Consider the following 230,686-nt stretch of genomic DNA (forward strand, 5'->3'; position numbering starts at 1 on the left):
TCGGCGGACGGAAGCTGTGGGCGCGGGGGGCGGTGTCGCCGCAGGACGGCGGCACGGCGGGCGACGGCGCGGCGGACGAGGGCACGACGGGCTCAGGGACGACGGGCTCGGGAACAGGGCCGTCGGGGGCCGGGGCGTCGGGCTCGGGGCCGCGTTCCGCCGGCACCGGTACGGCCGCCGGCACCGCCCCGAGCGCGGTGGCCGTCCGTCCCGACCGGGCCCCCGAAGGCGACGGCGCGGGCCCGCGTCTCGCCCCCGCCCGGGTCGCCACCCTGCTCGCCCTGGTCGCCCTCGTCGTGGCGGTCCTCGGTTTCGACCTGGACGCGGGCCTGACCGCGGTCTCCCTCGCCGTCGTGCTGAGCACCGCCTGGCCGGACGACAGCCGCCGCGCGGTCGGCGAGATCGCCTGGTCCACGGTCCTGCTGATCTGCGGTGTCCTCACCTACGTCGGCGTGCTGGAGGAGATGGGCACCATCACCTGGGCCGGTGAGGGCGTCGGCGGCATCGGCGTGCCGCTGCTGGCCGCGGTGCTGCTCTGCTACATCGGCGCGCTCGTGTCGGCCTTCGCCTCCTCGGTGGGGATCATGGGGGCGCTGATCCCGCTGGCGGTGCCGTTCCTCGCGCAGGGCGAGATCGGGGCGGTCGGCATGGTGGCGGCGCTCGCGGTCTCGGCGACGGTCGTGGACGTCAGTCCGTTCTCGACGAACGGCGCACTGGTCCTGGCCGCGGCCCCCGACGTCGATCGAGAGCGCTTCTTCCGGCAGTTGATGGTGTACGGAGGGATCGTGGTGGCGGTCGTGCCCGCGCTGGCATGGCTGGTGCTGGTCGTGCCCGGCTTCGGGTAGGTCCCGTCAGACAACCGGTATTCCGGTAACAGCGAGCAATGACCAAGGAGTACGACGCGTGTCCTCTCTCTTCCCGGCCCTCCTCCCGGCCGCGACCGCCGCGCCGGCCACGGCCGACCGGCCCGCCCTGCGCTTCGGCGAGCGCTCCCTGACCTACGCGGAGCTGGCCGCCGCGGCGGGCGGCACGGCCGCCCGGATCCGGGCCGCCGGGCGGGTCGCCGTCTGGGCGACCCCGGCGATGGAGACCGCGGTCGCCGTGGTGGCCGCGCTGCTGGCGGGCGTCCCCGCCGTACCGCTCAACCCGAAGTCGGGCGACAAGGAACTCGCGCACATCCTGTCGGACAGCGAGCCGTCGCTCGTCCTGGCGGCCCCGGACAGCCGGCTCCCGCCCGCCCTGGCCGCCCTGGAGCGCGTCGACGTGGACGTGGACGCCACCGGGCCGGTCCCCGAGGACCACGCCGGCGACGACGACCCCGCGCTCGTCGTCTACACCTCCGGCACCACCGGGCCGCCCAAGGGCGCCGTCATCCCCCGGCGCGCGCTGACGACGACCCTGGACGCGCTCGCCGACGCGTGGCAGTGGACCGGCGACGACGTACTGGTGCACGGGCTGCCGCTGTTCCACGTGCACGGGCTGGTGCTCGGCGTCCTCGGCCCGCTGCGGCGCGGCGGGGCCGTGCGGCACCTGGGCAGGTTCTCCACCGAGGGCGCGGCGCGGGAGCTGAACGACGGCGCGACCATGCTGTTCGGGGTGCCGACGATGTACCACCGGATCGCCGAGGCCCTGCCCGGCGACCCGGAGCTGACGAAGGCGCTGGCCGGGGCCCGGCTGCTGGTGTCGGGGTCGGCCGCGCTGCCGGTGCACGACCACGAGCGGATCGCCACCGCGACCGGCCGCCGGGTGATCGAGCGCTACGGCATGACGGAGACGCTGATGAACACGAGCGTGCGGGCGGACGGCGAGCCCCGCGCCGGGACGGTGGGCGTACCGCTGCCGGGCGTGGAGCTGCGGCTGGTGGAGGACGACGGCACGCCGATCGCGGAAGCGGACGGGGAGAGCGTCGGCGAGATCCAGGTGCGCGGCGCGAACCTGTTCACCGAGTACCTCAACCGCCCCGACGCCACCGCCGCCGCCTTCACCGGGGACGGCTTCTTCCGCACCGGCGACATGGCGGTGCGCGACCCGGACGGCTATGTCCGCATCGTCGGCCGCAAGGCCACCGACCTGATCAAGAGCGGGGGGTACAAGATCGGGGCCGGTGAGATCGAGAACGCGCTGCTCGAACACCCGGGGGTGCGGGAGGCCGCCGTCACCGGCGAGCCCGACCCCGACCTCGGCGAGCGGATCGTGGCGTGGATCGTGCCCGCCGACCCCGCCGCGCCGCCCACCCTCGACGCGCTGGCCGGCCACGTCGCCGGCCGGCTCGCCCCGCACAAGCGGCCCCGCGTCCTGCGCCTCCTGGACACCCTCCCCCGCAACGACATGGGGAAGATCATGAAGCGGGCGCTGAGCCATGACTGACCGCCTGTCCGCGCGCGCGTTCCTCGCCCTGCTCACCGACGACTTCACCGAACTGCCCCACCCCCCGGGCACGTCGGAGCCCGACGGCCCGCTCGGCTGGCACGGCTACGACGCCGCCCGCGCCCACGCCGCCGGACGCACCGGCGAGGAGGAGTCCGTCGTCTGCGGGACCGGGCACGTCGAGGGCGCCCGGGCCGTGCTCCTCGCCTTCGAGTTCGGCTTCCTCGGCGGCTCGCTGGGCCGGCGTACCGGTGACCGGCTGGAGGCGGCGTACACCTACGCGCGGGAGCACCGGCTTCCGGTGGTGCCGCTGGTCGCCACGGGCGGCAGCCGGATGCAGGAGGGGATGCTCGCGCTGACCCAGCTCCAGCGGGTCGCCCGGCAGTCGGCGCTCACCCGCGGGGCCGGGCTGCCGCAGATCGCCGTGTTGCGGGACCCGGCCACCGGGGGCGGCTGGGCGACGCTGGGCGCGGGCGCCGACGTGGTCCTCGCGCTGCCCGGCGCCCAGGTCGGCTTCGCGGGCTCCCGGGTCCGGCCGCCGGACGCCGACCCGGCGGCCTACACGGCCGAGGCGCAGGTGGCGGCGGGCAGCGCGGACGCCGTCGTACCGCCCGGTGAGCTGCGCGCCACGCTGGGCCGGTGGCTGCGGCTGCTGACGGCGCCGTCCGGCGGCCCGGCGCCCGTGCCCGAGCCGCTCGGCGCGCGGGACCTGCCCGCGACGGGGTGGGACGCGGTGCGGCGGGCCCGGTCGCCCGAACGTCCGCGCGCCCGGGCGTACCTGGACGCCTACTTCACCCACCGCGTCGCCCTCTCCGGCGACCGCTCGGGCGGCACCGATCCGGAGGGCATGCTCTGCGGCTTCGGGGAGCACGCGGGGCGGACCGTCGCGTACGCCGCCCAGACGGGGACCGCGACCCGGCCCGCCGGGTACCGCACCGCCGCCCGGCTGATCCGCCTCGCGGACCGGCTGGGCATCCCGGTGCTGACCCTGGTGGACACCCCGGGCGCGGCGAACGACGCGCAGGCGGAACGGCAGGGCGCGGGCGCGGCGATCGCCGACCTGTTCACCGCGGTGGCGTCGGTGAGCACGCCGGTCACCACGCTGGTGATCGGCGAGGGCGGCTCGGGCGGGGCGCTGGCGCTGGCCGCGCCCGGCAGCACCTGGGCGACGCCGGACAGCTACTTCTCCGTCATCGCGCCGGAGTCGGCGGCGGCGATCCTCAAGCGGCCGCCCGAGGAGGTGGAGGCGACGGCGGACCAACTGCGCCTGCGTCCACAGGACTTGGCGGAGCTGGGCGTGATCCGAACAGGCGATCAGTTGTTCCCTGGAACAGGTGATCGTCGCCCGCAGGAGCGAATGTGACTGCGGGGACCAACGATACTTACGGTGTGCGAGCAACGGGCTGCAGACCGTAGTCGCACGGTGTCCCCAGTTGGTCCCACCTGCACAGCGCAAGGAGCTGCACGATCATGAACCTTCTCACCGACATCCTCGCCGGCCTCGTCCACTTCGTCGGCTGGCTGGTCTGACGGACCGAGAGACACGACGGCGCCGCCTCCCCGTCCCAGGGAGGCGGCGCCGTCCGCGTGCGTGCGTAACGCCGGCGTCAGCGCACGGCCACCGCCCGCACGATCTCCTGCGTGACCGAGCCGCCCCGGTCGTCGCGCGCGAAGGCCCGCAGCGACACGTGCTCGGCGTCGCGGGGCACGCTCAGCGTCCCCTGCCAGGACGCCGGCCCCGCACCGTCGCGCAGCGACACGCGCTGCCACGACGCACCGCCGTCGAAGGACGCCTCCAGCTTCCCGCCGCCGAGCCTCCCGGTGTCCGGGGCGCCCGCCACGTACTCCGCGCCGAGCGCGACCCGCACCTGCTTCCCGCCGCGCACCTCGCCCGCGAGGTCGGTGTCCACGTCGAAGGAGAGGTTGATCAGCGGGAGGCGGGTCCAGCGGTCGTCCGGTGTGGCGGCCGAGCGGAACGTCCACTCGGCGTGCCCCTCGGTGCCGAGCCGCCAGCGGCCGGCGTCGAGCGCGGTGTCGGTGACGAGCCGGTACGTGCGCTCGTCGGCCGGCGCGTCGTACACGTAGGCGGCGGAGGACGGCCCCTGGTCGACCAGCTCGCCGTCCAGGTAGACCGAGGTGGTCTGCGACATCCCGCTGCCCTCGCTCCACACGTCGCCGAAGCCGGTGTGGTCGGGGCCGGAGTCGCCCCATCCGGGCGCGTTGAACTGGAGCCGGTCGCCCGCGCGCTGCTGGCCCCAGCCCAGCCCGGTGCCGAGATAGGGGTGCCACACCGGCTTGAACCAGTTCAGCTCCGTACGCGAACCGCCCTCGTACCGGACGGTGCCGGACCGCTCCTCCAGCGCGTCGCCGGCGGCCGTCACGGACTCGTGCCACAGCTGGCCGGGCCCGGTCGACACGTACTCGGTGCGCTCGACGGGGTAGTCGATCCGCTCCCGGAAGCCCAGCCCGACGGGGAAGGTGTCGGTGATCGAGTAGCGGAACTCACCGCCGCTCGCCGGCTCGGCCGCGTGGTACCTGGTCCGCAGCACGGCGAGGTCGCGGCCCCCGGGCTCGTAGGTGAGGTCGCGGTCGGGCACGGCACCGCGGTGCCCCTCGGAAAGGTCGTAGGTGTACGGCGTGTTGCGCGTGCCGGTCATGTCGACCCGCCCGGCGTCCCGCAGCCGCTCCGCGTCGGCGGCGCCGACCGTGGCGATCTGCACCGGCCGGTCGGCGTTGTCGTCCGTGCCCCACCACCGCATCAGCCGCCCCGGCGCGTCGTCGGTGACGAACAGCGCCTTCACCCCGGCCTCCTGGGCTTCCCGGGCGAGCTCCGCCGGTTCGGTGCCCTCGGTGAGCCGGGCGAGGACCGCCTCGCCCCGGACACCCGCCGGGAACGGACCGTCCCCGACGTCGGTCAGCGGCAGCCGACTGCGGCCCTCGATCAGGGTGCCGCCCGACTGGACGGTGGCCTCACCCACGCCCTTGACCTCCAGCAGCGGCTTGCCCAGCCGCCACACGGTCCGGTACTCGAAGTCGCCCTCGGTCACCTTCCTGCCGGTGGGCGCCGCGAAGACGCTGTCGTACGTCAGGGGCACCTGGACCGCGCCGAACAGGTCGGAGCCGTTCGCACTGCGGTCGTACTCCATGAGCAGTTGCCGCGTCTCGGTGCGCCGGTCGACGTCGGCGCCGATCTCGCGCAGCTTTCTGCCGTCGAGAGTGATCTCGCGGTCCTGGTCGACGACGACCTCGGGCGCCGCGAGGAAACCGAGCCCGAGCGAGTCGGCGCCGCCGCTGCCGCGCACGTCGAGGAAGGACGTGAGGCTGTACGTCCCCGGCGTCAGCCGCAGCTCCAGGGTGCCCGAGTCACCGACGTGCGCGGGGACGGGGTCGACGCCCCCGGCGAGCTTCTGGACCACCAGGTCGGCCGGCGTGGCGGCACCGGCGCGGTCCTTGACGTGCACGGTGAGCGTGTACCGCTCCTCCTCCTTGACCATGCCGAACGTGGTGTGCGCCACGGGCGTGCCGTCCGCGCCGGCCGCCACGATCCGGCCGCTCGTCGTCCCGACCGGGGCCTTGGAGCCGTCCCCGGTGACGGTCGTGGCGGCGGTGCCGTGCGCGGGCACGGTGAGGGTGGTGTCGGCGAGGGTGGCGACGCCCGCGGGCGCACCCTGCACGGACAGCTCCAACTCGACCGCGCTGTCGGAGTCGTTGGTGTAGGTGACGGTCCGGGTGACCGGCTCGTTGCCCTCGTACGGCCAGGCGAAGAAGCCGAGGTCCGCGCTCCCGGTGGCGGTGACGGCGGCGCCGATCGCGTCCGGCACGCTGACCCGGCCCGCGCCCAGCTGGTAGGCGGAGGCGTCGAGCCGCTTCGACGTGGACATCAGCGCGTCCTTGAGCCGCGCGCCGGACCAGTCGGGGTGCTCCTCGGCGAGCAGGGCGGCGACCCCGGCGACGTGCGGCGTCGCCATCGACGTCCCGCTCATGGAGGTGTAGTCGCCGCTGCCCTCGCTGAGCGTGGAGCGGGCGGCGAGGATGTCGACGCCGGGGGCGGACAGGTCGGGCTTGAGGGCGTTGTCGCCGTGGCGCGGTCCGGCGCTGGTGAAGTAGGCCGCTTCGTCGGCGGAGTCGACGGCGCCCACGGTCAGGGCAGCGTCCGCGGCGCCGGGCGAACCGACGGAGGACGGGGCGCCGGTGTTCCCGGCGGCGATGACGAACAGCGCGCCGGTCTCGTGGGACAGGGTGTTCACGGCCTCGGCCATCGGGTCGGTGCCGTCGCTGGGCTCGGTCGAACCGAGGCTCATGGAGACGATCTCGGCGCCCACGTCCCGGGCGGCCCACTCCATGCCGGCGATGATCTCGGACTCGCTGCCCGAGCCGGAGTCGTCGAGGACCTTGCCGACCGCGAGCGTGGCGCCGGGCGCGACGCCCCGCTCCTTGCCGTCGGAGGCCGCGCCGCTGCCGCCGACGGTGGAGGCGACGTGCGTGCCGTGGCCGTGCCGGTCGGCGACCTCCTCGCCGGCTATGAAGCTCCGGCTCTGCCCGATCCGTCCGGCGAGGTCGGGGTGGCCCGCGTCCACGCCGCTGTCCAGCACGGCCACGGTGACGCCCTTGCCGGTCAGCCCGGCCTGCCAGGCCTCGGGGGTGCCGATCTGCGCGTTGGACTCGGCCATCGCGGCGGTGACCCGTCCGTCGAGCCACACTCCGTCGATGCCGGCGCCCCGGCGGGTGAATTCCCGCCAGAAGTCGCGCCCCTTGACGGCCTCGACGGCCGCCCCGCGCACGCTGGGCAGCGCCCGTGTCCGCACGGTGCCTCGCGGGGTGGCGGCCCGGGTGCCCTTCTCGTAGGTCACGATCAGCGGCAGCTCGCCGGTCGCGGAGTCGCCGAGCCCCTGCTCGATCAGCTCACCGACGTCGAAGAGCCGTTCGTCGAGGCTGCCGTCGCGCAGGTACGGCAGGGCCTCGTCGGGTACGACGGTGGTCCGGCCGCCGGAACTGCGGGTGTGCACGGCCCCGGTGGCGCCCTCGGGACGCTCCACCGTGACGGTCTTCCTGCCGCCCCCCAGGTCGGTGACGGTGACCCGGTCGCCGGTGACGAGGGTGACGGTGTCGGCGGCGGCGGCCGGGGTGCGTGCCGTACCCGAGGGCGGCTGCTGCGCCGCCGACGTCCCGGCCGGCAGCAGCGCGATCACGAGCCCCGCCGACAGGAGGGTCGCCCCGCGTCTGACTGGTCCTCTGCTCATCCACGTCTCTCTTCGTGTCGTCGTAGAGTGCTGGGAGCAGTCTCAGGGGGCGTGCGGGACGGGCGAGTTGACCGGACGTGGCGGATTGGCGCCCTGGCGGGTTTCCGCCAGTCCGGGCGGGGACCGGCCGGGGAACACGGGACACGCCCAAGTACCGTCCGTCACAATGGCATTCCGCACAGGTACGGACGGACACGGGGAGCGAGCGGCGTCATGGACGGGTTGGTCGAGTTCAAGACCGAGGACGGCGTGCGCGTGGTCGTCGAGGGAGTCGAGGACGAGGACGGCGCGCGGCTGGTCTCGCGCGGCGACGGACCGGCTCGGGCGGCGCGCACCTTCGAGGACTCCCTGGACGGTGTGCGGGCCGCCGCCGCGTCCGCGCTGCGGGTCTTCCGCGACGGCTCGCTCCGGCCCGACTCGGTGGAGCTGGAGTTCGGCGTCAAGCTGAGCGCGGAGGCCGGCGCGGTCATCGCGAAGGGCTCGGCGGAAGGGCACCTGGTGGTGAGGCTGAGCTGGTCGCCGGAGCAGTCGCCCGCCCGCCCGCTGGGCCCGGACGCCGCCGGCCGGTCATGAGCGGTGCCGCGTGGCACGCCCGGGTCGAGTGCGGCAAGGAGGTCGGTGCCGGATTCCTGGTCTCCGCCCGTCGGCTGCTCACCTGCGCCCACGTCGTCAGGTGGAGCGGCGACGCGGGGGTCACGGTGTCCTTCCCGGGCCGCCGGGAGCTGGGCGAGCTGTCCGCCACGGTCGCCGTGCACGGCGGCTGGCAGGGCGGCGCCGCCGACGTGGGCGACCTGGCCGTGCTGGAACTGGACCGCGAGGTGCCGCTCCGTCCCGCCGCCTTCGCCCCGCCCGGCGCGGAGCGGACCGCGCCCGTCCCCGAGCTGGTCGCCTACGGATTCCCGAAGGGGTACGACGAGGGCATGCTCGCCTCCTACCGCGCCCTGCCCGGCCCGCTCATCTCGGACGAGTGGGTGCAGCTGGAGGCGCTCACGGGGCACGGGCAGCCGCTGGCGGCCGGGTTCAGCGGCGCGGCGGCGACCCTGGCCGACGGCACGGTCGTCGGCATGGTCTCGGCGGTCGCGGGCGCCAAGGACGTACGCGTCGGCCGGATGCTGCCCGTCGAGGTCATGGCCCGGTACTGGCCGGAGCTCGGCGAACTGGTGCCCACGCCCGGCCACCGGGCGGACGCGCGCAAGCACCTGTACGCGCTGGTGCGCCGGGCCGAGGAGACCGGCCTGGGCTGCGACCCCGAGCGGCTCTACGTCTCCGCGATGGACGCCTTCGCGCCGCCGCCCCCGGAAGGCGGTTTCGCCTCGCTGCGGGAGGCCGCCGCCTACGTGCAGTGGGAGGTGCCCGACCCGGACGCCGTGGCCCGGTTCGCCGGCCGGCTGGAGGCCCTGCTCCACGCCCCGCCGCCCCGCCCGGCGACGTGGTCGCCGATCGTCGTGGAGATCGACCACAGCGGTGCCGGCGCCGACCAGGTCACCGTCGAGGTGTCCGCCTACCGGGACGGGCAGCGCCGGCCGGTGGGGACGCGCCGGCTGGCCCGGGGCGCGGTGCGTACCTTCGTGCAGGAGCGCATCGACGAGGCGTTCGCCCAACTCGACCCGGGCGCCGAGGAGCTGCTCACCTTCGTGCTGCCGCGCGAGTGGCTGAACGAGCCGGTGGCGCACTGGGCGTGCAGCGAGGACGATCCCACGCCCCTCGGCTGCGCCTACCCGCTGGTGGTGACCGACCGCAGCCGCCACCGCAGCGGACGCCTCCGCCACCAGCTGCGCAAGAAGTGGCGCAAGCTCGGGGTCAGCCCCGGCGGGACCCTGCACCGCGTGGACTGCGGCACCCGCGAGCGGCCGGCCGGACTGCGCAAGCGGCTGCGGGACGACGCCGAGCTGGCCGGTTTCGCCGCCCCGCCCGCGGCGGCGCGCGAACACTTCGAGGTCGGTCTGCACGTGCCCGTCCCCGTACTGCTGTGGCCGCGCGGCGGATGCCCCGGGGACGGGCACGACGGCCCCTGCTCCGGCACGGCCTTCCTCGACGAGCTGGCCGTGTCCGTGGCGGGCGTACCGCCGTCCGAACTCCCCCGCCTGGTCATGGAGCTGCGCGAGACGGCGGACGCGGCCGACGACCCGGACGGGCACTGGGCCCGGGACGTCCAGCTCCTGTGGGACGACCCCCGCTGCTTCGCCGAGCCCACCGCCCTGCTGCACTCGCCCGTCGGCTGACCGCCCGACACCGGCGGCGCGCCGCGCGACGGCCGCCCTCGCCCAGCCCCGCACCGGACCACCCACCGCCGAACCGCCCGGCCCCGAACAACCCGCACCGCACCGCCCGCCGACGAACCGCCCGGCCCCGAACAACCCGCACCGCACCGCCCACCGACGAACCGCCCACGACCGGACAGCCCACCGACGAACCGCCCGCCGACGAACCGCCCACGATGGGACAGCCCGTCGACCGACCGCCCGACACCGGCCGGCCCGCCCGCCCCACGCCCGACACCGGACAGCCCACCGCCGAACCGCCCGCCGACGAACCGCCCGCCGACGAACCGCCCACCGACGAACCGCCCAGGACGGGACAGCCGTCGGCCGACCGCCCCACACCGGCCGGCCCGCCCGGCCCCACGCCCGACACCGGACAGCCCACCGCCGAACCGCCGCCCACCGCCGAACCGCCGCCCCACCGCCCGCCGGCGAACCGCCGCCGTACTGCCCGCCGCACCGATCGCTCGGAGTGAAGAACCATGCCCCTGTGGCCCGTCTACACCGGCGCGCCGGTCCCCCACGACGGCATCACGAAGCTGCCCCCTCCCCCGCCCTGGCGGGCCTTCGACGGCCACCCCGTGCTCGACCCGCCGGACCCGGACGGCGACACCCCGGCCACCTCGCCCGACCGGGTCCACCGTGCCGCCACCTACCAGGCCACCGAGCACACGGTGCAGCTGGTCAACGCGGCCCTGTACCTGCGGCGCCCGCTGCTGGTCACCGGCCCGCCCGGCACGGGCAAGTCGTCCCTCGCCTACGCCGTCGCCCGGGAACTGCGGCTCGGCCCGGTCCTCAGGTGGAACATCACCAGCCGCAGCACCCTCCACGACGGCCTCTACGCGTACGACCCGCTCTCCCGCCTGTACGCGGCGCGCCAGGCGGCGGAACGGCCCGGCGAACCGGCGGCCGGGGGCGGGGCCGGCATCGAGAACCACCTGCGCCTCGGACCGCTCGGTACCGCCCTCCTCCCCTACGCCCGCCCGCGCGTCCTGCTCATCGACGAGATCGACAAGAGCGACCTCGACCTGCCGAACGACCTGCTGCACGTCCTGGAGGAGGGCCAGTACGAGATCCCCGAACTCGTACGGGCCTCCCGGGACACCCCCGGCGGGCGTGCCGAGGTGCTGATCGACGGCACCGACCAGCGGGTGCCGGTCGAACGGGGCCGGGTCCGCTGCCGGGCCTTCCCCTTCGTGGTCCTCACCAGCAACGGCGAACGCGAGTTCCCGCCCGCCTTCCTGCGCCGCTGTGTCTCGCTGCGCCTGCGGCAGCCGGACGACGACCACCTCACCGAGATCGTCCGCGCCCACCTGGGCAAGCCCGACGCGTACGCGCAGCGGCTGATCGACCAGTTCCTGTCCCGGGTGGGCAGCGGTGAGCTGGCCACGGACCAGCTCCTCAACGCGATCTACCTGGCCCGTTCCTCCGGTCTGGGCGCCGAGTCCCTGGACGAGCTGGCGGAGCAGCTCATGCCGTACCTGGGCCGGTCGGCGCAGCCCGACGCGTTCTGATGCCCGTCGACGGTCCCGGCTCACCGGCACCCCTGCCCCGCCTGGCCGACCTCCTCGGCCGGGCGGCCCCGGACGCGCGCCCGACCCCGCTGGAACTGGCTGAACTCCTCTGGCTGGCCGGGCAGATGGAATCCGCCGAGGCGGGCCCGCCGGAGTCGCGGGACGAGGCGCGCGCCCCCGGGCCGACACCGCCCGCGCCCCGGACGGCACCGGAGCAGGACCACCGGCACCGGCCGGACCGGCCGCCCCGGCCCGCCCGGCCGACCGAACCGGTCCTCCCACCCGGCACCCCCCGCACTCCGCTGCGCCTGCCCTCCCCGGCCCCCGCCCCGGGGGCGTCGGCGGCCGAACCGCACCGCGCCCTGCTGGCGCCCGCCCCGCCCATGCTGCGCCACCCCCTGGCCCTGCAACGCGCCCTGCGTCCGCTGAAGCGCCGTACCGACGCGCCGGTCGGCCACGAGGTGGACGAGGCCGCGACCGCCGACCGCATCGCCCGGCTCGGAGCCGGCCCCGAGTGGTGGCTGCCGGTGCTGCGCCCGGTACGGGAACGCTGGCTGCGGCTGAACCTGGTCCACGACGCGGGCCCCACGATGCCCGTCTGGCAGCCCCTCGTGCGCGAACTGCACGCCGCCCTGGTCCAGTCGGGCGTCTTCCGCACGGTCGCCCTGCGCCGGGCCGACCCCGACGGCACCGTCCGCGGCGGCGGCGTCGACACGCCCGCCGACGGCCGTACGGTCACCCTGCTGATCAGCGACTGCATGGGACCGCAGTGGCGCGAGGGCCCGGCCGGCACCCGCTGGTTCGGCACGCTGCGCCGCTGGGCGCACCGGACACCCCTGGCCGTTCTCCAGCCGCTGCCGGAGCAGTTGTGGCGGGACACCGCCCTGCCACCGGTCCCGGGCCGGCTGTCGGCGCCGCACCGGGCCGCGCCCAGCGCGTCGCTCACCTTCACGCCGTACGACGCCACGGCGCCCCGGGCGCCCGAGACGGCGGTGCACGTCCCCGTGCTGGAACCGGGGCCCGAGTGGCTGGCCAACTGGGCCGCGCTGGTCGCGAGCCCGGGCGGCGGGGAGTACCCGGCAGCGGCCGCCGCGCTGCACCGGCCGCTGCCGGCCGACGCCGACGACCGCACCGACGTCGCGCGTCTGTCCGCCGAGGAGCTGGTCCTGCGCTTTCGCGCGAGCGCCTCCCCACCGGCCTTCCGGCTGGCCGGCCATCTGGCGCTCGGGCGTCCGGACCTGCCGGTGATGCGGTTGGTGCAGGCGGCCGTCGAACCGCACCCGCTGCCCCAGCACCTGGCCGAGGTGATCCTCAGCGGCCTGCTCACCACGGTCGCCGGGCCGCCCGGCTCGTACGCGTTCCGTCCCGGCGTGCGCGACCTCCTCCTGCGCGGGCTGCCCCGCACCGCCCGCAACCGCACCCATGAACTGCTGCTGCGCACCGGCGGGCTGATCGACGAGCGTGCGGGGCGGGCGCCCGGCGAGTTCCGGGCGCTGATCCCCGACCGGGACGGCACTGAACGGGCGGACGGGAAGGAGCCGTTCGCGGCGATCAACCAGGAGAGCGCCCGGCAACTGGCCGCGCGGGAACGGCCCCCGGCCCCCTCGCCCTTCCCGCCCGCGCTGGGCGCGCGCTACCGGCCGGTGCGGCGGCTCGCGCCGACCGGGAGGATGTGGCTGGCCGAGGACACCGAGACGAACCGGACGGTGACCATCCGGCTGCACGGCGCGAAGGACGGCCCCGCGGCGCGCAAGGCGTTCCTGCGGGACGCACGCCGCCTGACGGAGATCACCCACCCGAACGTGGTGACCGTCCTGGACTGCGGCATCGAGGGCGACGTCCCGTACGTCGTCATGGAGCACCTCGACGGCATCGCGCTGAACACGCTCGCCCGGTCCGGCGGCCGGCGTCTGCCGGCGCCGCTGACGGTGTCGGTGGGCGCCCAGCTGGCACGGGGGCTCACCGCCCTGCACGAGGCGGGCGTCACGCACGGCGGCCTCGAGGCGTCCCGGGTGGTCCTCCTGCCGGACGGCACGGCCCGGCTCAGCCTCTTCGCGCCGGGGCGGACCTCGGGCCCGGCCGGACGCGCCGAGGACCTGCGGGCCCTGTGCGACGTCCTGCTGCTGCTCACCTCCGGGACCTCGCACCTGGCCGTCCCGATCGACTCCCGCCGTCTCGACCGGCTGCCGGGCGCCCTGCGCATCCACTACGCCCACGCCTTCGACCAGCTGATGTCCGCCTCGTCGGCGACACAGGCCCGCGGTCTGGAACTGCTCGTCGACCCGCACGTGCCGGCCCGGGCGGGTGAGGCGTACGCGCCGCGCCGCTACCGCGCCCTCGGCCCCCTGCGGGTCGACCTCCCGGACGGCACGCCCGCCCTGCCGCCGGAGGTCCGCGCGCTGCTGGCCATGCTGCTGCTCAAGCACGGCCGCACGGTGACCCACGAGGAGCTGAGGTGGGGGCTGTGGGACCCGGGCGACGAGCCGCGCGACCCGAGGCGCGAGCTGACCCGGCTGGCGACGCGTCTGGCCGACGTCCTGGGCCCCGGCGTACTGGCGACGTCCGCCCACGGGTACGCCCTGCACACCAGCGCCGACGACGTGGACGTGGTGCACTGCGACGAGCTGGTGCGACGCGCCGACGCGGCGGGACTGGCGGGCGCCCTCACCGAGTCGCGCGCCCACGTCACGGGGGCGCTGGCGCTCTGGCGCGGCCCCGAGCCCCTCGCGGACGTGCCCGGGCCCGCCGCCCGTACCGCCCGCACCCGCCTCGCCCGGCTCCGTCTCGCGCTGTACACCAAGCGCGCCGAACTCGACCTGTCCCTCGGCGAGTACGACCGGGCCGCCACCGATCTGGCGGGCCTGCTGAGCGCCCATCCGCACCGGGAGGACTTCCGGCGCCTGTACATGATCGCGCTGCGCCGCCAGGGGCGGGGCGAGGAGGCCCTGGAGGTGTACGAGGAGTACGAGCTGACCGGGGGGCGGAGCCCGGCCCTGGCGGCACTGGGCCGGGAGCTGCGCGAGGAGCACGCCGGCCCGGCGGACGACTCGCCGTGGCAGGTGTACGAGGACCCGGCCGGTTCGGACGGCACCGTGTCCGCGCCGGACGAGCTGCCCGAGGGCCCCTTCCCCACGGAGGACGGCCTGTGGACGCCCCTGTCGGGCGAGGCCGAGGGCCCGGCCGAGGCGGAGGCGGAGGCGGCCGAGGCGGTCACCGCCAGCGCCGCGTGGGGGGACGGACCCCACCACGCCCCGGACGCGGACCCCCGGGACGCCCGGGAGCGGGCGGAGCTCCTGGCGGAGATCGCGGCGGAGGCGGCGGATCTCGACGCGGATGCCGACGAGGGATTCGAGGAGGTGTTCGAGGAGGGCGACGCCGGTTTCGACACCGACCACCGCGCCTGCGCCCGCTACTCGGTCGCCGACGGCCCCCGCGGTGACGCGGCGCACGCCACCCTGCGGCGCGTGGCCGCGGAGCTGCTGGCGGACAGCGGCCTCGACGCCGCCGCGTACCGGGTCCACGACGATCCGGACGGCGTCCTCGTGCTGCTGGAGCCGCGAACCGGCGTCGCCGGCCTGCTCAGAGCCACTCTGGAGGGACTGCCGGGGCAGTGGGCGCGTACGGGGGGCCTGCGACTGCGGGCCGAGTTCTGGCAGGTGGAGTTCCCGGTGGACGGCGACGGCGGGGAGCAGGTCCTGCGCGCCGCCCCCGAGTCGGCCGACGCCGCGCTGGAGGCCTCCGGCGCCCCGGCCGTCGTCGTCGTCTCGGACTCGCTCTACCACGACGAGGTGCACGGGGAGGAGGGGCAGGACGGCCCCGCGTTCCCCCCGGACCTGTTCCGGCCGCTGGACGACGACACGGGCTGGTACCACCTGGTCGAGCGGGCCGGTTCCGGCGCCCCGGGCCGGGCCCGGACGCGCCGGCCCGCCTCCCCCGCGGACCTGATCGCCGGCGCCCGCTGCGTTCTCCTCGGCTTCGACGACGTACTGGCCCGGCTCTACCGGCCCGCCGCGGAGCGGGAGGTGATGCTGGACATCGCCCGGCTCCTGGTCGAGGACCGCGATCCCGGGGACGCGCTGGCCGGGGTGCCGCTGCCCCGAGCCGCGGCGGACGGGTACGGCGACACCCTCGGCTTCGTCCGGGCGCTCGCCGGACACCGGCTCGCGGATGACGTGCGGCTCCGGCTCGACCGGCACGAGGCGCGGGCGGCGCGCACCGCGCGGCCCACCCCGCTCGCCGACCGGCTGGTCCGGGCGCTGCACGTCCGGAGGGTGCCCGTCGCCGTGGTGACCGACCGGGCCCCCGGCCCCGTCACCGCCCATCTGAGGCGGCGGGGCCTGCTGGACGCGCTGCCGGGCGGTGTGCACGGCCGCGACGCCGACCTGACCCGCCTCATGCCCGACCCGGACGTCCTGCACCGGGCCCTGGAGCGGCTCGACGTCGCCCCCGGCGAGTGCGTGCTGGTCGGTTCGCGTGCCGCCGAACAGTCCGCCGCCCGCGCGATCGGCATGCCGTTCATCGGCTACTGGCGCGGTGAGCGGGTCCGGCGGGACCTGCGAGCGGCGGACGGCGGCGCGTTCCTCGTCACGGACCTCCGTCCGCTGCTCTCCGCCGTGGAGGACGCCTGACCGCGCCCCCGTCCAGCGGCGCACCGCCCGGCCGAACCGACCGCCCCCCGTTCAGCGGCCCCCCGCCCGGCCCCCTCCAGAAGGCGCCCGCCCCGGGCCCCGCGGACGATGCCTAGGAGGCCGGCCACCGGGCGGCCCTCCGGTCCGCGCTCTCGGGAGGATCTGCCATGACCGCCAGTACCGCCAGTCTGGAGCAGCTGCGCCGCTGCCACTTCGCCGTCGACCTGGGCGCGGCGCGGACCCGCGTGTACGTGAAGGGTGTCGGGCTGGTCGTGGACCAGCCGTCCGCCGCCGCGGTCAACACCCGCACCGGCGCGCTCATCGCGGTCGGCGAGTTCGCGGAGAAGATGACCGGACGCACCCCCGGCTACATCCGCGTGGTGCGGCCCGTGTCCGGCGGCACGGTCGTCGACATCGAGATGGCCCAGCGCATGCTGCGGCACCTGCTCGGCGACAAGATCCGCCGCGCCCTGCGCCGCAAGCCCCGGCTGCGCGCCGCCGCCTGCACCCCGCACGACGCGGATCCGCTGGCCCAGCGGGCGGCGATCGAGACGCTGGTCGGGCTCGGCGCCCGCCGGGTGGAACTCGTCGACACCCTGATCGCCGCGGCGGTCGGCTGCGGACTGCCGGTGGAGCAGCCCGAGGCGACCATGATCATGGTGTGCGGGGCGCACGCCACGCAGGTCGCGGTGCTCTCCCTCGGCTCGATCGTGACCGCCGCGCGCATCCCGGTCGGCGGTGAGGCCGTCGACGACGCGATCGTGCAGCTCCTGCGCCACCAGCACGAGCTGGTGCTGCCCAGTCAGTCCGTACGCCCGCTCCAGCTCGCCCTGTCCGGCAACGGGCTCACCCCGCAGGGGCCGGCGTCCACCGAGATCCACGGACGGGACGTGGCGACCGGGCTGGCGCGCAGCGTGCTGGTCGACACCGCCACCGTGCGCAACGCCATCCAGACGCCGCTGACGGGCGTGCTCGACGGGATCGGCAGGGTGCTGCGGGACTGCCCGCCGGATCTGGTGGCGGACCTCGCCGACCGCGGGATCATGATGGTCGGCGGCAGCGCGCTGCTGCCCGGCTTCGACCAGATGCTCCGCCAGGCCACGGGCATGCCGGTGCACATCGCGGAACGGCCGGACGTGTGCGCGGTCCAGGGCCTCGGCACCATGCTGGAGGGCCGCGTCGAGCCGCTGTCGCTGACCCCGGTGTCGACCGACTGATCCGAACGGAACGGCCGCGGAAGCCGGTGCCACCGGCGGGCCCGCGGCGAGCCGAGAGAACGAGGAAGCCGGACGGCATGAGCGCCCAGCCCGCGCCCCGACTGACCCGCCTCCTGGAGGCGGTCCTGGGGATCGGCGCCGACCTCGATCTGCGCAGCACCCTCCAGCACATCGTGGACGGCGCCGCCGAGCTGACCGGCGCCGCCTCCGCGGCCCTGGTCACCACCGACCCGGGCCGGGACGGCCTCGCCGAGATCCGCACCCCGGGCCGGGGGGCCGTACCGGAGCCGGCGCCCCTGCTGCGGGTCCCGATCCACGTGGGAGACGAGGAGTTCGGCGAGCTGCGCCTGGCCGGACGGACCGGCGGCGCCCCGTTCACGGCCGAGGACGAGCAGTCGCTGCGGGTCCTGGCCGCGCAGGCCGGCATCGCGATCCGCAACGCCCGGCTGTACGAGACGGCCCGGCAGCGCGAGCGCTGGATCGAGGGCGCGGCGGCCGTCACCACCGCGTTGCTCACCGAGGAGAGCGCCGACGACGCGCTGACGACGGTCGCCGAACGGGCCCGGATGCTGGCCGACGCCAGTGCGGGCGTGATCCTCCAGCCGACCGCCGAGGGCGGCATGGAGATCGTGACGGCCTCGACGTCCGACGACCCGGACGGGATCGTCGGCGCGACCATCGCGCCGGGCAGCCCCGTCCTGGAGCAGCTCCTGGGCGGCGAACCGGTGTTCGTCACGGACTCGGCGACCGATCCCCGTATGACGACGCACGTACGGCACCGGTTCGGTCCGAGCATGATGCTGCCCCTGCGGGCGAGCGGCCGGCTGATCGGCACCCTCGCCCTGCCCCGCCGTCCCGGCGACCGACCGTACACGGCCGTCGAGCGGCTGCTCGCGACCCAGTTCGCCTCCCAGGCCGCGCTCGCCCTCGTCCTCGCCGACGCCCGGCGCGGCCGGGAGCGCCTCGCGGTGTACGAGGACCGCGACCGGATCGCCCGGGACCTGCACGACCTGGTGGTGCAACGGCTGTTCGCCACCGGCATGATGCTGGAGTCCACCCGGCGCCGCCCCGGCGCCGAGGAGGTCGGTGGCATCCTCGGCCGGGCGGTGGACGAGCTGCGGTCCACGGTCCGCGAGGTGCGCACGACGATCTTCGCGCTCCAGCAGCCACCGGCCGACCCGCCGACCGGTCTGCGCGGCCGGGTCCTGCGCGAGACCGGGTCCGCCGCCGCCGTGCTCGGCTTCCCGCCGTCCACGCACTTCACGGGCGCCGTCGACACCCGCGTACCGGACCGGGTCGCGGACCGCCTGCTCACCGCCCTGCGCCAGGCACTGGCCGAGGCGGCCGGCCGGCCGGGCCTCTCGCGGATCGAGGTCACCGTCGAGGCGACCACCGCCGCGCGGGACGGCCGGGGCGAGGTACGGCTGACCGTCTTCGCCGACGGCGCCGACGCGGAGACCGGTGACGCCGGGCAGGGCGGGGACGACGAGGAGCCGGGGCATGACGGGGGGCCGGGGGGCGACGGGGACGACGGGGACGACGATCCTGGCAGGTCCGGTGAAGCCGGAGAGAAGGGCGGCGTCGGCGGCGCCCGCGCCCGCGCCCGGGGGACGACGTTCACCTGGCGGTCGTCGCTCTGACCGCGGGCGGAGTCGCGCGCGATCGGCGATCGGCGCCCTACCCCTCCATGGACCGCTCACTCCCCGAAGACGGGTGTAGCCCGCCCCACGGCGGGCAGGCGCACCGACAGCGCCGTCGGACACCGACGGCCGACGGGGGCTGCGGGACGTTGCGAACGTCTGTCAGAAGATCGACGAGGACGGACAAGGCGGTGACATGACCCCAGCGGCACCACCACGTCTGGCGGGGCAGCCGGCCACTCTGGTCATCGACGGCCGGGTGGACACCGGCCGGGCGCTGCTCCTGCCGAGGGGAGAGCTCGTCCACGGGTGCGCGGACATCCTGGCCGAGGCCCTGGCCGCCTTGCCGGCGGACATCGAGCGGGTCGAAGTGGACATGGACGGCGTGGTGTTCATGGACACGGCAGGGCTGCAGTTCCTGGAGTGCCTGGACGGCTACGGCCACCGGCAGGAGGTGCCGGTGACGGCGACGAACTGGCGCGGCCAGCCGTTGCGCATCCTGGAACTGGCCGGCCTGGACCCCACCGACCCCTTGCGCACCGCCGCCGGCCCGCCCGGACCGACGGCCGGGCGGCAGCCGGAACCCGACCCCCACCCGGCCCCCTCGGCGGTCGCGGCGGAACGCTCGGAGCGGCTGCACGTCCTGCAGGAGGAGGTGGCGCAACTGCGCCGGGCGATCGCCTCCCGCCCGGTCATCGACCAGGCCCGGGGTGTGCTCATGGCGCTGCACGCCTGTACGTCGGACGAGGCGTGGCACATCCTGCGGGAGGCCTCCCAGCTCTCCAACACCAAGCTGCGCACGGTGGCCGCGGCGGTCACCGCCAGCGCCGAGAGCGACGGCCCGCCCCCGCCGGCGGAGGTGCGCTCGGCCCTGCGGACGGCCCTGGCCCGGCTCGGGCGCTGAGACCGCGCCCGCGGGGGTACCCGGGTCCGGCCGGACGACCCCGTACGGCCCGAGGAGGCCCCCATGACGAGCGAGACGACCCCGTCCCAGGCGGAGGGCGAGCGCGACGACGAGCGGGACGCCCCGGACCCGCCCCACACCACTCCCTCCCAGGCGGAGGGCGAACGCGACGACGAGGAGGAGACCGCTGCCCACCCGGCCGACGCGACGGACCGGTGAACCGGTGGACCGGAGGCGCCACCGGCCAGAAGGTTTCTGCAGAGGTGGCGCGAAGTGGGGCGGGTGGGACTCGAACCCACGGCCGACGGATTATGAGTCCGCTGCTCTAACCGGCTGAGCTACCGCCCCATAACGGCGTGTCGCGTACACGTGTGCGCGCCGTCTGCCGCAGCATAGCCGCTCATACGATCTCCTGCCTCGGATGGTCGGCTGCCGCGACGCCTTCATGACCTTGAGGACTCCGCAGCGTGCCGCGCGGTTCCCGGACATGAAAAAGGACCCCGGTAGGGGTCCTCGTTCACCTGCTCCCCCGACTGGACTCGAACCAGTAACCTGCCGGTTAACAGCCGGCTGCTCTGCCAATTGAGCTACGGAGGACCGAGCTCCCCCGACTGGACTCGAACCAGTAACCTGCCGGTTAACAGCCGGCTGCTCTGCCAATTGAGCTACGGAGGAATGCCTCGTTGCATCGAACGTGCCTGCCTGGGTATTCGCCAGAAGGCGCGCGCTCGCTGCGACACATACATTAGCGCAAGCAGGGGGGTGCTCCGCCAATCGGTACTCCCCGGCGCCTCGGAGCCAGTCAAAGGAAGGGTGGCCGCCATGCGTTACCGGCTCACGTTCGTCGTCGGACTCGCGGTGGGATACGTGCTGGGCACGAAGGCCGGACGGGAGCGTTACGAGCAGTTGCGCAAGTCCGCCCGTCAGGTCGCGCAGAACCCCGCCGTGCGCAACACCGCAGAGACCGCGGCCCAGCAGGGCAGGCACTTCGCCGACAAGGCGTACCACGTGGTCAGCGACAAGGTCGGGGACCGGATGCCCGACTCGGTGGCCCAGCGGGTCCGCTCGCTTCGCGACCGCAACTCGAACGGCAGCGGCGCGGACGACTGGGGCACCAGCAACACCTGAGGCACGTGCCCCCGGCGGGTCCCGTGCCCCCGCCGGGTACGGGCAGCACTCCCGGTGCGGCAGAATTTCGCGCATGGGGATAGTCGCCGGGTTGGACAGTTCGCCCGATTTCACTCGTATCGTCGTCTGCGATTCGGACACGGGGGCCGTGCTGCGGCAGGGCTACGCCCCTCATCCGGTGGAGAGCCCCGAGGGCGGTGGCCGTCCCGCGGACGTCGATCCGCAGGCCTGGCTGCTGTCCCTCGGGGAGGCCGCCGGCGGCGGGCTGCTGGAGGGCGTGCAGGCCATCGGCGTCTCCGCGCAGGCGAACTCGGTCGTGCCGCTGGATTCGCAGGGCAACACCGTGCGCCCCGCCATGGTGGGCGCCGACAAGCGCACCCAGGTGGCGGCGGCCGACCTGATCGACGCCCTCGGCGGGCGCGAGGCGTGGGCGCAGGCGGTGGGCACGGTGCCGCAGGCCGCACAGCCGGTGACCAAGTTGCGCTGGCTGGCCCGGACCGAACCCGAGGCCGCCGCCCGGACCGCCGTACTGATGCAGGCCCACGACTGGCTGGTGTGGCAGCTGCTCGGCCGGCCGGCCCGGCGGACCACCGACCGGGGCGGGGCCTCCGGCACCGGGTACTGGTCGGCGGCGACCGGCGGCTACCGGCCGGACCTGGTCGAGCTGGCCCTCGGGCACCAGGCGATGCTGCCGGAGGTGATCGGTCCGGCCGACGCGGCCGGGACGACACCGGAGGGGCTGCTGATCTCCGCCGGGACCGGCGAGACGCAGGCCGCCGCCTTCGGACTCGGGATCGGCCTCGGCGACGCGGTGGTGTCGCTGGGCGCGTCCGGGTCCGTGATGGCCGTGCACACCGAGCCGCTCGTCGACCAGTCCGGGATGATCACCGCCCTGGCCGACGCCACGGGCATGCACCTGCCCGTCGTCACCACCCTGAACGCCGTACGGACCCTGCGGGGCGCCGCCGAGCTGCTCGGCGCCCCGGACCTGGAGAGCCTGTCCGAGCTGGCGATGAAGTCGACGCCGGGCGCGCACGGGCTGGTGCTGCTGCCCTACCTGGAGGGCGAGCGGACGCCGAACCTGCCGCACACCGCCGGCACGCTGGCCGGCCTGCGGCGCGAGTCGATGCGGCCGGAGCACCTGGCGCGGGCCGCGTTCGAGGGCATGCTGTGCGGCCTCGCCGACGCCCTCGACGTGCTGCGCGGCCGGGGCGTGGACGTGCGCCGGGTCTTCCTGCTGGGCGCGGCGGCCGAGCTGCCGGCCGTGCAGGCGGCGGCGCCCGCGCTGTTCGGGACGCAGGTCGTGGTGCCGCAGCCGGCGGACTACGCCGCGATCGGCTCGGCCCGGCAGGCGGCGTGGGCGCTGGGCGCGTCCCGGGGGACGCTGGACCCGCGCACCCCGCCCGTCTGGCAGGGCGCGGTGGCGCAGGTACTGGAGCCGGGCGAGGAGCTGGCGGTGGGACAGGCGGTGCGCCAGCAGTTCGTGTCGGTGCGGGAACAGACGCATCCGGGCGCGCTGCGCGGGTGACGCGCGACCGCTCACCCCTCGAAGGCCGGAACTTGGCGCGCTCTTGGGTCAATCGGTCGAGGTAACGCGGGCGGAGTGTCCGACGATAGGGGCCAGGGGCAACCAACCGCCCCTGTCGCCGACTCCGAGAGACCCAGCGTGCTCATACGACTCCTGCGGACCTGCCTCAGGCCCTACCAGAAACCCATCGTCCTGCTGGTGGCGCTGCAGTTCCTGCAGACCTGCGCCTCCCTCTACCTGCCGACCCTGAACGCGGACATCATCGACGACGGGGTCGTGAAGGGTGACTCCGGCTACATCCTGAGCTACGGCGCCCTGATGATCGGCATCTCGCTGGCCCAGGTGGTGTGCAACGTCGGGGCGGTCTACTACGGCGCCCGCACCGCCGCCGCGCTCGGCCGGGACCTGCGGGGCGCGGTCTTCGACCGGGTGCAGTCCTTCTCGGCCCGCGAGCTCGGCGGCTTCGGCGCGCCCTCGCTGATCACCCGGACGACGAACGACGTGCAGCAGGTCCAGATGCTGGCCCTGATGACGTTCACGCTGATGGTGTCGGCACCCATCATGTGCGTCGGCGGCATCGTGATGGCGCTCGGCCTGGACGTACCGCTGTCCGGCGTGCTGGTGGCGGTCGTGCCCGTACTGGCGATCTGCGTCACGCTGATCGTGCGGCGGCTGCGGCCGCTCTTCCGTGCCATGCAGGAGCGTCTGGACACGGTGAACCGGGTGCTGCGCGAGCAGATCACCGGCAACCGCGTGATCCGCGCCTTCGTGCGGGACGAGTACGAGCAGCGGCGCTTCCGGAAGGCCAACACGGACCTCACGGACGTGGCGCTGGGCACCGGAAACCTGCTCGCGCTGATGTTCCCGGTGGTCATGACGGTGGTGAACCTGTCGTCCATCGCGGTGGTGTGGTTCGGTGCCCACCGGATCGAGAGCGGCGGGATGCAGATCGGCGACCTGACCGCGTTCCTCGCCTACCTGATGCAGATCGTCATGTCCGTGATGATGGCCACCTTCATGTTCATGATGGTGCCGCGCGCGGAGGTGTGCGCCGAGCGCATCCAGGAGGTCCTGGAGACCGAGAGCAGCGTGGTCCCGCCGGTGGCGCCGGTCACCGAGCTGCGCCGGCACGGCCATCTGGAGATCCGGGGCGCCGGCTTCCGCTACCCCGGGGCCGAGGAGCCGGTGCTCAGGAACATCGAGCTGGTGGCCCGGCCGGGCGAGACGACCGCCGTCATCGGCTCGACCGGCAGCGGCAAGTCGACGCTGCTGGGGCTGGTCCCCCGGCTCTTCGACGCCACCGAGGGCGAGGTGCTGGTCGACGGGGTGGACGTGCGGACCGTCGACCCGAAGGTGCTGGCCAAGGTGGTGGGGCTGGTGCCGCAGAAGCCGTACCTCTTCGCGGGCACCGTCGCGAGCAATCTGCGCTACGGCAATCCGGACGCCACGGACGAGGAGCTGTGGCACGCGCTGGAGGTGGCGCAGGCCAGGGAGTTCGTCTCCGGTCTGGAGGGCGGTCTCCAGGCGCCGATCTCCCAGGGCGGCACGAACGTGTCCGGTGGCCAGCGCCAGCGGCTCGCCATCGCGCGGACCCTCGTGCAGCGCCCGGAGATCTACCTGTTCGACGACTCCTTCTCCGCCCTCGACTACGCCACCGACGCCGCGCTGCGCGCCGGGCTGGGCCGGGAGACGGCCGAGGCGACCGTGGTGATCGTGGCGCAGCGGGTGGCGACCATCCGGGAGGCGGACCGGATCATCGTGCTGGACGAGGGGCGGGTGGTCGGCGCGGGCCGGCACCACGAACTGATGGCGGACAACGAGACCTACCGGGAGATCGTGCTCTCCCAGCTGACGGAAGCGGAGGCTGCCTGATGGCAGGGCCTGCGGGTCGCATGATGGCCGGGGGCGGCCCCGACCAGCGTTCGATGGACTTCACGGGGTCCGGCAGACGGCTCGTCGCCCGGTTCCGGCCGGAGCGGGCGACGCTCTGCGTGCTGCTGGCCTGTCTGGTGGTGAGCGTCGGCCTCAGCGTGGCCGGGCCGAAGATCCTCGGCCGCGCCACCGACCTGGTCTTCGCGGGCATCGTGGGGCGGGACATGCCCTCCGGGGCCACCAAGGAACAGGTCCTGGACTCGATGCGGGAGCGCGGGGACGGCAACGTCGCGGACATGCTCCGCGGCACGGACTTCACGCCGGGCCAGGGCATCGACTTCACCGCCGTGGGCGAGGTGCTGCTGCTGGCCCTCGCCGTGTTCGCCGGGGCCGGGCTGCTGATGGCGGTGGCCACCCGGCTGGTGAACCGGGCGGTCAACCGCACGGTGTTCCGGCTGCGCGAGGACGTGCAGACGAAACTGTCCCGGCTGCCCCTGTCGTACTTCGACCAGCGGCAGCGCGGAGAGGTGCTCTCCCGGGCCACCAACGACATCGACAACGTCGGACAGACGCTCCAGCAGTCGATGGGCCAGTTGATCAACTCGCTGCTGACCATCGTCGGCGTGCTGGGGATGATGTTCTACGTCTCCTGGATCCTGGCGCTGGTGGCGCTGGTGACCGTGCCGCTGTCCTTCGTGGTGGCCACCCGGGTGGGCAAGCGCTCGCAGCCGCAGTTCGTGCAGCAGTGGCGTTCGACGGGGCAGCTCAACGCGCACATCGAGGAGATGTACACCGGGCACGCGCTGGTGAAGGTGTTCGGGCGCCAGGAGGAGTCGGCGCGGCAGTTCGCCGAGCAGAACGAGGCGCTGTACGAGGCCGGGTTCAAGGCCCAGTTCAACAGCGGGATCATGCAGCCGCTGATGGTGTTCCTGTCCAACCTGAACTACGTGCTCGTCGCGGTGGTCGGGGGTCTGCGGGTCGCCTCGGGCTCGCTGTCCATCGGTGACGTGCAGGCCTTCATCCAGTACTCCCGGCAGTTCTCGATGCCGCTGACGCAGGTCGCCTCGATGGCGAACCTGGTGCAGTCGGGCGTGGCGTCGGCCGAGCGGATCTTCGAGCTGCTGGACGCCGAGGAGCAGTCGGCGGACCCGATCCCGGGCACCCGGCCCGAGGACCTGCGCGGGCGGGTGGAGCTGGAGCGCGTGTCGTTCCGCTACGACCCCGAGAAGCCGCTGATCGAGGACCTGTCGCTGAAGGTGGAACCGGGGCAGACGGTCGCCATCGTCGGCCCCACGGGTGCCGGGAAGACGACCCTCGTCAATCTGCTGATGCGGTTCTACGAGGTGTCCGGCGGGCGGATCACCCTGGACGGCGTGGACATCGCGAAGATGTCCCGGGACGAGCTGCGGGCCGGTATCGGCATGGTGCTCCAGGACACCTGGCTGTTCGGCGGCACCATCGCCGAGAACATCGCCTACGGGGCGTCGCGGGAGGTCACCCGCGGGGAGGTCGAGGAGGCGGCGCGGGCCGCGCACGCCGACCGGTTCGTGCGGACGCTGCCCGACGGCTACGACACCGTCCTCGACGACGAGGGGACGGGGGTGAGCGCCGGTGAGAAGCAGCTCGTCACCATCGCCCGGGCGTTCCTGTCCGACCCGGTGATCCTGGTCCTGGACGAGGCGACGTCGTCCGTGGACACCCGTACGGAGGTACTGATCCAGAAGGCGATGGCCAAGCTGGCGCACGGGCGGACCTCGTTCGTGATCGCGCACCGGCTGTCGACGATCCGGGACGCGGACACGATCCTGGTGATGGAGGACGGGGCGATCGTCGAGCAGGGCGCGCACGCCGACCTGCTCGCCACCGGCGGGGCGTACGCGCGGCTGTACCGGGCGCAGTTCGCGCAGGCGGTGGCCGAGGTGGAGTAGGCCCCGCCCGCGTCCCCCGGTGTCCGTGGGCGTCTCCCCGGATGAGATATGCCGCGGACCGGCTCATATTGGTAGGGGCGGGACGACACCCTCGTCCCGCCGACGCCCGTAGACCGGAGCGAGGGGCCATGGCCACCACCGAGGGAAACGCCGACCGCCCGGCCGGTCTGAAGGCCGACGCGATCGGGTTCGTGGACGCGCTGGTCATCGGACTCAACGCGACCTCACCTGCGTACTCGCTGGCGGCGGTCATCGGCCCGGTCGTGGCGCTCGTCGGGATCTACGCACCCGGCGTGATGTTCGCGTCCTTCGTGCCCATGCTGCTGATCGCCTCGGCGTTCTACTACCTCAACCGGGTCGACCAGGACTGCGGGACGACCTTCTCGTGGGTCACCCGCGCCATGGGGCCGTGGGCCGGGTGGCTCGGCGGCTGGGCCATCGCCATGACCGGCGTCCTGGTCGTCGGGTCGCTCGCGGACGTCGCCGTCACCTTCGGCCTGCTCACCGTGGGGCTCGACAGCTGGGCGGAGAACGAGTTCGTGCGGCAGCTGCTCACCGTGCTGCTGATCCTCGTGATGACGGGGCTGTGCGTGATCGGCACCGAGCTGTCGGCCCGGGTGCAGAACGTGCTGATCCTGGCGCAGGTCGCCTGTCTGCTGGTCTTCGCGGTGGTGGCGCTGTACCGCGTCTACGCCGACACGGGCACCCTCGCCTCCGCCAGACCCTCGGCGGAGTGGCTCAACCCCTTCGGGTCCGGCGGCGCGCCGCTGACGGCGGCCCTGCTGCTGGGGGTGTTCATCTACTGGGGCTGGGAGTCGGCGGTCAACCTCACCGAGGAGACCAGGGACCCGGCCTCCGCGCCCGGCCGGGCCGCCGTGTGGTCGACGGTCGTGCTGCTGGTGACCTACGTGGCGGTCGGCTTCGCGGTGGTGGCCTACGCGGGTCCGCTGTTCCTCGCCGAGAACGCGGGCGAGGAGGAGTTCCTCTTCGCCCTGCTGGCCGGGGAGGCCATGGGCGGCTGGGACTGGGTGGTCCTGCTGGCGGTGTCCACGTCCGCGCTGGCCTCCACCCAGACGACGATCATCCCCGCCTCGCGCACCGCGCTGTCCATGGCCCGCCGGCAGGCGCTGCCCGCCCGCTTCGGCCGGATCCACCCCCGCTACCGGACGCCCGACGTGAGCACCTGGTGGGTGGCCGGCATCGCCATCGTCTGGTACCTGGTCGTCCGGCAGATCAGCGAGAACGCCCTCTTCGACTCCCTCACCGCGCTGTCGCTGCTGATCGCGTTCTACTACGCGCTGACGGGCATCGCCTGCGCGGTCTACTACCGGCGCCGGCTCACCGAGAGCGTGCGCAACCTGCTGCTGATCGGGCTGGGGCCGCTGATCGGGGCGGGGCTGCTGATCTGGCTGCTGGTGGAGTCCGTGATCGACATGGCCGACCCCGCCAACTCCTACAGCGGGGTGTCCTGGCTGGGCCTCGGTCCCCCGCTGGTCATCGGCATCGTCATCGCCCTGGTCGGGGTGGTCGTGATGCTCGTGTGGCGGTTCGTGTCACCGGCGTTCTGGTCGGAGCGCCCCGGCGTGGCGGGTCCGGAGCCCGTGAAGGACAAGCCGGTGAAGGACGAGGAGGCGTGAGATGTCGGTCGTGCTCGGATACGACGAGTCCGCCGGCGCCGTGCGCGCCCTGCGCGTCGCGGTGGAGGTGTCGGCCGCGTTCGGCGAGCCCCTGGTGCTCGTCTACGGTGCCGCCGCGCCCGGTGCCATGGGCGAGGAGTACGGCTCCCACCACGAGGCGCTCGTGGAGGCGGGCCGCACCGCGCTCCGGCATGCCGTCGAGGCGGCCGACGAGGCGGGGGTGCCGACCACCGTCGAGATCATCGACGAGAAACCCGCGCAGGCCCTGATCACCGCGGCCGCCCGGCACGGGGCCCGGGTCATCGTGGTGGGCAGCTGGGGCGAGAGCCCGATGCGCGGGGCGCTGCTGGGCTCCACCCCGCACAAGCTGCTGCACCTGTCCCCCGTCCCGGTGCTGTGCGTGCCGACCGAGGGGTGAGGCGTCGGCCGGCGCCCGGTCAGTCCAGGTAGCCGCGCAGCTGGTCCGCGTAGGCGTGGTCGCGGAGCTTGTTGAGGGTCTTGGACTCGATCTGGCGTATCCGCTCCCGGGTCACGCCGAAGAGGCGGCCGATCTCCTCCAGCGTGCGGGGGCGGCCGTCGGCCAGGCCGTAGCGGAGCTGGACGACCTTGCGCTCGCGTTCGCCGAGGGTGGAGAGGACCGCGTCCAGGTGCTGGCGCAGCAGCAGGAACGCGGCCGACTCGACGGGGCTGGCGGCGTCGCCGTCCTCGATGAGGTCACCGAGCGCGACGTCGTCCTCCTCGCCGACGGGGGCGTGCAGGGAGACCGGCTCCTGGGCGAGGCGCAGCACCTCGCCGACCCGCTCGGGCGCGAGGTCCAGCTGGGCGGCGACCTCCTGCGGGGTCGGCTCGTAGCCGCGTTCCTGGAGCATGCGGCGCTGGACGCGGACGACGCGGTTGATGAGCTCGACGACGTGGACGGGGACGCGGATGGTGCGGGCCTGGTCGGCGAGGGCGCGGGACATCGCCTGGCGGATCCACCAGGTGGCGTAGGTGGAGAACTTGTAGCCGCGCGCGTAGTCGAACTTCTCCACGGCCCGGATCAGCCCCAGGTTCCCCTCCTGGACCAGGTCGAGCATGGTCAGCCCGCGACCGACGTACCGCTTGGCCACCGACACCACGAGCCGCAGGTTCGCCTCGATCAGGCGGCGCTTGGCGACGCGGCCCAGCACGACGAGGCGGTCGAGGTCCAGGGCGAGCCGGCTGTCCAGGTCGGTGGCGAGCCGCAGCTTCTCCTCCGCGAACAGCCCGGCCTCCACGCGCCGGGCGAGGTCGACCTCCTCGGCCGCGGTGAGCAGCGGAATCCGGCCGATCTCCCGCAGGTACTGGCGGAACAGGTCCGAGGAGGGCCCGCCGGTCTCGGTGCGGGTCGGCGGGGGCGGCTCGGGGACGTCGGCGGGCTCGGAGGTGTCGGCGGGCTCGGGGACGTCGGCGGGGTGGTCGGCCGCCGTGGGGGCGTCCGCCGGGGGCGGGTCGTCCGGCGCGTCGCCGGGGTCGTGCACGGCGCGGTGGAGCGGGGGCGTCGCGACGAGGACGCCGCTCTGCGCATCCGGCTCCGCGCCGTCGGTACCGGTGTCGGTCTGGGTGAGGGTCTGGGTCTGCACGGGGGCGACCTCCAGGATGGACGCGGTCGGCGGGGGCCGGCAGCGGTACTTCGGGGGCGGAGCCGGCTCGCTCGCCGCGGTCCGCCCCGTACGCGTGGAACAGAACCGCGGGGATCGGGAACCGTCGACGGATCGGCCGCGCTCCGGGGACTCGGGCACCGCCCCCAGTGTGGGGTACGACACATCACCGCCACGAGGGGCGTGCGGTGACTTTTTGCTTCCGGTCCGTCACCGCGTGGTGACCAGCGGGCGGCTCTAGAGGGCGGCGGCGCCGTGTTCGCGCAGGCTCTGGTCGTACTGCTGGAGGACCCACAGCTCGTTCTGCACGGCGGCCAGTTCGGCGGGGTCGCCGTGGCCGGTGAGCCGGGTCAGGCGGCCCGTGATGTCGCGGATGCGGCGCTCGACGGCGCGGCGGCGGACGGTGACCAGTTGGGCGCCCGCGTAGACCTCGTCGACGCCCTTCACGCCCCGGTGCAGCATGATCGCCTCGACCGCCAGCTCGGTGACCATGGCGCGGACGGCGTCGTCCGGGGCGGCCTCGCGGACGCGGACCAGGTAGTCCTGGGGGTCGTGGACGCCCAGCTCGGCGCCGCCCGCCTCCATGATCGCCTCGCGTACGGCGGCGTAGGGCGGGGCGGTGAACTCGTCGACGCCGTACGCGTCGAAGGCCGGGGAGACCAGCTCGGGCCGCTGGAGGGCGAGCTTGAGCAGCTCGCGTTCGGTGGCGAAGACGGGGTTGCGCAGGTTCAGCGCGGGGCCGCGGGGGCCCGGCCGGCCGGTGCCGGCGTACTGCTGCGGGTCACCGCCGCCGCGCTGGGGCCGGTCGGGGGCGGGGCCCTTGCCGCCGCGGTCGCGGGCCCAGCGGGCGAGCTGGGCGATCCGCTTGACCACGAACTGCGTGTCGAGGATTCCGAGCATGCCCGCGAGCTGCACGGCGACCTCGTGCTGGGCGCCGCTGTTCTTGATCCGGGCGACGACGGGGGCGGCCTCGTCCAGGGCGGAGGCGCGGCCGGCCGGGGTGTCCAGGTCGTAGCGGCTCACGATCTGGCGGAGCGCGAACTCGAAGAGCGGGGTGCGCGGCTCGACCAGGTCGGCGACCGCCTCGTCGCCCTTGGCCAGGCGCAGGTCGCAGGGGTCCATGCCGTCGGGGGCGATGGCGATGTAGGTCTCGGCGGCGAACTTCTGGTCGTCCTCGAAGGCGCGCAGGGCCGCCTTCTGGCCGGCCGCGTCGCCGTCGAAGGTGAAGATCACACGGGCCGAGCCGTTGTCCATCAGGAGGCGGCGCAGGATCTTGATGTGGTCGCCGCCGAAGGCGGTGCCGCAGGTGGCGATGGCGGTGGTGACGCCGGCCAGGTGGCAGGCCATGACGTCGGTGTAGCCCTCGACGACCACCGCGCGGGACGCCTTCGCGATGTCCTTCTTGGCGAGGTCGATGCCGTACAGCACCTGGGACTTCCGGTAGATCGCCGTGTCGGGGGTGTTCAGGTACTTCGGGCCGTTGTCCGCCTCGTAGAGCTTGCGGGCGCCGAAGCCGACGACGTCGCCGCCGATGTCGCGGATGGGCCACATCAGCCGGCCCCGGAAGCGGTCGATGGGGCCGCGGCGGCCCTCCTGGGCGAGGCCGGAGAGGACCAGCTCCTTGTCGCTGAAGCCCTTGCCGCGCAGGAAGCGGGTGAGGTGGTCCCAGCCCTGGGGGCTGTAGCCGACGCCGAAGTGCTGGGCGGCGGCCTGGTCGAATCCGCGCTCGGCGAGGAAGCCGCGCCCGGCGTCGGCCTCGGGGCTGGTCGCCAGCTGTTCCGCGTACCACTCGGCGGCGATCTTGTGGGCCTCGACCAGGCGGATCCGCTCGCCGCGCTGGTGGGAGGGGTTGTATCCGCCCTCCTCGTACCGCAGGGTGATGCCGGCCTGGCCGGCCAGCCGCTCGACCGCCTCCGAGAAGGTGAGGTGGTCGATCTTCATCACGAACGTGATGGTGTCGCCGCCCTCCTGGCAGCCGAAGCAGTGGAAGAACCCCTTGCTCGGGCTGACCTGGAAGGACGGTGACTTCTCGTCGTGGAACGGGCACAGACCCTTCAGGTTGCCGCCGCCCGCGTTGCGCAGCTGGAGGTACTCGGAGACGACGGCGTCGATCGGGACCGCGTCCCGTACCGCCTTCACGTCCTCGTCGTTGATCCGTCCTGCCACGCGTGAAGTCTACGGGGACGGACCGACAGCTAGGCGATGAGGCTTTCGAGGGACACGTGCGGGTTCGCCAGCGCCTCCGTGTCCACCCGGGCCTTCGAGCGGATCAGCTGCTGGACGGTCTCCGTGACGTCCCACACGTTCACGTTCATCCCGGCCAGCACCCGGCCCTCCTTCACCCAGAAGGCGATGAACTCGCGCTTCGCCGCGTCCCCGCGGATCACCACCTGGTCGTAGGACCCGTGCGGTGCCCAGCCGGAGTACTCCATGCCCAGGTCGTACTGGTCGGTGAAGAAGTAGGGCACGCGGTCGTGGGCGAGGCCCCTGCCGAGCATCGCGCGGGCCGCGGCCGGGCCGCCGTTCAGGGCGTTGGCCCAGTGCTCCACGCGCAGGTCGGTGTCGAAGAGGGCGTGGTGGAAGGAGGCCACGTCCCCGGCCGCGTAGATGTCCGGGTCGGAGGTGCGCAGCTGTGCGTCGACGACGATGCCGCCGCCGTGCGCGGGGTCGGCGATCTCCAGGCCCGCGGCCTGGGCGAGCGCGGTGCGCGGGGCGGCGCCGATCGCGGCGAGCACGTCGTGGGCGGGGTGTTCCTCGCCGTCGTCGGTGCGGGCGGCCAGCACCATGCCGTCCTGGCCGATGATCTCGGTCAGCCGCACGCCGAAGCGGAAGCGGACGCCGTGCGCCTCGTGCAGCTCGGCGAAGACGGCGCCCAGCTCGGGGCCGAGGACGCCGTACAGCGGGGTCGGACCGGGCTCGACGACGGTGACCTCCGCCCCGTACTGGCGGGCCGCCGCCGCGACCTCCAGGCCGATCCAGCCGGCGCCGGCGATCAGGAGGTGGCCGTTGTCCCGGCCGAGGGAGGAGAGAACGCCCTTGAGGCGCTCGGCGTGGGCGAGGCGGCGCAGGTGGTGGACGCCCGCGAGGCCGGTGCCGGGGACGTCGAGGCGGCGGGGCTCGGCACCGGTGGCGATGAGCAGCTTGTCGTACCCGACGCGGGTGCCGTCGTCGCCGTAGTGGACGGTCTTGGCGGCAGGGTCGATCGCGACGACGGTCTGGCCGAGGTGCAGCTCGATGTCGTGCCGCGCGTACCAGGCGGGCTCGTGGACGAAGACGCTGTCGCGCTCCTCCTTGCCGAGGAGGTAGCCCTTGGACAGCGGCGGACGCTCGTAGGGGTGGTCGCGTTCGTCGCAGACGAGGATCACCCGGCCGGTGAACCCCTCCGTGCGGAGCGTCTCGGCCGCCTTCGCGCCGGCCAGGCCGCCTCCGACGATGACGAATGTCTGATCCGCGTCGACCACTTGTCTGCCTCCTCGTCAGGGTGCCGCCACATGCGAGCGTCCCGCACACGGCGTGGTGCGGGAAGGGGGAGTGACCCGATCAGGCCACCCGGCGCCCTGTCCGGGCGCTCCCGGGCCCGTCGGGGCACCTCCCGCCCCGCCAGTCTCATGGATGCCCCGTCAGGCGGGCGTGAAGCGATCGGGCCGAGGCGTCGGTGAGGGAGGCGATCTGGTCGACGATCACCCGTTTGCGGGCGCGGTCGTCGGGGGCCCGGTCGAACAGGGCGCGGAACTGGGGGTCGAGGCCGTCGGGGGCGCGGGCGGTGAGCGCCTGCGCCAGCTCCGCGACGACCACGCGCTGGTCGGCGCGGAGCCGCTCCTGCTCGGTGCGCTGCATGACGTACCGGACGGCGACCGCCTTGAGGACGGCGCACTCCAGACGGGTGCCGCGCGGGACGACCAGCTCGGCGGTGTACCGGGTGAGCCGGCCGCTCCCGTACGCGGCCCGGGTGGCGCTCTCGGCGGCGAGGCAGAAGCGGCCGATGAGCTGGCTGGTGGCGTCCTTCAGCCGGGCCTGGGCGACGGCCGAGCCGTCGTAGCCGTGCGGCCACCAGTCCTGGGCGAGGAGGCGGTCGAGGGCGGCGGCGAGTTCGGCGTGGTCGGTGCCGGCGGGGACGTAGCGGCCGACCGCGGCCTCGAAGACCGCCTCGCGCTCGGGGTCGGCGAGCAGGCAGTTGGGGTCGATGTGGCCGGCGTGCAGTCCGTCCTCGACGTCGTGCACCGAGTACGCCACGTCGTCCGCCCAGTCCATGACCTGGGCCTCGAAGCAGGTGCGGGAGCCGGGTGCGTCCTTGCGGAGCCATTCGAAGACGGGCCGGTCGTCGTCGTAGACGCCGAACTTGGGTGAGCCGGGGTCGGTGGGGTGGGCGCCGCGGGGCCAGGGGTACTTGGTGGCGGCGTCCAGGGCGGCCCGGGTGAGGTTGAGGCCGACGGAGCCGTCCTCGGTGAACCGCTTGGGTTCGAGGCGGGTGAGCAGCCGCAGGGACTGGGCGTTGCCCTCGAAGCCGCCGCAGTCCTCGGCGAACGCGTTCAGCGCCTGTTCGCCGTTGTGGCCGAAGGGCGGGTGGCCCAGGTCGTGGGAGAGGCAGGCCGCCTCGACGAGGTCGGGGTCGCAGCCGAGGGCGGCGCCCAGTTCGCGGCCGACCTGGGCGCACTCCAGGGAGTGCGTGAGGCGGGTGCGGGGGCTGGCGTCCCACACGGGGCTGCCCTCCCCCGGCGTGACGACCTGCGTCTTGCCGGCGAGGCGGCGCAGGGCGCCGGAGTGCAGGATGCGGGCGCGGTCGCGTTGGAAGGCGGTGCGGCCGGGGCGTTTGTCCGGCTCCGGGGCGTAGCGGGCGACGGAGGTCGGATCGTACGGGGGTGGGGGTGCGGTGCCTTCCATGTCCTGAACAGTAAGCGGAAGGTGTGACAGTCGGCGGGCCGGTGCGGGTGCCGGGACCGGTGGCCGGGCCGCCGCGGGTCGTCCGGGGCCGGTCGCGCGGTCCCCCCGCGCGCCTGCTCGGTCAGGCGCGCGCCAGTGCTCTCGCCTCCGGCGTCCCTGCCTCGGCAGCCCTCGCCTCGTCGTAGCGGTGCAGGAGCAGGCGGGCCATCGCCGGGTGGGTGCCCAGGGGGGCCGAGGCGAGCCACGGGGCCGCCGCCGCGCACTCCGTCGCGAAGCGGCCCGGGGCGGTGAAGCAGGAGGCGACGGCCACCCGGCGGTGGCCGCGGGCCGTCAGGGCGCGGACGGCCTCCGGGACCGTCGGGGACGCCGCCGAGGCGTACGCGGGGTGTACCAGGACGCCGAGGCGGGCGGCGAGGAGGGCCGCGGTACGGGCGGTGTCGGCCCGCGAGTCCGGTGCGCGGGAGCCCGCGGAGGCGAGGACGACGGCGTGGTCCGGCCCCGCGCCGGCGGGCCAGCCGGCCTCCAGGAGGCGGTCGTGGAGGGCGTCCACCAGCAGGGGGTGCGGGCCGAGCGGGGCGGCCACGCGGGTGCGGGCCGGACAGGCGGCGGCCGCCTCGGGGATGTCCCGCCGGACGTGGTGGCCGCGGGTGAGCAGGAGCGGGACGAGGACCGCCGCTCCGTCGCCGACGGCGGCCAGCGTGTCGGGGAGGAGGGGGGCGTTCAGCTCGATGTGGCCGAGGTGCACCGGCAGACCGGGGCGCAGGGCGCGGACCCGGTCGAGGAGGGCCCGTACGGTGCTCAGCGCGCGCGGGTCGCGGCTGCCGTGGGCGACGACGACCAGGGCGGGGGTGCCGCCCCGGCCGGCCGGGCTCGCCGTGCTCGTCCTGCGCATCACTGTCGTCACCGTCATGCACCGATGGTGGCCGCCGGACGTTGCCTCCCCGTTGCGCGGGTGTCACGGGGATTTTCCGTCGGTTCACAGGACGCGGGGCGCCGCCTGTGAGCGCGCGGTGAACCGGACGGTGCTCCGGGACGTCCCTACGGGTCGGGAGACGACCGGGGAGGGAACCGAACGATGCGCCGCTGGAGACCCGGCAGACCGCGCCTTCCGCGCACCCGTAGGGGGTGGCGGCGGCTGATCCGGGCGGTGGTGGCCGGGTGCGTGCTGTCGCTGCTGCCGGCGACGTGGCTGCACGTGGTGACCGGGGACCGGCTGCGCACCGCGGCCGACGTGCCGCGTACCGAGGTCGCGGTCGTCTTCGGCGCCGGGCTGTGGGACGGTGAGCCGTCCCCGTACCTGGCGCACCGGCTGGACGCGGCGGCCGGCCTGTACCGCGCGGGCCGGATCGAGGTGGTCCTGGTCACCGGCGACAACAGCCGCGAGGAGTACGACGAACCGGACGCCATGCGCGCCTACCTCGTCCGGCGGGGGGTGCCGGACGGGCGGATCGTCAGCGACTACGCGGGGTTCGACACCTGGGACTCCTGCGTGCGCGCGAAGAAGATCTTCGGGGTCGACCGGGCCGTGCTGATCAGCCAGGGCTTCCACATCCGGCGGGCGGTGGCGCTGTGCCAGGAGGCGGGGGTGGTGTCGTACGGCGTCGGGGTCGACGACGCGCACGACGCGACCTGGTACTACGGGGCGGCGCGGGAGATCGCCGCGGCGGGCAAGGCCGCACTGGACGCGGTCGTCGAGCCGGATCCGCACTTCCTCGGCCCGAGGGAGCCGGGGGTGCGGCGCGCCCTGGCCGAGGCGGGGTGACGCGGGGGGCGCGAGGGCGGGGGGGATGACTCGGGGCCGAGCGCGGGCGGGGGTGACGCGGGGGGCGCGAGGGCCGGGGGGCGGATGATTCGGGGCCGCGCGCAGACGGGGGCGGCGCGGAGCCGCGCGCGGACGGGGGTGACACGGGGGGCGCGAGGGCGGGGGGGGATGACTCGGGGCCGCGCGCAGGCGGGCGACGCGGAGCTGCGCGGGCCGGGGGTGACGCGGGCCCGCGCGCAGGCGGGGTACGACGCGGCCTGGCGGGTGCGGGGAGGTGGCACGGGCGCGTCCGGGGCCTCACCGTCGGGGGCCGGCCGCGGGGAGGGCGCCGTCCCGGGGGCGTAACAAAGCGCCGCCCGGTCGCGTAACACGGGCGGCGCACGCTGGGCGGCATGCAGAACACCGCCACGCCCACGCACTGCCCGTACTGCGCCCTGCAGTGCGGGATGAATCTGACGACCGCCGCCGACGGGACGGTCGAGGTGACCGAGCGCGCCGACTTCCCGGTGAACCGGGGCGCGCTGTGCGGCAAGGGGCGTACGGCGCCGGCGGTGCTCGCGGCGAGCGCCCGGCTGACCTCGCCGCTGGTGCGGGACGCGTCCGGGACGCTGGTGCCGGCCGGCTGGGACGAGGCGCTGGACCTGATCGCCGGGAACCTGTCCCGCACGCGTGCGGAGCACGGCGCGGACGCGCTCGGGGTGTTCGGCGGGGGCGGGCTGACCAACGAGAAGGCGTACACGCTGGGCAAGTTCGCGCGCGTGGTGCTGGGCACCTCGCAGATCGACTACAACGGCCGCTTCTGCATGTCGTCGGCCGCGGCGGCCGGCACGAAGGCCTTCGGGCTCGACCGGGGGCTGCCCTTCCCGCTGGAGGACGTGCCGAAGACGGGGTGCGTGATCCTCGTCGGGTCGAACCCGGCGGAGACGATGCCGCCGTCCCTGCGGTACTTCACCGAGCTGCGCGAGAACGGCGGCACCCTGATCGTCGTGGACCCGCGCCGCACGCGGACCGCCGAGCAGGCCGACCTGCACCTGGCGCCGAGGCCGGGCACCGATCTGGCGCTGGCGCTGGGGATGCTGCACCTGGTGGTCGCCGAGGGACGGGTGGACGAGGAGTACGTCGAGGCGCGCACGACGGGCTGGGAGGATGCGCGGGCCGCGGCGATGGCGCACTGGCCGGAGCAGGTGGAGCGGATCACGGGGGTGTCCGTTCCCGAACTGCGGGAGGCGGTGCGGCTGTTCTGCGCGCCCCGGGCGGCGATGGTGCTGACCGCGCGGGGCCCGGAGCAGCAGGCCAAGGGCACGGACACGGTGGGGGCGTGGATCAACCTGTGCCTGGCGACCGGGCGGGCCGGGCGGCCCCTGTCGGGGTACGGCTGCCTGACCGGGCAGGGCAACGGGCAGGGCGGACGTGAGCACGGGCAGAAGGCCGACCAGCTGCCGGGCTACCGCAAGCTGACGGACCCGGCGGCGCGGCGCCACGTGGCCGAGGTGTGGGGCGTGGACCCGGACTCGCTGCCGGGGCCGGGGCGCAGCGCCTACGAGTTGCTGGACGCGCTGGGCACGGACATCAGGTCGCTGCTGCTGATGGGGTCCAACCCGGTGGTGTCGGCGCCCCGCGCGGCCCACATCGAGGAACGGCTGCGGTCGCTGGACTTCCTGGCCGTGTGCGACGTGGTGCTCTCCGAGACGGCGGCGCTGGCGGACGTGGTCCTGCCGGTGACGCAGTGGGCGGAGGAGACGGGCACCACGACCAGCCTGGAGGGGCGGGTGCTGCTCCGCCGGCGCGCGATCGCCCCGCCGGAGGGGGTCCGCAGCGACCTGGAGGTGCTGCACGGGCTGGCCGACCGGCTCGGCGTGGAGAAGGGCTTCCCGACCGAGCCCGAGGAGGTCTTCGAGGAGCTGCGCCGGGCGAGCGCGGGCGGCCCCGCGGACTACTCCGGGATCAGCTACCGGCGGTTGGCGGAGGAGAACGGGGTGTTCTGGCCGTGCCCGGCGCCGGCCGAGGCCCCCGGACCCGACCGGCACCCGGAGCCGCACCCGGGCACGCCCCGCCTCTTCCTCGACCGCTTCGCCACCGACGACGGCCGGGCCCGCTTCGCCCCCGTCTCGCACCGGCCGAGCGCCGAGGAGCCGGACGAGGAGTACCCGGTGCTGCTGACCACGGGGCGGGTCGTGGCCCAGTACCAGTCCGGCGCGCAGACCCGGCGTGTGGCGGAGCTCAACGCCGCCGCGCCCGGCCCCTTCGTGGAGCTGCACCCGCGGCTGGCGGCGCGGCTCGGGGCGGCCGAGGGCGACCCGCTGGCCGTCGTCTCGCGGCGCGGCCGGGCGGTGGCACCGGCCCGCATCACCACCGCCATCCGGCCCGACACGGTGTTCATGCCCTTCCACTGGCCGGGCGAGGGCCGCGCCAACACCCTGACCAACCCGGCGCTGGACCCGACCTCGCGGATGCCCGAGTTCAAGGTGTGCGCGGTGCGGGTCGAGGCGGTGGGGACGGCGGGGGCCACGCTCGGCGGTGACCGCGGCGGTGCGGTGACGCCGTAGCGGTCATCCCACGGGCGGCCAGGTGCCGCCCTCGACCGGGGTGCCCCGGGCCCGGAGGCGGGCGGCGACGGCTGGGGCGGCGACGTACACCCAGGCGCGGACCGGCGCCCCGTCGGCGTCCCGGACGACCGTCCTGGCCACGCGGTCGTAGAGGTTGCGCGGGTCGCCCGGCACGTACTCCTCCAACCGGTCCAGGGCGCCGAGCAGTTCGCCGTACGCCTCCGGACGGGCGGTGACGAGGTCCCCGCCGACGACCCCCGCCGCCCCCTCCACGGCGTAGGGGTAGCCGGGGCCGGCGTAGAGCACGGCGCCGTGCAGGCGGGCCGGTTCCTCGGCGAGGGTGCGCCCGCGCAGGAAGGGGCCGTGGTGGCGGCCGCCGGGGCGCAGCGTGCCGTAGACGAAGAACGGGAGTCGCGCGGTGTCCACGGGGGGTCATTCTCTCCCCTCATGCCTCCCACGATCTCCACGTGAGGGCTATGGACATGACATGTCGGGCCCCCGCAATCTTGGTCGACACCAGCGCGCTCCCCCCCACGTCCTCCCCCACGCGCTCCCCCACGCAAGGAGTCCGATGAGCCGAATACGGCACGTCCGAGGTGCCCGTCTCGCCACGGCGGGCATCGCCGCCACCACCGCCGCCCTGCTGACGGCCGCTCTCGTCCCCGCCGCGCAGGCGGCCGGCCGGCCGACCCCCGCCGAGACGCTCGACAACGCGGCGGCGGCCCTCGCGGAGCACGCCCCGAGCCTCGCTCCGAACGCCGCGCAGGACACGCGGGTCCGCGACGTCGTCGTCGACGGGGACGGCGCCCGGCACGTGCGCTACGACCGCACCTACCGCGGACTCCCCGTCCTGGGCGGCGACTTCGTCGTCCACCTCGCCCCCGACGGCGACTGGCGCGGCGCGGACCGCGCGACGCGGGCCCCGATCGCCCTCCCCACCGTCACTCCGCGGCTGGCGGCCCCCGAGGCGGCCGACCTGGCCGCGAACGTGCTGCGCGCCGCCGAGCCGGACGAGCTGCTGAGGAAGCTCACCGCGAGGCCCGAGCTGGTCGTCGACGCCCTGCACGGCGCCCCGAGGCTGGCCTGGCGCACGGACGCGGCCGCGCTGGACTCCCTCGGCAACCCGGTCGCCCGCACGGTCCTGACCGACGCGGGCACGGGCGCCCGGATCGACGCCTGGGACACCGTCGAGTCGGTGTCGGGCGACGGGAAGTCGCTGTACGGCGGCACGGTGCCGCTGGAGACGACGCGGTCGGGTTCGGCGTACCAGCTCAAGGACGGGACGCGCGGGGGCACGTACACCGGCGACGCGGCGCAGCAGACCGACCTGTGCCTCCTCACCCTCTGTCTGGTCCGGGCGCCCTCGGCGGTGTTCACCGACAGCGACAACCACTGGGGCACCGGAACGGCGGCCGACCGCGCCTCGACGGCGGTGGACGCCCAGTACGGCACGGACGTCACCTGGGACTACTACGAGGACGTCCACGGGCGCAGCGGCATCGCGGGGGACGGGAAGGGCTCCTTCAACCGCGTGCACTACGGCACCCGGTACAACAACGCCTTCTGGGACGACGGCTGCTTCTGCATGACGTACGGCGACGGTGACGGGACGACCCTCGGTCCGCTGGTCTCCCTGGACGTCGCCGGGCACGAGATGTCGCACGGCGTGACGTCGTCGACGGCGGCGCTCACGTACTCGGGCGAGTCGGGCGGGCTGAACGAGGCGACCTCCGACATCTTCGGCACGCTGGTGGAGTTCCACGCGGACAACGCCGCCGACGCCGGGGACTACCTGATCGGCGAGAAGGTCGTCCGCTCCGGCTTCGGCCGGGACGCCCTGCGGTACATGGACCGGCCGAGCAGGGACGGCAGTTCGGCGGACTGCTGGAGCACCTCACTGGGGGACCTCGACGTCCACTACTCGTCGGGCGTCGCCAACCACTTCGCCTATCTGCTGGCCGAGGGCAGCGGCGCGAAGACGCTGGGCGGCGTGCGCCACACCTCCTCCACCTGCGACGGCTCCACCGTCCGGGGGATCGGCAGGGACAAGCTGGGCGACATCTGGTACCGCGCGCTGACGGTGTACATGACCTCGTCCACGGACTACGCGGGCGCCCGCACGGCCACGCTCAGCGCGGCCGAGGACCTCTACGGCGCCGGCAGCGCCGAGCACGCCGCGGTGGGCGCGGCGTGGAGCGCGGTGAACGTGGGCTGAGCCCGGCGCGCACGTGCGACGGCCGCCCCGGGCGAGGAACCGGGGCGGCCGTCGCACATGCGCCCCCGCGCCCCCGTCCGGGGTCACGCGACGGCGTAGGGCCGCCGCTCCTGCGCCTCCCGCAGGGTCCTTCCCCACCAGACCAGTTGGTCGAGCATCGTCTTCGCCGCCGCGTCGGGCCCCGACGGGTCCACGAGGGCGCCCCGGGCGTCGAAGGAGGCGCCCGCGTTGTGGAAGGAGACGGTGTCGCGGACCGTGACGGCGTGCAGTTCGGCGAAGACCTGACGCAGGTGCTCCACGGCGCGCAGACCGCCGGCCAGACCGCCGTAGGAGACCAGGCCGACGGGCTTGGCCCGCCATTCGCCGTAGTGCCAGTCGATGAGGTTCTTCAGGCCCGCCGGGAACGAGTGGTTGTACTCGGGCGTGAGCACCACGAACGCGTCGGCGCCCGCCAGTTTCGGGGTGATCTCCGCCAGGGCGGCGGCCGCCTCCGGGGTCGGGGCGAAGGTCGTGGGCAGGTCGGTCGCGGCGACGTCCACGACCTCGGGGACCAGGCCGTCGTGGGCCCGGAGGTGTTCCAGGAGCCAGTCGGAGACGACGGGGCCGAAACGGCCGTGGCGGTTGCTGCCGATGATCAGGGTCACCCGGAGCGGGTCGGTCGTTGTGTTCATGGGCGACAGCCTGATACCTCAAGGATGCTTGAGGTCAAGCGAGGGCGGCGGACCCGTTCGGAGGCGCCGGTCACCCGTTCACACGCGCGCCCCGCGCCCTTCGGGATCTTTTCCGCCGCGCCCCGGCCTCCTACCGGTGACCTGCCGAAACGGCGTCCCGCGCGGGTCGTCCGGGCGCGCGGGTGACACCCGTTCATCCCATTCCCGCCGCGTTCTCGGGGAGCGGGCCGCGTCCGGTGCCACTTACCTCGGTAGGGCAGGGGCCACCGAAGAGCTCAAGGAGCACCGATGCGACGTACCGCCCGCCTGCTGACCGGTACCGCGCTCGCCGTCGCGGCCGTCGGCCTCGCCTCCCCGGCGCACGCGTACGACGGGGAGGCCGCGGCGAGCGGCGGACTGGAGGTGTACCCGGTCTCCGTCGTGCCGGGCGAGCAGGCCACGGTGCGCACGCCGGCGTGCGGCGCGGACGGATCGGCGGCGGGCGACGCCGGCGCGGTGGGCGCCGGTGCCTTCCCGCTGGCTCCGGACGCCGAGGAGGGCGCGGCGACCGGTCGGTTCGAGGTCCCGCCGAGCGCGCAGCCGGGGACGTACGAGATCGTCGCGACCTGTGGTGAAGGCGGCCTCCGGGTGACGGGCGACCTGGTGGTCACCCTGACCTCGGCCCGTGAGCAGGTGTACCCCAGAGGAAGCGTGAAGACGGGGGTCGGTGGCGCTCTGGGCCCCGATCCCGTGCAGACCGCGGCCGGCGTGACGGCTCTGGCCGTCGCCGCCGCGGGCGGTACCTGGCTCCTGCATCGCCGGGCGAGAGGCGACGGGATCTGACGGGCACCCTCCGCTGCCCGTCCGCAGGTACCGCACTTCCCCACCCCCTCCGGGTCCGACGCCCCTCGCGGCCCGGAGGGGGCAGGGACCCATGGGGGCCGTGGACCCGAGGCCCGACGCCGTGGACCCGAGGCCGAGGACCCGAGGACCCGAGGCCCTGAGGCCGAGGACCCGAGCTCTCGAACACGAGGGGAAGAAGAGGGGACGTCATGCGCAGGGTGGGCGACACCGCGATAGCGGCCGTGACCGCGGTCGCCCTGGGAACCGGGGCCCTGCTGCTCGTCGGGGGCGGCGACACCGGGTCCCCGCCGCAGCCGTCGGCCGCGCAGGCCCGCGGCGGCGCCGGGCAGGCCGGACGGGCCCCCGCCACACCGGCGCTGCCGCCCTCGCCGCCCGACCGCGTCCGCATTCCGGCGATCGGCGTGGACGCCCCCCTGACCGGCCTCGGGCTGACCCCCACCGGCAGCCTCGACGTTCCGCCCGCCGAGAGGAAGAACCTCGCCGGCTGGTACGAGGCCGGCACCACGCCCGGCGAGAAGGGCACCGCGATCGTCGCCGGGCACGTGGACAACGCCGAGGGCCCGGCCGTCTTCTTCCGCCTCGGCGCCCTGGAGAAGGGCGGCACGATCGAGGTCGACCGGCGCGACGGCGGGGTCGCGGTGTTCACCGTGGACGCGGTGGAGGTGTACGCCGCCGAGGACTTCCCCGACGAGAAGGTGTACGGCGCGGCGCTCCGGCCCGAGCTGCGGGTCATCACCTGCGGCGGCCGCTACTCACGCGGGACCGGCTACCAGGGGAACGTGGTCGTCTTCGCGCACCTCACCGGCAGCCGGTGAGGGGTTCAGGACGTTCGCCTTCCCCCACGCGCCGAGCGGGGCCAGCGCCTCGTTGAGGGCGACGCCCCGCGCGGTCAGCGAGTACTCGACGCGCGGCGGCACCTCGCGGTACTCCTCGCGGTGCACGATGCCGTCCGCCTCCAGCTCCCGCAGCTGCCCGGTGAGCACCTTCTCGGTCACGCCGGGCAGTTCACGGCGCAGGGCGCCGAACCGACGCGTCCCCTCGCCGAGGGCCCACAGGATCACCACCTTCCACTTGCCGCCGATCACGTCCATCGCCGCGTCGACCCCGCACACGTACGCCCCCGGCCGCCGTGCCGTCCCCATCGCCGTCCCCCGTCCCGGTCCGCTGCCTGCATGCTTTCCGCCGGGTAACCGCCCACTTCGAAGTGGGTACTTGAGCGGCCGTGCGTCCCGGCGGAGTCTTCTCACCATGACTGACAAGGCATCCACCTCCCGTATTCCGCTCACCGTCCTGGGCGCCGGTGCCATGGGCGCCGCCCTCGCCCGCGCCTGGCTCGCCGCCGGCCATCCCGTGACCGTCTGGAACCGCACCCCGGCCCGCGCCGAGGCCCTCGCCGCCGACGGCGCCGGCGTCGCCGCGAGCGCGGCCGAGGCGGTCGCCGCGAGCCGCCTGGTGATCGTCTGCCTGCTCGACGACGCCTCGGTCGGCGAGGCCCTCGACGGGGTCGCCCTGGGCGGGCGGGACCTGGTGAACCTGACCACCGGGACGCCCGCCGAGGGCCGGGCCCGCGCCGCCTGGGCGACGGCGCGCGGAGCCCGCTTCCTGGACGGCGGGATCATGGCCGTACCGCCGATGATCGGGGACGCGGGCTCCGGCGGCTACGTCCTGTACAGCGGCTCCGGGGAGCTGTTCGAGGAGCACCGCGACACGCTCGCCGTTCCCACCGGGACCCGGTACGTCGGCGAGGACCCGGGCTTCGCCGCGCTGTACGACGTGGCCCTGCTGAGCGCGATGAGCGGCATGTTCGCCGGTGTCACGCACGCCTTCGCGCTGATCGGCCGCGAGGACGTCCCGCCGAAGGACTTCGCGCCCCTGCTCGCCGACTGGCTCACCGCGATGGCGCCCGCCGCGCACCAGGCCGCCGAGCGGCTGGAGAGCGGCGACCACGGCAAGGGCGTCGTGTCCAACCTCGCCATGCAGGTGGCGGGCAACGCGACGCTGCTGCGGACCGCCGGGGAACAGGGGGTGAGCGCCGAGCTGCTGACGCCGTACACGGACCTGATGGCGCGGTGGCTGGCCGAGGGGCACGGGGAGGAGGACCCGGCCGGGATGGTCGAGCTGCTGGATCTGCGGCGCGGCGAGGACGCCTGAGCGGGACCCGCCGGCGTCCGGCGCGTCGGGACCGTTGGACGGGGCGGACCGGGGTAAACGGTGCTGGCAGGTGGTCTTCACGTGCTGCCCGAGAGGCACGCTTCCCGGGAGGCACGTGGAGCACGAGAACACGAGAAAGCGGTGTCTTGCCATGACCGAATCCGGGGACGTCGTCGAACTCATCCTCCGGGACCACCGGAAGATGGAGGACCTCTTCCGTCTGATGCGCAGCGTCGAGGCCGACCGGGCGGCCGCCCTGCGCGAGTTCGCCGACCTGCTGATCGCGCACGCCCAGGCCGAGGAGGCCGAGGTCTACCCCGCCCTCAAGCGCTACAAGCACATCGACGACGAAGAGGTCGAGCACGGCGAACACGAACACGACGAGGGCAACGAGGCCCTCCTCGGTCTCCTGGAGGTCGAGGAGGTCGGTTCCGAGGAGTGGGACACGAAGCTGGAGGAGCTGGTGGAGGCCGTCACCCACCACGCCGACGAGGAGGAGCGCACCATCCTCAACGGCGCCCGCGAGAACGTCGCCATGGAGCGGCGCGAGGAACTGGGCGCGGCCTTCCGCGAGCAGCGCGAGCGGCTGCTGAAGTCCGGCTGCGGCGACATCGAGAACGTGCGTCGCCTCGTCCGTTCCTGACCTCCCGCCCGCGGCCCCCGCAGCGCCCGGGGGCCGCGGGGAGGGGAGGCCGGGCCGCGTCTAGGCCAGCCACTGCTCGTAGGCCAGGTTCGCGACCAGCGCGAAGACGACGGTCAGCAGGACGACCCGGACGAAGCCGCTGCCCTTCTTGAGGGCCGTGTGCGCGCCGAACATGCCGCCGGCGAGGTTGAAGACGGCCATCAGGGCGGCCAGCTGCCACAGGACGGCGCCCTGCCAGGCGAAGGTGGCGAGGGCGCCCGCGTTGGTGCAGCAGTTGACGATCTTGGCGGTGGCGGAGGCGGTCACCAGGTCCAGGTGGAGCAGGGCGGTGAGCGCCAGGACGAGGAAGGTGCCGGTGCCCGGGCCGACGAGACCGTCGTAGAAGCCGATGCCGAGCCCCCCGAGACCGATCGCGGCGAGGATCTGGCGGCGGGTGGCCGGGCCGGTGGCCGGGGCGGTGCCGAAGGCGGGGCGCAGGATCACGAACGCCGCGACCGCGAGCAGCACCACCATGATCACCGGCTTGAGCACCTCGGTGCTCATCCCGGCCGCGAAGAAGGCCCCGCCGGACGATCCGGCCAGCGCCGCCAGCCCGATGCGTACGGCGGTCCGGACGTCCACCGGGGCCTTGCGCGCGTAGGTCACCGCCGCGCCCGTGGTGCCGACGATGGCGACCGCCTTGTTGGTGCCCAGCGCGTGCGCGGCCGGGGTGCCGGCGGGCAGGCCGAGCAGCAGCGCCGGCAGCAGCAGGAGTCCGCCGCCGCCGACCACGGCGTCGATCCAGCCGGCCGCGAGGGCCGCCAGACACAGGAGGACGACCGTGGTCAGCGATATGTCGGGCATGATCGCGACCCTAAGGACGAGATGGATGTGGCGTCCATCAAGATGAGGGTCTTCTGAGGTTACCGGCCGGTCGGGCCGTCGGGGGGCGCCCGCCCGCCGGGCCGTCCCCTCACCCCCGGTCACCGCCGGCCACCCCCGCCACCGGCCGGCCGGCCCAGGTGACCGGTGGGCCCTCACACCCGCCCCGGGCCCCCGCTGAGGGCAGCGTTCCCGGTGGGTAACAGACGCGATGCCACCGGGTAACACCCGCACCGCACGCTCGGTGTCATGACCTCGAATACGCGTGTGGTGGTGATCGGCGCCGGCCTCGCGGGCGTGACGCTCGCCCGGCGGCTCGGTGAGCTCGGCACGCCCGCGCTGGTCGTCGGCGACGAGGAGCACCGCCCGTACAACCGGGTGCTGCTCGCGGAGGTGCTGGCCGGGCGGTACAGCCCCGAGGTGATCGCCCTGCCCGCGCCGGCCGGGCTGCTGCGCTCCCGGGTCACCGGCATCGACCGGACCGGACGGACGGTGCGGTGCGCCGACGGCTCGGTGATCGCCTACGACACGCTGGTGCTCGCCACCGGCTCCAACGCCGTACTGCCGCCCCTGCGCGGCCTCTTCACCCCGGGCCACCAGCTGCCCGAGGGCGTGCACGCCTTCCGCACCATGGACGACTGCCTGGGCCTGTCCAAGGCGGTACGGCCGGGGGTGCGGGCCGTCGTCATCGGGGGCGGGCTGCTCGGGGTCTCGGCCGCCCGCGCGCTGGCCGTGCGGGGTGCGCAGGTCGTCCTCGCCCAGCAGTCCGAGCGGCTCATGGAACGCCAGCTCGACCCGGCCGCCTCCGCGCTCGTGCGGCGGCACCTGGAGGACCTCGGCGTCGAGGTGCACACCGAGTGCCGGGTGCGGGACGTGCGCAGCGTCGGCGGGGCGGTGCGGTCGGTGGAGATGGCCGACGGGTACGCCCTCGGCGCCGACCTGGTCGTCCTCGCCTGCGGCGTCCGGCCCCGGGTGGGCCTCGCGCAGGCGGCGGGCCTGGAGATCGGCAAGGGCGTCCTCGTCGACGACGAGCTGCGCACCTCCGACCCGCACGTGCGGGCCGTCGGCGACTGCGCCGAGCACGCGGGACGCGTGTACGGACTGGCCGCGCCCGCCCTCGAACAGGCCGGCGTGCTGGCCGAACTGCTCGCCGGGAGCGGCACCGCCCGCTACACCGGCACCCGGTCCCTGACCCGGCTCACCCTCACCGGGCCGGACAGCCCCTTCGACCTCGCCGCGTTCGGCGAGACCGACCCCCGCCCCGGCGACGACGTCGTGCAGCTCGCCGACGCCACCCGGGGCACCTACCGCAAGGTCGTCGTCCGCGACGACCGCCTGGTCGGCGGGGTCCTGGTCGGCGAACTCGGCACCGTCGGCGCGCTCGCGCGCGCCTGGGAGGGAGCAGAGCCGCTCCCCTCCGACGGCGGCCCCCTGCTCCACCTGCTCACCAATGACGGAGGCTCCTGATGACCGCCACCCCGGGGCCCATCCCCACCATCGTGCTCGTCGGCCACGGCATGGTCGGCCAGCGCTTCCTCGAAGCACTCGCCGACCGCGGCCTGACCGCCACCCACCGCGTGGTCGTGCTCTGCGAGGAGCCGCGCCCCGCCTACGACCGCGTCGGACTCACCTCGTACTTCTCCGGGAAGACCCCGGAGGACCTGTCGATGACCGACATGGCCTTCATCGCCGAGCACGGCATCGAACTGCGCGTCGGCGACGCCGCGGAGAGCGTGGACCGGGACGCGCGCAAGGTGACCGCCCGCTCGGGTCTGGTCCTGGAGTACGACGTCCTGGTACTGGCCACCGGCTCCTACCCCTTCGTCCCGCCGGTCCCCGGCAAGGACGCCGAGGGCTGCTTCGTCTACCGGACGATCGAGGACCTCCTCGCGATCGAGGCGTACGCGAAGACCGCGACGACCGGCGCGGTGGTCGGCGGCGGGCTGCTCGGCCTGGAGGCGGCGGGCGCCCTGAAGGGACTCGGACTGACCTCGCACATCGTGGAGTTCGCCCCGCGCCTGATGCCGGTGCAGGTCGACGAGGGCGGCGGCGCGGCGCTGCTGCGCACCATCGAGGGCATGGGCCTGTCCGTCCACACGGGCGTGGGCACGCAGGAGATCGTGGTCGGCGAGGACGGCGCCGTCACCGGCATGAAGCTGTCCGACGGCTCCGAACTCGCCACCGACCTGGTGGTGTTCAGCGCCGGCGTCCGCCCCCGCGACCAGCTGGCCCGCGACTGCGGTCTCGCGGTGGGCGAGCGCGGCGGCATCAGCGTCGACGAGCAGTGCCGGACGGTGTCCGACCCGCACGTGTTCGCGATCGGCGAGTGCGCGCTGGCGGCCGACGGCCGGGTGTACGGGCTGGTGGCGCCCGGGTACGAGCAGGCCGAGACGGCCGCCGCGACCATCGCCTCCGACGACGCGGCGTTCACCGGCGCCGACCTGTCCACCAAGCTGAAGCTGCTCGGCGTGGACGTGGCGTCCTTCGGCGACGCGCACGGCGCCGCGGAGGACTGCCTGGACGTCGTCTACTCCGACTCCCGGGCCGGCCTCTACAAGAAGCTGGTCGTGGCCCGCGACGGCACGCTGCTCGGCGGCATCCTGATCGGCGACGCGGACGCGTACGGCACGCTGCGCGCCTTCACCGGCTCGGTCCCGCCGGTCTCCCCCGAGTCCCTGGTGCTGCCCGCCGGCGCCGGCGGCCCGGTCCAGCTGGGCCCGTCCGCGCTCCCCGACGAGGCGGTGATCTGCTCCTGCCACAACGTCAGCAAGGGCGCGGTCCGCGGCGCGGTGACCGACCACCAGTGCACCACCGTGCCCGAGGTGAAGAAGTGCACCAAGGCCGGTACCGGCTGCGGCTCCTGCCTCAAGGTGCTCGGCCAGCTGCTCACCGCCGAGCTGGAGGCGAGCGGCGTCGAGGTCGACAAGGGCCTGTGCGGCTGCTTCGCGCAGACCCGCGAGGAGCTGTACGAGATCGTCCACACCCTGCGGATCACCTCCTACCGCGAGCTCCTCGACCGGCACGGCCGCGAGGGCGCCCGGGGCGGTGACGGGTGCGAGGTGTGCAAGCCGACGGTCGGCTCGATCATCGCCTCCCTCGCCCCGGCGATCGGCGCGAGCGGCTATGTCCTGGAGGGCGAGCAGGCGGCCCTCCAGGACACCAACGACCACTTCCTGGCCAACCTCCAGCGCAACGGCTCGTACTCGGTCGTCCCGCGCATCCCGGGCGGTGAGATCGCCCCGGAGAAGTTGATCGTCATCGGTGAGATCGCCCGCGACTTCGGGCTCTACACGAAGATCACCGGCGGTCAGCGCATCGACATGTTCGGCGCCCGCGTCGAGCAGCTCCCGGTGATCTGGGCCCGGCTGGTGGACGCCGGCTTCGAGTCCGGGCACGCCTACGGGAAGTCGCTGCGCACGGTGAAGTCCTGCGTGGGGCAGACCTGGTGCCGCTACGGCGTCCAGGACTCCGTGCGCATGGCGATCGACCTGGAGCTGCGCTACCGGGGGCTCAGGTCGCCGCACAAGCTGAAGTCGGCGGTGTCGGGGTGCGCCCGCGAGTGCGCCGAGGCCCAGTCGAAGGACTTCGGCGTGATCGCCACCGCCAACGGCTGGAACCTGTACGTCGGCGGCAACGGCGGCGCCACCCCGCGCCACGCGGACCTGCTCGCGCAGGACCTCTCCGACGCCGAACTGGTCCGCCTGATCGACCGGTTCCTGATGTTCTACATCCGCACCGCCGACAAGCTGGAGCGCACCTCCACCTGGCTGGAGCGCATCCCGGGCGGCCTGGACCACGTACGGGACGTGGTCGTGCACGACTCGCTCGGCATCTGCGACGAGCTGGAGTCCCTGATGTCCGCCCACGTCTCGCACTACCGGGACGAGTGGGCCGAGACCATCAACGACCCCGAGAAGCTGGCCCGGTTCGTGTCCTTCGTGAACGCGCCCGACACCCCCGACCCGGTCGTGGGCTTCGTGCCCGAGCGCGACCAGATGAAGCCCGACCTGCCGCTGCTGGACATCGGCCTGCGGCGCACCGAGGAAGACCTCCTGGAAGGAAGCACCCGGCGATGACCCTGGCACCCGAGACGACCGACCTGAAGGTCCGGCTGCGGCTGACCGACGACTGGTTCACGGCCTGTGACCTCGGCGCCCTGCTCCCGGGCCGGGGCGTCGCGGCCCTGCTGCCGGACGGCGGACAGGTGGCCCTGTTCCGCGACCGGGGCGGCGAGCTGTACGCCATCGACAACCGCGACCCGTTCACCGGGGCGGCGGTCCTCTCCCGCGGCCTGACCGGCACCCACCAGGGCCGCCCGTTCGTCGCCTCCCCCCTGCTCAAGCAGCGCTTCGACCTGGCGACCGGGGAGTGCCTGGACGACGAGGCGGTACGGGTGGAGACGTACGAGGTGAAGGCGGCCTGAGGGACGAGGAGGGACCGGTCCGGTGGTGGTGAACCGCCGGGCCGGGTCCGGTCCCGAGGCGCCGCCCAGCCGTCACGGATTGTCCATGGACCGTCAACCGAGCTGCCCTAGGGTCCAAGCCGCACGCCCCGTCGCCGGCCGGCGACGGGGCCGGACCTGACACCCGGAGGCAGCAGTGGATCGTCGTACCCTCCTGCGCACGGCCGTCGTCGGCGGCTCGGCCGTCCTCGGCGGGACCCTGTGGCGCGGTGCCGCGTACGCCGCGCCCGCCCAGCCCGGCAGCGGCCCGTACGGGGCGCTCGGCGCGCCCGACGGCAACGGCGTCCGCCTGCCCGCCGGTTTCACCAGCAGGGTGATCGCCCGGTCCGGCCAGAAGGTCGCGGGCACCTCGTACACCTGGCACAGCGCACCGGACGGCGGCGCCTGTTACGCGGACGGCACCGGCTGGATCTACGTCTCCAACTCGGAGGTCAACCCCTCCGGCGGCGCGAGCGCGGTGCGGTTCTCGTCCACCGGCGCGATCACGTCCGCCTACCGGGTGCTCTCCGGCACCCGGCAGAACTGCGCGGGCGGCAGGACCCCCTGGAACACCTGGCTGTCCTGCGAGGAGGTGGACCGCGGCTACGTCTACGAGACCGACCCGTGGGGCGTGAAGGCCGCGGTGCGGCGGGACGCCATGGGCCGCTTCAAGCACGAGGCGGCGGCGGCCGACCCGGTGCGCAAGGTCGTGTACCTGACCGAGGACGTGACCGACGGCTGCTTCTACCGCTTCCGCCCGACGACCTGGGGCGACCTGTCCTCCGGCACCCTGGAGGTGCTGGTCGCGGGCTCGGCCACCAGCGGGCCCGTGACCTGGGCGCGGGTCCCCGACCCGTCCGGCGCCACGGCCACCCGCAACCAGGTCTCCGGCGCCAAGCGCTTCAACGGCGGCGAGGGCTGCTACTACGCGGACGACACCTGCTGGTTCACCACCAAGGGCGACAACCGCGTCTGGCAGTACGACGCCGCCGCCCAGACCATCGAACTGGCCTACGACGACTCCCTGGTGACCTCCGGCACCGCCCCGCTGACCGGCGTGGACAACGTCACCGGCAGCTCCTCGGGCGACCTGTTCGTCGCGGAGGACGGCGGCACCATGGAGATCTGCGTGATCACGCCGAACGACGTGATCGCCCCCTTCCTGCGCGTCGACGGGCAGTCCGGCTCGGAGATCACCGGTCCGGCGTTCTCGCCCGACGGCACGCGGCTGTACTTCTCCAGCCAGCGGGGGACGAGCGGGAGTTCGTCCGGCGGCATCACGTACGAGGTGCGCGGGCCGTTCCGGGCCTAGGTGTATTGCTGGTGTGTTGATCACGAGCGTTGTCGACGCCGGCGGGCTTGATCATGGCGAAGACCTCCGGTGTGGCGGAGCTGTCCAGGACTGACCGCACGGAGGTCTTCGTGTCCCCCCGTAATGCCCGACTCGCCGACCCGGTCGTCCCGGCGTGCGCCCTCGGCCGGTTCCCGCAGCCGCCGTAGGCGGGGTCAGGCCTCGAGCGCCTCGTACGTGACGCCCGTCAGCCGCTCGGAGGCGGCCCACAGCCGCTCCCCCATCGCGTCGTCGGTGGTCCAGGAGGCCCGCCAGGAGGGTGCCGGCGCCCCGCGCCACATCGCGAAGGACGGGCCGGTGAAGGAGTCGGCGGGAACACCGGGCGCGGTCGCCGCGTACAGGACGGGCAGTGCGCCGGCCTCGGCGGGCTGGGCGACGACCCGGTTGGCGAGCAGCATCAGTCCTTCGGCGATCCGGCGCCCCTCGGCCCGGGGTCCGGCGGTCTGGAGGCCGGTCTCCGCGTACCCGGGATGGGCGGCGACCGCGCGCACGTCCGCGGCACCGTCCCGTGCCGCGAGCCGCCGCGCCAGCTCGTGCGTGAAGAGCAGGTTGGCGGACTTCGAGCGGGCGTAGGCGGTCCAGCGCCCGTAGCGGCGTACGTTGTTGAGGTCGCGCGGATCGACCTTGGCCAGCGCGTGCAGCATGCTGGAGACGGTCACGATCCTGGCGCCCGGCGTGGCGAGCAGGACGGGCAGCAGCAACCCGGTGAGGGCGAAGTGGCCCAGGTGGTTGACGCCGAACTGCGTCTCGAAGCCGTCCGCCGTCGTCCCGTAGGGCAGGGCCATCACCCCGGCGTTGTTGACGAGCAGATCGACCCGCTCGTACGGCAGTCCGTGCGCGAACTCCCGCACGGAGGCCAGGTCCCCGAGGTCCAGGCGCGCCAGTTCCACGGCGGCGTCCGGCACCTCACCGCGCAGGCGCTCGACGGCCGCGCTCCCGCGCCCCTCGTCGCGGCAGGCGAGCACCACGGACGCCCCCTTGCGGGCGAGCTCCCGGGCCACCACGTGGCCGAGGCCGCCGTTGCCCCCGGTGACCACGGCGACGCGCCCGTCCTGGCCGGGGATGTCGCCCACGTTCCAGCCGGTCATCAGCGGCTCCTTCCCAGGTCCGGACCCTGCTTACCGTACGCGCCCCGCGGCTGGGAGCGGAGAGCTACCGTCCGGTCACGTCACGTTCGCATCACGAGTCCTTCATATCGCCACCACACCCAGTGCCCCTCAATAGCTTCGTCACCTCATATCCACCCATCCACACCATTCCCGGGACTCCTGATGAAGCTGCTCCGCAAGCCCGCCGCCGTGGCCCTCGCCGCGCTGGCGCTGGCCGCCCTGCCGACCGCCGCCCAGGCGCACGAGGGCGCCCACCCGTTCGAGAACTGCACCGAGGCGTACGAGAACGGCTACGCGAACATCGCCGAGGGCGACCCGCACTACGGCGAGCACCTGGACCGCGACAAGGACGGCGTCGGCTGCGACAAGCCGCCCGCGGACTTCGTGCCCGCCGAGGACGAGGAGACCGACGACGGTGCGGGCTCCGGGGACGAGGAGGGCTCCGGGAGCGGCGAGGCCCAGGGCGAGGAGGCGGCCGGGCAGCAGGGCACCGACCTGGCCGAGACCGGCGGCGACGACAGCACGCCGTACCTGGCGGCGGGCGGCGCGGTGGTCGTGCTGGCCGGCGGCGGACTGCTGCTGGCCGTGCGCCGGCGCCGGGGCGACGGCACGGCCTGACCCGGCGGACCCCGGCGGACCCCAACGGACTCCGGCGGACCCCGACGGACTCCCGGCAGACCCGCCGGTCTCACGGCGTCCCGGCCGCGGTTCAGCGGCGGGGCGCCGGCGTCTTCAGGCTGAACGCGGCGCTGCTCAGCCAGCGCCGGGCGGCCCGGGCCACCGGACGCTCGACGAACCGCTGCACGACGTAGGAGATCGCGACCAGGGCCGCCACGGTGATCCCGACCATGACCCAGGGATCGGCGCGGTCGCCGAAGCGGTTCAGGACGTTCACGCCGATGGCGTCGTGCAGCAGGTACAGCGGGAAGGTCAGCGTGCCCGCGACGGACAGTCCCCGCCAGCGGATCCGGCTGGTCCAGCCGAGGGCGACGGCGGCGATCAGCAGGAAGAAGACCGTGATCACCAGGACCAGCCAGCCGCGCCCCGGCGACCAGGAGTCCCAGTTGAGGCGGCCCCCGTCGGGCGTCAGCAGGTAGTGCAGCGCCACCAGCCACGACATGGCGACGATGCCCCACAGCAGCGGTGTCGGCCGGTAGCGGTACATGAGGTAGAAGGCCATGCCCGCGATGAAGTACGGGGCGGACGGCGGATTGACCAGCAGCGTGAACAGCCGCATGTCGGCGGCGGGCGCCAGCACCGCGGCGACCGTCCAGACCCCGCAGTAGATCACCACCCGCTGGTAGGTCAGCCCCTTCCACACCACGACCGCGAAGGTGAGGTAGAAGCAGAGCTCGGGCCAGAGCGTCCAGTAGACGGAGTCGAGGTTCTCGACCCCGAGCGGGGTCTGCAGCATCGTCAGGTTGGCGAACAGCACCCGGGGGTGCGGGTGTCCGAACGGGTTGTCGGCGAAGTAGACCACGCACGCCGTGATCGCGATCGCCGCCCAGTACATCGGGTACAGCCGGGTGACGCGCGAGATGAAGAAGTCGCGCGGGGTGCGGCCCCACGCGCTCATGCAGATGACGAACCCGCTGATCAGGAAGAAGAGTTCGACGCCGAGCCGGCCGAAGGCGAAGTAGCCGTGCGCCTGGGGGAAGACCTCGTCGACGGGACGGTCCCAGATGGTCTGCATCGTGGCGGGCACCTGGCCGACGAAGTGGAAGAGGACCACGGAGAGGGCCGCCAGGAACCGCAGTCCGTCGAGCGCCGCGAGCCGGTCCCTGCGGACGGCGGGCCCGGCCTCCGGCACCCTCGCCTCGGCGGCGGTCCGTGGCCCCGGCACACCGGAGCCGGCTCTCTCCCCCTGCCCGCGTGGTGCGGTCGTGCCGGCCGGTTCCCTGTGCTCCGTCTGGGTCATCCAACCACCGTTCCGGTGTCGGCCCCTGTCCACTGTCAGGGCTCTCAAACATTGCTGACAGGTTGCTGCTGCTCAACGCACAGGAGTTCACACCATCGATCACGTCACAAAAGGCGGCACCCCCCGCACAGGGGTGCCGCCTCTTTTCCGTGATCCGGAGCCGCCGCCGATCGGTGAGGGTGGTCGGGTGACAGACGGCGGCTCCGGGGTCCTCGCCCCGCGGTGCCCACCGGGGTCCGTGCCCCGGTGGGGGCCGGCGGGGTCGTCGCCGGTCGGGGCCTGCGGGGTCTAGCGGTGGTCGCTGCCCTTCGACCGCGATGCCGCCCGGCCGGCCTCCAGCCGGGCCACCGGGATCCGGAACGGGGAGCAGGAGACGTAGTCCAGACCCACCTCGTGGAAGAAGTGGACCGACTCCGGGTCGCCGCCGTGCTCACCGCAGACGCCGAGCTTCAGGTCGGGGCGGGTGGCGCGGCCGGCCTTCGCGGCGGCGGCGACCAGGGAGCCGACGCCGTCCTTGTCGATCGTCTCGAACGGGGAGACGCCGAAGATGCCCTTCTCCAGGTAGGCCGTGAAGAAGCTGGCCTCGACGTCGTCGCGGCTGAAGCCCCACACGGTCTGGGTCAGGTCGTTGGTGCCGAAGGAGAAGAACTCCGCGGCCTCGGCGATCTGCCCGGCGGTCAGCGCGGCGCGCGGCAGCTCGATCATCGTGCCGATGGACAGCTTCAGCCTGGCGCCCGTGGCCGCCTCGACCTCGGCGATGACCTGGTCGGCCTCGTCACGGACGATCTCCAGCTCCTGGACGGTGCCGACCAGCGGGATCATGATCTCGGCCCGTGGGTCGCCCTTGGCCGCCCTGCGCTCGGCCGCGGCTTCGGCGATGGCCCGCACCTGCATGGTGAACAGGCCGGGGATGACCAGGCCCAGACGCACGCCGCGCAGGCCCAGCATCGGGTTCTGCTCGTGCAGGCGGTGCACGGCCTGGAGGAGGCGCAGCTCGTTCTCGTGCGGCTCCTGGCGGGACTCTGCGAGCGCGACGCGGACCGACAGCTCGGTGATGTCGGGCAGGAACTCGTGCAGCGGCGGGTCCAGCAGGCGGACCGTGACCGGCAGGCCGTCCATCGCCTCGAAGAGCTCGACGAAGTCCTGCTTCTGGAGCGGGAGCAGCTCCTTCAGGGACTCCTCGCGCTCGGTCTCGGTGTCGGCCAGGATCAGCCGCTCCACCAGCTCGCGCCGGTCACCGAGGAACATGTGCTCGGTGCGGCACAGGCCGATGCCCTGGGCGCCGAAGCGGCGGGCGCGCAGCGCGTCCTCGGCGTTGTCGGCGTTGGCCCGCACCCGCAGCCGGCGCTTGCGGTCGGCGAAGGCCATGATGCGGTGCACGGCCTCGACCAGCTCGTCGGCGTCCTCGGCGCCCGCGTGCATGCGGCCCTCGAAGTACTCGACGACCGGCGACGGCACGACGGGGACCTCGCCCAGGTAGACCTTGCCGGAGGAGCCGTCGATGGAGATCACGTCGCCCTCCTCGACGACGTGGCCGCCGGGGACGGTCATGCGGCGGCGCTTGGTGTCGACCTCCAGCTCCTCGGCGCCGCAGACACAGGTCTTGCCCATGCCGCGCGCGACCACGGCCGCGTGGGAGGTCTTGCCGCCGCGCGAGGTCAGGATGCCCTCGGCGGCGATCATGCCGTCCAGGTCGTCGGGGTTGGTCTCGCGGCGCACCAGGATGACCTTCTCGCCGGACCGGGACCACTTCACCGCGGTGTACGAGTCGAAGACCGCCTTGCCGACCGCCGCGCCCGGCGAGGCCGCGATGCCCCGGCCGACCTTCTCCACCTTCGCGTCGTCGTCGAAGCGCGGGAACATCAGCTGGGCCAGCTGGGCGCCGTTGACGCGCTGGAGCGCCTCGGCCTCGTCGATCAGCCCCTGGTCGACGAGCTGGGTGGCGATGCGGAAGGCCGCACCCGCGGTGCGCTTGCCGACGCGGGTCTGGAGCATCCACAGCTGGCCGCGCTCGATGGTGAACTCGATGTCGCAGAGGTCCAGGTAGTGGTTCTCCAGCGTCTCCATGATCTGCATCAGCTGGTCGTACGACTTCTTGTCGATCTGCTCCAGCTCCGCCAGCGCGACGGTGTTGCGGATACCCGCGACGACGTCCTCGCCCTGGGCGTTCTGGAGGTAGTCGCCGTAGACGCCCTGGTGGCCGGAGGCGGGGTCGCGGGTGAAGGCGACGCCGGTGCCGGAGTCGGGTCCCAGGTTGCCGAAGACCATGGAGCAGACGTTGACGGCGGTGCCGAGGTCGTGCGGGATGCGTTCCTGGCGGCGGTAGAGCTTGGCGCGCTCGCCGTTCCAGGAGTCGAAGACGGCCTTGATGGCGAGGTCCATCTGCTCGCGCGGGTCCTGCGGGAAGTCCCGGCCGGCCTCGGTCTTGACGATCTTCTTGAACTTGGTGACGAGCTTCTTGAGGTCGGCCGCCTCCAGCTCGGTGTCGACGGTGACCTTCTTGGCCGCCTTCGCCGCCTCCAGCGCCTCCTCGAAGAGGTCGCCGTCGACGCCGAGGACGGTCTTGCCGAACATCTGGATCAGGCGCCGGTAGGAGTCCCAGGCGAAGCGTTCGTCCCCGGCCTGCTGGGCCAGGCCCTGCACCGACTTGTCGGAGAGGCCGATGTTGAGGACCGTGTCCATCATGCCGGGCATGGAGAACTTCGCTCCGGAGCGGACCGACACGAGGAGGGGGTCGTCGGCCTGGCCGAGCTTCTTGCCCATCTTCTCCTCGAGGGCGTCGAGGTGCGCACTCACCTCGTCACGCAGTGCCGCCGGCTCCTCGCCGCTGTCGAGGTAGGTCTTGCAGGCCTCGGTGGTGATGGTGAAGCCGGGAGGGACCGGAAGACCCAGGTTGGTCATCTCGGCGAGGTTCGCGCCCTTGCCGCCGAGGAGGTCCTTGAGGTCCTTGTTGCCCTCGGTGAAGTCGTAAACGAACTTCGGTGCGTTCGTTACCTGGAGATCTTTGTTTTCCGACACGGGTCTCGACTCCTCGAGGACGCGGTGGCTGCCCTGACGGCGAGGAATGTACCCAGATCAAAGGCACCTGGGTACGTCCACTTGCGCGTCATGCGCCTGTAACCACCCGTCCGCCAGCGGATCGAAAGTCAAGGCTTGGCAAGCGACCTGCCGTCAGTGTTTTCACTTCTTGAACGAACGACTCCTCAAAAGCGCCACCTCTCGCTCACCTGAGCAAGCTTGTCCACGTTTGAGTTCGATCGATGAACGATCAAGGTATGGCACTCAGTGCCACTCCTTCCAGAAGTGGAATAGCTCAAGATCCGCTCATCTGAGCGCTACCTCTATCAGAGGTGGCGAGAATCACGCTGCCACAGGCCGTCGGATTTCACCATGCGGACCGGTGAACGGACCGCTCGCGGCGGACGTACGAGTGGTCGGCGGACCCGGCCCCCTCGCCGGGTCCGCCGACCACCGCGTTTCGCACGGAAGGACCTCCGGGTGCCCGTCTCCACACGCTTCGGCCAGTCACCGCCCCCGGCCGGCGAGCCACCCGAACGGGACACCCGGGCCGAGGAACCCGCCGCGGTCGGCGGGCGCGAGGGTGGCGGCGAGACCGAGGGCCCGGGCGAGCCCGACGAGTCGGCCGAGCCCGACCTCGTCGAGCCCGAGGACCCCGGGGAGCCCATAGGCGGGCCGGAGACGTCGGCACCCGAGGACGCCGCGGTGCCGAGGGAGGCGCCGGGTCCGGACGACGAGACCCCGGTAGGGGCCGAGGGGCCGAGACCGGAGGAGACCCCGGCATCCAGTGCCGTTTCCACCGTTTCTGCCGTTTCTGCCGCACCCACCGTCCCGGCCGCTCCCGCCGGGGCCCCCGGTGACCGGCCGGGCCCACCCGACGGCGCCCCGCGCGCCCCGAGCACCCTGCGCACCCGCCTCAGCCGGCTCAGCCGCCTCACCCGGCGGCGCGCCCGGCGCACTCGGCACCCGCGTCTCGCGCTCGCCGTCCGCCGGACCACGACCGTCCTCGCCGCCGTCCTGGTGCTCGGGGCGCTGCTGCTGCCGAACAGCTTCGTCGCCCTGGAGCCGAACCGGTTCGCGCGGATACCGGCGGAGGCGGTCATCGGGACGGTGCTGCTGCTCTGCCTGCCGCGCGTGCCGAGGCTGGCGCTGGCGGCGCTCTTCGGCACCGGCCTCGGCGTGCTGACCGTGCTGAACCTGCTCGACATGGGCTTCACCGAGTACCTCGGCCGGGGCTTCAACGTCGTCCTGGACTGGGGCCTGCTGGACGACGCCCAGTCGTACGTGGCGGACTCGATGGGAGGGGCGGCGGCGACCTGGGCCGCCGTGGGCGCGGTGGGGGGCGCCACGCTGCTGCTGGTACTCATGGCGCTGGCCGTGGTCCGGCTCGGCGAGCTGCTCGCCGCGCACCGGGAGCGGGCGGCCCGGGGCGCGCTGCTGGCGGCCACCGTGTGGATGACCTGCGCGGCGCTGGGCGTGCAGACCTTCGGCGTGCCGGTCGCCACCAGGAGTGCCTCCGGGGCGCTGGAGGCGCAGGCCCACCGGGTGGTGGACACGCTGCGGGACGAGGCGGCGTTCGCGAAGGAGGCGAAGGCGGACCGGTTCGGCGCCACGCCCGCCGAGCAGCTGGTGCCGGACCTGCGCGGGAAGGACGTCATCTTCACGTTCATCGAGAGCTACGGCCGCAGCGCCATCGAGGACCCGGTGATGGCGCCCGGCGTCGGGCGGGCGCTGGACAGCGGCACGGAGGCGCTGGCCGGCGCCGGTTTCCGGGCCCGGAGCGGCTGGCTGACCTCGGCGACGTACGGCGGCAGCAGCTGGCTCGGCCACTCCACCTTCCTGTCGGGCCTGTGGGTCGACAACCAGCAGCGCTACCGCACCGTGACCGCGGGCGACCACCTCACCCTCACCAAGGCGTTCGCGAAGACCGGCGACTGGGACACGGTCGGCGTCATGCCGGGCGTCCAGAAGGCCTGGCCGGAGGCCGAGTGGTACGGCCTCGACAAGGTCTACGACGCCTTCGACGTCGGCTACGAGGGTCCGAAGTTCAGCTGGTCGACCATGCCCGACCAGTACGCGCTGGAGGCCTTCCAGCGTCTGGAGCACGGCAGGGAACGCGACCGGCCGCTGATGGCGGAGATCATCCTGACCTCCAGCCACCAGCCGTGGGCCCCCATACCCCGGATGGTCGGCTGGGACGAGATCGGCGACGGTTCGGTCTTCGACGGCATCGAGGCGTCGGGCGAGAAGGCCGCGGACGTCATCGCCGATCCCACCCGCTCCAAGGAGGAGTACGGCAAGTCGGTCGAGTACTCGGTCACCAGCCTCACCCGGTGGCTGGAGCGCTACGGCACGGACGACACCGTCCTCGTCTTCCTCGGCGACCACCAGCCGCTCGCCCGCGTCAGCGGGAACGGGGCGAGCCGGGACGTCCCGGTCTCGGTCGTCGCCAAGGACCCGAAGGTGCTCGACGCGATCGACGACTGGAACTGGACGCAGGGGCTGAAGCCCGCCGAGGACGCCCCGGTGTGGCGGATGAGCTCCTTCCGCGACCGCTTCCTGACGGCGTACGGCTCCACATCGCACCCCACGAAGGGCTGACCGGGGGCCGGTCAGCCGGAGGGCGATCAACCGGGGGGCGATCAACCGGGGGGCGGTCAACCGGGGAGGCGGTCAACCGGGAGGCGGTCAGCCGGAGGACGGTCAGCCGGGGAGGCGGTCAGCCGGAGGGCGGTCAACCGGAGGGCTGTCAGCCGGGGCCCGGTCAGCCGCCGGAGGTGTCCAGCTCCGCGTCCTCGCCGATCCCCGCGCAGTCGTACGGGTCCTTCAGCCAGCCGTCCGGCAGGACCACCCGGTTGTTGCCGGACGTACGGCCGCGCGGGCCGTCGGCGCCGGTGGGCCAGGGCTGGTCGAGGTCGAGTTCGTCCAGGCCGGCGCGGAGCGCCTCCAGCGAGGAGGTGATCGCGAGCCGCTTGCGCATCTCCGAACCGACGGCGAAACCCTTGAGATACCAGGCGACGTGCTTGCGGAAGTCGATGACGCCGCGCGCCTCGTCGCCGATCCACTCGCCGAGCAGGGTGGCGTGCCGGACCATCACGTCGGCGACCTCGCGCAGGGTGGGCCGCACATAGGTGTCGGTGCGGCCCTCGAAGGCGGCGACCAGGTCGGCGAAGAGCCACGGCCGCCCCAGGCACCCGCGCCCGACCACGACCCCGTCGCAGCCCGTCTCCCGGACCATCCGCAGCGCGTCCTCGGCGGTCCAGATGTCGCCGTTGCCGAGCACGGGGATCTCCGGGACGTGCTCCTTCAGGCGGGCGATGGCGTCCCAGTCGGCGGTGCCGCCGTAGTGCTGGGCGGTGGTGCGGCCGTGCAGGGCGATGGCGGTCACGCCCTCCTCTACGGCGATGCGGCCGGCGTCGAGGAAGGTGAGGTGGTCGTCGTCGATGCCCTTGCGCATCTTCATGGTGACGGGCAGGTCGCCGGCGCCGGTCACGGCCTCGCGGACGATGGCCCGCAGCAGGTTCCGCTTGTACGGGAGGGCCGAGCCGCCGCCCTTGCGGGTCACCTTGGGGACGGGACAGCCGAAGTTCAGGTCGATGTGGTCGGCGAGGCCCTCCTCCGCGATCATGCGGACGGCCTTGCCGACGGTCACCGGATCGACGCCGTAGAGCTGGATCGAGCGCGGCGTCTCGGTCGCGTCGAAGTGGATCAGCTGCATGGTCTTCTCGTTGCGCTCGACCAGCGCCCGAGTCGTGATCATCTCGCTGACGAACAGGCCCTTGCCCCCGCTGAACTCCCGGCACAGCGTGCGGAAGGGCGCGTTGGTGATCCCGGCCATCGGCGCCAGCACCACGGGCGGCGCGACGGTGTGCGGGCCGACCTGCAACGGCCGGGTGACGGTGCTGGGAGCGGGCGCGGTGGGCGTGGACATTCCTCCATTGTCCCGTACGCGAGGCGGTGCTCGCCGCGCCTGTGGACGAAGACCGTGTATGGGTCATTAGTTAGCCGCACTATCGACATGCGCGTACGATGCGACCCATGCCCGAGCTCACCCACCGCCGACGTCTGCTCGTGCTCGCCATCTGCTGCATGAGCCTGCTGATCGTGAGCATCGACAACACGATCCTCAACGTGGCCCTGCCGGCCGTGCAGCGCGATCTCCGTGCGAGCACCTCGGGGCTCCAGTGGGCCGTCGACGCCTACACGCTGGTGCTGGCCGCGCTGCTGATGCTCGCCGGTTCCACGGCCGACCGGATCGGCCGCAAGCGGGTCTTCATGACGGGCCTGGTCGTCTTCACCCTCGGCTCGCTGCTGTGCTCGCTGGCGCCGGACCTGTCCTCGCTGGTCGTCTTCCGGATGATGCAGGCGGTGGGCGGTTCGATGCTCAACCCGGTGGCCATGTCGATCATCACCAACACCTTCACCGACCCGCGCGAGCGCGCCCGCGCCATCGGTGTCTGGGGCGCGGTCGTCGGCATCTCCATGGCCGCCGGTCCGCTGGTGGGCGGGGTGCTCGTGGAGTCGGTCGGCTGGCGCTCGATCTTCTGGGTCAACCTGCCGGTGGGCCTGGCGGCCCTGCTGCTCACCCTGCGCTTCGTCCCCGAGTCCCGCGCGCCGAGGGCCCGCCGCCCGGACCCGCTGGGCCAGCTGATGGTGATCGTGCTGTTCGGCTCGCTGACGTACGCGATCATCGAGGCGCCGGGCGCCGGTCTCGCGAGGGTGCTGCCGTTCGCCGTGGTGGCCCTCGCCGCACTGCTGGGTCTCCTCTGGTACGAACCCCGCCGCGCCGAGCCCCTGATCGACCTGCGCTTCTTCCGGTCGGCACCCTTCAGCGGGGCCACCGTGACGGCGGTCACCGCCTTCGCCGCGCTGGGCGGGTTCCTGTTCCTGTCCACGTTGTACCTGCAGAACGTGCGCGGACTGAGCGCCCTGCACGCCGGGCTGTGGATGCTGCCGATGGCCGTGCCGACCTTCCTGTGCGCCCCGCTGTCCGGACGGCTGGTCGGCAGCCGGGGGCCGCGGCTGCCCCTGATGATCGCGGGCGGCGCGCTGACCGTGAGCGGGGTGCTGTTCGCCGCCTTCGAGGCCGAGACCTCGAACATCACCCTCTTCATCGGCTACGCCCTGTTCGGCGTGGGCTTCGGCTTCGTCAACGCGCCCATCACCAACACCGCGGTCTCCGGCATGCCGCGCGCCCAGGCCGGGGTCGCCGCCGCCGTCGCCTCCACCAGCCGCCAGCTGGGCCAGACCCTGGGCGTGGCGGTGATCGGCGCGGTGCTGGCGGCGGGCGTGGGCACGTCGTCGTACGGCGACACCTTCGTCGCCGCGGCCCGCCCCGGCTGGTGGATCCTGGCCGCCTGCGGCCTGTCGGTCCTCGTCCTCGGCGCCGTGACGAACGGCCGCTGGGCCCACCGCACGGCGGAACGAGCCGCCGAGCGCCTGGAATCCCCGGAGCCACAGAAGACGACACGCTCCCCGGCGTGACCGACCCGGTCGACCACCGCACCACCGAATCCGCGCGGCCACCCCACCCACCCGCGCTCGACACACCCCCGGCACCACATCGGAAAGGGGCGCGGGGAACTGCGCGAACACCCCCACCCACCCGCACCCGACACACCGCCGCACCACCCCCACAAGGGCCGCGGGGAACTGCGCGAACCCCCCGCACCGCCCCGCGCAGGGCCGTCACCCGAAGGCGCCCCGCGCCACCCCCGGCATCCGCTCCGTCACCTTCGGCCAGTACTTCACGATCGCCTCCTCCACCCGCGGCAGCGCCCGCTGCCCCGCCAGTGCCAGGGCGATCGCCGCGGCCACGCCCGCCCAGGCGACGGGCCCCAGCGGGGTGCAGCCGAAGAGCTGGCTGGCGCCCGGCGTCTGCACCAGGGCGACCAGCGCGGCGGCGGAGCCCAGCGACGTGACCTGGACCAGGCGGCTGCCGCGGCGGTCGGCCAGGGTCTGGGCGAGCTGGGTGCCGACCACGGCGCACAGGGCCATCGTCGTGGAGCGGCGCCCGGTGCCCGGCGTGAACCGGCCCAGGAGCCAGGCGGCGGTCGCGCCGAGTGCCGTGGTCAGGGCCCGGTGCCGGATCTGACGGATCAGGGGCTCGCCCAGCACCGCCGCACCGAGCGGCGTCCCCGCGTCGTCCTCCTCCTGCTGGGCGTCCCCCGTCTCCGTGACCGCCACGGCCATCGCGGGGAACAGGTCCGTGAACAGGTTGACCAGCAGCATCTGCCGCGTGGACAGCGGAGCGGAGCCGCCGAGGACGGTGCCGAGGATGCCGAAGCCGACCTCGCCCGCGTTGCCGCCGATCAGGATGGCGATGGCGTCGGCGACGCTGCGCCACAGCGCCCGGCCCTCCCGTACCGCCTCCACCAGGACCAGCAGGTCGTCGCCGGTGACGACCAGGTCGGCGGCGTTGCGGGCGGCGGCCGAGCCACGGGCGCTGATGCCGACGCCGATGTCGGCCGCGCGGATCGCGGCGGCGTCGTTGGCACCGTCGCCGACCATGCCGACGACCCGTCCGGCGTCCCGCAGCGACTCGACGACCTGGAGCTTCTGCTCCGGCGCCACCCTGGCCACGACGTCCGCGTCCCGCAGCATCCGTGACCGCGCCGTGCGGTCCGCGGCGGCCAGTTCGTCCCCGGTGACCACGACGGCGTCCTCGGGCCAGCCCAGCTCCACGGCGATGGCGTGGGCGGTCTGCGGATGGTCGCCGGTCAGCACCACGGGCCGTACGCCCGCCTCGCGCAGCCCGTGCACCAGCGCCGGGGACGTCTCGCGCGGGACGTCGGACAGCCCGAGCATCCCCGTGAACTCCAGCCCCTCCGGCTCCTGTTCGAGGACGTCGGCGGCCTTCTCCCCCTTGCGCAGCGGCCGGCTGGCCACCGCGATGATGCGCAGTCCGTCGCGGGCCATCCCGTGCGCCACCTCCGTGACGTACGAGGGCAGGTCCGCGCAGGCGGGCAGCACGGTCTCCGGTGCGCCCTTGACCACGAGCACCGGCGCTCCGTCGCCGTCCCGTCCGACGGCGGCGGCGTAGCCGCGGGAGGTCTCGAAGGGCAGGCCCTCCTCCTGCGTCCACCGCGGGTCGTCACCGGCGGCGTCGAGGACGGCCTCGTCGGTGGCGTGCGTGGGGCGGGCGCCGTCGCCGTTCAGGCGGGGGCAGGCGCGCGCGGCGATCCGCAGGGCGTCGGCGGCGTCCGGGTCGCCCGCCTTGCGGACCGTGCCGTCGGCGCCCGCGACCCGCGTCAGCCGCAGCTTGTTCTCGGTGAGCGTGCCCGTCTTGTCGAAGCAGATGGTGTCCATCCGGCCCAGCGCCTCCAGCGTGCGCGGGGTCCGCACGAGGACGCCGTGGCGGCTGAGCCGGCGGGCCGCCGCCAGCTGCGCCACCGTCGCCACCAGCGGCAGCCCCTCGGGCACCGCGGCCACCGCCACCGACACGCCGCCGGCGACGGCCTGCCGGATCGGCGTCCCGCGCAGCAGCGAGAGGCCGGTCACCGCGGCCCCGCCCGCCAGGGTCAGCGGCAGCGCCTTGCGGGTCAGCTCCTGGAGCCGGGCCTGCACTCCGGCCGCCGACGGCGTACGGGCGGCCAGCGAGACCGCCCGGGCGGACTCGGTGTGCTCCCCCGTGTCCACGACGACGGCCTGGGCGCGGCCGGCCACCACGGTCGTGCCCTCGAAGACCATGCAGTGCCGCTCGGCCACCGGGGCGTTCGTCACCGGGTCCACGCGCTTGTCGACCGGCAGTGACTCACCGGTGAGGGACGACTCGTCGATCTCCAGGCCGTCCTCCCACAGGAGCCGGGCGTCGGCGGGCACGACGTCGTCCGCCTTGAGCTCGATGATCTGCCCCGTACGGAGTTTGGCGGCGTCCACGACCCGTGGCTCGGCCGTCGGATCGTGGGTCTCCTTCTCGGCGACCCGCGCCTTCTGCTTCTGCTGCGCGAGCAGCCCGGACAGCGCCCGCTCGGCGCGCAGCCGCTGGAAGCCGCCGACCAGCGCGTTCAGGTCGAGCGCGCCGACGACCAGCAGGGCGTCCATGACGGAGCCGAGGATCGCCTCGGCCGCCGAGCCGACCGCGAGCACCGGGGTGAGCGGGTCGTCCAGCTCGCCCCGTACGGCCTGGCCCAGCTCCCATGTCCACTTCACCGGCGCGAGGACGGGGACGCGGCCCGCCCGGTCGGCCACCGCGTGCATCCTGGCCGTCAGCTGTTCGGCGAGGGTCGGTTCCGGCTCCTTCTCCCGGTCCAGCCGTTCCCGTACGGCCGCGGGGTCCAGCGTGTGCCACGCGACCCGCGCGCGGGGGTGCGGGGCGCGGGCCGTCGCCACGCCGAGCGCGGCGCGCGTTCCGGACAGCAGGGCCACCGCCGCGCTCACGTCGACCGGTGCGTGCCGCAGTCCGGGCAGCAGCGAGCCGGTGAAGCCCTGCTTCCCCTTCCGTGCCTCGCCGACCGCCACCAGCAGTCCGGACAGCGCGGCCCCGGACCGGGCCAGCGTCTGCGACCGGCGTCCGATCGCGCGGGCGGCCGGCACCGCCCGCAGCAGCCGCCAGACGTCGGCGAGGCCCTGCGGGGCGATCACGTCCGCGCCCCAGGCCACCGGCGCGTCCCCGTCGGCCAGCGCGACGGCCACGTCGCCGGCGAGCAGCCCGGCCACCACCGTCCCGTCGTCACCGGGCAGGGGCCGTACGACGGTGACGACGCCGCCCTCGGCGCGCAGTTCGTCCACGACGTCCCGGAGCGGGCGGCCGGCGCCGACGACCTGGTCCGCGAGGCCGGTGAAGTCGGCCAGCGCCGGGTCCTCGACCATCACGACGCGCAGGCCCGCGCGCCGGGCGGCGTCGAGCACGTCCTCGGTCCACGGGTCCGCGCTCGCCTCCGGCGCCCGCAGCGCACTGGGGTGCAGGACGACCGTGGCGGCCATCTCCAGCTGCCGCAGCCGTTCCGGGTCGCGCACGAGCACACCGTCGCGGGAGAGCGCGGTGCTCAGTACGGCGTGGAAGGCGGCGGGTCCGTAGCGCGCGGCCTTGGGCGAACCGGCCAGCACCGCCTCGGCGGCCTCGGCCACGTCGTGCTTGACCAGCAGGGTCGCCAGCGCGCCCGCCACGCTGCCGGTGGAGGCGTGGGCGGCGTAGTCCTGGGCGGGGGAACTGCGCAGCGGCGGGCGCTGGGCGGGGTCGCCGGGCAGGCTGTCCCGGCCCGGCGCGCAGAGGCGGTCGTGCACGACCTCGAAGGTCGCCGTCCGGGTCACCGCCTCCGTCAGCTGACAGACGCGCAGGGCGCCGTCCAGCACCAGCGAGGCGGGGCTCTGCCCGGCGCCGTGCACGGCCGCGTTGGCGGCGGCCAGCGCCACGTCCATGCCGTGGGCCCCGAGCCGTTCACGCACCCAGGCGCGGAAGGCCGGGTTCTCGCGCAGCAGCGTCCCCACGGCCGTCACCAGGCGGGGCGAGGGCGGCAACCGCAGACGCGCCCCGGTCACGGCGGCGGCGATGCCCAGAAGGTCGGCGCCGAGGGCGGTGGCGGCGACGCGCACCGAGGCGGGGTCGCCGGGGTGGGTCAGCTCCTCCACCGGATCGTCCGGGCCCTGTTGCTCCGCCCGGGTCAGTCCGTGCTGTTCGGCGAGTTCGGTGGCCCGGTCGACCACCCGGTCGGTGAGCGCCTCCTCGGTCGCGGTCACCACCAGCCGGGCGAGGCCGGTGTCCCAGTAGGCGAGCACCACGTCCGGGTGCTCGGCCAGGGCCGCCGCCACTCGACGCGCCACGCGCTGCGTGCCGCCCGCCCGGCGCACCTTCTCCGTCGCGGCCGGCCGCAGCGCCAGGTGCGCCCGGGTCCCGGCGCGCCAGTCCCGGGTGCTGCCGCCGCCGGGCAGCGCGGCGCGGGCGACCCGTGCCGCCCGCGCCGCGAAGTCGGCGCCGCGCACTCCGGCCCGTGCGGTGCCCGCGACGGCGCCGGCCGCGGCGCCGGCCGCAGCGCCGACCGCGGGTGCGGTGCCACGCGCGAGCAGCCGGGGCCCGGCCAGCACGATCCCGGTCACGGCGCCCTGGGAGCGGGTCAGAAGTCCACCGACCATCGCCGTGTCTCAGCCCGTCTTCTTCTGCGTGGACGCGGCCGTCTTCTTGGCGGCGGCCGTCTTCTTGCTCCGGCTGCGCCCGGAAGCGGCCGGCCGGCTGGCGGACGCCTTCTTCGCGGCGCTGCTCTTGGCCGTGGTTTTCTTGGCCGTGGTCTTCTTGGCCGCACTCTTCTTGGCCGTGCTCTTCTTGGCCGTGCTCTTCTTGGCCGTGCTCTTGGGAGTGGTGCTCTTCGTGGCGGCCCTCTTGGCGGGGCTCGCCCCCGCGGAGCTCGACCTGGCCGCACCGGACTTGGCCGCGCCGGACTTGGCCGCGCCCGACCTGGCGGTCGTCTTCTTGGCGGCACCGCTCCCCGCCGAGGCGGTCTTCGCGGCGCTGATCTTGGTGGCCGTCTGCTGGGCGGCGCCGGACTCGGCGGTGCCCGCCTTCGCGGCGCTGCCCTTTGCGGCCTGGCTCTTGCGGCCCGCGGCCTGCGTGCCCGACGTCTTCTTCGCGGAACTCCGCCGCGCCCCGCTCTTCGCGGCCGCACCGGCTCCGGCCGCCCCCGTCCCACTCGTACGGGAGTCCGCGGCACCGGACTCCGCCGTACGGGACCGCGCCGCGCCCGCCCCGGTGGCGGCGGCCGTACCGGACGTCCGCGCGCCGCGGGCCCGAGCGCCACCGCCGGAGGCCTCCGCGCCGTTCTGCAGCACCCGTGCGGCCTCCGCCTCCGGCGACTCCTGCGGTCGCGGCCGGGTCAGCCACGCCACCGCCGCCCCGGTGGCCGCCACCGGCCACTCGACCAGCCCGACGACGCCCAGCACCCCGGCCCCCGTGTACACGAGAGCGCGCCGCCCGCGCGGCGACACGGCTCCCACCTTGTCCAGTGCGCCTTCGGCGACCCTGCCGACCGTCCCGGCGCCCGGGACCTTCCGCAGCGCCGACGCGGCCGCGTGCAACGGCCTCGGGAGCGTCTGCGCCGACTTCTGCTCAGCCATGACTGTTCGTCCTCGCCCTGTGCATGCTGTGGAAATCCTGGAACATCACCTTCCGCACAACTCCGGGTTCCCGCACCTCGGGCGCTCACCCCGGGGGACACCCATATGCACCCGGGACTTCCCCGTCCGGACCTCCTGACGAAAGGTCTGGACCAAGCGTGTCATGTCTACGACACCTCCCCGCACCCCCACCGGGAGGCCCGGCATGGTCCGCCGCACGCTCCGTCTGCTCGCCGCCGCACTGGCGGCCACCGTCCTCACCCCACTGGGGAGCGCCACCGCGTCCGCCACCCCGCCTTCCACCCGGACGGCCCACCCGACGGCCTCCCGGGTGGCCTCCCCCGCCGCCGACACCTGCGCCGTGAAGTCGAAGCCCGCCGGCGCCCTGGTCGCCCAGGCCTGGAACCACTACGGCGGCGCCCTCAAGGGCCTGATGACCTGGTCGCTCAACTGGGACGGCTCCAGGAACGGGACCTTCGGCGACAACGCCAGGGCGTTGCAGGGACGTTGATTCCCCACAGGACCCCGATCCGACCCCAGCCCCGGCCCCGGCACCGGCCCCGGCCCCGGCCCCGGCCCCCGGGAGCCTGCCCCCGGGAGCCTGCCCGGGCGCCGGGCCCTACCGGGCCGTGAACGCCAGCTTCGCCCCCAGCGCCACGAACGACCCGGCGAAGCTCCGCCGCAGCCACGCCATCACCCGCGGCCGGGAGAGGACGTGGCTGCGCACGGACGCGGCCAGGACGCCGTACGCGGCGAACACGACGAAGGTCACCACCATGAACACGCCGCCCAGCAGCAGCATCCGCGGCAGGGCACCGGCCTGGCCCGGGTCCACGAACTGGGGCAGGAAGGCGAAGAAGAACAGCGTCAGTTTCGGGTTGAGGAGGTTGATCAGCACGCCGCGCAGGATCACCCGCCCCGCCGGGACGGGCTTGCCCCGCTCGGCGGCCACCGTGAGCGCCTCCCGGTCCCGGAGCGTGGCCCACGCCATGTACAGCAGGTAGGCCACACCGGCGTACTTGAGGACCTGGAAGGCGGTGGCGCTGGCGTGCAGCACCGCCGCGACGCCGGTGACAGTGGCGAGCAGGTGCGGCACGATGCCGAGCGCGCATCCGAGGGCGGCGACGACGCTCGCGCGGCGACCGCGCGAGAGGGCGGCGGCGAGGGTGTAGACGACCCCGGTGCCGGGGGTCGCGACGACCACGAGGGTGGTCAGCAGGAAGGCGATACTCATGAGGACCACCCTGGAACGCGGCCGGCCCGCCTCACAGGGCCAATGGGCCACCGGCATCGGGGACCACTCGCCGCGGGCCCACCGACGACGAAGCCCACCCGCCGTCCGACCGGGTCGGAGGCGGGTGGGCGAAGGTCAGGGGTCCCGGGAGCGGAGCCCCCGGTACACCGACCGGGGGAACGTCAGCAGCCGACCAGGCGCGAGGCCAGGTACCCCTCGATCTGGTCCAGCGACACCCGCTCCTGCTTCATGGTGTCCCGCTCCCGCACGGTCACCGCGTTGTCGTCCAGCGTGTCGAAGTCGACGGTGACGCAGAACGGCGTCCCGATCTCGTCCTGGCGCCGGTACCGGCGCCCGATCGCACCGGCGTCGTCGAAGTCGATGTTCCAGTTCTGCCGCAGCGCCTGGGCGAGCCCCTTGGCCTTGGGCGACAGCTCGGGGTTGCGGGACAGCGGCAGCACCGCGACCTTCACCGGGGCGAGGCGCGGGTCGAGGCGCAGCACGGTGCGCTTCTCCAGCTTGCCCTTGGCGTTCGGCGCCTCGTCCTCCACGTACGCGTCGAGGAGGAAGGCCAGCATCGCCCGGCCGACACCGGCCGCCGGCTCGATGACGTACGGCGTCCAGCGCTCCTGGGCCTCCTGGTCGTAGTAGGAGAGGTCCTGGCCGGAGGCCTTCGCGTGCGACGAGAGGTCGTAGTCCGTCCGGTTGGCGACACCCTCCAGCTCGCCCCACTCGCTGCCGCCGAACGAGAAGCGGTACTCGATGTCGGCGGTGCGCTTGGAGTAGTGGGAGAGCTTCTCGGCCGGGTGCTCGTACCAGCGCATGTTCTCCTCACGGAGACCGAGGCCGGTGTACCAGTTCCAGCGCTGCTCCATCCAGTACTCCTGCCACTTCTCGTCCTCGCCCGGCTTGACGAAGAACTCCATCTCCATCTGCTCGAACTCGCGGGTGCGGAAGATGAAGTTGCCGGGCGTGATCTCGTTGCGGAAGGACTTGCCCATCTGGGCGATGCCGAACGGCGGCTTGCGGCGCGAAGTGGTCTGCACCTGGGCGAAGTTGGTGAAGATGCCCTGGGCGGTCTCGGGCCGCAGGTAGGCGACGGAGCCGCTGTCCTGGGTCGGGCCGAGGTGGGTGGAGAGCAGACCGGAGAACTGCTTGGGCTCCGTGAAGGTGCCCTTGTTGCCGCAGTTGGGGCAGTTGAGGTCGGCCAGGCCGTTCTCCGGGGCCTTGCCCTTCTTCTCCTCGTACGCCTCCTCCAGGTGGTCCGCGCGGAACCGCTTGTGGCAGGAGGTGCACTCGGTCAGCGGGTCCGTGAAGGTGGCGACGTGACCGGAGGCCACCCAGACCTCCGGGGCCAGGATGACGGAGGAGTCGAGACCGACGACGTCCTCGCGCGAGGTGACCATGTAGCGCCACCACTGGCGCTTGAGGTTCTCCTTGAGCTCGACACCCAGCGGTCCGTAGTCCCAGGCGGCACGCTGACCGCCGTAGATCTCACTGCACGGGAAAACGAAGCCACGGCGCTTGCTCAGGCTGACGATGGTGTCGATCTTGTCGGCGGCCACGGTGCTCTCTTCATTACGACGACGGTGACGGACTGGTGCGGCGCGAAGCGCCTCGATGGGGGGTGGTGGTCGGGAGACGGGCGGGCGAAGCGAGGTGCTTCCAGAGAATGATTCAGGTTACCGGCGCGGGCCGCCCCCCGGCCAAATCGGGGGCCCTCGGACGCTTTGTTGACAACGGTTTCCATATTTGTTGAAAATGAGTGTCATGAACGTACGACGACGCCGCATATCCGGCATAGCAGTCACCGCGGCCGCCGCGCTCGGCCTCGGGACCCTCTCCGCCTGCTCCAGCGACGGCTCGGCGGCGGGCAAGTCCGGCAACACCGACAAGTTCGACGTCGTCGCGTCGTTCTACCCCATGGCCTTCCTCGCCGAGCAGATCGGCGGCGACCGCGTCAGCGTGACCAGTCTGACCCAGCCCGGCCAGGAACCGCACGACCTGGAGATCAGCGCCAAGCAGCGCGCGCAGCTGGAGGAGACGGACGCCGCGCTCTTCCTCAAGGGCCTGCAGCCCTCCGCCGACGAGGCCATCGCCCAGTCCGGGGCCAAGACGAAGATCGACGCGGCGACGCTGACCTCCCTGGAGGAGCACGGCGCCGAGGTCGGCGGCCACGCGGACGAGCACGGGCACGAGCACGCCGAGGAGGAGCACGGCCACGACCACGGCGAAGGAAGCGAGGACCCCCACATCTGGCTCGACCCGGTCAAGTACGCCGAGGTCGCCGAGGGGGTCGGCAAGGCCTTCGAGAAGGCGGACCCGGACCACGCCGCGGAGTACAAGAAGAACACCGAGGCCCTGGTCGCCAAGCTGGACGGCCTGAACACCGCGTTCGAGACCGGGCTGAAGGACACGAAGACGAAGACCTTCATCACCACGCACGCCGCCTTCGGCTACCTCGCCGAGCGCTACGGCCTCACCGAGGAGGCCATCAGCGGCCTCAGCCCCGAGTCCGAGCCCAGCGCCGCCCGGGTCAAGGAGCTCGCGAAGACGGCCAAGGCCGACGGCGTCTCCACGATCTTCTACGAGACGCTCGTCAGCGACGAGACCGCGCAGACCGTCGCCCGGGACGCCGGTCTGAAGACGGACGTCCTCGACCCGGTCGAGGGCATCACCGACCAGTCCCGCGGCGACGACTACTTCCAGGTCATGGAAGCCAACCTCAAGGCCCTGCGGACGGCCCTGGGCACCAAGTGACCGACCAGACCGATCAACCGGAGGGTGGCATGACCGAGCCCGTCATCTCGCTTCGCGGCGTCCGCGCCGAACTCGGCTCACGCCCCGTCCTGCGCGGCATCGACCTCACCGTGCGCCGCGGCGAGGTCGTCGCACTGCTCGGCGCCAACGGCTCGGGCAAGTCCACGGCCGTGCGCACGGTCATCGGCCAGGTACCGGTCACCGCCGGGGCGATCGAGCTGTTCGACACCCCGCGGCGCCGCTTCCGCGACTGGGCGCGCGTGGGCTACGTCCCGCAGCGCACCACGGCCGCGGGCGGCGTCCCCGCCACGGTGACCGAGGTCGTCTCCTCGGGCCGCCTCTCCCGGGCCCGCTTCGGCGTCCTGCGCAAGGCCGACCACGAGGCCGTGCGCCGCGCCCTCGACCTGGTCGGCATGGCGGACCGGGCCAAGGACTCCGTGGACGCCCTCTCCGGCGGCCAGCACCAGCGGGTCCTGATCGCCCGCGCGCTCGCCGCCGAACCCGAGCTGCTGATCATGGACGAGCCGATGGCGGGCGTCGACCTGGCCAGCCAGCAGGTCCTGGCCGACACCCTGCGCGAGCAGGTCGCGGCCGGCACCACCGTCCTGCTCGTCCTGCACGAACTGGGCCCCCTGGAGCCCCTGATCGACCGCGCGGTGGTGCTCCGCGACGGCTGCGTGCTGCACGACGGCCCGCCGCCGAAGGCGGTCGGCCAGCACGCGCTGCCCGGCCACGACCACGTCCACCCGCACGCACCGGCGGGCGCCGAACCGATCCGCACGGGACTGCTGAGCTGATGGAAATCCTGAACTACGCCTTCATGCAGCGGGCGCTGCTGGCGGCCGTCCTGGTCGGCATCACCGCCCCCGCCGTCGGCATCTACCTGGTCCAGCGCCGCCAGGCCCTCATGGGCGACGGCATCGGCCACGTGGCGATGACCGGTGTCGGCCTCGGCTTCCTGCTCACCTGGTCCCCGGTGTGGATGGCCACCCTGGTGTCCGTGCTCGGCGCGGTCCTCATGGAGCTGATCCGCTGGTACGGCAGGACCCGCGGCGACATCGCCCTCGCCATGCTCTTCTACGGCGGCATGGCGGGCGGTGTGATGTTCATCAACCTCGCGCCGACGGGTTCCAACGCCAACCTCACCTCGTACCTCTTCGGCTCCCTCTCGACGGTGTCCGAATCGGACGTCACCGCGATCTGCCTGCTGGCGGGCTTCGTGGTCCTCGTCACCGTCGGCCTGCGCCGCCAGCTGTTCGCGGTCAGCCAGGACGAGGAGTTCGCCCGGGTCACCGGCCTGCCGGTGCGCGCGCTGAACCTGCTCACCGCCGTCACCGCCGCCGTGACCGTGACGGTCGCGATGCGCGTCGTCGGGCTGCTGCTGGTGTCGGCGCTGATGGTGGTCCCGGTGGCCGCGGCCCAGCAGCTCACGCGCAGCTTCGCCGCCACCTTCGCCGTCGCCGTCGCCATCGGCGTCAGCGTGACGATCGGCGGCACGGTCACCTCGTACTACCAGGACGTCCCGCCCGGCGCGACCATCGTGCTGCTCACCATCGGAGCGTTCGTCCTGCTGACCGCGCTGGCCGTGCCGCTGGCCCGCCGACGCGCGCGGGCGGCCGCCGCGGCGGAGCCCTCCGGGGATCCGACGGAATGCAAGATTCCGGCCACTCGGGGGGCCGGCGACGAGTTGGGTGTCTGACTGCCGCCCGGCCGGGCTGGCACAATGGCCCGGCAAGCCGCAGACCTGAGGAGGAACCGGTGACGACCGCTGGACCGCCCGTGAAGGGCCGCGCCACCCGGCAGCGGGCCGCCGTGTCGGCGGCCCTCCAGGAGGTCGAGGAGTTCCGCAGCGCTCAGGAGCTCCACGACATGCTCAAGCACAAGGGCGACTCCGTCGGGCTCACCACGGTCTACCGCACCCTGCAGTCCCTCGCCGACGCCGGCGAGGTCGACGTCCTGCGCACCGCCGACGGCGAGTCCGTCTACCGCCGCTGCTCCAGCGACGACCACCACCACCATCTGGTCTGCCGCACCTGCGGCAAGGCGGTCGAGGTCGAGGGCCCCGCGGTGGAGAAGTGGGCGGAGGCCATCGCCGCCGAGCACGGCTACGTCAACGTCGCACACACGGTGGAGATCTTCGGCACCTGCGCGGACTGCGCGAGGGCCTCCGGCGGTTGAGCCGGGGGCCGGGGCTGCGCCCCGGACCCCCTTCTCATCGGCCTGAACGGCCTCGTCCTCACACGCCGGACGGGCTGGAGCCTTCCGTCCGGCCCTCCATGGCCAGCAGCTCCTCGTTGGGGATCGCGCCGCCGAAGCGCCGGTCCCGGGAGGCGAACTCCAGGCACGCCCGCCACAGGTCCCGCCGGTCGAAGTCCGGCCACAGCACGTCCTGGAACACCATCTCCGCGTACGCGCTCTGCCACAGCAGGTAGTTCGACGTGCGCTGCTCGCCGCTCGGCCGCAGGAACAGGTCCACGTCCGGCATGTCCGGGTAGTACAGGTACTTCGCGAGGGTCTTCTCGTTCACCTTCGACGGGTCGAGCCGCCCGGCCCGCACGTCCTCGGCGAGGGCCTGCGCCGCGTCGGCGATCTCGGCACGCCCGCCGTAGTTCATGCAGAAGTACAGCGTGAGCCGGTCGTTGCCCTTGGTCTGCTCCTGGGCGATCTGGAGCTCCTTGGCGACCGACTTCCACAGCTTGGGCATCCGCCCCACCCAGCGCACCCTGATCCCCAGCTCGTCGAGCTGGTCGCGGGTCCTGCGGATGAAGTCCCGGTTGAAGTTCATCAGGAAGCGCACCTCGTCCGGCGACCGCTTCCAGTTCTCGGTGGAGAAGGCGTACAGCGAGATGTTGCGCACGCCCATCTCGATGCCGCCCTGGAGCACGTCCAGCACCCGCTCGGCCCCGACCTTGTGCCCCTCGGTGCGCGGCAGCCCGCGCTCCTTGGCCCAGCGCCCGTTGCCGTCCATGACGATCGCCACATGCTCCGGTACCAGCTCACCGAGCCTCGGGGGCCGCGCGCCGGACGGGTGCGGCTCCGGCGTCCTGTAGTCCCGGCGCTGACGCCCCAGGATCCCGCGTACGGCCATGTGTCTCTCGTCTCCTCGTGCTGATCTCTTTGCCAGGTCGTTCTAGGACTTCTCGACGTACCGCAGGGAGCGCAGGCCGCGCTCCAGGTGCCAGTGCAGGTACGCGGACACCAGCCCGCTGCCCTCCCGGACGTACCGCGACTCGCACGCGTCCGCGGTCCCCCAGTCTCCCGTGAGCAGCGCCCCGAGCAGTTCCAGGGCCTGCGGCGAGGGTACGACGCTGCCGGGCACCCGGCAGTCGGCGCAGACGGAGCCGCCCGAGCCGACCGAGAAGAACCGGTTCGGACCGGGCATGCCGCACTTCGCGCAGTCCCCGAAGGTCGGGGCGTACCCGTTCACCGCGAGGGAGCGCAGCAGGAAGGCGTCCAGCACGAGGTTCGGCGCGTGCTCGCCCCGGGCGAGGGTCCGCAGCGCGCCGACCAGCAGCAGGTACTGCTGCACCGCCGGCTCCCCCTCGTGGTCCGTGAACCGCTCGGCCGTCTCCAGCATGGCCGTCCCGGCGGTGTACCGCCCGTAGTCGGTGACGATCCCGCCGCCGTACGGCGCGATGGTCTCGCTCTGCGTGCACAGCGGCAGCCCGCGCCCGACCAGCTCGCTGCCCTTGGAGAAGAACTGCACGTCCACGTGCGAGAAGGGCTCCAGCCGCGCCCCGAACTTCGACTTCGTCCGCCGCACCCCGCGCGCCACGGCGCGTACGCGTCCGTGACCGCGCGTGAGCAAGGTGATGATCCGGTCCGCCTCACCCAGCTTCTGGGTGCGCAGCACGATGCCGTCGTCGCGGAACAGACTCATGACGACCATTCTCGCGCATGCTTCAAGGCACCTCGCCACGACTTCGGGCGTTGGTGTACGCCATCGCCGCGCTGAGCCGCTCGGCCGGGGTGGCGTGGCGTACGTCACCCGGCACGGCGTCCCACTCCCGGCCCCCGCCGTACGGCCGCATCTGGACGTACGGTCCCTCGTGCCCCATGACGACGCCGACCCGTCCGCTGCGGAGGTCGACGGCGTAGGACCCGACCGGCGGCATCATCATCGCAACACCGCCGCGAGGCGCTGCGCGGTCTCGACGGAACACCGGCCCAATTCGACGAGCGGACAGGGGGCCTCCCGCGCAAGACTCACCGGGTCGAGCCCGAGCGACGGCAGAGTAATTCCTGCCTTCACGAGTGCTGCGCGCAATTCTTTCACCGCTACCTCCGCTTCTTCGACGCAGGGCGCCGAGTGTCGTGCCTCCACCGTGTTCCCCTTCCCTTTACGGTTTCACTCTTCGTGTCCCCAGAATGCCGTGCGGTGACTACACTCGGCGGGAGTCTGTGCACTACAAGTGGGGTTCACTGGCGGGGGGTTGGTCATGGCCAACGGTTCACGGCAAGCGGCGTGGGAGTTCTTCGGCGCGGAACTGAAACGCCGACGCGAGGACGCGGGAATCACTCAAGTCGAGCTTCGGCCAGTTCGAACAGGCAATTCGCAAGCCACAGCTGGATGTGGCCCAGCGGATTGACGAGTCACTACAAACCGACGGTTTTTTCGAACGGCTCTGGCGGAAACTCATCAAGGAGCAGCGGTTCGCGGAGTACTTCGCTCACGCGGCGGAGCTGGAGCGGCTGGCGAGTGGCGCCACTTCCACCACTGCGACGGGCCCGCTCCGCCCGACCACCCCCGCGAAAGCGTGAACACTTTGCAGCAAAGTGTTCACGCTTTCGCAGACCCCTCCCCCGCGGCTCCCCCTTCCCTGCCCTGCCCCTCCCTTCGACTCACCGGCGGCCGCCGGGCGACGCGACGTGCCGCCACCCGGCCTGCGCACGCAGGGACCGCCCACCCCACTCCCCGCAAGCCGCTGAGCCGACCCGGCGTGCATGCGAGGCGCGAGTGCGCCCCGTACGCCGGGGGCCGGGCAGCCGACGTAAGGGACCGTCGTACCTGGGCACCCGCTTTCCCCGGGCCGCCCGCTCGCTTCTCCCTCGTGCCGGAGCGGGCCGAGTCAAGGGTCGGCCGCAGGCCGATCGCCGAAGGCGACGCGCAGCGCCCTTTACTCGGATCGCGGAGGCACGACACTGGCAAGGAAGCGGGCGGCCCCCACGGCCACTCCTCCGGCGGGCGGTCCCTCGGACCTACGCCCCACGGCCCGCCCCTTCGATCGTGCGGACGATGCCCGAAGTGCCCTCCGTCGGCAAGAGTTGCCCGGACACCCACGGAGAGAGGGGCATCCATGTCGTACCCGGAGCCGCGCTACCTCGGCGAGAAGGGCGAGATCAACGCCGTGTTCAGGGGTGCCGACACCCCGCCCGACATCGTGGCCCCCAGTGGCACGGCCACCCACTACCTCGCGAGCCACGCCTCCACCGGCGGGGAGTTCGGGTTGTACAAGGTGGACATGGGGCCCAGGGCGCCGGGCGCCAGGACGCACTTCCACCGAAGCATCTCGGAGTCCTTCTACGTCCTGTCGGGCGAGATCCAGCTGTACGACGGCGAGCGCTGGGTCACCGGCCGGCAGGGCGACTTCCTGTACGTGCCGGTCGGCGGACTGCACGCGTTCAAGAACGACAGCGACGACCCCGTGTCCATGCTCATGCTGTTCTCCCCGGGCGCCCCGCGCGAGGAGTACTTCGAGCGCGTCGCCGAGTTCGCGCGGCGCGGCGGTGAGGAACTGAGGGAGTTCCAGGTGAAGCACGACAGCTTCTTCCTGTGACCGCCGGCCGAGACTCTCAGGGAGAACCCCGAGTCGGCGTACTGGGGTAATCCCCCCTGCGTTTCAGGTTGTTGCCCGGATGGGGAGGGCCCCGCACATCCGCGAGGCTCGTCGCATGACGCAGCGCACCCGCACCATCCGCAACGCCGCCCTCGTCGGCGTGTCCACCGCCCTCCTCGGCATCACCGCACCCGTCACCGCCTCCGCGGCCCCGGAGCGGGGCTCGTCCGAGTCCCTCGCCTGGGGCGCCTGCGAGGGCGCCGGACTCGATCCCCGTCAGCAGTGCGCCACCCTGCGGGTCCCGATGGACCACGCCGACCCGGACAGCCCTCGCATCGACATCGCCGTCTCGCGCATCCCGAGCGAGAAGCCGGCCGCCCGGCGCGGAGTGCTCCTGCTCATCGCCGGCGGACCGGGCGGCTCCAGCCTCAACGACCCGTCGGGAAAGGGGCAGAAGCTGCCCCAGGACGTCCGTGACACCTACGACCTCGTCGGGTTCGCGCCGCGCGGGCTCGCCCCGTCCACGTCCGTCGACTGCGGCCTGGACCACGGCGACCTCGCCACCTCCAGGCTCCGCCCGTGGCCGACCCCCGACGGCTCGGTGGACGCGAACATGGCCACCGCCCGCCGCATGGCCGAAGCCTGCGCCCGCAACGGCGGCGAGCTGATCAGACACCTGAGCACCGCCAACGAGGCCCGCGACATCGACCGCCTCCGGGCCGCGCTCGGCGAGCGGAGGATCTCCGCGTGGGGGACGTCGTACGGTACGTACGTGGGGGCGGTGTACGCGCAGAAGTTCCCGCACCGCACCGACCGCTTCGTGCTCGACAGCGTCGACGACCCCGACCCGGCCCGCGTCAACCGCGCCTGGCTGGCCGCGCACGAGCAGGGCGTCGAGGACACCTTCCCGCACTTCGCGGCCTGGGCGTCCGAGCCGGGCAACCCCGACCGTCTGGCCCGCACGGCGGCGGAGGTGCGCCCGATGTTCCTGCGGCTCGCCGCCCGGCTGGACCGCGAGCCCCTCCCCTGGCCGGGAGCCAATCCGGCGGAGCTGAACGGCAACGTGCTGCGCCAGACCATGCTGGACAGCCTCTACTCCCCCGGCCGCTACCCGACGCTCGCCCGGCTGATGCGGGCCGCTCAGGAGGGCACCGTGCCGCCCGCACCCCAGGCACCGCCCGAGGCCGTGCTCCAGAACGTCACCGCCGTGGGCGCCGGGACGCTGTGCAACGACGTGGCCTGGCCCACGTCGCGGGCCGTGTACGAGAAGGGCGTCGCCGAGAGCCGCGCCAAGTACCCGCTCACGGCCGGGATGCCCCGCAACGCCATGCTGTGCGCCGCCTGGCCGTACCCGCCGCGTGAGGCCCCGGTGCGGATCACCGACGAGGGCCCGTCCAACGTCCTGCTCGTCTCGAACGAGCGGGACGTCGCCACCCCGCTCGCCGGCGCCCTGAGGATGCGGGAGGCGCTCGGCCGGCGCGCGGTCCTGGTCACCGTGGACTCCACCGGCCACAACCCCTACCTCGCCAACGGCAACGCCTGCGGCGACCGGACGGCCTCCCGCTTCCTGGCGACCGGGCAGCGGCCCGGCGCGGACGTCCGCTGCGACTAGCCGGCCCCCGGCGTCACCAGCCCCGACTCGTAACCCACGATGACCAGTTGCGCCCGGTCCCGCGCCCCCAGTTTCCCCATGATGCGGCTGACGTGGGTCTTGGCGGTGAGCGGGCTCAGGCCCAGGGTGTCGGCGATCTCGGTGTTGTTGAGGCCGCGCGCGACCAGGGTGAGCACCTGGCGCTCGCGGTCCGACAGGCAGCCGGGACCGCCGGCACCCACCGCCGGTGTGGCCGGGCTGCGCAGGAACCGCTCGATCAGCCGGGCCGTCGGGCCGGGCGACAGGAGCGCGTCGCCGGCGGTCACCGTGCGGATGGCGTCGAGGAGTTCGGCGGGCCGCGTGTCCTTCACCAGGAAACCGGAGGCGCCCGCGCGGAGCGCCTCCACGATGTTGTCGTCGGTGTCGTAGGTGGTGAGGACCAGCACCTTCACGCCCGCGAGGTCCTCGTCGGCCGCGATCAGCCGGGTCGCCTCGATGCCGTCCAGGTCGGGCATCCGGATGTCCATGACGACGAGGTCGGCGCGTTCGGCGCGGGCCCGTTCCACGGCCTGGCGGCCGGTGCCCGCCTCGCCGACGACCTCCATGTCGGGGGCCGACGCCACGAGCAGGGCGAACGCGGCCCGGACGAGGTTCTGGTCGTCCGCGAGCAGCACGCGTATGGTCATCCGTCGCTCTCAGGTCTCTCAGGGGTCACGGTCGTCAGGAGCGGGGCCGTCCCGGGACGGGAGGCCTCCGCGGGAGCCGGCAGTACGGCCGTCACCTCGAAACCACCGGTGTCCCCGTCCCGCGGCCCGGCGTCGAGTGTGCCACCCACGCTGCGGGCCCGTTCGCGCATGCCGACGAGGCCGAACCCGGGGGTGCCGTCGAGCGCGGTGCCCCGGGGGCCGTCGGCGCGGGTGCCGTCGTCCGTGACGGACAGGCGCAGGGCGCCCCGCTCGCCGCGCACCTCGACGCGGACGGACGGTTCGGGCCCCGCGTGACGTACGGCGTTGGTCAGCGCCTCCTGCACGATGCGGTAGGCGGCGGCGCCGACCGCGGGCGGCACGTCGCCGGCGTCCACCGCCAGCTCGGCCCGGGCTCCGGCGAGCCGGGCGGCCTCCACCAGGTCGGGCAGGCCGTGCAGTCCGGGCAGGGGACCGCGGGCGTCGGGCGCGTCCTGTCCCCGCAGGACCTCCAGCGTGGTCCGCAGTTCACCACGTGCGGAGCGGCAGGTCTCGGCGATGTCGTCGAGGGCCTTGGCGACCGCGGCCCGGTCCAGGCGCTCGGGGTCCGCGGTCAGGACGTGAGCGGCGACCGAGGTCTGCACGCCGATCAGGGTGATGCTGTGCGCCAACAGGTCGTGCAGGTCCCGGGCGACGCGCAGGCGTTCCTCGGCGACGCGGCGCCGGACCTCCTCCTCGCGGGTGCGTTCGGCACGCTCGGCGCGTTCGACGATGGCGGCGACGTACTGGCGGTAGTAGCGGACGTCGACGCCGGCGAAGAGGATGGCGACCACCCAGCCGGAGATCCGGAGCAGCTCGACGGCCCGATGGGTGTCGACGGTGAGCATGATGCTCACGGACACCGTGAGGACCGCGACGCCCGTCAGGATCGTGCGCAGGGGGCGGCCGGTGACGGCGAGCGTGTAGAGCGCGACGTAGGAGGCGGGGCCGGGCGCGGCGTGGTTGTTGTCCAGGGCGTGGTAGGGGCCGACCAGTGCCACCACCAGCGCGAGCACCAGCAGCGGGTGCCGTCGCCGCCACACGATCGGCACGTGCGCGGTGAGCAGCAGCACCCAGCCCAGGGTGTCCGGGCGGCGCCCCTCGTCCGTGAACAGCGCCAGGCAGGCCGCCGCGGTGAACAGGACCGCGGCGAGCACGGCGTCGTTGCGGGTGCCGTGCTCGGCGGTGCGGGGGTCGCGGTTGATCACGGCCATGACCCGCTCGCCGAGGCGGGGCCCGGACGCGTTCGGGGTGGGTGCGTGCACCCGCCCATCCTCCGCGACGGACGCGCCCCTCCGGGAGGGGAGGGGCGCGCTCCGGTCGTGGGACACCTCAGACACCGGCGGTCTCCCGCTCCCCGGCCCGCACCGGGGCGCCGGGCGCCCGGGAGAGCCGGCCCGGCCACCACACCCGGCGCCGCAGGGCGACGCTCGCGCTGGTGACCAGGTAGGTGCGGACGAGGAAGGTGTCGAGGAGGACGCCGACCGCGATGACGAAGCCCAGCTCGACGAGTTGCACCATCGGCATGCTGGTGAGCACCGCGAAGGTGGCCGCCAGGACCAGTCCCGCGGAGGCGATGACACCGCCCGTCGCGCGCAGCGCGGTGAGCGCGGCCTGCGTGGGTTCGGCGCCGTGGAGGGACTCCTCCCGCATGCGGTGCATGAGGAAGATGCCGTAGTCGACGCCGAGTGCGACCAGGAAGACGAACGACAGCAGGGGAAGGCCCGGGTCGGTGCCCTCGAAGCCGAGGAGCGGGCCGAAGACGAGTCCGCCGATGCCGAGGGCCGCGCCCCACACGGCGACGACGGCGGCGACCAGGATCAGCGGCGCGATCAGGGAGCGCAGCAGGACCACGAGGATCAGCAGGACCGAGAGCAGCACGATCGGGATGACGATGACGGTGTCCCGGGCGTTGGTGTTCTCCAGGTCGAGCTGCTGGGCGCTGGGGCCGCCGACGTAGGAGCCGTCGAGTCTGTCGCGCAGGGCCTCGATGGTGGCGGTCTCGGCCGCCGACTGGGGCGGGGCGGTGGCCAGCAGGGTCAGTTCGGTCCAGCCTCCCCCTCCGCCGCGGCCCTCCTCGGCGCTCGCGACGCCGGGGGTGTCCCGGGCGTCGGCGAGGGCGGCGCCGGCCCGGTCGGTGGGGGCGATGACGGTGATGGGCTGGGTGCCGCGCTCCGGGTAGGCGGCGGCGAGGGTCTCCATGGCGGCGATGGCGTCCGGCCTGCTGGTGAAGGAGTCCTCCTGCTTGAGGGAGCCGGGCAGGTTGAACGAGCCGAGCGCCAGCGCGCCGAGCAGGACGGCGCCGCCCACGAGCACGGCACGGGGCCGGCGTTCGGCGGAGCCGCCCATCGCGGTCCACAGCGACCTGCGGGCCTTGGGCGTGCTGCCATGGCGGGGAACGAGCGGCCAGAAGACGCGGCGGCCCAGCAGGACCAGGATCGCGGGCAGCAGCGTGAGCATCGCGGCCAGCGCGCACAGCACGCCCACGGTGCCCAGCGGGCCCATGCCGCGGCTGGAGTTGAGGTCGGCGGCGAGCAGGCACAGCAGTCCGGCGGCGACGGTGCCGGAGGAGGCGAGCACGGCGGGCCCGCAACCGCGCAGGGCGGCGAGCATCGCGTCGTGGGGGCGTTCGGTCCGGCGCAGTTCCTCGCGGTAGCGGGAGACCAGCAGCAGCGCGTAGTCGGTGCCGACACCGAAGACGAGGATGGTCATGATGCCGGTGCTCTGACCGGAGACCGAGGTGCCGAACCACTGGTGGAGGCCGTAGGCGACGCCCATCGAGAGGTAGTCGGCGATCCCGGCGACGGCGAGCGGGACCAGCCACAGGAAGGGGCTGCGGTAGATGAGGATCAGCAGCAGGGCCACGACGGCGGCGGTGGTGTAGAGCAGGGGGCCGTCGAGCGAGTCGTAGACCTGGGCGGCGTCCGTGGCCAGTGCCCCCTCGCCGCCGACCGCCACGCTCAGCCCGTCGCCGCCCCGGGCGACCTCCCGGACGGCGTCGACCAGTGCGTCCCGGGCCTCCTCGTCCTGGCCGGGCTCGGTACTGGCGACCGGGTACATGAGGGTGGTGCCGTCCTCGGACGGGATGCCCGCCGGGCGGCCGGTCAGCCGGTGCGCGCCCGCGATCTCGTCGATCTGGCCGGCGGCGGTGGCCCGGTCGGCGGCGGTCAGTCCGGTGTCGCGGTGGTAGACGACGACCATCTCGGTGGCGCCGCCGCCCGGCAGCCGGTCCTGGATCTCGGCGACCCGGGTCGAGTCGGCGCTCGCCGGCAGGTAGTCGACGGGCCGGTCGCGCTGCACGTCCGACAGTTTCGACGCGAACGGGGAGGCGATGGCCAGTACGGCGATCCACAGCCCGAGCACCAGCCAGGGCACGGCCCGGCGCCGTCCCCCGCCTGCCGCTCCCGGCGCCCCGCTTCTTCCTACGGCCCCCATCTGACGGGCTCCCTCCGCTGGATGTCCGGTTCGGTGTCCAGACTTCCGGCGGCGGGGAGCCGACGCGTCGGGCGTGCGGGCGAGTCCGCGGCTACTGCCAGGGGTGACGCCCGGCCGTCCTTACTCCCCGAGGAGTAGCGGGGGCGGTGGTGCGGTCAGGCCCGGTCGACCATCCAGTTGCCGTCCTCCTCGGCGTCGACCCGTACCTCCAGCTCCCGCAGGCCCATGCCGGCGTCCCAGAGCTCCTTGAAGCGCTTCAGCCGGTCCCGTACGTAGTCCTGGCGCGCGGTGAGCCGGGTCCGGACGTTGACGTCCCTCAGGTCCTGCTCGATCTCGAACGACACCTCCTCGTCGTAGAGGATGAAGTCGTTGGTGGTGCCGCGCTGGAGGTGCGGGGGCAGTTCGGGCAGGACGGCCGCGCGGACGTCGATGCGCCGCAGTTCCTGCTCCTCGCAGAGCCTCAGCAGCCGGTCGTCGAGCTCCCGCGCGCTCTCCAGCAGGAACAGCCGGCGCACCGACACGCCCTGTTCGTCGATCGCCTCCTGCTGGGCGTCGAGGTAGCGTCCGGCGGGCTCGCTGTTCCAGAACTCCCGGTCGACGGAGGTGCTGGTGGCGCAGATGGAGTGCTCGGCGGCGCGGGTGAGGGTGAGCATCCAGTCGTGGTTCTCGCCCGGGCACTCGGCGCTCTGGTTGGTGAGGTCCGCCATGTGGCCGACCACGCGGGTCATCTCCAGGTGGACGAAGGTGTGGAGGATCGAGGGCTCCGGCAGCAGCACGTCGGCGAAGCCCTTGGCCAGGTCGGGCACGCTGTCGATGCGGGCCCGGTCCAGCGGCGGGTAGGACTCCGCCGTCCGGTGGTCCGCCTGCGTGACGTGGCTCTCGACCAGCTGTTTCACGTCCTCGGTGTGCCGGGTCAGGCCGGTCCGCAACTCGTCGTCGTACCGGGTCAGGCCCTCCCGGACGGCGGCGGTGTTCTCGGCCAGGGCGCTCTCCACCCGGCGGGTGTGCTCCTCCAGCCGCACGTGGCCCGGGCGTGGGGCCAGGCCGAGGACGTACTGGACGGCCATGGCGGCGCCGGCGCAGAGCACGGCGGCCGCGAACTGCCGCAGCGTGCCGTCCTCCGGGCTCAGCAGCGCCGTGACGCTCCAGAACAGGGCGCCGACGACCAGGGCCACCAGCAGCATGCGTGCCCATGGCGACTCCCCTCTCGGGTCGGCCGGGCCCCGGGTGCGGGCCGTGTCGTCGGGGCGGGGTGACTGTGCCGTGCTCATCTCGCTTCTCCCCCCGTTGGGATACGCGTCGGATCGGGGTGGGATGTGCGTGGGAGGCGCCGGCGCCGGTCAGGGGACCGGCTCCACCTCCCGGTGGGCTGAGGGAATGGCGTGCAGGGTGAGCTGGTCGCGGATGCGCTGCACCAGGGCCTGCCACTGCCGGGTGAAGCCGGGCCGCTCCTCGAGCGGGTCCCACAGCGGGGCCAGCCCGCCGGCCACCCGGGCCGCGGGCATCCACAGGTGCAGCAGGTGGTCGACGGCCGGACGCAGCGTCCTGACGACGGCGCCCGCGTCCTCGGCGGCTCCCTGGCCCAGCCGGATGCCGTCGAACATGCGGACCACGGTGGTGAGCAGCCAGTCGTGCAGGGCGAGGTCGTCGCAGAGCACGGCGAGCTCGGCGCCGTCGGTGCCCTCGGGCACCCGGAGCCGTACGGTGCGCAGTTCGTCCTCGGCGAGGGTGAAGCGCTCGAGGGAGGGGCCGTCGCCCGGGGCGGCGGGCAGGGCCACCCAGCGCAGCCGGGTCGGGCGGGACCGGAAGGGCGGACGCTGGTCGAGCAGGGGGTGGCGCAGCAGCCGGGTGAGCAGCCCGTCGGCGATCAGTCCGACGTCGAGGTCGCCGTGCCGTCCGCCGTCGAGCACACCCCGCGCGACCGCCTCGTGGGGCAGTTTCCCGAGCGGTTCGACCACGCCGGGCCGCACCAGGTACTCCCCCCAGGGCCGCCGCTGGTCCGGGCCGGACGCGGGCACCCGGAAGCGGGCGGAGGTCTGCAGCAGGCGTCCCTCGGTGAGCGCGGCGCGTGCGGCGACGGTGCCGACCGCGCGGACGCGGGCGCCGGTGGCGCTGGGCAGCGGGCAGTCGACGCCGGTGAGGGTGTCGGGGGAACGCGCGTAGAGGCCCGGGCGCTCGGAGAGCAGGACGCGTTCGTCGGCGCGCAGGGCCAGGAGCTGGGCGGCGGACCGGATGTCCAGGGCCTGCCGGGCGGGCAGCAGGCAGGTGCGGACCTCGCCGCAGACGAGGTCCGCGCCCGGTGTGCTCTGCCGCGGCGCCACGTCACGGCCCCGCGTAGTAGACGTAGGACACCCGGTCGGCGACCGAGTCGGGGACGGGCGTGCGCTCCCGGCCGGAGCGTTCGGCGACCTGTGCGAGCGCTCCCGGGTCGACCTCGATCTGGTCGAGGATCACGCGGACGGCGTGCTCGACGGGCAGGAACCGGGTGGGCAGCACCGAGCAGGTCCGGTAGGCGGCGAAGGGGTCCGCGCGTGCGTCGAGCCGCAGCAGGGAGGGCAGTTCGTCCCAGTCGTCCGGGAAGCCGGTGCCGGTGTGCGGCTGGGGGACGAGGACGGCGTCGCCCTCGTTGCGCAGCAGTCCGAGGCGGGCGAGCTGCCACACGGCCGCGAGGAAGGGGCAGGACCAGGTGCGGTGCCCGTCGGCGTCGTCGCTCCACAGCTCGACGTCGAGGAAGACGGAGTGGCGGCGGGCGGCGGTCTCCTTGGGCGGCTGCCAGGCGGTGGCGCGCTTCATCGCCTGCGGGGCACGGGCGACGGGGCTGCGCTCGCCGTTGGCCAGCCAGCCGGTCTGCGCGGTGGGCGGGCGCAGACCGTGACTGCCGGGTGGCGGCGACTCGACGATGCGGCCGGCCACCGCCTCCGCGACGGGCACCTTGCCGGTGACGGCGCAGCCGGACTCGCGGGCGAGGTAGTCGACGCTCAGCCCGGCCCGCTCGGCCTCCGCGAGCAGCATGGGCACGACGTCGGCGGGGGTGGAGAAGCGGGTGAAGTAGTCGTCGATGAGGAAGCAGGTGCTGATCCGGGCGCGTTTGCCGCCGGCCCGGGCGGTGGCGGCGGTGCGGGCCGCCTCCACCCAGGGGCGTACTTCGGCGAAGTGCCGGCGCAGGCGGGCGGGGCCGGCCTCGAAGTCCTCCATGTACAGGTGGCCCAGCTCCAGGGAGAGGTGGGCCAGCGGCACCGACTGGGTGCGCGGCTCGGCGGCGGTCTCGCGGAACACCTCTTCCGTCACGGCCGCCCCCAGTGCGAGTCGTCGGTGAGCCGCCGGGCGATCTCCTCCAGCGCTTCCAGGGTCTCCTTGTTGGCGATCTGGGTGGAGAGCACGTCCTCCTCGGTGATCAGCTGCTCGCGCCACTGGAGTATCGGCTCCAGCGGTACGACACCGAGTACCACGCTGTCGCCGATCCGGTGCTCGGCGGCGAGCCGGCGCAGCGCCTCGTCGCACGTTTGCATCCAGGCGGCCTGGGCGGGCGAGCCCTGGGACCACAGCGGCGACTCGGGATCCGGTACGGCGGCGCGCACGAAGCGGATCGCGGCGCGCAGGGCGTCCTCGTCGTGGCCCCGGTCGACGCCGCCGCCGATGATGCCGTGGTCCGCGTGGACCAGGCCGGAGGCGGCGATCACGTGCTGGCGCGTCCAGCGGTGGAAGACGAGCCAGCGGAAGGGCACGTTGCGCATCCGGGGGTGGGCGGTGGCCGCGAGGACCATGTCGACCGCGTAGCTGCGGCCGGCGCTGAGATCCACGACGGTGATGTCGAACTCGCCGTTCAGCCGCAGCAGCAGGTCGACGCACCGCTCCAGGGTCTCCTCGCCGGTGGCGAACTCGCCGCCGCCCGCGTCGCCGGGGAACAGGACGAGCCGGCCGGACTGGTTGGGCCGGGCACGCAGCAGGGGGTGTTCGGTCTGGCGCCAGACGTCGATCCTGGCCGGCTCGGCGGTCTCTCCCTCCAGGTAGGAGTGGAGGCCGCGTTCCTCGGTGCCGCGCATGGCGCCGGGCACGTCGAAGACCGCGGCGGCGGTGGGCGAGCCGAAGTCGAAGTCCACGTAGGCCACGTGATCGCCGGTGAGGGCCCGCTGGTAGGCCAGGTTGGCGCTGGTCACGGACCGCCCGGTGCCTCCTTTGTCGGAGGCGGCGAAGACGAGCACCCTCACACCTCCTGCGCGGCGGCTCCCCTGGCCTGGGCCAGGGTGTCGAGTTCCTGCAGGACGGGGAGGGCCAGCGCGAAGGCGGTGGCGGGCCGTTCGTCGACCAGGCCGCGGGCGTGGTCGAGGCGGCTCTCGATGCTCCGCATGGCGCGGGCCCGGCTGCCGTCGGCGGCGGCGGACGCCTCCAGCTGTTCCTTGCCGAACAGGTGGGTGGCCTCGCTGAGCAGTTCGCGGGCCAGCTCGGCGAGTTCGGGGCTGCGGATGGGCTGCTGCTCGTAGAGGTTGCGGGCGGCGACGAGGCATTCGGTGACGCGCTCGGTGATGCTCCAGGACATGCGCAGGCCGGCGGTTCGCGCGTCGGGGTAGACGGACCGCACGTCGTCCCAGAGGCCGGCGCCGTCCTCGTCGTCGATGCGCCGGGACCACAGGTGCTCGAAGGCCTGCTCGGCGAGGCGCAGCAGCCGGTCCTGCGCGCCGATGTTCCGCGACAGCGTGGCCAGCTGGATGATCCGCTTGAGCAGTTGGGCGGAGTAGTCGGTCATCCGCCACAGGAGGACCCCGCCGGAGTGCTCGGACCCGGCGAGCGGCATGGTGACGCCGGGGGTGTGCAGCCTGATGGTGGGGTCGTCCTTGGTCATCCGGCTGGTGACCCGGCCCCGGTCGGCGAGGCGCTCCATGACGGCGACGGTGCGGGTGAGGTCGTCGTCGGTCGCCTTCCGGCGGACCAGGTCGTGGACGAGGATGGCCGCGACGGTCAGCGAGAAGTACTCGGACTCCAGGCGCAGGCCGGTGGTCTGCCAGGGCAGGTCCTCCAGAGGCCAGCGCTCGCCGCCGAAACGGGCGATCGCGGACCAGTACTGCTGGCTGAGTTCCCAGCGCAGGCGCAGCGCCTCGGCGAGCTTCTGCTGGTCGGCGTCGAGCAGTCCGAGGGTGAGGGTGCGGTCGGAGAACAGGTCCTGGATGCCGTCGAGGGCGACGACGGTGAAGTACACGTAGGGCAGCCGGTCGGCGATGCCGTCGGGCTGCCCGTGGACCTGGACGTCCAGGTCGGTGACGGTCGGCGCGTCCTTGACGATGCCCCAGGCCCAGCCGCACTCGAAGAGCTGGCTCTCGTCGCGGATGCCCTCGTCGACCTGGATGCCGCGGGTCAGGCTCTCGATGATGGTGGCGCGCAGGGGGCGTAACTTGCGGGAGAACTGCTGGAGGACGGCCCGGTCGGACTGTCTGCCCTGTCCGACGACCTGGATGAGCCGCTTGCCCTGCTCGGACTCGGCGTCGAAGACGTTGACGGTGAAGGAACGCAGCAGGCTGATCATGGCGGCGGTCAGCCGGGCGTTGGTGGCGTCCCTCAGCTCGGCGATCGCCCTGAGCACCTCGGGGCGGGTCGTGGTGCCCTCGTAGACCTTGAGGAACCCGAGGGTGGCGAGGCAGAGCGTGACGGACATGGAGTAGGAGTCCACCACGCCGAGCTGGCTCTGTTCGTGGGTGATCTCGCCGTCGGGCTCGGCGGACCTGAAGTAGTGTCCGCCGGCGAAGGTGGGGCTGTCGTCCGTGCCGGTGTGCGTGCGCATGAACTGGGTCAGCGCGGTGATCAGGTTGGGCGGGATCTCGAGCCGGCTGCCGATCCGGTCGAGGGCGCGCAGGACGTCGCGTTCGGTGGTGTCGGGCTGGTCGAGCCGGAAGGCGGGGACCTCGGTGGCGGGATAGAGCAGGCAGAGCAGGCGCTCGGCGTCCGCGACGCTGCTCAGCCCGTCGGTGTCCCCCCGGACGAGCTTCCCGTCCTCGAACGAGTGACGGGCCATGGCCTGCCAGATTTCCAGCATGTGCTGGCGTGGCTTGATCTGCATCCCCGCACCCCTCGTACAGATCTCGTTGCCCTGTGTTCAGCATGGTCCCCGTTCCTACGGGACGGCAACCTCCGAATTGCGCCGCCCCAGGGCGAGGAGCATTCCCTCGTGTCCCGGCCGCACCATGTGGTGCAGATCGTGGATCTCCAGCTCGGCGGTGAACGGAGCGAGGCTCTCTCTGACCCGGTCCTCGTTCACCCGGTAGGCCGGATAGTCGTGATCGCCGACGCGATAACCGACCGACTCCTTCATGAACGCGGCGGCGAAAGGCGCACGCTCACCGAGGGCGTTCATGAAGCACCGCACACCCCGCTTGAACTCGTCGGGACACTCGGACATGGAATCGGCGACGAAGAACATGGTCCCGAGGTCCCAGCGCCGGTGTCCGTCGAGGTCGAACAGGTTGCCCCGCTCCACCCGGACGATCTCGCCGAACCGGCTCCTCGGCTCGACTGCGGCGTAGGCGGGGGCCTCACGGAGCACGTCCCAGAACGCGTCCCACGCCGTGTCGAAGCCCCCGGAGGAGACCTGCCTCTCCAGGTACTCGACATTCGGACGCGCGAATTCCAGCAGAAGGATCTTTTCGCACCAGGGGAGCATCGAGAGCGCGGGATAGAGATTCGCCCCGGCACCGGCGTCGACGCCCCGCACCGAATCCGGCACGCCCCCGGAGAAACAGCGCCCGAAGTGGTCGCGCATCAACCGGACGATCAACAGGTCCACTTCGAGCGGCGTCCGGTAATTGTTGTCGACGTACACCTCGGGATCGAACTTCGACCAAGGTGCGTCGGCGTTGCGATCCATAGTCACCCTGCCGCGTTCCATTCGAATCCGGACAAGCCCAGTGCCGTGCACGGTAGGCCACCAGGACACGTCGAGACAGCCGGGAAACCGCCAGACCTCGTCCGCCGGGCGCACGTCGGGCGCATGGACGCACACCTTAACTCGCCCTTGCACGAGGCAAGTTGGAAGCTCACTCTAGCCAGGAGGGGGCGGCGGCCGCCACACGATGCCGCGTACTCCTGACGAATGAAAAGCGCACCCGTCGAGTTGACCTCGCACGTCCTGACTGGGGGTTGCATGACCGCCGAACCGCTGGAACGTTCCCTGGCCCGCCGCGATCGGCTCACGGATGCCGGCCCTCCTCGTCCCGACGAACCGCCGCTGGTCCTGCGCACGGCCCAGGAGGCCGACCTGCCCGAACTGCGGCGGCTCGACGAGGAGGTCTTCCAGGACGTCGCCTATCCCGGCTTCCTCCTGCGCCAGCTCTTCGACATGTACGAGGAGCACTTCCTGGTGCTGGACGACGGCACGGGCCGGCTGCGCGGCTACGTGCTCGCCGCCACCCGGGCGCTCGGCGCGGACAGCTGGATACTCGGCCTGTGCGTGACGCAGGACCGCCGGCGTCACGGGCTGGGCCGGGAGCTGATGACGGAGGTGCTGGACCGGCTGTGCCGGGACGGCATCCGGGTGGTGCGCCTGACCGTGGAACCCGCCAACCTCGCCGCCATCTTCCTCTACCGAGGCCTGGGCTTCCGCCCGGAGGAGCCCGACGGCGGCCTGCGCCCGGACTACTTCGGCCCCGGCATGCACCGCCAGATCCTGCGCCTGGACCTGACGGACCAGGCGTCGCCGCTCTGAACGGTGGCCGGACCGCGCCGGCCGCGGCCGCGATCGCCGGGGCCGGGCGGCTGCCCGGGCCGGTCAGGAAGGCGTGCCCGCCGATTCCAGGAGGCGGGTCACGTCGTCGGAGCAGATGGTCAGGGCCGCGCCCACCGTGGCCAGCGCGTCGCGTTCGGCGGGGGTGTAGGGGCCGTCGGCCAGGGCGATGCGGGCGCCCTGGAGGAGGATGGACTCGCGGCCGACGGTCGCCAGGTGGGGGGCCAGGGGGTCCAGGGCCTCGTGGAGTTCTATGGCGAGGCCGGGCACGCAGGGCTCGCCGTGGACCCGGCCGGTGTCCGCCTCCAGCGCCTCGACGAGCGCGCCCAGCTGCTCCTCGGTGCAGTCCTCGAAGCCGGCCGCGCGCACCGCGACGGCGGCCGTCTCCAGCGACGTACGGGAGCAGGCGCCGCCCGCGGCGAGGACGGCGAGGGCGACGGTGTGCACGGCGTCGCGGAGCATCGCGGAGAAGCGGGTGGTGGTCGGGTGGTCGAGGACGTCGGTGCCGTAGTGGCGGCGGCAGGCCGCGCACTCGACGGTCGGCGCGGACTCGCCGCGCGGCAGCACGGGCACGCCGAGCAGGGTGAAGCGGCGGCGGCCGGTGAGCCGCTGGTAGTTGCGGTCGCCCCCGCAGCCCGGGCAGAAGAACTCGCCGTCCCCGACGGGCGTCCACGCGGTACGCGTGCCCAGGATGCGCGGCAGCCGGACAGCTCGGCCCTGTCGTTCCCGTCCAGGCAGCACGTCGCACCTCCGTAACCGCGCGACAGCATCGTCGCGCTGGCGTGATGTTAGCCACATCACCTACGTGGAGTCAGTACCCCGGAGGAGACCTTTCCGTGACCTGCACACGGAGTTGGCCGGTATACGACGGGGCCCCGCCCGCCGGAGAACGGCGGGCGGGGCCTGTAACCACCGATTCGGCTGGTCAGCGCGCCGCTCGGTTGACGGCGGAGACGACCGCCTTCAGCGAGGCGCGCGTGGTGTTCGCGTCGATTCCGATGCCCCACAGCACCTTGTCGCCGATGGCGCACTCGATGTAGGAGGCGGCCTGCGCGGAGGCGCCCTCGCTCATCGTGTGCTCCTGGTAGTCCAGCAGGCGTACGTCGATGCCGACGCCCTGCAGGGCGTGGAAGAACGCCGAGATCGGTCCGTTGCCGGTGCCGACCAGCGTGGTCTCCTGGCCGTCGACCGTGGCCTCGACGGTGAGGGTGTCGATGCCGTCGCGGTCGGTGGTGGTCTGGCCGTTGGCGACCTGGATGCGGCCCCAGGGGTTGTCCGGGTTGGGCAGGTACTCGTCCTGGAAGACGTCCCAGATGGCCGTGGGCGTGATCTCGCCGCCCTCGGCGTCCGTCTTGGCCTGGATCAGCTTGGAGAACTCGATCTGCATCCGGCGCGGCAGGTCCAGCTTGTGGTCGTTCTTCAGGACGTACGCGATGCCGCCCTTGCCGGACTGCGAGTTGACGCGGATGACCGCCTCGTAGGAGCGGCCGACGTCCTTGGGGTCGATCGGCAGGTAGGGCACGGCCCACTCGATGTCGTCGACGGTGACGCCCTTGGCGGCCGCCTCGGCCTCCATGGCGTCGAAGCCCTTCTTGATGGCGTCCTGGTGGGAGCCGGAGAAGGACGTGTAGACCAGGTCGCCCACGTACGGGTGGCGCGGGTGGACCTCCATCTGGTTGCAGTACTCCCACGTGCGACGGATCTCGTCGATGTCGGAGAAGTCGATCTGCGGGTCGACCCCCTGCGAGAACAGGTTCATGCCCAGGGTGACCAGGTCGACGTTGCCGGTGCGCTCGCCCTGTCCGAACAGGCAGCCCTCGACGCGGTCGGCGCCGGCCATCAGCGCCAGCTCGGCCGCCGCCACCGCCGTACCGCGGTCGTTGTGCGGGTGGACGGACAGGCAGACGTACTCGCGGCGGGAGAGGTTGCGGCCCATCCACTCGAAGCGGTCGGCGTGCGTGGACGGCGTCGAACGCTCCACGGTGGCCGGCAGGTTGAGAATGATCTCGCGGCCGGGGCCGGGCTGGTAGGTGTCCATCACCGCCTCGCAGACCTCCAGGGCGAAGTCCAGCTCGGTGTCGGTGAAGATCTCGGGGCTGTACTGGTAGCCGAACTCCGTCTCGGGGCCCAGCAGCTTCTCGGCGTACTCCATGACCAGCCGGGTGCCGTCGACGGCGATCTGCTTGATGTCGTCCCGGGAGCCGCGGAAGACGACCCGGCGGAAGACCGGGGCGGTCGCGTTGTACAGGTGGACGGTGGCCCGCCTGGCGCCCTTCAGGGACTCCACCGTGCGCTCGATCAGGTCCTCACGGGCCTGCGTCAGCACGGAGATCGTCACGTCCTCCGGGATGGCGTCCGGGTCCTCGATGATCGAGCGTACGAAGTCGAAGTCGGTCTGGCCGGAGGCGGGGAAGCCGACCTCGATCTCCTTGTAGCCCATCTTGACCAGCAGGTCGAACATCGCGCGCTTGCGGGCGGGCGACATGGGGTCGATCAGTGCCTGGTTGCCGTCGCGCAGGTCGGTGGAGAGCCAGCGGGGGGCGGTGGTGATGCGCTGGTGGGGCCAGGTGCGGTCGGGGATGTCGACCTGCTCGTAGCCGCGGTACTTGGTGATCGGCATGGAACTGGGCTGCTGGCGGTTGGCCATGTTGGCGTGGGCTCCTCGTGATGTCCGCGGTGTCCGCGTGTCCAGAGAGACGGCCGACGCGCACCACCAAGCTCCGCGGGGAGGGAGTCGGCCTCTACAGGCCCTCGCCGCGGCAGCTAAGGAGAAGCAGCCCGAAACGCATGATGCCCAGCACCCTAGCCGAGCCACGCCGGTCACGCGGGTCCGTATCAGTATGCGGGACCACGGAGGGAAACAGGACAAAAAGTGCCGTATACCACTCACCGTCGACCGGAGGGGCGGGTTGGTACCGCTTTTCACCAATCATGGTTGCGGGTGGTGACAGTGACGTCACTCAGTGCGAGGGTGCCGGTCATGACGACCCACGGGGGCTTCGAGCCCGTCTTCTGCACCATCGTGCCGCCCCACGTCCTCGACAAGCTCGCCCAGCACGAGGACCCGGTACTCGCCGGACCCGCTCGCCGGACCCTCCAGCGCGACGCCTTCGAGCGCACCCACCGCCGGCTGACCACGGTCATCGGCGCCCCCACCGTCACCCCGCGCGCCGGCGCCGAACCCCGGAAGCCGCACCGCACGGTCTTCGACGCCCGGCACGGCACCGACCTGCCGGGCAGGAAGGTGCGCGGCGAGGGCGAGGAGCCCGGCAAGGACGCCACCGTCAACCGCGCCTACGCGGGCCTCGGCGCCACCTTCGACCACTTCCTGAAGGTCTACGGCCGCGACTCCATCGACGGCGACGGACTGCCGCTGGACGCGACCGTGCACTACGACCGCGAGTACAACAACGCCTTCTGGAACGGCGAGCAGATGGTCTTCGGCGACGGGGACGGGGAGATCTTCCTCGACTTCACCGTCTCCCTCGACGTCATCGGCCACGAGCTGGCCCACGGCGTCACCCAGCACACCGCCAACCTGACCTACTACGGTCAGCCCGGCGCCCTCAACGAGTCGGTGTCCGACGTCTTCGGCGCCCTCGTCAAGCAGTACTCGCTCGGCCAGACCGCCGCCGAGGCCGACTGGCTGATCGGCGCCGGGCTGCTCGCCCCGCGCGTGACGGGGGTGGCGCTGCGCTCCATGAAGGAGCCGGGCACCGCGTACGACGACGACGTGCTGGGCAAGGACCCGCAGCCCGCGACGATGGACGACTTCGTGCGCACCGGCCGCGACAACGGCGGCGTCCACATCAACTCCGGCATCCCCAACCACGCCTTCTACCTCGCGGCCACCGCGCTCGGCGGGCACGCCTGGGAGCGGGCCGGACAGGTCTGGTACGACGTGCTGACCGGCGGCGAACTGGCGCAGGACGCGCTGTTCACGGACTTCGCCTCCCTGACGGTGAAGGCGGCCCGGGAGCGTTACGGCGACGCGGAGGAGCTGGAGGCGGTGCGCAAGGGCTGGGAGCAGGTCGGGGTGCGCACGGTGTAGTTCCGTACTAGACACGGACCATGCGGATTCAGGTGAGGCGCACAGGAGGCTTCGCGGGCATCGAACGCCACGCGGAGGTCGACACCGCGGGACGGGCCGACGCGGACGAGTGGCACGCCCTGGCGGAGCGGGCCGCGGCCGACGGGCGGGGCACACCGCCCGTCGGCGTGCCGGACGGGTTCAGCTACCAGATCACCGTGGACGGCCGGACGGTGTACGCCGCCGATCCCCGGCTGACGGACGAGCAGCGCAGGCTGATCTCGCGGGTGCTGAAGGAAGGGGCGTGACCGCCGGTCCGCGCAGGGGCGTTGACGTGCCTCGCCGGCCCTGCGGATGATCCGCGCATGGCGACGCATCCGATACCCCGGTTCCCGGACGGCTTCCTGTGGGGCGTGTCGACCTCGGCGCACCAGATCGAGGGCGCGGCGGAGCTGCGGGAGCCGTCCGTGTGGGACGCCTTCACCGCCGAGCCCGGACGGGTGAAGGACGGTTCCACCGCGGCGGTGGCCTGCGACCACTACCACCGCTACCGCGAGGACGTGGCGCTGCTGGCGGACCTGGGCGTGGACGCGTACCGCTTCTCGGTCTCCTGGCCGCGGGTGAACTCACCCGGCGGCCTCGGCTTCTACGACCGCCTCGTCGACGAACTGTGCGCGGCGGGGGTCCGGCCGGTGCCGACCCTCTTCCACTGGGACCTGCCGGTGGGGCTCGACTGGCTGGAGCGTGACACGGCGTCGCGGTTCGCGGAGTACGTGACGCGGGTCGCGGACCGGCTCGGCGACCGAGTCGGCAGGTGGATCACGCTCAACGAGCCCGCCGAGCACACCCTGCTGGGCCACGCCCTGGGCGTGCACGCCCCCGGCAGGGGCCTGCTCTTCGACGCCCTTCCGGTGGCCCACCACCAGCTGCTCGCGCACGGTCTGGCGGTACGGGCCCTGCGCGCGTCGGGCGCCACGGACGTCGGGATCGCCAACTCGCACGGCCCGACCTGGCCGGCGTCGGACGACCCGGCCGACCGGGAGGCGGCGGACTTCTACGACCTCCTCCTGAACCGGCTGTTCAGCGACCCGCTGCTGACCGGGCGGTACCCGGAGGGCGTCGGGGAGCTGATGCCGGGGGACGCGCGCCAGGTCGACGCCGACCTGGCGGTCATCGCCGAGCCGCTGGACTGGTACGGCGTGAACTACTACGCGCCCACCCGGGTGGGCGCCCCGCAGGGTGCGGAGATCGAGTTCGGGGGTCTGACGCTCCCCGCGGAGCTGCCCTTCTCGGTGCGCGGCATCGAGGGCCGGCCGCTGACCGACTTCGGCTGGCCCGTCGTCCCCGAGGGGCTGACGGAGCTCCTCACGGGCTTGAGCGACCGCTACGGCGACCGGCTCCCGCCGATCGTCATCACGGAGAACGGCTGCTCCTACGAGGGGCTCGACGACCGGGACCGCATCGCCTACCTGGACGGGCACGTCCGCGCCCTGCACCGGGCGCTGGAGGCGGGCGTGGACGTGCGCGGCTACTTCGTGTGGTCGCTGCTGGACAACTTCGAGTGGGCGGAGGGGTACGCGCGCCGCTTCGGCCTGGTCCACGTGGACTTCGCGACGCTGGAGCGCACGCCCAAGGCCTCGTACGGCTGGTTCCGCGAGGTGCTGCGGGCGCAGCGGCACCGGCCCCGGTGACGCCCGGTCACGGACGGCGACCGGGCGGGGCGGGTCCGCCGGCGGAGGCGGCGGGCCCGGGACCGGGAGTGAACGCGGGTGGTACGCCGGACACCGGTCGGATAAAAGGCCTCGGCGCTGTCGGCGGGGAGTCGTACGCTGGAGACATCAGACCCGCCCGTCACGCGGCGCACGCCGCAGAGGAGGACTTGCAGGCCTAGAGCGCCGGCCCATGACTCAGACACCCTCAGCTCACTCTCCCGCGCAGGGGAAGGCGAGAGCACAGTTCACCGTCCCCGCCCAGCACCCCATGGTGACCGTGCTGGGGTCCGGTGACTCCCTCCTGCGCGTGATCGAGAAGGCCTTCCCGGCGGCCGACATCCACGTCCGGGGAAACGAGATCAGCGCGGTCGGCGACCCCCATGACGTCGCCCTGATCCAGCGCGTTTTCGACGAGATGATGCTGGTGCTCCGCACGGGGCAGCCGATGACGGAGGACGCAGTGGAACGCTCGATCGCCATGCTCAAGGCGAGCGAGAACGGGGAGAGCGACGGCCAGGAAACCCCGGCCGAGGTGCTCACGCAGAACATCCTGTCCTCGCGAGGCCGCACGATCCGCCCCAAGACGCTGAACCAGAAGCGGTACGTCGACGCGATCGACAAGCACACCATCGTCTTCGGCATCGGCCCCGCGGGCACCGGCAAGACCTACCTGGCGATGGCCAAGGCGGTGCAGGCCCTGCAGTCCAAGCAGGTCAACCGCATCATCCTGACCCGCCCGGCGGTCGAGGCCGGCGAGCGGCTCGGATTCCTGCCGGGCACGCTCTACGAGAAGATCGACCCGTATCTGCGCCCGCTGTACGACGCGCTGCACGACATGCTCGACCCCGACTCGATCCCGCGGCTGATGGCGGCGGGCACGATCGAGGTCGCGCCGCTGGCGTACATGCGCGGCCGGGCGCAACCGGTCTTCACGAACGTCCTGACACCCGACGGCTGGCGTCCCATCGGCGACCTCCAGGTCGGTGACCTGGTCGTCGGCTCCAACGGGGAGCCGACTCCGGTCCTGGGCGTCTACCCGCAGGGCGAGAAGGACATCTACCGCGTCACGGCCCAGGACGGCTCCTGGACGCTGTGCTGCGGGGAGCACCTGTGGACGGTCCGTACCGCGTCCGACAAGCGCCGTGACAAGCCCTGGCGGGTTCTGGAGACCCAGGACATGATCGGCGACCTGCGCGCGGCTCACGCTCGCCGGTACGAGCTGCCCCTGCTCACGGCACCGGTGCAGCTTCCCGAACGCGAAGTTCCCATGGACCCGTACGCGTTGGGTCTGCTGCTCGGTGACGGGTGCCTGACGGGCTCCACCACCCCCTCCTTCGCCACGGAGGACGAGGAGCTGGCAGGCGCTCTGGAGGCCGCACTGCCAGGCGTCAAGGTCCGTCACCGCGGTGGCCCGGACTACGTACTCAACCAGGTCAGGGCTCCCGGGGATGTGATCACCCTGGAGAACCCGGTCACGCGAGTCCTGCGTCAGCTGGACCTGCTGCGTACCCGTTCGCACAGCAAGTTCGTCCCGGACGACTATCTGCGGAACTCCGCCGATGTCCGGCTGGCCGTGCTCCAGGGCCTGCTCGACGCCGACGGGGGCCCGGTCACCCAGAAGGACCGGACCTGCCGCATCCAGTACACGACGACCTCGATCCTGCTGCGTGACGACGTGATCTCGCTGGTCAGGTCGCTGGGCGGAGTGGCGTACACGCGTCGCCGCGCTGCCGAAGGCCGCAAGCCGGGTCTCGCGCAGGGCCGCGAGGTCGCTCATCGCTACGACGCCCACATCATCGACATCCGCCTCCCGGAAGGCATCGAACCCTTCCGGCTGGCCCGCAAGCGCGACGCGTACCACGGGGCCGGAGGCGGCGGACGCCCCGTGCGGTTCATCGACAGCATCGAGCCCGCGGGGCGGGAGGAGACCGTCTGCATCCAGGTGGCGGCCGAGGACTCGTTGTACGTCACCCAGGACTACCTGCTGACGCACAACACGCTCAACGACGCCTTCATCATCCTGGACGAGGCCCAGAACACCAGCCCCGAGCAGATGAAGATGTTCCTCACCCGGCTCGGCTTCGAATCGAAGATCGTGATCACGGGTGACGTGACGCAGGTCGACCTGCCCGGCGGGACGAAGTCGGGTCTGCGGCAGGTGCAGGACATCCTGGAGGGCCTGGACGACGTGCACTTCTCCCGGCTGTCGTCCCAGGACGTCGTCCGGCACAAGCTGGTGGGCCGTATCGTCGACGCGTACGAGCAGTACGACAGCAGGAACGGCACCGAGAACGGCGGCCACAACGGCGGCCGGACACCGAGAAGCGGTGCCAAGGCCAAGGGGAAGTAGACCAGCACGACCATGTCGATCGACGTCAACAACGAGTCCGGAACCGAGGTCGACGAGCAGGCGATCCTCGACATCGCCCGCTACGCGCTCGCGCGGATGCGCATCCACCCGCTCTCCGAGCTCTCGGTGATCGTCGTGGACGCCGACGCCATGGAGCAGCTCCACATCCAGTGGATGGACCTGCCGGGGCCGACGGATGTCATGTCCTTCCCGATGGACGAGCTGCGTCCGCCGGCCAAGGACGAGGACGAGCCGCCGCAGGGGCTGCTCGGCGACATCGTGCTCTGCCCCGAGGTCGCCGCCAAGCAGGGCACCGAGGCACCGACGCAGCACTCCATGGACGAGGAGCTCCAGCTCCTCACCGTCCACGGGGTGCTGCACCTGCTCGGCTACGACCACGAGGAGCCGGACGAGAAGGCCGAGATGTTCGGTCTCCAGGCGGCCATCGTGGACGGCTGGCGTGCGGAGAAGGGCCTGACCGGCCCGTCCCCGGCCCCGACCGTCTCATGAGCCTCCCGCTGATCGCCGGCGCGGTCGCCCTGGTCGTGGTCGCCTGGCTCGCCGCGTGCGCGGAGGCGGGGCTCGCCCGGGTCTCCAGCTTCCGCGCCGAGGAGGCCGTACGGTCCGGGCGGCGCGGCGGCGTGAAGCTCGCCAAGGTCGCCGCCGACCCGACGCGCTATCTGAACGTGGCGCTGCTGGTCCGGGTGGCCTGCGAGATGGCGGCCGCGGCGCTGGTCACGTACGCCTGTCTGAAGCAGTTCGACGGCACCGGCGAGGCGCTGGTGATCGCCATCGCGGTGATGGTGCTCGTCTCGTACGTCGCCGTCGGGGTCTCCCCGCGCACCATCGGCCGGCAGCATCCGATGAACACGGCGACGGCGGCGGCGTACGTCCTGGTGCCGCTGGCCCGGATCATGGGCCCGATCCCGTCGCTGCTCATCCTCATCGGCAACGCGCTCACCCCCGGCAAGGGCTTCCGCCGGGGCCCCTTCGCCTCCGAGGCGGAGCTGCGCGCCCTGGTCGACTACGCCGAGAAGGAGTCGCTGATCGAGGCCGAGGAGCGCCGCATGGTGCACTCGGTCTTCGAGCTGGGCGACACGCTCGTGCGCGAGGTCATGGTGCCGCGGACCGACCTCGTCGTCATCGAGCGCTACAAGACGATCCGCCAGGCGCTGACCCTCGCCCTGCGCTCGGGTTTCTCGCGGATACCGGTGACCGGTGACAGCGAGGACGACATCGTCGGCATCGTGTACCTGAAGGACCTGGTCCGCCGGACGCACATCAGCCGGGAGGCGGAGGGCGACCTGGTGTCCACGGCGATGCGGCCGGCGTTCTTCGTGCCCGACACCAAGAACGCCGGTGACCTGCTGCGCGAGATGCAGAAGGAGCGCAACCACGTGGCCGTGGTGATCGACGAGTACGGCGGCACGGCCGGCATCGTCACCATCGAGGACATCCTGGAGGAGATCGTCGGCGAGATCACCGACGAGTACGACCGGGAGCTGCCGCCCGTCGAGGAGCTGGGCGAGGACCGCTTCCGGGTCACCGCCCGCCTCGACATCGGCGACCTGGGCGAGCTCTACGGCCTGGAGGAGTTCGACGACGAGGACGTGGAGACGGTGGGCGGTCTGCTGGCGAAGGCGCTCGGCCGGGTGCCGATCGCCGGTGCCTCGTCGATGGTGGAGCTGCCCGACGGCCGTGAGCTGCGGCTGACGGCGGAGGCCGCGGCGGGCCGCCGGAACAAGATCGTGACGGTGCTGGTGGAGCCGGTGAACGCGGCGAAGCCCGTCGCGGAGGGCGCACCGGAATGACCCCCGGGGAGCTGCGCGGCCTCTGCCTGTCCTTCAACGCCGCGGTGGAGGACTTTCCCTTCAGCCCGGAGATCTCGGTCTTCAAGGTGCTGGGCAAGATGTTCGCGCTGGCCTCGCTGGACGGGCGCCCGCTCACGGTCAACCTCAAGTGCGACCCGGACGACGCGATCCGGCTGCGCGCCGACCACCCGGGGCTGATCGTCCCGGGCTGGCACATGAACAAGCGGCACTGGAACACGGTGACCGTGGACGGCGGGCTCCCGGACCGTCTCGTCCGGGAGCTGGTGGAGGACTCGTACGACCTGGTCGTCGCCGGCCTGCCGCGCGCCGACCGTCTCCGCCTCGACCGTCCCTGAGCGCGTCGCCCGGCGGCCGCGCGGTCCCGCCGCGACCGGCACGGCCGCCGTCAGCACGATCGCCGCGTCCAGGACCGGCACCGTGTGCACGCCGGACCTCAGGCCGGCCGAGGTGGTGGCCAGGACGCCGAGCAGCGGGATGCCGGCGGTGCTGCCGACTGCCGGGTGGAGGTGACCAGGCCGGTCGCCAGGGGCCTCGCCGGAGGGCCGGCGCGGGGCCGTGTATCCGGGGGCGGGGTGACCGGGCGGCCGGGCGGCGGCGCTCCGTATGCTCGCCTCATGACCGAGACTCCCGCCCTCGACCCCGAGGACCGCAAGATCGTCACCCTGGCCCGTTCCGCGCGGGCCCGCAACGGTGTGCCCGAGGGGGCCGCCGTACGCGACGAGACCGGCCGTACGTACGTCGCCGGTACCGTCGCGCTCGACTCCCTGCAGCTCAGCGCGTTGCGCACGGCGGTGGCGATGGCGGTGGCCTCCGGTGCGACGTCGCTGGAGGCGGCGGCCGTGGTGACCGAGGCGCCGTCGGCGTCGGACGAGGACCGGGCGGCGGTCCGGGACCTGGGCGGCCCCGGGACGCCGGTCCTGGTCGCCGCGCCGGACGGCACGGTCCGTGACACGGTGAGCGCGGGCTGACCGTCGCCGGCCCGGCGGGCGACCGTGGTACGGCGGGGCTCCGGGGATCAGGGACAATGGGCGCCATGAGCGTTCGTACCCAGTCATCCGAAGAACCGGCCGAGGCTGTTCACCGGGCCGGCTTCGCCTGCTTCGTGGGCCGTCCCAACGCGGGCAAGTCCACCCTCACGAACGCTCTGGTCGGGCAGAAGGTGGCGATCACCTCGAACCGTCCGCAGACCACCCGGCACACCGTGCGGGGCATCGTGCACCGGGAGGACGCCCAGCTCATCCTGGTGGACACCCCGGGCCTGCACAAGCCGCGCACGCTGCTGGGCGAGCGGCTCAACGACGTCGTGCGGACGACGTGGGCCGAGGTGGACGTCATCGGCTTCTGCCTGCCGGCGAACGAGAAGCTGGGCCCCGGTGACCGCTTCATCGCCAAGGAACTGGCGGCGATCAAGAAGACCCCGAAGGTCGCGATCGTCACGAAGACGGACCTGGTGGACTCCAAGACCCTGGCCGAGCAGCTGATCGCCATCGATCAGCTGGGCCAGGAGCTGGGTATCACCTGGACGGAGATCGTCCCGGTCTCGGCGACCGCGAACCAGCAGGTGGACCTGCTCGCGGACCTGCTCACCCCGCTGATGCCCGAGGGCCCCGCGCTCTATCCCGAGGGCGACCTGACCGACGAGCCCGAGCAGGTCATGGTCGCCGAGCTGATCCGGGAGGCCGCGCTGGAGGGCGTGCGGGACGAGCTGCCGCACTCCATCGCGGTGGTCGTGGAGGAGATGCTCCCGCGCGAGGACCGCCCCGCGGACAAGCCGCTCCTGGACATCCACGCCAATGTCTTCATCGAGCGCCCGAGCCAGAAGGGCATCATCATCGGCCCCAAGGGCAAGCGCCTGAAGGACGTCGGCATCAAGTCCCGCAAGCAGATCGAGGCGCTGCTCGGCACCCCTGTCTTCCTGGACCTGCACGTCAAGGTCGCCAAGGACTGGCAGCGCGACCCGAAGCAACTGCGCCGCCTCGGCTTCTGAGCCACCCCGGCTTCCGGACCACCCCGGCTTCCGGGCCACCCCGGCGGCGGTGCGTCAGGCCGGGGGGCGGAAGCCGATGGTCGGTACGGCGCGGCGCAGGGGCCAGGGTGCCACCAGGTCGTCCGGGACCAGGTCGGCCAGGAACGCGTAGCGGCGCAGGGCCGTCGGGTCCTGGCCCTCGACGGACTGGACCTTGCGCCACCAGGTCGCGATCTCGCACCAGCCGGGCGCCGACAGGGAGCCGCCGAACTCCTGGACGGAGAGGGCGGCGGTGAGGCCGGCGAAGGCCAGCCGGTCGGCCAGCGGCCAGCCGGCCAGCGTCCCGGTGACGAACCCGGCGACGAAGACGTCCCCCGCGCCGGTCGGGTCCAGGGCCTCCACCTCGATGGCCGGGACCTCGGCGCTCTCCCCCGTACGCCGGTCCACCGCGTACGCGCCGTCCGCGCCGAGGGTGACCACGGCGAGCGGCACGTGCTCGGTCAGGGCGTGCGCGGCCGCGCGGGGGCAGTCGGCGCCCGTGTAGCGCATGGCCTCCTCCGCGTTCGGCAGGAAGGCCTCGCAGTGCGCGAGGTCGGGCAGCTCGGCCAGGTTCCAGGCGCCGGTGTCGTCCCAGCCGACGTCGGCGAAGACCCGGGTGCCGCGCGCGGCGGCCTGGGCGATCCAGGGGGCGCGGACGCCGGGCGTGAGGGAGGCGACGGCGGCACGCGCGCGGGGCGGGCACTCGGGGGACGGCTCCTCGGGGGGCGGCTCGTGGCCGTGGGAGACCATCGTGCGTTCCCCCTCGTAGGCCATCGAGACCGTCACCGGCGAGTGCCAGCCGGGCACGGTGCGCGAGGGGCTCAGGTCGACGCCCTCGCCCCGCGCGAGGGCGTCCCAGCAGTAGTCGCCGTAGTGGTCGTCGCCGAAGGCCGCGGCCAGCGAGGTGCGCAGACCGAGGCGGGCCAGCGCGGTCGCCATGTTGGCGATGCCGCCCGGGCTCGACCCCATCCCCCGCGCCCAGGACTCGGTTCCGCGCACCGGCGCGGAGTCGAGGCCCGTGAACACGACGTCGAGGAAGACGGTGCCGGTCAGATACACGTCCCAGGGCGGGTCCTGCGGGGTGCGCAGGGCGGCGAGGGGGTCGACCTGGGGCTGGTGCGGTCCCCCGGAGGGGACGTGGCGGTGCGTTCTCTCGTCGGCCGGCATGACGGGCATGGCGGGCACGTCGGACGCGGTGGACACGGTGGACGCTGTCACGGTGCGCTCCCTGGCATGGTGCGGACCCCGCCAGTGTGCACCACGCCGCCGACAAGCCCGCGGCGTCCGGGCCGGTGCCGTCGGACCGCGGCCGGTCCCGGCCGCGCCGAGGAGCCGGCGTCCGCCCGGCGCGTGCGGCGCGGCCGACGGCGGGTCACGAGGCGCCGGACCGTCGCGGTGACAGGGGGTCAGACCCGGTACGGACGCGGTGGATCGGCTCGAGGACGGGGTGACGCACCAGCGGTGACGATCGCTGTTACCCGGCTCCGATGGGCGTAAACGCGCATGTGATCCAGAACACACCACCTCGGCTGTTTCCCGCCTCCTCGCGCTTGATACAAATTGCCCGCGCGCACCTGTCCGTCGACGGTCGTCGCCCCCCTCCTCTCCTGAGTCCCTTTCGCACGCCCTGGGAACGCCCGTGTTCGCCCCCCGCACCACCCCCTGGCCCCTCGTCGCCCTTTTCACGGCCGGGTACCTTCCTCCGTATCTGCTGCCCACCACCGTCGGCAGACTCGACACCGGCCTTCCGCTGACCGCCACTCAGGCGGGCGCCGTCGGCAGTGCGCTCCTGCTGAGTTCGGCGACCGCCGGCTTCCTGCTGGCCTCCCGGATGCAGCGGATCGGCGCCCGGACACCGGCCCGCTTCGGGCTCGCCCTGGCCGTCCTCGGCTACGGCGCCGCCTCCCTCACCACCGCCGTCCCCGCCGTGGTCGCCGGCGCGGTGCTGGGCGGTCTCGGATCCGGTACGGCCATGACCGTCGCCGCCACCCGGATCGCCGCCGAGCGTGACCCCCACCGGGCCTCCACGCTGGGCCTGCTGACCGTCTCGGCGCTGGCCGGCGCGGTGTACCTGACGGTGCCTCACCTCGGCCGGGCGCACGGTCTGCCGCTGGCCGCGATCGCGCTGACCGCGCTCGCGGTGTGGCCGCTGACCGGCCGGCTGCCGGGACGGGCGGCCCCCTCCCCGGCCGCCCACGGCACCGGGAGCACCGCCCCGCTCCCCCGCCGCCGCTCGGGTCTGGTCCTCGCCGCGGCCGTGCTGTGCTGGTCCCTCGCGCAGAACTCCCTGTGGGGGGTCAGCGGCCGGATCGGCCTGACGCAGGCCGGACTCGGCGACGCCACGCTCGGGGTCGTGTTCGCCGTCGCCCTGGGCGCGGGTCTGCTGGGGGTGCTGGCGGCCGGCGCGCTCGGGCCGCGGCTCGGGCGTGCGATGCCCGTCGGGGCCGGGACGGTGATCATCGCCGGGTGCATCGCCCTGACCGCGTCGGCGACCACTCCCACCACCTTCGCGGCCGGGGAGATCGCCTGGAACACGCTGTACCCGGTCGTGCTGTCGTACCTGATCGGCCTGGCCGCCTCGCTCGACCCGCGGGGCCGCTGGGCGGTGCTCGTCGGGTCGGCGTCCTCCCTGGGCACGGCGGCCGGGCCGCTGACCGGCAGTGTGCTGTCCGCGCAGGCCGGATACCCGGTGATGGGCCTGGTGCTCGCCGCCGGTCTGCTCGTGGTCGCCGCGCCGATGACCGCCGTCGCCCTGCACACCGGCGGGCGCCCGCTGCTGCCCGGCACCGTCCGCCGCCGGGGCGGCACCCCGGCCGCCCTGGTCGCCGCCGCCACCGGCACGCCGAGCGGCGCCGTGCCGGAGATCGGCGCCGCGGAGCAGGCGGTCGTGGAGATCACCGTGGACGCACCGGCCGTCGCGGTCCAGCGTGCCTACGACACGGCGGGACCCCGGCAGGCGGCGGCCACACCGGGGTCCGGGGCGAGCTGACGGCGGTCGCGCGGGGCGGCGCGGGAACGCCGGGTGGCTAGCCGAAGCGGTACGCGTCGACCTCGGCGAGGTACCGCGCCCGCAGCTCCTCGTCGTCCTCCAGGAAGGAGGCGAGGAAGGAGTTGCGGGCCAGCTCCCGCAGCCGGTCCTCGGTGAGCCCGAGCGTCCGGCGCACGGCGTCGAAGTTGTCACCCGCGTAGCCGCCGAAGTAGGCCGGATCGTCGGAGTTCACCGTGCACATCAGTCCGGCGTCCAGCATGGCGGGCAGCGGATGGTCGGCGAGGGTGTCGACCGTCCGCAGCCGCACGTTGGACAGCGGGCACAGGGTGAGCGGGACGCGGTCGCGCACCAGCCGCTCGACCAGCGCCGGGTCCTCCAGGCAGCGCAGGCCGTGGTCGATCCGCTCGACGCCGAGGACGTCCAGGGCCTCGGTGACGTACTCCGGCGGCCCCTCCTCGCCCGCGTGCGCCACCCGCCGCAGCCCGAGGGCGGCGGCGGCCTCGTACACCTCGCGGAACTTCACCGGCGGATGGCCCACCTCGGCCGAGTCCAGGCCGACGCCGGTGATCCGGTCGAGGTGGGGCTCGGCGGCGTCGAGGGTCCGCAGCGCCGACTCGGCGGACTCGTCGCGCAGGAAGCACAGGATCAGCCGGGTGGAGACGCCGTGCCGCTCCCGGCTGCGGCCCAGCGCCCGCCACAGCCCCTCCACGACCGTGCCCATCTCCACGCCCCGGGCCAGGTGTGCCTGCGGGTCGAAGAAGATCTCCGCGTGCCGCACGCCCTGCGCGGCGGCGCGGGCGAGGTAGGCGTTCGCGAGGTCCTCGAAGTCGCGCTCGGTGCGCAGGACGGCCATGAGCTCGTAGTACAGGTTCAGGAAGGACTGGAGGTCCTCGAAGCGGTACGCCTCGCGCAGCGCGTCCGTGTCCGCGTACGGCAGGGTCACGCCGTTGCGGGCGGCCAGCTCGAAGGCCAGCTCGGGCTCCAGAGTGCCTTCGATGTGGAGGTGCAGTTCAGCTTTGGGCAGAGGCATCAGAGCATCGTACGGCGGTTTCACCGTCGTTTCGGAACCGGGACCCGGAGCAGGTCGTGGGCCACGGTCAGCTCGCCCTCGTAGCCGGCCGCCCGCGCCTGCCGCTCGAACTCCCCGGGGTCCGCGTAGCGCTGGCTGAAGTGGGTGAGCACCAGGTGCCGTACGCCCGCGTCCCGGGCGGCCCGTGCCGCCTGGCCGGCGGTCAGGTGGCCGTGGTCGGTGGCGAGGGTCTCGTCCTCGTCGAGGAAGGTGGACTCGATGACCAGCAGGTCGCAGTCCTCGGCGAGCGCGTGCACGCCCTCGCAGAGCCTGGTGTCCATGACGAACGCGAACCGCTGGCCGCGGCGGATCTCGCTGACCGCGTCGAGGGGGACGCCGTTCAGCGAGCCGTCGCGCTGGATGCGGCCGACGTCGGGGCCCTTGATGCCGTGCGCGGCCAGGCGGTCGGGCAGCATGCGGCGGCCGTCGGGCTCGGTCAGGCGGTAGCCGTACGACTCGACGGGGTGGGAGAGTCTGCGGGCGTCCAGGGTGTACCCGGGGGTGACCGCGAGGACGCCGTCGGTGTCGACCGGGGACTCGGTGAGGGCGACCGTCTCGCGGTAGGCGGTGGCGTACCGCAGGCGGTCGAAGAAGCGCTGCCCGGAGCGCGGGTAGTGGGCGGTGACCTCGTGCGGCACCCGGTCGAGGTTGACGCGCTGGATGACGCCGGCCAGGCCCAGGCTGTGGTCGCCGTGGAAGTGGGTGACGCAGATCCGGTTCAGGTCGTGGGCGGCGACCCCGGCGCGCAGCATCTGGCGCTGCGTGCCCTCGCCGGGGTCGAACAGGATGCCCTCGCCGTCCCAGCGCAGCAGGTAGCCGTTGTGGTTGCGGTGGCGGGTGGGGACCTGGCTGGCGGTGCCGAGGACGACCAGTTCACGTACGGACACGGCTGCCTATCCGGGGGGCCATTCGAGGCCGCGGCCGCCGAGGACGTGGGCGTGGGTGTGCCAGACGGTCTGGCCCGCGCCGCTGCCGGTGTTGAAGACGATGCGGTAGCTGTCCAGCTGCTCCTGGTCCGCGATCGCCTGGGTCTCGCGCAGGACGTCCGCCGCCAGTTCCGGAGCACCGGCGGCGAGCGCGGCCGCGTCCCGGTAGTGGGCCTTGGGGATCACCAGGACGTGCGTCGGCGCCTGGGGGTTGATGTCCCGGAAGGCGACGGTGGTGTCCGTCTCGCGGACGATCGTCGCGGGGATCTGGCCTGCGACGATCTTGCAGAACAGGCAGTCGTCCTGTGGTTCGCCCGCCATGGGGCCTCCTCGCACTGGAACACGGGTGCACCGGGTCACCGGTGATCTTCTTCGGGCATCGTATCGACCGGGTACGCCGGTCGGCCGCCGGCCGCCCGGGCGGGGCGGACCGGCCGCCGGCGGGTCGGGCTCGGTCCGCCGGCCGCCGGCCGCCGGGGCAGGGTCGGTTCGGCCGCCGGCGGCTCGGGCAGGGTCAGTCGGTCGCCGGCAGCTCGGGCAGGGACGGCGGGGTCTTCGCGGGGGTCTCCTCCAGCGCGGCCAGGGCCAGCCTGATCGCCTCGTCCAGCTGGGGGTCGCGGCCCGCCGCGTGGTCCTGGGGGCGTTGCGGGACCTCGACGTCGGGGTCGACGCCGTGGTTCTCCACGCCCCAGCCGTAGCCCTCCAGCCAGAAGGCGTACTTGGGCTGGGTGATCAGCGTCCCGTCGACCAGCCGGTAGCGGCTGTCGATGCCGATGACGCCGCCCCAGGTGCGGGTGCCGACGACCGGGCCGATACCGAGGGCCTTGATCGCCGCGTTGACGATGTCGCCGTCGGAGCCGGAGAACTCGTTGGCGACGGCGACGACCGGTCCGCGGGGCGCGTCCAGCGGGTAGCTCGACGGCCGCATGCCGCGCGGCAGGTCCCAGCCGACGATCCGCCGGGCCAGCTTCTCCACGACGAGCTGGGAGGTGTGCCCGCCGCGGTTCTCCCGGACGTCGACGACCAGGCCCTCCCGGACCACCTCGACGCGCAGGTCGCGGTGGAGCTGGGCCCAGCCGGCGCCGACCATGTCGGGCACGTGGAGGTAGCCGAGCCGGCCGCCGGAGCGCTCGTGGACGTAGGCGCGGCGGTCGGCGACCCAGGCGTGGTAGCGCAGCGGCTCCTCGTCGGCGAGGGGGACGACGACGGCGTGTCGCAGTTCGCCGCCGCCGGACGGGGAGACGGTCAGTTCGACCGGCTTGCCGGCGGTGCCGACCAGCAGCGGGCCCGGCCCGGTGACCGGGTCCACGGGTTGTCCGGCGACCGCGACGATCGCGTCCCCGGCGCGCACGGCGACTCCGGGCGCGGCGAGCGGGGAACGGGCCTCGGGGTCGGAGGTCTCCGAGGGCAGCACGCGGTCGATGCGCCAGGTCCCGTCCTCGTGGCGGGAGAGGTCGGCGCCGAGCAGGCCCTGCCGGGCGCCGGAGCCGTGGCCGCCGCGGGGGGTGACGTAGGCGTGCGAGGTGCCGAGTTCCCCGTGCACCTCCCAGAGGAGGTCGACCAGGTCGTCGTGGGTGGCGAGGCGGTCCAGGACGGGCCGGTAGCGGTCCAGGACGCCGTCCCAGTCGACGCCGTTCATGTCCGGCCGCCAGAAGTGGTCCCGCATGATGCGGCCGGTCTCGTCGAACATCTGCCGCCACTCGGCGGCCGGGTCGACCCGCTGCCGGACGCGGCCGAGGTCGACGGTGATGTTGGTGTCGCTGTCCTCGTCGCCGGAGGCCCGCCGGTCGCTCGGCACGACCTTGAGGCGTCCGTCGGTCCACAGCAGCACCCGCTTGCCGTCGCCGCTCACCTCGAAGTGGTCGGCGTCGCCGGCCAGGTGCTCGACGCGCTGCTGGGCGAGGTCGTAGCGCTCCAGCTCGGTGTGCGGGTCGGGGTCGTCCGGGGTGGCGCGGGAGGCGCCGAGGACACCGGTGACCGGATGGCGCAGCCACAGCACGCCGTCCTTGGCGGCGCGCAGCCCGGAGTAGCGGGCCGCCTCCACCGGGAAGGGCACGATGCGGTCGGCGAGGCCCTCGATGTCGATCCGGGTGGTCGGGGTGCCCTCGCTGTCGGGCGTCTCGTCCCGGTCCGGGGTCTCGAAGGGGCGGCCGTGGCGCTGCGGGCCGAAGGGCGACGGGGTGGTCGCGGCGAGGGTGATCAGGTAGGGGCGGGCGCCCTCGACGAAGGCCAGGTCGAAGACGTGCTCGTCGTAGACCGGGTCGAAGGAGCGGGTGGACAGGAAGGCGAGGTGCTTGCCGTCCAGGGTGAAGGCCGGCGAGTAGTCCTTGAAGCGCAGCGGGGTCGCCTCGGAGACCGACAGGTCGGTGGTGTTGGCGAGCTTGAGCTGGCGCAGCGGGTCGGGGCCGGGGTGGGACCAGGCGAGCCAGGCGGAGTCGGGCGAGAAGACCAGCCCGGAGGCGTCGCCGTTGTCGCTGCGGTCGACCTCGCGGACCTCGCCGGTCTCCCGTTCGACGAGCAGGACCCGGCCGTCGTGCGAGGCGACGGCGGCCCGGCTGCCGTCGGGGGCCATGGCGAGGGCGAGCACCCGGCCGAGCTGCCCGGCGGCGAGGCGCCGCGCGGTGGCGCCCGGCGCGAGGCCGGTGGCGGGCGCGAACTCCAGGGCGTCGTCGCCCTCGGCGTCCGTCACCCACGCCACCCACTCCTCGCCGTCGGCGCGGAAGGCGCGCGGCAGCCGGGTCCGTACGCCGGGCTGCGCGGCCAGCGCGCGGGCGGGTCCGGAGCGGTGGGTGACCCAGTGCACTCCCCCGCGTACGGCGACGGCGCTGCCGCGCGCGGTGTGGTCGGGGGACGCGGAGCCGAACCAGCGGGCCGCGTTCACCGGGTGGGCCCGGAGGTCGACGCGCGCGCCGCCGAGCCGGATCTCCAGCCGGCGCGGCTCGGCCCCGTCCAGGTCGTCCAGCGTCCACAGCTCACCGGCGCTGGAGTAGACGACGCGGGTGCCGTCGGTGGCGGCGTGCCGGGCGTAGAAGCCCCCGAGCGGTGTGTGGCGGCGCAGGTCGGAGCCGTCGGCGAGGGAGGAGTAGAGGGCTCCGGTGCCCTCGTGGTCGGAGAGGAACGCGATGCGGTCGCCGACCCAGAAGGGGTACTCGATGTTGCCGTCGAGGTCGCTGTGCAGCCGTACGAACTCGCCGTCGTCCTCCGCGTCGATCCACAGCTTGCCCGCCGTGCCGCCCCGGTAGCGCTTCCACCAGGCGGCCTCGCGGCCCATCGGCGCGGACAGCAGCACGGTGTGCGGGCCGTTCGCGACGTCGCCGACGGGCCCGTACGGCAGGGTGGTGGCCGGTCCGCCGTCGAGCGGGACGGCGCGGGCCCAGGAGCGGCGCAGGCTGGCCTGACCGTGACTGCTGAGGGCCAGGACCCTCCCGTCCGGGGTCCAGCCGCGGACCTGGGTCCTGATGCTGCCCCAGTGGGTGATGCGCTGGGCGGGGCCGCCGTCGACGGGGGCGATGTGCACCTCGGGGGCGCCGTCGCGGGTGGAGGTCCAGGCGACCGTGGTGCCGTCGGGCGAGACGCGCGGATGGTTCACCGGCACGTTGTCGGCGCTGACCCGCCAGGCCCGGCCGCCGTCGAGCGGCGCGAGCCACACGTCGTCCTCGGCGGTGAAGGCGACCAACTCGCCGTGCGGGTGCGGAAAACGGAGGTAGGCAGACGCTGCGGACTGTGTCACCCCCTCACCCTATGCAGGGGTGCCGTCCGCCGACAGAGGTTCGGATCACTTGCCGGTCACCCGCCCGCCCGGACTATTTGCCCTGCACCGGACGGCAGTGCGGGTCGTCCGGACACCAGATGGTCCGGGTGACCGTCACGGTGGGTCCCGGCCCCTGCTGCGAGGGCCGGCCGGCCGGCGGAGCGCTCGTGGCGTCGCAGTTCCCGAGCCCCTTGACCCGGAACCACTCCTTGCCGCCCACCTTCGCGGTCAGGTCACCGCGCACGCAGGCGCCGTTGACGACCCGGGTCACCTCGCCGTCCACGGTGATGTCCTTCCCGTCGTCGGTCTTGCCCTTGCAGTCGACCGAGGCGACGGTGTCCTCGCCCGCCGACGCCGTGGAACCGTCGTCCCCGTACGAGGCGGTGCAGGTGAGCCACCGCACCTGGGCCTTCTGCCGCTGCAGTTCGCGCGTGACCGTCTGGTCGGTCGTGTACGCCACGGACGCGGAACTGAGCCCGCCCGGGTCGCACGCGCCGACACCGGCGACGGCGACGACCGCGCCGACGACCACCGGAGCCACACGCCGGATCCGTCTCGATGCCCCCATGGAGGGCAGCGTGCCACCGGCGCGAGGCCGGCGGTAGGGCGCATACGGCCACTCCTCACTACCGTGGGCGGATGGGCCGTGACCGAAGGCAGCGCAGGCTCGTCGTGGACGAGCGGACGACGTACCACTGGAGCCACCGGCAGAAGCGGGGACGGGACGGCGTCCGGCGCGACGCGCTGACCCTGTACCGCGACGGCGACGGCGACGGCGTCCGCGTCCGGTTCGTCTTCCTGCCGGGCGGCCCTGACTCGGGCCGCCTCACCTCCGAGGGCCACCACTGGTTCGAGGGCTGTGTGGCGGACGGCCGCGGCAACCTGCTCAACCAGCGCGAACCCGGCGTCGTGAGGGCCCTGGTGGACGAGGCCGACCGGCGCGGCCTGCTGCCCGCCCCCGGCGGCGCCCCGGTGGAACTGGACGGCTGGGACCTGTTCCCGGCGGTCGCCGCCGCCCGCGCAGCTGACGGTCGCCGGCTGACGGCTGACGGCTGACGGCTGACGGCTGACGGCTGACGGCTGACGGCTGACGGCTGACGGCTGACGGCTGACGGGACCGTCAGGACCGGCGGCCCGGACCGTCAGGACCAGCGGCCGGTACGGGCCAGGAGGACGGCGGTCGCGGCGGTACCCGCGGTGGAGGTGCGCAGGACGCTGCGGCCCAGACGGTAGGCCTGGGCGCCGGCCGCGGCGAAGAGCGCCAACTCCTCGGGGGACACGCCCCCTTCGGGTCCGACGACCAGCACGATGTCGCCGGAGGCGGGCAGTTCGGCGGCTGCCAGGGGCTCGTCGCCGCTCTCGTGGAGTACGGCCGCGAAGTCGGCGTCGGCCAGAAGTGAGACAACCTGCTTGCTCGTCGCTGCGTCCGCGACGTCGGGGAAGCGGACCCGGCGGGACTGCTTGCCGGCCTCCCGGGCCGTCGCCCGCCACTTGCCGAGCGCCTTCAGGCCGCGCTCGCCCTTCCACTGGGTGATGCAGCGGGACGCCGCCCAGGGCACGATCGCGTCGACGCCGACCTCGGTCATCGTCTCGACGGCCAGCTCGCCGCGGTCGCCCTTGGGCAGGGCCTGCACGACGGTGAGGCGGGGCCGTTCCGCGGGCTCCTCGTGGACGCTCTCCAGGTCGGTGACGACGAGGCGGTCCTTGCCCTCGGCGGCCTTCACCACGCCCTCGGCCCAGCGTCCGCGTCCGTCGGTGAGGACGACGTCCTCGCCGGCGCGCAGCCGCTTCACGGAGACGGCGTGCCGCCCCTCCGGGCCGTCCAGGACGTACTCCCCGCCGGGCAGGTCGCCCGGCCGGAGCGAGTCGACCACGAACACCGGTGCCGTCATCGGCCCGTACCTCCCGTCGCGAAGCCCGACAAGCCCGACAACGCTGTCCCGGCGGCGGCGAGTTCGGCCACCAGCACCTCCACCAGCTGCCCGGCGGGCAGTTCCCGGGCCATCCGGTGGCCCTGCCCCGCCCACAGCGCCATGCCCTGCGCGTCGCCCGCCTTCGCCGCCGCCTTGCGCAGCGGCGCGGTGAGGTGGTGGACGTCCGGGTAGGCGGCGGGTGCGTAGGGGCCGTGCTCGCGCAGGAAGCGGTTGACCAGGCCGCGCGCGGGGCGCCCGGAGAAGGCCCGGGTCAGTTCGGTGCGCACGAACAGGGGGTTGGTCAGGGCCTGCTTGTGCAGGGCGTGCGCGCCGGACTCCGGAGTGGCGAGGAAGGCGGTGCCGAGCTGGGCCGCGCTCGCGCCGGCCGCGAGGACGGCGGCGATCTGACCACCGCGCATGATGCCGCCGGCGGCGACGACGGGCAGGCTCACCGCCTCCCGGACCTGCGCGACCAGGGACAGCAGTCCGGTGCCGGTACCGCCCGTCTCCGGGTGGTCGCGGTGGGTGCCCTGGTGTCCGCCGGCCTCGGCGCCCTGCGCGATCACCGCGTCGGCGCCGGACCGCTCGACGGCCCTGGCCTCCTCGGCGGTGGTCGCCGTGACCAGGGCGAAGGTGCCGACGCGGTGCAGGGAGTCGACGACCTCGCGGCTCGGGACGCCGAAGTGGAACGACACCACCGGCACCGGGTTGTCCAGCAGCACCGCGAGCTTGGTGTCGTATCCGTCGTCGCGGCCGCTGTCGGGGTCGCCCAGCTCCGTCTCGTACCAGGCGGCCTCGCCGGCGAGCTGGTGGGCGTAGAGGCCGACGGCGGCGGCGTTCGTGGACGCGGCGTCGGCCGCCCCACAGGGGCCGGTGCCGGGTGTCTCGGGCTGCGGCATGAAGAGGTTGACGCCGAAGGGGCGGCTCGTCAGCCCCCGCAGCTGCTTGATCTCCTGGTACATCCCGTCCGCGGTCTTGTACCCGGCGGCCAGGAATCCCAGCCCTCCCGCCTCGCAGACCGCGGCGGCGAGCTGCGGCACGGAGACGCCGCCCGCCATGGGCGCCTGCACGATCGGGTAGGGGAAGAGATCGGTCAGTGCGGAGGACATGACGGCATGTTGTCACGTCCTCCGAACAAGTCCGAATCCGGGCTTCCGTCGGCATACGCCAGGAGCATCCGCACCGCGGAGCCCCTGGCGGCACCCGGACCGGCACCCACGCGGCACGCGGCCGGCGCCCGGATCAACGCCCGTTGAAGGCATCCTTCAGACGGGAGAACAGCCCCTGCTGCCCCGGCTGGAACTGCCCCTGGGGGCGTTCCTCGCCGCGCAGCTTGGCCAGCTCGCGCAGGACGCGCTCCTGCTCGGTGTCGAGCTTGGTGGGCGTGGTGACCTCGACGTGCACGATGAGGTCGCCCCGGCCACCGCCGCGCAGGTGGGTGACGCCGCGGCCGTGCAGCGGGATCGACTGGCCGGACTGGGTGCCCGGGCGGATGTCGACCTCCTCCACGCCGTCGAGGGTCTCCAGCGGCACCTTGGTGCCGAGGGCCGCCGCCGTCATCGGGATGGTGACCGTGCAGTGCAGGTCGTCGCCGCGGCGCTGGAAGGTCGAGTGCGGCAGCTCGTGGATCTCGACGTACAGGTCGCCGGCGGGGCCGCCGCCGGGTCCGACCTCGCCCTCGCCCGCGAGCTGGATACGCGTGCCGTTGTCGACACCGGCCGGGATCTTCACGGTCAGCGTGCGCCGGGAGCGCACCCGGCCGTCGCCCGCGCACTCCGGGCACGGGGTCGGGACCACGGTGCCGAAGCCCTGGCACTGGGGGCAGGGCCGGGAGGTCATGACCTGGCCCAGGAAGGACCGGGTGACCTGCGAGACCTCACCGCGGCCGCGGCACATGTCACACGTCTGGGCCGAGGTGCCGGGGGCCGCGCCCTCGCCGTTGCAGGTGTTGCAGACGACGGCCGTGTCGACCTGGATGTCCTTCGTCGTGCCGAAGGCGGCCTCGTCCAGCTCGATCTCGATGCGGATCATCGCGTCCTGGCCCCGGCGGGTGCGCGAGCGCGGTCCGCGCTGCGACGCCGTGCCGAAGAACGCGTCCATGATGTCCGAGAAGTTCCCGAAGCCACCCGCGCCGAAGCCGCCCGCGCCGCCGCCGGCCTGCGAGAGGGGGTCGCCCCCGAGGTCGTAGACCTGCTTCTTCTGCGGGTCCGACAGCACCTCGTAGGCGGCGTTGATCTCCTTGAACCGCTCCTGGGTCTTCGGATCGGGGTTGACGTCCGGGTGCAGCTCGCGGGCGAGCCTCCGGAACGCCTTCTTGATCTCGTCCTGGGAAGCGTCGCGGCGCACGCCGAGTACGGCGTAGTAGTCCGTGGCCACCTACGACTCCGCCAGGATCTGTCCGACGTACCGTGCCACTGCGCGTACCGCTCCCATCGTTCCCGGGTAGTCCATGCGGGTCGGTCCGACCACGCCGAGCTTGGCAACCGCCTCGCCGCCCGAACCGTAGCCCACCGACACGACGGACGTGGAGTTGAGTCCCTCGTGGGCGTTCTCGTGACCGATACGGACGGTCACGCCCGGATCCTTCGCCTCGCCGAGCAGCTTGAGGAGCACGACCTGCTCCTCCAGCGCCTCGAGGACGGGTCGGATCACCAAGGGGAAGTCGTGCCCGAAGCGGGTCAGATTGGCGGTGCCGCCGATCATGAGCCGCTCCTCGTTCTCCTCGACCAGCGTCTCCAGCAGGGTGGAGAGCACGGTGGAGACCGTACCGCGATCCTCGGCCTCGAAGGCCTCCGGCAGATCCTCGAGCAGGCTCGGGACGTCCGTGAAGCGACGTCCGGCGACCCGGCTGTTGAGCCGCGCGCGCAGGTCCGCCAGGGACGACTCCCCGAAGGGCGCCGGGCAGTCGACCATCCGCTGCTCGACCCGCCCGGTGTCCGTGATCAGCACCAGCATCAGGCGCGCGGGCGCCAGCGCCAGCAGCTCCACGTGCCGCACGGTCGAGCGGGTCAGCGACGGGTACTGCACGACGGCGACCTGCCGGGTCAGCTGCGCGAGCAGCCGCACCGTACGGGCCACCACGTCGTCGAGGTCGACGGCGCCCTCCAGGAAGTTCTGGATGGCGCGCCGCTCGGGCGCGGTCATCGGCTTGACGCCGGCCAGCTTGTCGACGAAGAGCCGGTAGCCCTTGTCGGTCGGGATGCGCCCGGCGCTGGTGTGCGGCTGGGCGATGAACCCCTCGTCCTCCAGGGCCGCCATGTCATTGCGCACGGTGGCCGGGGAGACGCCGAGGTTGTGCCGCTCGGTGAGGGCCTTGGAGCCGACGGGCTCCTCGGTGCCGACGTAGTCCTGGACGATGGCGCGCAGCACCTTCAGCCTGCGTTCACTGAGCATCGCGCACACCTCCAGAAGTCGTCCGCCCGGTGTTCCTCCTGGCACTCACCGTTGACGAGTGCCAGACTTCCCCGGCCCAGTGTACGGCCGTGGGGTACGCCCCCGGCAAGGCCGGTGCCACGCGGCCGTGCGCGCGGGTGCCGCACCGCTAGCGTCGTCGTCGTGACGGTGACTTGGGAAGACCTGGGATGGGAGCGGCTGGCGGCCGGGGTGGGCCGGTGCCGGCTGCCGGTGTGGGACTGCACGGCGGGGCTGGTCGTCGGCGCGGGCGCGGCACTGCTCGTGGACACCGGGTCGAGCCTCGGCGAGGGTGCCCGGCTGCGTGCGCGGGCGGAGCGGCTCGCCGGTCACCGTGTGACGCATCTCGCGCTGACCCACCCGCACTTCGACCACGTCTTCGGCGCGGCGGCGTTCGCGGGCGTGGAGGTCCACGGCGCGGCGGGCATCGGGGCGGTGCTCGCGCGGGGCGGACAGGGGCGGGAGGCGCTGCTCTCCGACGCGGTGGCCGAGGGGCTGGACGCGGGGGCGGCCGAGGAGGCGGCCGACGCGCTGGTCCGCGTCCACCGCGAGGTCGCCGGCGAGTGCGCGCTCGACCTGGGCGGCGGCCGGCGGGTGCTGCTGGCCGACGTGGGGCCGGGGCACACCGGCCAGGACCTCGCGGTGCTGGTGCCGGGCGACCCCCCGGTCGTGTTCTGCGGCGACCTGGTCGAGGAGTCCGGCGAGCCGCAGGCGGGCCCGGACGCCGTGCCCTCACGCTGGCCGGCCGCCCTGGACCGGCTGCTCGCCCTGGGCGGTGCGGACGCGCTGTACGTGCCCGGCCACGGAGCGGTGGTGGACGCGGCGTTCGTCCGGTCCCAACGGGAGGCGCTGGCCGCGCGTTTCGGCGTGTCGCGCTGATCACGGGCGGCGGATTCCTCGTATCGTCCTCAGAATGCGCCAGTACTCCGCCGACCTGACCCCTCCGTGGAAGAAATCGCAGCCGGTACCGGAGGTCCCGGCCGACCCCGGCCTGGTGGTCGAGGAGCCCGGCACCGGGTTCTGCGGGGCGGTGACCGGCTGCGAGGCGGGCACGGTGACCCTGGAGGACCGCTTCGGCAAGCGCCGGGCCTTCCCGATGGAGCCGCGCGGCTTCCTGCTGGAGGGGCGGGTGGTGACGCTGGTGCGACCGTCGTCCGGTCCGGCACGGCCCACGCGTACGGCGTCCGGCTCCGTCGCCGTTCCCGGCGCGCGCGCCCGGGTGGCCCGTGCCGGGCGGATCTACGTCGAGGGGCGGCACGACGCCGAGCTGGTCGAGAAGGTGTGGGGCGACGACCTGCGCATCGAGGGTGTCGTCGTGGAGTACCTGGAGGGCGTGGACGACCTGCCGTCGATCGTCGCCGAGTTCGCGCCGGGGCCGGACGCGCGGCTGGGCGTCCTGGTGGACCACCTGGTGCCGGGATCCAAGGAGTGGCGGATCGCGCAGGACGTGACGAGCGAGCACGCGCTGGTGGTGGGCCACCCCTACATCGACGTCTGGGAGGCGGTGAAGCCGGCGTCGGTCGGCATCGAGGCCTGGCCCCGGGTGCCGCGCGGGCAGGACTGGAAGACGGGGGTGTGCCGGGCACTGGGGTGGCCGTCCGAGAACACCGGGGCGGTGTGGCAGGCGATCCTGGCGCGGGTGGGGTCGTACAAGGACCTGGAGCCCGAGCTGCTGGGAAGTGTGGAACGTCTCATCGATCACGTCACCGCACCCTGAGCGCCGTCCCGTCGTCGGCGGAGGCGACCGGCAGAGGCGACCTGGCGGACTCTCTCCACCGCCGCGGAGACGGTCCGTCGATGAGCTCGTCCCCTCGGCCGAACGGTTCCCGCTCCCCGCCGACGCGGGGATCGACCCCTAGTCCACCAGGTCCCGCACCACGGCGTCCGCGAGCAACCGCCCCCGCAGGGTGAGCACCGCGCGCCCGTCCTCGTACGGCCCCTCCTGGAGGAGCCCGTCCGACAGCGCACGGCGCGAGGCCGCGAGGCCCTCCTCCCTGAGCAGGGTCAGCGGCGCCCCCTCGCGGAGCCGCAGCTCCAGCAGGATGCGCTCCACGCGGCGGTCCTCGTCCGTGAGGATCTCCCGGCCGGCTCCCGGGGAGCGCCCCGCCGCCAGGGCGCCCGCATACGCCCCCGGGTGCTTCACGTTCCACCAGCGCACCCCGCCCACGTGGGAGTGGGCTCCCGGCCCGGCGCCCCACCAGTCGGCGCCCCGCCAGTACAGCTCGTTGTGCAGGCAGCGCCCGGCCTCCGACGTGGCCCAGTTCGACACCTCGTACCAGTCGAAGCCCGCTGCCGACAGCCGCTCCTCCGCGATCAGGTACCGGTCGGCGTGGACGTCGTCGTCGGTCATCGGGACCTCGCCGCGCCGGATGCGGCGGGCCAGCTGGGTGCCCTCCTCGACGATCAGGGCGTACGCGGAGACGTGGTCGGGTCCGGCGCCGAGCGCGGCGTCGAGGGTCGCGCGCCAGTCGTCGTCGGACTCACCGGGAGTGCCGTAGATCAGGTCCAGGTTGACGTGGTCGAAGCCGGCCGCGCGGGCCTCCGCGACGCACGCCTCCGGGCGGCCCGGGGTGTGGGTGCGGTCCAGCACCCTCAGAACGTGCTGCCGCGCGCTCTGCATGCCGAACGAGACCCGGTTGAAGCCGCCCTCCCGCAGGGTGGCGAGGTACGCCGGGTCGACGGACTCGGGGTTGGCCTCCGTCGTCACCTCGGCGTCCGCGGCGAGGCCGAACTCCTCGCGGACCGCCCCCAGCATCCGTACCAGGTCGTCGGCGGCCAGCAGGGTGGGCGTACCGCCGCCGACGAAGACCGTGCGGACCTCGCGGGGGTCGTCGCCGAGGACCTTGCGGGCGAGACGGACCTCGTCGACGAGCGTCTGCGCGTAGTTGTCCCGGGAGGCGAGGACGCCGCCGGTGCCGCGCAGCTCGGTGGCGGTGTAGGTGTTGAAGTCGCAGTATCCGCAGCGGGTCGCGCAGTACGGGACGTGCAGGTAGAAACCGAGGGGTCGGTCGGCGGCGGCGAGCGCGGACGCCGGGAGGGCGCCGTCGGAGGGGACGGGTTCGCCGTCGGGCAGTGCGGAGGGCATGCGTTCCATTGTCCCGCACCCGCCTCGTGCCCCGGGCCGTCACTCCGCCTGGAGCACCAGCAGCGCCAGATCGTCCTCCGGGGGCCGGGCCCCGAACTCGTGCACCAGCCGCTTGATGCGCTCCGCGACCAGGCCGGCGCCGAGCCCCGCGCATCCGGCGAGCGCCTCCGCGAGCCCGTCCCCGTCGTCGAACTGGCGGGAGCCGCTGCGCCGCTCGGTGACCCCGTCCGTGACGCACAGCAGGGTGTCGCCGGAGCTCAGGTCGAAGGTCTCGCTGGTGTACGTCGCGTCCTCGACGACCCCGAGCAGCGTCTGCGGCTGCGCGACCGCGTGGACGGTGCCGTCGGGCCCGAGGAGCAGGGGCAGCGGGTGCCCGGCGGAGGCCAGGGTGCAGCGCACGCCCCCCGCGAAGGGGACCAGCTCGCCGTAGAGGAGGGACAGGAAGCGGGTCTGCGGTCCGTCGCCCGGGGCAACCGGACGGCCGCCGACGGCGACCAGGGCGCGCGCGGCGGCGTCGGCGGCCTCGGTGGCGTCGTCGAGGAGCAGCTGGTTGAGGCGGTCGAGGACGTCGGGGACGCCGTACCCCTCGCGGGCCAGCAGCCGCAGCCAGGGCCGGGCGAGCCCGATGACGACGGCGGCCTCGGGGCCCTTGCCCTGGACGTCGCCGACGGCGAAGCACCAGCGGCCGTCGCCGGCCGGGAAGAGGTCGTAGAAGTCGCCGCTGGGGCCGCCCTTGTCGCACGGTTCGTAGACGAGGGCGCTGCGCACGCCGGGGATCTCCGCGACGGCACCGGGCAGCAGGCCGCGCTGCAGGACGGCGCTGATGGTGGCCTGCCGGGCGTACTGGCGGGCGGCGCCGATGGCGAGCGCCACCCGGCGACTGAGATCCTCGACGAGGCCGCTGATCTCGTCGGGGAAGCGGGAGGTGCCGGACCGTCCGATGACCAAGGTGCCCAGCGGCCGGCCGCCCGCGACCAGGCGGTAGGCGAGCGCGGCGCCCTGCGCGCCGTCCGCGCCGAGCCCCTCCGCGGGCCAGGGGTGGTCGACGGGGCCGGAACGCCACGGGTCGCGCGGGCGGGGCGGGTCCTTCTCCAGGACCCGGCGCAGCTCCTCGATGTGGCTCTCGCTGCCGTGCCAGACGCGGGCCAGCCGCGCGCCGACGGCCGAGCCCGGGTCGTCGCTCCACGCCCCCCGGCCGAGGGACTCGTCCTCCAGCCACACGGCGCACCAGTCGGCGAGCCGCGGCACGATCAGCTGGCCGGTGAGGGAGGCGACCAGGTCCTCGTCGAGTTGGCCGGCCAGGAGGTCGGAGGCCTCGGCGAGGAAGGACAGGGCGCCGCGTCCCAGCCACTCCCGGTCGCGGAGGCCGCGCGGTCCGGCGGCCGCCTCCACGTCCCACCAGAACGGCCACTGCGGGGGGTGCGACCGGTCGGCGTCCCCCTCGCGCCCCGGGTGCTCCGGTGCCTCCCCCGGCCCCGTCGAACCGACCCCCGGGCCGGGCGGGGCGCCTTCCGCGCCGGGCGAGGTGCTTTGCGGGGCGGGCGGGGTGACTTGCGGGGCGGACGGGGTGACACGCGGGGCGGGCGAGGTCCTTTGCGGGGTGGGCGAAGTGCCGTCCGGGCCGGACCGAACGCCCTTCGGCCCGCGTCGGCCGCCCTCCGTACCGGACGGGAGGATCTCGATCGGAGCATCCGACGGTCCCCGCGAATCCGACGGGCCGCCCGTCGGGCCTGGCGGGACGCCCCCCGTGTCCGGCGGGACGCCGTCCGTGTCCGGCGGGACGCCGTCCGGGCACTCCGGTCCGCCCGGGGAGTCCGGGACGCCGGGGACATCCGGGGCGTCCGGGCCCCCCGGGGCGGGCGAACCCTGTGCGCCGTGTGCGCTGTGTGCGCCGTGCGGGCCGTGCGGGCCGTCCGGACCATGCGGGCTGTGCTGGCCGTCGGCACCGTCCCTTCCCTTCGTGCCGTACGGGCGGTCCGAGCCGTCCCGGCCTCCCAGGCCGTCCCCGCCGACCGAGCCGTCCGCGGCGGTGCGGACGTCCGGGGCGGTGCGGACGTCCGGGGCGGTGCGGACGTCGGGGGCGGTGCGGACGTCGGGGGTCGGCGGGCCGTCCGGGCTCTCGGGCCTCTCTCCCGCTTCCGCGACCGGCGTACCGCCGCGCCGCCACCCCCGTCCCCCGGCGTACGCCTCGGTCTGCTCGGTGACGTCGGTGCCGGCCGCCGGCAGCCGCGCCCATACCGTCTTGGTGCCCGGCCGGTACGTGATGCCCCAGGCCTCCGAGAGCGCGGCGACGAGCCGCAGGCCGCGTCCGTACTCGGCGATCTCCTGCGGTGTCTCGTGATGGCCGCCCCGAGGCGCGCGGGAGGGGTGGTGGTCCGTGGCCTCGACGACGAGGGTGCCCGTCTCCTCCAGCCGGCAGACCACCTCGACGTCGGTGCCGGCGTGGACGACGGCGTTGGTGACCAGCTCGCTGACCGCCACCAAGGCGTCGGCGACGAGGTGCTCCGTCAGCTGGTCCGTGCCGGGCAGGCCGAGCGAGGACCAGTCGGCCAGCGCGTCCCGCACCATCTCGCGGGCCGCGCCCGGCGCCAGGGAACTTCCGAGCAGGGTCACGTGCGCCAGCGCACACCCCGGGACTGACGCCTCGGCAGCGTGCGCCGGCGCCCCGCTTGCGCGGGAGACGGTCTCCCGTTGCGTAGGAATGGCCCCCATGGACGGCTCCCCGGGCAGTTCGTGCGAGTACTTCGCAGTCGATGCCGACAGAGTGACAGACCGAGCCCGTCCATAAGCGCCGAGTTACCGAAGTCGGCCGCCACGAGTGAGAACCGTGCTAGGCGAACGCTCGAAGACGGCCCGAAGAGGTCCCCTAGAGGTCCCGAAGACGGACAGGTCCGGGCATCGGCCGGGCGGACGCGGCGCACGCCCCCTACGCCTCGCGGGAGCCCTCGTACATCTCCTCGATCAGGTGCTTGTACTCCCGCTCCACGACCGGTCGCTTCAGCTTCAGGCTGGGGGTGATCTCCCCGTGCTCGACGTCGAGGTCGCGGGGCAGCAGACGGAACTTCTTGACGGTCTGCCAGCGCTGGAGACCCTCGTTGAGCTGCTTGACGTAGCCGTCGACCATCTCGACGGTCACGGGCGCCGCGACGACCTCGGCGTAGGACTTGCCCTCCAGGCCGTTCTCCTTCGCCCACTCCATGATCGCGATCTCGTCGAGGGCGATGAGCGCCGTGCAGAAGTTCCGGTCGGCGCCGTGGACCAGGATGTTGGAGACGTAGGGGCAGACCGCCTTGAACTGGCCCTCGACCTCGGCCGGCGCGATGTACTTGCCGCCGGAGGTCTTGATCAGGTCCTTCTTGCGGTCGGTGATGCGCAGGTAGCCGTCGGGCGAGAGCTCGCCGATGTCGCCGGTGTGGAACCAGCCGTCGCTCTCCAGCACCTCGGCGGTCTTCTCGGGCAGCTGGTGGTAGCCCTCCATGATGCCGGGGCCGCGCAGCAGGATCTCGCCGTCGTCCGCGATGCGCACCTCGGTGCCGGGCAGCGGCTTGCCGACCGTGCCGGTGCGGTAGGCCTCGCCGGGATTGACGAAGGACGCGGCGGAGGACTCGGTGAGGCCGTACCCCTCCAGGATGTGGATGCCGGCGCCGGCGAAGAAGAAGCCGATCTCCGGGGCGAGGGCGGCCGAGCCGGACACGCAGGCCCGCAGGCGGCCGCCGAAGGCCTCGCGGATCTTGGCGTAGACGAGCTTGTCGGCGACGGCGTGCTTGGTGCGCAGGCCGGCCGGGGCGCTCGCGGTGCCGGTGCGCTTGAAGTTGTCCTGGGTGACCTTCGCGTACTCGCGGGCGACCCCGGCGGCCCACTGGAAGATCTTGTACTTGGCTCCGCCGCCGGCGCGGGCCTTGGCGGCGACGCCGTTGTAGACCTTCTCGAAGATGCGCGGGACGGCCGCCATGTAGGTCGGCTGCACGACCGGCAGGTTCTCGATGATCTTGTCGACGCGGCCGTCGACGGCGGTGACGTGACCGGCTTCGATCTGGCCGGAGGTGAGCACCTTGCCGAAGACGTGCGCGAGGGGCAGCCACAGGTACTGCACGTCGTCCTTGGTGACCAGGCCGGTCGCGGCGATCGCCTTCGCCATGTACGACCAGTTGTCGTGCGGGAGACGCACCCCCTTGGGGCGGCCGGTGGTGCCGGAGGTGTAGATGAGGGTGGCGAGCTGGTCCTTGGTGAGCGCGCCCACCCGCTTCCTGACCAGCTCCGGGTCCGCCTCCAGACGGGCCGCACCCCGGCGCTCCAGGTCGTCGAGGGTCAGCACCCAGTCCTCGCCGGTGTCGGCACCGGTCGCGTCGACCACCACGACGTGGGTGAGCTCGGGCAGCTCGCCGCGCTTCTCCCTCGCCTTGGCGAGCTGGGCGGCGTCCTCCGCGATCAGGACCCTGCTCTCGGAGTCGGAGAGGATGTACGCCGACTCCTCGGCGTTGGTCTGCGGGTAGACCGTGGTCGTCGCGGCGCCCGCGCACATGATGCCGAGGTCGGCGAGGATCCACTCCAGCCGGGTGGAGGAGGCGAGGGCCACGCGCTGCTCGGGCTGCACACCGAGTTCGATCAGTCCGGCCGCGATGGCGTAGACGCGTTCGGCGGCCTCGGCCCAGGTCAGCGACTTCCAGTCGTCCGGGCCCTCACCCGAGGACGAAGGCACCGGGTAGCGGTACGCCTCGGCGTCCGGCGTGGCCGCCACCCGCTCCAGGAAGAGTCCCGCCACGGAGGGCGGACGGTTCTCGATCAGTGTCTGTGTGTCGCTCACGACATCCTCCGTGGGCCCGCGACGGCGCGGCTTGCTCAGGTGCGGCTGGATTTCACTCTCGGGCGGTGCTGGGGCAACGGCTCGGACGGTTGCCCGATCACTTGTTTAACTCACGAGTAACTACGGGGCAGGCATCAGATTAAAGGGCGACCGCCCTCGGCGTAAGACTCCGCACCCTGTCACTTCCTACAGATGCCCGCCCGTGACATGCGAAGGGACCCGCCGCACTTTCGTACGACGGGCCCCTCCCTGACCGTTTTGCCCGGATTCGACGTCCGGCGGTGCGGTTACTTCTTGCCCTTGCCCGACCCCGCGCTGTCATCACTGGACAGCACCGCGATGAAGGCCTCCTGCGGAACCTCCACGGAACCCACCATCTTCATCCGCTTCTTGCCTTCCTTCTGCTTCTCCAGCAGCTTCCGCTTGCGGGAGATGTCACCGCCGTAGCACTTGGCGAGGACGTCCTTGCGGATGGCGCGGATGGTCTCGCGGGCGATCACCCGGGAGCCGATGGCGGCCTGGATGGGCACCTCGAAGGCCTGCCGCGGGATGAGCTCGCGCAGCTTGGCGACGAGCCGCACCCCGTACGCGTACGCGGCGTCCTTGTGGGTGATCGCCGAGAAGGCGTCCACCTTGTCGCCGTGCAGCAGGATGTCGACCTTGACCAGGCTGGAGGTCTGCTCCCCGGTGGGCTCGTAGTCCAGCGAGGCGTAGCCGCGCGTCTTCGACTTGAGCTGGTCGAAGAAGTCGAAGACGATCTCGGCGAGGGGGAGGGTGTAGCGGATCTCCACCCGGTCCTCGGAGAGGTAGTCCATACCGAGCAGGGTGCCGCGCCGGGTCTGGCAGAGCTCCATGATCGAGCCGATGAACTCGGTCGGCGCCAGGATCGTGGCGCGCACGACCGGCTCGTACACCTCGTTGATCTTGCCTTCGGGGAACTCGCTCGGGTTGGTGACGGTGTGCTCGGTGCCGTCCTCCATGATCACGCGGTAGACCACGTTGGGCGCGGTGGCGATCAGGTCGAGCCCGAACTCGCGCTCCAGCCGCTCGCGGATCACGTCGAGGTGCAGCAGGCCCAGGAAGCCGACGCGGAAACCGAAGCCGAGGGCCGCGGAGGTCTCCGGCTCGTAGACCAGGGCGGCGTCGTTGAGCTGGAGCTTGTCCAGCGCCTCGCGCAGCTCGGGGTAGTCCGAGCCGTCCAGCGGATACAGACCCGAGAAGACCATCGGCCTCGGGTCCTTGTAACCGCCGAGCGCGTCCGTGGCGCCCTTGTGCTGGCTGGTGACGGTGTCGCCGACCTTGGACTGGCGGACGTCCTTCACGCCGGTGATCAGGTAGCCCACCTCGCCGACGCCGAGACCGTCGGCGGAGAGCATCTCCGGGGAGTTGGTGCCGATCTCCAGCAGCTCGTGCGTGGCGCCGGTGGACATCATCCGGATCCGCTCGCGCTTGTTGAGCTGGCCGTCGATGACACGGACGTACGTCACGACACCGCGGTACGAGTCGTAGACGGAGTCGAAGATCATCGCGCGGGCGGGGGCGTCCTTGACGCCGACCGGGGGCGGGACCTCGGCGACGACCTTGTCCAGCAGCACGTCGACGCCGAGCCCGGTCTTGGCGGAGACCTTGAGCACGTCGTCGGGGTCGCAGCCGACCAGGTTGGCGAGCTCCTCGGCGAACTTCTCGGGCTGCGCGGCCGGCAGGTCGATCTTGTTCAGCACGGGGATGATCGTGAGGTCGTTCTCCATCGCCAGGTAGAGGTTGGCGAGGGTCTGGGCCTCGATGCCCTGGGCGGCGTCGACGAGGAGGATGGTGCCCTCGCACGCGGCCAGCGACCGCGAGACCTCGTAGGTGAAGTCGACGTGCCCCGGGGTGTCGATCATGTTGAGGATGTGCGTGTCGGTCTTGTCGTGGGTGGGAGCCCACGGCAGACGCACCGCCTGGGACTTGATCGTGATGCCGCGCTCGCGCTCGATGTCCATGCGGTCGAGGTACTGGGCGCGCATCTGCCGCTGCTCGACGACACCGGTCAGCTGGAGCATCCGGTCGGCGAGCGTGGACTTGCCGTGGTCGATGTGCGCGATGATGCAGAAGTTGCGGATCAGCGACGGGTCGGTACGGCTCGGCTCGGGCACATGGCTAGGGATCGCGGGCACGCAGGGTCCTGATTCTTGAGGCGTCCGCAGTGTCTGCGGTCTCGGGTCGGATCTATACGTAGCCTCCATCGTCCCACGGGTGGGGAGCCGGGATGGGTCTGGGAGCGGCTGGGGGCGGCTTCGGCCCGGACTCGGCCCGGACTCGGGCGGGCGAAGGGCGGGTTTGGGGAGGCCTGCCCGCCGCTGGTAGTGTGAGGGGCTGTGTCTCTTGCCCTCTCAGCGCGAGACACTCCTTCAAGAAATCACCGGTACGGGCCCTTAGCGGCCTCGTGCCTGAACCTGCAAAGGCTCATTCGTGGCGAACATCAAGTCCCAGATCAAGCGGAACAAGACCAACGAGAAGGCCCGGCTGCGCAACAAGGCCGTCAAGTCCTCTCTGAAGACCGCGATCCGCAAGGCCCGTGAGGCCGCTGCCGCGGGTGACGTCGAGAAGGCCACCGAGTACCAGCGCGTCGCTTCGCGCCAGCTCGACAAGGCCGTCTCCAAGGGCGTCATCCACAAGAACCAGGCCGCCAACAAGAAGTCGGCGCTGGCGCAGAAGGTCGGCGCTCTCAAGGGCTGAACCCCTTATCTGGTCTGATCGCCGGAAGGACCCAGAGCGGGCCCTCTCTCATCCGCTCCCGTCCGGCACCCAGGGTCCATGCGCGGCCTGCGTTCGCCACGCGGGCATGGACCCCCGAGCTTGATCCCGAGGCTCCGGTGGCCGTCCTTCCCCAGGACGGCCACCGGGGCCTTCGGTCTGTCCTGGCCATGAGCCGGAACACGGGACCGGGCGCGGACCGGGAGGACGCGGTCGGAGAGTGGGCCGGGGGCGGTGAGCCCGGGGGCGGGCGGGCCCGCGGGGGGGGCGGGTGAGCCATGGGGGGCAGGTGAGCCATGGGGGGCGGGTGAGCCATGGGGGGGGGCGGGTGAGCCCCGGGGGGCGGGCGGCACGGGGGCCCAGGGGCGGTCCGGGAGGCGGCGGCAGGACGAGGCGGACTGCGGTTTACGACCGTCCCCGCGAACGCGCCGCCCGGGCGATGATCACCACGCACTTCTCCAGGGCGTACTCGGGGTCGTCCCCGCTGCCCTTCACTCCCGCGTCCGCCTCGGCCACCGCGCGCAGGGCCACGGAGACGCCGTCCGGTGTCCAGCCGCGCATCTGCTGCCGGACGCGGTCGATCTTCCACGGCGGCATCCCGAGCTCGCGGGCGAGATCGGCGGGGCGTCCGCCGCGGGCGGAGGACAGCTTGCCGATCGCCCGCACGCCCTGGGCCAGCGCGCTGGTGATCAGCACGGGCGCCACCCCGGTCGCGAGGGACCAGCGCAGCGCCTCCAGCGCCTCCGCCGCCCGTCCCTCGACCGCCCGGTCGGCGACCGTGAAGCTGGAGGCCTCGGCCCGCCCGGTGTAGTAACGCCCGACGACCGCCTCGTCGATCGTCCCCTCTATGTCGGCGGTCAGCTGAGAGACCGCCGAGGCCAGCTCCCGCAGGTCGCTGCCGATCGAGTCGACCAGCGCCTGACACGCCTCGGGGGTGGCCGACCGCCCGGCGGTACGGAACTCCGCCCGCACGAAGGCCAGGCGGTCCGCGGGCTTCGTCATCTTGGGGCACGCCACCTCACGCGCCCCCGCCTTGCGCGCGGCGTCCAGCAGGCCCTTGCCCTTGGCGCCGCCCGCGTGCAGCAGGACGAGGGTGATCTCCTCGGCGGGTGCGCCGAGGTAGGCCTTGACGTCCTTGACCGTGTCGGCGGACAGGTCCTGCGCGTTGCGTACGACCACGACCTTGCGCTCGGCGAAGAGCGAGGGGCTGGTGAGCTCGGCGAGCGTGCCGGGCTGCAGCTGGTCGGGGGTCAGGTCGCGTACGTCCGTGTCGGCGTCGGCGGCCTTCGCGGCGGCCACCACCTCCTGCACGGCACGGTCGAGCAGGAGGTCCTCCTGGCCCACGGCAAGGGTCACCGGGGCGAGAGGGTCGTCATTCGCAGTCTTCCTGGCCATCGCGACAAGCATCGCACGCACCACTGACAAGGGTCCCCGCCCGGCGCCCCGCCGGGGTCAGGGCTCCTCGCGCCAGCCCTCCCACTCCCCCGCGAACGCGTCGAGTTCGGCGGGGTCCAGCCGCTCCCTCTCGTCGCGCAGGACCACGAGCCACTGGGCATCCTCGGCGTCGTCCTCGCCGGCCAGGGCGTCCCGGACCAGCTGGGGTTCCTCGTCGAGCCCGAAGCGTTCCCCGAGCGCCTGGGCGGCCTCCTCGGCGGCGTCGCGGTCGGGCAGCACCAGCACATGTCTCACATCACTCACGGGAGCCATTGTCGGACACCCCGCGCCGCGCCGACCGCCAGGTCAGCCCTTGGGCACGATCTGCACGTCGAGGTCGATCCGGATGCTGGGCCCGACCACGGCGATGCCGCGCGCCAGCATCGTCTGCCAGCTCACCGTGAAGTCGTCGCGGTGCAGCTCGGTCGTGGCACGGCAGGCCGCCCGCACCTCGCCCTCCATTCCGTTGCCGAGGCCCAGGTACTCGGCGTCCAGCGTGACCGTGCGCGTCACACCGTGCAGCGACAGCGCCCCGGTGACGGCCCACCGGTTGCCGCCCCGGTGCGTGAACCGGTCGCTGTAGAACTCCAGGGTCGGAAAGCGCTGCACGTCCAGGAAGTCCCCCGACCTCAGGTGGTCGTCGCGCATCCTCACGTTGGTGTCGATGGACGCCGCGTCGATCACCACGTGCATCGCCGACCGCGCCATGTCGTCCGCGATCCGCACCGCGCCCGCGAAGGAGTTGAACCTGCCGTGGATCCGCGCCAGTCCGATGTGCCGGGCGGTGAACGCTATCGAGGAGTGCGCCGGCTCGATCTCCCAGTCACCCGGCGCGGGCAGCTCCGGCGGCCGGGCCACCTGCAGGGTCACGTCACCGAGTGAGGACAGCGTGTCCTCGGTGACCGTCGCGGACGCCCGGTACGGCGTGTAGCCCTCGGCGGACACCGCGAGCCGGTACTCCCCCGCCGGCACCGCCGCCACGAACGACCCGAAGGGGTCCGTGCCGCCGCCGACCACCTTGCGCCCCAGGGTGTCGCTCACCGTGAACTCGGCGTGGGGCACCGGCTCGTCCACGGGGTCGAGGACCCGGCAGCTCAGCGCTCCCGCGCTCGGCGGGGTCTGCACCGCCGCCAGGGGACCCGTCCGTTGCATCCGCTTCGTTCGGCTTTCCAGCCAGCGGCCGATCATCTGAGACACCCTCTGCGCGACGTGCGGAAAATCGTTGACGAAGAAACATTCGATCACTGGTGGGGCTTTCGAGGCAACACGGACCCACATCACGGGAAACCGGCGCATGTGCAGGGAGTAGGCACGAGTACACACGAGTGGACCCCGTGTGACTCGTGTGTACCTTTTGTGGGCCGAAGCGGCCCGGTGGAGCGGAACCCCACAGGGGCGGACCCACGGCTTCTCACGGCCGGCGCACGGTGGTTCTCACGGCCGGCGCACGGTGGTTCTCACGGCCGACGCACGGCGGTCCTCACGGGCGGCGTACGGCGGGCACCCGGTCGAGTTCGATGCCGAACCGGTCCCGATAGGCGGCGAGCACCTCCTCGTCCGTCGCCAGCTCGCGCTCCTCCCGCAGCCCGTCGACGGTCGTCGACACCAACCTGCGGCCGCTGATCGTGATCCTCCCTCCGTCCTCCGTGAGCAGCGAGCAGACCGGCGCCTGGAGGAAGTGCGACTGCGGTGAAGTGCTGTGCCACCACGCCCCGGACACGAAGTCACCGAGCACCCGCGGGCGCAGCTCCAGGCGGTACACGGGCTTCCCGTCGCACACCACGTCCAGGTCGGCTGCCCGGGCCGAGTCATGGCCGCCGCGCACCCCCGCGGCGTCCGGCCCCGCCTCGGCCACCCGGAACGTGCCGCCGGGGTCCTCCTGCTCGCCCCGCTCCGCGAAGGCCAGCGGACCGTGGCTGTGCGCCCCGAAACCGACGTCGGCCAGCCAGTCGCCGCCGTCCACCGACCGCACCAGCAGCGCCAGGTGGTCGTACGGGACACCGAGCCGGCCACCGTCCCCGTACACGCGCGCCGCGAGCAGGGTGACCTCGTACCCGAGCGCCGCCAGCAGCGCGCCGAACAGACCGTTGAGTTCGTAGCAGAACCCGCCCCGGCGCGCGCCCACCACCTTGTCCAGGAGCCGCTTCTCCTCCAGCACGATCTCCTCACCGAGATGGACGGAGAGGTTCTCGAACGGCACCGTCCGCAGATGGCGCAGTTGCAGCTCACGCAGGGCGTCGGCCGTGGGCCACGCGGGGTATTCGACTCCGATACGGCTGAGGTAGGCATCGACCTGTGCTGAATCCATGCCCTCAGTCTCCCGCCACCCGCAGGGCCTCGCCGGTGCCCGTGACCGCCAGCGCCCCGTCCCGGTCCGTGCGCAGCACCATCGTGCCCCGGGCGCGCAACGCGGCGACGGTGGCGGGGGCCGGGTGCCCGTAGGTGTTGTCCGCGCCGCAGCTGATGAGCGCCAGCCGTGGGGCGACCTTGCCCAGGAGGCCGGGATCCTGGTGGGCCGAGCCGTGGTGGGCCACCTTGAGCACGTCGACGCCTTCCAGCGCGCCCGCCGCCGGTGACTTCGCCAGCTCCTGCTGGGCCGGGGGCTCCAGATCGCCGAGCAGCAGCAGGCGCAGCCCCGCCGTCCGCACCAGGAGCGTGACACTGGCGTCGTTGGGCTCCACCGTGCTCGTCGCGGGGCCCGCCCCGGTGCTCGCCGCCGATGGCGGTGGAGGCCACACCACCTGCCAGGACAGCGGTCCCGCCCTTCGCTGCTGCCCGGCCGCGGCGTGCCGCAGGGGGATCCGTCGTGCCGCCGCCTGTCTGCGGACGGACTCGGCCTGGTCGGCGGGCTCTTCGAGCGCGGTCGTCTCGATGGCGCCCACCGCACGCCCCCGCAACACCCCGGCCAGTCCCGCGACATGGTCGGCGTGGAAGTGGGTCAGCACCACGAGCGGGACGCGGGTGACGCCGAGCGAGCGCAGACAGTGGTCGACCAGCGCCGGGTCCGGTCCGGTGTCCACGACCACGCCCGTGCCCTCACCCGCCGCGAGCACCATGGCGTCGCCCTGCCCGACGTCGCACATCACCATCCGCCAGTCCGGCGGCGGCCACCCGGTGATCACCCGGGCCAGTGGGGGCGGCCGGACCACCACCAGCACCAGCAGGGCCGCGCAGAGACCGCACCACCAGGGATGCCCGAGAAGTCGCCGGCCGGCCAGCAGCACGCCCACCGTGGCGAGGGCGAGCAGCGCCGCGCCGGTCCAGCTGCCCGGCCAGTCCACTCCCGCGCCGGGCAGCGCGGCCCCGGTGCGGGCGATGCCGGCGATCCACTCGGCGGGCCAGCTCCCGCACCACGCCAGCCCTTCGGCCACCGGCATCGCCACCGGTGCCGCCGCCAGCGCCGCGAAACCCAGCACCGTGGCGGGCGCGACCGCGAACTCCACGAGCAGGTTGCAGGGCACCGCCACCAGGCTCACCCGCGCCGACAGCACGGCGACGACCGGAGCGCACAGGGCCTGCGCCGCACCCGCGGCGGCCAGCGCCTCGGCGAGCCGAGGGGGGACCCGGCGCCGGCACAGCGCCGCGCTCCACCGGGGAGCGAGCGTGAGCAGTGCCCCGGTGGCCAGCACGGAGAGCAGGAACCCGTAGCTGCGGGCGAGCCACGGGTCGTACAGCACCAGTAGCAGCACGGCCGTCGCCAGCGCGGGGAGCAGCGACCTGCGGCGCCCGGTGGCCAGCGCGAGCAGGGCGACGGCCCCGCAGGCCGCGGCCCGCAGCACGCTCGGGTCGGGTCGGCACACGACGACGAATCCGAGTGCGAGGACCCCGCCGAGCAGCGCGGTGGTCCGCAGGGAGATCCCGAGGCGGGGCGCCAGCCCCCGGCGCTCGCTGCGCTGGGCCAGTCCGGGCGGACCGAGCAGCAGGGCGAGCACGATCGTGAAGTTGGCTCCGGACACGGCCAGCGTGTGCGCGAGGTCGGTCTCCTTGAACGCCTCCTCCAACTCCGGCGTGATGCGCGAGGTGTCCCCGACGACCAGCCCCGGCAGCAGGGCCCGTGCGTCCTCCGGGAGACCGTCGGTGGCCTCCCGCAGCCCCGCCCGCAGCCGTCCGGCCAGCCGCTGCGCTCCCGACGGCTCGGCCACGACCTCGGGGGCCTCCCGCCCGCCCCGTACCCGCAGCACGGCGGCGATCCGGTCGCCGGCCGACCTCGGAGGTGCCGACCGGGCGGTGACCCTGAGCCGCGTGGTGGGCAGCAGTCCCAGCCAGTGGGCCGCACCGGGCCCGGCGCCGGTGAGGGGCCGCTCGTTCGGGGCGCCCGGGGACAGGCGACTCGAAGTCCCCCCGGACGTCTCCGGTCCCCCAGACGCTCCCGGCGCTCCGAACCCACCCGCCGCCCCTCCCACGTCGACGAGCATCAGCACCGGTGTCCGGGTCACGACCTCCGCTCCGCCCGCCTCCGTCAGCCGGCGTACGTCGCCCTCGATCAGCACGGTGGGCGGCACGGCCCGGTTTCCCCGGACGCGGGGCCGGGTGAGGCGAGGGTCCGCGGTGACCTCCACCTCGGCGGTGACGGTGGCGTACTGCCGCGCCAGCGCCGGTACCGGCCCACGGCGCAGGTCCGCGCCGTGCAGGGCGGCCGAGGCGGCGGCCGCGGCGACGCACAGGAGCAGGGCGACGAACGACACGTGCCGCCGTCCGCGCGCCGGGCGTCGCCCCCGTGCCCTCAGCAGCAGTACGCCGGCCAGGAGCAGGCCACCGGTCACGACTCCGACGGTCCAGCCGGGCGGCGCGTCGAGCATCACCGCCGCCGTCGCCCAGGTCCCCAGCGCGGGCGGCACCAACCGCAGGTCGGTGGGCCCCTCCTGCCGAGGGTGGGCGGCACCGAGCCGATGCCCGGAAGCGGCGTGCACGGCCGCGCGCGGCGGCGCCGTCCGCTCGCCGGGCTCCGCCGCCCTGCCGGGGGCCGTCACGTCCGTACTCATGGCCGCACGAGATTCCGCAGGTCGGCGAAGCGGCGCTCACCGATGCCGTTGACCTCCCGCAGCTCGTCCACCGAGCGGAAACCGCCCTGCCGGGTGCGGTAGTCGATGATGTGCCGGGCCAGCACGGGGCCGACACCGGGCAGGGTGTCGAGCTGGTCGGCGGTCGCCGTGTTGAGGGAGACCGGTGCGACGGGGGCCCCTCCCGCGAGCCCGCCCGCCGCGGCCGATCCGCCCGGCCCGCCCGGTGCCGATCCGCCCGGCCCGCCCGGGACCGTTCCGCCCGGGGCCGTCCCGGTGCCGGGTGCGGGAGCGCCGACGACCACCTGCTCGCCGTCCACGAGGAAGCGGGCCCGGTTCAGCCCGTCGGTCCTGGCTCCCGGCCGGACGCCACCGGCGGCGCGGAGGGCGTCCGCGACCCGTGAGCCGGCCGGCAGGCGGTGGACCCCGGGCTTGCGGACCTTGCCCCCGACGTCCACCACGATCTCGGCGCCGACCGTGGCCCCTGCCACGGCGGTGCCCTTGTGCGTACCGGCCGTTGAGCTGTCCCCGCCCACCTCGCCCCCGGCCGCCTCGCTCCCCGCCGTCCCGCCCCCTCCCGAGGCGCCGTACACCGCGGCCTCGCGCACGGTCTCGGGCGCCGGCACCGGTTGGGTGCGGCCCGTCCAGAAGTGCTGCACGGCGAGGACCGACGCGACGACGAGCAGCACCGTGAGCGCGGCCACACTGCGCCGCTCCAGCCCGCACCGGGTCTGCAGCCACACCGGCACGCGCTCCCGCAGCGCCTGACCGGCCCGGTCCCGCCAGCTCGTCGCGGAGGTGTCGGCGGCGCCCTGTGCCGCCTCCTCCTCGCCTCCGGTGGCTTCCCTGCGCGCCGCGTCGCCCTCCGCGTGCCCCCTCCGGAGTCCGAGATCGCGGCCCTGGGGTGCTGGCGGCCCCTTCCCCGACTCGCCCCGCACGACGGGACGTTCGGCGAAGAGCGCCTCGGCGCGCAGGCGGAGCTCCTCCGCCTGCGCGTGCGCCTGCGCGTGACGGCGCATGCGTCCTCCCCGGCCGCCGGAGCGGGGACCGGGGCCGGACGGACGACGGCTGCCCGGGCGGCCGGACGGACGGCGGTCGCGCAGGCGGCCGTCGGAGGCGGGGCCACGGCCCGGGCCACTGGTCGCGGTCGCTGTGCGTGAGCGTGATCGAAGAGCCATGCGAGGAGCATCGGACAGCCCGGCGCAACCGCGATGATCTTGGTCAATTCCCGGGGATCACCACCGGATTGTGGAAAACTCCGTCACCCACCCGGGTGACACGACGCCTTTCAGCGCGACGAGACCACGACCCCCAGCAGACCGGGGCCCGTATGTGCCCCGATCACCGCGCCGACCTCGCTCACATGCAGGTCGGCCAGCCCCGGCACCCGCTTGCGCAGACGGTCCGCCAGGGCCGAGGCCCGGCCGGGGGCGGCGAGATGGTGGACGGCGATGTCGACGGGCGCGGCCCCCGCCCGGTCGGCGGCGATCTCCTCCAGCCGGGCAATGGCCTTGGACGCCGTCCGTACCTTCTCCAGAGGCTCGATGCGGCCGTCGGCCAGCTGCAACAGCGGCTTCACCGCGAGCGCGGAGCCGAACAGGGCCTGGGCCGCCCCGATCCGGCCGCCGCGGCGCAGGTAGTCGAGGGTGTCGACGTAGAAGTAGGCGGAGGTGGCCGCGGCCCGCTTCTCCGCGGCCGCGACCGCTTCGTCCACCGTGCCGCCCGCCTCCGCGGTCTCGGCCGCGGCCAGCGCGCAGAATCCGAGGGCCATCGCGATCATCCCGGTGTCCACGACCCGCACCGGCACCGTCGCCTCGCGCGCGGCGACGACGGCCGCGTCGTGCGTGCCGGAGAGCTCGGCGGAGAGATGGAGGGAGACGATGCCGTCGACGCCGGACTCGGCGATCCGGCGGTAGGTCTCGGCGAAGACTTCGGGGCTGGGGCGCGAGGTGGTGACCGGGCGCCGCTTCTGCAGGGCCTGGGCCAGCGAGCGGGTCGAGATCTCGGTGCCCTCTTCCAGTGCCCGGTCGCCCAGGACGACGGTCAGGGGTACCGCGGTGATGCCGTGCCGCTCCATCGTCCGGGCCGGAAGATAGGCCGTTGAATCCGTGACGATCGCGACATGACGGGACATGAGCTGGAGGTTACCTGGCGTAGCGCCCGTACGGCAGCCCGGCCCGTCGGCCGGGCGTCCACACGGCTGTGATCAGGTCGTGTTCTCCGGACGGGCCTTCTTCTGCCAGGGGTACACGGGGCTCGGGCCGGGCGGGTCGATGGCGGGCCGCGCGGGATCCTGCGCCTGCTCCGGCTGCGCGGTCCGCGGCCAACTCTGCCGGGCGGCCGGGGCGTCGGCGGCCGGCGCCTCGGGCCAGGGCGGCGGCGCGGCGGCGGGCTCCGTCTCCGTCCAGTGCCGCAGGGCGCCGGCCTCGACGTCGATCTGTGCGCTCAGCGAGTCCAGGTCGTCGTCCGCGAAACGGCGGGCCCGGTCACGGGCCGCCCAGCGCAGGGACTCCGCCGAGCGGGCGATGCGCTCGGTGCGCTCGCGCAGCGTGGGAAGGCGCTCGGCGAGCGTGGCCCGGTCCGGCTCGGACTCCAGCCGCCTGAGCTCGCCGTCCAGCTCGTACCCGTGCGCGCTGAGCCGGTCGAAGAGGGCGAGGGACTCCTTGAGGGACTCGTCCTCGGCCACGCCCGCGTGCAACGCGTCCTGGGTGGCCCGCATCGACGTACGCAGCGTCAGCCGCAACTGCGCCAGCTCGCTCGCCGGGCCCGTCTGGACGAGGGACTTGGCCCGCAGCGTGTGGTCCTCGACCGTGCGGCGGGCCTGGGTGATGCCACGGTCCACACTGCGCTTGGCCGCGCCGACGGCCTTCACCGTGGCGTAGGCGCCCAGCACGAGGGCGAGCACGAAAAGCAGGGCGAATACCGTGATCACTGCTTCCACGAAGCTCCTCCTCCGAGCGTCCGACCCGCGCACCGGCAGGCCGCGGCACTCTCCGCGCCGCTCTTCCACGGTAAACGCAGGGGGCAGGCCCAGGGTTCCGACGGAACCCCGAACCTGCCCGCACGCGACCCTGAACCGGCCCGCACCGCCCCCGGGCCACCCCCTAGGGGACGCCCCCGAGGCCGGACCCGTACACCGCGGATCCGCCCAGCCCCGCACACCGCGGATCCGCCCCGGACCCGCACGCCGCGGGCCCCGCCCGCCTAAGCGGGAACGATGTTCACCAGCTTCGGTGCCCGCACGATCACCTTGCGGATCCCGGCCCCGTCCAGCGCGGCCAGGACCTTGTCGTCGGCCAGCGCGGCCTTCTCCAGGTCCTCCTCGGAGATGGACGGAGCGACCTCCAGCCGCGCCTTGACCTTGCCCTTGATCTGCACGACGCAGGTCACGGTCTCGTCGACGACGTAGGCCGGGTCGGCGACCGGGAAGTCCTGGTGGACGACCGAGTCGGAGTGCCCCAGCTTGCGCCACAGCTCCTCGGCGACGTGCGGGGCCAGCGGCGCGACCAGCAGCACCAGGCGCTCGGCGACCGTGCGCGGGACCGGGCCGCCCACCTTCGTCAGGTGGTTGTTCAGCTCGGTGACCTTGGCGATGGCGGTGTTGAAGCGCATGCCCTCCAGGTCCTGCCGTACGCCGTCGATGGCCTTGTGCAGGGCGCGCAGGGTGTCGGCGTCGATGTCGGACTCCGCGACGTCCGCGACCGTCACCTCGCCGGTGTTCTCGTCGACGACGTTGCGCCACAGCCGCTGCAGCAGCCGGAACTGGCCCACCACCGCGCGCGTGTCCCACGGCCGGGAGACGTCCAGCGGACCCATCGCCATCTCGTACAGGCGCAGGGTGTCGGCGCCGTACTCGGCGCAGATCTCGTCCGGGGTGACCGCGTTCTTCAGGGACTTGCCCATCTTGCCCAGCAGCCTGGAGACCCGCTCGCCCTGGTAGTAGTAGGAGCCGTCGCGCTCCTCCACCTCGGCGGCCGGCACCGCGATGCCGCGGCTGTCCCGGTAGACGTAGGCCTGGATCATGCCCTGGTTGAACAGCTTGTGGAACGGCTCGGCCGAGGAGACGTGCCCCAGGTCGAACAGCACCTTGGACCAGAAGCGCGCGTACAGCAGATGCAGCACGGCGTGCTCGGCACCGCCGACGTACAGGTCGACGCCGCCGTGCGGCAGGCCCTCGCGCGGGCCCATCCAGTACTTCTCGATCTCCGGGTCGACCAGCTGCTCGGAGTTGTGCGGGTCCAGGTAACGCAGCTCGTACCAGCAGGAGCCGGCCCAGTTGGGCATGGTGTTGGTCTCGCGGCGGTACTTCTTCGGGCCGTCGCCCAGGTCCAGCGTGACGTTGACCCAGTCCTCGTTGCGGGACAGCGGCGTCTCGGGCCGGGTGTCCGCGTCGTCCGGGTCGAAGGTCCGCGGGGAGTAGTCCTCGACCTCGGGCAGCTCCAGCGGCAGCATCGACTCGGGCAGGGCGTGGGCGATGCCGTCCTCGTCGTAGACGATCGGGAAGGGCTCGCCCCAGTAGCGCTGGCGGCTGAACAGCCAGTCACGCAGGCGGAAGTTGACGGTGCCCTCGCCGGTGCCGGACCGCTCCAGCCACTCGGTGACGCGCTCCTTGGCCTCGACGACGCCCAGGCCGTCCAGGGAGACGTCCGCACCGGAGGAGTTCACGATCTTCGCGTCGTAGGAGGCGAAGGCCTCGTCCCACGTCGCGGTGTCCGTGCCGCGGCCGTCGGTCGGTTCGACGACGCAGCGGATCGGCAGCTCGAAGGCGCGCGCGAACTCGAAGTCGCGGGTGTCGTGCGCCGGGACGGCCATGATGGCGCCGGTCCCGTAGCCCATCAGCACGTAGTCGGCGATGAAGACCGGGACCTGCTCGCCGTTGACCGGGTTGGTCGCGTGCACGCCGATGAAGACGCCGGTCTTGTCCTTGGCCTCGGCCTGCCGCTCCACGTCGGACTTGGAAGCGGCCTGCGCGCGGTACGCCGCGACGGCCTCGGTCGGGGTCGCGTGACCGCCGGTCCACGCCTGGCGCGTGCCCTCGGGCCAGGCGGCCGGGGTGAACTTCTCGACCAGCGGGTGCTCGGGCGCCAGCACCATGTAGGTGGCGCCGAACAGGGTGTCCGGGCGCGTGGTGAAGACGGTGATGCGCTCCCCGTCGACGGGGAAGTCGACGCGGGCGCCCTCGGAGCGGCCGATCCAGTTGCGCTGCTGCAGCTTGATGGCCTCGGGCCAGTCCAGCTCGTCCAGGTCGTCCAGCAGCCGGTCGGCGTAGGCGGTGATGCGCATGTTCCACTGGCGCAGCTTGGACTTGAAGACGGGGAAGTTGCCGCGCTCGGAGCGGCCGTCGGCGGTGACCTCCTCGTTGGCCAGCACGGTGCCCAGGCCGGGGCACCAGTTGACGGGCGCGTCGGAGGCGTAGGCCAGGCGGTACTCGCCCAGGACGTCGGCGCGCTCGCCGGCGCTCAGGTCGCTCCACGCGCGCCCGGGGTGGCCCGGAACGGCCCGCTCACCGGACTCGAACCGGGCGACCAGCTCGGCGATCGGACGGGCCCTGCGCGCCTCCTCGTCGTACCAGGAGTTGAAGATCTGCAGGAAGATCCACTGGGTCCACTTGTAGTACTCCGGGTCGATCGTGGCGAACGACCGGCGCTTGTCGTGGCCCAGCCCCAGCCGGCGCAGCTGGCTCTGCATGTTCTTCATGTTCGCCTCGGTCGACACGCGCGGGTGCGTGCCGGTCTGCACGGCGTACTGCTCGGCGGGCAGTCCGAAGGCGTCGAAGCCCAGGGTGTGCAGGACGTTGTGGCCGGTCATCCGCTGGAAGCGGGCGAAGACGTCGGTGGCGATGTAGCCCAGGGGGTGGCCGACGTGCAGGCCCGCACCGGAGGGGTACGGGAACATGTCCATGATGAACTTCTTGGGCCTGGCGACCAGCTCCGGGTCGCCCGCCAGGTCGCCCTTGGGGTTCGGCGCGGCGTACGTCCCCTCGGCGTCCCAGAAGTCCTGCCAGCGTGCCTCGATCTCGGCGGCCATGGCGGCCGTGTAGCGGTGCGGCGCGGCGTCCGCCGGCACAGGGGCGGTCGCCGCGGGGTTCGTCTCGCTCATGATCCTCAAAGCTCCATCGATCGTCTCTGCCAGCGGCTGCGACATTCAAGACCAGCGGCTGCGAATGCCGGGAAATGAAAAATCCCCTCGCACAGGAGGGGACGCCGCGCCGATTCCGGCCACCGGGCCTGGGCCGGGGTCGGGACTGATCAGCGCGGCTCGCTAAGCAGAAGGCGTACGGCACGCATGGCGTCAGGGTACCGCAGTCACCCAGCAGGCCGCGACGGCCCTGTGGACGCTCCGCGGGCAGCCCTGTGGGCGGCCCCGTACGCCGGGCGAACCTGAACCAAGGTCAAAGGTTACTTCGCGTAACGACCACTAACGGGACATCGCAACGACGGCATTGTCATTTGATAACAACGCAATAACTCAAACCTCGTACTCGCGGGTATGACGCCACTTAGAGTGCGGCAGCGGGACCGCTTTCCCGAACCGCTCCGGAGTCGCCCCCATGAACCCTCCCCCGTTCCACCCCCGCAGTGACAGCTCGCCGCCTTCCCTCACGTCCCTGACGTGGGGAGGTCTGCCGTGGTGACGAACGACAGCACGATGGACGACACCTTCGCCCAGTTCCTCGACTTCGGCGCCGGCGTCCTCTCCCTCGTCTTCCTCAGCTGCTCCGTGATCTGGGGGCTCGTCGCCCAGGACCGGGTGGTCCTCGACACCCGCCAGCGCATCCTGGCCCAGGCGGTGCACCGCACCACCGCGGTCGCCTCGGTCGTGTTCCTGCTGGTGCACATCGGGGTCAAGCTGACGCTGGCGCACACCACCTGGGTCGCCGCGGTGATCCCCTTCGGGCTCCTGGCCACGGAGGACGAGGCCTTCGGCGGCAGGTCCGTCCTCATCGGCTTCGGCACCCTGGCCAGCATGCTCATGATCTTCGTGGGCGTGACCGGCGCCCTGCGCAACCGCTTCGCCTCCCCGGCCCCCGTGGCCTCCCGCTGGCGCGCCATGCACATGCTGGCCTACCCGGCGTGGTGCCTGGCCCTGCTGCACGGGCTCTACGCGGGTCGCGCGGCCAAGCCGGTCTTCACCGTCCTGTACGGCCTGTCCGTGCTCGGCGTCATGGCGGCCCTGGCGCTGCGCGCGGCTCCCCGGCCGGTCAAGCGCGAGGTCGCCGACCGGATCGCCGGCTTCTTCGGGACCACCGAGCGCAGGGTCCAGGAGGAGCTGGAGGAGAGCCGGGCCCGCGCGACCACCGCCTCCACGCTGCCGGGCTACGAGGGCCCGCGGACGTCCGGGGCCCGCTCGGCGTCCCGGTCCGCGCCGCGGTACGAGTCCGCGGAGCGGCTCACGCCCCCGGAGCCCGCGAACGGGTTCGCGGCCGCCTACCGGGCCGTGTCCAGCCCCTCCGGCGCCCGGCGACAGCCGCTGACGGCCGACGCGATCACGCCCGACCGGCTGCCGCCGGACATGCGGCCCACCGAGACGATGCCCGTCGCGGACGGCGGGGGCAGCACCTCGGGAAGCTGGCCGATACCGTCACCGCCGCCGGTCGGCGAGGCACCCCCCTCGGTCTACGACCCGCTCAACGACACGGGACACACCATCCCGGTCTACGGCAATCCGGACGCGTCCGGCTACGGCTCGAGTGACGTGTACGACACCGGTGAGACGAACGCCGTCTATGACACGTATTACCCCGACGACACCTACAACAGCGGTCCCGCCACTGAACCAACCCCCGGCGCGTCCTCCGGCCCGACGGCCGTAGGCACGCCGTACGACACGTCCTACGACTTCGACGCACCGGGTTCGGGCGAACCTTGGAACACGCCTTCCGGAGGCTATAAGTGAACGAGGCCCTGCCCGACGTCCCCGAAGTCCGCGTGGTCGGTCTTCCCCAGCTCACGTCGGGCTTCGACCTTGTCGAGCGCCTGGATCTGCCCATGCACCTGAAGGTGCACGGCCCGCTCGAACCGCTGGGCGGCGAACAGCTCGCCCAGCTCTCCGAACGCATCAACCTGAAGGGCCGCGGCGGCGCGGGCTTCCCCTTCCACAAGAAGCTGCGCTCGGTCGCCGAGGCGGCGATCAAACGCGGCGTACGGCCGGTCGTGGTCGTCAACGGCAGCGAGGACGAGCCCGCCTGCCGCAAGGACACGGTGCTCATCAACCGCGCCCCGCACCTGATCCTGGACGGCGCGCTGCTGTGCGCCGAGGCCATGGGCGCGCGCACGCTGGTCATCGGGGTCACCCGGGAGTCCACCCAGCGCTCCATGGAGGCCGCCCTCGCCGAGCGCGGCCTGAGCAACGGGCGCCGCTCCGCCCTCCGCGCGCGCGTGCAGCGCAACCCGGTCCGCATGGTCACCGGCGCGGCGGCCTCGCTGATCCGCTCCATCGACGGCGGCCCGGCGATGCCGCCCGGCCGCAAGGTCAGCGCCTCCAGGAGCGGGGTCGGCGGCGCCCCGACCCTGCTGTCCAACGCCGAGACCTTCGCCCAGCTCGCGATCGCCGCCCGCATCGGCCCGGAGCGCTACGGCAACACCGGCCTGTACGACGAGCCGGGCACCGTCATGCTCACCGTCTCCGGGGCGGTCGCCCGCCCGATGGTGATCGAGGTGCCGACGGGCGTGCCGTTGCGCTACGTCCTCCAGCTCGCCGGCGCCCCGCCGGTGCCGCAGGGCGTGCTGACCGGCGGCTACCACGGCAAGTGGATCGACGCGGCGTCCGTCGACGAGGCGATCGTCTCCCGCAACTCCCTGCAGCAGGTGGGCGGCTCGCTCGGCGCGGGCGCGATCCTGCCGATCGGTCAGGGCACCTGCCCGCTGGGCGAGTCGCTGCGCGTGGCGCAGTGGCTGGCGCAGGAGAGCGCGGGCCAGTGCGGCCCCTGCTACCTGGGCCTGCCGGCCGCCGCACGCGGCCTGGAGGACATCCTGAACGGCGGTGGCCCGGCCGCGCTGGAGGCGGTCAAGCAGGTCGCGCGGAACGTGAAGCGGCGCGGCGCCTGCTCGCACCCGGACGGCTCCGCGATGTTCCTCGAGTCGACCCTCAAGGCGTTCACCGACGACCTCGCCGCCCATGTCCTCGGCAACGGCTGCGGGCGGCCCGTGGAGGGTGTCCTGCCGCTCTTCGAGGGCGGCACGGCCCCTACGGGCGTCCCGGGCGGCGGCGGGGAGAACGGCCCCAGCCGCCAGAAGATCTACGTCGACTGGACGCTGTGCCGGGGCCACGGCCTGTGCGCGGACATCCTGCCGGAGGTCTTCCAGCTCGGCGCCGACGGCTTCCCGACGGTCGCGCAGGCCGAGGTGCCGCGCTTCGCGGAGGCCAAGGCGGTCCGCGCGGTGCGCCGCTGCCCGGCGCTCGCCCTGCGCATCGAGGAGGACACCCGGGGGCAGATCCCCCCGCCCTCGCGGACCAACCTGCCGGTCCTCTCCCCGGGCCGGGGACGCCGGGCGCTCGGCCGCTGAGCCCCGACCACACGAACAAACCCCCCGGATCGTGATCCGGGGGGTTTCCCTGTGGAGCTAAGGAGAATTGAACTCCTGACCTCCTGCATGCCATGCAGGCGCTCTACCAACTGAGCTATAGCCCCTTGCTTCTTCGTCCGCCCGGTCTCCCCGGCGGCGACGCCAACATTACACGGTCCACCGGGCCCAACACCAAATCGTTTCCGTTCTGTCCGATTTGGCGCCGGATGCGCTCCCGACGTGCCTGACTAGGCCGTCACGAACGAGTAGAACCGCTTGAGCGTGCAGTGCTCCTCGAGGAGCCGGCCGTAGATCGGCTCGCCCTCGAGCTCGCGGTACGTCTCGATCGGGTCGCCTTTTATGATCAGCGCCCGCGCGCACTCCTCGCACCAGTACTGGTAGTCCGGATTCACCGGCTCCATGTCCCGCACGATCGGGGTGCCGCTGCCGCACCAGTCGCACTTCCGCCTGTGTGCACCCATCGATCAGCTCCAGCTGTGGCCGCAGGCCGTGCACACGTAGGAGATACCGCCGTTGTCACCGAGGACTTGGGCCACGTGTCCGGAACCGCAGGAAGGGCAGCTGAGGCGGGTGATGGTGTTCCGTGCCACCGCTCCGCCGAGGAGATGACCGACCTCCTCGAGGATGCTCGCAGGCATCGCCACTCCCTCCCGTCGGGCCGCGGTCCCTTCCGGCCGTTTGATTCTGCCACGACCGGGCCAATACGGTCAGCGACGCCTCAGTACCGGTCCGGACACGGAGTCCCACAGGGGTATACGCCTGCGGGACGCCTGGTGCTCAGATGGGCTCAAACGAAAAATCCCGCCCCCCGAGGGGGACGGGATTCGTCCGTGGGCTGTGGAGCTAAGGAGAATTGAACTCCTGACCTCCTGCATGCCATGCAGGCGCTCTACCAACTGAGCTATAGCCCCTTGCTGCCACCCGGCCTGGCCGTGTGGTCCTTCGCCCCGCTCGGCGGGGCGAACAAGAAGAACTTTAGCCTGCGACCTGCCGGAAAGTGAAATCCGGGTACCGGCCCCCGGCCGCGGCGGCTCAGTCGTCGTCGCCGAGCACCGGTTCCGGCAGCGTGCCGGCGTTGTGCTCCAGCAGGCGCCAGCCCCGGGCGCCCTCGCCGAGGACGGACCAGCAGCAGTTGGTCAGCCCGCCGAGACTCTCCCAGCTGTGCGGTTCCAGACCGAGCAGGCGGCCGATCGTGGTGCGGATCGTGCCGCCGTGGCTGACCACGACGAGGGTGCCGTCCTCGGCGAGCTTCTCGGCGTGGCGGAGCACCACGGGCGCGGCGCGGTCGGCGACCTCGGTCTCCAGCTCACCGCCGCCGCGGCGGACCGGCTCGCCGCGCTTCCACGCCGCGTACTCCTCGCCGTGCCGGGCGATGATCTCCTCGTGGGTCAGCCCCTGCCAGACGCCCGCGTAGGTCTCCCGCAGGCCCTCCTCCAGGGTCACGTCCAGACCGGTGAGGGCGGCGAGCTCGGCCGCGGTGTGCGCGGCCCGCAGGAGGTCGGAGGCGATGATCGCGTCGGGCCGCAGGCCCACGAGCAGCCGGGCGGCGCGGCGGGCCTGGGCGACGCCGGTCTCGGTGAGCTCGACGTCCGTGGTGCCCTGGAAGCGGCGCTCCACGTTCCACGCGGTCTGGCCGTGCCGCCACAGGATGATGCGCCGGCCGCGGCCCGGCCCGGCGGCCGCGACCTCGCCGGTGGCGCTCATCGCCAGTCCCCGTCGGTGTCGGTCGCCTCCTCGGCGGCCTTGAGCTCGGCGTGCTCCGCCGCCTTGCCGCGGGTCTCCTTGGCGTCGGCGGGCAGCTCCAGCTCGGGGCAGTCCTTCCAGAGCCGCTCCAGGGCGTAGAAGACGCGCTCCTCGCTGTGCTGGACGTGGACGACGATGTCGACGTAGTCGAGCAGGACCCAGCGGGCCTCGCGGTCGCCCTCGCGGCGTACCGGCTTGGCGCCGAGCTGCTTGTTGAGCCGTTCCTCGATCTCGTCGACGATCGACTTGACCTGGCGGTCGTTGGGCGCGGAGGCCAGCAGGAAGGCGTCCGTGATCGACAGCACGTCGCTGACGTCGTAGGCGATGACGTCGTGGGCGAGCTTGTCGGCTGCCGCCTGTGCGGCGGCGTTGATGAGTTCGATGGAGCGGTCGGTCGCGGTCACTGCCTGGCTTTCGGGTCGGCGGTCGGTTGACCTCAAGGGTCTCACGACCGCCGACGGTGGCCCACGTGACGACCGCGCCTCCCCCTAGGACGCCGGTTCGTAGTCCTGGCCGAGGACGACGGAGACCCTCGCGTTCGCGGAGACCTCGCCCTGGGTGACGGAGCCGGTGGGCAGGCCCAGGGTCTGGGCGACCTGGACGGCGTCCTCCTTGTCGGCGGCCTTCGCGTAGACCACCTTCGACGTCGCCTCGGTGCCGGAGGCGGTGCCGCCCTCCAGGAAGGTGAAGCCGCCGTTCAGGAGGACGACGCGGGCCTTGCCGGTGCGGTCCTCGACGCCGGTGGCGTTGCGCACGGAGACGCTGACGGCCGCGTCCTCGTCGGGGCTCTTGGCGGTGCCGCCGAGGACGTCCTTGACGACGCTGTCGCTCGCCTCGGCGCTGAGCCTGCCGTCGCCCTGGACGGGCAGCAGCGCGGTCTTGAAGTCGCCGCCCTTGGCGAGGTCGGAGAGCCCGGCGAGGAAGGAGCCGAGGTCCTTGTCGGTCAGCGGCGGGTCGAGGATCAGCCCGAGCGTCTGGATGGTGGTCGTCGCGGCCTGCGGGTCGGAGGACAGCTTGCGCAGCACTCCCTGCATGACCTGGCCGAACCGTTGGAGCTGGGCGTTGGCCTCCTCGCCGGAGCCGCGGTGCGTGGCATAGGCGACGGCCATCTTGCCGCTGAGGGTCCGGCCCTCGCCCCGGTGCACGAGCGGCGTGGCGCCCTTGTCCTTGGCCGCCGGGTCGGGGACGTCGGTGTCGGTGTCGACCTCGATGTTGCCGACCAGGTCGACGAGGATCTGGAGGTAGGGCGTGTCCAGGCGCCAGGTGCCTTCGATGTCGGTGCCGAGGGCCGAGTCGAGCGCGGTCCGGGTCGCGTCGGGACCGTCGTCGTCGACGGAGGCGGCGAGCGTGGTGGTGGTGCCGTCGTCACCGGTGAGGGCGAGCGCGTTGGGCACCAGTACGGCGGTGCCCTGCTTGGTCGTGGTGTTGTCGACGAGCAGCGCGGTGGAGGTGCCGCCGCCCTTCGTGTCGTGCAGGTGGACGGCGATGACGTCGCGTTTCTGGGCGCCCGCCGCCGTCGTGCCGCCCGTCCTGTCGTCCGAGGAGGACACGCCGGGCAGCTTCCCGGCGTACCAGAGATAGCCGACGCCGCCGGCCGCGACCAGCGCCAGGACGACGGCCAGGGCGACGACACGCGCGCGTGCGCGCCGCCGGGCCTCCTCACGGCGCTCGGTGCGGTTCTCCGTGAACTTCATCCAGTCGATGACGTCCTCGGAGTCGTCGGTGGGCTCCTCGACGAAGGCGAACTGCTCGGTCCGGTAGTCCCGGTCGGGTCCGGCGTCGTCGGCGAAGGCGTCCGTCTCCGGTTCCTCACGCGGGCCGGCCTGCTGCGGGATGTGGGCGGTCTGCTCGGCGACCCGGGGCTGCCGGCCACCGGTCGCGGCGGCCCGGCCGTAGGGGTCCTGGGGCGACTGCCCGTGCGGGCCGGCGGTGTAACCGTCGTAGGTGCCGGGGGCGGGCGTGGGCGGCTGCTGACCGGTGTCCCAGCCGCCCTGGGAACCGTAGGGGTCGTACGGCTGCCCGCCCGGCTGCTGGGTGCCCGCGGCGTACGGGTCGTAGCCGTAACCCTGCTGCCCGTACTGTCCGACCTGCTGCTGGGCGTACGGATCGTCCTGGGCCTGCGGGTACTGCTCGCCCCGCTGTCCGTACTGCTCGCCCTGCTGCTGGGCGTACTGCCCGCCCTGGGCCTGCGCGTACGGGTCGTAGGACTGCTGCCCGCCGGAGCGGTCCGGGGCCTGGGCCTGGCGGTAGACCGGCCGGCCGTACTCGTCGTAGCCGACGAGTTCGTACTGGTCGGCGCCGCCGTACCCCGCGTCGTATCCGTCGTTCACCGGTGCCCCTCTCGGCTCACTCGCCGCGGTACAGCTGGCGCTTGTCGATATAGCGCACCACTCCGTCGGGCACCAGGTACCAGACGGGATCGCCCTGAGCGACTCTCGCACGGCAGTCCGTGGAGGAGATGGCGAGGGCGGGGACCTCGACGAGCGAGACTCCACCCTTGGGAAGCCCGGCGTCCGTGAGCGTGTGGCCGGGCCGGGTGACGCCGATGAAGTGTGCCAGGGAGAACAGTTCCTCGCTGTCGCGCCAGGTGAGGATCTGGGCGAGGGCGTCGGCGCCGGTGATGAAGAACAGGTCCGCGTCCGCGTTGAGGGCGGCCAGGTCGCGCAGGGTGTCCACGGTGTAGGTGGGACCGCCGCGGTCGATGTCGATGCGGCTGACCGAGAACTGGGGGTTCTCGACGGTGGCGACGACCGTCATCAGGTAGCGGTCCTCGGCCGCGGAGACCGTGCGGTGGCTCTTCTGCCAGGGCTGCCCGGTGGGCACGAACACCACCTCGTCGAGGTGGAACTGCGCGGCGACCTCACTGGCCGCCACGAGGTGTCCGTGGTGGATCGGGTCGAAGGTGCCGCCCATGACGCCGAGGCGGCGCTTGCCCGACGGCGACGGGCCGTTGCCCGGTCCGGTGGCGCGCGCGGGCACCGCGCGGTTCTGCGTGCCGCGCGCCGGAGCGTGCGCCGTGTCGTGCGCCGGACCGGTAGGCATGTCCTGCTCTCCCATGCGTGCAGACCCTACCGGCCCGGCCTGAGGGCTCCTGCCGGGCCCACGGTCCCCGGGTCCGCGGCCCCGTGCTCAGCGGTCGCGGTTGAACCGGGTGGTGATCCACAGCAGGAGCATCAGGATGACGAACGCGCCGATGCCGGTGACGTAAGGGCTGAGACTCTCGTGGTTGCCGCCGTGCTCCTCGCCGCCCTCGGAGGCGAGGGTCACGATCTGGGCAGCGGTGCTGTGGAAGCTCATCTTCGGCAGGACCTATCCGGTGTGGGCGGAATAAAGACGTCGGCTCATCGTATGCGGGCGTCTCACGGGCGATCACGCCGACTCCGCCGTTGGGGACCGGCCGGGGAGCTCCGGGGAACCTTCGGATCTCCTCAGTCGTCCTTCCGCTTGTACCCCCGCAGCAGGAACCACGCGGTCAGCACGCAGCCCACCACCATCACGATCAGCACCACCCGGAGCAGATTTCCCGCCCCTTGCTGTTCGGCCGCGGTCGCCGCCGTGGCGAGCCAGTCGGTGTGGGGGGTGTGCGCCATGACGTGGACTCCTTCGTTGCCCTGCCCGTCCACGGTATCTCCGCCTAGGCTGGGCTCGGCTCCGGGGGCGCAAAGGGCCGCACAAGGGTTCGTAAAGGGCCGGCCAGAAGCACGGGCCACACACACGCACATGGGGGATGACATGTCCGACGGCCACCAGCACAACGGGCACGAGAACGTGCCGAGCAGGCAGCGCAGGCGCTTCCCCGGAATCTCCTCGCGTGCGTACGAGCACCCCGCCGACCGCAGCGCCCTGGTGGCGTTGCGCAAGCTGAGCGGATTCGACACGGTCTTCAAGGCGCTCAGCGGGCTGCTGCCCGAGCGGAGCCTCAGGCTGCTGTTCCTGTCCGACTCGGTGCGGGTCTCGGACCGGCAGTTCGCCCATCTGAACGTCATGCTGCGCGACGCCTGCTACATCCTGGACCTGGAGAAGGTCCCCCCGATGTACGTCAACCAGGACCCGACGCCGAACGCGATGTGCATCGGCCTGGACGAGCCGATCATCGTCGTCACCACGGGCCTCGTCGAGCTGCTGGACGAGGAGGAGATGCGGGCGGTCGTCGGGCACGAGGTCGGGCACGCGCTGTCCGGGCACTCGGTCTACCGGACCGTCCTGCTCTTCCTGACGTCGCTCGCCGTCCGGGTCGCCTGGATCCCCCTGGGGAACCTGGCGATCATGGCGATCGTGACGGCGCTGCGCGAGTGGTTCCGCAAGTCGGAGCTGTCCGCCGACCGCGCGGGTCTGCTGGTCGGCCAGGACCTCCAGGCCTCCATGCGGGGCCTGATGAAGATCGCGGGTGGCAACCACCTGCACGAGATGAACGTGGACGCGTTCCTGGAGCAGGCCGACGAGTACGAGGCCGGGGGCGACCTGCGCGACTCCGTGCTGAAGATCCTGAACGTGCTGCCCCGCTCCCACCCCTTCACCACGGTGCGGGCCGCCGAGCTGAAGAAGTGGGCGGAGTCCCGGGACTACCAGCGGATCATGGACGGCCACTATGCGCGGCGCGAGGAGGACAAGGACACCTCGGTCCGCGACTCCTTCCGCCAGTCGGCGTCCAGCTACGCCACGGACGTGCGCGACTCCAAGGACCCCCTGATGAAGCTGGTCAACGACATCGCCGGCGGTGCCGGTGACCTCGGGGACCGGATGCGGCGGGGCTTCGGCGGCTTCACGGCCTCCCGGCCGAGGCCGCCCCAGGACGCCGGCGGACCGTCCGAGGGCCCGGAGGGGACCGGCGGCACGGACACGCCGGACGACCGCCCGCCTCGCGACGGCGCCTGAGGGAGCGAAGGACCGGGGGACACCTGAGGGGCCTGCTCCGCACGCCCTCGGCCGGCCGCCGCACGCTCCCGGCCGGCCGGGTACGCCCTCGGCCGGCTCCTCACGCCTTCGGCTGGGCGCTCGCCGCGAGGGTGCCGCACAGGGCCGTGGCGTTGTCGGTGGTGTAGGGGTCGGTGCCCGCCGGGGCGCTGGTCCTGACGCTCTGGCCGGCGAGCAGCGGCCGGAGGTGGTTCGCCGAGTCCTCCGCGCAGGACAGCGGACCGGCCTGGACGTAGGAGGCCACGAGCTGCGTCTGGTGCAGGCGCAGGTCCTCCCGGTCGAAGCGGAAGTGCAGCTCGCGCCGGACGGTGAACAGCGACGCCTCGGCCCGGTCGTCGCCGGCGGGCCGCAGGGGGTAGACCATGGTGTGGTCGGCGGTGACCTCGAGCGTGGACGCCTCGGTCTCCGCGATCCGCAGACTGCCCTTCACCCGGATCTCGTCGTCGGTCAGCTGGGCGCGGCCCGGGTCGAAGCGCACCAGCCAGCCGGTGGGCGTGTGCCGGCCGTCCGCGGTGGGCCGCTCGAAGCTCTCGTCGAACTGGTCGAGCTGGTCCGGGTCCAGCAGCACCCGCACCGAACGGACCTCCCCGCGGCCGAGCACCTCCGGGTCGAGCGCCGAGCGGACGATGTAGTTCTTGGCGGTCGTCAACGCGTTGAGCACCTGGTCCTCCGAGAAGTGCGCGGTGCGCCGGGCGCCGGGCAGCGGGACGCCCTCGGCGGCGGACCGGAAGTGCGCGGCGGGACTGTGCTCGTACAGGTGGAGGGCGTCCTGCGCGCCGGGCACCCGCTCCTGGGGGGCGAGCGGGACGACGGTCATCCGCACCGGCTCGGCGGCCCGCTGGTCGCCGGGGCTCTGGTAGGGGTGCCGTACGCCCATGTAGAGGGCGGTGCCGAAGGCCACGGCGATCAGCACGACGAGGATCAGCGCCTGACGGGAGAGGCCGGCCCGGCGCAGCGGCGTACGGCGGCGCACGGCGGGCGTGTGGTCGGCCATGCGCTCCTGCGCGGAGAACTCCTGGAGGCGGGCAGCGCGGACGAACGACTCGTCGAAGACGACGGATCGGTACTCGTCCTCTCCGCCTCCGGGGGAGCCCTCGGGCGTCCCTCCGGGCGGGTCGCCAAGCCCTGCCATACCTTCAGGGTGGGTCGGCGGCAGCTCGTGTAAACGCGACGGGGCGGGTCAAGATGGGACACGTTTCCCGGCCGCCGGGCGGTGGCTCGGGGGCTGCGCGATGACCGGGCCGGGCGGTGGCTCAGGGGCTGCGCGGAATGACCGGGACGGCCGGCTGGGAGTAGTCGGCGGAGGCCGAGGGCGTCGCGGTACCGCCCTGCTCGGGGCCGGTGGAGGCAGGTGGCGGCACCTGCTGGGTACCGCCGCCCGAGGACGCGCCCCGGTAGACGGCCACGAAGGCCAGCGCGACCATGCCGACCCCCATCACCAGGGCGAGCATCCAGGCCACGGGCCGGTGCCAGCGGACCTGTTTCCCGGAGGCGGGAGGAGCGCCGTACGGGCGGTCGAGGAGGTCCCGGTCGTCGTCCGGGTCGTCGAGGTCGGGGTCGTGGCCGAAATCGCCGTACCCGTCGTCGTAGCGCTCGGCTCTGCTGCGGCCGCGGCGGGCCGCCTCCGCCTCGGTGGCCTCGGCTCGGGCCTCCGCGGCGGCCAGGAGGCGTTCGACGGCGGTCGGCTCGTGCACCACGGCCGCCCGTACGAAGTCCTCGTCGAAGACCACGGAGGCGAACTCTTCGTCCGACACCCCGCGGTCGTGATCGTCGTCGGGCTCCCAGCCGTCAGGGAACGGCCTACCCCCCACGTCCTCCGGCACGGGACCAGAGTAGACCTGGGGGGTCGTTTTGGGCAGACCGCGGGGAAATTCATCCGGTGGGTGAGATGCCCCGATCGGAGCAGGGGCGCCACCGCGGGCGGGTGCCGGTCACCTGTGCCCCGGCGCGCGCCTCGGCGCGGCTGTGGCCGGGCCGGCGCGGCACCGTCCGTCGGTGCCGCGGGGGGGCCGCTCAGCGCCGTACGTGCCCGTCACCGGTGACGATGTACTTGGTACTGGTCAGCTCGGGCAGCCCCATCGGCCCCCGGGCGTGCAGCTTCTGCGTGGAGATGCCGATCTCGGCTCCGAAGCCGAACTGGCCGCCGTCGGTGAAGCGGGTGGAGGTGTTCACCGCGACGGTGGTGGAGTCGACCAGCTGGGTGAAGCGGCGGGCGGCCTGCTGGGAGGTGGTCACGATGGCCTCGGTGTGACCGGAGGTCCACAGCCGGATGTGCTCGACGGCCCGGTCCAGGGAGTCGACGACCGCCGCGGCGATGTCGTAGGACAGGTACTCCGTCTCCCAGTCCTCCGGCGTGGCCTCCACGACGGTCGCCTTGGTGTCCTTGGCGTGGGCCAGCACGCGCTCGTCGGCGTGCACGGTGACCCCGGCCTCGGCGAGGGCGTCCAGCGCGCGGGGGAGGAAGTCGGCGGCGATGTCCTGGTGGACCAGGAGGGTCTCGGCCGCGTTGCAGACGCCGACGCGCTGCGCCTTGGAGTTGATGAGGATGTCGACGGCCATGTCGAGGTCGGCCTGCGCGTCGACGTAGACGTGGCAGTTGCCGGTGCCGGTCTCGATGACCGGGACGGTGGACTCCTGGACGACCGTGTTGATCAGCGAGGCGCCACCGCGCGGGATGAGCACGTCGACCAGTCCGCGGGCCCGCATCAGCTCGCGCACGCTCTCGCGGCTCTCGCCGGGCACGAGCTGCACGGCGTCGGCGGGCAGCCCGGCCCCGCCCACGGCGTCGCGGACCACCCGGACGAGGGCGGTGTTGGACTGGTAGGCGGAGGAGGAGCCGCGGAGCAGGACCGCGTTGCCGGACTTCAGGCACAGGGCGGCGGCGTCGACCGTCACGTTGGGCCGGCCCTCGTAGATGATGCCGACCACGCCGAGCGGCACGCGGACCTGGCGCAGGTCGATGCCGTTGGGGAGCGTGGAGCCGCGCACCACCTCGCCGACCGGGTCGGGCAGCGCGGCGACGTCGCGCACGTCGGAGGCGATGGCGCGGACCCGCTCCGGCGTCAGGGTCAGCCGGTCGATGATGGCCTCGCTGGTCCCGGCGGCGCGGGCCTTGGCCACGTCCTGGGCGTTGGCCTCGACGATCTCGCTCGTACGGACCTCCAGCGCGTCCGCGACGGCGAGCAGCGCGTCGTCCTTGGCGGCCCGCGGCAGCGGCGCGAGGTCGGCCGCGGCGGCCTTGGCCCGGTAGGCGGCCCGGGTGACCGGGGACATCGAGTCGTACGGCGAGAGCGTGGTCATGGGGGAAGCGTAGTGCGCCGGACAGGCCCGTTCACCGGCCGTCCCAAACCCCGAGACATGCCCCGGACGGCGTCAAAAGGGGTGCACCCCGACCGGGGTGGCCGGGGCGGGGCCGTACCCGGCGGCGATGCGCTGGTGGTAGGTGGCCCGGTCGATGACCTCCAGGCCGACGATCTCCCAGGGCGGCAGCCCCGCGGTCTGCCGGTGCTCGCCCCACAGGCGCAGCGCGACCGCGGCGGCGTCGTGCAGGTCGCGGGCCTCCTCCCAGTACCGGATCTCCGCGTGGTCGTCGGCGTACCGGCTGGTCAGCAGGAAGGGGTGGTCGTGGGCGAGCTGTTCCAGGGCGCGCCGCACCTCGGTGAGCGGGGCGCGGGCACCGGAGACGCTGAGGGTGACGTGCCACAGGCGCGGGGTGTGCTCGGGCTCCTCGCCCCGGAAGCGGTCGCCGGCCGCGACGCTGGTCAGCGGGCGCTCCTCGCCGGCCGGACGGGGCCCGCCGCGGCTTCCGCGGGCGCCGGTGCCGCCGCCGCGGGAGGCGGTGTTCCCACCGCGGGAACCGGTGCCGCCGCGGTACCCCGTACCACCGCGGGACGCCGCCGTCCCAGGGCGCACTCCGCTCACGACGGCCTCCTTCACGCACACGGCTCGGCCCGGTGGTCGGCCGGGCTTGTCCCTGGGGAAAGTTGAGCAGGCCTCGCAAGATCGCGGGGCGGTTTTGCGGAACGTCCACCGCCGATTCGGGGACGTTTCGACCCATTACGGATGCAGGATCACCAGGTCGTCCCTGTGTACGACCTCGCGTTCGTACGCCGGTCCGAGTTCGCGCGCCAGTTCCCGGGTGGAGCGGCCGATCAGCCGGGGCATCTCCTTCGCGTCGAAGTTGACGAGCCCGCGGGCCACCGCGTGCCCCGCGTCGTCGCGCAGCTCGACGGGGTCCCCGGCGGTGAACTCGCCCTCGACGGCGGCGATCCCGGCCGGCAGCAGCGACTTGCGGCCCTCGACGACCGCGCGCACCGCCCCGTCGTCCAGGACGAGCGCCCCGCGCGGGGTGGAGGCGTGCTGGAGCCACAGCAGCCGGTCGGCGGAACGCTTGCCGGTGGCGTGGAACCAGGTGCCGGTGTCGCCGCCGACCAGGGCGTCGGCCGCGTGGACCGCGCTGGTCAGCACCACGGGGATGCCGGCGGCGGCGGCGATGCGGGCCGCCTCGACCTTGGTGACCATGCCGCCGGTGCCGACGCCGGCCTTGCCCGCGCTGCCGATCTCGACGTCCGCGAGGTCGGCCGGTACGCGCACCTCGGCGATCCGCGAGGTGCCCGGCCTGCTCGGGTCGCCGTCGTACACGCCGTCCACGTCGGACAGCAGCACCAGCAGGTCGGCGCGGACCAGGTGGGCGACGAGGGCGGCGAGCCGGTCGTTGTCGCCGAAGCGGATCTCGTCGGTGGCGACGGTGTCGTTCTCGTTGACGATGGGGAAGGCGCCCATCGCCAGCAGCTTGTCGAGGGTGCGGGAGGCGTTGCGGTGGTGGGCGCGGCGGCTCATGTCGTCGCTGGTCAGCAGCACCTGGCCGACGCGCACCCCGTAGCGGGCGAAGGAGGCGGTGTAACGGGCGACCAGCAGACCCTGGCCGACGCTGGCGGCGGCCTGCTGACGGGCCAGGTCGCGGGGGCGGCGGCGCAGGCCCAGCGGGGCGAGACCGGCGGCGATGGCGCCCGACGAGACCAGGACGATCTCCCTGTCCCCTCCCCCGCGCACCTTGGCGAGGACGTCGACGAGGGCGTCGACCCGGTCGGCGTCCAGGCCGCCCGCCGCGGTGGTCAGAGAGGAGGAACCGACCTTGACGACGATCCTGCGGGCCTCGCCCACGGCCTGCCTTGCCCCAGCCACTGTCGCCGTCCGCCCTTCCCCGTTCGACACGCGCCGGTCCCGGCGCTCGCCAGGCAATCTACGCGAAGGGGGCCGCGTCCCGCCGCGTGGTCCAGGCTGCGGACGGCGGGCGCGCGACGCGTCGTGAGGAGGGTCCGGCCGTCCCGGGCGCGGCGCCGGGTAGGGCCGACGCAACACGCGCGTGTCGTCGGGAGGTCGCCGCGCGTTAACCCGTACGTCCGAAACCGTACGTCGACGCGCGACGAGCAAGCCTGGAGCGACCGCAGTGCCCCTATCCCTGCCCCGCCGCAGCCTTCCCCGCCTCGGCCTTCGCGGTCTCGCTCCGCACCACCGGCGGACCCTGGTGAAGCTGCTCGTCCTGGGCGTGCTGGCGACCGCCTTCGCCGCGCAGGCCGTGGGCGCGCTGCTCCCGCACGTGCCGCTGCTGCTCGCCGCGACCGCCGGCTCGCTGGCCGCCGAGGGCGTGCTGTACCGGTGGCAGCGGGGCATGGTGTCCCTGTTCGCCAAGTCGCACGCGGACGTCACGGTGCGGCACGTGCTGCGGGACCTGCTGCTCGTGGTGGGGCTGCTGCGGCTCGGCGAGCAGCACCGGGAGACGGTGTACGCGCCGCTGGTCGCCGGGCTGCTCGCCTTCTACGGGCTGCACTGGGCGATCCAGGCGGTGTCGGTCCTGGTCCGGCGTACCCGCACGCCGCCGGTGGTGACGCGGAACATCGACACCCGCGCGCTGCGCCTGACCCCGGCTCCCCCGCTGCTGCTGCGCCGCCCCGGGCCCCGCCTGGCGGCCTTCGGACTGCCGGCGACGGCCGGGCTGCTGGCCACGACGGCCACCGACGCCCCGGTGTACGGCGCGGCCGGTCTCGCGCTGTCCCTCACGGTGGCGCTGGCGGGCCTGGGCGCGCTGCTGCTCCGGTTGCTGCCGGGGCGTCGGCCGGCGGGCGAGCAGGAGGTGCTCGACTGGTTCGAGGCGTGGCTCGCGGAGTACCGGCCCACCGTCGGCCTGTACTTCTCGGGCGGGGCCTCCTCCGCGTACCAGGCGAACATGTGGCTGGAGCCGCTGGCCCGGCTGGACGGGCGGCCGCTGATCGTGCTGCGGGAACGGCACATGGTGCAGCGGATCGCGGCGACCGACATCCCGGTCGTGTGCCTGCCCAGGGTGTCCACGCTCATGCGTCTGGAGCACTCCACGCTCCGGGTCCTCCTGCACCCCTCCAACTCCGGGAAGACCTCGCAGGTCCTGCGCATCCCCACGATCAAGCACGCCTTCGTCAACCACGGGGAGAGCGACAAGCTGTCCTCGTGCAACCCGTACGCGAAGGCGTACGACGAGGTGTGGGTGGCCGGCCCGGCGGCGCGCGAGCGGTACGCGCTGGCGGAGGTCGGTGTGGAGGACAAGGACGTGGTGGAGATCGGCCGCCCGCAGCTGGACGCCGTCGCGCCGTACGCGGGGCCGCCCGCGCCCGGCGCGTACACGACGGTCCTGTACGCGCCGACCTGGGAGGGCTGGGACGGCAACCCCGGCAACACGTCGGTGGTGGAGGCCGGTGAGCCCCTCGTACGGGCGCTGCTCGCGGACCCGGGGGTACGGCTGCTGTACAAGCCGCATCCGCTGACGGGGTCGGTCGATCCGCGGGCCCGGGCCGCCGATCTGCGCATCCGGGAGCTGGTACGGGCGGCCAACCGGGAGCGGGGCGGGCCCCGGCCGGACGCGTCGGCGGCGGCCGAGCTGACCCGGCGGACGGCGGAGCTGGACGGGCTCGTCGCGGCCGGCTTCCGGTCGGCCGCCGACCAGGCGGAGCGGATGCTGCGCCGGCCGGCGCCGGAACCGGGGCGCGCGGGGGCGGTGGCGCGGGCGACGGCCGCCTGGGAGGAGGCCTACTGGGCGTCGCTGCCGGCGTGGGAGCACCAGGTCGTCACGGACGCCCGGCCGCCGCTGTACGCCTGCTTCAACCAGGCCGATCTGCTGGTCAGCGACGTGTCCAGCGTGATCAGCGACTTCCTCGCGAGCGGCAAGCCGTACGCCGTGGCCAACACCAGCGGGCTGGCCGAGGACGTGTTCCGCAAGTCGCTCCCGACGGTGGCGGCGGCGACCGTGCTGGCCCCGGACGCGTCCGGGGTGCCCGCGCTGCTGGACGCGGTCCGGCATCCGGAGCTGGACGAACTGGCCGAAGCCCGCGTCGCGTTGGCGCTGAGGCTGCTGGGGCCGGCCGAACCGCCGTCCCAGGAGCGCTTCGCCGGGGCCGTACGGGCGTTGTGCGCGACGGCCGGGGAGCACCGGGCGCGGAGGGCGGAGCGGACGACCGCGGAGCTCCCGCTCCCCGCCCCACGGCGGCACGCCGGACCCCTCTCCGCCGCCGCGCCGGAGCGGCGGAGCCGCCCCTGACACCCGCCCGGCGGACCGGGGCGCGGACGGACGCGCCCCGGTCCGCCGCGGCCCGGGACCGCACTTTTCGCGTGGGACACGGTCGGGACGGCCGTCAGCCGGCCGGCCGGCGCCGCTCCGGAGCGGTCGGGCAGTCCCTGACGGCGGCCCAGCGGTCCTTGACCACGGAGGGACGGAGCCCGGGGGCAGATCCGGCGGACGTCACCCGTGCCGGTGGCACCAGCCCTGCCAGGCCGAGTCGATCATGTCGTCCAGGCCGTGCCGCGCCGACCAGCCGAGTTCCTCGCGGGCGCGGTCGGCGGAGGCGACGACGCGGGCCGGGTCCCCGGGGCGGCGCTCGGTCACCTGCGGGGCGAGGTCCTGCCGGTCGGCGACCTTGAGGATGCGGTCCACCATCTCCCGGACCGAACTGCCTTCACCCCGCCCGATGTTCAGGACGAGCGAGGTCCCCTCCGGGGCGTCCCCGAGGCGCCGGGCCGCCGCCAGGTGGGCGGAGGCGATGTCCCGTACGTGGATGTAGTCCCGTACGCAGGTGCCGTCGGGCGTGGCGTAGTCGTCGCCGAAGACGCGCGGGGCCTCCCCCGCCGCCAGGCGCTCGAAGACCATGGGGATCAGGTTGAAGACGCCGGAGTCGGACAGTTCGGGGGCGGCGGCGCCCGCGACGTTGAAGTAGCGCAGCGACGCCGCGCGCAGGCCGTGGGCCCGGGCGGCGGCGCCGATCAGCCACTCGCCGATCAGTTTGGTCTCGCCGTAGGGGCTCATCGGCAGGCAGGGGGTGTCCTCCGTGACGAGGTCCACGTCGGGCATGCCGTAGACGGCGGCGGAGGAGGAGAAGACGAGGCGGTCGACGCCGGCCGACGTCATGGCCTCCAGGAGGGTCTGCAGACCCGTCACGTTCTCCCGGTAGTAGTGGAGCGGCCGCTCCACCGACTCCCCCACCTGCTTCTTGGCCGCGATGTGCACCACACCTGTCACAGCATGGTCACGAAAGGCGTCTTCCAGGGCGGCCCCGTCGAGCACGCTGCCGACCACCAGCGGCACCCCGCCCGGCACCCGCTCGGCGCTGCCGGTGGACAGGTCGTCGTACACGGCCACGCGTTCACCGCCGTCGACCAGAGCACGCACCACATGCGCGCCGATGTACCCGGCTCCACCCGTGACCAGCCAGCTCATCCTCATGCCTCCCAGGTCTTCGTCACTGGATGCAGACTCGTCCGTGCGCCCCCGAAAATCGAGTCGGGCACATGGGACGGAAGCCTACGGAAACACGCAAAGAGGGCGCCGATGCCAAATGTGAGGAAGCTCTCCCTCCCCTTCGAATTACCCCTTTTGGGCAACCCACTGCGGACATTTCGCGCCGTGACGGAACGCAGGCCATCCAGCTACCGCGCCCGCGGAAACTTCGCATGAATCCTTTACGCTGATGCGGCGACGCGCTCCCGGCCCCAACGGCGCCGGGGTGTGGTCCGACCCAGCCCGCGGTCCCTGGTCAGTTCTCGGAACAGGTTGTAAGGATGCCCAAACTCTCTCTCGTCGTCCCCGTGTACAAGGTGCAGGGCTATCTGCCCGAGTGCCTCGACTCCGTACTCGGACAGGACTGCACGGACTTCGAGATCATCGCGGTCGACGACTGTTCGCCGGACGAGTCTGGAGCCATTCTCGACGAGTACGCGAAACGCGACTCCCGGATTCATGTGATTCACCTCACGGAAAACGTGGGTCTGGGCCGTGCACGCAACGCCGGGCTGGAAAAGGCCACGGGCGATTACGTGTTGTTCCTGGACAGTGACGACACGTTGTCCGACGGCGCGTTGTCGGCCATTCGCGACCGGCTCGAGGCCACGGACCATCCCGAGATCCTCGTCTTCGACTACGCCCGCACCTACTGGGACGGCAGGGTGCGTCCGAACCTGCGGGCCGACCTCCTCAAGGAGGAGGGCCCGGCCGTCTTCTCCCTCACCGAGCGGCCCCAGCTGCTCGACCTGCTCCAGATCGTCTGGAACAAGGCCTACCGGCGGGACTTCGTCACCAGGACCGGACTCACCTTCCCGCCCGGGTACTACGAGGACGCCCCCTGGACGTTCTGCTCGATGATCAGCGCCGAGCGGATCGCCGTGCTGGACCGCGTCTGCGTGCGCTACCGGCAGCGCCGCGAGGGCGGCAACATCCTCAAGACCGTGAGCCGCAAGCACTTCGACGTCTTCGACCAGTACCGCCGCGTCTTCGACTACCTCGACGCGCACGAGGAACTCGCCCGGTGGCGCGGCCCGTTGTTCCGCAAGATGGTCGACCACTACCTGACCGTCCTGGAGCGCCCGGGCCGCCTGCCGCAGAACGCGCGGGCGGAGTTCTTCCACCGCGCCGCCGCCGACTACCGCGCCCGGGTGCCCAAGGGCTTCACCCGGCCGGGCGGTGGCCGCGGCCACAAGTACGCGATGCTGGAGCGGGACGCGTACACCACCATGGTGAGCGCGCTCGCGGCGGTGAAGCTCCGTCAGCGGGTCAGGACCCGTACCCGCACGGCGCTCAACCGCTCCAAGCGCAGCGCGATGGGCGCCTTCTACCAGTCGCAGCTCAGACTGCCGCTGGACGAGAACCTGGTGCTGTTCTCCGCCTACTGGAGCCGCAGCGTCTCCTGCAACCCGGCCGCCATCGACGCCGAACTCGCCCGGCAGGCCCCGCACATGCGCCGTGTCTGGGCGGTCCGCGCGGAGAACGCGGCCCAGGTGCCCAAGGGCGTGCGGGTCGTCCGCGTGGGCTCGCGCGAGTACTGGGCGGCGCTCGCCCGCGCCAAGTACCTCGTGAACAACGTGAACTTCGCCGACGCCGTGGTCAAGCGCGAGGGCCAGATCCACGTGCAGACCCACCACGGCACCCCGCTGAAGACCATGGGCCTGGACCAGCAGAAGTACCCGGCCTCCACCGACATGAACTTCGAGAAGCTCCTGGAGCGGTGCGACCGCTGGGACTACAGCGTCAGCTCCAACCGGTTCTCCTCGGTGGTCTGGGAGCGGGTCTACCCCTGCTCGTACACCACGCTGGAGACCGGCTACCCGCGCAACGACGTCCTGGTGAACGCCTCGTCCGAGGACGTGCGCTCGGCGCGCGCGGCGCTGGGGCTGGCCGACGGCGCCAAGGCCTTCCTGTACATGCCGACGCACCGCGAGTACCAGCCGGGCTTCACCCCGCCGCTGGACCTGGCCCGGTTCGCCGACGAGCTCGGCCCGGACGTGACCCTGCTGGTGCGCGGTCACTACTTCTACGGCAGCTCCCCGCACACCGCCGAACTGCGCCGCACCGGCCGGATCGTCGACGTGTCCGGGCACGCCAAGGTGGAGGACCTGTACCTCGCCGCGGACGCCCTGATCACGGACTACTCCTCGGCGATGTTCGACTACGCCGTACTGGACCGCCCGGTCATCAGCTACGTCCCCGACTGGGACGTCTACTCGGCCGTGCGCGGCACCTACTTCGACCTCCTCCAGGAACCGCCCGGCGCGGTGGCCACCTCGCAGGCGGAGCTGCTGCGGCTGCTCGCCTCGGGCGACTACGACAGCCGGGAGACGACCGAGCGCCGGGACGCCTTCCGCCGGCGTTTCTGCGAATTCGACGACGGACACGCAGCCGAACGCGTCGTACGACGCGTCTTCCTCGGTGACGAAACCCCGCTGCCCTTCGTCCCGTTCGACGAACGCCCCCACGCCCCGACCCCCGCCCAGGCGCTCGAACTGGTCGAGCGGGCCTGACCCCGAAAGGAGATCACCAAGCCATGGCCCCTCGGCTCAGTGTCATCGTCCCCATCTACAACGTGGAGCAGTACCTCCCCGCCTGCCTGGACTCGTTGGCGGCACAAACCTTCCGTGACATCGAAGTCCTGATGGTGGACGACGGTTCACCGGACGACTCGGCCGCCATCGCCGCCGACTACCAGGCCCGCGACCCGCGTTTCAAACTCATCCGCAAGGAGAATGCGGGACTGGGTGCGGCTCGAAACACAGGGCTGACGCGACTGGCACCCGAGTCGGAATATGTCGCTTTCGTGGACAGCGACGACATGATCCCGCCGAACGCCTACCGCATCATGGTGGACAGCCTCGACGAGAGCGGCTCGGATTTCGTCACGGGCAACGTCCAGCACATCAACAGCACCAAGGTCTGGCAGTCACCCATGCACCGGATCCTCGCGGGTGGTGCAGTCAAACGGACTCACGTCTCGCGGAACCGGAAGCTGCTGACGGACCGAATAGCCTGTAACAAGGTGTTCCGCCGCTCCTTCTGGGAGAAGCACCGGCTTGCCTTCCCCGAGGGCGTGCTGTACGAGGACGTCCCGGTGATTCTTCCGGCCCACTTCCTCGCAGAAGCCGTGGACATCATCAGCGAGCCCACGTACTACTGGCGACTGCGGGAAGGCGAGGCCGCTCCCTCCATCACTCAGCGCCGGACCGAGCCGAAGGCCGTGAGGGACCGGGCGGCTGCCGTGGAGTCCGTCAGCCGCTTCTTCGCCTCCCAGCCCGGCGAGGTGAGCGCCGAACTGAAGCGCGCGTACGACCGCACCGCCCTCACCGGCGACCTGCGCATCTTCCTGAACGTCCTGCCGCAGGGTACCGAGGAGTTCCGCGCCGAGTTCCTGCGCGTAATCAACAAGTACCTGGACCAGGTCGACCCGCAGGTAGTCATGGACCTGCCCGCAGCCGCCCGCATCAAGTGGCTGCTTGTCCGCAAGCACGCGGTCGACGAGATCGTGGACATGCTCGCGGCCGAACGACGGGGTGATCCGGTCGAGATCGACGGGCTGATCCGCAAATACGTCACCTACCCAGTCCTCGAGGCGGCCGCTGCTCATCTCCCGAAGAAGGCCCGCCGAATTGACCCTGACCTCAGGCTGCAGGCTCCCCTTCAGGACCTCCGCTGGGAGAACGGCAAGCTGCATCTGGCCGGGCATGCCTGGATCAATCAGATCGACCAGTCGAGCAAGCGCAGTGCAGTCAAGGTCCTCGTGTTGAAGAAGGACGGCTCCCGAAAGCTCACGGTCCTGCCGCTGCGCAACACGCACGTCCCCGAGGCCACTTCGCTGTCAGGGCAGCGACACACTAACTACGACTGGTCAGGCTGGGAGGTGGACCTCGACCCCGCCAAGCTGCGCAAGGGCTCCCAGTGGGAGGAGGGCACCTGGCGGGTGGGCATCGGCATCACCACTTCAGGACTCGTGCGCAAGCGCGCCCTTCAGGTGAAGGGACCCAAGCGCCCCAACCACCCGCCGTACCAGTGGCTGGACGATGACTTCCGCCTGTTGCCCACTCCCGAGAACGGGGCGTTGCGGCTGACCGTCGAGAGGGTCCGTGCTCTGATCACAGGCCACCGCGCCGTAGGCACAGACATTGAGATCGACGGTCAGATACGCGTCCCGCTCAGTGCGGACGAGAACGTCTCGCTTCGTGTCACCAACAGGAAGAGCGGAGAACGGCTGCACTATCCTCTCGCCCTCGGCGCGGCCACCGGCTCACACACACCGTTCACCGTGAGAGTCCCCATGCTGGACATCGCGCTGCTGCCCGAGCACCAGGACGTCGTCAAGGAAGAGAACGCCGCCGGCGGAGCCAATCCCGCGGCGGCCTCGCGCCGCAACTGGAGCACCCAGCTCGTGGCAGTGGCACGCGACGGAAGCGAGCGTCGTTTCTCGACCGTCGCCCGCGAGGGACTCGCGGACAGCCAGATACGACTGCCCGCGTCACTCGCCGAGGGCGCTGACCGCAATGAGATCGCCCTGATCGCGGGACACAATGGCTACCTGAAGTTCACCGGCCGTCCCCTGCAGGCGACGATCACCGACGTGAGGTGGGCCGAGGACCGCTACATCGTTCACGGCACCACCGCCGCCGACATCGACGATGCGGTATTCGTGGTCAAAGCCCGGGATCGGTTCGACGAAAAGACCGTGGCCCTGCACACGTCGCCAGACGGTTCATTCCGCGCCGAGTTCACCCCGGCGTCCATGTCCGGCCCCAACGGGACCCTGCCCCTCAAGAGCGGACGCTGGAACTTCTTCCTGCGTCCCGCTGACGGTGAAGACATCCCGTTCGTCATCGACCGGCTTGCGGTGGAGAAGTTCCCCGTGCTCGGCGCCGCCAAAGACCGGGAGTACGAGTTCGAAGCCCGTTGGCACGACTTCCCTCAGCTGCACTGCCCGTCCGACCTGTCCATCCTGGAGCGCGGCGTCTACCGCCAGGAGCGCTTGCGCAAGGACGTGTACGAAGCCGGCCGGAGCAAGCCGTTGCGGGACGCGGTGCTTTTCATCAGCTACAACGGCAAGCAGTACTCGGACTCCCCACGTGCCATGCACGAGGAGTTGTTGCGCCGAGGCGCCGACCTTGAGTACCTGTGGCTCGTCCGGGACGGTCAGGTGGATCTTCCGGACACAGCGCAGAAGGTCCGGTTCTGGAGTACGGAGTGGTACGAGGCCCTGGCCCGTTGCCGCTACATCGTGACCAACGCCCATTTGCCGCACTGGATGGAGCGTCGTCCCGGCCAGGTGATCGTGCAGACGTGGCACGGCACCATGCTCAAGAAGATCGGCCTCGACATCGAGGCGCCGAAGTTCGATCCCCAGTACCACGAGCGGCTGATCCAAGAGGCTCGCAACTGGACGATGCTGGTCTCCTCCAACCGCTTCAGCACGCCGATCCTCAAGCGGGCCATGGGATTCGATGGGAAGATCATCGAGACCGGATATCCTCGCAACGACTACCTCTACGCGCCCGATCTCGCGCAGCGCGCCGAGGAGATCAAGAAGCGCCTCGGTCTGCCGTCCGACAAGCGCGTGATCCTGTACGCACCCACATGGCGCGACGATCTGTCACACCGGCGTGGCCAGTTCAAGTTCGATCTGCGCCTCGACGTCGAAGACGCTCGTGCACGACTCGGCGACGACCACGTGCTGCTCATCCGACGGCACTCCAACGTCGTGGACAGCATCCCGGGTGCAGGCAACGGATTCGTCCACGACGTCTCGGAGTACCCCGACATCGCGGACCTGTACATCATCGCTGACGTGATGGTGACGGACTACTCGTCGGTCATGTTCGACTACGCGCACCTGAAGCGTCCCATGCTCTTCTTCACGTACGACTTGGAGCACTACCGGGACAAGCTGCGTGGGTTCTACTTCGACTTCGAGAAGGACGCGCCCGGCCCGTTGATCCGGACGTCCGAAGAGCTGATCAGCGCCCTGTGCGACATCGACAAGGTCTCAGCCGAGTACGGTGACCGCTACCAGCGCTTCCATGAGCTGTTCTGCGATCTGGACGACGGCAATGCCGCGGTGCGGGTCGTCGACCGGATGCTGGAGCAGGCTCACGAGGTCTGATTCCGCCGACGGTGTCGAAAAGCCGGACGGGCTCCGGAGGTAACACCTCTGGAGCCCGTGGTGTGGTGGTGCGGTCCACAGTCAGCGAGTGACCGACTTGAAGGCCAGCTGCCCGGAGTCGGAGTTCCCCCTGGATGCCCCCGTCGGCGAGGACAGTGCAGTCGCCCGTGCCGAGCAGAGCACGCATGGCCACCGCCTCGGACAGGAGTGCCTCGAACGGCTCGGTGTTCGACCCCGGCTCCGACCGCTCGAAGTCGCCCCGCCCGATCGGCCCATCCTCTGCGCCGGTCGTCGTTCGATCAGGGCGGGGATCGAAGCCGTCATGACGTCGGTACCTCTGAGGGACACGAGGAAACCGTCCGCTCCGGCGGTGAGGATGTTCCGGGACCCGTGATCGCAGTCCACGCTGAGGACCGGCCACCCTCGGGTCATCGCCTCTACCGACACATTCCCGAACGGCTCGCGCAAGTACGGCAGTACGAAGATCGAGGCCTTGGCGAACTCTGCGGTCACCGGAAAGGCCAGGCCATCAGGTGGACGTGGGTGTGGAGCCCCTTCTGCCGGCCGCCGAACTCCGGCATGCAGTTCGGCGTGACGTGGATCCGATCGCGAACAACCGGGACCAGGCCGCCGAGCTTCCTACTGCGCGGATGACAGCACAGTGATCGCGTCGAGCCGTCGGTAGACCCCTTTATGCTCCTGGACGATCTTCAGATTCGCCTCCTCTATGGCATGGAGGCGGCCCCGCCCCCCTGCCACCTCCCACCGAGCCGCCAGCGGACCAAGTCCGTGACGGGCCGCTTCGGATGCACCGGGGAGACGCCACATGCCGCCTCGTCGTCCTTCTTGGCGCAGAACCTGTCCCGGCTGCCCGAGCGTGCCCGTCAGGCACTCAATCACGTCCCTAGAACGGCTCGAAGCCGTCGAACTCCCGCTCCGCCTCGTCCCGTTCGGCGTCCCGGTCCCGGCGGCGCTGCGCGGCCGGGCGGGGCGCCTCGAAGCGGTGGTCCTCACCGCGGCGGCCGAGCATCTCGGCGCCGGCCGTCACCGACGGCTCCCAGTCGAAGACGACCGCGTTGTCCTCGGGGCCGATGGCCACACCGTCGCCGTTGCGTGCGCCCGCCTTCATCAACCGGTCCTCGACACCGAGGCGGTTGAGCCGGTCGGAGAGGTAGCCGACGGCCTCGTCGTTGTTGAAGTCGGTCTGGCGCACCCAGCGTTCGGGCTTCTCGCCCCGCACCCGGAACAGGCCGTCCTCCTCGCGGGTGACGGTGAACCCGGCGTCGTCCACGGCCTTGGGCCGGATGACGATCCGCGTCGCCTCCTCCTTGGGCCGGGCGGCGCGCGCCTCGGCCACCAGCTCGGCCAGCGCGAAGGACAGCTCCTTCAGGCCCATGTGGGCCACCGCCGACACCTCGAAGACGCGGTAGCCGCGCGCCTCCAGGTCCGGCCGGACCATCTCGGCGAGGTCCTTGCCGTCGGGCACGTCGATCTTGTTGAGGACGACGACCCGGGGCCGGTTGTCCAGCCCGCCGTACTCGCTGAGCTCCGCCTCGATGATGTCCAGGTCGGAGACCGGGTCGCGCTCGGACTCCAGCGTCGCCGTGTCCAGCACGTGCACCAGCACGCTGCACCGCTCCACGTGCCGCAGGAACTCCAGGCCGAGGCCCTTGCCCTGGCTCGCGCCGGGGATCAGGCCGGGCACGTCGGCGACGGTGTAGACGGTCGCGCCGGCCGTCACCACGCCCAGGTTCGGCACGAGCGTCGTGAAGGGGTAGTCGGCGATCTTCGGCTTGGCCGCGCTCAGCACGGAGATCAGCGAGGACTTGCCGGCGCTCGGGTAGCCGACCAGCGCCACGTCGGCGACGGTCTTCAGCTCCAGCTGGATGTCCAGGACGTCACCGGGGACGCCGAGGAGCGCGAAGCCGGGCGCCTTGCGCCGCGCGGAGGCCAGCGCCGCGTTGCCGAGGCCGCCCCGGCCGCCCTGCGCGGCGACGTACGACGTGCCGTGCCCGACCAGGTCGGCCAGCACGTTGCCCTCGCTGTCGAGGACCACCGTGCCGTCGGGCACCGTGAGGACCAGGTCCTGGCCGTCCTTGCCGGAGCGGTTGCCGCCCTCCCCGGGCTTGCCGTTGGTGGCCTTGCGGTGCGGGGAGTGGTGGTACTCGAGGAGTGTGGTCACCGACTGGTCGACGGTCAGGATGACGTCGCCGCCATGGCCGCCGTTGCCGCCGTCCGGGCCGCCGAGCGGCTTGAACTTCTCACGGTGGACGGAGGCACAGCCGTGGCCTCCGTTACCCGCGGCGACGTGCAGCTCGACGCGGTCCACGAAGGTGGTCATGGGATGTGCCTCCAGTTACCAGTTACTGCTTACTACGGGATTGTCTCTTGGGTAACACGCGAAAGGCGGACCCGCTTCCCCTGGGGGAAGTGAGGCCCGCCTCGCGAAAGTTTCCGATCAGGCGACCGGAACGATGTTCACGACCTTGCGGCCACGGTGGGTGCCGAACTGCACCGCACCGGCCTGCAGGGCGAACAGCGTGTCGTCGCCGCCACGGCCGACGCCCGCGCCCGGGTGGAAGTGGGTGCCGCGCTGGCGAACCAGGATCTCACCCGCGTTGACGGCCTGACCGCCGAAGCGCTTCACGCCGAGCCGCTGGGCATTCGAGTCGCGACCGTTCCGGGTGGACGATGCGCCCTTCTTGTGTGCCATGTCTCCTCAGTCCCTTACTTCGCAGCCGCGGGGATCTCAGTGACCTTGATCGCCGTGTACTGCTGGCGGTGGCCCTGACGACGGCGGTAGCCGGTCTTGTTCTTGTAGCGCAGAATGTCGATCTTCTGGCCCTTGTGGTGGTCCACGACCTCGGCCTGGACCTTGATGCCGGCCAGCACCCACGGGTCGCTGGTCACAGCGTCGCCGTCGACGACGAGCAGGGTCGAGAGCTCGACCGTGTCGCCGACCTTGGCGGTGGAAATCTTGTCAACCTCAACGATGTCACCGACAGCAACCTTGTGCTGGCGGCCACCGCTGCGCACGATGGCGTACACGCGGATCTCACTCTCTCGCTCAGAACGGCACCCCCGCAGTCCAGCCACCCGGTGACACACGCGGACAGCCTCTCCCGGTCGGGGCCCGAGGGGGCCCGCATCCGGAAGGAATGAGGTTTACGGGGATGTGACGCGTCAGTCGACACGCCGACGGTCAAGATTACGGGGCCGCACGACAGGGGTCAAACCGGGCTCAGCGCCTCACCCGGCGACCGCCGCGACGTACTCGGCGTACGCCTCCCGCGCCCGCGCCGCCGACAGGTCCAGGTGCTCCAGGATCGTGTACCGGCCGGGCCGGGTCTGCGGCGCGAACAGCACGGCCCGTACGAACTCGTCGTCGCCGAACCCGATCTCCCGGGCCACCACCGGCAGCCCGTGCCGGCGCAGCGTCTCCGCCATCAGCAGGGCACCCTCGCGGTCGCCCCGCAGGTACGTCGCGAAGGCGGCGCCGATGCCCACCTGCTCACCGTGGCTCGCGGCACGCCTCGGGTGGAGCAGGTCGAGCGCGTGGCTGATCTCGTGGCAGGCGCCGGACGAGGGGCGGGTGTGCCCGGCGATCGACATGGCGATGCCGGACAGCACCAGCCCCTCGGTCAGCACGGTCAGGAACGCGTCGTCGCCGCAGCCGCCGGGGTGGCGCAGCACGGCCTCGCCGGCCTGGCGGGCCAGCGCGGCGGCGAGGCCGTCGACCTTCTCACCGTTCACCCGGTGGGCCAGCTCCCAGTCGGCGACCGCGGAGATGTTGGAGACGGCGTCGCCGATCCCGGAGCGCACGAACCGGATCGGCGCCTCGCGGATCACCGCGAGGTCGACGACGAGCGCGATGGGCGTCGGCACGCCGTAGGAACCGCGGCCCGCGTCGTTGTCGAGGATCGACACCGGTGAGCAGATGCCGTCGTGGGAGAGGTTGGTGGCCACGGCGACCATGGGCAGGCCGACGCGCGCGGCGGCGAACTTGGCGCAGTCGATGACCTTGCCGCCGCCCAGGCCGACGATCGCGTCGTAGCGGCCGGACTTCATCCCGTCGGCCAGCCGCACGGCGTCGTCGATCGTGCCGCCGCCGACCTCGAACCAGTCGGCGCCCGGAAGGGACGGCTCCAGTCTCCGGCGCAGGCGCGCGCCCGAACCGTCGCTGATCGCCACGGCGAGCCTTCCGGACTGGGAGATCCGCTGGTCCGCAAGGACACCCGCCAGGTCGTCGAGGGCGCCCGGCCGGATGTCCACGACGAGCGGCGAGGGGATGAGCCTCGTCAGTACGGGCACGTGATCTCTCCTCGCGGGGACGGGTCGGACGGGGTCGGTGGCACGGCTGCCCGGTGATGATGCGCCCGACGGCGTCCGGGGAAACGTGTGGTCCCGCCCGTACCGGAATCCTGGCGGATTCCGGACGGGCGGGACCACGTGTTCCGCGACGGGGGCCGGATCAGCCCTCGTCGGTGGCGGCCGTGACCGAGGACGGCGCCTGCTGGGCGGCCGCCGCGGTCTTCTTCGACGTCGCCTTCTTGGCCGTGGCCTTCTTGGCGGTCGTCGTCTTGGCCGCCTTCTTGGCCGTGGCCTTCTTCGCCGTCGTCGTCTTCTTGGCCGCGGTCTTCTTGGTGGCGGCCTTCTTCGCCGTCGCCTTCTTGGCCGTCTTGCGGGCCGCCGCCTTCTTGGCGGGGGCGGCCTCGTCGGCGGCCTCCGCCTCGGGGGCCTCCGCCGCCGGTGCCTGCTCCGCCGGCTCCTCCGCCTGGCCCGACGGGACGACCATGACGGCCGTCTCCTCGGACGCGGTGGCGGTGGTGGGCTTGCGCACGGCCCGACGCCGCGGACGGGCCGGAGCGGCGCTCTCGGCGGCCGTACCGGACGGCTCCGTGCTCGCCTCGGCGGCCACCGGTGCCTCCGCCGCCGACTCCGGCTGCGGGGCCCGCTCGGCGGGGGCGGCCTCGGGAACCGTCACCACGGCGGCCTCGGCGCCCGCGGGCGAACCGGCCGGTGCGGACACCTTCCGGGTGGCCCGACGGCGGGTACGGCCCTTGGGCGCGGCCTCCTCGGGAGCCGGTGCCTCGGTGGCGGCCGGGGCCGGCGCACCGGAGACCGCGTCCTCGACGGCTGCGGGCTCGGCCAGGATCTCGGCGGCCGGCTCCTGGACGACCGGACGCTCGACCTCCTCCTCGGCCGTGACGTCCTGCGCCGTCGGTGCCTCGGCGCGCCGGGCCTCGCCCTTCGCCTTCGGGGCGCCCGCGGGGGCAGACGCCCGTCGGCTCGCGCGACGCCGGCCCCGACCGCGCGTGGCGGCGGCCTCGGCCTCGGCGGCGCTGCTGTACAGCTCCTCGTCCGGGACGAAGTCCGGCGCGGGGAGCGCGACCGGCTCGGCCACCTCGGCCGCGACCTCGGCCTCGGACTCGGTGTCCGCCTCCTGCTCCGCCGTCGGACCGGTCTCGACGCCGGCCGCGTGCTCGTGCTCGTGCGGCTGGTCGGCTCCGGCCCGCGCCCGCTTGCGGCGCTTGCTCCCGCCACCGCCGCCGGCGGCCGAGGTCGGCTGGTCCAGGTGGACGATGACGCCGCGGCCGTTGCAGTGGACGCAGGTCTCGGAGAACGACTCCAGCAGCCCCTGGCCGACCCGCTTGCGGGTCATCTGGACCAGACCCAGCGAGGTCACCTCGGCGACCTGGTGCTTCGTACGGTCCCGGCCCAGACACTCCAGCAGGCGCCGCAGCACCAGGTCCCGGTTGGACTCCAGCACCATGTCGATGAAGTCGATGACGATGATGCCGCCGAGGTCGCGCAGCCTGAGCTGGCGCACGATCTCCTCAGCCGCCTCCAGGTTGTTCCTGGTGACCGTCTCCTCGAGGTTGCCGCCCTGTCCGGTGAACTTCCCGGTGTTGACGTCGACGACGATCATCGCCTCGGTCCGGTCGATCACCAGCGAACCGCCGCTGGGCAGCCAGACCTTGCGGTCCAGCGCCTTGGCGAGCTGCTCGTCGATCCGGTAGGTGGCGAAGACGTCGACCTCGCTGGTCCACCTGGACAGCCGGTCGGCGAGGTCCGGCGCCACGTGCGCCACGTAGCCGTGGATGGTCTGCCAGGCGTCGTCGCCGCTGACGACGACCTTGGAGAAGTCCTCGTTGAAGATGTCGCGCACGACCCGGACGGTCATGTCCGGCTCGCCGTAGAGCAGCGAGGGCGCGTTGGAGCTGCCGCTGCCCTTGGCCTTCTTCTGGATCTCCTCCCACTGACCCTGGAGCCGCTCCACGTCGCGGCGCAGCTCCTCCTCGCTCGCGCCCTCGGCGGCGGTGCGCACGATGACGCCCGCGTCCTCGGGGACGATCTTCTTGAGGATGGTCTTCAGCCGGGAGCGCTCGGTGTCGGGGAGCTTGCGGCTGATACCGGTCATCGAGCCCTCGGGCACGTAGACCAGGTAGCGGCCGGGCAGCGAGACCTGGCTGGTCAGACGGGCGCCCTTGTGGCCGATCGGGTCCTTGGTGACCTGCACGAGGACCGACTGGCCGGACTTGAGGGCGGACTCGATGCGACGCGGGCCGTTGGCCATGCCCAGCGCCTCGAAGTTGACCTCGCCGGCGTAGAGGACGGCGTTGCGGCCCTTGCCGATGTCGATGAAGGCGGCCTCCATCGACGGCAGCACGTTCTGCACCTTGCCGAGGTAGACGTTGCCGACGTACGAGGTGGCCTGCTCCTTGTTGACGTAGTGCTCGACGAGCACGCCGTCCTCCAGGACGCCGATCTGGGTGCGCTCGCCGTGCTGGCGGACGACCATGACGCGCTCGACGGCCTCGCGGCGGGCCAGGAACTCGGCCTCGGTGATGATCGGGACGCGTCGGCGGCCCTGCTCGCGGCCCTCCCGACGGCGCTGCTTCTTGGCCTCCAGGCGGGTGGAGCCCTTGATGGACTGGACCTCGTCGGACGGCTCGGAGCTCTTCTCGCGCGCGGGCCGGGGCTCGCGGACCTTGACGACGGTGCGCTCGGGGTCGTCGGTCGACGGCTCGCCCTCGCCGGAGGCGTCCCCGGCACGGCGGCGGCGACGACGGCGACGACGGCTGCTGCTGGAGCCGCCGCTCTCCCCGGAGGCGTCCTCGTCCTCCTCGGCGTCCTCCTCGACCTGCTCCGCGGTGTCCTCGGCGTCCTGGACGGCCTGCTCGGCACCGGTGTGCTCGGTCTCGTCGGCGGAGTCGCCCCCGTCGCCGTCGGCGGAGTCGCCCCGGCGACGGCGACGGCCGCCCCGGCGCCTGCGGCGGCGGGAGCCGGAGTCCTCGGAGCCGTCGGCGTCGTCGTGCTCCTCGCCCGACTCGTCGGCGTCGGCGTCGGCGTCGGTCTCGGCCTCCGGCTCGTCCTGCGGGACGGCGGCGGTGGCCCGCTCCTCGGCGGCCTCCTCGGCGGCGGCGCCCCGGCGCTTGCGGCGGCGACGCGACCCGGCGGACTGCTCCTCCGGGAACTCCTCGGTCTCCTCGGGCACCGGTGCCGGAGCCGGTGCCGCCCCGGCGGCCTCGGCGGCGGCCTCGGCGGCGGCACGCTCGGGCGTCTGGAACTTGGGCTCGGCGAAGACGGGTGCCTGGAACACGGCCACGGCGGGACGCGACGGACGCTTGGGAGCGTCGTCCTCGCCGGACGCCCCGGCGGTCTGCGCGGGCGCGGCGAAACCGGAGGCGGCCTTGCGGGTGGACCGGCGGCGCGCTCGGCGCGGAGCGGCGTCCTCGACGGGCTCGGCGGGCGCGGCGGCCTCAGCCGGCGTCTCGGGGGCCGGGGCGGGCTCGCCGGTCTCGGCACTGGTCTCGGCGGGCGCGTCGGTGGCGGCGGCCTCGCGGCGCGTGGCGCGACGGCGACCGCGGCGCGGAGCGGCATCCTCGACCGGCTCGGCGGGCTCGGCCTGCGCGGCAGCCTCGGCGGGCGCGGCATCCGCCACCTGAGCGGAGGACACCTCCGCCACGGCCGGCTCACTGGCCGAGGTCACACTGCGCGTGGCACGACGACGACCACGACGCGGAGCGGCGTCCTCGACCGGCTCGGCGACGGACTCGGCCTGCGCGGAAGGCTCGGCAGGCGCGGCGTCCGCCACCTGAGCGGAGGACACCTCCGCCACAGCCGACTCACTGGCCGAGGTCACACTGCGCGTGGCGCGACGGCGACCGCGGCGCGGAGCGGCGTCCTCGACCGGCTCGGCGACGGACTCGGCCTGCGCGGAAGCCTCGGCGGGCGCGGCGTCCGCCACCTGAGCGGAGGACACCTCCGCCACGGCCGGCTCACTCGACGAGGTCACACTGCGCGTGGCACGACGACGACCACGACGCGGAGCGGCATCCTCGACCGACTCGGCGGGCTCGGCTTGCGCGGGAGCCTCGGCCACGGGGGAAGCCGGGACGACCGTCTCGGCCGCCTCCTCCGACGCCGGAGTTCCGGCGGGTGCGGAGGCACGACGCACGGCACGGCGCCGCGGACGAGCCGCGGGCGCGGGCTCCGGGGCCGTCTCGGCAGCCGGAGTCTCCTCGGCCGCCGTCTCGTCCGTCTCCTCCGCCTCGTCGGCCGGGGCGGTCACCGCGGTCGCGGTGACGGTCTCCGCCGGTGCCTCGGCACCGGACGGGGGGCCCGCCGGGCGGGACGCGGCCCTGCGCCGTCGACGCGGCGGCAGGGTGTCGCTGGGGGTGTTCGACTCGGTGTCCGTCGAGGTGGTCGAGGACCCGGTGGGTTCGGTCGGTTCGAGCATGCGGGGGTTTCTCCCGTCAGGCTCCCGGGCGCCGCGCCTGGTCCGGCATCGACCTGGTCGACCGCCGGTGACGTCCGCGGCTCGCGCTGTGCGCGGTCGCCGCCGTCCGGGGCGCGGGCGCCGCTCGGGAGCTCTCCGTGTCTTGTCTCACCGGTTCCGTACCCCTTGTCGGGCACGGCCTGGCGAAAGTCTTGTGGTGGGTGCGCTGCCCGACCCAGGTGGCTCCCGAGTTCGAGGGCGGCGCTACGACGCCCGTCCCTGCGCGGAACCTTCCTTACGCCGACGCCTTCGCGGCGGCGGAAGCGGCGGCCGGTTGCGGCTCGGGCGCTTCTGCCTCGCGGTCGGGCGCGAGCGGGTCGGTCACCGCTCCGGTCTCTTCATCGAACAGCCCCTGCGCCAGCCTGGTCACCGCTGCGGGGACCGGCGGCGCCAGGTCGGCCACGGCGCGAAGACCGGACAGGACGTCGTCGGGTCGTACGGCAGGCGTCACGTGCCGAACAACCAGCCGCAGTATCGCACAGGGCTGGTCGGTCGGCCTATCAACCGGTGAACCGTGCGTGGTGGAACTCTCCAGGTGCACGACGGCGGAGCGGGCGTCGAAGGTGCGCACGCCGTTCTTCGTCCGGCGCTGGACCTCGACGGCCTCGGCCGAGTTGAAGGCCGCCACGGCGCGATCGGCGTCCGCGGCCTCCACTCCGTCCAGCCGCAGCTCCCACACGGAAGCCGTCAGCCGGTCGGCGAGCCCGGAGGTCCGGGCCTCGACCGCCTCGACGATGTCGAGCCCGGTGGGGAGCGACTCGTCGAGGAGCAGTCTGAGCTGCTCCGGGTCACGCGCTTCGGTGAGCGCGATCTCCAGGTACTCCGCCTCGCTGCCCGTGCCGGTGGGTGCGGCATTGGCGTACGACACCTTCGGATGCGGCGTGAACCCCGCCGAGTACGCCATGGGCACCTCGGCTCGGCGCAGCGCACGCTCGAAGGCACGCTGGAAGTCACGGTGGCTGGTGAACCGGAGGCGGCCGCGCTTGGTGTAACGCAGTCGGATGCGCTGCACCGCGGGTACGGGCGGCGGGCCTTCGGGCTGTCGCTTGCCCAGTGTCGTTCAGTCCTTCGTGAGAGCGGTCGTACTACTACCAAGAGTACGTGTCTCGGCGACGGATGGTTCCCGCCGGGCCACCGGTCGAGCCTGCGGGGGGTTCCCGAAGAGCACCCGGCGCACGTCGGCCCGGGCCTGCCGCACGGACAGCCGGGCGGCGGCGAGCGCCCGCCGGGTCGCACGCCCGGCGCCGCGCGTGGCCTCGGCGAGGGGCCGCAGGACGGTGTCCCGCACGGCGTGCCCCACCGGGGTGAGGACGGCTTGGTAGACCCGGCGCGCCGGCTCGGCGACGGTCCACCGGAAGAGGGTGCCGAGGAACCGCCCGACGGCGAGCGACACGTACCCCGCGATCCGCCAGGCATGGCCGAGGGCGTCCAGGACTTCCCCGCCGATCACCGCGAGCACCCGGCCGACGGGTGCGAGCACCCACCGCCACACGGCGAGGACGGGCAGTACCAGCAGTACCCGGACGGTCCAGTACAGCGTCGTCCCGACGCCCGTGGCGACCATCCGCACGCACCGGGCCAGCCCCCGGCCGCACCAGGCGAGCGCGTGCCCGACCGGGGTGAGGACCCAGGTCCACAGCCAGAGCGCGGGGACGACGACGAGACACCGCGCCAGCACCGCCGCAACGGCGTACAGAGCACGCCCGACGGCGGCGAGCACCGCCCCCACGACCCGGGCGCACCGGGCGAGGGCGCGGCCCACCGGCGTCAGCACCCACCGGTACACCCACACCGCCGGTACGACGAGCAGCACGTTCCCCAGCCAGGCCGCCCCCTTGGCCAGGGGCACGACGAGGTACCGCCACACCCCGACCAGCGGCCACACGAAGAGGGCCCGCGCGAGCCACGCCAGCGCCCGCCCGACCGGGCGGAGCACCGTGTCCCGCAGGACCCGCCCGACGACGACCAGCAGGTCCCACGCCATCCGCACCGGGACGACCAGCACCAGGACGACGATCCGCACCGGAACGCGGATCGCCGCGGCGACGCACCCCTCCGGGTCCGAACGCCGCGGCGGCTCCTGCGCACGGCCCTGCGGCCGCTTCTCGAGCTCCATACCGGAACAGACGCCGGAAGGCGCCCTCCGGATGCGGTCAGGTGAGTTCGCTGCGGGACCAGGTCCAGCTGCCGGAGGCGGCGCTGTCCCACCGGCGCACCGGCGCACCGAAGCCGGCACCGTTGCTCGTCAGCGTCCACAGCGCGGTCCGGTGGGCACCGTCGGTGCCCTGGCCGTTGTCGTACAGCACGCCCACGTCGGTGCGGCCGTCACCGTCGAAGTCGCCCGACGTCACCTTGGACCGCTCCCAGTCCCAGCTGATCGACCCCGTGCTGTCCCACCTGCGCACCGGCGCGCCGAAGCCGGCACCGTTGCTCGTCAGCGTCCACAGCGCCGTCCGATTGGCACCGTCGGCGCCCTGGCCGTTGCCGTACAGCACGCCCACGTCGCCGCGGCCGTCACCATCGAAGTCACCCGACGTCACCTTGGACCGCTCCCAGTCCCAGCTGATCGACCCCGTGCTGTCCCACCTGCGCACCGGCGCGCCGAAGCCGGCACCGTTGCTCGTCAGCGTCCACAGCGCCGTCCGATTGGCACCGTCGGCGCCCTGGCCGTTGCCGTACAGCACGCCCACGTCGCCGCGGCCGTCACCGTCGAAGTCACCCGACGTCACCTTGGACCGCTCCCAGTCCCAGCTGATCGACCCCGCGCTGTCCCAGACCTTCACGGGCTTGCCGAAGCCGGTGCCGCTGCTGGTCAGCGTCCACAGCGCGGTGCGGTGAGCGCCGTCGCTCCCGGCGCCGTTGCCGTACAGCACGCCCACGTCGTCGCGGCCGTCACCGTCGAAGTCGCCGGTGACCACCTTGGACCGGCTCCACTCCCAGCTGATCGACCCCGCGCTGTCCCAGACCTTCACGGGCTTGCCGAAGCCGGTGCCGCCGCTGGTCAGCGTCCACAGCGCGGTGCGGTTGGTCCCGTCGCTCTGGCGGCCGTAGTCGTAGAGCACGCCGACGTCGCCGTCGCCGTCACCGTCGAAGTCGCCGGTGAACGCCTTGGAGCGGCTCCAGTTCCAGCTGCCTCCCGTGGCGCTGTCCCACACGCGCACGGGGCTGCCGAAGCCGGCGCCGTTGCTGGTCAGCGTCCACAGCGCGGTGCGGTGGGTCCCGTCGGTGCCCTGACCGTAGTCGTAGAGCACGCCCACGTCGCCCCGGCCGTCCCCGTCGAAGTCGGCGGCGGGGGTCCGCACGGCGTTCCGGGTGACCCAGTCGCGGACGTCGTCGACGCGGGCGGCGACCGCGGCGGCGGAAGCCCCTTCCGCGGAGTCGACGCCGAAGCAGCCCACCTGGTTCGAACGGCTGCTGACGGCGACGAGCGCCGGGCGGCCGTCGACGGTCCGCAGGACGGGGCCGCCCGCGTCGCCCTGGCAGACCGAGGCGCCGTCCTTGCCGCTCAGGGTCAGGTCGGCGCCGTCGACGGCGGTGACGGCGAAGGTGCCGGTGTGCCGGTCGAGCGGCACCCAGTCGGTCGCGGTGCGACCGTGACCGGCGACGGTGAGGTCCTGCCCGGCGGCGGGCGCCGCGGTGGCGAGGGCGACGGGGGTCACCCCGCGCACGGGCTGGGCCAGCCGGGCCAGCACCAGGTCGCGCTCGCCGTGCGGGCGGAGCTCCAGGACGGCCCGCTGCACGCCGCCCACGGTCGCGACGGTCTTCAGCCGGGGCGCACCGGCCGGGACGGAGAGGTCGGCGGCCGGGTTCTCGGCGAAGCAACTGGCGGTCGTGAGCACCCACTCGGGCGAGACCAGCGAGCCCGAGCAGCCCCGCTGGTGGTCACCGACCACCAGCCGGGCGGTGAAGCCCAGGCCGGCGTCGGTCGAGGGCGGGCCGACCAGAGCCTGCGCGGGCGCGACGCTCAGGAACAGCGGCACCGCGCCGAGCAGCACGGCTGCCCGTCTGAGCCGGCGCGGACGTGAAGCGGTCGTGCGTGCGTTCATTGCGATCCTAGGAGTCGGTCTCGGGAACTGGCTCGAAGGTTGCGGTACGCCGAGTGCTCTTCACGTGCTGGGCATCGCTCTTCGCGCCACGCCGGCGAAGAACACCCGATACCCGCCCCCCGCGGCCATCTAAGACCGTGCTCCATGATCCGTCCACGGGACGAACCACCCAAACTGACAGTACGTCACACCCCGGGCATGACGTACGTCACCTGCGCGACACCCGCCGTTACTTGACCGTCAACGGCAGCAGCTTCTTGCCGGTCGGGCCGATCTGGATCTCCGTGTCCATCGCGGGGCACACCCCGCAGTCGAAGCACGGGGTCCAGCGGCAGTCGTCGACCTCGGTCTCGTCGAGGGCGTCCTGCCAGTCCTCCCAGAGCCACTCCTTGTCGAGGCCGGAGTCGAGGTGGTCCCAGGGCAGGACCTCCTCGTAGCCGCGCTCGCGGGTGGTGTACCAGTCGACGTCGACGCCGAAGGGCTCCAGGGCCTTGTCGGCGCAGGCCGTCCAGCGGTCGTAGGAGAAGTGCTCGCGCCAGCCGTCGAAGCGGCCGCCGTCCTCGTAGACGGCGCGGATGACGGCGCTCATGCGGCGGTCGCCGCGGGAGAGGAGGCCCTCGATGATGCCGGGCTTGCCGTCGTGGTAGCGGAAGCCGATGGACCGGCCGTACTTCTTGTCGCCGCGGATCTTGTCGCGGAGCTTCTGCAGGCGGGCGTCGGTCTCCTCGGAGGAGAGCTGCGGGGCCCACTGGAAGGGGGTGTGGGGCTTGGGGACGAAGCCGCCGATGGAGACGGTGCAGCGGATGTCGTTGGAGCCGGAGACCTCGCGGCCCTTCTGGATCACGCGCGTGGCCATGTCGGCGATCTGGAGGACGTCGTCGTCGGTCTCGGTGGGCAGGCCGCACATGAAGTACAGCTTCACCTGGCGCCAGCCGTTGCCGTAGGCGGTGGCGACGGTGCGGATCAGGTCCTCCTCCGAGACCATCTTGTTGATGACCTTGCGGATGCGCTCGGAGCCGCCCTCGGGGGCGAAGGTGAGACCCGAGCGGCGGCCGTTGCGGGTCAGCTCGTTGGCCAGGTCGATGTTGAAGGCGTCGACCCGGGTGGAGGGGAGGGACAGGCCGATCTTGTCCTCCTCGTACCGGTCCGCGAGGCCCTTGGCGACGTCGGCGATCTCCGAGTGGTCCGCGGAGGAGAGGGAGAGGAGGCCGACCTCCTCGAAACCGGTGGCCTTCAGTCCCTTCTCGACCATGTCGCCGATGCCGGTGATCGAGCGCTCGCGCACCGGGCGGGTGATCATGCCGGCCTGGCAGAAGCGGCAGCCGCGGGTGCAGCCGCGGAAGATCTCCACCGACATGCGCTCGTGGACGGTCTCGGCCAGCGGGACGAGGGGCTGCTTGGGGTAGGGCCACTCGTCGAGGTCCATGACGGTGTGCTTGGAGACACGCCACGGCACGCCCGAGCGGTTCGGGACCACGCGGGCGATGCGGCCGTCGGGGAGGTACTCGACGTCGTAGAAGCCGGGGACGTACACCCCGCCCGTCTTCGCCAGGCGCAGCAGGAGCTCCTCGCGGCCACCGGGGCGGCCCTCGGCCTTCCAGGCGCGGATGATGGCGGTGATCTCCAGGACGGCCTGCTCGCCGTCGCCGATGACCGCGCAGTCGATGAAGTCGGCGATCGGCTCGGGGTTGAAGGCCGCGTGGCCGCCGGCCAGCACGACCGGGTCGTCGATGCCGCGGTCCTTGGCCTCCAGCGGGATGCCGGCCAGGTCCAGGGCGGTCAGCATGTTCGTGTAGCCGAGCTCCGTGGAGAAGGAGAGGCCGAACACGTCGAAGGCGCCCACGGGGCGGTGGCCGTCCACGGTGAACTGCGGGACGGAGTGCTCCCGCATCAGCGCCTCCAGGTCCGGCCACACGCTGTAGGTGCGCTCGGCGAGGACGCCCTGCTGTTCGTTGAGGACCTCGTAGAGGATCATGACGCCCTGGTTGGGCAGACCGACCTCGTACGCGTCCGGGTACATGAGAGCCCAGCGGACGTCGCAGGATTCCCAGTCCTTGACCGTGGAGTTGAGCTCTCCGCCGACGTACTGGATCGGCTTCTGCACATGCGGGAGCAGCGCTTCGAGCTGCGGAAACACGGAAGACACAGACTCGGCGGCTTCGGCAGGCATCTCACGGAACCTTCGTGTGCTGACAAGGGGGACCATCCAGCCTAACCCGGCCCGGATGGTCCCCCGTACCGCTCGTTCCCCGTACCGCTCGTCCGCCGGGTCCGGCCGGCTAGGCCGACATCGGTCTCTGCACGGTGATCGACTGGAGGAGCCCCACCGCTATCCACACGGCGAACATCGAGGAGCCGCCGTAGGACACGAAGGGCAGGGGCAGGCCGGTGACCGGCATGATGCCGAGCGTCATGCCGATGTTCTCGAAGGTCTGGAAGGCGAACCAGGCGACGATCCCGGCGGCGACGACCGTCCCGTACAGGTCGGTGGTGTCGCGGGCGATCCGGCAGGCGCGCCAGAGCACCACGCCGAGCAGGACGACGATGAGCCCGGCGCCGAGGAAGCCCAGTTCCTCGCCGGCGACCGTGAAGACGAAGTCGGTCTGCTGCTCCGGTACGAACTGGCCGGTGGTCTGCGAGCCGTGGAAGAGGCCTGAGCCGGTGAGGCCGCCGGAGCCGATGGCGATGCGCGCCTGGTTGGTGTTGTAGCCGACGCCCGCGGGGTCGAGCTCCGGGTTGGCGAAGGCGGCGAAGCGGGCGATCTGGTAGTCGTCCAGGATGCCGAGCTGCCAGACCGCGAGCGCGCCGGCGGTGCCCGCGCCGAGCAGTCCGAAGATCCACCGGTTGCTGGCTCCGGAGGCGAGCAGCACGCCCAGCACGATGATGACCATGACCATGACCGAACCGAGGTCGGGCATGAGCATCACGATCAGCATCGGCACGGTGGCCAGGCCCAGGGCCTGGAGCACGGTGCGCTGGTCCGGGTGGGGCCGGTCCCCCGCGTCGACGCGTGCGGCCAGCAGCATCGCCATGCCCAGGATGATCGTGATCTTCACGAACTCCGAGGGCTGGAGGGAGAAGCCGCCGGGGAGCTTGATCCAGGAGTGGGCTCCGTTGATGGTGGAGCCGAGCGGGGTGAGCACCAGCAGGATCAGGAAGACGGACGCGCCGTACAGGAGCGGTACGACGGTGCGCAGGGCGCGGTGGCCGATCCAGACGACGCCGACCATCAGGGCGAGCCCGATGCCGGTGTTCAGCAGGTGCCGGGTGAGGAAGTAGTACTGGTCGCCCTGGTTGAGCTCGGTGCGGTTGCGGGTCGCCGAGTAGACGAGCAGGGAGCCCATCAGGGAGAGGGCCACCGCTGCCAGCAGTATCGGCCAGTCGAGTCGCCGGGCCAGCGAGTCCCGGGCGAACAGCCGGGTCCACCCGGCCTTCTCGGGTCCGTATCCGGAGACCTGGAAGCTGTTGGCTCCGGTCATGCGCGCGTCCTCCGGCTTCCGCTCGCGCCCGTCCCGCCGCGCCGGCCCCGGCCGCCGCGCCGCCGGTGGCGGCGGGTGGCGCGGTTGTCGCCGGTCTGCGTCGGCGGGGTCGTTCCCTGCTGCTGTTCCTCGACGGGGGCGTACTCGTCCTCGGGGGAGGCCTTCTTCTCCGGCAGCAGGTCCTTGACGGCGTCCTTGGACATCTTCGGGGCGGGGATGGTGCCGTCCGCCTTGATCGTCGGCAGCTTCGCCTGCGGCCGGGGCAGCAGCGCCTTCTTCTGGTCGATGTCGCCCTCGTCCGAGACGCCGTAGAGCGCGTCGTAGATGTTGCGGACGGCGGGGCCCGAGGCGCCGGAGCCGGTGCCGCCCTGGGAGATCGTCATGACGATCGCGTAGTCGTCGGTGTAGGTGGCGAACCAGGAGGTGGTCTGCTTGCCGTGGACCTCGGCGGTGCCGGTCTTGGCGTGCATCGGGATCTCGTCCTGGGGCCAGCCGCCGAACCGCCAGGCGGCGGTGCCGCGGGTGGCGACGCCTTCGAGGGCGTCGTCCATCTTGGCGAGCGTGGTCTTGCTTATGGGCAGCTTGCCGTGCGCCTTGGGCTCGATCTCGTCGACGTGCTTGCCGTCGGGGCTGATGACCGCCTTGCCGATGGTGGGGTCGTAGAGGGTGCCGCCGTTGGCGATGGCTCCGTAGATGGTGGCCATCTGGATGGGGGTGACGAGGGTGTCGCCCTGGCCGATGGAGTAGTTGATGGCGTCACCGGCGCGCATCTTGTTGCCCTCGAGGCAGCCTTCGTAGGCGAGCTTCTCGACGTAGGAGCCGTCCTTCTTGCCCGTCTTGCACCAGGCGTCCTTGTTGGCCTCCCAGTAGTCCTGCTTCCACTGGCGGTCGGGGACGCGGCCGGTGACCTCGTTGGGCAGGTCGATGCCGGTCTCCTTGCCGAGGCCGAACTGGTGGGCGGCCTTGTAGAAGTAGTCGTTGGGCTTCTTCGGCTTCATGCCCCCGTCCTTCTTCCACTCCTGGTGCGCCAGGCGGTAGTAGACGGTGTCGCAGGAGAGTTCCAGGGCGCGGCCGATGCTGATGGAGCCGTAGCTGGCCGACTCGAAGTTCTTGAAGACCTGGCCGCCGACGGAGTAGGAGCTGGAGCAGTCGTAGCCGCCGTCGAAGTCGTAGCCGGCCTCCACGGCGGCGGACGAGGAGACCACCTTGAAGATGGAGCCGGGGGCCGCCTGGCCCTGGGTGGCCCGGTTGAGCAGCGGGTAGTTGGACTCCTTGCCGGTGAGCTTCTTGTAGTCCTTGGCGGAGATGCCGCCGACCCAGGCGTTCGGGTCGTACGTCGGGTTGGAGGCCATGGCGACGACGCGGCCGGTCTTGGCCTCCATCACCACGACCGCGCCGGCGTCGGCCTCGTAGAGCCGGTTGGTGTTGCGGTCCATCTCCTTGCGCGCGGCCTTCATCGCCTCGTTCAGCTCGTACTCGGCGACCCGCTGGACGCGGGCGTCGATGCTGGTGACGAGGTTGGAGCCGGGCACGCCGGGGTCGGATTCGGCTTCGCCGATGACGCGGCCGAGGTTGTCGACCTCGTAGCGGGTGACGCCGGCCTTGCCGCGCAGCGCCTTGTCGTACTGGCGCTCGATGCCGGAGCGGCCGACCTGGTCGGAGCGCAGGAAGGGCGAGTCGGTGTCCTTGGCCTTCTCGATCTCCTCGTCGGTGACCGGGGAGAGGTAGCCGAGGACCTGTCCGGTGTTGGCCTTGCCGGGGCTCGCGTAGCGGCGTACGGCCATGGGCTCGGCGGTGATGCCGGGGAAGTCCTCGGCACGCTCGCGGATCTGGAGGGCCTGCTTGGCGGTGGCCTCGTCGGTGACGGGGATCGGCTGGTAGGGCGAGCCGTTCCAGCAGGGCTGGGGGGTCTCGGCGTCGCACAGCCGGACCTTGTCCATGACGTCCTTGGGCTTCATGCCGAGGACGCCGGCGAGCTTGGTGAGGACGGCCTCGCCGTCGTCCTTCATCTTCAGCAGGTCGGTGCGGGAGGCGGAGACGACGAGCCGGGTCTCGTTGTCGGCGAGCGCCACGCCGCGCGCGTCCAGGATGGAGCCGCGGGGCGCGGGCTGGACGACCTGCTGGACGTGGTTGCCCGAGGCCTCCTTGGCGTACTCGTCGCCCTGGCGGATCTGGAGGTACCAGAGCCTGCCGCCGAGGGTGCCGAGGAGGGAGAGGACCAGGACCTGGATGACGACGAGCCGGATCTGGACGCGGGTGCTGCGGCCGGTCTCGGGGATGTTAGTCATGGGCGCGGCCCATTCCGTTGAGGGTGGCGGTGGGCGACGGGTGGGCGTTCGTCACTGCTGCTGCCTCCCCCTCGCCGCGTGTGTGCTGGATGTGTGCTGCCGCGTGCTCACAGCCGCTTGACCCCCTTGATGCGTCCGGCTCGGGCCACCCGGGCCCGGGCCGCCTTCACCCGCAGTCCGTTGCGCTGGTTGCCGATGCGCAGACCGGTGCCTCCGGAGAGCCAGCCGGAGGAGATGTCGGCTTTCTGGCTCGCGGAGCTGGACTCGGCCAGCGGGTCGTTCTCGGCGCGTCTGGCGAGGGCCATGATGCCGGGGACGACGAAGGGCGCGAGCAGCAGGTCGTAGAGGGCGGCCGTGAACAGCAGGCTCGGCAGGCCCACGTGGCGGGCGGCGGTGTCGCCGACGAGGGCGCCGACGCCGGCGTAGAGCAGGGTGGTGCCGATGGCCGCGACGACCACGACGGCCATGGGGCCGGTGGCGGACCTGAGCCGGCCGTTCTCCGGTTTGGCGAGGCCGGCGAGGTAGCCGATGAGGCAGAGCACCAGGGCGTAGCGGCCGGCGGCGTGGTCGGCGGGCGGGGCGAGGTCGGCGAGCAGTCCGGCGCCGAAGCCGACGAGGGCGCCGCCGACGTGGCCGTAGACCAGGGCGAGGCCGAGGACGGTGAGGAGGAGCAGGTCGGGGACGGCGCCGGGCAGGTGCAGGCGGGCGAGGACGCTCACCTGAATCACCAGGGCGACGACGACCAGGGAGGCGGACAGCAGGATCCGGTTGACGCGCATGGGGTGAAAGCTCCTACTGCTCGTTCGGCTCGGTCTGCTCGGTCCGCCCGTCCGGCGCGGTCTGCCCGTCCGGTGACTGCCCGTCCGGTGACTGGCCGTCGAGGCCGGCCCCGGCGGACGGGGTCGCGGTCACCGTGACGGTCGGCGTGGGCTTCGGCTTCGGCTTGTCCGGGAGCACCGTGTCGCGCGGGTCCTTCTGCGGGGCCTGGACGACGACGCCGACGATGTCGAGCTTGGTGAAGCTGACGAACGGCGTGACGTCGAGGATGCGGGTCAGGTCGCCGCCGGAGGGGTCGACACGGGAGACGACGCCGACAGGGACGCCCGGCACGAACGGCTTGTCGGCCTGGGAGCCGAAGGTGACCAGCCGGTCGCCCTTCTTGACCTCGGCCTTGCCGTTGAGGAGTTCGACGCGCAGCGGGCGGCCGCCCTGGCCGGAGGCGAAGCCGAGTTCGTCGCCGGCCTCCATCCGGGTGCCGACGGTGAAGTCGGGGTCGTTGGCGAGCAGCACGGTGGCGCTGTTCGGCCCGACGGTGGTCACGCGCCCCACGAGGCCGTCGCCGTTGAGGACGGTCATGTCCCGCTTGATGCCGTCGGCCGCACCGACGTCGATGGTGACGGTCCAGGAGAAGCCCTGGGCGGCTCCTATGGCGATGACCTGGGCGCCCTTGATGCCGTACTGGCCGGCGCCGGCGAGTCCGAGCATCTTGTCGAACTGCTTCAGGCGGCTGCGGCCACGCTCGTCGCTGCCGAGCTTCGCCTTCAGGGCCGCGTTCTGCGTCTCGAGCGCGGCGAGCCGGTCGTGCCGGTCGCCGGAGTCGCGGATCGCGGAGACCGCGTTGCCGACCGGGTCGACGGCGGAGGACACCCCGTTCTCGATCGGGCCGAAGACCGAGGCCGCGGCCTGCCGGGCACCGTCGACCGGTGAGTCCTCCCCGCCGCGGATGTCCACCGTGATCAGTGCGAACGCGATGGCGATCAGCAGCACCAGGAGCAGCCGGCTCTCTTTCGTGTCCCTCACGTGCGGCGGCCGTGCCTTCCTCGTCGAAATTCGGGAATCTCGGAATTTACGTGGCGGTGTTCAGGAATTCAGATGTCTCGGTGGGTGCGGTGCTCGGGGCGGTCGCGCCGCACTTGCCGTGCTTGCCGTACTGAAGCCTCTATATCAACGATCCGCCGCACGAGAGGAGATCGTCTCGTACGGCGGAACCGAAGCGTTACGTCATCTGCGGGGCTGGGCGTCCAGCACCTGCTGGAGCGCCTCGAACTCCTCGACGCACTTGCCGGAGCCGAGCGCCACGCTGTCCAGCGGGTCCTCGGCGATGTGGATCGGCATTCCGGTCTCCCGGCGCAGCCGCTCGTCGAGCCCGCGCAGCAGGGCGCCGCCGCCGGTCAGGACGATGCCCCGGTCCATGATGTCGCCGGACAGCTCCGGCGGACACTTGTCGAGGGTGGTCTTGACGGCGTCGACGATCGCGTTGACCGGCTCCTCGATCGCCTTGCGCACTTCGGCGGCGGAGATGACGACGGTCTTGGGCAGCCCGGAGACGAGGTCCCGGCCGCGGATTTCGGTGTGCTCGTCGGAGTCGAGGTCGTACGCCGAACCGATCGTGATCTTGATCTGTTCGGCCGTGCGCTCACCCAGCAGAAGGCTGTACTCCTTCTTGACGTGCTGGATGATCGCGTTGTCCAGCTCGTCACCCGCGACACGGATGGACTGGGCGGTGACGATGCCGCCGAGCGAGATGACCGCGACCTCCGTGGTGCCGCCGCCGATGTCCACCACCATGTTGCCCGTGGCCTCGTGGACCGGCAGGCCGGAGCCGATGGCCGCGGCCATGGGCTCCTCGATGATGTGCACCTGACGAGCGCCGGCCTGGGACGACGCCTCGATGACGGCGCGGCGCTCGACGCCGGTGATGCCCGAGGGCACACAGACGACGACCCGCGGACGAGCCAGATACCGCCGCTTGTGGATCTTCAGGATGAAGTAGCGGAGCATCCGCTCGGTGATCTCGAAGTCGGCGATGACGCCGTCCTTCAGCGGGCGCACGGCAACGATGTTGCCGGGCGTGCGCCCGATCATCTTCTTCGCTTCGGCGCCGACCGCGAGGATGCCACCGGTGTTGGTGTTGATCGCGACGACGGACGGCTCGTTGAGTACGATCCCGCGACCCCTGACGTACACCAGCGTGTTGGCGGTCCCGAGGTCGACAGCCATGTCACGGCCGATGAACGACATTGAGTTCCCCATCAGGATTCGACTGGCCTTCCCAGGAGCTTTTGAGGGCTTTTCAGGTAGGCGAAGTGGGTGCAGTGACGCGTGGAGGCTTCCATCGTAGACGCGCTTTCGCGAACACTGCGCGAGGGTCTTCGCCATTGTCAGCAGATGGCGCCGCGCCTCGCTTGTGGAGACGGGCCAACGGGGGCATCCGTTCCCCCGATCAGGCGCGCATATGCCACAGGGCGGTCGCTTTTACGCGACCGCCCCGGTGCGCTGCGGGCCATTCGGCTGACGCGGCGTCAGAAAAAAGATGTGTCCGGCGTGTCCGGAAGGAGGCTCAGACCCGGCCCGGGAAGAAGATCTTCAGCTCGCGCTCGGCGGACTCCTCGGAGTCGGAGGCGTGGATCAGGTTCTCCCGGACGATCACGCCGAAGTCCCCGCGGATGGAGCCGGGGGCGGCGGCGATCGGGTCGGTCGAACCGGCCAGCGCGCGCACGCCCTCGATGACCCGCTCGCCCTCGACGACCAGGACGACGACCGGACCGGACGACATGAACTCGACCAGCGGCTCGTAGAAGGGCTTGCCCTTGTGCTCGCCGTAGTGCTGCTCCAGCGTGTCGGTGTCCAGGGTGCGCAGTTCCAGCGCGGTGATCTGCCAGCCGGCCTTGCGCTCGATACGGCTGATGATCTCGCCGGTCAGGCCGCGACGGACGGCGTCGGGCTTGAGGAGGACGAGGCTGCGCTGGGTCACGACGGGCTCCCTTGGGGTGTGCGGTGGTGCGGCGTGATGACTGAGGTTACCGGGCGTGTCGCGGCACCCGTCACGCAGCGTCAGCCGACGACCGGGCGGCGCACCGCCGAGCTCCTCCAGCGGCGACGGTCAGCGCCCCGCGAAGGCTGCTCGAGCGGCATCGGACAGCCCCTGCCGAGGCAGGCTCCGGCAGCGACGGACAGCGCCCCCACCAAGCCTCCTCGGACGGCGACCAGCCACTACCCCGCGAAACCACCCCGTACGGCGACCGGACGGCGCCCCGCGAAACCATCCCGTACGGCGACCGGGCGGCGCCCCGCGGAGCGTGCCCCGCGAGATCTCCTCATGCGGCGTCGGGCAGCGCGCCCCCGCGGAGGCTGCTCAGGCGGCGTCGGGGGCCGCGCCCTCGGCCTGGGCGGCGAACCTCGCCTTCGCCTCGTCGATCTTCCGCCCGTAGTGCACCGAGGCCCACCACAGGGCCGCGAAGATCGCGCCCAGGAAGAACATGGACGACACGATGAACCCGGAGGCGATCAGGGCGATCTGCAGGGCCCAGCCGAGGGCGACGCCGACCGGCCGGGTCACCACGCCGCACAGGGCCACGCACAGGAACATCGCGATGCCGCTGACCGTCCACACCGTCCCCGTGGCCAGGTCCGGGTCCTTCATGGCGACCAGTCCGGCGAAGCCGATGACGAAGAACTCGCCGATCAAGGTCGAAGCACAGAGCGTACGCACGTGGATCCTCAGCCCTTCCCCAGCAGCAGCCGGGCTTCTCCGACGGTGATGACGGAACCGGTGACGAGCACACCGCCGCCCGCGAACTCGCCCTCCTCCTCGGCCAGCGTGATCGCGGCCTCCAGGGCGTCCGGCAGTCGCGGCTCGACCTGGACGCGGTCCTCGCCGAACACCTCGACGGCGATCCCGGCCAGCTCGTCGGCGTCCATCGCGCGGTGACTGGTGTTCTGGGTGACGACGACCTCGGCGAAGACCGGCTCGAAGGCCTCCAGGAGCCCGCGCACGTTCTTGTCGCCGCTGGCACCGACCACGCCGATGAGCCGGCTGAACTGGAAGGCCTCCCCGACCGCCTCGGCGGTGACGCGGGCGCCCGCCGGGTTGTGCGCGGCGTCCAGCACCACGGTCGGCGAGCGCCGGACCACCTCCATCCGCCCCGGTGAGGCGACGGCGGCGAAGGCCTTGCGCACGGTGTCGACGTCCAGCGGCTCGGGGCGCTGCGCGCCGACGCCGAAGAACGCCTCGACGGCGGCCAGCGCGACCGCCGCGTTGTGCGCCTGGTGGGCGCCGTGCAGCGGCAGGTAGATCTCGGTGTACTCGCCGCCGAGCCCACGCAGGGTCACCAGCTGCCCGCCGACGGCGACCTCCCGCGCGACGACGCCGAACTCCAGCCCTTCGCGGGCCACGGTGGCGTTGACGTCCACCGCCTTCTTCAGCATGACCTGCGCCGCGTCCACCGGCTGCTGGGCCAGGATCACGGTGGCGTCCTGCTTGACGATGCCGGCCTTCTCGGTGGCGATCGCGCCGGGCGTCTCGCCGAGCCGGTCGGTGTGGTCCAGGTCGATGGGGGTGACGACGGCGACGTCCCCGTCGATGACGTTGGTGGCGTCCCAGGAACCGCCCATGCCGACCTCGACGACGGCCACGTCGACGGGCGCGTCGGCGAAGGCGGCGTACGCCATGGCGGTCAGCACCTCGAAGAACGACAGCCGGTACTCCTGCTGCCCGTCGACCATCTCGACGTACGGCTTGATGTCCTGGTACGTCTCGATGAACCGCTCGGCGGCGATCGCGGCGCCGTCCAGGCTGATCCGCTCGGTGATCGACTGCACGTGCGGCGAGGTGTACCGCCCGGTGCGCAGCTCGAAGGCGCCGAGCAGGGCCTCGATCATGCGGGCGGTGGAGGTCTTGCCGTTGGTCCCCGTGATGTGGATGGAGGGGTACGACCGCTGCGGGTCGCCCAGCACGTCCATCAGCGCGGCGATGCGGGAGACGGAGGGCTCCAGCTTGGTCTCGCCCCAGCGGGTCGCGAGCTCCGCCTCGACCTCGCGCAGCGCCCGGTCCACCTCGGGGTCCTCGGGGCGCCCGGGCACGTCGGCCTGCGGGGGGCCGCCCTGGGTGCGCAGCGTGCGGCTGCCGGCCTCGATGACGGCGAGGTCGGGGTCGCGGGTGGTCTCGGCCGCGATGATCTCGTCGAAGTCGCTGGTGGAGTCGTCGGGCTCGGGCGGGTCGTTCTGGCCGGGGATGTCGCTCACGGGGACCAGTCTACGTACCCCGGGTCGCGGGCAGTCGTGCCGCTTGGGGCGATGGGGGTCCCCCCGCTCGAGCGTAGCCGAGAGTGGGTGAGGGCGGGCGCGGGCGGCACCCCGTGGCGCCGGGCCGCGCGACCCCCTGCCGGGCGCCGACGGAGTGGGGTGGCATGGGTCTCGCGGCGAGTGCGGCGCCCAGGTGGCTGGTCACGCCCACGCGGCGGAGCCGCGCATCGATACAGCCCCGCGTTCCCTTGAGGACGTGAAGGCTCCCGGTACCGACACGGCACCGGGAGCCTTCATCGACGTACCGGCGTCACGCCTGCGGCAGCTTCTCCAGCTGGGCCTGGATGCGGGCGATGTCCTCGTCCGCCTTGGCCAGCCGCCCGCGGATCTTGTCCACGACCTGGTCGGGCGCCTTGGCGAGGAACGCCTCGTTGCCCAGCTTGGCCGTGGCCTGCGCCTTCTCCTTCTCGGCGGCGGCGAGGTCCTTCGCCAGCCGCTTGCGCTCGGCGGCGAAGTCGATGACGCCGGAGAGGTCGAGCGCGACCTCGACGCCCGCGACCGGCAGCGTCGCCGTCGCCGTGAAGGCGTCACCCTCCGGCTGGAGCCGCAGCAGCTGCCGGACGGCCGCCTCGTGCGCGGCGAGCGCGCTGCCCGCGAGGGTCAGCCGGGCCGGGACCCGCTGGCCGGGCTGGAGGCCCTGGTCGGCGCGGAAGCGGCGGACCTCGGTGATCACCGACTGGACGGTCTCGATCTCCCGCTCGGCGTCCGCGTCCCGGAAGCCCGAGTCCGTCGGCCACTGGGCGATCACGACCGACTCGCCGCCCGTGAGCGTCGTCCACAGCGTCTCGGTGACGAAGGGGACGACCGGGTGCAGCAGCCGCAGCGTGACGTCGAGGACCTCGCCGAGGACGCGCTTGCTGACCTCGGCGGCCTCGCCGCCCGCCTGGAAGGTGGTCTTCGACAGTTCGACGTACCAGTCGAAGACCTCGTCCCAGGCGAAGTGGAACAGGGTGTCGGACAACTTCGCGAACTGGTAGTCCTCGTAGTACGCGTCGACCTCGGCGACGACCGAGTTCAGCCGCGACAGGATCCACCGGTCCGTCGAGGACATCGCCGACGCGTCCGGCAGCGGGCCCTCCACGGTCGCGCCGTTCATCAGCGCGAAGCGGGTGGCGTTCCAGATCTTGTTGGCGAAGTTCCGGGAGCCCTGGACCCAGTCCTCGCCGATCGGGACGTCGACGCCCGGGTTGGCGCCGCGCGCGAGGGTGAAGCGCAGGGCGTCGGAGCCGTACTTGTCCATCCAGTCCAGCGGGTTCACGACGTTCCCGAAGGACTTGGACATCTTCTTGCCGTTCTGGTCACGGACCATGCCGTGCAGGGCGATGGTGTGGAACGGCGGGGTCCCGTCCATCGCGTACAGACCGAACATCATCATCCGGGCGACCCAGAAGAAGAGGATGTCGTAGCCGGTGACCAGGACGGAGTTCGGGTAGAACTTCGCCAGCGAGTCGGTCCGCTCCGGCCAGCCCAGCGTGGAGAACGGCCACAGGCCCGAGGAGAACCAGGTGTCCAGGACGTCGGCGTCCTGGTACCAGCCCTCACCGCTCGGCGGCTGCTCGTCGGGGCCGACGCAGACGATCTCGCCGTTCGGGCCGTACCAGACGGGGATGCGGTGGCCCCACCACAGCTGGCGCGAGATGCACCAGTCGTGGAGGTTGTCGACCCAGTCGAAGTACCGCTTCTCCATCTCCTGCGGGTGGATCTTGACCTTGCCCTCGCGGACGGCGTCACCGGCCGCCTTGGCGAGCGGGCCGACCTTGACCCACCACTGCATGGACAGGCGCGGCTCGATGGTGGTCTTGCAGCGCGAGCAGTGGCCGACGGAGTGGACGTAGGGCCGCTTCTCGGCGACGATCCGGCCCTCGGCGCGCAGTGCGGCGACGATGGCGGAGCGGGCCTCCAGCCGGTCCAGGCCCTGGAAGGGGCCGTGGGCGGTGATGACGGCGTGCTCGTCCATCACGGCGATGGCGGGCAGGTCGTGGCGCTGGCCGATCTCGAAGTCGTTCGGGTCGTGGGCGGGCGTCACCTTGACGGCGCCGGTGCCGAACTCGGGGTCGACGTGCTCGTCGGCGACGACCGGGATGGAGCGGTCGGTCAGCGGCAGCTTGATCAGCTTGCCGACGAGGTGCTTGTACCGCTCGTCCTCCGGGTGGACGGCGACGGCGGTGTCACCGAGCATCGTCTCGGCACGGGTGGTGGCGACGACGATCGTCTCGTCCCCGTCGCCGTACTTCATGGAGACGAGCTCGCCGTCGTCGTCCTGGTACTCGACCTCGATGTCGGAGATGGCCGTCAGACACCTGGGGCACCAGTTGATGATGCGCTCGGCGCGGTAGATCAGCTCGTCGTCGTAGAGCCGCTTGAAGATGGTCTGGACGGCCTGGGAGAGGCCCTCGTCCATCGTGAAGCGCTCACGCGACCAGGCGACCGCGTCGCCGAGGCGCCGCATCTGGCCGCTGATCTGCCCGCCGGACTCGGCCTTCCACTGCCAGACCCGCTCGACGAAGGCCTCCCGGCCGAGGTCGTGCCGGGACTTGCCCTCCTTGGCCAGCTCCCGCTCGACGACGTTCTGCGTGGCGATGCCGGCGTGGTCCATGCCGGGCTGCCACAGCGTCTCGTACCCCTGCATCCGCTTGCGGCGGGTCAGGGCGTCGATGAGCGTGTGCTCGAAGGCGTGCCCGAGGTGCAGGCTGCCCGTGACGTTCGGCGGCGGGATGACGACGGTGTACGGAGGCTTGTCGCTGGCCGCGTCCGCCTCGAAGTAGCCCCGTTCTACCCAGCGCTCGTACAGCTTCCCCTCTACCTCGGCCGGCGTGTACTGGGTCGGCAGTTCGGTCGTGGGCGCTGCTTGCGGCTGCTGAGTGTTCTCGGTCACGGGGGTCAGTTTACGGGCGTCACGACCGTGTCCCGAAACGCGTTTCGTTTGTAACGGTGCGGCCCCCGGTGGCTGCGGTCGGCCCTGGCTGCGTCAGGATGTCAGCACCACGTAAACATCTGGAGGGGAACCCAGTAATGAGTCACAACCAGCCGGGCCCGTACGGCGGGCAGCCTCAGCAGCCCGGACCGTACGGCCAGCAGGGGCCGTACGGCCAGCAGCCGCCGCAGGCCCCCCAGCCCGGCTATGGCTACCCCCAGCAGACGCCTCCCCCGCAGCCGGGTTACGGCTACCCGCAGCAGCCCCCGCAGGGCGGCGTCCCCCCGCAGACCCCGCCCTACGGCCAGCAGCCCCCGTACGGCCAGCAGCCTCCCTACGGCCAGCAGCCCTACGGCATGCCCCAGCCCCCGGCCTCGGGCGGCGGCAAGAAGAAGGCGGGCCTGATCATCGGCGCGGTCGCCGTCGTGGCGGCGATCGGCGTGGGGGCGTACTTCGTCTTCGGCAGCAGCGGTGGCGGCGGCTCGGACATCGCCGACGACGGCCCCCACAAACTGACGACGCCGGCGACGGTGCTCGGCGGAGAGTACAAAAAGGGAAGCAACGCGGACAGCGGCGGTTTCGACAAGAGCGACCTCGAAGAGGCCGAGAAGCACGGCGTCAAAGACGCGCAGGACGTCAACGCGGGCTACGAGGCCGGGGACGAGACCAATCCGCTCTCCATGAAGATGATCAACTTCATGGGCGTGTACGGCGAGATCGACGACCCGGAGAAGGTCGTGGACGCCATGTTCGCCGAGCTCAAGAAGAACGCCGGCAAGGACAAGGAGACCGAGGGCGAGGTCGTCGGCAGTCCCCAGGAGTACAAGCCCAGCGATCTGGACGGCGCGATCCTGAAGTGTCAGGAGACCAAGGTCGAGAACGCCGACGCGTCTGCGGGTTCCGCCGCTTCCGGCCCGTCGGAGTTCAGCATGCCGGTGTGCATCTGGGGTGACCACAGCACCCTCGGCGTCATCATCAACATGGACCTGGCGGACGCCATGGCCGGCAAGCCGGCCGACCTGGAGAAGGCGGCCGAACTCACCGCCAAGCTTCGCAAGGACGTCCGCGTCAAGGCGTGACATCCTGTCCGGCTCATTGCCACGAGTGGAGGGCGGTTCGGCTCAGTGCCGAACCGCCCTCCACTCGTTACAGGCCTCGGACCTCGCGCCGCGATGTGCCCGTCAGGCGCGCAGACAGGCCGAGGTCGCCACGTTCCCGTCAACGCCTGCCTGCAGCAGCCTGGTCGTACAGACCGGGTTCGGTACCTTCCCGACGCCCATGTCGATCGCCCCACGGCTACAGGCGGAGCGGACCTTCGGCCCGACAAGGTAGCCCTTGTTGCCTACGTAGTTCACACATGTGCTTTGGGCAGCGCCGGCGGGCGTCGCCGTAACCAACGGCATGACACCCGCAGCAGCGACCACACCTACCGTTGCCAATGCCGCCTTGATGCTGCGTGACCTCATGAGGCGCCTCCCGTTTCTTCCGCCGACGGTTCGAACACCTAGTCGACGTGGTGGCACCACCAGACCACGGCGACAAAGCGCGGCCCCACTGCCCCCTGCTCATCTGACGCGATCTTGTCATCAAATGGCGAAAAGGGAGCGGCTGCACCCTTTGCCGCAGCCTTTTTGTGGGCTGCGGCGGCACTGTGCCGCTGCTACGCCGTCTTCTGCTCCCCCGGGCCCCGGCCCCGCGAATCCCGCGGGATGAGGGTCGGGTTGACGTTGGAGAGGACCACGTCCGCCGTGATGACGACGCGGGCGACGTCCTTGCGGGACGGGACCTCGTACATCACGCCCTGGAGGACCTCCTCCATGATGGCGCGCAGGCCGCGGGCGCCGGTCTGGCGGAGGATGGCCTGGTCGGCGATGGCCTCCAGCGCCTCGCGCTCGAAGTCCAGCTCCACGCCGTCGAGTTCGAAGAGGCGCTCGTACTGCTTGACGAGTGCGTTGCGCGGCTCGACCAGGATCTGGAGCAGGGCCTCGCGGTCGAGGTTGTGGACCGAGGTGATGACCGGGAGGCGGCCGATGAACTCGGGGATCATGCCGAACTTGACCAGGTCCTCCGGCATGACCTGCTCGAACTGGTCCTTGGACTCGATCTCCCGCTTGGAGCGGATCTGCGCGCCGAAGCCGATGCCCTTGGCGCCCGCGCGGCCCTCGATGATCTTCTCCAGGCCGGCGAAGGCGCCGCCCACGATGAACAGGACGTTCGTCGTGTCGATCTGGATGAACTCCTGGTGGGGGTGCTTGCGGCCGCCCTGCGGCGGGACGGAGGCGGTGGTGCCCTCCAGGATCTTCAGCAGGGCCTGCTGGACGCCCTCGCCCGACACGTCGCGCGTGATGGAGGGGTTCTCACTCTTCCGCGCGACCTTGTCGATCTCGTCGATGTAGATGATCCCGGTCTCGGCCTTCTTGACGTCGTAGTCCGCGGCCTGGATCAGCTTCAGCAGGATGTTCTCGACGTCCTCGCCGACGTACCCCGCCTCGGTGAGCGCCGTGGCGTCGGCGATCGCGAACGGGACGTTCAGCATGCGCGCGAGGGTCTGCGCGAGGAGGGTCTTGCCGGAGCCCGTGGGGCCCAGCAGCAGGATGTTGGACTTCGCCAACTCGATGGCGTCCTCGCGGCCTTGGGCGCCGCCGTTCTCGCCGGCCTGGACCCGCTTGTAGTGGTTGTACACCGCGACGGAGAGGGCCTTCTTGGCCGCCTCCTGGCCGACCACGTAGCCCTCGAGGAACTCGTAGATCTCGCGGGGCTTCGGGAGCTCCTCCCAGCGCACCTCGCTGGTCTCGGCGAGCTCTTCCTCGATGATCTCGTTGCAGAGATCGATGCACTCGTCGCAGATGTAGACACCGGGCCCTGCGATGAGCTTCTTGACCTGCTTCTGGCTCTTTCCGCAGAACGAGCACTTGAGCAGATCGCCGCCGTCACCGATGCGTGCCACGGTGTGCTTCCCCTTCGCCTGGGAGATGCCTGACCGTCGACGTGACGTCGACGGCCGGCGGACTCCTGGTGCTGCCTTATGTCCGACGGTACCTTGCCGGGCCCCCCGTCCGGGCCCCCCTTGGCACGGTTCGCTTTGACGTGAATCGCGTCAAACCGTGCCAAGGAGCGGCAGACGATACAGCCTCCCGCCTAGCGGAGAGAGGAGTTGTCCATCTTCCGGGTGGTGATGATCTGGTCGATCAGGCCGTAGCTCAGCGCGTCCTCGGCCGTGAGGATCTTGTCGCGCTCGATGTCCTCGCGGATCTTCTCGACGGGCGTGGTGGAGTGCTTGGCCAGCATCTCCTCCAGCTGCGCGCGCATCCGCAGGATCTCGTTGGCGGCGATCTCCAGGTCGGAGACCTGACCGCGGCCGGTCTCGCTGTACGGCTGGTGGATCAGGACGCGCGCGTTCGGCAGCGCCATGCGCTTGCCGGGCGTGCCCGCGGCCAGCAGGACGGCCGCGGCGGAGGCCGCCTGGCCCATGCAGACCGTCTGGACGTCCGGCTTCACGTACTGCATCGTGTCGTAGATGGCCGTGAGCGCCGTGAAGGAGCCGCCGGGGCTGTTGATGTAGACCGAGATGTCCCGGTCCGGGTCCATCGACTCCAGGCACAGCAGCTGCGCCATGACGTCGTTGGCGGAGGCGTCGTCGATCTGGACGCCGAGGAAGATCACGCGCTCCTCGAAGAGCTTCGCGTACGGGTCGTACTCGCGAACGCCCTGGGAGGTGCGCTCGACGAAGCGCGGGATCACGTAGCGGGACTCGGCCGAGGGGCCGGTGTACTCGGCACGGGCGCGGTCGTACAGGCCGCTGCCGGGAAAGTCGTTCACAGTGTCTCCTGGAAAGGGGCTGAGGCGGTCGGCTGAGGCTGGCTGGGGCGCGCTGGGGCCCCCGGCTGGGGCCCGCAGTGGGCTCAGGCCCCGGTACCGCCGCCGCCCGGCATGCCGGCGGCCGTGGGGATCACGTCGTCGATGAGGCCGTACTCCTTGGCCTCGAAGGCGTCGAACCAGCGGTCGCGGTCCGAGTCGCGGGTGATCTGCTCGATCGTCTGGCCGGTGTGCTGGGCCGTGAGCTCGGCCATGCGCCGCTTGGTGTGCAGCAGCCGCTCGGCGTGGATCTTGATGTCCGAGGCCGAGCCGGCCAGGCCCGCGGAGGGCTGGTGGATCAGGATCTCGGCGTTCGGCAGGGCGAAGCGCTTGCCCGGGGTGCCCGCGCTGAGCAGGAACTGTCCCATGGAGGCGGCGAGACCCATCGCGATGGTCACCACGTCGTTCTTGATGAACTGCATGGTGTCGTAGATCGCCATACCGGCCGTGATCGATCCGCCCGGGCTGTTGATGTACAGGAAGATGTCCTTGTCCGGGTCGGCGGCAAGGAGCAGCAGCTGTGCGGTGATCTTGTTGGCAATGTCGTCGTCGACCGGCTGGCCGAGGAAGATGATCCGCTCGCCGAGCAGCCGGTTGTAGACCTGGTCGCCGAGGCCGCCACCGATGGAGGGCTCGCCGGCGGCTGAGGGCATCAGATTCGTCACGTATCCACCTGCTCGTCTTACGACGGCGCCGGGCCGTCTCACGTTTCCCTGCGGGGCTGGAGCCGCTTTCGGGGACTCCCCTGCCCTCGTATTCATGGACCCTAACGCGGTGGGCCTGCGGCGCCATCCCGGTTCTCGCGGTGTTCGCCGGGGGCGTAGAGCTCCGCGGGACGGGGTGCGGGCGCGGGCGGGCCGCCCGGCCGTACGAGGAACGGGCCCCGGCGTCACAACGTCCGGGGCCCGTTCCAGCGTCCGTCGGGGACGGCGCGAGGGGATCAGCCCTCGGTCTTCTCCTCGGCCTTGTCGGCCTCGGCGGCCTTGTCGTCACCGGACTCGGCGGACTCGGCGGCGGCCTCGGCGGCCTCCGTCTCCTCCTCCTCGTCGTCCAGGTCGACGAGCTCGCCGTTGGTGTCCTTGACCGTGGCCTTCTCGACCACGACGGCCAGGGCCTTGCCGCGGGCGACCTCGCCGACGAGGAGCGGGACCTGGCCCTGCTCGACGACGGCCTGGGCGAACTGGTCGGGGGACATGCCGGAGGAGGCCGCGCGCCGCATGAGGTGCTCGGTGAGCTCCTCCTGGCTGACGTTGAGGTTCTCCTGCTTGACCAGCTCGTCGAGGACGAACTGGGTCTTGATGCCCTTGACCGCGGCCTCGCGGGTCTCGGTGTCGAACTCCTCGGCGGTCTTGCCCTGGAGCTCGAGGTACTTCTCGAGGTCGAGACCCATCTGGCCGAGCTGGTGGTGCTCGAGGTTGTGCTTACGGGTGTTGATCTCGTCCTCGAGGAGCTTCTCGGGGATCGGGACCTCGACCAGCTCGAGCAGCTTGTCCAGGACACGCTCCTGGGCCTGCGTGGCCTGGTCGTACTGCTTCATGTTGGCGAGGCGCTTGCGGCTGTCGGCGCGCAGCTCCTCCAGCGTGTCGAACTCCGACGCGAGCTGCGCGAAGTCGTCGTCCAGCTCGGGCAGCTCGCGCTTGGCGACCTGGGTGACCTTGACGGTGACCTCGGCCTCCTTGCCGGCCGCCGAACCGCCCTTGAGCTCGGAGGTGAAGGTGGTCTCGCCACCGGCCTCCAGGCCCTTCACGGCGTCGTCGATGCCTTCCAGCAGCTCACCGGAGCCGATGGTGTACGAGACACCGTCGGCCACGCCGTCCTCGAGGACCTCGCCGTCGACCTTGGCCTGCAGGTCGAGGGTGACCACGTCACCGTCTTCGGCGGCGCGCTCGACCGGGGAGGTGGAGGCGAAGCGCTCGCGCAGCTGCTCGACCGACTTCTCGACGTCCTCGTCGCTGACCTCGACGGCGTCGACCTCGACCTCGATGCCGGAGTAGTCCGGGATCTCGACGGTCGGACGGATGTCGACCTCGGCGGTGAAGTTCAGCGTCTCGCCGTCCTTCAGCTCCGTGATGTCGACCTCGGGCTGGCCGAGCGGGTTCAGCTCGGCCTCGTTGACCGCGTCGGTGTAGAACTTGGGAAGCGCGTCGTTGACCGCCTCCTCCAGAACCGCACCGCGGCCGAACCGCTGGTCGATGACCCGGGCCGGGATCTTGCCCTTGCGGAAGCCCTTCACCGTGACCTGCTGGTTGATCTTCTTGTACGCCGCGTCGAGGCTGTCCTTGAGCTCCTCGAAGGGCACCTCGACAGTGAGCCGAACCCGGGTCGGGTTCAGGGTCTCCACGGCGCTCTTCACGGTTCGGTCTCCTTGGTGGCTGACTTCTTGGGTTCTGCCGGAGCCAGAGCGGCATCCGGCAAATTTCGCCGCCCGGGAGACTTCAGACGCTGAGACACACGGGCGTGCAGCTTGCATAGTAACGGCAGCGACTACACGGCCCAAAAGGCGATCACTCGCACTCGTCCGGGACGATCGACCGAGGTGGTCGGGGTGGCGGGATTTGAACCCACGGCCTTCCGCTCCCAAAGCGGACGCGCTACCAAGCTGCGCCACACCCCGTCTGGTGCGACACGTAGGGTACATGCCGCCGGGCGTCACGGCCCTCCGGGTTTCCCGCGTGCCCCGCACGGTCCGGCACGGCCGGAAGGGGTGTGCGGTGAGGCGGGACGACCCGCTAGGATGCCTGCAGTGCCGCGGTCACCGACCTGCGGTGCGCTGTGCGGGCGTAGCTCAATGGTAGAGCCCTAGTCTTCCAAACTAGCTACGCGGGTTCGATTCCCGTCGCCCGCTCCGAGAGGCCTCCGGCCCGGTCCCGCCAAGGGACCGGGCCGGAGGCCTTCGTGCTGCCCGGACGCCTTCGCGCCGCCCGGAGGCGGCGGCCCGGCTAGAACTGGATCGAGTTGATCGTGTCCGCTATCGAGTTCAGGAACCGCTGGATGTCGTCGGCCATGCCGGTCGACGCCAGGAAGAAGCCGAAGAGGACCGCGACGATCGCCGGGCCCGCCTTGATGGACCCCCCTCGCAGCAACACCACCAGGATGATCGCCAACAGCAGCACCACTGACAGTGAAATGGCCACAACTGATCACACCCTAGGTCGGTCCCTCTCCCGGCCCGGGGGTGCGGCCGCGCACACCCCCGCCAGAACCATCGTGCCACCAACCGGGCCCCGCTATGCGGCAGGTGACACATCGTCCGGCCGGCTCCTGGGGTGTCGCAGTTCCCCGCGCACGCGGACGTACTCAACCATCGCACCTCGCACATGAATTCGACAGGGCACCCGTGCGGGGAATTCCAGCCACTTCGTTTCGATGCCCACACAACGCGTTCGCAGATAATTCGAATTGTCACGGGACACACATCGAGGGGCACATCACAGGGAGATCTCGCAGCCGTCAACGGGCCCCGTAAGCCCATTGAAGCGGACATTCCAGTGGAGTCGCCCGCCGGACTTATGCACTGTTTAGTCATGACGAGTCGTGACAAGTGGGGTGGTCCGGGGCCCCGTTCCGTGCGCGGCGCTGCTCGGGGGCGCAGGGCCGCCACGGGGTCACGGAGGTCGTGTTCCCCGAAATGCACAGGGCTCACGAGGCACTCGGGGATGCGAATACGGGAATGACGTCGGAGGTTTTACGGATTCCCGCGGAGAACGCTAGGGTGCCTCAGATGTTCTACGCTGCCCCGTCCCCCACCAGAGCAGCGAGGTCCTGTGACGACTCGCCGATTTCTCGGCGGGGGGTCGCATGACGAGCTCGCTGCGACCGCGCGACGGCCTGAAGACGCCGCTCCCGTCGGACCGGCAGCCGCAGCCGGACCGTCGGCGCGACGCGTTCTTCGACAACGCCAAGTACCTGGCGATCGTGCTGGTCGGTGTCGGTCACGCCTGGGGCCAGATCCTGGACGGGAACCGGACCGTGGAGACCCTGTACCGGGTCCTGTACACGTTCCACATGCCGGCGTTCATCATCATCTCCGGCTACTTCTCGCGCAGTTTCGATCTGAGTCCCCAGCGCGTCAAACGGCTGATCACCGGTGTCGCCGTCCCCTACGTCGTCTTCGAGGTCGCCTACGCGCTGCACCGCCGCCTCAGCGAGGACCCGGGCGCCGACATCAGCCTGCTGGACCCCACCTACCTGCTGTGGTTCCTGTGCGCGCTGTTCGTCTGGCGGCTGACCACCCCCGTCTGGAAGACGATCCGCCGGCCGCTGCCGGTCGCCCTGGGCATCGCCGCGCTGGCCTCCGTGACGCCCACGATCGGCAACGACCTGAACATGCAGCGGGTGCTGCAGTTCCTGCCGTGCTTCGTGCTGGGCCTGCTGCTGCGCCCCGAGCACTTCCGGCTGGTGCGGCGCCGCTCGGTGCGGATCATGTCCGTGCCGGTGGTCGCGGCCGCGGTGGTCGTCGCCTGGTGGTCGGTGCCGCGCATGGAGACCGGCTGGTTCTACCGCAACGCCGCGGTGCAGGACACGGGCGCCCCCTGGTGGACCGGGCCCGTCCTGACGCTCGCGCTCTTCGGCTGCTCGGTGGTGCTGTCCGCGTGCTTCTTCGCCTGGGTCCCCGGCCGCCGCATGTGGTTCACGGCCCTCGGCGCGGGCACGATCTTCGGCTACCTGCTGCACGGCTTCCTCGTGAAGGAGGGCACCTACGCCGGCTGGTTCTCCCATCCCGCGCTCGACCGGCCGCTCGGGGAGATCGGGCTCACCGTCCTCGGGGCCGCCGTCATCACCGTGCTGTGCACCAAGCCCGTCCAGCGGGTCCTGCGGTGCGTGGTGGAGCCGAGGATGGAGTGGGCCTTCCGGCGGGACCCGGGCGAGGCCGCCCGCGACCGTGAGCGGCGGGAGAAGCCCGAGGTGCGCGCGACACGCGAGGCGCACGAGGTGCGCGAGGCGCACGTGCCCAGCAGGGCCGGCGAGAAGGTCTCCGTCTAGCGTCGGGCCGCCGGGTCGTCGTCCAGGCCGAGGAGTGCGCGCATCCGCGTGTACTTCTCGGTCAGGCGTGCGCGGGTGGCCTCGTCGAGCATCGCGAGCCGCGCCGGGTCGGCGTTGTGCGCCAGGTCGGCCTCCTTGACCAGGCGCGCGCCGGGCGTGGCGAGGATGCGCGCGGCGTACTCCTCGGGCGGCTCCCCCGCGCGCTTGGTGAGGGCGAGCACGATGTCCTTGGTACGCCGGCTCAACGCGGCCTCGCGCAGCCAGTTCTCGGACAGCGCGTCGTCCTCGACGGCGTCGTGCAGCCAGGCCGCCGCGATCTGCTCCTCGTCGCCGCCGCGCCGCCGGACGCCCTCGGCGACGGCCCGCAGGTGTTCGGCGTAGGGCCGTCCTGCCTTGTCGGTCTGTCCGGCGTGGGCGGCGCGGGCGGTGGCCTCGACCTCGGCCGTGGAGAGAGCCGGGGAGGGTTCGCCGGTGGGTGAGGGAGTGGGGGGCACGCCGTCCAGTGTGTCAGTCGGCCGTCGTCGGGGCCGCCGCCGTCGGGGCCACGGCTGTCTGGGCGGGCACGGCCGGGCTGTGGGCCGTCGCGCCCTCCCGGCAGATCAGCAGGAGCGCCCGGTCGTCGTTGACGTCCTTGGCGACCGCCTCGATCAGGTGCCAGGCGGCGCCGTGGAATCCGCCCGCGACATAGCGGTCGGCCTCGCCGGTGAGACGGTCGATGCCCTCGGCGATGTCGCGGTCGGAGGTCTCCACCAGACCGTCCGTGAACAGCATCAGCACGTCTCCGGGGCGCAGGGAGCCTTTCACGGGGTCGAACTGCGCCCCGTCGTACACGCCGAGCAGCGGTCCCTCGGCGGACTTCTCCTCCCAGCGGCCGGTGCCCGCGCTGAGCTGGAGACCCGGCGGATGTCCGGCGGAGTACAGCTCGTAGTCGCCGGAGTCGAGGTCGAGGACGAGGTGGATGGAGGTGGCGAAGCCCTCGTCCCAGTCCTGGCGGAGCAGGTAGCCGTTGGCGGCCGGGAGGAAGGCGTGCGGGGGGAGGCTGCCCAGCAGACCGCCGAAGGCGCCGGAGAGCAGCAGTGCGCGTGAGCCCGCGTCCATGCCCTTGCCGGAGACGTCGGTGAGGACCACCTCCAGGGTCCGGCCGCCGTTCGTGCGGGCCGCGACGACGAAGTCTCCGGAGAAGGACTGGCCGCCGGCCGGGCGCAGCGCCATCTCACGGTGCCAGCCCGAGGGCAGGCCCGGCAGCTTGCTCTGGACCCTGATGCGTTCGCGCAGGTCGAAGAGCATGGTGCCGCCGCGCCGCCAGGGCACGCCGACCCGGCTGCGGAACTGGGCGACCAGCAGCCCGAAGAAGCCGCACGCCGCGACGACCAGGACGACGCCGGGGGTGACCCGGGAGGGGCCCTCGGTGTACGGGCCCAGTTGCACCGACTCCACGATCAGCGCGGTGGCCGCCGCCGCGTACAGGCCGAGCAGGCTCGCCGGGCGCAGCAGCAGACCGCCCGCGACGATCGGCAGGACCAGCGCGGCCGGTGAGCACCACACGCTGTTCATCATCGTGGTGGCCGCGATCACGGGGATCATCAGCAGCAGCCCGGCCAGGGCGATCCAGTCCGAGCCGTCGCCGCGGAAGTAGTCGACGGCGGACCTGCGCATGCCGACGCGGGCCCGGTGCCACTGCTTCTTCCACCGGGCCGTGAACGTATCGGCCTCCGCGCGCCGCTGTCGTCCTGCTGCCATTAGTTCGGGACCCTATCCATCGGACCGGCCGCTTGGCACGGGAGGCCCCACTTGTCCCCCGTCCGAGGCCGGACTTCACAGTGAACTTCACGTACGGCCGTCGCGCCGCAACCTGGCGGAAATTGGTTCGACCGACCCGGGCGGCCCTGATACGCATGGGTTCCATGGGCGAGGACAGCGATGTGATGACCGAGCTGCGAGTGCTGCGGCAGGACGAGTGGAGCGAGTGGTACGGGACGCTGATCCGTGCCTTCGGCGGGGTGCCGGAGTCGGCGGAGGAGAAGGAGCTCTACGCGTCCCTGACCGAGGCCGACCGCTCCATCGGTCTCTGGGAGCGCGACCGGTGCGTCGGGACGGCCGGGGCGTTCGGTTTCCGGATGACCGTCCCGGGCGGGGCCGAGGTGCCCGCGGCGGGCGTGACGATGGTGAGCGTCGCCGCCACGCACCGGCGCCGGGGCCTGCTGACGACGATGATGCGCCGGCAGTTGGACGACGTACGGTCGTGGGGCGAACCGCTGGCCGTGCTGACGGCCTCCGAACCGGGGATCTACGGCCGGTTCGGGTACGGCGCCGCGACCTTCCAGATCAACGCGGAGATCGACACGGACCGGGTCCGGCTGTCCGTGCCGGACGACACGGATGACGTACGGCTGGAGTACGCGGCGCCCGCGGAGGTGCTCGACGCGTGCGAGGCGGTGTACGCGCGGCTGGTCCCCGGGCGGCCGGGGATGCTGGCGCGCCGGCCCGGCTGGGAGCGGGTCGGGCTGCTGGACCCGGAGAGCAAGCGCGAGGGGGCCTCTCCCCTGCAGTGCGTGGTGGCCCGGCGAGGCGGCGAGGTCACCGGGTACGCGCGGTTCCGGGTGCGGCCGGCGTGGGGGGACGAGGGTCCCAGGGGCACGGTGGCCCTGACCGACCTGGCCGGGCTGGACCCGGCGACCAGGGCGGCGCTGTGGCGCTTCCTGTTCGGCATCGACCTGACCTCCACGCTGGCCGTGGCGGGACGGCCGGTCGACGAGGAGTGGCAGTACCAGGTGTCGGACATCCGGCGGTGCCGTCCGGCGCTGCGGGACGCGTTGTACGTACGGCTGGTGGACGTGGCGGGGGCGCTGACGGCGCGGACCTACCTCGCGCCGGTGGACGTCGTGCTGGAGGTCGAGGACGCCTTCTGCCCCTGGAACGCCGGGCGTTGGCGGCTCAGCGGGGACGCGAAGGGGGCGACCTGCGAGCGTACGTCCGACGCGGCGGATCTCGCCCTGTCCGTACGGGAGTTGAGCGCGGCCTATCTCGGAGGCGTGAGCCTGGCCTCGCTGGGCGCGGCCGGCCGCGTGCGGGAGGTGCGGCCGGGCGCGCTGGCGGAGGCGTCGGTGGGGTTCGGCTCGGACGTCGCGCCGTGGCTGCCGCACGGCTTCTGACAACGGACCGCTCCGTCCGACGCCGGGCCACTGAGCCACGCCCGGCCACAAACCCGCCACGCCCGGCCCCGGGCCGCTACGTCCGGCGCTGCTCGCGCCCGCGGCTCGGCTTCTGCTGGCAGGTGGGGCACCAGAAGAGGTTGCGGGCGGCGAGGTCCGCGGTGCGGACGAGGTCGCCGCAGAGGTGGCAGGGCTGCTGCGCCCGGCGGTAGACGTAGACCTCGCCGCCGTGGTCGTCGACGCGGGGCGGGCGGCCCATGGCCTCGGGGGTGTGCTCGGGGCGGACGGTGTCGATGCGGTTGTTCCTGACGCCCTCGCGCATGAGGCCGGTCAGGTCGTGCCAGATCGCGTCCCACTCGGCGGGCGTGATGTCCCGGCCCGGGCGGTAGGGATCGATGCCGTGGCGGAAGAGGACCTCGGCGCGGTAGACGTTGCCGACGCCGGCGATGACCTTCTGGTCCATGAGCAGGGCGGCGACGGTGGTGCGGCTGCGGGAGACGCGGCGGTACGCGGCGCGGGGGTCGGCGTCCGGACGCAGGGGGTCGGGGCCGAGGCGGTCGTGTATCGCCTGCTTCTCCGGATCGGTGATCAGGGCACAGGTGGTGGGCCCCCGGAGGTCCACGTACGCGGTGTCGTCGGCGAGGCGCAGGCGGACGGTGTCGGTGGGCGGGGGCGCGGGGGCGCCACCGAAGGTGACCTTGCCGAAGAGGCCGAGGTGGATGTGGACCCAGTCGGCGTCCCGGAAGCCCAGGAAGAGGTGTTTGCCGTGGGCCTCGGTGCGGGTGAGGGCGGTGCCGGTGAGGAGGGCGGCGGCGTCGGAGAACTTGCCCTGCGGGCTGGTGACGCGCACGGCCCTGCCCGCGAAGGCGGCGGCGTAGTCCTGCGCCAGCCGGTGGATCGTGTGGCCTTCCGGCACGGAGTCGTCCTTCCTGCGTCACCCCGGGGCTCCGCGGCCCGGGCTGCCCCCTGGGGCCCACCCGCTCGGCTCGCCGGGGCGGCCGTGCACCGGGGCTCCGCCCCGCCACCCGGCGGGGTCTCCCACCCCTCGTACCCCTGGAAAGGGTGCCCGCCCGTGCGGCCCGGCCGGCCGGAAGCCGGTCCCGCGCCGCGCGGACGGAGCGTGGGGTTACTGCTGCGGGTGGTGGGCCGGGACGGGCGGGAGGTCGCCGGTCGTCTCGTAGGAGGTGAGCATGTCGATGCGGCGGATGTGGCGCTCGTCGCCGGAGAACGGTGTGGCGAGGAAGGTCTCGACGAACTTCGTCGCCTCCTCCTGGGTGTGCATCCGGGCACCGACGGCCACGACGTTGGCGTCGTTGTGCTGCCGGCCCAGGGCCGCCGTCTCCTCGCTCCAGGCCAGCGCCGCGCGCACGCCCTTCACCTTGTTCGCCGCGATCTGCTCACCGTTTCCGGAGCCGCCGATCACGATGCCGAGGGCGTCGGAGTCCGCGGCCGTCCGCTCCGCGGCGCGGAGGCAGAAGGGCGGGTAGTCGTCCTGGGCGTCGTAGAGGTGCGGGCCGCAGTCGACGGGCTCGTGGCCCGCCGCCTTGAGCCACTCGACGAGGTGGTTCTTGAGTTCGTAGCCCGCATGGTCGGAGCCGAGATACACGCGCATGGATCGAGTGTGACACGCGCCCCGCGGGGCAGCAGCGTCGGGTGTCGGGTCTGAAAAGGCCAGGTGAAACAATGGAAGCTCAGGGAAATCTCAAGTAACGATCCGGAATCAAAGGTTCCCGAATTCGTTCACCTCCGTTTCACTGGTCCGGCTCGTACACCGCTCGTACGGGAAACTGCTCGACCGGCGCAAAGGAAAACCACCCCATGACTTCGCAGCCGACCCTGACCAAGGCCGAGGAAGGCCCCGACAGCCCCGGAGACCCCGGGACCGGGCTCCAGGCCGGACTCAAGAACCGCCACCTCTCGATGATCGCCATTGGCGGTGTCATCGGGGCCGGGCTGTTCGTGGGTTCCAGTTCCGGTATCGCCACCGCCGGGCCCGGCATTCTTCTTTCGTACGCCCTCGTCGGCACCCTCGTGGTGCTGGTGATGCGGATGCTCGGCGAGATGTCCGCCGCCAACCCGACCTCGGGTTCCTTCTCCGCGCACGCCGACCGGGCACTCGGGCCCTGGGCCGGGTTCTCCATCGGCTGGCTCTACTGGTTCTTCTGGGTCGTCGTGCTGGCGGTGGAGGCGACCGCCGGCGCCAAGATCCTCGAAGGATGGATACCGGCCGTGCCCCAGTGGGGCTGGGCCCTGATCGTGATGGTCGTGCTGACCGCCACCAACCTGGTCTCGGTCGGCTCCTACGGCGAGTTCGAGTTCTGGTTCGCCGGGATCAAGGTCGTCGCGATCGCCGCGTTCATCGTCGTCGGCGGGCTGGCCGTCTTCGGGCTGCTGCCGGGCGTCGACAGCGAGCAGGCGGGGCTGGCCAACCTGACGGAGCACGGCGGCTTCCTGCCGCACGGGGCGGGGGCGATCCTGACCGGCGTGCTGCTCGTGGTCTTCTCCTTCATGGGCAGCGAGATCCCCACCCTGGCCGCCGGCGAGTCCGAGGACCCGCAGCGGGCCGTCACCAAGGCGACCAACAGCATCATCTGGCGTATCGCCGTCTTCTACCTGGGCTCCATCTTCGTCGTGGTCGCCCTGCTGCCCTGGGACTCGCAGTCGATCATCGACAAGGGTTCGTACGTGGCCGCGCTGGACTCGCTCGGCATCGCCAACGCCGGCCAGATCATGAACTTCATCGTGCTGACGTCCGTGCTCTCCTGCCTGAACTCCGGGCTCTACACGGCCTCCCGCATGGCCTTCTCGCTCGGTCAGCGGGGCGACGCCCCGAAGGCCTTCGCCCGGACCACGCGGCGCGGTGTGCCGCGGACGGCGATCCTCGTCTCCGTGGTGTTCGGTTTCGTCGCCGTGTTCTTCAACTACGAGTTCCCGGACTCCGTCTTCCTGTTCCTCGTCAACTCCTCCGGGGCCGTGGCGCTCTTCGTGTGGCTGGTGATCTGCTTCTCGCAGCTGCGGATGCGGAAGATCATCCAGGCGGAGGCACCGGAGCGGCTGGTGGTGCGGATGTGGCTGTTCCCGTACCTGACCTGGGCGGCCGCCGGCGTCATCGTCTTCGTCCTCGGCTACATGCTGACCGACACCGAGCACAACGGGCGCACGACCGTGCTGCTGTCGCTGCTCGTCGCGGCGCTCGTGCTCGCCGTCGCCTTCGTCAAGCAGAGGCTGGGCGCGCGCAAGGCCGTCGCCGACAGGAGCTGACGGCAGCGGAACACCGAGAGGGGCCGGCCGGATCGCGATGCGATCCGGCCGGCCCCTCTTCCGTACGGCCGTCGCGTCTACCGCTTGCCGACCAGCTTCCAGGCGGTGGGCACCAGGCCCATCGCCAGGGCGGCCTTCAGCCCGTCGCCAAGCAGGAAGGGGGTGAGGCCGGCCGCGATCGCGGCGGTCAGGGACATGTCCGCGGCGAGGGCCAGGTACGGGACGCCGACGGCGTAGATGATCGCCTCGCCGACCAGCATCGTGCCGGCCATGCGCAGCATCGAGCGGTCGGCACCGCGACGGGCCAGCGCTCCTACGACGGTGGCGGCGAGCAGCATGCCGAAGACGTAGCCGAGGGACGGGGCGCCGGTGCCGGAGCCGCCCTCCGCGAACCACGGCACGCCCGCCATGCCGACCAGCGCGTACAGGGCGAGCGAGAGCAGGCCGCGGCGCGCGCCGAGCGAGGTGCCGACGAGCAGGGCGGCGAAGGTCTGACCGGTCACCGGGACCGGGGAGCCCGGCACGGGGACCGCGATCTGGGCCGCGAGGCCGGTGAGCACGGCACCGCCGGCCACGAGGGCGACATCCCGGACTCGGGAGGAGGGGACGAGGTCGGCGAGGACCTGCCCGGAGCGGGAGGGGACGGCAGCGGTGCTCATGGGGACTCCGCGATGGTGTGGACATGTCGGGACTCCGCGACGCTATCCCAGCGTGGTCGGGCCGATCACCAGCAGTGCTCGACAAAGGCCTGCTCGGGAGCTTGGTGGGCTCCCGACAAAGGGCGCCGGATACACCTCGTTCGGGGTGACACCGGTCACCGAGTCGGGGAGGCGAGCGTCACCCGCACCACACGGGCCCCGCAACCGCACCGCACCGCACCGCACCGCACCGCACCGCACCGCACCCGGAAGCGGAACATCGCATTCGGACGCTCACGTTCCGTATCGGGATCGTCCGCATCGTGGGCAACCGGTGTCGCCGACCGGCTCGACGCCGGAGACTGTGGGCGTTTTTTCCCTGCCCCCCACGCATTGGACGAGCCGCTCCATGTCCAACAGCACCACCGAGGCGCCGGCGCAGACCGACGGCGCCTCGCTCTCCCACGGCCTCAAGCAGCGCCACCTGTCGATGATCGCCCTCGGCGGTGTGATCGGTGCCGGGCTGTTCGTCGGCTCCGGGGCCGGCATCGCCGCCGCCGGGCCGTCGATCGTCGTCGCCTACACCCTCTCCGGTCTCCTCGTAATGCTGGTGATGCGGATGCTGGGCGAGATGTCGGCCGCGTATCCGTCCTCGGGTTCCTTCTCCGCGCACGCCGAGCGGGCGATCGGGCCGTGGGCCGGCTTCACCGCGGGCTGGGCCTTCTGGGTGCTGCTGTGCACGGCCGTGGGGCTCGAGGGCATCGGCGCGGCGCAGATCGTCCACGGCTGGCTGCCGGGCACGCCCGAGTGGGCCTGGGTGGCCCTGTTCATGGTGGTGTTCTGCGGGACGAACCTGGCCGCGGTGAAGAACTTCGGCGAGTTCGAGTTCTGGTTCGCCGCCCTGAAGGTCGGCGCGATCTCGCTGTTCCTCGTCCTCGGCGTGCTGGCGATCGCCGGCGTCCTGCCGGGCACCGACTCCCCCGGCACCTCGCACCTGAGCGACTTCCTGCCGAACGGCGGCAACGGCCTGATCATCGGTCTGCTCGCCTCGGTGTTCGCCTACGGCGGCCTGGAGACGGTGACCATCGCGGCGGCCGAGTCGGAGAACCCGGTGAAGGGCGTGGCGAGCGCCGTACGGACGGCGATGTGGCGCATCGCGCTGTTCTACATCGGCTCGATGGCGGTCATCGTCACCCTGGTGCCCTGGGACTCCACGGAGGTCGTGGAGAAGGGCCCGTACGTCGCCGCCCTCGACGAACTGGGCATCCCGGGCGCCGGTCAGCTCATGAACGTCGTCGTGCTGGTCGCGCTGCTGAGCGCGATGAACGCCAACATCTACGGCGCCTCGCGCATCGGCTACTCGCTGGTCGAACGCGGCCAGGGCCCGAAGGCGCTGGGCCGGGTGTCGGGCGGGGTGCCGCGGGTCGCGGTGCTCGTCTCCTCCCTCTTCGGCTTCGGCTGCGTACTGCTCAGCTACTGGCGGCCCGACGACGTCTTCGCCTGGCTGCTGAACATGATCGGCGCGGTGATCCTGGTCGTCTGGATCTTCATCGCCGTCTCCCAGCTGCGGCTGCGCCGCCGCCTGGAGCGGGAGGCGCCCGAGAAGCTGGTCGTGCGCATGTGGGGCTTCCCGTGGCTGACGTGGGTGGCGCTGGCGGGCATGGTCGCGGTGTTCGTGCTGATGGCCCGCGAGCCGGACACACGGGTGCAGCTGTACTCGACGGGCGCCATGACGCTGGCCCTGGCGGCCGCCGGCTACGCCTGGCAGCGGCGGCGGGCGCGCGCCTAGCCGCCGCCCGGAGCACTTCGAGGGCCCTCGCACGGAGACGATCCGCGCGGGGGCCCTCTTCGCGTGCCACGGCACGCCCGTACGCCCCCGCGACCCGCCGTCCGCGGCTTCTTGCTGCTAGCGTGCACTTGCAAGCCTTTTGCAATAAGAGGTCGGAGGGGATCCGCCATGTCCGTCTACACGCTTCCTGAACTGCCGTACGACTACTCCGCGCTGGCCCCCGTGATCAGCCCCGAGATCATCGAGCTGCACCACGACAAGCACCACGCGGCCTATGTGAAGGGCGCCAACGACACGCTGGAGCAGCTCGCGGAGGCGCGGGACAAGGAGTCCTGGGGCTCGGTCAACGGCCTGGAGAAGAACCTGGCCTTCCACCTCTCCGGGCACATCCTGCACTCGATCTACTGGCACAACATGACCGGTGACGGCGGCGGCGAACCGCTGGAGAAGGACGGCGTGGGCGAGCTCGCCGACGCGATCGCCGAGTCGTTCGGATCCTTCGCCGGCTTCAAGGCCCAGCTCACCAAGGCCGCCGCGACCACCCAGGGCTCCGGCTGGGGCGTGCTGGCGTACGAGCCGCTGAGCGGCCGGCTGATCGTCGAGCAGGTCTACGACCACCAGGGCAACGTCGGGCAGGGTGCCACCCCGATCCTGGTCTTCGACGCCTGGGAGCACGCCTTCTACCTCCAGTACAAGAACCAGAAGGTCGACTTCATCGAGGCGATGTGGGCCGTCGTCAACTGGCAGGACGTGGCGAAGCGCTACGAGGCCGCGACCTCCCGTACGAACACGCTGCTGCTGGCGCCGTGAGCGCCTGACCGCCCGAGTCGTCCTGCCTCGTGATCGTCTTCTCACCCTTCACGGCGGCAGGCGGAATGAGGGAGGCCCCCGCGAGGACCTGACTCGCGGGGGCCTCCTGCGTGCGCGGGCGGCGGGTCAGGGCTTGCGGGCGACCCCGCCGTGCTGGCCGACGGGGCGGGGCCCGGTGCCGTCCGGGGACGGGTCCGGGCGCCACAGCGGGACGGAGACCACGCCGGGGTCGACCAGGTCGAGCCCTTCGAAGTACGCCTCGATCTGCTCCACCGGGCGCAGGAAGTACGGCACGGCACCGGTCTCGTTGTAGCCGTCCTGGGCCGCCTCGTAGTCCGGGTCGGTGCCGCGCGAGCCGTCGTTGACGCACAGGTGACTGCCCGGGGGCAGGCCGGCCATCAGGCGGCGGACCAGGTCGCGGGCCCGGTCGTGGTCGGCGACGTGGCCGAGGATGCCGCTGAGGATCAGGGCGGTGGGCCGGGTCAGGTCGAGGGTCCGCGCGGCCGCTTCGAGGACGGCCTCGGGCTCGAAGAGGCTCATGTCCTCGTACGCCGTCGCCCCCTCGGCGCTGGAGGTGAGCAGCGCCCGGGCGTGCGCGAGGACCAGCGGGTCGTTGTCGACGTAGACGATCCGCGACTCGGGGGCGTGCCGCTGGGCGACCTCGTGCGTGTTGTCCACGGTCGGCAGCCCGGTCCCGACGTCCAGGAACTGGCGTACACCCGCCTCCAGCACCAGGTACCGGATGCTGCGGCCGAGGAAGGCGCGGCTGCTGCGGGCGATGGTGACGATGCCGGGGAAGACGGCGGTGTAGGCGTCGCCGGCCGCCTCGTCCACGGGGTAGTTGTCCTTGCCGCCCAACCAGTAGTTCCAGATCCTGGCCGAGTGGGGCACAGAGGTGTCGATCTCCGTCATGGGGTGGGACTCGCCTCCAGCACTTGGGGTGCGTCCATGGTCCTACGGGAGGCGAGCCGACGGGAACAGGTGACCGCCCTCGCACGGAGGGTTCCCGGACGAAGGGGTCGCGGGCCACAGTGGCCCGCATGGGTCTTCCGATCAGGCGGTGCCCCAACTGCGGGGACACGGACCAGGCGTTCCGGCCGCTCGACGACGCGGAGCGGGCGTACGCCCTGGGCCAGGTGCCCAGGGCCGACCTGGGCACCTACCGGCGCTGCGCCCGTGCGGGGTGCGTGCGCGTGCAGTCCTACTTCAACTGGAGGTCCGGGTTCGATCTGCCGGACTCCTTCCGGCCTACAGGTTGCTGAAGTCCGGCCCCTGGGTGCGGGTGCGCTTGATCTCGTAGAAGCCCGGGACGGAGGCGACGGCCAGGGTGCCGTCCCAGAGCCTGGCGGCGTCCTCGCCCTTCGGCGCCGGGGTGACGACCGGGCCGAAGAAGGCGATCTGCCCGCCGTCGGCGCCGGGGACCGCGATGACCGGGGTGCCGACCTCCTGGCCGACCTTGTCGATGCCCTCCTGGTGGGAGGCGCGCAGCTGCGGCTCGTACGGGGTGGAGTCCCAGTGGTCCATGAGGGACTCGGGCAGGCCGACGTCCTTCAGGGCGGCGGCGACCGTCTCCTTCTCCGGGCCCTCGCCCTGGTTGTGGAAGCGGGTGCCGAGCGCCGTGTAGAGGTCGCCGAGCACCTCGGCGCCGTGCTCCTCCTGGGCGGCGATGACGACCCGGACCGGGCCCCAGGCCTTGGTCTCGAGCATCTCGCGGTACTCCTCGGGCAGCTCGTCGAGCTTGTCCTCGTTCAGGACGGCGAGGCTCATCACGTGCCAGCACGTCTCGATGTCCCTGAGCTTCTCCACCTCCAGCACCCAGCGGGAGGTCATCCAGGCCCACGGGCACAGCGGGTCGAACCAGAAGTCGACGGGAGTCTTCTCCGACATGTCTCTCCTCAGGAGGTGGCGCAACCGAGCTTTTCTCCAGGCAACCCGCCCGGTCGCGCGGCCATTCCCGGCTGCCGCGTGTCAGGGCCACATGGCAGGATCGGTGCTGTCCGCATACTGAACACCACCCGAGGGAGTGCCGCCCGTGCCCGGTGAGAATCTGTCCCGCGACGAGGCCCGGGAGCGGGCCGCCCTGCTCCGCGTCGACGGGTACGACGTGTCCCTCGACGTGCGCTCGGCCGCCGGCGCCGCGGAGGGCGAGGGTCCGCGCACCTTCCGGTCCGTGACCACGATCCGCTTCCGCTGCAACGAGCCGGGCGCGAGCAGCTTCGCCGACCTGATCGCACCGAGCGTGACCGCCGTGTCCCTCAACGGCCGCGACCTCGACCCGAGCGAGGTCTTCGACGGCACCCGGATCGTCCTGGAGGACCTGGCCGCCGACAACGAGCTGGTCGTCGACGCGCAGTGCGCGTACTCCCGCACCGGCGAGGGCCTGCACCGCTTCGTCGACCCCGAGGACGGCGAGGTGTACCTGTACACCCAGTACGAGCCGGCCGACTCCCGCCGGGTCTTCGCGAACTTCGAGCAGCCGGACCTGAAGGCTCCCTTCCGCTTCGAGGTGCGGGCGCCCGAGGAGTGGACGGTGTGGAGCAACGGCACCGGGGAACGCGCCGACGGCGTCTGGCGGTTCGCGGAGACGAAGCCGATCTCGACGTACATCACCTGTGTCGTGGCGGGCCCGTACCACTACGTCACGGACTCCTACGAGCGGACCCTGGAGGACGGCACGCGGCTGGAGATCCCGCTCGGCGCCCTGTGCCGCAAGGGGCTGGCCCCCCACTTCGACGCCGACGACGTCTTCCTGGTCACCAAGCAGGGCCTGGACTTCTTCCACGACCACTTCGACTACCCGTACCCCTTCGGCAAGTACGACCAGGCGTTCGTGCCCGAGTACAACCTCGGCGCGATGGAGAACCCGGGGCTGGTGACCTTCCGGGAGGAGTTCATCTTCCGGGGCAAGGTCACCCAGGCGTCCTACGAGGGCCGCGCCAACGTGATCCTCCACGAGATGGCGCACATGTGGTTCGGCGACCTGGTCACCATGGAGTGGTGGGACGACCTGTGGCTCAAGGAGTCCTTCGCCGACTTCATGGGCGCCTTCTCGCTGGTGGGCGCGACCCGCTTCACCGACGGCTGGATCACCTTCGCCAACCGCCGCAAGGCCTGGGCCTACCGCGCCGACCAGCTGCCCTCCACGCACCCGGTCACCGCCGACATCCGCGACCTCCAGGACGCCAAGCTCAACTTCGACGGCATCACGTACGCGAAGGGCGCCTCCGTACTGAAGCAGCTGGTGGCGTACGTCGGGCAGGACGCCTTCCTGGAGGGCGCCCGGCGCTACTTCAAGCGGCACGCGTACGGCAACACGCGCCTCGGCGACCTGCTGTCGGTGCTGGAGGAGACCAGCGGGCGGGACATGGCGGCCTGGGCGCGCTCCTGGCTGCAGACGGCGGGCGTCAACTCGCTGACCCCGCAGGTGCTGCTGAGCCCCGGGGGGCGGGTGGACGAGCTGGCGGTGGTCCAGGAGGCCGCCGAGTCCCACCCCGAGCTGCGTCCGCACCGCGTGGCGGTGGGCCTGTACCGGCGCACCGGCGAGGGCGCCCTGGAGCGCTACGCGCGCGCCGAGGTGGACGTCGACGGGCCCCGCACGGTGGTGGCGGAGCTGGCCGGGGCCGAGGCGCCCGAGCTGGTCCTGGTCAACGACGACGACCTGACGTACTGCAAGACCCGCTTCGACGAGACCTCGCTGGCGACGCTGCGCGAGCACCTGGGCGCGCTGACCGACCCGTTGGCCCGCGCCCTGTGCTGGTCGGCGCTGTGGAACATGACGCGGGACGCGCTGCTGCCGGCGCGGGACTTCGTGGGGCTGGTGCTGCGCTTCGCGGGGCGCGAGTCGGACATCGGGGTCCTGCAGATGCTGCACGCCTGGGCGAACTCGGCGCTCGTGCACTACGCGGCCCCCGAGTGGCGGGAGACCGGCGGGCGGCTGCTCGGCGAGGGCGCGCTGCGGGAGCTGCGGGACGCCGCGCCGGGTGGCGAGCAGCAGCTGGCGTGGGCGCGGTTCTTCGCCGCGGTGGCCGGTGACGAGGCCGGCCTGCGGCTGCTGCGCGGGCTGCTGGACGGGACCGAGAAGGTCGACGGCCTGGACGTGGACCAGGAGCTGCGCTGGGCGTTCCTGCAGCCGCTCGCCGCGCACGGCCACGCCGACGAGGGCGTGCTCGCCGCCGAGCTGGCCCGGGACGACACCGCCTCCGGCAAGCGGCACCAGGTGCGCTGCCTGGCGGCCCGTCCGTCGGCGGCGGTGAAGGCACAGGCCTGGGCGCAGGTCGTGGAGTCGGACGCGCTGTCGAACGCGCTGGTGGAGGCGACCATCGCGGGCTTCGCGCAGTCCTCGCAGCGGGAACTGGTCGCGCCGTACGCCGAGAAGTACTTCGCGGCGATCGAGCGGGTCTGGGCCGAGCGGTCCATCCAGATCGGGATGGACGTGGTGCGGGGCCTGTTCCCGTCCCTGCGGGACTCCCAGGACACCCTCGACGCGACGGACGCCTGGCTGTCCGCGCACGAGGACGCCGCGCCCGCGCTGCGCCGGCTGGTGCTGGAGGCGCGGGACGACCTGGCGCGGGCTCTGCGGGGCCAGGCGTGCGACGCGGCGGCGGGCCGCTGAGCGCCTGACCCGGGGCCGGCGGTCCGGGGCCGCCCCTTCGGGGCCGATCTTTGGCCAATGATTGGGCTCTCCGTCATCGTTACGGAATTCGATCGACAGCAGCCGTAACCCCTGGGCCGCACGGCGACGGACCAGGGGTTTTCGGCATCCGAACACCCGTCCTTTAGGGCGGGCTTGTCCGGATTGCGCGATGGCCTTGTAACAGCGGTTAAGGGACGGACCGGGTGCGGGAAGGCCCCGGTCATGACGCACAACACCCCGCTCTCCCCCCGCCCGCTCCACCACCTCGCCGACGGCCGGCGCCGCCTGATGACGGCCGCTCAGTTGCGCGCGCACGGTGTCTCCGCCGCCGAGACCGACGAGCAGTGCCGTCCCGGCGGTCCGTGGCAGCGGCTCCTGCCCAACGTCGTCCTGCTCCACCCGGGCCCGCCGACCAGCGAGGAGCGCCTGCACGCGGTGCTGATGTACGCGGCCCGGGAGCGGACCGCCGCGGACGGCGGCGCCCCCGCCGGCGCCCCCGCCGGCGTCCCCGCCTCCGTGCCGGTGCAGCCGGGCGGGGACAAGCGGCCCGTCCTCGCCTACGCGGAGGCGATGATCACGGGCCTGGCCGGGCTGACGCTGCACGGTTTCCGCGCCGCTCCCCCGCTGCCGTCCCTGGACGCCATCGACGTCCTGGTGCCGAGGCTGCGCCGGCTGCGCACGACGGGCTGCGCACGCATCGTCCGGACGACGGCGCTGCCCACCGCCGTACAGGTCACCGGAGTGCCGGTGGCACCGGTGGCGCGGGCACTGGCCGACGCGGTGGCGGGACTGTCGGACGCGGGCGTCGTCCGCCGGCTGATGACCGAGGCGGTGCGCGGCGGGCACTGCGAACCGGCGGCGGTGGTACGGGAGCTGAACCGGGCCCGGCTGCTCAGCCGCCCGCACGTGGTGGACGCCGTCGACTCGCTGGTCGCCGAGGGGCGGGCCCTCGCGGAGCAGCGCCTGTACCGGATGGTGCGCGAGCACGGTCTGCCGGAACCGGCCTGGAACGTCGACCTGCGTCTGCCCGGCGGTCCCCACCTCGGCGGGGTGGACGCCTACTGGCCCGAGCACTCGGTGGCGCTGGAGCTGGACACCCGCGCCCACCGGCAGCAGGACGACGACGCGCTGTGGGCCGAACACGCCCGCAAGCGCGAGCACCTGGAACGGCTGGGCGTCACGGTGGTGCACCTGACGCCGCGCAAGCTGCGGGACTGCCCGGAGCACCAGGCGACCGTCGTGCGTACCGCGTTGATGGCGGCCGCGGACAGGGAACCCGCCGCGTACGTCGTGGTGCTGCCCCGGTAGTGACGGACCGGGGCGGTCACCAGGAGGGGAGAGGAGGGGCCGCCGGTATCCCGGTGGCCCCTCCTCGTGAACGGGGCCGGTGGGAGCGGGACCTGACGGCCCGCGGGAATGTCACGGCCCACCCCTTACGTCCCCGGTGGCGTATGGCGGAAGTACGCCATGACTTCGCCCCGTCCCGGACAACTCTCCCCAAACAGTGATCCCTTGCGTAAAGCTGAGCGGTCGTCCGGGATCGTATTCCGGACTGCCCGCGGCCAGCACCGATCGGCCCCGGTCGTCCACGCACGTTCCTTTACCTACAAGGGATGCCGATGACCCACACCCCCCAGCGCGAACCGATACCGGGCGCGAGACGCGCGGCCCGCCTGACCGTGGCCACGGGCCTCGTCGCCGCGCTCTGTGCCGTCGGACCGGTACCCGTGGCCCTCGCCGCCGACGGTCCCGGCACCGCCCCGCCGGCCGACGCCTCCGTCAAGAGCGCCCACGACAAGCTCGGTTCCGCCGACGCCGACCTGCTCGCCGAGGCGAAGGCCGCCGGTACGAAGCACGTCACGATGATGGTGGCCACCGCGCCGGGCCGGACCGAGCAGGTGGCGGAGGAACTCGACGCGGTCGGCGGCGGGTCCGTCGGACGCACGTACGACGAGCTGGGCTACGTCCGCGCCACCGTGCCCACCGCGAAGGCCGACTCGGCCATCGCCGCCGCCGCGAAGCTCTCCTCCGTGCAGGGCATCGACCTGCGCGACGAGATCCCGCTGGACGACCCGACACCGAGCGCGGACACCGCGAAGGGCGCCTCGCACCAGGGCCGCTCCTACCCCGCGCCGGACCGCCGGACCCCCGCCGAGAACCCGTACAACCCGTCCTTCGAGACGGGCGCCGTCGACTTCGTGAAGAAGTACCCGAAGGCGGACGGCCGCGGGGTCACCATCGGCGTCCTCGACTCGGGCGTCGACCTCGCCCACCCGGCGCTCCAGAAGACCACCACCGGCGAGCGCAAGATCGTCGACTGGGTCACCGCGACCGACCCGGTCGTCGACGGCGACCGGACCTGGCGCCCGATGGACACCGCCGTCTCGGGACCGGTCTTCACCTACGGCGGCAAAACCTGGACGGCCCCGGCCGGCTCTTACCGGGTCAGCACCTTCCTGGAGTCGTACACCACCGGCGGTGACGCCGCGGGCGACGCCAACCGGGACGGCGACACCACCGACTCCTGGGGCGTCCTCTACGACAAGGCGGCCGGCACCGTCCGCGTCGACCTGAACAACAACGGCGACTTCGCCGACGACACCCCCATGAAGCCGTACAAGGACGGTTTCCAGGTCGGGTACTTCGGCACCGACGACCCGAAGACGGACGTGGCCGAGCGCCAGCCCTTCGTCGTCGAGATCCGCGAGGACGTCGTCCGCAACGCGGCCGGCGACAAGGCCGACTTCGTCAACATCGGCGTCATCGAGGGCTCGCACGGCTCGCACGTGGCCGGCCTCACCGCCGCCAACGGCCTGTTCGGCGGCCGGATGGACGGTGCGGCCCCGGGCGCGAAGGTCGTGTCCTCGCGCGCCTGCACCTGGAGCGGCGGCTGCACCAACGTCGCGCTCACCGAGGGCATGATCGACCTCGTGGTCAACCGGGGCGTCGACATCGTCAACATGTCGATCGGCGGTCTGCCCGCGCTCAACGACGGCAACAACGCGCGCGCCACGCTGTACACGCGCCTCATCGACACCTACGGCGTCCAGCTGGTGATCTCCGCGGGCAACTCCGGCCCCGGCGCCAACACCATCGGCGACCCGTCCCTCGCCGACAAGGTGATCTCCGTCGGCGCCTCCGTCTCCCGTGAGACCTGGGCCGCCAACTACGGCTCCGCGGTGAGCAAGAAGTACGCGATGATGCCGTTCTCCTCGCGCGGCCCGCGTGAGGACGGCGGCTTCACGCCGACGCTCACCGCGCCCGGCGCCGCGGTGAACACCATCCAGACCTGGATGCCCGGCGCGCCGGTCCCCGAGGCGGGCTACGACCTCCCGGCCGGCTACGGCATGCTCCAGGGCACCTCGATGGCGTCCCCGCAGGCCGCCGGCGCCTCCGCGCTGCTGCTGTCGGCCGCGAAGCAGGCGGGCGTCGACCTCACCCCGGCGAAGCTGCGCACGGCGCTGACCTCCACCGCCGACCGCATCGAGGGCGCGCAGGCCTACGAGCAGGGCGCGGGCCTGATCAACGTCCCCGACGCCTGGCGCGCGATCCGCGAGGGCGCGACCGCCCACGAGTACACGGTCGAGGCGCCGGTCGACACCGCGATCGACCAGTTCCTGAAGACCCCCGGCCGCGGCACCGGCCTCTACGACCGTGAGGGCGGCCTGAAGGCCGGGGAGAAGAAGACGTACGAGATCACGCTCACCCGTACCTCCGGCGCCGACCGGGCGATCCGGCACGAGCTGCACTTCGAGAACAACGCCGGGCGCACCTTCCGGATCGTCGGCTCGGACGAGGTGAGGCTGCCGCTGAACGAGCCGGTGACCGTCCGGGTGGAGGCGCAGCCGCGCTCGCAGGGCATCAAGAGCGCGGTCCTCGAGGTCGACGACCCGCGCACCGAGGGCACCGACAAGCTGGTCCTGGCCACGGTCGTGGCCTCGGCCCCGCTCGCGTACGACTTCTCCGCCGGGGACTCCGTGCAGCGCAACAGCACCGAGTCGTACTTCGTGACCGTCCCCGAGGGCGCGAAGGCGCTCGAAGTGGCGATGAGCGGACTGGAGAGCGGCAGCCAGACCCGGTTCATCGCCCTCCACCCGTACGGCGTCCCGGTCGACAACACCTCCACGCCGTACTGCTACAACAACTACCTCGACGGCAACGGCTGCCGGCCCGACGTGCGCGCGTACGCCGACCCGCAGCCCGGCGTCTGGGAGATCGAGGTCGAGTCGCGGCGCACCTCACCGCTGCTGGACAACCCGTACGAGCTGGACGTCGCCGTCCTCGGCGCCGGCTTCGAGCCGGAGGTCGTGACCGTGCCCGAGGCGAAGGCCGGCACCCCGGCCGACGCCTCCTGGAAGGTGACGAACCGGTACGCCCCGATCGAGGGCAGGCTGACCGGCGGGCCGCTGGGCTCGGCCGAGACGACCCGTCCGACGATCCGGCAGGGTGAGAAGCGGACCTCCACGGTCCAGGTGCCCGAGGGTGCCGAGTCGCTGGACGTGGCCATCGGCGGCGTCTCCGACGCCGCCTCCGACCTGGACCTGACGGTCTACGACAAGGACGGCGCCGTCGTCGGCCAGTCCGCCGACGGCGACTCGGAGGAGTCGGTCTCCCTGCCGAAGCCGGCCGCCGGCGCCTACACCGTCGAGGTCATCGGCTACGCGGTGCCGTCGGGCACCACGGAGTACGACTACCGGGACGTGTACTTCGCCGCGTCCCTCGGCTCGGTCGCGGTGGACGGCTCGGCGCCGGTGAAGCTCGGTACGGGCGCCTCGGCGACGGTCACCGGCAGCGTCACGGCGCTGGCCGCGGCCCCCGAGGGCCGTGAGTTCTTCGGCCGGGTCCAGCTGGTGAACGCCCACGGCACCGCCGCGGGCCTCGGCAGCGTGCGGATCGGGAAGGTCGTGCCGTAGTCCGGTGCGGCACCGGGAAGGGCGGGCGCTCCGCGGGGCGCCCGCCCTTTCCGCGTCCCCGGGGCCGGCGGGCTCAGTCGCAGGTGAGGGTGCGGGACTCGGGCAGGGACGCGGTGATCCGGGCGCGTTCGACGGCGACGGCCTCCTCGCCGATGATCACGGCGTCCGGGGTGTCGCCGTACCGGGGGATGCCGATCAGCGCGTGGTCACCGGCCGCCAGCCGGGCGGTGGTGTCCTCCAGGACGAACGTCATCGGCCCGTCCGCCGGGCCCTCCGGCTTGTAGGAGCGGGTCACGTCGAGGGTGATCCCGTGGCTTCCGGCCGCCGGCAGCGGCTCGGCGCCGGTCACCGTGCCCTCGGCCACCACCCGGGCGCAGGCCAGGTAGCGCGGGCTGCCGAAGGCGACCCCCGCCTCGGCGGAACCCGCCCGCTTGTCGTCGGCGACGGCGCTGTCGCCCGCCGCGTCGGCCCCGCCGCCGCTGCCCTGCGCCACCAGCCACCCCAGTCCCGTGAGCACCGTGCCGGCGCAGGCCACCGCCAGGGCGCCGAGTGCGAGGGCGAAGGGGCGGCGCGGGGAGCGGCGGGCGGGCGGCGCCACCGGGGCGGTCTCGGGGGCGCGGGGCGGCTCGCCCAGCGACCGTCCGATGACGCCCAGCTGCTCCCGCAGCAGCGCCACGTCGGCCGCCGCCGACCGGTACGCGGCTTCGGCGTCCGCGTCCGCCCCGGGCGGCAGCGGCTCACCCGTGATCGCGGCCATCAGCGCGTCGTCCCCACCGGGGTGCCCGGCCGCCATCTCACACCACCTCGTCCTCGTGCAGGCGGGCCCGCAGCGCCCGTACCGCCGTGTGCAGCCTGCTCTTGACCGTGCCCTCGGGTATCCCCAGCTCCTCGGCGATGCCGCGCACCGGCAGATCGGCGTAGAAGCGCAGGACGACGACCTGACGCTGGGCGTCGGGCAGCTCGTCCAGGCCCTGGGCTACGGCGAGGGAGAGCACGCTGGTGTCCTCCCCGGAGGGGTGCTCCGTCTGGCGCAGGGCGGCGAGGCGTTCGCCCAGCCGGTCCTGGCGGCGCCTGGCCCGGTGCCAGTCCATGGCCAGGTTGGAGGCGACGACAGCCGCCCACGCGGACACGTCCCGCGGTGCCTGCCGTCCGCTCGCCGTGCGCTCCAGCAGCCGCAGGCGGACCTGCTGCACCCCGTCCGGCAGGTCCGCCTGCGGCACCCCGCCGAGCGCGAGCACCGCCCGCACCCGGCGTTCCTGGGCCGCGTCCAGGGGGTCGTCGAGCACGGCGTCCCCCTGGCCGCGGCGGGCCCTTCTGCGCAGCACAGCCACCCCTCCCCTCGCCGCGTTTCCCCTATGACGCGGCCGGGGCCCGAAACGTTCGCCCGTACGGGCCCCGTTTTCGTGCGAGGCGTATGTCACATCGTCGTGTGGGGCGGGAGGGGATGGGCAGGGACGGAACAGCACAGCTTGCGGCGCGGTGGCCGTCCGAGGGGAATTTCTGCAGCTCAGCGCGGGTTCCGCACGCAGGACGGCGTCCGCTGCCCGCGGCGCCGCGTCCCACGGTGCGGGCACCCCGCGCAAAGAAGTGGACAGGTGGGCCGGACAGAGCCCCATGATGGAAAAGTCTCGGCCGAGCACGACGCACGTGGAGACACGCGCACGAACGGAGAAGGAGTCACTGTGAGGGTCGGAATCGTCGGAGCCACCGGTCAGGTCGGCACGGTCATGCGCAGGATCCTCACGGAGCGCGACTTCCCGGTCACCGAGCTGCGCCTGTTCGCCTCGGCCCGCAGCGCCGGCAAGGAGCTGGACGGTGTGACGGTGGAGGACGCGGCCACCGCCGACTACTCCGGCCTGGACATCGTGCTGTTCTCCGCGGGCGGCGCCACCTCCAAGGCGCTGGCCGAGAAGGTCGCCGCCCAGGGCCCGGTCGTGATCGACAACAGCTCCGCCTGGCGCCGCGACCCCGAGGTCCCCCTGGTGGTCTCCGAGGTGAACCCGCACGCGATCGCCGACCGCCCCAAGGGCATCATCGCCAACCCGAACTGCACCACGATGGCCGCCATGCCGGTGCTGCGTCCGCTGCACGCCGAGGCGGGCCTCGAGGCGCTGGTCGTCGCCACCTACCAGGCCGTGTCCGGTTCTGGTCTGGCCGGCGTGGACGAGCTGTTCGAGCAGGTCCAGAAGGTCGGCGCGGACGCGCCCAAGCTCACCCACGACGGCTCGGCGGTGGAGTTCCCGAAGCCGGACAAGTACGTGGCGCCGATCGCGTACAACGTGCTGCCGCTGGCCGGCTCGATCGTCGACGACGGACTGCACGAGACCGACGAGGAGCAGAAGCTCCGCAACGAGTCCCGCAAGATCCTGGAGATCCCGGAGCTGAAGGTCTCCGGCACCTGCGTGCGCGTGCCCGTCTTCAGTGGTCACTCCCTGCAGATCAACGCCCGTTTCGCCCGCCCGATCAGCGTCGAGCGCGCCAAGGAGCTGCTGGCCGGTGCCCCCGGCGTCGCGCTCGCCGAGGTGCCGACCCCGCTGGAGGCGGCCGGCCAGGACCCCTCGTACGTGGGCCGCATCCGCCGGGACGAGACCGTCGACAACGGCCTGGCCCTGTTCGTCTCCAACGACAACCTGCGCAAGGGCGCGGCGCTGAACGCGGTGCAGATCGCGGAGCTGGTGGCGGCGGAGCTGAAGGGCTAGTCCCGCCCCACCTCGTAGAGGAAGCAGCCGTACTCGACGGCCCGGACGTGGACGAACGCCACGGCCGGGTCGTCGAACGCTTTTCGGAGGGCGGGCGCGAAGGCGTCGGGCGTCTCGACCAGCCGCCCGCCCAGGATGCGTCCGTCGGCCGAGTAGCGGCGCAGGACGCGGTGCGCTTCGGTGAAGGGGAGGCCGTCCGTCTCCGGCCCCGCGCACTCCTCGGCGTGGACGAAGACCGGCCCCTGCTCGTCGTAGGCGCCCGGGTCGGCGCCGGTCCGGGCGGCCCGGCGCCGCAGCGGGGCGTACGAGACGAGCGCGATCCTCTCCCCCCGGCGGCTGCGGCGCAGGCAGCAGCGCAGCGGGGCGCCGCCCTCCTCGTCGGTGAAGGCGGCGGGGGCGCGGCCCGCGTCGTCGGCGGTGCGCAGTTCCCTGAGGGCGGCCGGTGCGATGGGCCGTGCGGTGCGATGCTGCATGGCACCCAGGTTCGCGCGGGTCCGAGGCGCGCACCGGCGGGAAATGGACATCGCGTTCCGTACGGGCCACGTGGAAGGATGGCGCAACCCACACATAACGAGGAGATGACCGCGTGCCTGGCACAAACCTGACTCGCGAAGAGGCGCGGCAGCGGGCGAAGCTGCTGACCGTTGACTCGTACGAGATCGAGCTCGACCTCACCGGCGCGCAGAGTGGGGAGGGGACCTACCGGTCCGTGACCACGGTGCGCTTCGACGTCGCGGAGGGCGGCGGCGAGTCCTTCATCGACCTGGTCGCGCCGACGGTCCACGAGGTGACGCTCAACGGCGACGCCCTCGACGCCGCCGAGGTGTTCCAGGACTCCCGCATCGCTCTGCCGGGGCTGCTGCCGGGCCGCAACATCCTGCGCGTGGTCGCGGACTGCGCGTACACCAACACCGGCGAGGGCCTGCACCGCTTCGTGGACCCGGTCGACGACCAGGCCTACCTCTACACGCAGTTCGAGGTGCCGGACGCGCGCCGGGTCTTCGCCTCCTTCGAGCAGCCGGACCTCAAGGCGACCTTCCAGTTCACCGTGAAGGCCCCCGAGGGCTGGACGGTCATCTCCAACTCGCCGACCCCCGAGCCCCGGGACGACGTCTGGGTCTTCGAGCCGACCCCGCGCATCTCGTCGTACGTCACGGCGCTGATCGTCGGCCCCTACCACTCGGTGCACAGCGTGTACGAGAAGGACGGCCAGTCGGTGCCGCTCGGCATCTACTGCCGGCCCTCGCTCGCCGAGCACCTCGACGCGGACGCCATCTTCGAGGTGACCCGGCAGGGCTTCGAGTGGTTCCAGGAGAAGTTCGACTACCCGTACCCCTTCGCCAAGTACGACCAGCTCTTCGTGCCGGAGTTCAACGCGGGCGCGATGGAGAACGCGGGCGCGGTGACCATCCGCGACCAGTACGTGTTCCGTTCGAAGGTGACGGACGCCGCGTACGAGGTGCGGGCGGCGACGATCCTGCACGAGCTGGCGCACATGTGGTTCGGCGACCTGGTCACCATGGAGTGGTGGAACGACCTGTGGCTGAACGAGTCGTTCGCCACCTACGCCGAGGCCGCCTGCCAGGCCGACGCGCCCGGCTCGAAGTGGCCGCACTCGTGGACGACGTTCGCCAACCAGATGAAGACCTGGGCGTACCGGCAGGACCAGCTGCCGTCCACGCACCCGATCATGGCGGACATCAGCGACCTGGACGACGTGCTCGTCAACTTCGACGGCATCACGTACGCCAAGGGCGCCTCGGTGCTCAAGCAGCTCGTGGCCTACGTCGGTGAGGACGCGTTCTTCCGGGGCGTGCAGGCGTACTTCAAGCGGCACGCGTTCGGCAACACCCGCCTGTCCGACCTGCTGGGCGCGCTGGAGGAGACCTCCGGCCGCGACCTGAAGACCTGGTCGAAGGCGTGGCTGGAGACGGCCGGCATCAACGTGCTGCGCCCGGAGATCGAGACGGACGCCGAGGGGGTCGTCACCTCCTTCGCGATCCGCCAGGAGGCCCCGGCGCTGCCGGCCGGCGCGAAGGGCGAGCCGACGCTGCGCCCGCACCGCATCGCGATCGGCGCCTACGACCTCGACGGGAACGGCAAGCTGGTGCGCGGCGACCGCGTCGAGCTGGACGTGGACGGCGAACTGACGGCCGTGCCGCAGCTGGTGGGCAAGCCCCGCCCAGCGGTGCTGCTGCTCAACGACGACGACCTGTCGTACGCCAAGGTCCGCCTGGACGAGCAGTCGCTGGCCGTCGTCACCGAGCACCTCGGTGACTTCACCGAGTCGCTGCCGCGCGCCCTGTGCTGGGCGTCGGCCTGGGACATGACCCGGGACGCGGAGCTGGCGACCCGGGACTACCTGTCGCTGGTCCTGTCGGGCATCGGCAAGGAGTCCGACATCGGCGTGGTGCAGTCGCTGCACCGCCAGGTGAAGCTGGCCATCGACCAGTACGCCGCCCCGACCGCCCGCGAGACGCTGCTCGCCCGCTGGACCGAGGCCACGCTGGCCCACCTGCGGGCCGCCGAGGCGGGCAGCGACCACCAGCTGGCGTGGGCGCGCGCGTTCGCGGCGACGGCCAGGACGCCGGAGCAGCTTGATCTGCTGGACGCGCTGCTGGACGGCACGACGACGATCGAGGGCCTGGCCGTCGACACCGAGCTGCGCTGGGCGTTCGTGCAGCGGCTCGCCGCCGTGGGCCGGTTCGGCGGGTCGGAGATCGCGGCCGAGTACGAGCGGGACCGGACCGCCGCCGGTGAGCGCCACGCGGCCACCGCGCGGGCCGCCCGTCCGACCGAGGCCGCCAAGGCGGAGGCCTGGGAGTCGGTCGTGGAGTCCGACAAGCTGCCGAACGCCGTGCAGGAGTCGGTCATCGCCGGCTTCGTCCAGACCGACCAGCGCGAGCTGCTGGCGCCGTACACGGAGCGGTACTTCGAGGCGCTGAAGGGCGTCTGGGAGTCCCGTTCGCACGAGATGGCGCAGCAGATCGCGGTCGGCCTGTACCCGGCGGTGCAGGTGTCGCAGGAGACCCTGGACCGCACGGACGCCTGGCTGGCCTCCGCCGAGCCGAACGCGGCCCTGCGCCGTCTGGTCTCGGAGTCCCGCTCGGGCGTCGAGCGCGCCCTGCGGGCCCAGGCGGCGGACGCCGCGGCGGCCGGCGAGTAGCCACCGCTCCCCCGAGGGGCGTCCGGTGCCCCACCGCACCGGGCGCCCCTTCCCCGTATCCGGCGTGTCGGCCGCCCGCGCGAGCGCGGTCCGGTCGGCGGGCCGCGGCCCACCGCCACCAGCGGGGTGGCCGGCAGTCCGCCGCACGACGTCCGCGCCGGCCACGGGCACGCGAGCGCCCGGACCGGTCGGCGGCGAGGCCCACCCCGCCCCGCAGCCGTTCCCGGGCCGCTCACCGCGCGACCCGGAGGGCGGCGCAGAGGGCCGCCCCGGCGCCGTGTCGGCCGCCTACCCGGGGGCCGAGGGGGCCCGCGGTCCGGCGGGGCGGGGGGCGGCGGCCGTTCGGAGCGCCTCCAGCACCCTGCCCACCGCCGTTCCCGTCTCCGCGCCCCTGCGCACGGCCGCCACGACGTGCCGGACCGGACGGTCGGCGCGCAGCTCGCGCATGACCACCCCGTCCCGCGGCACCGCGGCCGTCCGCGGCACCAGGGCGACGCCCATGCCCGCCCCGACCATCGCGAGGATCGCCGTCCAGCCGGCCGCCGTGTGCGCCTGCTCCGGCCGGAACCCGGCCGCCTCGCAGGCTCCGCGCGTGATGTCGGACCAGGGCCCGCTGCCGCCGAAGATCCACGGCTCGGTGGCGAGGTCGGCCAGCCGCAGCCCCGGCGCGCCGGCCAGCGGGTGGTCGCCGGGCAGGGCGACGTCCAGCGGGTCGGCGAGGAGCGGGACGCGGGTGAACCGCGGGTCGGCGGCGGTGGGCGCGTGGGCCGCCAGGGACAGGGCGAGGTCCACGTCCCGGGCGGCCAGCAGCTCGTACGCCTCCTGCGCCTCCGCCTCCCGCACCCGCACCGCGATGTCGGGGTGGGTCGCCCGCAACGCGGTCACGGCCGGCACGACCAGGGCGGGCACGGCGGTGGAGAAGGCGCCCACCCGCACCTCGCCGGCCTCTCCGCGGAGGTGGGCCGCGAGGTCCGCGTCGGCCTTCTCCAGCCGCTCGAACACGGCGTCGGCGTGCCGCAGCACCAGGTGGGCCGCGTCCGTGAGCCGGACCCGCCGGCCCTGGGCCCGCAGCAGCTCCACCCCCAGCTGCCTGGCGAGGTTCGTCAGCTGCTGGGAGACGGCGGACGGTGTCATGCGCAGCGCCTCGGCCGTCGCGGTCACCGTGCCCCGTTCCCGCAGCGTCCGCAGGATCTGCAGTTTGCGGATGTCCCAGTCGGCCATGGCGGCCAACCTATCCACGCGGGGCACCGGTCACCGGCGCGCCCCCGCGCCGGGGACGACTCCGCCGAGGATCAGGGCCATGCAGCCGGCCTGCGCCCAGCCGGTCGGCTCGGCGAGCAGCGCCCAGGACAGCAGGGCGACGCACACCGGCTGGAGGTAGTAGACGATCCCCGCGCGGGCCGGGCCGATCAGGGCGATCGCCTTGTTCCAGGCGAAGAAGGCGACCGCGGACGAGGCGACACCGACGTAGAGGAGGGGCAGGACGGTGTCCGGCGTCGGGCTGAATCCGCCCTGGACGGCGAGGCTGACGCCCTGGGCGGGCAGCAGCAGGACCGTGCCGCACAGGAACGTGGTGAAGAGGAACCCCGCACCGTCCAGACCGGCGGGCCTGCGGCGCAGCAGCGCGCTGTACGAGCCGAAGCAGCAGGCGGCGGCGATCATCCACAGGTCGCCGGCAGAGAAGGACGCCCCGCCTCCGACCAGCAGCAGCACGCCCGCGCAGGCGACGAGGAGCCCGGCCACGCGGCGGGCGCCGAGCGGTACGCCGCCCGCCCTCTCGAAGACCGCCATCAGCACCGGCGAGGCCGCCATGATCATGCCCATGTTGGCGGCGGGGGTGGTGACTCCGGCCTGGTTGACAAGGGTGTTGTAGACGGCCACGCCGAGCAGGGAGGCGAGGAGGACGAAGCCGAGGTGGCGCCGGATCAGCTCGCGCTGCCGCCAGGCCCGCCGGGCGCCGAAGGGGGCGACGACGGCGAGCGCCACCACCCAGCGCCAGAACGCGTGCTGGACGGGCGGGACGCTGTCGCCGAGGGCGCGGGAGGTGACGAAGCTGCCGGACCAGACGACGGTGGCGAGTACGGCGAGCCCGATCCCGAGGGCGACGGGGGCGGCGGGAGCGGAGACGTGGGTGGGGGCGGGCGTGAGGGGGGCGGTGGTGGTCCGGCGGTCGGCTACGGCCACGGAGGTCCTTTCGACGGGGCGGCGCGGGGGTGGGGGACCTACCGTCGCAGCGCCGAACCCGTCAGGTCCATCGAATCTTTTCGACCGTTCCGTGAAGGAGAACTGAAAGGTTCCCCCGGGGCGGCGGCCCTCGCGCCCGGTGCGAGCTGGCCCGCCAGGGTCGCCGCGAACGCCAGTGCCATGCCCGCCATCTGCACCGGCGTCAGCTCCTCACCGAGTGCCGCCCACCCGACGACGGCGGCGGTCAGCGGGGACAGCGGGCCGAGGAAGGTGACCTGGGTGGCGGTGAGCCGCCCGATGCCACGGAACCAGAGCCAGTACGCCACGGCCGTGTTGGCCAGCGCCAGGTAGAGGTAGCCGCCGACCGCCGCGCCGTCCAGCGCGGGCGGGGGGCCCTCGGCCAGGAGGGCGAGCGGGGCGATGAGCAGGCCGCCCGCGGTCAGCTGCCAGCCGGTCAGCGCGAGCGGGCCGACGCCCTCGGGACGGCCCCACCGCTGGGTCAGCACGATGCCGGCCGACATGGAGACGGTGGACGCGAGCGCCGCCAGCACGCCGAGCGTGTCCAGCGCGCCGGCCCCCTTCAGGACCACGAGGCTGACGCCGAACGCGGCGACGACGCCGGCGAGCACGGGCCGGCCGGCGGGCCGCTGCCCCAGCAGGAGCGCCGAGAGCCCGACGACGAA

General features: G+C 72.7%; 177 protein-coding genes, 7 tRNA genes and 4 pseudogenes (2 of these 188 running past the window's edge). 74 read left to right on the forward strand and 114 right to left on the reverse strand.

The annotated features are described in order from the left end of the window. The 3 genes in view from SAM23877_RS11770 to SAM23877_RS11780 are tightly spaced (at most 58 nt apart) and all read left to right on the forward strand, a layout consistent with a single transcriptional unit that may run on beyond the window. Window positions 1-845: the 3' portion of an SLC13 family permease gene (locus SAM23877_RS11770; protein WP_053130316.1), read on the forward strand. Its footprint begins 583 nt before the window's first position; only the last 845 of its 1,428 coding nucleotides appear in the window; the start codon falls outside the window, past its left edge; it ends in the stop codon at window positions 843-845. A 58-nt stretch (window positions 846-903) separates the two neighbouring features. Next, window positions 904-2,367 carry an acyl-CoA synthetase gene (locus SAM23877_RS11775; protein WP_053130319.1) on the forward strand — a complete coding sequence of 488 codons (1,464 nt, stop codon included), beginning with the start codon at window positions 904-906 and terminating at the stop codon, window positions 2,365-2,367. After that, on the forward strand, window positions 2,360-3,730 hold the full coding sequence (locus SAM23877_RS11780; protein ID WP_053130322.1) for a carboxyl transferase domain-containing protein: 1,371 nt from the start codon (window positions 2,360-2,362) through the stop codon (window positions 3,728-3,730). Before SAM23877_RS11775 ends, SAM23877_RS11780 begins: the two co-directional genes overlap by 8 nt. A 244-nt stretch (window positions 3,731-3,974) precedes the next feature. On the opposite strand, the gene SAM23877_RS11785 is transcribed toward SAM23877_RS11780, so the two are convergent. Next, window positions 3,975-7,607, reverse strand: coding sequence for a S8 family serine peptidase (locus tag SAM23877_RS11785; protein WP_053130325.1), 3,633 nt, complete (start codon window positions 7,605-7,607; stop codon window positions 3,975-3,977). Window positions 7,608-7,820: 213 nt separating this feature from the next. Between SAM23877_RS11785 and SAM23877_RS11790 the strand changes: the two genes are divergently transcribed. From SAM23877_RS11790 to SAM23877_RS40205, 9 genes are all read left to right on the forward strand, one after another. Beyond that, window positions 7,821-8,180 (forward strand): CU044_2847 family protein, encoded by a 360-nt coding sequence (locus SAM23877_RS11790; protein WP_053130329.1) that lies wholly within the window; start codon window positions 7,821-7,823, stop codon window positions 8,178-8,180. Then, window positions 8,177-9,829: a VMAP-C domain-containing protein gene (locus tag SAM23877_RS11795; protein ID WP_053130332.1), complete on the forward strand. Its 1,653-nt coding sequence runs from the start codon at window positions 8,177-8,179 to the stop codon at window positions 9,827-9,829. Before SAM23877_RS11790 ends, SAM23877_RS11795 begins: the two co-directional genes overlap by 4 nt. 215 nt (window positions 9,830-10,044) lie before the next feature. Then, complete coding sequence (locus tag SAM23877_RS11800) at window positions 10,045-10,344, forward strand: hypothetical protein (protein WP_053130335.1); 300 nt, start codon at window positions 10,045-10,047, stop codon at window positions 10,342-10,344. Between the two features lie 6 nt (window positions 10,345-10,350). Next, entirely contained in the window at window positions 10,351-11,382 is a 1,032-nt protein-coding gene (locus SAM23877_RS11805; RefSeq protein WP_053130338.1) for an AAA family ATPase, read from the forward strand. Continuing rightward, entirely contained in the window at window positions 11,382-16,010 is a 4,629-nt protein-coding gene (locus SAM23877_RS11810; RefSeq protein ID WP_079030148.1) for an SAV_2336 N-terminal domain-related protein, read from the forward strand. The genes SAM23877_RS11805 and SAM23877_RS11810 overlap by 1 nt, the downstream gene beginning before the upstream one ends. 167 nt (window positions 16,011-16,177) lie before the next feature. Beyond that, window positions 16,178-17,227, forward strand: coding sequence for a rod shape-determining protein (locus SAM23877_RS11815; protein ID WP_053130341.1), 1,050 nt, complete (start codon window positions 16,178-16,180; stop codon window positions 17,225-17,227). A 77-nt stretch (window positions 17,228-17,304) separates the two neighbouring features. Further along, window positions 17,305-18,867, forward strand: coding sequence for a GAF domain-containing sensor histidine kinase (locus SAM23877_RS11820; RefSeq protein ID WP_079030149.1), 1,563 nt, complete (start codon window positions 17,305-17,307; stop codon window positions 18,865-18,867). 196 nt (window positions 18,868-19,063) lie between these two features. After that, window positions 19,064-19,771 carry an ANTAR domain-containing protein gene (locus SAM23877_RS11825; protein WP_053130344.1) on the forward strand — a complete coding sequence of 236 codons (708 nt, stop codon included), beginning with the start codon at window positions 19,064-19,066 and terminating at the stop codon, window positions 19,769-19,771. Between the two features lie 63 nt (window positions 19,772-19,834). Next, on the forward strand, window positions 19,835-19,990 hold the full coding sequence (locus SAM23877_RS40205; RefSeq protein ID WP_167355228.1) for a hypothetical protein: 156 nt from the start codon (window positions 19,835-19,837) through the stop codon (window positions 19,988-19,990). Window positions 19,991-20,045: 55 nt separating this feature from the next. On the opposite strand, the gene SAM23877_RS11830 is transcribed toward SAM23877_RS40205, so the two are convergent. From SAM23877_RS11830 to SAM23877_RS11840, 3 genes are all read right to left on the reverse strand, one after another. Then, a tRNA-Ile gene (locus tag SAM23877_RS11830) sits at window positions 20,046-20,119 on the reverse strand. 176 nt (window positions 20,120-20,295) lie between these two features. Beyond that, window positions 20,296-20,368 (reverse strand) — tRNA-Asn (locus tag SAM23877_RS11835). Window positions 20,369-20,373: 5 nt separating this feature from the next. Then, window positions 20,374-20,446: transfer RNA gene (locus tag SAM23877_RS11840), tRNA-Asn, on the reverse strand. Window positions 20,447-20,593: 147 nt separating this feature from the next. Here SAM23877_RS11840 and SAM23877_RS11845 point away from each other — a divergent pair. The 6 genes from SAM23877_RS11845 to SAM23877_RS11870 all read left to right on the forward strand — a co-directional run bounded on the left by SAM23877_RS11845 (window position 20,594) and on the right by SAM23877_RS11870 (window position 28,282). After that, window positions 20,594-20,899, forward strand: a complete 306-nt coding sequence (locus SAM23877_RS11845) for a YtxH domain-containing protein (RefSeq protein ID WP_053130347.1) — start codon at window positions 20,594-20,596, stop codon at window positions 20,897-20,899. Between the two features lie 73 nt (window positions 20,900-20,972). After that, window positions 20,973-22,427 carry a xylulokinase gene (locus tag SAM23877_RS11850; protein ID WP_053130375.1) on the forward strand — a complete coding sequence of 485 codons (1,455 nt, stop codon included), beginning with the start codon at window positions 20,973-20,975 and terminating at the stop codon, window positions 22,425-22,427. Between the two features lie 138 nt (window positions 22,428-22,565). Next, window positions 22,566-24,299: an ABC transporter ATP-binding protein gene (locus SAM23877_RS11855; RefSeq protein WP_053130378.1), complete on the forward strand. Its 1,734-nt coding sequence runs from the start codon at window positions 22,566-22,568 to the stop codon at window positions 24,297-24,299. Next, entirely contained in the window at window positions 24,299-26,227 is a 1,929-nt protein-coding gene (locus SAM23877_RS11860; protein WP_053130380.1) for an ABC transporter ATP-binding protein, read from the forward strand. The genes SAM23877_RS11855 and SAM23877_RS11860 overlap by 1 nt, the downstream gene beginning before the upstream one ends. Before the next feature lie 128 nt (window positions 26,228-26,355). Beyond that, complete coding sequence (locus SAM23877_RS11865) at window positions 26,356-27,864, forward strand: APC family permease (protein WP_053130390.1); 1,509 nt, start codon at window positions 26,356-26,358, stop codon at window positions 27,862-27,864. A gap of 1 nt (window position 27,865) precedes the next feature. Next, a complete protein-coding gene (locus SAM23877_RS11870; protein WP_053130395.1) occupies window positions 27,866-28,282 on the forward strand; it encodes a universal stress protein in 417 nt (138 codons plus the stop codon). A gap of 19 nt (window positions 28,283-28,301) precedes the next feature. On the opposite strand, the pseudogene SAM23877_RS11875 reads toward SAM23877_RS11870, so the two are convergent. The 5 genes and pseudogenes from SAM23877_RS11875 to SAM23877_RS11895 all read right to left on the reverse strand — a co-directional run bounded on the left by SAM23877_RS11875 (window position 28,302) and on the right by SAM23877_RS11895 (window position 35,274). Further along, a pseudogene (locus SAM23877_RS11875) lies at window positions 28,302-29,624 on the reverse strand (RNA polymerase sigma factor). A 96-nt stretch (window positions 29,625-29,720) separates the two neighbouring features. Then, window positions 29,721-31,649 (reverse strand): DNA primase, encoded by a 1,929-nt coding sequence (dnaG, locus tag SAM23877_RS11880; RefSeq protein ID WP_053130400.1) that lies wholly within the window; start codon window positions 31,647-31,649, stop codon window positions 29,721-29,723. Between the two features lie 29 nt (window positions 31,650-31,678). Further along, complete coding sequence (locus SAM23877_RS11885; RefSeq protein WP_053130405.1) at window positions 31,679-32,944, reverse strand: NAD(P)/FAD-dependent oxidoreductase; 1,266 nt, start codon at window positions 32,942-32,944, stop codon at window positions 31,679-31,681. Between the two features lie 145 nt (window positions 32,945-33,089). Continuing rightward, entirely contained in the window at window positions 33,090-34,364 is a 1,275-nt protein-coding gene (locus tag SAM23877_RS11890; RefSeq protein ID WP_053130408.1) for a deoxyguanosinetriphosphate triphosphohydrolase, read from the reverse strand. Window positions 34,365-34,485: 121 nt separating this feature from the next. Then, the gene (locus tag SAM23877_RS11895; protein WP_053130410.1) at window positions 34,486-35,274 is read right to left on the reverse strand and encodes a sirohydrochlorin chelatase; all 789 of its coding nucleotides are present in this window, start codon (window positions 35,272-35,274) and stop codon (window positions 34,486-34,488) included. Window positions 35,275-35,439: 165 nt separating this feature from the next. Here SAM23877_RS11895 and SAM23877_RS11900 point away from each other — a divergent pair, with 165 nt between their 5' ends. Both SAM23877_RS11900 and SAM23877_RS11905 read left to right on the forward strand, forming a co-directional pair. Continuing rightward, a complete protein-coding gene (locus SAM23877_RS11900) occupies window positions 35,440-36,126 on the forward strand; it encodes a SanA/YdcF family protein (RefSeq protein ID WP_053130413.1) in 687 nt (228 codons plus the stop codon). Between the two features lie 392 nt (window positions 36,127-36,518). Then, window positions 36,519-38,672, forward strand: a complete 2,154-nt coding sequence (locus tag SAM23877_RS11905) for a molybdopterin oxidoreductase family protein (RefSeq protein ID WP_053130415.1) — start codon at window positions 36,519-36,521, stop codon at window positions 38,670-38,672. 3 nt (window positions 38,673-38,675) lie between these two features. Here SAM23877_RS11905 and SAM23877_RS11910 read toward each other — a convergent pair whose 3' ends face one another. Further along, a complete protein-coding gene (locus SAM23877_RS11910) occupies window positions 38,676-39,098 on the reverse strand; it encodes a gamma-glutamylcyclotransferase family protein (protein WP_053130419.1) in 423 nt (140 codons plus the stop codon). 145 nt (window positions 39,099-39,243) lie between these two features. On the opposite strand from SAM23877_RS11910, the gene SAM23877_RS11915 reads away from it, so the two are divergent. Further along, complete coding sequence (locus SAM23877_RS11915) at window positions 39,244-40,887, forward strand: M4 family metallopeptidase (RefSeq protein WP_053130421.1); 1,644 nt, start codon at window positions 39,244-39,246, stop codon at window positions 40,885-40,887. Window positions 40,888-40,970: 83 nt separating this feature from the next. Here the strand turns inward: SAM23877_RS11915 and SAM23877_RS11920 are convergent, their stop codons facing one another. Then, window positions 40,971-41,558, reverse strand: a complete 588-nt coding sequence (locus tag SAM23877_RS11920; RefSeq protein ID WP_053130424.1) for an NADPH-dependent FMN reductase — start codon at window positions 41,556-41,558, stop codon at window positions 40,971-40,973. Window positions 41,559-41,846: 288 nt separating this feature from the next. Between SAM23877_RS11920 and SAM23877_RS11925 the strand changes: the two genes are divergently transcribed. Together SAM23877_RS11925 and SAM23877_RS11930 are read left to right on the forward strand one after the other, a co-directional pair. Continuing rightward, window positions 41,847-42,380, forward strand: a complete 534-nt coding sequence (locus tag SAM23877_RS11925) for a hypothetical protein (RefSeq protein ID WP_053130427.1) — start codon at window positions 41,847-41,849, stop codon at window positions 42,378-42,380. A gap of 209 nt (window positions 42,381-42,589) precedes the next feature. Further along, the gene (locus SAM23877_RS11930) at window positions 42,590-43,216 is read left to right on the forward strand and encodes a class F sortase (protein WP_053130430.1); all 627 of its coding nucleotides are present in this window, start codon (window positions 42,590-42,592) and stop codon (window positions 43,214-43,216) included. Here the strand turns inward: SAM23877_RS11930 and SAM23877_RS11935 are convergent. After that, complete coding sequence (locus SAM23877_RS11935) at window positions 43,154-43,543, reverse strand: winged helix-turn-helix transcriptional regulator (RefSeq protein ID WP_053130433.1); 390 nt, start codon at window positions 43,541-43,543, stop codon at window positions 43,154-43,156. The two genes, SAM23877_RS11930 and SAM23877_RS11935, sit on opposite strands and share 63 nt — an antisense overlap. Before the next feature lie 106 nt (window positions 43,544-43,649). On the opposite strand from SAM23877_RS11935, the gene SAM23877_RS11940 reads away from it, so the two are divergent. Beyond that, on the forward strand, window positions 43,650-44,552 hold the full coding sequence (locus SAM23877_RS11940; RefSeq protein ID WP_053130445.1) for an imine reductase family protein: 903 nt from the start codon (window positions 43,650-43,652) through the stop codon (window positions 44,550-44,552). A 151-nt stretch (window positions 44,553-44,703) separates the two neighbouring features. After that, window positions 44,704-45,195, forward strand: a complete 492-nt coding sequence (locus SAM23877_RS11945) for a hemerythrin domain-containing protein (protein ID WP_053130447.1) — start codon at window positions 44,704-44,706, stop codon at window positions 45,193-45,195. Between the two features lie 60 nt (window positions 45,196-45,255). Here the strand turns inward: SAM23877_RS11945 and SAM23877_RS11950 are convergent, their stop codons facing one another. Next, window positions 45,256-46,038 (reverse strand): sulfite exporter TauE/SafE family protein, encoded by a 783-nt coding sequence (locus tag SAM23877_RS11950; protein ID WP_053130450.1) that lies wholly within the window; start codon window positions 46,036-46,038, stop codon window positions 45,256-45,258. 267 nt (window positions 46,039-46,305) lie between these two features. Here SAM23877_RS11950 and SAM23877_RS11955 point away from each other — a divergent pair, with 267 nt between their 5' ends. The 4 genes from SAM23877_RS11955 to SAM23877_RS11970 all read left to right on the forward strand — a co-directional run bounded on the left by SAM23877_RS11955 (window position 46,306) and on the right by SAM23877_RS11970 (window position 51,809). Then, the gene (locus tag SAM23877_RS11955) at window positions 46,306-47,523 is read left to right on the forward strand and encodes an NAD(P)/FAD-dependent oxidoreductase (RefSeq protein ID WP_053130454.1); all 1,218 of its coding nucleotides are present in this window, start codon (window positions 46,306-46,308) and stop codon (window positions 47,521-47,523) included. Continuing rightward, window positions 47,523-50,132 carry a nitrite reductase large subunit NirB gene (gene nirB, locus SAM23877_RS11960; protein ID WP_053130457.1) on the forward strand — a complete coding sequence of 870 codons (2,610 nt, stop codon included), beginning with the start codon at window positions 47,523-47,525 and terminating at the stop codon, window positions 50,130-50,132. The genes SAM23877_RS11955 and nirB overlap by 1 nt, the downstream gene beginning before the upstream one ends. Beyond that, the gene (nirD, locus tag SAM23877_RS11965) at window positions 50,129-50,479 is read left to right on the forward strand and encodes a nitrite reductase small subunit NirD (protein WP_053130460.1); all 351 of its coding nucleotides are present in this window, start codon (window positions 50,129-50,131) and stop codon (window positions 50,477-50,479) included. Before nirB ends, nirD begins: the two co-directional genes overlap by 4 nt. 175 nt (window positions 50,480-50,654) lie before the next feature. Beyond that, window positions 50,655-51,809 carry an alkaline phosphatase PhoX gene (locus tag SAM23877_RS11970; protein ID WP_053130463.1) on the forward strand — a complete coding sequence of 385 codons (1,155 nt, stop codon included), beginning with the start codon at window positions 50,655-50,657 and terminating at the stop codon, window positions 51,807-51,809. A gap of 194 nt (window positions 51,810-52,003) precedes the next feature. Here SAM23877_RS11970 and SAM23877_RS11975 read toward each other — a convergent pair whose 3' ends face one another. After that, entirely contained in the window at window positions 52,004-52,936 is a 933-nt protein-coding gene (locus tag SAM23877_RS11975; protein ID WP_053130467.1) for an oxidoreductase, read from the reverse strand. A gap of 183 nt (window positions 52,937-53,119) precedes the next feature. Between SAM23877_RS11975 and SAM23877_RS11980 the strand changes: the two genes are divergently transcribed. Further along, window positions 53,120-53,575 (forward strand): LAETG motif-containing sortase-dependent surface protein, encoded by a 456-nt coding sequence (locus SAM23877_RS11980; RefSeq protein WP_053130470.1) that lies wholly within the window; start codon window positions 53,120-53,122, stop codon window positions 53,573-53,575. Between the two features lie 91 nt (window positions 53,576-53,666). Here the strand turns inward: SAM23877_RS11980 and SAM23877_RS11985 are convergent, their stop codons facing one another. Then, window positions 53,667-54,875, reverse strand: a complete 1,209-nt coding sequence (locus SAM23877_RS11985; protein ID WP_053130473.1) for an acyltransferase family protein — start codon at window positions 54,873-54,875, stop codon at window positions 53,667-53,669. Window positions 54,876-55,163: 288 nt separating this feature from the next. Continuing rightward, window positions 55,164-57,893, reverse strand: coding sequence for a pyruvate, phosphate dikinase (ppdK, locus tag SAM23877_RS11990; protein ID WP_053130476.1), 2,730 nt, complete (start codon window positions 57,891-57,893; stop codon window positions 55,164-55,166). Window positions 57,894-58,796: 903 nt separating this feature from the next. Between ppdK and SAM23877_RS11995 the strand changes: the two genes are divergently transcribed. Continuing rightward, the gene (locus tag SAM23877_RS11995; RefSeq protein WP_053142377.1) at window positions 58,797-60,494 is read left to right on the forward strand and encodes an alkaline phosphatase family protein; all 1,698 of its coding nucleotides are present in this window, start codon (window positions 58,797-58,799) and stop codon (window positions 60,492-60,494) included. Window positions 60,495-60,657: 163 nt separating this feature from the next. Here the strand turns inward: SAM23877_RS11995 and dusB are convergent, their stop codons facing one another. Then, window positions 60,658-61,824, reverse strand: coding sequence for a tRNA dihydrouridine synthase DusB (dusB, locus tag SAM23877_RS12000; RefSeq protein ID WP_053130480.1), 1,167 nt, complete (start codon window positions 61,822-61,824; stop codon window positions 60,658-60,660). Window positions 61,825-61,931: 107 nt separating this feature from the next. Between dusB and SAM23877_RS12005 the strand changes: the two genes are divergently transcribed. Beyond that, window positions 61,932-63,377: an MFS transporter gene (locus SAM23877_RS12005; RefSeq protein ID WP_053130483.1), complete on the forward strand. Its 1,446-nt coding sequence runs from the start codon at window positions 61,932-61,934 to the stop codon at window positions 63,375-63,377. Window positions 63,378-63,581: 204 nt separating this feature from the next. Here the strand turns inward: SAM23877_RS12005 and SAM23877_RS12010 are convergent, their stop codons facing one another. Both SAM23877_RS12010 and SAM23877_RS41155 read right to left on the reverse strand, forming a co-directional pair. After that, window positions 63,582-67,964 (reverse strand): cation-translocating P-type ATPase, encoded by a 4,383-nt coding sequence (locus SAM23877_RS12010; RefSeq protein WP_053130486.1) that lies wholly within the window; start codon window positions 67,962-67,964, stop codon window positions 63,582-63,584. Between the two features lie 9 nt (window positions 67,965-67,973). Next, window positions 67,974-68,939 carry a hypothetical protein gene (locus SAM23877_RS41155; protein WP_244902932.1) on the reverse strand — a complete coding sequence of 322 codons (966 nt, stop codon included), beginning with the start codon at window positions 68,937-68,939 and terminating at the stop codon, window positions 67,974-67,976. A gap of 382 nt (window positions 68,940-69,321) precedes the next feature. Here SAM23877_RS41155 and SAM23877_RS38995 point away from each other — a divergent pair. Beyond that, window positions 69,322-69,450, forward strand: a pseudogene (locus SAM23877_RS38995) (chitinase); the annotation flags it as partial. A gap of 108 nt (window positions 69,451-69,558) precedes the next feature. Here the strand turns inward: SAM23877_RS38995 and SAM23877_RS12025 are convergent. Both SAM23877_RS12025 and SAM23877_RS12030 read right to left on the reverse strand, forming a co-directional pair. Further along, a complete protein-coding gene (locus SAM23877_RS12025; RefSeq protein WP_053130499.1) occupies window positions 69,559-70,173 on the reverse strand; it encodes a LysE family translocator in 615 nt (204 codons plus the stop codon). Window positions 70,174-70,355: 182 nt separating this feature from the next. After that, window positions 70,356-71,738 carry a glycine--tRNA ligase gene (locus tag SAM23877_RS12030; protein ID WP_053130502.1) on the reverse strand — a complete coding sequence of 461 codons (1,383 nt, stop codon included), beginning with the start codon at window positions 71,736-71,738 and terminating at the stop codon, window positions 70,356-70,358. Between the two features lie 205 nt (window positions 71,739-71,943). Between SAM23877_RS12030 and SAM23877_RS12035 the strand changes: the two genes are divergently transcribed. From SAM23877_RS12035 to SAM23877_RS12050, 4 genes are read left to right on the forward strand one after another with little or no spacing between them, the layout of a single operon-like run. After that, window positions 71,944-72,933, forward strand: coding sequence for a metal ABC transporter substrate-binding protein (locus SAM23877_RS12035; RefSeq protein ID WP_053130505.1), 990 nt, complete (start codon window positions 71,944-71,946; stop codon window positions 72,931-72,933). A gap of 29 nt (window positions 72,934-72,962) precedes the next feature. Beyond that, the gene (locus SAM23877_RS12040) at window positions 72,963-73,730 is read left to right on the forward strand and encodes a metal ABC transporter ATP-binding protein (RefSeq protein ID WP_053130517.1); all 768 of its coding nucleotides are present in this window, start codon (window positions 72,963-72,965) and stop codon (window positions 73,728-73,730) included. Next, window positions 73,730-74,632 carry a metal ABC transporter permease gene (locus SAM23877_RS12045; RefSeq protein WP_053130520.1) on the forward strand — a complete coding sequence of 301 codons (903 nt, stop codon included), beginning with the start codon at window positions 73,730-73,732 and terminating at the stop codon, window positions 74,630-74,632. The genes SAM23877_RS12040 and SAM23877_RS12045 overlap by 1 nt, the downstream gene beginning before the upstream one ends. 59 nt (window positions 74,633-74,691) lie before the next feature. Further along, window positions 74,692-75,111: a Fur family transcriptional regulator gene (locus SAM23877_RS12050; protein ID WP_053130523.1), complete on the forward strand. Its 420-nt coding sequence runs from the start codon at window positions 74,692-74,694 to the stop codon at window positions 75,109-75,111. 58 nt (window positions 75,112-75,169) lie between these two features. Here the strand turns inward: SAM23877_RS12050 and SAM23877_RS12055 are convergent, their stop codons facing one another. The 4 genes from SAM23877_RS12055 to SAM23877_RS41160 are packed head-to-tail and all read right to left on the reverse strand — an operon-like array spanning window position 75,170 to window position 77,257. Continuing rightward, window positions 75,170-76,021 (reverse strand): isoprenyl transferase, encoded by an 852-nt coding sequence (locus SAM23877_RS12055; protein ID WP_053130526.1) that lies wholly within the window; start codon window positions 76,019-76,021, stop codon window positions 75,170-75,172. Between the two features lie 42 nt (window positions 76,022-76,063). Then, the gene (gene recO / locus SAM23877_RS12060; protein WP_053142379.1) at window positions 76,064-76,813 is read right to left on the reverse strand and encodes a DNA repair protein RecO; all 750 of its coding nucleotides are present in this window, start codon (window positions 76,811-76,813) and stop codon (window positions 76,064-76,066) included. A gap of 22 nt (window positions 76,814-76,835) precedes the next feature. After that, on the reverse strand, window positions 76,836-77,051 hold the full coding sequence (locus tag SAM23877_RS12065; RefSeq protein ID WP_053142381.1) for a hypothetical protein: 216 nt from the start codon (window positions 77,049-77,051) through the stop codon (window positions 76,836-76,838). Continuing rightward, a complete protein-coding gene (locus SAM23877_RS41160) occupies window positions 77,051-77,257 on the reverse strand; it encodes a hypothetical protein (RefSeq protein WP_079030151.1) in 207 nt (68 codons plus the stop codon). The genes SAM23877_RS12065 and SAM23877_RS41160 overlap by 1 nt, the downstream gene beginning before the upstream one ends. Before the next feature lie 115 nt (window positions 77,258-77,372). On the opposite strand from SAM23877_RS41160, the pseudogene SAM23877_RS41165 reads away from it, so the two are divergent. The 3 genes and pseudogenes from SAM23877_RS41165 to SAM23877_RS12080 all read left to right on the forward strand — a co-directional run. Further along, a pseudogene (locus SAM23877_RS41165) lies at window positions 77,373-77,634 on the forward strand (transcriptional regulator); the annotation flags it as partial. Window positions 77,635-78,230: 596 nt separating this feature from the next. After that, on the forward strand, window positions 78,231-78,710 hold the full coding sequence (locus SAM23877_RS12075) for a cupin domain-containing protein (RefSeq protein WP_053130529.1): 480 nt from the start codon (window positions 78,231-78,233) through the stop codon (window positions 78,708-78,710). Window positions 78,711-78,825: 115 nt separating this feature from the next. Further along, window positions 78,826-80,322 (forward strand): alpha/beta hydrolase, encoded by a 1,497-nt coding sequence (locus SAM23877_RS12080; protein WP_053130532.1) that lies wholly within the window; start codon window positions 78,826-78,828, stop codon window positions 80,320-80,322. On the opposite strand, the gene SAM23877_RS12085 is transcribed toward SAM23877_RS12080, so the two are convergent. The 9 genes from SAM23877_RS12085 to SAM23877_RS12125 all read right to left on the reverse strand — a co-directional run bounded on the left by SAM23877_RS12085 (window position 80,319) and on the right by SAM23877_RS12125 (window position 91,332). Beyond that, window positions 80,319-80,987, reverse strand: a complete 669-nt coding sequence (locus SAM23877_RS12085) for a response regulator transcription factor (protein ID WP_053130535.1) — start codon at window positions 80,985-80,987, stop codon at window positions 80,319-80,321. The two genes, SAM23877_RS12080 and SAM23877_RS12085, sit on opposite strands and share 4 nt — an antisense overlap. Further along, the gene (locus tag SAM23877_RS12090; RefSeq protein ID WP_162492145.1) at window positions 80,984-82,237 is read right to left on the reverse strand and encodes a sensor histidine kinase; all 1,254 of its coding nucleotides are present in this window, start codon (window positions 82,235-82,237) and stop codon (window positions 80,984-80,986) included. Before SAM23877_RS12090 ends, SAM23877_RS12085 begins: the two co-directional genes overlap by 4 nt. Before the next feature lie 118 nt (window positions 82,238-82,355). After that, window positions 82,356-84,458, reverse strand: coding sequence for an MMPL family transporter (locus SAM23877_RS12095; RefSeq protein WP_079030153.1), 2,103 nt, complete (start codon window positions 84,456-84,458; stop codon window positions 82,356-82,358). A 155-nt stretch (window positions 84,459-84,613) separates the two neighbouring features. Beyond that, entirely contained in the window at window positions 84,614-85,729 is a 1,116-nt protein-coding gene (locus tag SAM23877_RS12100) for a hypothetical protein (RefSeq protein ID WP_053130541.1), read from the reverse strand. Between the two features lie 69 nt (window positions 85,730-85,798). Further along, window positions 85,799-86,779: an SCO2521 family protein gene (locus SAM23877_RS12105; RefSeq protein WP_053130543.1), complete on the reverse strand. Its 981-nt coding sequence runs from the start codon at window positions 86,777-86,779 to the stop codon at window positions 85,799-85,801. A gap of 1 nt (window position 86,780) precedes the next feature. After that, the gene (locus SAM23877_RS12110) at window positions 86,781-87,746 is read right to left on the reverse strand and encodes an SCO2522 family protein (RefSeq protein ID WP_053130546.1); all 966 of its coding nucleotides are present in this window, start codon (window positions 87,744-87,746) and stop codon (window positions 86,781-86,783) included. Beyond that, the gene (locus tag SAM23877_RS12115; RefSeq protein WP_053130549.1) at window positions 87,743-88,660 is read right to left on the reverse strand and encodes an SCO2523 family variant P-loop protein; all 918 of its coding nucleotides are present in this window, start codon (window positions 88,658-88,660) and stop codon (window positions 87,743-87,745) included. The genes SAM23877_RS12110 and SAM23877_RS12115 overlap by 4 nt, the downstream gene beginning before the upstream one ends. 2 nt (window positions 88,661-88,662) lie before the next feature. Then, complete coding sequence (locus tag SAM23877_RS12120) at window positions 88,663-90,507, reverse strand: SCO2524 family protein (RefSeq protein ID WP_053130552.1); 1,845 nt, start codon at window positions 90,505-90,507, stop codon at window positions 88,663-88,665. A gap of 54 nt (window positions 90,508-90,561) precedes the next feature. Continuing rightward, window positions 90,562-91,332 carry an SCO2525 family SAM-dependent methyltransferase gene (locus SAM23877_RS12125; protein ID WP_053142383.1) on the reverse strand — a complete coding sequence of 257 codons (771 nt, stop codon included), beginning with the start codon at window positions 91,330-91,332 and terminating at the stop codon, window positions 90,562-90,564. 255 nt (window positions 91,333-91,587) lie between these two features. On the opposite strand from SAM23877_RS12125, the gene SAM23877_RS12130 reads away from it, so the two are divergent. Next, window positions 91,588-92,148, forward strand: coding sequence for a GNAT family N-acetyltransferase (locus tag SAM23877_RS12130; RefSeq protein WP_053130554.1), 561 nt, complete (start codon window positions 91,588-91,590; stop codon window positions 92,146-92,148). Between the two features lie 63 nt (window positions 92,149-92,211). On the opposite strand, the gene SAM23877_RS12135 is transcribed toward SAM23877_RS12130, so the two are convergent. Both SAM23877_RS12135 and leuA read right to left on the reverse strand, forming a co-directional pair. After that, complete coding sequence (locus tag SAM23877_RS12135; RefSeq protein WP_053130557.1) at window positions 92,212-92,907, reverse strand: TerB family tellurite resistance protein; 696 nt, start codon at window positions 92,905-92,907, stop codon at window positions 92,212-92,214. Window positions 92,908-93,091: 184 nt separating this feature from the next. Beyond that, complete coding sequence (gene leuA, locus SAM23877_RS12140; RefSeq protein WP_053130560.1) at window positions 93,092-94,813, reverse strand: 2-isopropylmalate synthase; 1,722 nt, start codon at window positions 94,811-94,813, stop codon at window positions 93,092-93,094. Between the two features lie 333 nt (window positions 94,814-95,146). On the opposite strand from leuA, the gene SAM23877_RS12145 reads away from it, so the two are divergent. From SAM23877_RS12145 to SAM23877_RS12175, 7 genes are all read left to right on the forward strand, one after another. Further along, on the forward strand, window positions 95,147-96,217 hold the full coding sequence (locus tag SAM23877_RS12145; RefSeq protein WP_053130562.1) for a M4 family metallopeptidase: 1,071 nt from the start codon (window positions 95,147-95,149) through the stop codon (window positions 96,215-96,217). Between the two features lie 20 nt (window positions 96,218-96,237). Continuing rightward, window positions 96,238-96,504: a protealysin inhibitor emfourin gene (locus SAM23877_RS12150; protein WP_053130564.1), complete on the forward strand. Its 267-nt coding sequence runs from the start codon at window positions 96,238-96,240 to the stop codon at window positions 96,502-96,504. Window positions 96,505-96,561: 57 nt separating this feature from the next. Continuing rightward, complete coding sequence (locus tag SAM23877_RS12155) at window positions 96,562-97,887, forward strand: GH1 family beta-glucosidase (protein WP_053130567.1); 1,326 nt, start codon at window positions 96,562-96,564, stop codon at window positions 97,885-97,887. Window positions 97,888-98,098: 211 nt separating this feature from the next. Then, complete coding sequence (locus SAM23877_RS12160) at window positions 98,099-100,258, forward strand: PhoH family protein (RefSeq protein WP_053130570.1); 2,160 nt, start codon at window positions 98,099-98,101, stop codon at window positions 100,256-100,258. A 12-nt stretch (window positions 100,259-100,270) separates the two neighbouring features. Beyond that, complete coding sequence (gene ybeY, locus SAM23877_RS12165; RefSeq protein ID WP_053130573.1) at window positions 100,271-100,768, forward strand: rRNA maturation RNase YbeY; 498 nt, start codon at window positions 100,271-100,273, stop codon at window positions 100,766-100,768. Beyond that, the gene (locus tag SAM23877_RS12170) at window positions 100,765-102,069 is read left to right on the forward strand and encodes a hemolysin family protein (RefSeq protein WP_053130577.1); all 1,305 of its coding nucleotides are present in this window, start codon (window positions 100,765-100,767) and stop codon (window positions 102,067-102,069) included. Before ybeY ends, SAM23877_RS12170 begins: the two co-directional genes overlap by 4 nt. After that, window positions 102,066-102,425: an MmcQ/YjbR family DNA-binding protein gene (locus SAM23877_RS12175; RefSeq protein ID WP_053130580.1), complete on the forward strand. Its 360-nt coding sequence runs from the start codon at window positions 102,066-102,068 to the stop codon at window positions 102,423-102,425. The genes SAM23877_RS12170 and SAM23877_RS12175 overlap by 4 nt, the downstream gene beginning before the upstream one ends. Here SAM23877_RS12175 and SAM23877_RS41170 read toward each other — a convergent pair. Continuing rightward, window positions 102,390-102,616, reverse strand: a pseudogene (locus SAM23877_RS41170) (MFS transporter); the annotation flags it as partial. The gene SAM23877_RS12175 and the pseudogene SAM23877_RS41170 sit on opposite strands and share 36 nt — an antisense overlap. A gap of 88 nt (window positions 102,617-102,704) precedes the next feature. Here SAM23877_RS41170 and SAM23877_RS12180 point away from each other — a divergent pair. Further along, on the forward strand, window positions 102,705-103,058 hold the full coding sequence (locus SAM23877_RS12180; protein WP_053130589.1) for a cytidine/deoxycytidylate deaminase family protein: 354 nt from the start codon (window positions 102,705-102,707) through the stop codon (window positions 103,056-103,058). Window positions 103,059-103,123: 65 nt separating this feature from the next. Further along, window positions 103,124-104,077: a GTPase Era gene (gene era, locus SAM23877_RS12185; protein ID WP_053130593.1), complete on the forward strand. Its 954-nt coding sequence runs from the start codon at window positions 103,124-103,126 to the stop codon at window positions 104,075-104,077. 54 nt (window positions 104,078-104,131) lie between these two features. Here the strand turns inward: era and SAM23877_RS12190 are convergent, their stop codons facing one another. After that, window positions 104,132-105,262, reverse strand: coding sequence for a carbohydrate kinase family protein (locus tag SAM23877_RS12190; protein ID WP_053142385.1), 1,131 nt, complete (start codon window positions 105,260-105,262; stop codon window positions 104,132-104,134). Between the two features lie 472 nt (window positions 105,263-105,734). Between SAM23877_RS12190 and SAM23877_RS12195 the strand changes: the two genes are divergently transcribed. Next, window positions 105,735-107,084, forward strand: a complete 1,350-nt coding sequence (locus SAM23877_RS12195; RefSeq protein ID WP_053130597.1) for an MFS transporter — start codon at window positions 105,735-105,737, stop codon at window positions 107,082-107,084. Between the two features lie 37 nt (window positions 107,085-107,121). Here SAM23877_RS12195 and SAM23877_RS12200 read toward each other — a convergent pair whose 3' ends face one another. From SAM23877_RS12200 to SAM23877_RS12220, 5 genes are all read right to left on the reverse strand, one after another. Continuing rightward, the gene (locus SAM23877_RS12200; RefSeq protein WP_053130600.1) at window positions 107,122-108,114 is read right to left on the reverse strand and encodes an adenosine deaminase; all 993 of its coding nucleotides are present in this window, start codon (window positions 108,112-108,114) and stop codon (window positions 107,122-107,124) included. A gap of 20 nt (window positions 108,115-108,134) precedes the next feature. Then, window positions 108,135-109,040 (reverse strand): ribonuclease Z, encoded by a 906-nt coding sequence (locus SAM23877_RS12205; RefSeq protein WP_053130602.1) that lies wholly within the window; start codon window positions 109,038-109,040, stop codon window positions 108,135-108,137. A gap of 6 nt (window positions 109,041-109,046) precedes the next feature. Next, on the reverse strand, window positions 109,047-109,400 hold the full coding sequence (locus SAM23877_RS12210) for a histidine triad nucleotide-binding protein (RefSeq protein WP_053130611.1): 354 nt from the start codon (window positions 109,398-109,400) through the stop codon (window positions 109,047-109,049). 193 nt (window positions 109,401-109,593) lie between these two features. Beyond that, window positions 109,594-112,809: a S41 family peptidase gene (locus SAM23877_RS12215; RefSeq protein WP_053130616.1), complete on the reverse strand. Its 3,216-nt coding sequence runs from the start codon at window positions 112,807-112,809 to the stop codon at window positions 109,594-109,596. Window positions 112,810-112,882: 73 nt separating this feature from the next. Continuing rightward, window positions 112,883-113,398 (reverse strand): hypothetical protein, encoded by a 516-nt coding sequence (locus SAM23877_RS12220; RefSeq protein WP_079030158.1) that lies wholly within the window; start codon window positions 113,396-113,398, stop codon window positions 112,883-112,885. A 71-nt stretch (window positions 113,399-113,469) separates the two neighbouring features. On the opposite strand from SAM23877_RS12220, the gene SAM23877_RS12225 reads away from it, so the two are divergent. Beyond that, entirely contained in the window at window positions 113,470-113,886 is a 417-nt protein-coding gene (locus SAM23877_RS12225; protein ID WP_063796777.1) for a hypothetical protein, read from the forward strand. Window positions 113,887-113,972: 86 nt separating this feature from the next. On the opposite strand, the gene SAM23877_RS12230 is transcribed toward SAM23877_RS12225, so the two are convergent. The 4 genes from SAM23877_RS12230 to hrcA all read right to left on the reverse strand — a co-directional run bounded on the left by SAM23877_RS12230 (window position 113,973) and on the right by hrcA (window position 118,136). Continuing rightward, a complete protein-coding gene (locus tag SAM23877_RS12230; protein WP_053130635.1) occupies window positions 113,973-114,722 on the reverse strand; it encodes a 16S rRNA (uracil(1498)-N(3))-methyltransferase in 750 nt (249 codons plus the stop codon). After that, the gene (locus SAM23877_RS12235; protein WP_053130644.1) at window positions 114,719-115,852 is read right to left on the reverse strand and encodes a nitronate monooxygenase; all 1,134 of its coding nucleotides are present in this window, start codon (window positions 115,850-115,852) and stop codon (window positions 114,719-114,721) included. Before SAM23877_RS12235 ends, SAM23877_RS12230 begins: the two co-directional genes overlap by 4 nt. Before the next feature lie 133 nt (window positions 115,853-115,985). Beyond that, window positions 115,986-117,119 (reverse strand): molecular chaperone DnaJ, encoded by a 1,134-nt coding sequence (gene dnaJ, locus SAM23877_RS12240; RefSeq protein ID WP_053130653.1) that lies wholly within the window; start codon window positions 117,117-117,119, stop codon window positions 115,986-115,988. Further along, window positions 117,120-118,136 (reverse strand): heat-inducible transcriptional repressor HrcA, encoded by a 1,017-nt coding sequence (gene hrcA, locus SAM23877_RS12245; protein WP_053130657.1) that lies wholly within the window; start codon window positions 118,134-118,136, stop codon window positions 117,120-117,122. It abuts the gene before it with no gap. A 162-nt stretch (window positions 118,137-118,298) separates the two neighbouring features. Here hrcA and SAM23877_RS12250 point away from each other — a divergent pair, with 162 nt between their 5' ends. Further along, on the forward strand, window positions 118,299-119,033 hold the full coding sequence (locus tag SAM23877_RS12250) for an MBL fold metallo-hydrolase (protein ID WP_053130660.1): 735 nt from the start codon (window positions 118,299-118,301) through the stop codon (window positions 119,031-119,033). 34 nt (window positions 119,034-119,067) lie between these two features. Beyond that, the gene (locus tag SAM23877_RS12255; RefSeq protein ID WP_053130663.1) at window positions 119,068-119,871 is read left to right on the forward strand and encodes a DUF3097 domain-containing protein; all 804 of its coding nucleotides are present in this window, start codon (window positions 119,068-119,070) and stop codon (window positions 119,869-119,871) included. 138 nt (window positions 119,872-120,009) lie between these two features. Here SAM23877_RS12255 and hemW read toward each other — a convergent pair whose 3' ends face one another. From hemW to lepA, 4 genes are all read right to left on the reverse strand, one after another. Then, window positions 120,010-121,239 (reverse strand): radical SAM family heme chaperone HemW, encoded by a 1,230-nt coding sequence (gene hemW, locus SAM23877_RS12260; RefSeq protein ID WP_053142388.1) that lies wholly within the window; start codon window positions 121,237-121,239, stop codon window positions 120,010-120,012. A gap of 39 nt (window positions 121,240-121,278) precedes the next feature. Further along, window positions 121,279-123,807 carry a SpoIIE family protein phosphatase gene (locus SAM23877_RS41175; protein ID WP_342342869.1) on the reverse strand — a complete coding sequence of 843 codons (2,529 nt, stop codon included), beginning with the start codon at window positions 123,805-123,807 and terminating at the stop codon, window positions 121,279-121,281. Window positions 123,808-124,165: 358 nt separating this feature from the next. Beyond that, window positions 124,166-126,043 carry an AMP-dependent synthetase/ligase gene (locus tag SAM23877_RS12270; RefSeq protein WP_053130670.1) on the reverse strand — a complete coding sequence of 626 codons (1,878 nt, stop codon included), beginning with the start codon at window positions 126,041-126,043 and terminating at the stop codon, window positions 124,166-124,168. 287 nt (window positions 126,044-126,330) lie between these two features. Next, the gene (lepA, locus tag SAM23877_RS12275) at window positions 126,331-128,199 is read right to left on the reverse strand and encodes a translation elongation factor 4 (protein WP_053130673.1); all 1,869 of its coding nucleotides are present in this window, start codon (window positions 128,197-128,199) and stop codon (window positions 126,331-126,333) included. 295 nt (window positions 128,200-128,494) lie between these two features. Here lepA and rpsT point away from each other — a divergent pair, with 295 nt between their 5' ends. After that, window positions 128,495-128,761, forward strand: a complete 267-nt coding sequence (gene rpsT / locus SAM23877_RS12280) for a 30S ribosomal protein S20 (RefSeq protein ID WP_030180898.1) — start codon at window positions 128,495-128,497, stop codon at window positions 128,759-128,761. Between the two features lie 423 nt (window positions 128,762-129,184). Here the strand turns inward: rpsT and holA are convergent, their stop codons facing one another. From holA to leuS, 9 genes are all read right to left on the reverse strand, one after another. Beyond that, window positions 129,185-130,174, reverse strand: coding sequence for a DNA polymerase III subunit delta (gene holA, locus SAM23877_RS12285; protein ID WP_179948842.1), 990 nt, complete (start codon window positions 130,172-130,174; stop codon window positions 129,185-129,187). Window positions 130,175-130,231: 57 nt separating this feature from the next. Further along, entirely contained in the window at window positions 130,232-130,477 is a 246-nt protein-coding gene (locus SAM23877_RS12290) for a hypothetical protein (protein ID WP_053142389.1), read from the reverse strand. A 42-nt stretch (window positions 130,478-130,519) separates the two neighbouring features. After that, window positions 130,520-131,401 carry a YceI family protein gene (locus SAM23877_RS12295; protein WP_053130679.1) on the reverse strand — a complete coding sequence of 294 codons (882 nt, stop codon included), beginning with the start codon at window positions 131,399-131,401 and terminating at the stop codon, window positions 130,520-130,522. 292 nt (window positions 131,402-131,693) lie between these two features. Next, window positions 131,694-132,521 (reverse strand): arylamine N-acetyltransferase family protein, encoded by an 828-nt coding sequence (locus tag SAM23877_RS12300; RefSeq protein ID WP_053130682.1) that lies wholly within the window; start codon window positions 132,519-132,521, stop codon window positions 131,694-131,696. 4 nt (window positions 132,522-132,525) lie between these two features. Then, the gene (locus tag SAM23877_RS12305; RefSeq protein ID WP_079030159.1) at window positions 132,526-135,195 is read right to left on the reverse strand and encodes a ComEC/Rec2 family competence protein; all 2,670 of its coding nucleotides are present in this window, start codon (window positions 135,193-135,195) and stop codon (window positions 132,526-132,528) included. After that, window positions 135,192-136,391 (reverse strand): ComEA family DNA-binding protein, encoded by a 1,200-nt coding sequence (locus tag SAM23877_RS12310; protein ID WP_107408654.1) that lies wholly within the window; start codon window positions 136,389-136,391, stop codon window positions 135,192-135,194. Before SAM23877_RS12310 ends, SAM23877_RS12305 begins: the two co-directional genes overlap by 4 nt. Window positions 136,392-136,501: 110 nt before the next feature. After that, on the reverse strand, window positions 136,502-137,347 hold the full coding sequence (locus tag SAM23877_RS12315; protein WP_053130700.1) for a DegV family protein: 846 nt from the start codon (window positions 137,345-137,347) through the stop codon (window positions 136,502-136,504). A gap of 72 nt (window positions 137,348-137,419) precedes the next feature. Then, a complete protein-coding gene (locus SAM23877_RS12320) occupies window positions 137,420-138,154 on the reverse strand; it encodes a hypothetical protein (RefSeq protein ID WP_053130704.1) in 735 nt (244 codons plus the stop codon). 263 nt (window positions 138,155-138,417) lie between these two features. Next, window positions 138,418-141,312: a leucine--tRNA ligase gene (leuS, locus tag SAM23877_RS12325; RefSeq protein ID WP_053130707.1), complete on the reverse strand. Its 2,895-nt coding sequence runs from the start codon at window positions 141,310-141,312 to the stop codon at window positions 138,418-138,420. 528 nt (window positions 141,313-141,840) lie between these two features. On the opposite strand from leuS, the gene SAM23877_RS12330 reads away from it, so the two are divergent. Continuing rightward, on the forward strand, window positions 141,841-143,109 hold the full coding sequence (locus tag SAM23877_RS12330) for a ferric reductase-like transmembrane domain-containing protein (protein ID WP_053130710.1): 1,269 nt from the start codon (window positions 141,841-141,843) through the stop codon (window positions 143,107-143,109). Beyond that, entirely contained in the window at window positions 143,106-144,719 is a 1,614-nt protein-coding gene (locus SAM23877_RS12335; RefSeq protein WP_053130713.1) for an NADH-quinone oxidoreductase subunit NuoF family protein, read from the forward strand. Before SAM23877_RS12330 ends, SAM23877_RS12335 begins: the two co-directional genes overlap by 4 nt. A 52-nt stretch (window positions 144,720-144,771) precedes the next feature. On the opposite strand, the gene SAM23877_RS12340 is transcribed toward SAM23877_RS12335, so the two are convergent. The 10 genes from SAM23877_RS12340 to SAM23877_RS40225 form a co-directional block, all read right to left on the reverse strand. Next, window positions 144,772-144,844: transfer RNA gene (locus SAM23877_RS12340), tRNA-Ala, on the reverse strand. Between the two features lie 123 nt (window positions 144,845-144,967). Then, window positions 144,968-145,201, reverse strand: coding sequence for a hypothetical protein (locus SAM23877_RS12345; RefSeq protein ID WP_003976229.1), 234 nt, complete (start codon window positions 145,199-145,201; stop codon window positions 144,968-144,970). Between the two features lie 3 nt (window positions 145,202-145,204). Beyond that, window positions 145,205-145,378 carry a hypothetical protein gene (locus tag SAM23877_RS40215; RefSeq protein WP_107408655.1) on the reverse strand — a complete coding sequence of 58 codons (174 nt, stop codon included), beginning with the start codon at window positions 145,376-145,378 and terminating at the stop codon, window positions 145,205-145,207. A gap of 200 nt (window positions 145,379-145,578) precedes the next feature. Then, window positions 145,579-145,651: transfer RNA gene (locus SAM23877_RS12350), tRNA-Ala, on the reverse strand. Between the two features lie 121 nt (window positions 145,652-145,772). Beyond that, window positions 145,773-146,444 carry a histidine phosphatase family protein gene (locus SAM23877_RS12355; RefSeq protein WP_053130716.1) on the reverse strand — a complete coding sequence of 224 codons (672 nt, stop codon included), beginning with the start codon at window positions 146,442-146,444 and terminating at the stop codon, window positions 145,773-145,775. Then, window positions 146,441-146,887, reverse strand: a complete 447-nt coding sequence (gene rsfS, locus SAM23877_RS12360; RefSeq protein WP_053130719.1) for a ribosome silencing factor — start codon at window positions 146,885-146,887, stop codon at window positions 146,441-146,443. The genes SAM23877_RS12355 and rsfS overlap by 4 nt, the downstream gene beginning before the upstream one ends. Window positions 146,888-146,971: 84 nt before the next feature. Then, the gene (locus SAM23877_RS12365) at window positions 146,972-148,813 is read right to left on the reverse strand and encodes an LCP family protein (RefSeq protein ID WP_053130722.1); all 1,842 of its coding nucleotides are present in this window, start codon (window positions 148,811-148,813) and stop codon (window positions 146,972-146,974) included. Between the two features lie 16 nt (window positions 148,814-148,829). Then, the gene (nadD, locus tag SAM23877_RS12370; protein WP_053130725.1) at window positions 148,830-149,540 is read right to left on the reverse strand and encodes a nicotinate-nucleotide adenylyltransferase; all 711 of its coding nucleotides are present in this window, start codon (window positions 149,538-149,540) and stop codon (window positions 148,830-148,832) included. 72 nt (window positions 149,541-149,612) lie between these two features. Beyond that, a complete protein-coding gene (locus SAM23877_RS40220) occupies window positions 149,613-149,780 on the reverse strand; it encodes a hypothetical protein (RefSeq protein WP_019331010.1) in 168 nt (55 codons plus the stop codon). A 131-nt stretch (window positions 149,781-149,911) separates the two neighbouring features. Then, the gene (locus SAM23877_RS40225) at window positions 149,912-150,073 is read right to left on the reverse strand and encodes a hypothetical protein (protein WP_167355229.1); all 162 of its coding nucleotides are present in this window, start codon (window positions 150,071-150,073) and stop codon (window positions 149,912-149,914) included. A gap of 142 nt (window positions 150,074-150,215) precedes the next feature. Here SAM23877_RS40225 and SAM23877_RS12375 point away from each other — a divergent pair, with 142 nt between their 5' ends. Beyond that, entirely contained in the window at window positions 150,216-151,358 is a 1,143-nt protein-coding gene (locus SAM23877_RS12375) for a M48 family metallopeptidase (RefSeq protein ID WP_053130728.1), read from the forward strand. A gap of 100 nt (window positions 151,359-151,458) precedes the next feature. Here the strand turns inward: SAM23877_RS12375 and SAM23877_RS12380 are convergent, their stop codons facing one another. The 5 genes from SAM23877_RS12380 to proB form a co-directional block, all read right to left on the reverse strand. Beyond that, the gene (locus tag SAM23877_RS12380) at window positions 151,459-152,529 is read right to left on the reverse strand and encodes an SCO2583 family membrane protein (RefSeq protein WP_053130731.1); all 1,071 of its coding nucleotides are present in this window, start codon (window positions 152,527-152,529) and stop codon (window positions 151,459-151,461) included. A 121-nt stretch (window positions 152,530-152,650) separates the two neighbouring features. Next, a complete protein-coding gene (locus SAM23877_RS12385; protein ID WP_053130734.1) occupies window positions 152,651-153,220 on the reverse strand; it encodes an SCO2584 family spore wall biosynthesis protein in 570 nt (189 codons plus the stop codon). Between the two features lie 190 nt (window positions 153,221-153,410). Then, window positions 153,411-154,697, reverse strand: a complete 1,287-nt coding sequence (locus SAM23877_RS12390) for a glutamate-5-semialdehyde dehydrogenase (protein ID WP_053130737.1) — start codon at window positions 154,695-154,697, stop codon at window positions 153,411-153,413. A 72-nt stretch (window positions 154,698-154,769) separates the two neighbouring features. After that, entirely contained in the window at window positions 154,770-155,309 is a 540-nt protein-coding gene (locus SAM23877_RS12395; protein ID WP_425314785.1) for a hypothetical protein, read from the reverse strand. 144 nt (window positions 155,310-155,453) lie between these two features. After that, entirely contained in the window at window positions 155,454-156,560 is a 1,107-nt protein-coding gene (gene proB / locus SAM23877_RS12400; protein WP_053130743.1) for a glutamate 5-kinase, read from the reverse strand. Between the two features lie 364 nt (window positions 156,561-156,924). On the opposite strand from proB, the gene SAM23877_RS12405 reads away from it, so the two are divergent. Then, window positions 156,925-158,964, forward strand: a complete 2,040-nt coding sequence (locus tag SAM23877_RS12405; RefSeq protein WP_053130746.1) for a hypothetical protein — start codon at window positions 156,925-156,927, stop codon at window positions 158,962-158,964. Window positions 158,965-159,165: 201 nt separating this feature from the next. Here the strand turns inward: SAM23877_RS12405 and galE are convergent, their stop codons facing one another. Then, window positions 159,166-160,137 carry a UDP-glucose 4-epimerase GalE gene (gene galE / locus SAM23877_RS12410; RefSeq protein WP_053130749.1) on the reverse strand — a complete coding sequence of 324 codons (972 nt, stop codon included), beginning with the start codon at window positions 160,135-160,137 and terminating at the stop codon, window positions 159,166-159,168. A 341-nt stretch (window positions 160,138-160,478) separates the two neighbouring features. On the opposite strand from galE, the gene SAM23877_RS12415 reads away from it, so the two are divergent. Next, window positions 160,479-162,710, forward strand: a complete 2,232-nt coding sequence (locus tag SAM23877_RS12415; RefSeq protein WP_053130753.1) for a bifunctional glycosyltransferase/CDP-glycerol:glycerophosphate glycerophosphotransferase — start codon at window positions 160,479-160,481, stop codon at window positions 162,708-162,710. A 23-nt stretch (window positions 162,711-162,733) separates the two neighbouring features. Beyond that, complete coding sequence (locus tag SAM23877_RS12420; protein ID WP_053130757.1) at window positions 162,734-166,327, forward strand: bifunctional glycosyltransferase/CDP-glycerol:glycerophosphate glycerophosphotransferase; 3,594 nt, start codon at window positions 162,734-162,736, stop codon at window positions 166,325-166,327. An 81-nt stretch (window positions 166,328-166,408) separates the two neighbouring features. Here the strand turns inward: SAM23877_RS12420 and SAM23877_RS42080 are convergent, their stop codons facing one another. The 19 genes from SAM23877_RS42080 to SAM23877_RS12515 all read right to left on the reverse strand — a co-directional run bounded on the left by SAM23877_RS42080 (window position 166,409) and on the right by SAM23877_RS12515 (window position 193,881). Next, window positions 166,409-166,840: a glycosyltransferase gene (locus tag SAM23877_RS42080; protein ID WP_218922751.1), complete on the reverse strand. Its 432-nt coding sequence runs from the start codon at window positions 166,838-166,840 to the stop codon at window positions 166,409-166,411. A 391-nt stretch (window positions 166,841-167,231) separates the two neighbouring features. Then, the gene (gene obgE / locus SAM23877_RS12430) at window positions 167,232-168,668 is read right to left on the reverse strand and encodes a GTPase ObgE (protein WP_053130765.1); all 1,437 of its coding nucleotides are present in this window, start codon (window positions 168,666-168,668) and stop codon (window positions 167,232-167,234) included. 117 nt (window positions 168,669-168,785) lie between these two features. Next, on the reverse strand, window positions 168,786-169,040 hold the full coding sequence (gene rpmA / locus SAM23877_RS12435) for a 50S ribosomal protein L27 (RefSeq protein ID WP_003976205.1): 255 nt from the start codon (window positions 169,038-169,040) through the stop codon (window positions 168,786-168,788). 14 nt (window positions 169,041-169,054) lie between these two features. Further along, window positions 169,055-169,375 carry a 50S ribosomal protein L21 gene (gene rplU / locus SAM23877_RS12440; RefSeq protein WP_004931419.1) on the reverse strand — a complete coding sequence of 107 codons (321 nt, stop codon included), beginning with the start codon at window positions 169,373-169,375 and terminating at the stop codon, window positions 169,055-169,057. A gap of 201 nt (window positions 169,376-169,576) precedes the next feature. Then, window positions 169,577-170,638 carry an iron-containing alcohol dehydrogenase family protein gene (locus tag SAM23877_RS12445; protein ID WP_053130768.1) on the reverse strand — a complete coding sequence of 354 codons (1,062 nt, stop codon included), beginning with the start codon at window positions 170,636-170,638 and terminating at the stop codon, window positions 169,577-169,579. Between the two features lie 160 nt (window positions 170,639-170,798). After that, window positions 170,799-175,070 carry an Rne/Rng family ribonuclease gene (locus SAM23877_RS12450; protein WP_079030166.1) on the reverse strand — a complete coding sequence of 1,424 codons (4,272 nt, stop codon included), beginning with the start codon at window positions 175,068-175,070 and terminating at the stop codon, window positions 170,799-170,801. 274 nt (window positions 175,071-175,344) lie between these two features. Further along, window positions 175,345-176,121, reverse strand: coding sequence for a TIGR03936 family radical SAM-associated protein (locus SAM23877_RS12455; protein WP_053130780.1), 777 nt, complete (start codon window positions 176,119-176,121; stop codon window positions 175,345-175,347). A 48-nt stretch (window positions 176,122-176,169) separates the two neighbouring features. Next, on the reverse strand, window positions 176,170-177,225 hold the full coding sequence (locus tag SAM23877_RS12460) for a hypothetical protein (protein ID WP_053130786.1): 1,056 nt from the start codon (window positions 177,223-177,225) through the stop codon (window positions 176,170-176,172). 37 nt (window positions 177,226-177,262) lie between these two features. Beyond that, on the reverse strand, window positions 177,263-179,155 hold the full coding sequence (locus tag SAM23877_RS12465; protein ID WP_079030167.1) for a trypsin-like serine protease: 1,893 nt from the start codon (window positions 179,153-179,155) through the stop codon (window positions 177,263-177,265). 229 nt (window positions 179,156-179,384) lie between these two features. Continuing rightward, window positions 179,385-181,325, reverse strand: a complete 1,941-nt coding sequence (locus SAM23877_RS12470) for a TIGR03960 family B12-binding radical SAM protein (RefSeq protein ID WP_053130792.1) — start codon at window positions 181,323-181,325, stop codon at window positions 179,385-179,387. 109 nt (window positions 181,326-181,434) lie between these two features. Further along, window positions 181,435-182,634, reverse strand: coding sequence for a rod shape-determining protein RodA (gene rodA, locus SAM23877_RS12475; RefSeq protein WP_053130795.1), 1,200 nt, complete (start codon window positions 182,632-182,634; stop codon window positions 181,435-181,437). Further along, a complete protein-coding gene (gene mrdA / locus SAM23877_RS12480) occupies window positions 182,631-184,922 on the reverse strand; it encodes a penicillin-binding protein 2 (RefSeq protein WP_053130800.1) in 2,292 nt (763 codons plus the stop codon). Before mrdA ends, rodA begins: the two co-directional genes overlap by 4 nt. A 107-nt stretch (window positions 184,923-185,029) precedes the next feature. Further along, window positions 185,030-185,701, reverse strand: a complete 672-nt coding sequence (mreD, locus tag SAM23877_RS12485) for a rod shape-determining protein MreD (protein WP_053130803.1) — start codon at window positions 185,699-185,701, stop codon at window positions 185,030-185,032. 13 nt (window positions 185,702-185,714) lie between these two features. Next, complete coding sequence (gene mreC, locus SAM23877_RS12490) at window positions 185,715-186,722, reverse strand: rod shape-determining protein MreC (RefSeq protein WP_053130806.1); 1,008 nt, start codon at window positions 186,720-186,722, stop codon at window positions 185,715-185,717. Between the two features lie 201 nt (window positions 186,723-186,923). Then, window positions 186,924-187,943, reverse strand: a complete 1,020-nt coding sequence (locus SAM23877_RS12495) for a rod shape-determining protein (RefSeq protein ID WP_030381728.1) — start codon at window positions 187,941-187,943, stop codon at window positions 186,924-186,926. Window positions 187,944-188,262: 319 nt separating this feature from the next. Then, window positions 188,263-188,676 (reverse strand): nucleoside-diphosphate kinase, encoded by a 414-nt coding sequence (gene ndk / locus SAM23877_RS12500; RefSeq protein ID WP_053130809.1) that lies wholly within the window; start codon window positions 188,674-188,676, stop codon window positions 188,263-188,265. A 381-nt stretch (window positions 188,677-189,057) separates the two neighbouring features. Beyond that, window positions 189,058-189,414 (reverse strand): DUF4233 domain-containing protein, encoded by a 357-nt coding sequence (locus SAM23877_RS12505; RefSeq protein ID WP_053130812.1) that lies wholly within the window; start codon window positions 189,412-189,414, stop codon window positions 189,058-189,060. 8 nt (window positions 189,415-189,422) lie between these two features. Continuing rightward, the gene (gene folC / locus SAM23877_RS12510) at window positions 189,423-190,946 is read right to left on the reverse strand and encodes a bifunctional tetrahydrofolate synthase/dihydrofolate synthase (RefSeq protein ID WP_053130816.1); all 1,524 of its coding nucleotides are present in this window, start codon (window positions 190,944-190,946) and stop codon (window positions 189,423-189,425) included. A 310-nt stretch (window positions 190,947-191,256) separates the two neighbouring features. After that, on the reverse strand, window positions 191,257-193,881 hold the full coding sequence (locus SAM23877_RS12515) for a valine--tRNA ligase (RefSeq protein WP_053130818.1): 2,625 nt from the start codon (window positions 193,879-193,881) through the stop codon (window positions 191,257-191,259). Between the two features lie 137 nt (window positions 193,882-194,018). Here SAM23877_RS12515 and SAM23877_RS12520 point away from each other — a divergent pair, with 137 nt between their 5' ends. Then, window positions 194,019-194,999 carry a hypothetical protein gene (locus tag SAM23877_RS12520; protein WP_053130821.1) on the forward strand — a complete coding sequence of 327 codons (981 nt, stop codon included), beginning with the start codon at window positions 194,019-194,021 and terminating at the stop codon, window positions 194,997-194,999. A 581-nt stretch (window positions 195,000-195,580) separates the two neighbouring features. Here the strand turns inward: SAM23877_RS12520 and clpX are convergent. The 5 genes from clpX to SAM23877_RS12545 all read right to left on the reverse strand — a co-directional run bounded on the left by clpX (window position 195,581) and on the right by SAM23877_RS12545 (window position 200,389). Further along, a complete protein-coding gene (gene clpX, locus SAM23877_RS12525; protein WP_053130824.1) occupies window positions 195,581-196,867 on the reverse strand; it encodes an ATP-dependent Clp protease ATP-binding subunit ClpX in 1,287 nt (428 codons plus the stop codon). 191 nt (window positions 196,868-197,058) lie between these two features. Beyond that, window positions 197,059-197,739, reverse strand: a complete 681-nt coding sequence (locus SAM23877_RS12530) for an ATP-dependent Clp protease proteolytic subunit (RefSeq protein ID WP_053130827.1) — start codon at window positions 197,737-197,739, stop codon at window positions 197,059-197,061. 83 nt (window positions 197,740-197,822) lie between these two features. Continuing rightward, the gene (locus SAM23877_RS12535) at window positions 197,823-198,428 is read right to left on the reverse strand and encodes an ATP-dependent Clp protease proteolytic subunit (RefSeq protein ID WP_053142395.1); all 606 of its coding nucleotides are present in this window, start codon (window positions 198,426-198,428) and stop codon (window positions 197,823-197,825) included. Window positions 198,429-198,715: 287 nt separating this feature from the next. Continuing rightward, window positions 198,716-200,128 carry a trigger factor gene (gene tig, locus SAM23877_RS12540; RefSeq protein WP_053130830.1) on the reverse strand — a complete coding sequence of 471 codons (1,413 nt, stop codon included), beginning with the start codon at window positions 200,126-200,128 and terminating at the stop codon, window positions 198,716-198,718. A 184-nt stretch (window positions 200,129-200,312) separates the two neighbouring features. After that, window positions 200,313-200,389: transfer RNA gene (locus SAM23877_RS12545), tRNA-Pro, on the reverse strand. A gap of 160 nt (window positions 200,390-200,549) precedes the next feature. Between SAM23877_RS12545 and SAM23877_RS12550 the strand changes: the two genes are divergently transcribed. After that, window positions 200,550-200,620 (forward strand) — tRNA-Gly (locus SAM23877_RS12550). 94 nt (window positions 200,621-200,714) lie between these two features. Here the strand turns inward: SAM23877_RS12550 and SAM23877_RS12555 are convergent. After that, window positions 200,715-200,909 carry a hypothetical protein gene (locus SAM23877_RS12555; protein ID WP_053130833.1) on the reverse strand — a complete coding sequence of 65 codons (195 nt, stop codon included), beginning with the start codon at window positions 200,907-200,909 and terminating at the stop codon, window positions 200,715-200,717. 664 nt (window positions 200,910-201,573) lie between these two features. Here SAM23877_RS12555 and SAM23877_RS12560 point away from each other — a divergent pair. After that, the gene (locus SAM23877_RS12560) at window positions 201,574-202,758 is read left to right on the forward strand and encodes an acyltransferase family protein (protein WP_053130836.1); all 1,185 of its coding nucleotides are present in this window, start codon (window positions 201,574-201,576) and stop codon (window positions 202,756-202,758) included. Here the strand turns inward: SAM23877_RS12560 and SAM23877_RS12565 are convergent. Both SAM23877_RS12565 and SAM23877_RS12570 read right to left on the reverse strand, forming a co-directional pair. Next, window positions 202,755-203,252, reverse strand: a complete 498-nt coding sequence (locus SAM23877_RS12565) for an HD domain-containing protein (RefSeq protein WP_053130839.1) — start codon at window positions 203,250-203,252, stop codon at window positions 202,755-202,757. The genes SAM23877_RS12560 and SAM23877_RS12565 overlap by 4 nt on opposite strands. 13 nt (window positions 203,253-203,265) lie before the next feature. Continuing rightward, window positions 203,266-204,498, reverse strand: coding sequence for a PP2C family protein-serine/threonine phosphatase (locus SAM23877_RS12570; protein WP_053130843.1), 1,233 nt, complete (start codon window positions 204,496-204,498; stop codon window positions 203,266-203,268). 185 nt (window positions 204,499-204,683) lie between these two features. Between SAM23877_RS12570 and SAM23877_RS12575 the strand changes: the two genes are divergently transcribed. Further along, entirely contained in the window at window positions 204,684-205,910 is a 1,227-nt protein-coding gene (locus tag SAM23877_RS12575) for a GNAT family N-acetyltransferase (RefSeq protein WP_053142396.1), read from the forward strand. A 76-nt stretch (window positions 205,911-205,986) separates the two neighbouring features. Here the strand turns inward: SAM23877_RS12575 and SAM23877_RS12580 are convergent, their stop codons facing one another. Both SAM23877_RS12580 and SAM23877_RS12585 read right to left on the reverse strand, forming a co-directional pair. Next, window positions 205,987-206,826, reverse strand: coding sequence for an Fpg/Nei family DNA glycosylase (locus SAM23877_RS12580; protein ID WP_053130846.1), 840 nt, complete (start codon window positions 206,824-206,826; stop codon window positions 205,987-205,989). Between the two features lie 210 nt (window positions 206,827-207,036). Continuing rightward, window positions 207,037-207,522 (reverse strand): ribose-5-phosphate isomerase, encoded by a 486-nt coding sequence (locus tag SAM23877_RS12585; RefSeq protein ID WP_053130849.1) that lies wholly within the window; start codon window positions 207,520-207,522, stop codon window positions 207,037-207,039. Window positions 207,523-207,728: 206 nt separating this feature from the next. Here SAM23877_RS12585 and SAM23877_RS12590 point away from each other — a divergent pair, with 206 nt between their 5' ends. Then, window positions 207,729-209,171, forward strand: coding sequence for an amino acid permease (locus SAM23877_RS12590; RefSeq protein WP_053130852.1), 1,443 nt, complete (start codon window positions 207,729-207,731; stop codon window positions 209,169-209,171). Window positions 209,172-209,248: 77 nt separating this feature from the next. Here the strand turns inward: SAM23877_RS12590 and SAM23877_RS12595 are convergent, their stop codons facing one another. After that, the gene (locus tag SAM23877_RS12595; protein WP_053130855.1) at window positions 209,249-209,830 is read right to left on the reverse strand and encodes a biotin transporter BioY; all 582 of its coding nucleotides are present in this window, start codon (window positions 209,828-209,830) and stop codon (window positions 209,249-209,251) included. 388 nt (window positions 209,831-210,218) lie between these two features. On the opposite strand from SAM23877_RS12595, the gene SAM23877_RS12600 reads away from it, so the two are divergent. Together SAM23877_RS12600 and SAM23877_RS12605 are read left to right on the forward strand one after the other, a co-directional pair. Continuing rightward, window positions 210,219-211,598 (forward strand): amino acid permease, encoded by a 1,380-nt coding sequence (locus tag SAM23877_RS12600; RefSeq protein ID WP_053130857.1) that lies wholly within the window; start codon window positions 210,219-210,221, stop codon window positions 211,596-211,598. Between the two features lie 168 nt (window positions 211,599-211,766). Beyond that, window positions 211,767-212,408 carry a superoxide dismutase gene (locus SAM23877_RS12605; protein ID WP_053130860.1) on the forward strand — a complete coding sequence of 214 codons (642 nt, stop codon included), beginning with the start codon at window positions 211,767-211,769 and terminating at the stop codon, window positions 212,406-212,408. 126 nt (window positions 212,409-212,534) lie between these two features. Here SAM23877_RS12605 and SAM23877_RS12610 read toward each other — a convergent pair whose 3' ends face one another. Further along, window positions 212,535-213,320 carry an SAM-dependent methyltransferase gene (locus SAM23877_RS12610; RefSeq protein ID WP_053130863.1) on the reverse strand — a complete coding sequence of 262 codons (786 nt, stop codon included), beginning with the start codon at window positions 213,318-213,320 and terminating at the stop codon, window positions 212,535-212,537. A gap of 128 nt (window positions 213,321-213,448) precedes the next feature. Here SAM23877_RS12610 and SAM23877_RS12615 point away from each other — a divergent pair, with 128 nt between their 5' ends. Next, window positions 213,449-213,670, forward strand: a complete 222-nt coding sequence (locus SAM23877_RS12615) for a hypothetical protein (RefSeq protein WP_148663811.1) — start codon at window positions 213,449-213,451, stop codon at window positions 213,668-213,670. Here SAM23877_RS12615 and SAM23877_RS12620 read toward each other — a convergent pair. Further along, on the reverse strand, window positions 213,657-214,295 hold the full coding sequence (locus tag SAM23877_RS12620; protein WP_053130870.1) for a mycothiol-dependent nitroreductase Rv2466c family protein: 639 nt from the start codon (window positions 214,293-214,295) through the stop codon (window positions 213,657-213,659). The two genes, SAM23877_RS12615 and SAM23877_RS12620, sit on opposite strands and share 14 nt — an antisense overlap. 145 nt (window positions 214,296-214,440) lie before the next feature. Here SAM23877_RS12620 and pepN (SAM23877_RS12625) point away from each other — a divergent pair, with 145 nt between their 5' ends. The 3 genes from pepN (SAM23877_RS12625) to SAM23877_RS12635 all read left to right on the forward strand — a co-directional run bounded on the left by pepN (SAM23877_RS12625) (window position 214,441) and on the right by SAM23877_RS12635 (window position 221,954). Next, window positions 214,441-217,020, forward strand: coding sequence for an aminopeptidase N (gene pepN, locus SAM23877_RS12625; protein WP_053130873.1), 2,580 nt, complete (start codon window positions 214,441-214,443; stop codon window positions 217,018-217,020). Window positions 217,021-217,263: 243 nt separating this feature from the next. Next, a complete protein-coding gene (locus tag SAM23877_RS12630) occupies window positions 217,264-218,349 on the forward strand; it encodes a hypothetical protein (RefSeq protein WP_053130876.1) in 1,086 nt (361 codons plus the stop codon). A gap of 311 nt (window positions 218,350-218,660) precedes the next feature. Further along, the gene (locus tag SAM23877_RS12635; RefSeq protein ID WP_053130879.1) at window positions 218,661-221,954 is read left to right on the forward strand and encodes a S8 family serine peptidase; all 3,294 of its coding nucleotides are present in this window, start codon (window positions 218,661-218,663) and stop codon (window positions 221,952-221,954) included. Between the two features lie 73 nt (window positions 221,955-222,027). On the opposite strand, the gene SAM23877_RS12640 is transcribed toward SAM23877_RS12635, so the two are convergent. Together SAM23877_RS12640 and SAM23877_RS12645 are read right to left on the reverse strand one after the other, a co-directional pair. Continuing rightward, window positions 222,028-222,747 carry a hypothetical protein gene (locus tag SAM23877_RS12640; RefSeq protein ID WP_053130882.1) on the reverse strand — a complete coding sequence of 240 codons (720 nt, stop codon included), beginning with the start codon at window positions 222,745-222,747 and terminating at the stop codon, window positions 222,028-222,030. Window position 222,748: 1 nt separating this feature from the next. Further along, window positions 222,749-223,285: an RNA polymerase sigma factor gene (locus SAM23877_RS12645; protein ID WP_107291862.1), complete on the reverse strand. Its 537-nt coding sequence runs from the start codon at window positions 223,283-223,285 to the stop codon at window positions 222,749-222,751. A gap of 351 nt (window positions 223,286-223,636) precedes the next feature. On the opposite strand from SAM23877_RS12645, the gene SAM23877_RS12650 reads away from it, so the two are divergent. Beyond that, window positions 223,637-224,653, forward strand: a complete 1,017-nt coding sequence (locus SAM23877_RS12650; protein WP_053130887.1) for an aspartate-semialdehyde dehydrogenase — start codon at window positions 223,637-223,639, stop codon at window positions 224,651-224,653. On the opposite strand, the gene SAM23877_RS12655 is transcribed toward SAM23877_RS12650, so the two are convergent. Next, the gene (locus tag SAM23877_RS12655) at window positions 224,650-225,126 is read right to left on the reverse strand and encodes a DUF1203 domain-containing protein (protein ID WP_053130891.1); all 477 of its coding nucleotides are present in this window, start codon (window positions 225,124-225,126) and stop codon (window positions 224,650-224,652) included. The genes SAM23877_RS12650 and SAM23877_RS12655 overlap by 4 nt on opposite strands. A gap of 113 nt (window positions 225,127-225,239) precedes the next feature. Here SAM23877_RS12655 and pepN (SAM23877_RS12660) point away from each other — a divergent pair, with 113 nt between their 5' ends. Further along, complete coding sequence (pepN, locus tag SAM23877_RS12660) at window positions 225,240-227,819, forward strand: aminopeptidase N (protein WP_053130894.1); 2,580 nt, start codon at window positions 225,240-225,242, stop codon at window positions 227,817-227,819. A 288-nt stretch (window positions 227,820-228,107) separates the two neighbouring features. Here the strand turns inward: pepN (SAM23877_RS12660) and SAM23877_RS12665 are convergent, their stop codons facing one another. The 3 genes in view from SAM23877_RS12665 to SAM23877_RS12675 are tightly spaced (at most 38 nt apart) and all read right to left on the reverse strand, a layout consistent with a single transcriptional unit that may run on beyond the window. Continuing rightward, window positions 228,108-229,040: a LysR family transcriptional regulator gene (locus SAM23877_RS12665; RefSeq protein WP_053130897.1), complete on the reverse strand. Its 933-nt coding sequence runs from the start codon at window positions 229,038-229,040 to the stop codon at window positions 228,108-228,110. A 30-nt stretch (window positions 229,041-229,070) separates the two neighbouring features. Further along, window positions 229,071-230,003: a DMT family transporter gene (locus tag SAM23877_RS12670; protein WP_053130908.1), complete on the reverse strand. Its 933-nt coding sequence runs from the start codon at window positions 230,001-230,003 to the stop codon at window positions 229,071-229,073. 38 nt (window positions 230,004-230,041) lie between these two features. Then, window positions 230,042-230,686, reverse strand: the 3' portion of a protein-coding gene (locus tag SAM23877_RS12675) for an EamA family transporter (protein ID WP_053130911.1). The gene runs 306 nt beyond the window's last position; only the last 645 of its 951 coding nucleotides appear in the window; its start codon lies off the right edge, out of view; it ends in the stop codon at window positions 230,042-230,044.

The sequence above is a fragment of the Streptomyces ambofaciens ATCC 23877 genome, assembly GCF_001267885.1.
Lineage (GTDB): Bacteria > Actinomycetota > Actinomycetes > Streptomycetales > Streptomycetaceae > Streptomyces > Streptomyces ambofaciens.

Bases quoted from the DNA above. Each gene is read 5' to 3' on its own strand.
- SAM23877_RS11780 (WP_053130322.1), top strand. From the start codon at position 2,360: ATGACTGACCGCCTGTCCGCGCGCGCGTTCCTCGCCCTGCTCACCGAC.
- SAM23877_RS11785 (WP_053130325.1), bottom strand. From the start codon at position 7,607: ATGAGCAGAGGACCAGTCAGACGCGGGGCGACCCTCCTGTCGGCGGGG.
- SAM23877_RS11790 (WP_053130329.1), top strand. From the start codon at position 7,821: ATGGACGGGTTGGTCGAGTTCAAGACCGAGGACGGCGTGCGCGTGGTC.
- SAM23877_RS11795 (WP_053130332.1), top strand. From the start codon at position 8,177: ATGAGCGGTGCCGCGTGGCACGCCCGGGTCGAGTGCGGCAAGGAGGTC.
- SAM23877_RS11800 (WP_053130335.1), top strand. From the start codon at position 10,045: ATGGGACAGCCCGTCGACCGACCGCCCGACACCGGCCGGCCCGCCCGC.
- SAM23877_RS11805 (WP_053130338.1), top strand. From the start codon at position 10,351: ATGCCCCTGTGGCCCGTCTACACCGGCGCGCCGGTCCCCCACGACGGC.
- SAM23877_RS11810 (WP_079030148.1), top strand. From the start codon at position 11,382: ATGCCCGTCGACGGTCCCGGCTCACCGGCACCCCTGCCCCGCCTGGCC.
- SAM23877_RS11815 (WP_053130341.1), top strand. From the start codon at position 16,178: ATGACCGCCAGTACCGCCAGTCTGGAGCAGCTGCGCCGCTGCCACTTC.
- SAM23877_RS11820 (WP_079030149.1), top strand. From the start codon at position 17,305: ATGAGCGCCCAGCCCGCGCCCCGACTGACCCGCCTCCTGGAGGCGGTC.
- SAM23877_RS11825 (WP_053130344.1), top strand. From the start codon at position 19,064: ATGACCCCAGCGGCACCACCACGTCTGGCGGGGCAGCCGGCCACTCTG.
- SAM23877_RS40205 (WP_167355228.1), top strand. From the start codon at position 19,835: ATGACGAGCGAGACGACCCCGTCCCAGGCGGAGGGCGAGCGCGACGAC.
- SAM23877_RS11845 (WP_053130347.1), top strand. From the start codon at position 20,594: ATGCGTTACCGGCTCACGTTCGTCGTCGGACTCGCGGTGGGATACGTG.
- SAM23877_RS11850 (WP_053130375.1), top strand. From the start codon at position 20,973: ATGGGGATAGTCGCCGGGTTGGACAGTTCGCCCGATTTCACTCGTATC.
- SAM23877_RS11860 (WP_053130380.1), top strand. From the start codon at position 24,299: ATGGCAGGGCCTGCGGGTCGCATGATGGCCGGGGGCGGCCCCGACCAG.
- SAM23877_RS11865 (WP_053130390.1), top strand. From the start codon at position 26,356: ATGGCCACCACCGAGGGAAACGCCGACCGCCCGGCCGGTCTGAAGGCC.
- SAM23877_RS11870 (WP_053130395.1), top strand. From the start codon at position 27,866: ATGTCGGTCGTGCTCGGATACGACGAGTCCGCCGGCGCCGTGCGCGCC.
- SAM23877_RS11890 (WP_053130408.1), bottom strand. From the start codon at position 34,364: ATGGAAGGCACCGCACCCCCACCCCCGTACGATCCGACCTCCGTCGCC.
- SAM23877_RS11895 (WP_053130410.1), bottom strand. From the start codon at position 35,274: ATGACGGTGACGACAGTGATGCGCAGGACGAGCACGGCGAGCCCGGCC.
- SAM23877_RS11900 (WP_053130413.1), top strand. From the start codon at position 35,440: ATGCGCCGCTGGAGACCCGGCAGACCGCGCCTTCCGCGCACCCGTAGG.
- SAM23877_RS11905 (WP_053130415.1), top strand. From the start codon at position 36,519: ATGCAGAACACCGCCACGCCCACGCACTGCCCGTACTGCGCCCTGCAG.
- SAM23877_RS11915 (WP_053130421.1), top strand. From the start codon at position 39,244: ATGAGCCGAATACGGCACGTCCGAGGTGCCCGTCTCGCCACGGCGGGC.
- SAM23877_RS11920 (WP_053130424.1), bottom strand. From the start codon at position 41,558: ATGAACACAACGACCGACCCGCTCCGGGTGACCCTGATCATCGGCAGC.
- SAM23877_RS11925 (WP_053130427.1), top strand. From the start codon at position 41,847: ATGCGACGTACCGCCCGCCTGCTGACCGGTACCGCGCTCGCCGTCGCG.
- SAM23877_RS11930 (WP_053130430.1), top strand. From the start codon at position 42,590: ATGCGCAGGGTGGGCGACACCGCGATAGCGGCCGTGACCGCGGTCGCC.
- SAM23877_RS11935 (WP_053130433.1), bottom strand. From the start codon at position 43,543: ATGGGGACGGCACGGCGGCCGGGGGCGTACGTGTGCGGGGTCGACGCG.
- SAM23877_RS11940 (WP_053130445.1), top strand. From the start codon at position 43,650: ATGACTGACAAGGCATCCACCTCCCGTATTCCGCTCACCGTCCTGGGC.
- SAM23877_RS11945 (WP_053130447.1), top strand. From the start codon at position 44,704: ATGACCGAATCCGGGGACGTCGTCGAACTCATCCTCCGGGACCACCGG.
- SAM23877_RS11950 (WP_053130450.1), bottom strand. From the start codon at position 46,038: ATGCCCGACATATCGCTGACCACGGTCGTCCTCCTGTGTCTGGCGGCC.
- SAM23877_RS11955 (WP_053130454.1), top strand. From the start codon at position 46,306: ATGACCTCGAATACGCGTGTGGTGGTGATCGGCGCCGGCCTCGCGGGC.
- nirB (WP_053130457.1), top strand. From the start codon at position 47,523: ATGACCGCCACCCCGGGGCCCATCCCCACCATCGTGCTCGTCGGCCAC.
- nirD (WP_053130460.1), top strand. From the start codon at position 50,129: ATGACCCTGGCACCCGAGACGACCGACCTGAAGGTCCGGCTGCGGCTG.
- SAM23877_RS11975 (WP_053130467.1), bottom strand. From the start codon at position 52,936: ATGACCGGCTGGAACGTGGGCGACATCCCCGGCCAGGACGGGCGCGTC.
- SAM23877_RS11980 (WP_053130470.1), top strand. From the start codon at position 53,120: ATGAAGCTGCTCCGCAAGCCCGCCGCCGTGGCCCTCGCCGCGCTGGCG.
- SAM23877_RS11985 (WP_053130473.1), bottom strand. From the start codon at position 54,875: ATGACCCAGACGGAGCACAGGGAACCGGCCGGCACGACCGCACCACGC.
- dusB (WP_053130480.1), bottom strand. From the start codon at position 61,824: ATGTCCACGCCCACCGCGCCCGCTCCCAGCACCGTCACCCGGCCGTTG.
- SAM23877_RS12005 (WP_053130483.1), top strand. From the start codon at position 61,932: ATGCCCGAGCTCACCCACCGCCGACGTCTGCTCGTGCTCGCCATCTGC.
- SAM23877_RS12010 (WP_053130486.1), bottom strand. From the start codon at position 67,964: ATGGTCGGTGGACTTCTGACCCGCTCCCAGGGCGCCGTGACCGGGATC.
- SAM23877_RS41155 (WP_244902932.1), bottom strand. From the start codon at position 68,939: ATGGCTGAGCAGAAGTCGGCGCAGACGCTCCCGAGGCCGTTGCACGCG.
- SAM23877_RS12025 (WP_053130499.1), bottom strand. From the start codon at position 70,173: ATGAGTATCGCCTTCCTGCTGACCACCCTCGTGGTCGTCGCGACCCCC.
- SAM23877_RS12035 (WP_053130505.1), top strand. From the start codon at position 71,944: ATGAACGTACGACGACGCCGCATATCCGGCATAGCAGTCACCGCGGCC.
- SAM23877_RS12040 (WP_053130517.1), top strand. From the start codon at position 72,963: ATGACCGAGCCCGTCATCTCGCTTCGCGGCGTCCGCGCCGAACTCGGC.
- SAM23877_RS12045 (WP_053130520.1), top strand. From the start codon at position 73,730: ATGGAAATCCTGAACTACGCCTTCATGCAGCGGGCGCTGCTGGCGGCC.
- SAM23877_RS12055 (WP_053130526.1), bottom strand. From the start codon at position 76,021: ATGGCCGTACGCGGGATCCTGGGGCGTCAGCGCCGGGACTACAGGACG.
- recO (WP_053142379.1), bottom strand. From the start codon at position 76,813: ATGAGTCTGTTCCGCGACGACGGCATCGTGCTGCGCACCCAGAAGCTG.
- SAM23877_RS12065 (WP_053142381.1), bottom strand. From the start codon at position 77,051: ATGATGCCGCCGGTCGGGTCCTACGCCGTCGACCTCCGCAGCGGACGG.
- SAM23877_RS12075 (WP_053130529.1), top strand. From the start codon at position 78,231: ATGTCGTACCCGGAGCCGCGCTACCTCGGCGAGAAGGGCGAGATCAAC.
- SAM23877_RS12080 (WP_053130532.1), top strand. From the start codon at position 78,826: ATGACGCAGCGCACCCGCACCATCCGCAACGCCGCCCTCGTCGGCGTG.
- SAM23877_RS12085 (WP_053130535.1), bottom strand. From the start codon at position 80,987: ATGACCATACGCGTGCTGCTCGCGGACGACCAGAACCTCGTCCGGGCC.
- SAM23877_RS12090 (WP_162492145.1), bottom strand. From the start codon at position 82,237: ATGGCCGTGATCAACCGCGACCCCCGCACCGCCGAGCACGGCACCCGC.
- SAM23877_RS12095 (WP_079030153.1), bottom strand. From the start codon at position 84,458: ATGGGGGCCGTAGGAAGAAGCGGGGCGCCGGGAGCGGCAGGCGGGGGA.
- SAM23877_RS12100 (WP_053130541.1), bottom strand. From the start codon at position 85,729: ATGAGCACGGCACAGTCACCCCGCCCCGACGACACGGCCCGCACCCGG.
- SAM23877_RS12120 (WP_053130552.1), bottom strand. From the start codon at position 90,507: ATGCAGATCAAGCCACGCCAGCACATGCTGGAAATCTGGCAGGCCATG.
- SAM23877_RS12125 (WP_053142383.1), bottom strand. From the start codon at position 91,332: ATGGAACGCGGCAGGGTGACTATGGATCGCAACGCCGACGCACCTTGG.
- SAM23877_RS12130 (WP_053130554.1), top strand. From the start codon at position 91,588: ATGACCGCCGAACCGCTGGAACGTTCCCTGGCCCGCCGCGATCGGCTC.
- leuA (WP_053130560.1), bottom strand. From the start codon at position 94,813: ATGGCCAACCGCCAGCAGCCCAGTTCCATGCCGATCACCAAGTACCGC.
- SAM23877_RS12145 (WP_053130562.1), top strand. From the start codon at position 95,147: ATGACGACCCACGGGGGCTTCGAGCCCGTCTTCTGCACCATCGTGCCG.
- SAM23877_RS12150 (WP_053130564.1), top strand. From the start codon at position 96,238: ATGCGGATTCAGGTGAGGCGCACAGGAGGCTTCGCGGGCATCGAACGC.
- SAM23877_RS12155 (WP_053130567.1), top strand. From the start codon at position 96,562: ATGGCGACGCATCCGATACCCCGGTTCCCGGACGGCTTCCTGTGGGGC.
- SAM23877_RS12160 (WP_053130570.1), top strand. From the start codon at position 98,099: ATGACTCAGACACCCTCAGCTCACTCTCCCGCGCAGGGGAAGGCGAGA.
- ybeY (WP_053130573.1), top strand. From the start codon at position 100,271: ATGTCGATCGACGTCAACAACGAGTCCGGAACCGAGGTCGACGAGCAG.
- SAM23877_RS12170 (WP_053130577.1), top strand. From the start codon at position 100,765: ATGAGCCTCCCGCTGATCGCCGGCGCGGTCGCCCTGGTCGTGGTCGCC.
- SAM23877_RS12175 (WP_053130580.1), top strand. From the start codon at position 102,066: ATGACCCCCGGGGAGCTGCGCGGCCTCTGCCTGTCCTTCAACGCCGCG.
- SAM23877_RS12180 (WP_053130589.1), top strand. From the start codon at position 102,705: ATGACCGAGACTCCCGCCCTCGACCCCGAGGACCGCAAGATCGTCACC.
- era (WP_053130593.1), top strand. From the start codon at position 103,124: ATGAGCGTTCGTACCCAGTCATCCGAAGAACCGGCCGAGGCTGTTCAC.
- SAM23877_RS12190 (WP_053142385.1), bottom strand. From the start codon at position 105,262: ATGCCGGCCGACGAGAGAACGCACCGCCACGTCCCCTCCGGGGGACCG.
- SAM23877_RS12200 (WP_053130600.1), bottom strand. From the start codon at position 108,114: ATGCCTCTGCCCAAAGCTGAACTGCACCTCCACATCGAAGGCACTCTG.
- SAM23877_RS12210 (WP_053130611.1), bottom strand. From the start codon at position 109,400: ATGGCGGGCGAACCACAGGACGACTGCCTGTTCTGCAAGATCGTCGCA.
- SAM23877_RS12220 (WP_079030158.1), bottom strand. From the start codon at position 113,398: ATGGGGGCATCGAGACGGATCCGGCGTGTGGCTCCGGTGGTCGTCGGC.
- SAM23877_RS12225 (WP_063796777.1), top strand. From the start codon at position 113,470: ATGGGCCGTGACCGAAGGCAGCGCAGGCTCGTCGTGGACGAGCGGACG.
- SAM23877_RS12230 (WP_053130635.1), bottom strand. From the start codon at position 114,722: ATGACGGCACCGGTGTTCGTGGTCGACTCGCTCCGGCCGGGCGACCTG.
- SAM23877_RS12235 (WP_053130644.1), bottom strand. From the start codon at position 115,852: ATGTCCTCCGCACTGACCGATCTCTTCCCCTACCCGATCGTGCAGGCG.
- hrcA (WP_053130657.1), bottom strand. From the start codon at position 118,136: ATGCTCAGTGAACGCAGGCTGAAGGTGCTGCGCGCCATCGTCCAGGAC.
- SAM23877_RS12255 (WP_053130663.1), top strand. From the start codon at position 119,068: ATGCGCCAGTACTCCGCCGACCTGACCCCTCCGTGGAAGAAATCGCAG.
- hemW (WP_053142388.1), bottom strand. From the start codon at position 121,239: ATGCCCTCCGCACTGCCCGACGGCGAACCCGTCCCCTCCGACGGCGCC.
- SAM23877_RS41175 (WP_342342869.1), bottom strand. From the start codon at position 123,807: ATGGTGCGGGACGCGCTGGCCGACTGGTCCTCGCTCGGCCTGCCCGGC.
- holA (WP_179948842.1), bottom strand. From the start codon at position 130,174: ATGGCCAGGAAGACTGCGAATGACGACCCTCTCGCCCCGGTGACCCTT.
- SAM23877_RS12295 (WP_053130679.1), bottom strand. From the start codon at position 131,401: ATGATCGGCCGCTGGCTGGAAAGCCGAACGAAGCGGATGCAACGGACG.
- SAM23877_RS12300 (WP_053130682.1), bottom strand. From the start codon at position 132,521: ATGGATTCAGCACAGGTCGATGCCTACCTCAGCCGTATCGGAGTCGAA.
- SAM23877_RS12305 (WP_079030159.1), bottom strand. From the start codon at position 135,195: ATGAGTACGGACGTGACGGCCCCCGGCAGGGCGGCGGAGCCCGGCGAG.
- SAM23877_RS12310 (WP_107408654.1), bottom strand. From the start codon at position 136,391: ATGGCTCTTCGATCACGCTCACGCACAGCGACCGCGACCAGTGGCCCG.
- SAM23877_RS12315 (WP_053130700.1), bottom strand. From the start codon at position 137,347: ATGTCCCGTCATGTCGCGATCGTCACGGATTCAACGGCCTATCTTCCG.
- leuS (WP_053130707.1), bottom strand. From the start codon at position 141,312: ATGAGCGAGACGAACCCCGCGGCGACCGCCCCTGTGCCGGCGGACGCC.
- SAM23877_RS12345 (WP_003976229.1), bottom strand. From the start codon at position 145,201: ATGGGTGCACACAGGCGGAAGTGCGACTGGTGCGGCAGCGGCACCCCG.
- SAM23877_RS40215 (WP_107408655.1), bottom strand. From the start codon at position 145,378: ATGCCTGCGAGCATCCTCGAGGAGGTCGGTCATCTCCTCGGCGGAGCG.
- SAM23877_RS12355 (WP_053130716.1), bottom strand. From the start codon at position 146,444: ATGAGCGCCACCGGCGAGGTCGCGGCCGCCGGGCCGGGCCGCGGCCGG.
- nadD (WP_053130725.1), bottom strand. From the start codon at position 149,540: ATGGGAGAGCAGGACATGCCTACCGGTCCGGCGCACGACACGGCGCAC.
- SAM23877_RS40220 (WP_019331010.1), bottom strand. From the start codon at position 149,780: ATGAGCTTCCACAGCACCGCTGCCCAGATCGTGACCCTCGCCTCCGAG.
- SAM23877_RS40225 (WP_167355229.1), bottom strand. From the start codon at position 150,073: ATGGCGCACACCCCCCACACCGACTGGCTCGCCACGGCGGCGACCGCG.
- SAM23877_RS12375 (WP_053130728.1), top strand. From the start codon at position 150,216: ATGTCCGACGGCCACCAGCACAACGGGCACGAGAACGTGCCGAGCAGG.
- SAM23877_RS12380 (WP_053130731.1), bottom strand. From the start codon at position 152,529: ATGGCAGGGCTTGGCGACCCGCCCGGAGGGACGCCCGAGGGCTCCCCC.
- SAM23877_RS12390 (WP_053130737.1), bottom strand. From the start codon at position 154,697: ATGACCACGCTCTCGCCGTACGACTCGATGTCCCCGGTCACCCGGGCC.
- galE (WP_053130749.1), bottom strand. From the start codon at position 160,137: ATGAGCTGGCTGGTCACGGGTGGAGCCGGGTACATCGGCGCGCATGTG.
- SAM23877_RS12415 (WP_053130753.1), top strand. From the start codon at position 160,479: ATGCCCAAACTCTCTCTCGTCGTCCCCGTGTACAAGGTGCAGGGCTAT.
- SAM23877_RS12420 (WP_053130757.1), top strand. From the start codon at position 162,734: ATGGCCCCTCGGCTCAGTGTCATCGTCCCCATCTACAACGTGGAGCAG.
- obgE (WP_053130765.1), bottom strand. From the start codon at position 168,668: ATGACCACCTTCGTGGACCGCGTCGAGCTGCACGTCGCCGCGGGTAAC.
- rpmA (WP_003976205.1), bottom strand. From the start codon at position 169,040: ATGGCACACAAGAAGGGCGCATCGTCCACCCGGAACGGTCGCGACTCG.
- SAM23877_RS12450 (WP_079030166.1), bottom strand. From the start codon at position 175,070: ATGCTCGAACCGACCGAACCCACCGGGTCCTCGACCACCTCGACGGAC.
- SAM23877_RS12460 (WP_053130786.1), bottom strand. From the start codon at position 177,225: ATGGAGCTCGAGAAGCGGCCGCAGGGCCGTGCGCAGGAGCCGCCGCGG.
- SAM23877_RS12465 (WP_079030167.1), bottom strand. From the start codon at position 179,155: ATGAACGCACGCACGACCGCTTCACGTCCGCGCCGGCTCAGACGGGCA.
- SAM23877_RS12470 (WP_053130792.1), bottom strand. From the start codon at position 181,325: ATGCCTGCCGAAGCCGCCGAGTCTGTGTCTTCCGTGTTTCCGCAGCTC.
- rodA (WP_053130795.1), bottom strand. From the start codon at position 182,634: ATGACCGGAGCCAACAGCTTCCAGGTCTCCGGATACGGACCCGAGAAG.
- mrdA (WP_053130800.1), bottom strand. From the start codon at position 184,922: ATGACTAACATCCCCGAGACCGGCCGCAGCACCCGCGTCCAGATCCGG.
- mreD (WP_053130803.1), bottom strand. From the start codon at position 185,701: ATGCGCGTCAACCGGATCCTGCTGTCCGCCTCCCTGGTCGTCGTCGCC.
- SAM23877_RS12495 (WP_030381728.1), bottom strand. From the start codon at position 187,943: ATGTCGTTCATCGGCCGTGACATGGCTGTCGACCTCGGGACCGCCAAC.
- SAM23877_RS12520 (WP_053130821.1), top strand. From the start codon at position 194,019: ATGAGTCACAACCAGCCGGGCCCGTACGGCGGGCAGCCTCAGCAGCCC.
- SAM23877_RS12535 (WP_053142395.1), bottom strand. From the start codon at position 198,428: ATGCCCTCAGCCGCCGGCGAGCCCTCCATCGGTGGCGGCCTCGGCGAC.
- SAM23877_RS12560 (WP_053130836.1), top strand. From the start codon at position 201,574: ATGACGAGCTCGCTGCGACCGCGCGACGGCCTGAAGACGCCGCTCCCG.
- SAM23877_RS12570 (WP_053130843.1), bottom strand. From the start codon at position 204,498: ATGGCAGCAGGACGACAGCGGCGCGCGGAGGCCGATACGTTCACGGCC.
- SAM23877_RS12575 (WP_053142396.1), top strand. From the start codon at position 204,684: ATGACCGAGCTGCGAGTGCTGCGGCAGGACGAGTGGAGCGAGTGGTAC.
- SAM23877_RS12585 (WP_053130849.1), bottom strand. From the start codon at position 207,522: ATGCGCGTGTATCTCGGCTCCGACCATGCGGGCTACGAACTCAAGAAC.
- SAM23877_RS12590 (WP_053130852.1), top strand. From the start codon at position 207,729: ATGACTTCGCAGCCGACCCTGACCAAGGCCGAGGAAGGCCCCGACAGC.
- SAM23877_RS12595 (WP_053130855.1), bottom strand. From the start codon at position 209,830: ATGAGCACCGCTGCCGTCCCCTCCCGCTCCGGGCAGGTCCTCGCCGAC.
- SAM23877_RS12600 (WP_053130857.1), top strand. From the start codon at position 210,219: ATGTCCAACAGCACCACCGAGGCGCCGGCGCAGACCGACGGCGCCTCG.
- SAM23877_RS12605 (WP_053130860.1), top strand. From the start codon at position 211,767: ATGTCCGTCTACACGCTTCCTGAACTGCCGTACGACTACTCCGCGCTG.
- SAM23877_RS12610 (WP_053130863.1), bottom strand. From the start codon at position 213,320: ATGACGGAGATCGACACCTCTGTGCCCCACTCGGCCAGGATCTGGAAC.
- SAM23877_RS12615 (WP_148663811.1), top strand. From the start codon at position 213,449: ATGGGTCTTCCGATCAGGCGGTGCCCCAACTGCGGGGACACGGACCAG.
- SAM23877_RS12620 (WP_053130870.1), bottom strand. From the start codon at position 214,295: ATGTCGGAGAAGACTCCCGTCGACTTCTGGTTCGACCCGCTGTGCCCG.
- SAM23877_RS12630 (WP_053130876.1), top strand. From the start codon at position 217,264: ATGACGCACAACACCCCGCTCTCCCCCCGCCCGCTCCACCACCTCGCC.
- SAM23877_RS12635 (WP_053130879.1), top strand. From the start codon at position 218,661: ATGACCCACACCCCCCAGCGCGAACCGATACCGGGCGCGAGACGCGCG.
- SAM23877_RS12640 (WP_053130882.1), bottom strand. From the start codon at position 222,747: ATGGCGGCCGGGCACCCCGGTGGGGACGACGCGCTGATGGCCGCGATC.
- SAM23877_RS12655 (WP_053130891.1), bottom strand. From the start codon at position 225,126: ATGCAGCATCGCACCGCACGGCCCATCGCACCGGCCGCCCTCAGGGAA.
- SAM23877_RS12665 (WP_053130897.1), bottom strand. From the start codon at position 229,040: ATGGCCGACTGGGACATCCGCAAACTGCAGATCCTGCGGACGCTGCGG.